This is a genomic window from Bifidobacterium longum subsp. infantis ATCC 15697 = JCM 1222 = DSM 20088, assembly GCF_000269965.1.
Classification (GTDB): Bacteria; Actinomycetota; Actinomycetes; order Actinomycetales; family Bifidobacteriaceae; genus Bifidobacterium; species Bifidobacterium infantis.
In genome coordinates, this window is the sequence record NC_017219.1 from 1,880,509 (window position 1) to 2,111,194 (window position 230,686).

General features: G+C 60.3%; 214 protein-coding genes, 8 tRNA genes, 12 pseudogenes and 2 riboswitches (2 of these 236 running past the window's edge). Of the genes and pseudogenes, 109 read left to right on the forward strand and 125 right to left on the reverse strand.

Annotation, left to right across the window (positions count from 1 at the left end):
- From BLIJ_RS08910 to BLIJ_RS08935, 6 genes are all read right to left on the reverse strand, one after another.
- On the reverse strand, positions 1-1,223 hold the 5' portion of the coding sequence (locus BLIJ_RS08910) for an NAD+ synthase (RefSeq protein ID WP_012578017.1). 475 nt of this gene lie to the left of the window's left edge; only the first 1,223 of its 1,698 coding nucleotides appear in the window; its start codon is at positions 1,221-1,223; the stop codon falls past the left edge of the window.
- Between the two features lie 308 nt (positions 1,224-1,531).
- Positions 1,532-2,683, reverse strand: coding sequence for a M20 metallopeptidase family protein (locus tag BLIJ_RS08915; RefSeq protein WP_012578018.1), 1,152 nt, complete (start codon positions 2,681-2,683; stop codon positions 1,532-1,534).
- Between the two features lie 88 nt (positions 2,684-2,771).
- Positions 2,772-3,458 (reverse strand): methionine ABC transporter permease, encoded by a 687-nt coding sequence (locus BLIJ_RS08920; protein WP_012578019.1) that lies wholly within the window; start codon positions 3,456-3,458, stop codon positions 2,772-2,774.
- Positions 3,455-4,669: a methionine ABC transporter ATP-binding protein gene (locus tag BLIJ_RS08925; RefSeq protein ID WP_012578020.1), complete on the reverse strand. Its 1,215-nt coding sequence runs from the start codon at positions 4,667-4,669 to the stop codon at positions 3,455-3,457. Before BLIJ_RS08925 ends, BLIJ_RS08920 begins: the two co-directional genes overlap by 4 nt.
- A gap of 132 nt (positions 4,670-4,801) precedes the next feature.
- Entirely contained in the window at positions 4,802-5,782 is a 981-nt protein-coding gene (locus BLIJ_RS08930) for a MetQ/NlpA family ABC transporter substrate-binding protein (RefSeq protein ID WP_014485012.1), read from the reverse strand.
- A gap of 233 nt (positions 5,783-6,015) precedes the next feature.
- Positions 6,016-8,493: a phosphoketolase gene (locus BLIJ_RS08935; RefSeq protein ID WP_012578022.1), complete on the reverse strand. Its 2,478-nt coding sequence runs from the start codon at positions 8,491-8,493 to the stop codon at positions 6,016-6,018.
- 445 nt (positions 8,494-8,938) lie between these two features.
- On the opposite strand from BLIJ_RS08935, the gene guaA reads away from it, so the two are divergent.
- From guaA to BLIJ_RS08995, 12 genes and pseudogenes are all read left to right on the forward strand, one after another.
- Entirely contained in the window at positions 8,939-10,501 is a 1,563-nt protein-coding gene (guaA, locus tag BLIJ_RS08940; RefSeq protein WP_012578023.1) for a glutamine-hydrolyzing GMP synthase, read from the forward strand.
- Between the two features lie 160 nt (positions 10,502-10,661).
- Positions 10,662-10,901 (forward strand): annotated as a pseudogene (locus BLIJ_RS08945) (DUF1846 family C-terminal domain-containing protein); the annotation flags it as partial.
- 175 nt (positions 10,902-11,076) lie between these two features.
- Positions 11,077-12,948 carry an acyltransferase family protein gene (locus BLIJ_RS08950; RefSeq protein WP_012578024.1) on the forward strand — a complete coding sequence of 624 codons (1,872 nt, stop codon included), beginning with the start codon at positions 11,077-11,079 and terminating at the stop codon, positions 12,946-12,948.
- A gap of 85 nt (positions 12,949-13,033) precedes the next feature.
- Entirely contained in the window at positions 13,034-14,056 is a 1,023-nt protein-coding gene (locus tag BLIJ_RS08955; RefSeq protein ID WP_014485013.1) for a ribose-phosphate diphosphokinase, read from the forward strand.
- Positions 14,057-14,172: 116 nt separating this feature from the next.
- A tRNA-Gln gene (locus tag BLIJ_RS08960) sits at positions 14,173-14,243 on the forward strand.
- A gap of 94 nt (positions 14,244-14,337) precedes the next feature.
- Complete coding sequence (glmU, locus tag BLIJ_RS08965) at positions 14,338-15,720, forward strand: bifunctional UDP-N-acetylglucosamine diphosphorylase/glucosamine-1-phosphate N-acetyltransferase GlmU (protein ID WP_012578026.1); 1,383 nt, start codon at positions 14,338-14,340, stop codon at positions 15,718-15,720.
- Positions 15,721-15,723: 3 nt separating this feature from the next.
- Positions 15,724-16,137, forward strand: coding sequence for a ribosome silencing factor (rsfS, locus tag BLIJ_RS08970; RefSeq protein WP_012578027.1), 414 nt, complete (start codon positions 15,724-15,726; stop codon positions 16,135-16,137).
- Between the two features lie 131 nt (positions 16,138-16,268).
- On the forward strand, positions 16,269-16,967 hold the full coding sequence (locus BLIJ_RS08975; RefSeq protein ID WP_012578028.1) for a histidine phosphatase family protein: 699 nt from the start codon (positions 16,269-16,271) through the stop codon (positions 16,965-16,967).
- Between the two features lie 217 nt (positions 16,968-17,184).
- Positions 17,185-17,257 (forward strand) — tRNA-Ala (locus BLIJ_RS08980).
- Positions 17,258-17,346: 89 nt separating this feature from the next.
- Positions 17,347-17,419, forward strand: a tRNA-Ala gene (locus BLIJ_RS08985).
- A 128-nt stretch (positions 17,420-17,547) separates the two neighbouring features.
- Positions 17,548-19,218 carry a phosphate acetyltransferase gene (gene pta, locus BLIJ_RS08990; RefSeq protein WP_041982016.1) on the forward strand — a complete coding sequence of 557 codons (1,671 nt, stop codon included), beginning with the start codon at positions 17,548-17,550 and terminating at the stop codon, positions 19,216-19,218.
- A gap of 211 nt (positions 19,219-19,429) precedes the next feature.
- Complete coding sequence (locus tag BLIJ_RS08995; protein ID WP_012578030.1) at positions 19,430-20,659, forward strand: acetate/propionate family kinase; 1,230 nt, start codon at positions 19,430-19,432, stop codon at positions 20,657-20,659.
- A 171-nt stretch (positions 20,660-20,830) separates the two neighbouring features.
- Here the strand turns inward: BLIJ_RS08995 and aroA are convergent, their stop codons facing one another.
- Together aroA and BLIJ_RS09005 are read right to left on the reverse strand one after the other, a co-directional pair.
- Complete coding sequence (gene aroA, locus BLIJ_RS09000; protein ID WP_014485015.1) at positions 20,831-22,168, reverse strand: 3-phosphoshikimate 1-carboxyvinyltransferase; 1,338 nt, start codon at positions 22,166-22,168, stop codon at positions 20,831-20,833.
- A gap of 182 nt (positions 22,169-22,350) precedes the next feature.
- Positions 22,351-23,523: a hypothetical protein gene (locus tag BLIJ_RS09005; protein WP_012578032.1), complete on the reverse strand. Its 1,173-nt coding sequence runs from the start codon at positions 23,521-23,523 to the stop codon at positions 22,351-22,353.
- A gap of 498 nt (positions 23,524-24,021) precedes the next feature.
- On the opposite strand from BLIJ_RS09005, the gene BLIJ_RS09010 reads away from it, so the two are divergent.
- Positions 24,022-24,906: a hypothetical protein gene (locus tag BLIJ_RS09010; protein WP_012578034.1), complete on the forward strand. Its 885-nt coding sequence runs from the start codon at positions 24,022-24,024 to the stop codon at positions 24,904-24,906.
- Between the two features lie 83 nt (positions 24,907-24,989).
- Here the strand turns inward: BLIJ_RS09010 and BLIJ_RS09015 are convergent, their stop codons facing one another.
- A complete protein-coding gene (locus tag BLIJ_RS09015; protein WP_012578035.1) occupies positions 24,990-25,256 on the reverse strand; it encodes an HNH endonuclease signature motif containing protein in 267 nt (88 codons plus the stop codon).
- 739 nt (positions 25,257-25,995) lie between these two features.
- Here BLIJ_RS09015 and BLIJ_RS09020 point away from each other — a divergent pair.
- A complete protein-coding gene (locus BLIJ_RS09020) occupies positions 25,996-26,247 on the forward strand; it encodes a hypothetical protein (RefSeq protein ID WP_126386333.1) in 252 nt (83 codons plus the stop codon).
- 91 nt (positions 26,248-26,338) lie between these two features.
- Here BLIJ_RS09020 and BLIJ_RS09025 read toward each other — a convergent pair whose 3' ends face one another.
- The 13 genes from BLIJ_RS09025 to BLIJ_RS09085 all read right to left on the reverse strand — a co-directional run bounded on the left by BLIJ_RS09025 (position 26,339) and on the right by BLIJ_RS09085 (position 42,484).
- The gene (locus tag BLIJ_RS09025) at positions 26,339-26,905 is read right to left on the reverse strand and encodes a site-specific integrase (RefSeq protein WP_012578038.1); all 567 of its coding nucleotides are present in this window, start codon (positions 26,903-26,905) and stop codon (positions 26,339-26,341) included.
- A 530-nt stretch (positions 26,906-27,435) separates the two neighbouring features.
- Positions 27,436-27,509 (reverse strand) — tRNA-Pro (locus tag BLIJ_RS09030).
- A 179-nt stretch (positions 27,510-27,688) separates the two neighbouring features.
- Positions 27,689-29,809 (reverse strand): glycogen debranching protein GlgX, encoded by a 2,121-nt coding sequence (gene glgX / locus BLIJ_RS09035; protein ID WP_014485017.1) that lies wholly within the window; start codon positions 29,807-29,809, stop codon positions 27,689-27,691.
- Positions 29,810-29,882: 73 nt separating this feature from the next.
- Complete coding sequence (locus BLIJ_RS09040; protein WP_012578040.1) at positions 29,883-30,557, reverse strand: NUDIX hydrolase; 675 nt, start codon at positions 30,555-30,557, stop codon at positions 29,883-29,885.
- 45 nt (positions 30,558-30,602) lie between these two features.
- Positions 30,603-31,523 carry a Nif3-like dinuclear metal center hexameric protein gene (locus BLIJ_RS09045; protein WP_014485018.1) on the reverse strand — a complete coding sequence of 307 codons (921 nt, stop codon included), beginning with the start codon at positions 31,521-31,523 and terminating at the stop codon, positions 30,603-30,605.
- Between the two features lie 169 nt (positions 31,524-31,692).
- Positions 31,693-34,560, reverse strand: coding sequence for a DNA polymerase I (polA, locus tag BLIJ_RS09050; RefSeq protein WP_012578042.1), 2,868 nt, complete (start codon positions 34,558-34,560; stop codon positions 31,693-31,695).
- A gap of 45 nt (positions 34,561-34,605) precedes the next feature.
- Positions 34,606-35,391, reverse strand: a complete 786-nt coding sequence (locus BLIJ_RS09055; RefSeq protein WP_012578043.1) for an ANTAR domain-containing response regulator — start codon at positions 35,389-35,391, stop codon at positions 34,606-34,608.
- A 67-nt stretch (positions 35,392-35,458) separates the two neighbouring features.
- Positions 35,459-35,532, reverse strand: a tRNA-Leu gene (locus tag BLIJ_RS09060).
- Positions 35,533-35,834: 302 nt separating this feature from the next.
- Entirely contained in the window at positions 35,835-37,277 is a 1,443-nt protein-coding gene (gene pyk, locus BLIJ_RS09065; protein ID WP_012578044.1) for a pyruvate kinase, read from the reverse strand.
- A 167-nt stretch (positions 37,278-37,444) separates the two neighbouring features.
- Complete coding sequence (locus BLIJ_RS09070; RefSeq protein ID WP_012578045.1) at positions 37,445-38,431, reverse strand: TerC family protein; 987 nt, start codon at positions 38,429-38,431, stop codon at positions 37,445-37,447.
- A 32-nt stretch (positions 38,432-38,463) separates the two neighbouring features.
- The gene (gene uvrB / locus BLIJ_RS09075) at positions 38,464-40,575 is read right to left on the reverse strand and encodes an excinuclease ABC subunit UvrB (protein WP_012578046.1); all 2,112 of its coding nucleotides are present in this window, start codon (positions 40,573-40,575) and stop codon (positions 38,464-38,466) included.
- Positions 40,576-40,593: 18 nt separating this feature from the next.
- Positions 40,594-41,841, reverse strand: a complete 1,248-nt coding sequence (locus BLIJ_RS09080; RefSeq protein WP_231837826.1) for a sensor histidine kinase — start codon at positions 41,839-41,841, stop codon at positions 40,594-40,596.
- Positions 41,819-42,484: a response regulator transcription factor gene (locus BLIJ_RS09085; protein ID WP_012578048.1), complete on the reverse strand. Its 666-nt coding sequence runs from the start codon at positions 42,482-42,484 to the stop codon at positions 41,819-41,821. The genes BLIJ_RS09080 and BLIJ_RS09085 overlap by 23 nt, the downstream gene beginning before the upstream one ends.
- Positions 42,485-42,633: 149 nt before the next feature.
- Here BLIJ_RS09085 and BLIJ_RS13760 point away from each other — a divergent pair, with 149 nt between their 5' ends.
- The 3 genes from BLIJ_RS13760 to BLIJ_RS09095 are packed head-to-tail and all read left to right on the forward strand — an operon-like array spanning position 42,634 to position 45,784.
- Positions 42,634-43,029, forward strand: coding sequence for a lactococcin 972 family bacteriocin (locus BLIJ_RS13760; protein WP_014485020.1), 396 nt, complete (start codon positions 42,634-42,636; stop codon positions 43,027-43,029).
- On the forward strand, positions 43,010-45,094 hold the full coding sequence (locus tag BLIJ_RS09090; protein WP_231837827.1) for a bacteriocin-associated integral membrane family protein: 2,085 nt from the start codon (positions 43,010-43,012) through the stop codon (positions 45,092-45,094). The genes BLIJ_RS13760 and BLIJ_RS09090 overlap by 20 nt, the downstream gene beginning before the upstream one ends.
- Before the next feature lie 54 nt (positions 45,095-45,148).
- A complete protein-coding gene (locus tag BLIJ_RS09095) occupies positions 45,149-45,784 on the forward strand; it encodes an ATP-binding cassette domain-containing protein (protein ID WP_012578051.1) in 636 nt (211 codons plus the stop codon).
- Here the strand turns inward: BLIJ_RS09095 and coaE are convergent.
- From coaE to BLIJ_RS09110, 3 genes are all read right to left on the reverse strand, one after another.
- Positions 45,779-46,396 carry a dephospho-CoA kinase gene (gene coaE / locus BLIJ_RS09100; RefSeq protein WP_012578052.1) on the reverse strand — a complete coding sequence of 206 codons (618 nt, stop codon included), beginning with the start codon at positions 46,394-46,396 and terminating at the stop codon, positions 45,779-45,781. The genes BLIJ_RS09095 and coaE overlap by 6 nt on opposite strands.
- A gap of 114 nt (positions 46,397-46,510) precedes the next feature.
- Positions 46,511-47,986 (reverse strand): 30S ribosomal protein S1, encoded by a 1,476-nt coding sequence (rpsA, locus tag BLIJ_RS09105; RefSeq protein ID WP_013140515.1) that lies wholly within the window; start codon positions 47,984-47,986, stop codon positions 46,511-46,513.
- A 120-nt stretch (positions 47,987-48,106) separates the two neighbouring features.
- A complete protein-coding gene (locus BLIJ_RS09110) occupies positions 48,107-48,982 on the reverse strand; it encodes a bifunctional methylenetetrahydrofolate dehydrogenase/methenyltetrahydrofolate cyclohydrolase (RefSeq protein WP_012578054.1) in 876 nt (291 codons plus the stop codon).
- Positions 48,983-49,085: 103 nt separating this feature from the next.
- Between BLIJ_RS09110 and BLIJ_RS09115 the strand changes: the two genes are divergently transcribed.
- The 3 genes from BLIJ_RS09115 (at position 49,086) to BLIJ_RS09125 (ending at position 52,229) form a co-directional block, all read left to right on the forward strand.
- Positions 49,086-50,267 carry a metal ABC transporter solute-binding protein, Zn/Mn family gene (locus BLIJ_RS09115; protein WP_012578055.1) on the forward strand — a complete coding sequence of 394 codons (1,182 nt, stop codon included), beginning with the start codon at positions 49,086-49,088 and terminating at the stop codon, positions 50,265-50,267.
- Between the two features lie 171 nt (positions 50,268-50,438).
- The gene (locus tag BLIJ_RS09120; protein ID WP_012578056.1) at positions 50,439-51,329 is read left to right on the forward strand and encodes an ABC transporter ATP-binding protein; all 891 of its coding nucleotides are present in this window, start codon (positions 50,439-50,441) and stop codon (positions 51,327-51,329) included.
- A 66-nt stretch (positions 51,330-51,395) separates the two neighbouring features.
- On the forward strand, positions 51,396-52,229 hold the full coding sequence (locus BLIJ_RS09125; protein WP_012578057.1) for a metal ABC transporter permease: 834 nt from the start codon (positions 51,396-51,398) through the stop codon (positions 52,227-52,229).
- Positions 52,230-52,279: 50 nt separating this feature from the next.
- On the opposite strand, the gene BLIJ_RS09130 is transcribed toward BLIJ_RS09125, so the two are convergent.
- Both BLIJ_RS09130 and BLIJ_RS09135 read right to left on the reverse strand, forming a co-directional pair.
- Entirely contained in the window at positions 52,280-52,804 is a 525-nt protein-coding gene (locus tag BLIJ_RS09130) for a 2-C-methyl-D-erythritol 2,4-cyclodiphosphate synthase (protein WP_012578058.1), read from the reverse strand.
- Between the two features lie 108 nt (positions 52,805-52,912).
- Positions 52,913-53,506 carry a CarD family transcriptional regulator gene (locus BLIJ_RS09135; RefSeq protein ID WP_007053566.1) on the reverse strand — a complete coding sequence of 198 codons (594 nt, stop codon included), beginning with the start codon at positions 53,504-53,506 and terminating at the stop codon, positions 52,913-52,915.
- 177 nt (positions 53,507-53,683) lie between these two features.
- Here BLIJ_RS09135 and glgB point away from each other — a divergent pair, with 177 nt between their 5' ends.
- The 4 genes from glgB to BLIJ_RS09155 all read left to right on the forward strand — a co-directional run bounded on the left by glgB (position 53,684) and on the right by BLIJ_RS09155 (position 58,221).
- The gene (gene glgB / locus BLIJ_RS09140; protein WP_012578059.1) at positions 53,684-55,936 is read left to right on the forward strand and encodes a 1,4-alpha-glucan branching protein GlgB; all 2,253 of its coding nucleotides are present in this window, start codon (positions 53,684-53,686) and stop codon (positions 55,934-55,936) included.
- A gap of 35 nt (positions 55,937-55,971) precedes the next feature.
- On the forward strand, positions 55,972-56,694 hold the full coding sequence (locus BLIJ_RS09145) for a response regulator transcription factor (RefSeq protein ID WP_012578060.1): 723 nt from the start codon (positions 55,972-55,974) through the stop codon (positions 56,692-56,694).
- A complete protein-coding gene (locus tag BLIJ_RS09150; RefSeq protein WP_012578061.1) occupies positions 56,694-57,767 on the forward strand; it encodes a sensor histidine kinase in 1,074 nt (357 codons plus the stop codon). Before BLIJ_RS09145 ends, BLIJ_RS09150 begins: the two co-directional genes overlap by 1 nt.
- A gap of 67 nt (positions 57,768-57,834) precedes the next feature.
- Positions 57,835-58,221: a LexA family protein gene (locus tag BLIJ_RS09155; protein ID WP_012578062.1), complete on the forward strand. Its 387-nt coding sequence runs from the start codon at positions 57,835-57,837 to the stop codon at positions 58,219-58,221.
- On the opposite strand, the gene BLIJ_RS09160 is transcribed toward BLIJ_RS09155, so the two are convergent.
- A complete protein-coding gene (locus tag BLIJ_RS09160) occupies positions 58,137-58,859 on the reverse strand; it encodes a ComF family protein (RefSeq protein ID WP_014485021.1) in 723 nt (240 codons plus the stop codon). The two genes, BLIJ_RS09155 and BLIJ_RS09160, sit on opposite strands and share 85 nt — an antisense overlap.
- A 12-nt stretch (positions 58,860-58,871) precedes the next feature.
- On the reverse strand, positions 58,872-59,675 hold the full coding sequence (locus BLIJ_RS09165; RefSeq protein WP_012578064.1) for an HAD-IIB family hydrolase: 804 nt from the start codon (positions 59,673-59,675) through the stop codon (positions 58,872-58,874).
- Positions 59,676-59,829: 154 nt separating this feature from the next.
- Here BLIJ_RS09165 and BLIJ_RS09170 point away from each other — a divergent pair, with 154 nt between their 5' ends.
- The gene (locus BLIJ_RS09170) at positions 59,830-60,192 is read left to right on the forward strand and encodes a metallopeptidase family protein (RefSeq protein ID WP_014485022.1); all 363 of its coding nucleotides are present in this window, start codon (positions 59,830-59,832) and stop codon (positions 60,190-60,192) included.
- Between the two features lie 102 nt (positions 60,193-60,294).
- Here BLIJ_RS09170 and BLIJ_RS09175 read toward each other — a convergent pair whose 3' ends face one another.
- Genes BLIJ_RS09175 through BLIJ_RS09185 form a run of 3 tightly spaced genes read right to left on the reverse strand, consistent with a single transcriptional unit; the run spans position 60,295 to position 65,271 of the window.
- Positions 60,295-61,836: a DUF5719 family protein gene (locus BLIJ_RS09175; protein ID WP_012578066.1), complete on the reverse strand. Its 1,542-nt coding sequence runs from the start codon at positions 61,834-61,836 to the stop codon at positions 60,295-60,297.
- Positions 61,833-64,928 carry a glycosyltransferase family 2 protein gene (locus tag BLIJ_RS09180; RefSeq protein WP_012578067.1) on the reverse strand — a complete coding sequence of 1,032 codons (3,096 nt, stop codon included), beginning with the start codon at positions 64,926-64,928 and terminating at the stop codon, positions 61,833-61,835. Before BLIJ_RS09180 ends, BLIJ_RS09175 begins: the two co-directional genes overlap by 4 nt.
- Before the next feature lie 43 nt (positions 64,929-64,971).
- Positions 64,972-65,271, reverse strand: coding sequence for a WhiB family transcriptional regulator (locus BLIJ_RS09185; RefSeq protein ID WP_012578068.1), 300 nt, complete (start codon positions 65,269-65,271; stop codon positions 64,972-64,974).
- A 250-nt stretch (positions 65,272-65,521) separates the two neighbouring features.
- On the opposite strand from BLIJ_RS09185, the gene BLIJ_RS15060 reads away from it, so the two are divergent.
- The 3 genes from BLIJ_RS15060 (at position 65,522) to BLIJ_RS09205 (ending at position 69,343) form a co-directional block, all read left to right on the forward strand.
- Positions 65,522-66,955, forward strand: coding sequence for an LCP family protein (locus BLIJ_RS15060; RefSeq protein WP_012578069.1), 1,434 nt, complete (start codon positions 65,522-65,524; stop codon positions 66,953-66,955).
- Positions 66,956-67,124: 169 nt separating this feature from the next.
- Complete coding sequence (locus BLIJ_RS09200) at positions 67,125-68,951, forward strand: FtsK/SpoIIIE domain-containing protein (RefSeq protein ID WP_012578070.1); 1,827 nt, start codon at positions 67,125-67,127, stop codon at positions 68,949-68,951.
- Positions 68,952-69,064: 113 nt separating this feature from the next.
- Complete coding sequence (locus BLIJ_RS09205; RefSeq protein ID WP_003835265.1) at positions 69,065-69,343, forward strand: WhiB family transcriptional regulator; 279 nt, start codon at positions 69,065-69,067, stop codon at positions 69,341-69,343.
- Between the two features lie 72 nt (positions 69,344-69,415).
- Here the strand turns inward: BLIJ_RS09205 and BLIJ_RS09210 are convergent.
- A pseudogene (locus tag BLIJ_RS09210) lies at positions 69,416-70,903 on the reverse strand (sensor histidine kinase).
- Positions 70,904-71,065: 162 nt separating this feature from the next.
- On the opposite strand from BLIJ_RS09210, the gene trhA reads away from it, so the two are divergent.
- Entirely contained in the window at positions 71,066-72,010 is a 945-nt protein-coding gene (gene trhA / locus BLIJ_RS09215) for a PAQR family membrane homeostasis protein TrhA (RefSeq protein WP_012578072.1), read from the forward strand.
- Between the two features lie 88 nt (positions 72,011-72,098).
- Here trhA and BLIJ_RS09220 read toward each other — a convergent pair whose 3' ends face one another.
- From BLIJ_RS09220 to BLIJ_RS09260, 9 genes are all read right to left on the reverse strand, one after another.
- Complete coding sequence (locus BLIJ_RS09220) at positions 72,099-72,578, reverse strand: GreA/GreB family elongation factor (RefSeq protein WP_007055115.1); 480 nt, start codon at positions 72,576-72,578, stop codon at positions 72,099-72,101.
- A 98-nt stretch (positions 72,579-72,676) separates the two neighbouring features.
- A complete protein-coding gene (locus BLIJ_RS09225) occupies positions 72,677-73,084 on the reverse strand; it encodes an FKBP-type peptidyl-prolyl cis-trans isomerase (RefSeq protein ID WP_012578073.1) in 408 nt (135 codons plus the stop codon).
- 141 nt (positions 73,085-73,225) lie between these two features.
- Entirely contained in the window at positions 73,226-74,686 is a 1,461-nt protein-coding gene (locus BLIJ_RS09230; RefSeq protein WP_012578074.1) for an L-serine ammonia-lyase, read from the reverse strand.
- A gap of 146 nt (positions 74,687-74,832) precedes the next feature.
- Positions 74,833-75,402 carry a hypothetical protein gene (locus BLIJ_RS09235; RefSeq protein WP_012578075.1) on the reverse strand — a complete coding sequence of 190 codons (570 nt, stop codon included), beginning with the start codon at positions 75,400-75,402 and terminating at the stop codon, positions 74,833-74,835.
- Positions 75,403-75,655: 253 nt separating this feature from the next.
- Positions 75,656-76,846, reverse strand: a complete 1,191-nt coding sequence (locus tag BLIJ_RS09240; protein WP_012578076.1) for a tyrosine-type recombinase/integrase — start codon at positions 76,844-76,846, stop codon at positions 75,656-75,658.
- Between the two features lie 117 nt (positions 76,847-76,963).
- On the reverse strand, positions 76,964-78,202 hold the full coding sequence (locus BLIJ_RS09245; RefSeq protein ID WP_012578077.1) for a Fic family protein: 1,239 nt from the start codon (positions 78,200-78,202) through the stop codon (positions 76,964-76,966).
- 195 nt (positions 78,203-78,397) lie between these two features.
- The gene (locus BLIJ_RS09250) at positions 78,398-79,582 is read right to left on the reverse strand and encodes a type I restriction enzyme HsdR N-terminal domain-containing protein (RefSeq protein WP_231837828.1); all 1,185 of its coding nucleotides are present in this window, start codon (positions 79,580-79,582) and stop codon (positions 78,398-78,400) included.
- Positions 79,492-79,878, reverse strand: a complete 387-nt coding sequence (locus BLIJ_RS09255) for an ImmA/IrrE family metallo-endopeptidase (RefSeq protein WP_042988522.1) — start codon at positions 79,876-79,878, stop codon at positions 79,492-79,494. The genes BLIJ_RS09250 and BLIJ_RS09255 overlap by 91 nt, the downstream gene beginning before the upstream one ends.
- Positions 79,875-80,201: a helix-turn-helix domain-containing protein gene (locus BLIJ_RS09260; protein ID WP_014485024.1), complete on the reverse strand. Its 327-nt coding sequence runs from the start codon at positions 80,199-80,201 to the stop codon at positions 79,875-79,877. Before BLIJ_RS09260 ends, BLIJ_RS09255 begins: the two co-directional genes overlap by 4 nt.
- A 97-nt stretch (positions 80,202-80,298) precedes the next feature.
- Between BLIJ_RS09260 and BLIJ_RS09265 the strand changes: the two genes are divergently transcribed.
- Positions 80,299-80,553, forward strand: a complete 255-nt coding sequence (locus BLIJ_RS09265; protein ID WP_012578081.1) for a hypothetical protein — start codon at positions 80,299-80,301, stop codon at positions 80,551-80,553.
- Positions 80,553-81,059: a hypothetical protein gene (locus BLIJ_RS09270; RefSeq protein ID WP_012578082.1), complete on the forward strand. Its 507-nt coding sequence runs from the start codon at positions 80,553-80,555 to the stop codon at positions 81,057-81,059. The genes BLIJ_RS09265 and BLIJ_RS09270 overlap by 1 nt, the downstream gene beginning before the upstream one ends.
- Positions 81,060-81,070: 11 nt before the next feature.
- Here the strand turns inward: BLIJ_RS09270 and BLIJ_RS09275 are convergent, their stop codons facing one another.
- Entirely contained in the window at positions 81,071-81,835 is a 765-nt protein-coding gene (locus tag BLIJ_RS09275; protein ID WP_126386338.1) for a hypothetical protein, read from the reverse strand.
- A gap of 101 nt (positions 81,836-81,936) precedes the next feature.
- On the opposite strand from BLIJ_RS09275, the gene BLIJ_RS09280 reads away from it, so the two are divergent.
- From BLIJ_RS09280 to BLIJ_RS14440, 26 genes are all read left to right on the forward strand, one after another.
- Positions 81,937-82,179, forward strand: coding sequence for a hypothetical protein (locus BLIJ_RS09280; protein ID WP_012578084.1), 243 nt, complete (start codon positions 81,937-81,939; stop codon positions 82,177-82,179).
- Between the two features lie 322 nt (positions 82,180-82,501).
- A complete protein-coding gene (locus tag BLIJ_RS09285) occupies positions 82,502-82,717 on the forward strand; it encodes a hypothetical protein (protein ID WP_014485027.1) in 216 nt (71 codons plus the stop codon).
- Positions 82,718-82,730: 13 nt separating this feature from the next.
- Positions 82,731-82,871, forward strand: coding sequence for a hypothetical protein (locus BLIJ_RS14630; RefSeq protein WP_155392801.1), 141 nt, complete (start codon positions 82,731-82,733; stop codon positions 82,869-82,871).
- On the forward strand, positions 82,868-83,098 hold the full coding sequence (locus BLIJ_RS09290) for a hypothetical protein (protein ID WP_012578086.1): 231 nt from the start codon (positions 82,868-82,870) through the stop codon (positions 83,096-83,098). The genes BLIJ_RS14630 and BLIJ_RS09290 overlap by 4 nt, the downstream gene beginning before the upstream one ends.
- A complete protein-coding gene (locus BLIJ_RS09295) occupies positions 83,098-83,682 on the forward strand; it encodes a single-stranded DNA-binding protein (protein WP_012578087.1) in 585 nt (194 codons plus the stop codon). The genes BLIJ_RS09290 and BLIJ_RS09295 overlap by 1 nt, the downstream gene beginning before the upstream one ends.
- 12 nt (positions 83,683-83,694) lie before the next feature.
- Positions 83,695-85,107 (forward strand): ParB/RepB/Spo0J family partition protein, encoded by a 1,413-nt coding sequence (locus BLIJ_RS09300; RefSeq protein ID WP_012578088.1) that lies wholly within the window; start codon positions 83,695-83,697, stop codon positions 85,105-85,107.
- Positions 85,104-85,292: a hypothetical protein gene (locus BLIJ_RS09305; RefSeq protein ID WP_014485030.1), complete on the forward strand. Its 189-nt coding sequence runs from the start codon at positions 85,104-85,106 to the stop codon at positions 85,290-85,292. The genes BLIJ_RS09300 and BLIJ_RS09305 overlap by 4 nt, the downstream gene beginning before the upstream one ends.
- Positions 85,289-85,696: a helix-turn-helix domain-containing protein gene (locus BLIJ_RS09310; protein WP_012578089.1), complete on the forward strand. Its 408-nt coding sequence runs from the start codon at positions 85,289-85,291 to the stop codon at positions 85,694-85,696. Before BLIJ_RS09305 ends, BLIJ_RS09310 begins: the two co-directional genes overlap by 4 nt.
- A 19-nt stretch (positions 85,697-85,715) precedes the next feature.
- The gene (locus BLIJ_RS09315; protein WP_012578090.1) at positions 85,716-86,240 is read left to right on the forward strand and encodes a hypothetical protein; all 525 of its coding nucleotides are present in this window, start codon (positions 85,716-85,718) and stop codon (positions 86,238-86,240) included.
- Entirely contained in the window at positions 86,237-86,806 is a 570-nt protein-coding gene (locus BLIJ_RS09320; protein WP_012578091.1) for an oligoribonuclease, read from the forward strand. Before BLIJ_RS09315 ends, BLIJ_RS09320 begins: the two co-directional genes overlap by 4 nt.
- Complete coding sequence (locus BLIJ_RS09325; RefSeq protein ID WP_042988526.1) at positions 86,803-87,177, forward strand: hypothetical protein; 375 nt, start codon at positions 86,803-86,805, stop codon at positions 87,175-87,177. The genes BLIJ_RS09320 and BLIJ_RS09325 overlap by 4 nt, the downstream gene beginning before the upstream one ends.
- Before the next feature lie 60 nt (positions 87,178-87,237).
- On the forward strand, positions 87,238-87,648 hold the full coding sequence (locus BLIJ_RS09330; protein WP_012578093.1) for a hypothetical protein: 411 nt from the start codon (positions 87,238-87,240) through the stop codon (positions 87,646-87,648).
- Positions 87,645-87,947 (forward strand): hypothetical protein, encoded by a 303-nt coding sequence (locus tag BLIJ_RS09335; protein ID WP_012578094.1) that lies wholly within the window; start codon positions 87,645-87,647, stop codon positions 87,945-87,947. Before BLIJ_RS09330 ends, BLIJ_RS09335 begins: the two co-directional genes overlap by 4 nt.
- Positions 87,944-88,249 carry a hypothetical protein gene (locus BLIJ_RS09340; protein ID WP_012578095.1) on the forward strand — a complete coding sequence of 102 codons (306 nt, stop codon included), beginning with the start codon at positions 87,944-87,946 and terminating at the stop codon, positions 88,247-88,249. The genes BLIJ_RS09335 and BLIJ_RS09340 overlap by 4 nt, the downstream gene beginning before the upstream one ends.
- Positions 88,250-88,310: 61 nt before the next feature.
- Complete coding sequence (locus BLIJ_RS09345) at positions 88,311-88,520, forward strand: hypothetical protein (protein WP_012578096.1); 210 nt, start codon at positions 88,311-88,313, stop codon at positions 88,518-88,520.
- Positions 88,513-89,151, forward strand: a complete 639-nt coding sequence (locus tag BLIJ_RS09350) for a hypothetical protein (protein ID WP_014485033.1) — start codon at positions 88,513-88,515, stop codon at positions 89,149-89,151. The genes BLIJ_RS09345 and BLIJ_RS09350 overlap by 8 nt, the downstream gene beginning before the upstream one ends.
- Positions 89,148-89,309, forward strand: a complete 162-nt coding sequence (locus tag BLIJ_RS15065; RefSeq protein WP_014485034.1) for a hypothetical protein — start codon at positions 89,148-89,150, stop codon at positions 89,307-89,309. The genes BLIJ_RS09350 and BLIJ_RS15065 overlap by 4 nt, the downstream gene beginning before the upstream one ends.
- Positions 89,260-89,556, forward strand: coding sequence for a nucleoside triphosphate pyrophosphohydrolase family protein (locus tag BLIJ_RS09355; protein WP_012578098.1), 297 nt, complete (start codon positions 89,260-89,262; stop codon positions 89,554-89,556). Before BLIJ_RS15065 ends, BLIJ_RS09355 begins: the two co-directional genes overlap by 50 nt.
- Positions 89,553-89,855 (forward strand): hypothetical protein, encoded by a 303-nt coding sequence (locus BLIJ_RS09360; protein ID WP_012578099.1) that lies wholly within the window; start codon positions 89,553-89,555, stop codon positions 89,853-89,855. Before BLIJ_RS09355 ends, BLIJ_RS09360 begins: the two co-directional genes overlap by 4 nt.
- A complete protein-coding gene (locus BLIJ_RS09365) occupies positions 89,852-90,214 on the forward strand; it encodes a hypothetical protein (RefSeq protein ID WP_012578100.1) in 363 nt (120 codons plus the stop codon). Before BLIJ_RS09360 ends, BLIJ_RS09365 begins: the two co-directional genes overlap by 4 nt.
- Positions 90,215-90,270: 56 nt before the next feature.
- Positions 90,271-90,435, forward strand: coding sequence for a hypothetical protein (locus tag BLIJ_RS09370; RefSeq protein WP_169743187.1), 165 nt, complete (start codon positions 90,271-90,273; stop codon positions 90,433-90,435).
- Complete coding sequence (locus tag BLIJ_RS09375; RefSeq protein ID WP_012578102.1) at positions 90,432-90,641, forward strand: hypothetical protein; 210 nt, start codon at positions 90,432-90,434, stop codon at positions 90,639-90,641. Before BLIJ_RS09370 ends, BLIJ_RS09375 begins: the two co-directional genes overlap by 4 nt.
- Complete coding sequence (locus BLIJ_RS09380) at positions 90,638-90,826, forward strand: hypothetical protein (RefSeq protein ID WP_014485036.1); 189 nt, start codon at positions 90,638-90,640, stop codon at positions 90,824-90,826. The genes BLIJ_RS09375 and BLIJ_RS09380 overlap by 4 nt, the downstream gene beginning before the upstream one ends.
- Positions 90,827-90,976: 150 nt before the next feature.
- The gene (locus tag BLIJ_RS15070; RefSeq protein WP_012578103.1) at positions 90,977-91,750 is read left to right on the forward strand and encodes a hypothetical protein; all 774 of its coding nucleotides are present in this window, start codon (positions 90,977-90,979) and stop codon (positions 91,748-91,750) included.
- An 89-nt stretch (positions 91,751-91,839) separates the two neighbouring features.
- A tRNA-Trp gene (locus BLIJ_RS09390) sits at positions 91,840-91,915 on the forward strand.
- A 1-nt stretch (position 91,916) separates the two neighbouring features.
- A tRNA-Pro gene (locus BLIJ_RS14440) sits at positions 91,917-92,017 on the forward strand.
- 137 nt (positions 92,018-92,154) lie between these two features.
- On the opposite strand, the gene BLIJ_RS09395 is transcribed toward BLIJ_RS14440, so the two are convergent.
- Complete coding sequence (locus BLIJ_RS09395) at positions 92,155-92,370, reverse strand: hypothetical protein (protein ID WP_014485037.1); 216 nt, start codon at positions 92,368-92,370, stop codon at positions 92,155-92,157.
- 83 nt (positions 92,371-92,453) lie between these two features.
- Here BLIJ_RS09395 and BLIJ_RS09400 point away from each other — a divergent pair, with 83 nt between their 5' ends.
- From BLIJ_RS09400 to BLIJ_RS09525, 28 genes are all read left to right on the forward strand, one after another.
- Positions 92,454-92,651, forward strand: a complete 198-nt coding sequence (locus BLIJ_RS09400; RefSeq protein ID WP_012578104.1) for a hypothetical protein — start codon at positions 92,454-92,456, stop codon at positions 92,649-92,651.
- The gene (locus BLIJ_RS14445) at positions 92,648-92,998 is read left to right on the forward strand and encodes a hypothetical protein (protein ID WP_012578105.1); all 351 of its coding nucleotides are present in this window, start codon (positions 92,648-92,650) and stop codon (positions 92,996-92,998) included. The genes BLIJ_RS09400 and BLIJ_RS14445 overlap by 4 nt, the downstream gene beginning before the upstream one ends.
- A 123-nt stretch (positions 92,999-93,121) precedes the next feature.
- A complete protein-coding gene (locus tag BLIJ_RS09405) occupies positions 93,122-93,532 on the forward strand; it encodes a hypothetical protein (RefSeq protein ID WP_012578106.1) in 411 nt (136 codons plus the stop codon).
- Complete coding sequence (locus tag BLIJ_RS09410; protein WP_231837829.1) at positions 93,507-94,946, forward strand: phage terminase family protein; 1,440 nt, start codon at positions 93,507-93,509, stop codon at positions 94,944-94,946. Before BLIJ_RS09405 ends, BLIJ_RS09410 begins: the two co-directional genes overlap by 26 nt.
- Positions 94,946-96,439, forward strand: a complete 1,494-nt coding sequence (locus BLIJ_RS09415) for a phage portal protein (RefSeq protein WP_012578108.1) — start codon at positions 94,946-94,948, stop codon at positions 96,437-96,439. Before BLIJ_RS09410 ends, BLIJ_RS09415 begins: the two co-directional genes overlap by 1 nt.
- Entirely contained in the window at positions 96,342-97,883 is a 1,542-nt protein-coding gene (locus tag BLIJ_RS09420) for a VG15 protein (RefSeq protein WP_126386340.1), read from the forward strand. Before BLIJ_RS09415 ends, BLIJ_RS09420 begins: the two co-directional genes overlap by 98 nt.
- Positions 97,864-98,055, forward strand: a complete 192-nt coding sequence (locus BLIJ_RS09425) for a hypothetical protein (protein ID WP_014485041.1) — start codon at positions 97,864-97,866, stop codon at positions 98,053-98,055. Before BLIJ_RS09420 ends, BLIJ_RS09425 begins: the two co-directional genes overlap by 20 nt.
- Positions 98,056-98,141: 86 nt before the next feature.
- Complete coding sequence (locus BLIJ_RS09430; protein WP_012578110.1) at positions 98,142-98,606, forward strand: capsid assembly scaffolding protein Gp46 family protein; 465 nt, start codon at positions 98,142-98,144, stop codon at positions 98,604-98,606.
- A 33-nt stretch (positions 98,607-98,639) separates the two neighbouring features.
- Entirely contained in the window at positions 98,640-99,581 is a 942-nt protein-coding gene (locus BLIJ_RS09435) for a phage major capsid protein (protein ID WP_012578111.1), read from the forward strand.
- The gene (locus BLIJ_RS09440; protein WP_012578112.1) at positions 99,581-100,144 is read left to right on the forward strand and encodes a head fiber protein; all 564 of its coding nucleotides are present in this window, start codon (positions 99,581-99,583) and stop codon (positions 100,142-100,144) included. Before BLIJ_RS09435 ends, BLIJ_RS09440 begins: the two co-directional genes overlap by 1 nt.
- Before the next feature lie 13 nt (positions 100,145-100,157).
- Positions 100,158-100,565 carry a Gp19/Gp15/Gp42 family protein gene (locus BLIJ_RS09445; protein WP_012578113.1) on the forward strand — a complete coding sequence of 136 codons (408 nt, stop codon included), beginning with the start codon at positions 100,158-100,160 and terminating at the stop codon, positions 100,563-100,565.
- On the forward strand, positions 100,562-100,906 hold the full coding sequence (locus BLIJ_RS09450) for a hypothetical protein (protein WP_012578114.1): 345 nt from the start codon (positions 100,562-100,564) through the stop codon (positions 100,904-100,906). Before BLIJ_RS09445 ends, BLIJ_RS09450 begins: the two co-directional genes overlap by 4 nt.
- A 3-nt stretch (positions 100,907-100,909) precedes the next feature.
- Positions 100,910-101,185: a hypothetical protein gene (locus BLIJ_RS09455; RefSeq protein ID WP_012578115.1), complete on the forward strand. Its 276-nt coding sequence runs from the start codon at positions 100,910-100,912 to the stop codon at positions 101,183-101,185.
- On the forward strand, positions 101,185-101,562 hold the full coding sequence (locus BLIJ_RS09460) for a hypothetical protein (RefSeq protein WP_012578116.1): 378 nt from the start codon (positions 101,185-101,187) through the stop codon (positions 101,560-101,562). Before BLIJ_RS09455 ends, BLIJ_RS09460 begins: the two co-directional genes overlap by 1 nt.
- A 15-nt stretch (positions 101,563-101,577) precedes the next feature.
- Entirely contained in the window at positions 101,578-102,177 is a 600-nt protein-coding gene (locus tag BLIJ_RS09465; protein WP_012578117.1) for a phage tail tube protein, read from the forward strand.
- Between the two features lie 159 nt (positions 102,178-102,336).
- Positions 102,337-102,702: a hypothetical protein gene (locus BLIJ_RS09470; RefSeq protein ID WP_012578118.1), complete on the forward strand. Its 366-nt coding sequence runs from the start codon at positions 102,337-102,339 to the stop codon at positions 102,700-102,702.
- Positions 102,702-103,148, forward strand: coding sequence for a hypothetical protein (locus BLIJ_RS09475; RefSeq protein WP_014485043.1), 447 nt, complete (start codon positions 102,702-102,704; stop codon positions 103,146-103,148). The genes BLIJ_RS09470 and BLIJ_RS09475 overlap by 1 nt, the downstream gene beginning before the upstream one ends.
- Before the next feature lie 24 nt (positions 103,149-103,172).
- Positions 103,173-105,383, forward strand: coding sequence for a tape measure protein (locus BLIJ_RS09480; protein ID WP_012578119.1), 2,211 nt, complete (start codon positions 103,173-103,175; stop codon positions 105,381-105,383).
- Positions 105,384-105,397: 14 nt separating this feature from the next.
- Positions 105,398-106,375 (forward strand): hypothetical protein, encoded by a 978-nt coding sequence (locus tag BLIJ_RS09485; RefSeq protein ID WP_012578120.1) that lies wholly within the window; start codon positions 105,398-105,400, stop codon positions 106,373-106,375.
- 59 nt (positions 106,376-106,434) lie between these two features.
- A complete protein-coding gene (locus BLIJ_RS09490) occupies positions 106,435-110,526 on the forward strand; it encodes a hypothetical protein (protein ID WP_014485044.1) in 4,092 nt (1,363 codons plus the stop codon).
- 9 nt (positions 110,527-110,535) lie between these two features.
- Positions 110,536-111,108: a hypothetical protein gene (locus BLIJ_RS09495; RefSeq protein ID WP_012577881.1), complete on the forward strand. Its 573-nt coding sequence runs from the start codon at positions 110,536-110,538 to the stop codon at positions 111,106-111,108.
- A 3-nt stretch (positions 111,109-111,111) separates the two neighbouring features.
- Positions 111,112-111,282 carry a hypothetical protein gene (locus BLIJ_RS14805; protein WP_012577882.1) on the forward strand — a complete coding sequence of 57 codons (171 nt, stop codon included), beginning with the start codon at positions 111,112-111,114 and terminating at the stop codon, positions 111,280-111,282.
- A gap of 74 nt (positions 111,283-111,356) precedes the next feature.
- The gene (locus BLIJ_RS09500; protein ID WP_014485045.1) at positions 111,357-111,884 is read left to right on the forward strand and encodes a hypothetical protein; all 528 of its coding nucleotides are present in this window, start codon (positions 111,357-111,359) and stop codon (positions 111,882-111,884) included.
- Positions 111,881-112,390, forward strand: a complete 510-nt coding sequence (locus BLIJ_RS09505) for a hypothetical protein (protein WP_012577885.1) — start codon at positions 111,881-111,883, stop codon at positions 112,388-112,390. Before BLIJ_RS09500 ends, BLIJ_RS09505 begins: the two co-directional genes overlap by 4 nt.
- A gap of 25 nt (positions 112,391-112,415) precedes the next feature.
- Positions 112,416-112,871 (forward strand): hypothetical protein, encoded by a 456-nt coding sequence (locus BLIJ_RS09510; protein WP_012577886.1) that lies wholly within the window; start codon positions 112,416-112,418, stop codon positions 112,869-112,871.
- A 26-nt stretch (positions 112,872-112,897) separates the two neighbouring features.
- Positions 112,898-113,293, forward strand: a complete 396-nt coding sequence (locus BLIJ_RS09515; protein WP_012577887.1) for a hypothetical protein — start codon at positions 112,898-112,900, stop codon at positions 113,291-113,293.
- Between the two features lie 60 nt (positions 113,294-113,353).
- Positions 113,354-114,586, forward strand: a complete 1,233-nt coding sequence (locus BLIJ_RS09520) for a GH25 family lysozyme (RefSeq protein ID WP_012578122.1) — start codon at positions 113,354-113,356, stop codon at positions 114,584-114,586.
- Between the two features lie 125 nt (positions 114,587-114,711).
- Complete coding sequence (locus BLIJ_RS09525) at positions 114,712-114,930, forward strand: phage holin (RefSeq protein ID WP_012578123.1); 219 nt, start codon at positions 114,712-114,714, stop codon at positions 114,928-114,930.
- Positions 114,931-115,145: 215 nt separating this feature from the next.
- On the opposite strand, the gene BLIJ_RS09530 is transcribed toward BLIJ_RS09525, so the two are convergent.
- The 9 genes from BLIJ_RS09530 to BLIJ_RS09570 form a co-directional block, all read right to left on the reverse strand.
- Positions 115,146-115,224: transfer RNA gene (locus BLIJ_RS09530), tRNA-Leu, on the reverse strand.
- 223 nt (positions 115,225-115,447) lie between these two features.
- Positions 115,448-116,449: a Ppx/GppA phosphatase family protein gene (locus BLIJ_RS09535; RefSeq protein WP_012578124.1), complete on the reverse strand. Its 1,002-nt coding sequence runs from the start codon at positions 116,447-116,449 to the stop codon at positions 115,448-115,450.
- Between the two features lie 62 nt (positions 116,450-116,511).
- Positions 116,512-117,078: a DUF501 domain-containing protein gene (locus BLIJ_RS09540; RefSeq protein WP_012578125.1), complete on the reverse strand. Its 567-nt coding sequence runs from the start codon at positions 117,076-117,078 to the stop codon at positions 116,512-116,514.
- Positions 117,075-117,674 (reverse strand): FtsB family cell division protein, encoded by a 600-nt coding sequence (locus BLIJ_RS09545; protein ID WP_014485046.1) that lies wholly within the window; start codon positions 117,672-117,674, stop codon positions 117,075-117,077. The genes BLIJ_RS09540 and BLIJ_RS09545 overlap by 4 nt, the downstream gene beginning before the upstream one ends.
- Positions 117,675-117,764: 90 nt before the next feature.
- The gene (gene eno, locus BLIJ_RS09550) at positions 117,765-119,063 is read right to left on the reverse strand and encodes a phosphopyruvate hydratase (protein WP_012578127.1); all 1,299 of its coding nucleotides are present in this window, start codon (positions 119,061-119,063) and stop codon (positions 117,765-117,767) included.
- Positions 119,064-119,213: 150 nt separating this feature from the next.
- Entirely contained in the window at positions 119,214-120,152 is a 939-nt protein-coding gene (locus tag BLIJ_RS09555) for an aldo/keto reductase (RefSeq protein ID WP_012578128.1), read from the reverse strand.
- Between the two features lie 150 nt (positions 120,153-120,302).
- Positions 120,303-123,887 (reverse strand): transcription-repair coupling factor, encoded by a 3,585-nt coding sequence (gene mfd, locus BLIJ_RS09560; protein WP_012578129.1) that lies wholly within the window; start codon positions 123,885-123,887, stop codon positions 120,303-120,305.
- A complete protein-coding gene (gene pth, locus BLIJ_RS09565) occupies positions 123,877-124,476 on the reverse strand; it encodes an aminoacyl-tRNA hydrolase (protein ID WP_007053586.1) in 600 nt (199 codons plus the stop codon). The genes mfd and pth overlap by 11 nt, the downstream gene beginning before the upstream one ends.
- A 135-nt stretch (positions 124,477-124,611) precedes the next feature.
- A complete protein-coding gene (locus BLIJ_RS09570) occupies positions 124,612-125,046 on the reverse strand; it encodes a type II toxin-antitoxin system VapC family toxin (RefSeq protein ID WP_014485047.1) in 435 nt (144 codons plus the stop codon).
- A 265-nt stretch (positions 125,047-125,311) separates the two neighbouring features.
- On the opposite strand from BLIJ_RS09570, the gene BLIJ_RS15310 reads away from it, so the two are divergent.
- Positions 125,312-125,485 (forward strand): zinc-ribbon domain-containing protein, encoded by a 174-nt coding sequence (locus BLIJ_RS15310; RefSeq protein ID WP_174772733.1) that lies wholly within the window; start codon positions 125,312-125,314, stop codon positions 125,483-125,485.
- Positions 125,486-125,912: 427 nt separating this feature from the next.
- Here the strand turns inward: BLIJ_RS15310 and BLIJ_RS09575 are convergent, their stop codons facing one another.
- On the reverse strand, positions 125,913-126,410 hold the full coding sequence (locus BLIJ_RS09575) for a GNAT family N-acetyltransferase (protein WP_012578131.1): 498 nt from the start codon (positions 126,408-126,410) through the stop codon (positions 125,913-125,915).
- Between the two features lie 123 nt (positions 126,411-126,533).
- The gene (locus BLIJ_RS09580) at positions 126,534-129,776 is read right to left on the reverse strand and encodes a UPF0182 family membrane protein (protein WP_012578132.1); all 3,243 of its coding nucleotides are present in this window, start codon (positions 129,774-129,776) and stop codon (positions 126,534-126,536) included.
- A gap of 172 nt (positions 129,777-129,948) precedes the next feature.
- Between BLIJ_RS09580 and BLIJ_RS09585 the strand changes: the two genes are divergently transcribed.
- The gene (locus BLIJ_RS09585; protein ID WP_012578133.1) at positions 129,949-131,154 is read left to right on the forward strand and encodes a glycoside hydrolase family 3 N-terminal domain-containing protein; all 1,206 of its coding nucleotides are present in this window, start codon (positions 129,949-129,951) and stop codon (positions 131,152-131,154) included.
- Positions 131,155-131,250: 96 nt separating this feature from the next.
- Here the strand turns inward: BLIJ_RS09585 and nadD are convergent, their stop codons facing one another.
- The 4 genes from nadD to glyA all read right to left on the reverse strand — a co-directional run bounded on the left by nadD (position 131,251) and on the right by glyA (position 135,404).
- Positions 131,251-132,036: a nicotinate-nucleotide adenylyltransferase gene (nadD, locus tag BLIJ_RS09590; RefSeq protein ID WP_014485048.1), complete on the reverse strand. Its 786-nt coding sequence runs from the start codon at positions 132,034-132,036 to the stop codon at positions 131,251-131,253.
- A complete protein-coding gene (locus tag BLIJ_RS09595) occupies positions 132,033-132,614 on the reverse strand; it encodes a hypothetical protein (protein WP_012578135.1) in 582 nt (193 codons plus the stop codon). Before BLIJ_RS09595 ends, nadD begins: the two co-directional genes overlap by 4 nt.
- Complete coding sequence (locus tag BLIJ_RS09600) at positions 132,611-133,906, reverse strand: glutamate-5-semialdehyde dehydrogenase (RefSeq protein ID WP_041982066.1); 1,296 nt, start codon at positions 133,904-133,906, stop codon at positions 132,611-132,613. Before BLIJ_RS09600 ends, BLIJ_RS09595 begins: the two co-directional genes overlap by 4 nt.
- Positions 133,907-134,096: 190 nt before the next feature.
- Entirely contained in the window at positions 134,097-135,404 is a 1,308-nt protein-coding gene (gene glyA / locus BLIJ_RS09605) for a serine hydroxymethyltransferase (protein WP_012578137.1), read from the reverse strand.
- 223 nt (positions 135,405-135,627) lie between these two features.
- Between glyA and thrC the strand changes: the two genes are divergently transcribed.
- Entirely contained in the window at positions 135,628-137,118 is a 1,491-nt protein-coding gene (gene thrC, locus BLIJ_RS09610; RefSeq protein ID WP_012578138.1) for a threonine synthase, read from the forward strand.
- A 60-nt stretch (positions 137,119-137,178) separates the two neighbouring features.
- Here thrC and BLIJ_RS09615 read toward each other — a convergent pair whose 3' ends face one another.
- Positions 137,179-138,324, reverse strand: a complete 1,146-nt coding sequence (locus tag BLIJ_RS09615; protein WP_012578139.1) for a DUF1648 domain-containing protein — start codon at positions 138,322-138,324, stop codon at positions 137,179-137,181.
- A 2-nt stretch (positions 138,325-138,326) separates the two neighbouring features.
- A complete protein-coding gene (locus BLIJ_RS09620) occupies positions 138,327-138,776 on the reverse strand; it encodes a GntR family transcriptional regulator (RefSeq protein WP_012578140.1) in 450 nt (149 codons plus the stop codon).
- Positions 138,777-139,101: 325 nt separating this feature from the next.
- Between BLIJ_RS09620 and BLIJ_RS13775 the strand changes: the two are divergent.
- Positions 139,102-139,421, forward strand: a pseudogene (locus BLIJ_RS13775) (cation transporting ATPase C-terminal domain-containing protein); the annotation flags it as partial.
- A gap of 11 nt (positions 139,422-139,432) precedes the next feature.
- Here the strand turns inward: BLIJ_RS13775 and BLIJ_RS09635 are convergent.
- The 4 genes from BLIJ_RS09635 to BLIJ_RS09650 are packed head-to-tail and all read right to left on the reverse strand — an operon-like array spanning position 139,433 to position 142,185.
- Entirely contained in the window at positions 139,433-140,146 is a 714-nt protein-coding gene (locus BLIJ_RS09635; RefSeq protein ID WP_012578141.1) for an ABC-2 transporter permease, read from the reverse strand.
- Between the two features lie 2 nt (positions 140,147-140,148).
- Positions 140,149-140,862, reverse strand: coding sequence for an ABC-2 transporter permease (locus BLIJ_RS09640; RefSeq protein WP_012578142.1), 714 nt, complete (start codon positions 140,860-140,862; stop codon positions 140,149-140,151).
- A 6-nt stretch (positions 140,863-140,868) separates the two neighbouring features.
- Positions 140,869-141,789: an ABC transporter ATP-binding protein gene (locus BLIJ_RS09645; RefSeq protein ID WP_012578143.1), complete on the reverse strand. Its 921-nt coding sequence runs from the start codon at positions 141,787-141,789 to the stop codon at positions 140,869-140,871.
- Positions 141,790-141,810: 21 nt separating this feature from the next.
- Positions 141,811-142,185: a GntR family transcriptional regulator gene (locus BLIJ_RS09650; protein WP_012578144.1), complete on the reverse strand. Its 375-nt coding sequence runs from the start codon at positions 142,183-142,185 to the stop codon at positions 141,811-141,813.
- 573 nt (positions 142,186-142,758) lie between these two features.
- Between BLIJ_RS09650 and BLIJ_RS13780 the strand changes: the two genes are divergently transcribed.
- Positions 142,759-143,427, forward strand: a complete 669-nt coding sequence (locus BLIJ_RS13780) for a response regulator transcription factor (protein WP_158309821.1) — start codon at positions 142,759-142,761, stop codon at positions 143,425-143,427.
- Positions 143,417-144,685, forward strand: coding sequence for a sensor histidine kinase (locus tag BLIJ_RS09660; RefSeq protein WP_014485054.1), 1,269 nt, complete (start codon positions 143,417-143,419; stop codon positions 144,683-144,685). Before BLIJ_RS13780 ends, BLIJ_RS09660 begins: the two co-directional genes overlap by 11 nt.
- 843 nt (positions 144,686-145,528) lie before the next feature.
- On the opposite strand, the gene BLIJ_RS09665 is transcribed toward BLIJ_RS09660, so the two are convergent.
- The 5 genes from BLIJ_RS09665 to BLIJ_RS09685 form a co-directional block, all read right to left on the reverse strand.
- Positions 145,529-146,773 (reverse strand): MFS transporter, encoded by a 1,245-nt coding sequence (locus tag BLIJ_RS09665; RefSeq protein WP_012578147.1) that lies wholly within the window; start codon positions 146,771-146,773, stop codon positions 145,529-145,531.
- Between the two features lie 60 nt (positions 146,774-146,833).
- Positions 146,834-147,589 carry a 7-cyano-7-deazaguanine synthase gene (locus BLIJ_RS13785; protein ID WP_012578148.1) on the reverse strand — a complete coding sequence of 252 codons (756 nt, stop codon included), beginning with the start codon at positions 147,587-147,589 and terminating at the stop codon, positions 146,834-146,836.
- Positions 147,590-148,016: 427 nt separating this feature from the next.
- Positions 148,017-148,664, reverse strand: a complete 648-nt coding sequence (locus tag BLIJ_RS09675) for an HAD family hydrolase (protein WP_012578149.1) — start codon at positions 148,662-148,664, stop codon at positions 148,017-148,019.
- Positions 148,661-150,454, reverse strand: coding sequence for a DNA repair protein RecN (gene recN / locus BLIJ_RS09680; RefSeq protein ID WP_012578150.1), 1,794 nt, complete (start codon positions 150,452-150,454; stop codon positions 148,661-148,663). Before recN ends, BLIJ_RS09675 begins: the two co-directional genes overlap by 4 nt.
- Complete coding sequence (locus BLIJ_RS09685; RefSeq protein WP_012578151.1) at positions 150,454-151,470, reverse strand: NAD kinase; 1,017 nt, start codon at positions 151,468-151,470, stop codon at positions 150,454-150,456. The genes recN and BLIJ_RS09685 overlap by 1 nt, the downstream gene beginning before the upstream one ends.
- A gap of 280 nt (positions 151,471-151,750) precedes the next feature.
- Here BLIJ_RS09685 and BLIJ_RS09690 point away from each other — a divergent pair, with 280 nt between their 5' ends.
- On the forward strand, positions 151,751-152,428 hold the full coding sequence (locus tag BLIJ_RS09690) for a hypothetical protein (RefSeq protein WP_012578152.1): 678 nt from the start codon (positions 151,751-151,753) through the stop codon (positions 152,426-152,428).
- Here the strand turns inward: BLIJ_RS09690 and BLIJ_RS09695 are convergent.
- The 27 genes from BLIJ_RS09695 to BLIJ_RS09820 all read right to left on the reverse strand — a co-directional run bounded on the left by BLIJ_RS09695 (position 152,410) and on the right by BLIJ_RS09820 (position 180,998).
- Positions 152,410-153,183 (reverse strand): TlyA family RNA methyltransferase, encoded by a 774-nt coding sequence (locus BLIJ_RS09695; RefSeq protein ID WP_014485056.1) that lies wholly within the window; start codon positions 153,181-153,183, stop codon positions 152,410-152,412. The genes BLIJ_RS09690 and BLIJ_RS09695 overlap by 19 nt on opposite strands.
- A 105-nt stretch (positions 153,184-153,288) precedes the next feature.
- Positions 153,289-153,435, reverse strand: coding sequence for a hypothetical protein (locus BLIJ_RS14810; protein ID WP_164715644.1), 147 nt, complete (start codon positions 153,433-153,435; stop codon positions 153,289-153,291).
- 4 nt (positions 153,436-153,439) lie between these two features.
- The gene (locus BLIJ_RS09700) at positions 153,440-154,480 is read right to left on the reverse strand and encodes an HAD-IIA family hydrolase (protein ID WP_012578154.1); all 1,041 of its coding nucleotides are present in this window, start codon (positions 154,478-154,480) and stop codon (positions 153,440-153,442) included.
- 8 nt (positions 154,481-154,488) lie between these two features.
- Positions 154,489-156,102 carry a tetratricopeptide repeat protein gene (locus BLIJ_RS09705; RefSeq protein WP_012578155.1) on the reverse strand — a complete coding sequence of 538 codons (1,614 nt, stop codon included), beginning with the start codon at positions 156,100-156,102 and terminating at the stop codon, positions 154,489-154,491.
- 27 nt (positions 156,103-156,129) lie between these two features.
- Entirely contained in the window at positions 156,130-157,452 is a 1,323-nt protein-coding gene (gene tyrS, locus BLIJ_RS09710; protein WP_007051155.1) for a tyrosine--tRNA ligase, read from the reverse strand.
- A 125-nt stretch (positions 157,453-157,577) separates the two neighbouring features.
- Complete coding sequence (locus BLIJ_RS09715) at positions 157,578-158,345, reverse strand: putative ABC transporter permease (RefSeq protein ID WP_014485057.1); 768 nt, start codon at positions 158,343-158,345, stop codon at positions 157,578-157,580.
- Positions 158,342-158,875, reverse strand: a complete 534-nt coding sequence (locus BLIJ_RS09720) for an HD domain-containing protein (protein WP_012578157.1) — start codon at positions 158,873-158,875, stop codon at positions 158,342-158,344. The genes BLIJ_RS09715 and BLIJ_RS09720 overlap by 4 nt, the downstream gene beginning before the upstream one ends.
- A 157-nt stretch (positions 158,876-159,032) precedes the next feature.
- Positions 159,033-159,389, reverse strand: coding sequence for a rhodanese-like domain-containing protein (locus tag BLIJ_RS09725; protein ID WP_012578158.1), 357 nt, complete (start codon positions 159,387-159,389; stop codon positions 159,033-159,035).
- A 56-nt stretch (positions 159,390-159,445) separates the two neighbouring features.
- Positions 159,446-160,255, reverse strand: coding sequence for a thiazole biosynthesis adenylyltransferase ThiF (gene thiF, locus BLIJ_RS09730; protein ID WP_012578159.1), 810 nt, complete (start codon positions 160,253-160,255; stop codon positions 159,446-159,448).
- A gap of 76 nt (positions 160,256-160,331) precedes the next feature.
- Complete coding sequence (locus BLIJ_RS09735; RefSeq protein WP_012578160.1) at positions 160,332-161,201, reverse strand: thiazole synthase; 870 nt, start codon at positions 161,199-161,201, stop codon at positions 160,332-160,334.
- A gap of 11 nt (positions 161,202-161,212) precedes the next feature.
- Entirely contained in the window at positions 161,213-161,407 is a 195-nt protein-coding gene (gene thiS, locus BLIJ_RS09740; RefSeq protein ID WP_007051161.1) for a sulfur carrier protein ThiS, read from the reverse strand.
- 174 nt (positions 161,408-161,581) lie between these two features.
- A riboswitch (TPP riboswitch) is annotated at positions 161,582-161,685 on the reverse strand.
- 70 nt (positions 161,686-161,755) lie between these two features.
- Complete coding sequence (argH, locus tag BLIJ_RS09745) at positions 161,756-163,228, reverse strand: argininosuccinate lyase (protein WP_012578161.1); 1,473 nt, start codon at positions 163,226-163,228, stop codon at positions 161,756-161,758.
- Between the two features lie 175 nt (positions 163,229-163,403).
- Positions 163,404-164,642, reverse strand: a complete 1,239-nt coding sequence (locus tag BLIJ_RS09750; protein WP_012578162.1) for an argininosuccinate synthase — start codon at positions 164,640-164,642, stop codon at positions 163,404-163,406.
- A gap of 82 nt (positions 164,643-164,724) precedes the next feature.
- The gene (argR, locus tag BLIJ_RS09755) at positions 164,725-165,237 is read right to left on the reverse strand and encodes an arginine repressor (protein WP_012578163.1); all 513 of its coding nucleotides are present in this window, start codon (positions 165,235-165,237) and stop codon (positions 164,725-164,727) included.
- Positions 165,234-166,199: an ornithine carbamoyltransferase gene (gene argF / locus BLIJ_RS09760; protein ID WP_012578164.1), complete on the reverse strand. Its 966-nt coding sequence runs from the start codon at positions 166,197-166,199 to the stop codon at positions 165,234-165,236. Before argF ends, argR begins: the two co-directional genes overlap by 4 nt.
- Positions 166,200-166,242: 43 nt before the next feature.
- Positions 166,243-167,538 (reverse strand): acetylornithine transaminase, encoded by a 1,296-nt coding sequence (locus BLIJ_RS09765; RefSeq protein ID WP_012578165.1) that lies wholly within the window; start codon positions 167,536-167,538, stop codon positions 166,243-166,245.
- Positions 167,528-168,484: an acetylglutamate kinase gene (gene argB / locus BLIJ_RS09770; protein ID WP_041982069.1), complete on the reverse strand. Its 957-nt coding sequence runs from the start codon at positions 168,482-168,484 to the stop codon at positions 167,528-167,530. The genes BLIJ_RS09765 and argB overlap by 11 nt, the downstream gene beginning before the upstream one ends.
- A gap of 136 nt (positions 168,485-168,620) precedes the next feature.
- A complete protein-coding gene (argJ, locus tag BLIJ_RS09775) occupies positions 168,621-169,796 on the reverse strand; it encodes a bifunctional glutamate N-acetyltransferase/amino-acid acetyltransferase ArgJ (RefSeq protein WP_007051168.1) in 1,176 nt (391 codons plus the stop codon).
- Positions 169,793-170,887, reverse strand: a complete 1,095-nt coding sequence (gene argC, locus BLIJ_RS09780; protein WP_041982070.1) for an N-acetyl-gamma-glutamyl-phosphate reductase — start codon at positions 170,885-170,887, stop codon at positions 169,793-169,795. Before argC ends, argJ begins: the two co-directional genes overlap by 4 nt.
- Before the next feature lie 98 nt (positions 170,888-170,985).
- On the reverse strand, positions 170,986-171,672 hold the full coding sequence (locus BLIJ_RS09785) for a hypothetical protein (protein ID WP_012578168.1): 687 nt from the start codon (positions 171,670-171,672) through the stop codon (positions 170,986-170,988).
- A gap of 30 nt (positions 171,673-171,702) precedes the next feature.
- Positions 171,703-174,312: a phenylalanine--tRNA ligase subunit beta gene (gene pheT / locus BLIJ_RS09790; RefSeq protein ID WP_012578169.1), complete on the reverse strand. Its 2,610-nt coding sequence runs from the start codon at positions 174,310-174,312 to the stop codon at positions 171,703-171,705.
- A gap of 7 nt (positions 174,313-174,319) precedes the next feature.
- Positions 174,320-175,387, reverse strand: coding sequence for a phenylalanine--tRNA ligase subunit alpha (gene pheS / locus BLIJ_RS09795; RefSeq protein ID WP_012578170.1), 1,068 nt, complete (start codon positions 175,385-175,387; stop codon positions 174,320-174,322).
- A 53-nt stretch (positions 175,388-175,440) separates the two neighbouring features.
- On the reverse strand, positions 175,441-176,319 hold the full coding sequence (locus BLIJ_RS09800; RefSeq protein WP_012578171.1) for a TrmH family RNA methyltransferase: 879 nt from the start codon (positions 176,317-176,319) through the stop codon (positions 175,441-175,443).
- A 112-nt stretch (positions 176,320-176,431) separates the two neighbouring features.
- Positions 176,432-177,259, reverse strand: a complete 828-nt coding sequence (locus tag BLIJ_RS09805) for an energy-coupling factor transporter transmembrane component T family protein (protein ID WP_012578172.1) — start codon at positions 177,257-177,259, stop codon at positions 176,432-176,434.
- Positions 177,256-178,731, reverse strand: a complete 1,476-nt coding sequence (locus tag BLIJ_RS09810) for an ABC transporter ATP-binding protein (RefSeq protein ID WP_012578173.1) — start codon at positions 178,729-178,731, stop codon at positions 177,256-177,258. The genes BLIJ_RS09805 and BLIJ_RS09810 overlap by 4 nt, the downstream gene beginning before the upstream one ends.
- Positions 178,731-179,330: an ECF transporter S component gene (locus BLIJ_RS09815; protein ID WP_014485061.1), complete on the reverse strand. Its 600-nt coding sequence runs from the start codon at positions 179,328-179,330 to the stop codon at positions 178,731-178,733. The genes BLIJ_RS09810 and BLIJ_RS09815 overlap by 1 nt, the downstream gene beginning before the upstream one ends.
- 300 nt (positions 179,331-179,630) lie before the next feature.
- Entirely contained in the window at positions 179,631-180,998 is a 1,368-nt protein-coding gene (locus tag BLIJ_RS09820) for a dipeptidase (RefSeq protein ID WP_012578175.1), read from the reverse strand.
- Between the two features lie 91 nt (positions 180,999-181,089).
- Between BLIJ_RS09820 and BLIJ_RS09825 the strand changes: the two genes are divergently transcribed.
- The 4 genes from BLIJ_RS09825 (at position 181,090) to glnA (ending at position 185,974) form a co-directional block, all read left to right on the forward strand.
- Positions 181,090-181,713 (forward strand): DUF3043 domain-containing protein, encoded by a 624-nt coding sequence (locus BLIJ_RS09825; protein WP_012578176.1) that lies wholly within the window; start codon positions 181,090-181,092, stop codon positions 181,711-181,713.
- A 148-nt stretch (positions 181,714-181,861) separates the two neighbouring features.
- On the forward strand, positions 181,862-183,352 hold the full coding sequence (locus BLIJ_RS09830; RefSeq protein WP_012578177.1) for a dihydrolipoyl dehydrogenase family protein: 1,491 nt from the start codon (positions 181,862-181,864) through the stop codon (positions 183,350-183,352).
- A gap of 83 nt (positions 183,353-183,435) precedes the next feature.
- Entirely contained in the window at positions 183,436-184,218 is a 783-nt protein-coding gene (locus BLIJ_RS09835; protein ID WP_012578178.1) for a DUF4191 domain-containing protein, read from the forward strand.
- A 319-nt stretch (positions 184,219-184,537) separates the two neighbouring features.
- Positions 184,538-185,974 (forward strand): type I glutamate--ammonia ligase, encoded by a 1,437-nt coding sequence (gene glnA, locus BLIJ_RS09840; protein ID WP_012578179.1) that lies wholly within the window; start codon positions 184,538-184,540, stop codon positions 185,972-185,974.
- A 77-nt stretch (positions 185,975-186,051) separates the two neighbouring features.
- On the opposite strand, the gene BLIJ_RS09845 is transcribed toward glnA, so the two are convergent.
- The 8 genes and pseudogenes from BLIJ_RS09845 to BLIJ_RS09890 form a co-directional block, all read right to left on the reverse strand.
- Positions 186,052-186,327, reverse strand: a complete 276-nt coding sequence (locus BLIJ_RS09845) for a glycoside hydrolase family 2 TIM barrel-domain containing protein (protein ID WP_014485062.1) — start codon at positions 186,325-186,327, stop codon at positions 186,052-186,054.
- A gap of 107 nt (positions 186,328-186,434) precedes the next feature.
- Positions 186,435-187,541, reverse strand: coding sequence for an AEC family transporter (locus BLIJ_RS09850; protein WP_012578180.1), 1,107 nt, complete (start codon positions 187,539-187,541; stop codon positions 186,435-186,437).
- Positions 187,542-187,791: 250 nt separating this feature from the next.
- Positions 187,792-188,258, reverse strand: a pseudogene (locus tag BLIJ_RS15075) (maltose acetyltransferase domain-containing protein); the annotation flags it as partial.
- Between the two features lie 39 nt (positions 188,259-188,297).
- Positions 188,298-188,843: a PadR family transcriptional regulator gene (locus BLIJ_RS09865; protein WP_012578183.1), complete on the reverse strand. Its 546-nt coding sequence runs from the start codon at positions 188,841-188,843 to the stop codon at positions 188,298-188,300.
- A 247-nt stretch (positions 188,844-189,090) separates the two neighbouring features.
- Positions 189,091-189,798, reverse strand: a complete 708-nt coding sequence (locus BLIJ_RS09870) for an endonuclease III domain-containing protein (protein ID WP_012578184.1) — start codon at positions 189,796-189,798, stop codon at positions 189,091-189,093.
- A gap of 245 nt (positions 189,799-190,043) precedes the next feature.
- The gene (locus tag BLIJ_RS09875; RefSeq protein WP_012578185.1) at positions 190,044-191,402 is read right to left on the reverse strand and encodes an MATE family efflux transporter; all 1,359 of its coding nucleotides are present in this window, start codon (positions 191,400-191,402) and stop codon (positions 190,044-190,046) included.
- Between the two features lie 57 nt (positions 191,403-191,459).
- Positions 191,460-194,048, reverse strand: a complete 2,589-nt coding sequence (locus BLIJ_RS09880; protein WP_012578186.1) for an excinuclease ABC subunit UvrA — start codon at positions 194,046-194,048, stop codon at positions 191,460-191,462.
- Positions 194,049-194,397: 349 nt separating this feature from the next.
- Positions 194,398-196,155 carry a DUF4012 domain-containing protein gene (locus BLIJ_RS09890; protein WP_012578187.1) on the reverse strand — a complete coding sequence of 586 codons (1,758 nt, stop codon included), beginning with the start codon at positions 196,153-196,155 and terminating at the stop codon, positions 194,398-194,400.
- Positions 196,156-196,654: 499 nt separating this feature from the next.
- On the opposite strand from BLIJ_RS09890, the gene BLIJ_RS09895 reads away from it, so the two are divergent.
- Positions 196,655-197,137, forward strand: coding sequence for a LysR substrate-binding domain-containing protein (locus BLIJ_RS09895; protein WP_256756166.1), 483 nt, complete (start codon positions 196,655-196,657; stop codon positions 197,135-197,137).
- A gap of 217 nt (positions 197,138-197,354) precedes the next feature.
- Here BLIJ_RS09895 and BLIJ_RS15385 read toward each other — a convergent pair.
- Positions 197,355-197,468, reverse strand: a pseudogene (locus tag BLIJ_RS15385) (DapH/DapD/GlmU-related protein); the annotation flags it as partial.
- A 181-nt stretch (positions 197,469-197,649) separates the two neighbouring features.
- Between BLIJ_RS15385 and BLIJ_RS15205 the strand changes: the two are divergent.
- Complete coding sequence (locus tag BLIJ_RS15205) at positions 197,650-197,772, forward strand: hypothetical protein (protein WP_256756167.1); 123 nt, start codon at positions 197,650-197,652, stop codon at positions 197,770-197,772.
- A 127-nt stretch (positions 197,773-197,899) separates the two neighbouring features.
- Here BLIJ_RS15205 and BLIJ_RS09905 read toward each other — a convergent pair whose 3' ends face one another.
- Complete coding sequence (locus BLIJ_RS09905; protein ID WP_012578189.1) at positions 197,900-199,171, reverse strand: glycoside hydrolase family 1 protein; 1,272 nt, start codon at positions 199,169-199,171, stop codon at positions 197,900-197,902.
- 277 nt (positions 199,172-199,448) lie between these two features.
- On the opposite strand from BLIJ_RS09905, the gene BLIJ_RS09910 reads away from it, so the two are divergent.
- Together BLIJ_RS09910 and BLIJ_RS09915 are read left to right on the forward strand one after the other, a co-directional pair.
- The gene (locus BLIJ_RS09910) at positions 199,449-200,534 is read left to right on the forward strand and encodes an SGNH/GDSL hydrolase family protein (protein ID WP_012578190.1); all 1,086 of its coding nucleotides are present in this window, start codon (positions 199,449-199,451) and stop codon (positions 200,532-200,534) included.
- 56 nt (positions 200,535-200,590) lie between these two features.
- Complete coding sequence (locus BLIJ_RS09915) at positions 200,591-202,495, forward strand: sialate O-acetylesterase family protein (RefSeq protein WP_012578191.1); 1,905 nt, start codon at positions 200,591-200,593, stop codon at positions 202,493-202,495.
- A gap of 16 nt (positions 202,496-202,511) precedes the next feature.
- On the opposite strand, the gene BLIJ_RS09920 is transcribed toward BLIJ_RS09915, so the two are convergent.
- Positions 202,512-203,231 carry a sensor histidine kinase gene (locus BLIJ_RS09920; protein ID WP_012578192.1) on the reverse strand — a complete coding sequence of 240 codons (720 nt, stop codon included), beginning with the start codon at positions 203,229-203,231 and terminating at the stop codon, positions 202,512-202,514.
- 70 nt (positions 203,232-203,301) lie between these two features.
- On the opposite strand from BLIJ_RS09920, the gene BLIJ_RS09925 reads away from it, so the two are divergent.
- Positions 203,302-204,657, forward strand: a complete 1,356-nt coding sequence (locus tag BLIJ_RS09925; RefSeq protein WP_012576493.1) for an IS3-like element ISBlo11 family transposase — start codon at positions 203,302-203,304, stop codon at positions 204,655-204,657.
- 159 nt (positions 204,658-204,816) lie between these two features.
- Here BLIJ_RS09925 and BLIJ_RS09930 read toward each other — a convergent pair whose 3' ends face one another.
- From BLIJ_RS09930 to BLIJ_RS14855, 5 genes and pseudogenes are all read right to left on the reverse strand, one after another.
- The gene (locus BLIJ_RS09930; RefSeq protein WP_012578193.1) at positions 204,817-206,178 is read right to left on the reverse strand and encodes an ATP-binding protein; all 1,362 of its coding nucleotides are present in this window, start codon (positions 206,176-206,178) and stop codon (positions 204,817-204,819) included.
- Between the two features lie 418 nt (positions 206,179-206,596).
- Entirely contained in the window at positions 206,597-208,906 is a 2,310-nt protein-coding gene (locus tag BLIJ_RS09935) for an ABC transporter permease (RefSeq protein ID WP_012578194.1), read from the reverse strand.
- Between the two features lie 9 nt (positions 208,907-208,915).
- Positions 208,916-209,617 carry an ABC transporter ATP-binding protein gene (locus BLIJ_RS09940; protein WP_012578195.1) on the reverse strand — a complete coding sequence of 234 codons (702 nt, stop codon included), beginning with the start codon at positions 209,615-209,617 and terminating at the stop codon, positions 208,916-208,918.
- Positions 209,590-210,213 carry a TetR/AcrR family transcriptional regulator gene (locus tag BLIJ_RS09945; protein WP_012578196.1) on the reverse strand — a complete coding sequence of 208 codons (624 nt, stop codon included), beginning with the start codon at positions 210,211-210,213 and terminating at the stop codon, positions 209,590-209,592. Before BLIJ_RS09945 ends, BLIJ_RS09940 begins: the two co-directional genes overlap by 28 nt.
- A 465-nt stretch (positions 210,214-210,678) precedes the next feature.
- Positions 210,679-210,918: pseudogene (locus tag BLIJ_RS14855) on the reverse strand (relaxase); the annotation flags it as partial.
- On the opposite strand from BLIJ_RS14855, the pseudogene BLIJ_RS09950 reads away from it, so the two are divergent.
- Positions 210,919-211,899 (forward strand): annotated as a pseudogene (locus BLIJ_RS09950) (IS110 family RNA-guided transposase); the annotation flags it as partial.
- Between the two features lie 207 nt (positions 211,900-212,106).
- Here the strand turns inward: BLIJ_RS09950 and BLIJ_RS09955 are convergent.
- Together BLIJ_RS09955 and BLIJ_RS15080 are read right to left on the reverse strand one after the other, a co-directional pair.
- Entirely contained in the window at positions 212,107-213,150 is a 1,044-nt protein-coding gene (locus BLIJ_RS09955) for a zinc-dependent alcohol dehydrogenase family protein (protein WP_012578198.1), read from the reverse strand.
- 40 nt (positions 213,151-213,190) lie between these two features.
- Positions 213,191-213,511, reverse strand: a pseudogene (locus BLIJ_RS15080) (MerR family DNA-binding transcriptional regulator).
- Positions 213,512-213,586: 75 nt separating this feature from the next.
- A riboswitch (Fluoride riboswitch) is annotated at positions 213,587-213,656 on the forward strand.
- 62 nt (positions 213,657-213,718) lie between these two features.
- On the opposite strand from BLIJ_RS15080, the gene BLIJ_RS09965 reads away from it, so the two are divergent.
- From BLIJ_RS09965 to BLIJ_RS09975, 3 genes are all read left to right on the forward strand, one after another.
- A complete protein-coding gene (locus tag BLIJ_RS09965; RefSeq protein ID WP_012578199.1) occupies positions 213,719-214,255 on the forward strand; it encodes a fluoride efflux transporter FluC in 537 nt (178 codons plus the stop codon).
- Complete coding sequence (locus tag BLIJ_RS09970) at positions 214,255-214,620, forward strand: fluoride efflux transporter FluC (RefSeq protein ID WP_010081079.1); 366 nt, start codon at positions 214,255-214,257, stop codon at positions 214,618-214,620. The genes BLIJ_RS09965 and BLIJ_RS09970 overlap by 1 nt, the downstream gene beginning before the upstream one ends.
- An 80-nt stretch (positions 214,621-214,700) precedes the next feature.
- Positions 214,701-215,189 (forward strand): GtrA family protein, encoded by a 489-nt coding sequence (locus tag BLIJ_RS09975; protein ID WP_012578200.1) that lies wholly within the window; start codon positions 214,701-214,703, stop codon positions 215,187-215,189.
- Between the two features lie 84 nt (positions 215,190-215,273).
- On the opposite strand, the gene BLIJ_RS09980 is transcribed toward BLIJ_RS09975, so the two are convergent.
- The 7 genes and pseudogenes from BLIJ_RS09980 to BLIJ_RS13800 all read right to left on the reverse strand — a co-directional run bounded on the left by BLIJ_RS09980 (position 215,274) and on the right by BLIJ_RS13800 (position 222,837).
- Positions 215,274-216,338 carry a YeiH family protein gene (locus tag BLIJ_RS09980; protein WP_003828658.1) on the reverse strand — a complete coding sequence of 355 codons (1,065 nt, stop codon included), beginning with the start codon at positions 216,336-216,338 and terminating at the stop codon, positions 215,274-215,276.
- 114 nt (positions 216,339-216,452) lie between these two features.
- Positions 216,453-217,094, reverse strand: a pseudogene (locus tag BLIJ_RS09985) (LysR substrate-binding domain-containing protein); the annotation flags it as partial.
- 197 nt (positions 217,095-217,291) lie between these two features.
- Positions 217,292-218,491, reverse strand: a complete 1,200-nt coding sequence (tuf, locus tag BLIJ_RS09990; protein WP_012578201.1) for an elongation factor Tu — start codon at positions 218,489-218,491, stop codon at positions 217,292-217,294.
- 172 nt (positions 218,492-218,663) lie between these two features.
- The gene (gene fusA / locus BLIJ_RS09995) at positions 218,664-220,787 is read right to left on the reverse strand and encodes an elongation factor G (protein ID WP_012578202.1); all 2,124 of its coding nucleotides are present in this window, start codon (positions 220,785-220,787) and stop codon (positions 218,664-218,666) included.
- 32 nt (positions 220,788-220,819) lie between these two features.
- Complete coding sequence (rpsG, locus tag BLIJ_RS10000) at positions 220,820-221,290, reverse strand: 30S ribosomal protein S7 (protein WP_012578203.1); 471 nt, start codon at positions 221,288-221,290, stop codon at positions 220,820-220,822.
- A 5-nt stretch (positions 221,291-221,295) separates the two neighbouring features.
- Entirely contained in the window at positions 221,296-221,667 is a 372-nt protein-coding gene (gene rpsL / locus BLIJ_RS10005) for a 30S ribosomal protein S12 (RefSeq protein WP_003815498.1), read from the reverse strand.
- A 538-nt stretch (positions 221,668-222,205) separates the two neighbouring features.
- A pseudogene (locus BLIJ_RS13800) lies at positions 222,206-222,837 on the reverse strand (helix-turn-helix domain-containing protein).
- A 190-nt stretch (positions 222,838-223,027) separates the two neighbouring features.
- On the opposite strand from BLIJ_RS13800, the gene BLIJ_RS10020 reads away from it, so the two are divergent.
- On the forward strand, positions 223,028-223,906 hold the full coding sequence (locus BLIJ_RS10020; protein ID WP_014485077.1) for an Abi family protein: 879 nt from the start codon (positions 223,028-223,030) through the stop codon (positions 223,904-223,906).
- Between the two features lie 230 nt (positions 223,907-224,136).
- Here the strand turns inward: BLIJ_RS10020 and BLIJ_RS10025 are convergent, their stop codons facing one another.
- From BLIJ_RS10025 to istA, 3 genes and pseudogenes are all read right to left on the reverse strand, one after another.
- A complete protein-coding gene (locus BLIJ_RS10025; RefSeq protein WP_012578206.1) occupies positions 224,137-225,402 on the reverse strand; it encodes an IS110 family RNA-guided transposase in 1,266 nt (421 codons plus the stop codon).
- A 387-nt stretch (positions 225,403-225,789) separates the two neighbouring features.
- Positions 225,790-226,495: pseudogene (locus BLIJ_RS10030) on the reverse strand (ATP-binding protein).
- A gap of 260 nt (positions 226,496-226,755) precedes the next feature.
- A pseudogene (gene istA / locus BLIJ_RS10035) lies at positions 226,756-227,575 on the reverse strand (IS21 family transposase); the annotation flags it as partial.
- 506 nt (positions 227,576-228,081) lie between these two features.
- Between istA and BLIJ_RS10040 the strand changes: the two are divergent.
- The 3 genes in view from BLIJ_RS10040 to BLIJ_RS14475 are tightly spaced (at most 56 nt apart) and all read left to right on the forward strand, a layout consistent with a single transcriptional unit that may run on beyond the window.
- On the forward strand, positions 228,082-229,437 hold the full coding sequence (locus BLIJ_RS10040) for an IS3-like element ISBlo11 family transposase (RefSeq protein ID WP_012576493.1): 1,356 nt from the start codon (positions 228,082-228,084) through the stop codon (positions 229,435-229,437).
- A gap of 56 nt (positions 229,438-229,493) precedes the next feature.
- A complete protein-coding gene (locus tag BLIJ_RS10045; RefSeq protein ID WP_041982074.1) occupies positions 229,494-230,165 on the forward strand; it encodes an ATP-binding cassette domain-containing protein in 672 nt (223 codons plus the stop codon).
- A protein-coding gene (locus BLIJ_RS14475; RefSeq protein ID WP_126386350.1) for an ABC transporter permease crosses the window boundary here: on the forward strand, positions 230,158-230,686 show its 5' portion. 236 nt of this gene lie beyond the right edge of the window; only the first 529 of its 765 coding nucleotides appear in the window; the start codon lies at positions 230,158-230,160; its stop codon lies beyond the right edge, outside the window. The genes BLIJ_RS10045 and BLIJ_RS14475 overlap by 8 nt, the downstream gene beginning before the upstream one ends.

The following is a 230,686-nucleotide window of genomic DNA, read 5'->3' on the forward strand; positions in this document are numbered from 1 at the left end:
ATGGTCGAGTAGCCGCAGGCGAGCTCTGACTTGTTGCCGGTGGCCACGGCGAGCAGACCGCGCGAATTGGAACTGGCCATCACGATCACACCGCGGATGCGGGCCTGCAGGTTCTCGGCGGAGACACCATGGAGATCAAGTTGCTGTTGGTAGGCGTTGAACAATGGCTCAATGGGCTGAACCTCGTAATGGGCGCCAATGTTGGAGGCCAGGTCAGCGGCGTCGTCTTTGGAACCATCGGAGGAGTACATGGAGGGCATGGAGATACCCCAGACGTTCTCGCCGCCGCATGCGTCGGCCGCCATGGCGGCTACCAGTGCGGAGTCGATACCTCCTGAGAGGCCCAGCGTCACGCCGGTGAAGTGGTTCTTGGCCATGTAGTCCTTGAGGCCGAGCACGCAGGCGGTGTATACCTCTTCGTCCGGGTCGAGTTCCGGAACGATCTCGGCCTTGGCCTGATGTTCGGCGGCGGAATCGAAGTCCCAGAACGTCAGGTTTTCCATGAACATCGGGCTGCGTTCGATAAGCGTGCCGTCGGCGTCGACCACGAAACTGCCACCGTCGAAGACGAGGTCGTCTTGACCGCCGACCTGATTCAGGTAGATGACCGGGGCGTTAACCTCGGCGGCACGACGCTGGGCGAGCTCAAAACGGGTGTTGGTCTTGCCTTCCTCATACGGCGATCCGTTGATGGTGAGCAGCAGGTCGATGTTCTTGGTGGCCAGGTCGGCCACCGGGCCGCCGTCCTGCCAGATGTCCTCGCAGATGGCCACGCCAATGGTGGCGCCGTCCACGTCGAGGGTCACGGAGCGGTCGCCGGCGGAGAAGATGCGGAATTCATCGAACACGCCGTAGTTGGGCAGGAAGTGCTTGTCGTAGCCGGCCCAGACCACGCCCTGATGCAAGACCACCAGTCGGTTGCGCGGCTTGGAGGTCTTGCGGTCGGTGCCCACGGTGCCGACCACCACGAACAGATCGCCGAGGCCGTCGTCGTTGAGCTGGGTGGCGAGTTCGTTGGCCTTGTCCCATGCGGCTTGGCGGAAGGTGCGGCGCAGGGCCAGATCCTCGATGGGGTATCCGGTGAGGGTCATTTCCGAGAAGACTACCACCTGGGCGTTTCCTGCGGCGGCTTTACGGGAGTAGTCGAGCACCTTGGCGGCGTTGACGTCAAGCGCGCCGACGCAGGTGTCGATCTGGGCGAGTGCGAAGCGAAGCTGTGTCATAGCTTCTTAGTGTAGCCGCGTATGGCGTCGGATTGCCTGTTCTTCCGGCTTGGCGTCATTCATTAGGTCGTTTTTGCGTTCATTAGGTCACTGCAATGCGATATCAGTCGTTGCAATGGCGTGATTCCAACAACCAGTATCACCGTTCACCGACCTAATGGACGATGAATCGACCTAATGAACGAATGTCACTCCCCTCAGTCAGCTTCGCTGATAGCTCGTCCTGCACTTATGGACGGGCGAGGCCCGCGCATATCTGGTTCGGCTGTCGCCTCACCTTCGGCTACAGAGGGGAGCCAGAAAAGGATTTACCTCAGCTCGTTGAGCACGCGCAGAGCGGCGTTGACGTAGAAGTTGACGAAGGTGGGAATGGATTCGTCGAGACCCACGAAATGCGGGCTATGCCAGTCGGCGCAACCTTCTTGGCCGTTTGACCCGACGAACGCGAACACCGGCAACGTCACCTTGGCGAATTCGCAGAAGTCCTCCCCCGCCATCGACTGACGTATCGGTTCGAGCTGCGCGTAGTCGTTGACATCCGCCGCCACGGCCTTGGCAAGACCTGGATCGGAGACCAGCGGGTCTTGAAAGTCATCCCAGACCACGTCGGCGCTGATGCCGTATGCCTCGGCGGTGTGTTCCACCACTTCCTTGAATCGGCGGCCGACCAGATTGCCATCCGACTTGTGGAAATAGCGCACAGTCCCTTGGAATCCGGCTTCGGCGGGCACCACGTTCCACACATGGCCGCCGTGCACTTCGGTAACGGACAGCACCAGCGGGTGGAAGGGCGTGACGTTGCGGCTCACGATGGTCTGCAGGCTCAGAATAATACTGGAGAGCGCTTCGATGGGCCCGGTGCCCTTGTACGGGTAGCCGGCGTGGGTGCCTTGGGCGTGGAGGGTCACGCGGAATTTCACGCAGCCGGCCATCATCGGCTCAACGCCGATGGCCAGCTGGCCCGGCGCATAGTTGGGGTTGTTGTGCGTGCCGATAATGGCTTCGACGTCATCCACGAGTCCGGCGTCGATCATGGCGCGAGCGCCTTGGCCGGTCTCCTCACTCGGCTGGAACAGAATCTTGATTGAGCCGGCGAACTTGTCACGGTGTTCGGCGAGCCAGAACGCGGCGCCGAGCAGGCCGGTCATGTGCAGGTCATGGCCGCAGCCGTGCATCACGCCTTCATTGACGGAGCTGAACTCCAGTCCGGAGTCTTCCACGATGGGCAGGCCGTCGATGTCGGCGCGCAGCCCGATACGCGGCCCGGGACCGTCCTCGCCCTGAATGAGCCCCACAACACCAGTCTCCAGCGGGTTGTGCAGGATCTCGATGCCGTGCGCCTTGAGCTGGTCGGTCAGATAGATGCTGGTGTCGAATTCACGGAAACTACGCTCCGGATGGGCGTGCAGGTAGTGGCGGATGGTGATGAGTTCGTGGTCAATGTCGATGTGTTCGCTCATGGTTCTCGATTCTAGTAGCGCGAAGAATATATTGCGGCCCTCGCTTCATATTGGCGAGGGCCGCGATCTATGGGGTCAGTATGCCTTGTTATTGCTGGCGTTTGAGCAGTCGTTTGGCGATGGCGTTGGCGATGCCCTGCACCACCTGGACCAGTACGATCATGATGATCACGGCCGTCCAGGTGACGGTCTGGTCGAACTTCTGGTAGCCGTAGGCGATGGCGAAGTTACCGAGACCGCCACCGCCGATGTAGCCGGCCATGGCAGACATGTCGAGCACGCCGATGAACAGGAAGGCGTAGGCCAGGATCAGCGGTGCCAGGGCTTCGGGGATGAGCACAGTGCGGATGATGGTGAGCTTGCCGGCGCCCATCGAACGCGCGGCCTCGATTACTCCCGGGTCGACCGGCACGAGATTCTGTTCGACCAGACGAGAAGTGGCGAAAGTGCACATGACCGCCATCGGGAAGATGGCGGCCACGGTGCCGATGGAGGTGCCGACCACGACGATGGTGAGGGGCTGCATGGCTGCCAGGAAAATGATGAACGGAATCGGGCGCACGATGTTGACGATGATGTCAAGGATGCGGTAGACGACCGCGTTCTCGAACAGGTTACCGGGGCGGGTGCCGTAGAGCACCACTCCGAGGATCAGACCGAGGAATCCGCCGATCACGAGGGTGATGAGCACCATGGTCAGGGTCTGGCCGATGGATTCGAACAGGAGCGGGCGCAACACGTTCCAGTCGCTGCGGGGGTTGGCGAGGATGATCATGCGTTGTCTCCTTCATGTGCGGCGGCGGATACACCGGGCGCGGTGGATGCAGAGGCAGTATCGGCCGCCAGCGGGTCATGGGATCGGTCTTCGGCGTAGGTGGCATGTCCAGCGACCGCGTCGGCGTACGCCACAGGCTTTGCGGCGGTGCCGAAGTCGATGACGTCGCTATTGACGGCGAGCTCGCGCAGGAATTCGTCCACATGCCAGCCGGGCCCGTTGAATTCGTAGGTGATGGCCCCGATGGCGGCACCTTTGACCGTGTCGATACCGCCGTAGAGCAGGCTGGATTCAACGCCGTATTTGGCGATGAGTTCGGAGATATTCTGTCCGGATGCCTTGAGTTCATGGCCTTGGGTGCCGGAAACGTCCTTTTGTCGGATAAGCACGGTGACAATGCGGCCCGACCATTCGTGATGCAATCGCTCGACCCGATCTTCCTCGGGCAGGCCGGACAATGCGGTGGCGATGAATCGCTTGGTCACCGGCTGCTGGGGTGCAGCGAACACGTCGTATACGTCGCCGGATTCGACCACGCGTCCGGCGCTCATTACGGCCACACGGCCGGCAATCTGCTGGACCACGTTCATCTGATGGGTGATAAGCACAATGGTGATGCCGAATTCCTCGTTCACACGCTTGAGCAAGGCCAGCACTTCGGTGGTGGTTTCCGGGTCGAGCGCGCTGGTGGCTTCGTCGGCGAGCAGAATCTCCGGATTAGTGGCCAGTGCGCGGGCGATGCCGACGCGCTGCTTCTGGCCGCCGGACAGCTGCGAAGGGTATTTGTTTGCGTGCTCACTGAGGCCCACGAATTCAAGGAGTTCGTTGACACGACGATCCTGATAGTCCTTGCGCCAGTGATCGAGTTGCAGTGGGTAGGCGATGTTCTGGGCCACGGTTTTGGTGGAGAACAGGTTGAACTGCTGGAAAATCATGCCGATTTTCTGACGGATGGGTCGCAGCTTGGTCTCACTCAAAGAGGTGATATCGGTACCGAGCACGGTCACAGTGCCGGAGGTGGGTCGTTCGAGCGCGTTGATAAGCCGGACCAGTGTGGATTTGCCGGCACCGGAATAGCCGATGATGCCGAAGATGTCGCCGCGATCGATGGTCAGGCTGACGTCATCCACGGCTCGTGCGATGTTCGCGCCGCGTCCGCGTGTTCTGAATTCCTTCACGACATGGTCGAAGGTGATGATGGGGTCGCTCATAGTGCTCCCTGATGCTGGTTGTTGGTGTCCGGTCACGGAAGCGGAGCGAATCCCGATGTTGGCTCGGGTACTCGCTCCGCTTGGTGGTAATGGCTATGGATAGGTTAGTCGTACGCTCGTATCAGCCACGGCTCACTGCTGGGCCTTGGCATCCTTCTCGATGTCGGACAGGAAGCCTTGCAGCTCGCTGGCGCTGAACTTGTCGGCGAAGACCGCGGTACCGCCGGAGTTCTCCTGCAGGGCGTCGAGCACGTCCTTCTGCTGGAAGATGGAGACGAGCTTCTTGTAGGTCTCATTGTTCACGTCCGCCTTGCGGGCCACCCACACGTTGATGTAGGGGCGGGCTTCTTCGGATTCGGCGTTGTCCTGGTAGATGGCGTCCTTCGGGTTGAGTCCGGCGTCGGCCACGTAGTCGTTGTTGATCACGCCGGCCGCGATGGTCGGGTCTTTCAGAGTGGTGGCCACCTGTTCCGCCTTCAACGGGGTGACCTTGACCTTGCTCTTGGCTTCATCGATGTCGGCCGGGGTGGAGAAGGCGGTCCAGTCGCCCTTGAGCGTCACGAGACCGGCGGCCTTGAGTACGCCGATGGCGCGGGCCTGGTTGGTTTCGTCGTTCGGGATGGTGACGGTGTCGCCCTGCTTCAGGTCCTTGATGTCCTTGACCTTGGTGGAGTACACGCCGAGCGGGTAGATGGCGGTGCCGCCGATGGGCTGCAGGTCCTTCTTGTTGCTCACGTTGTAGTTGGCCAGGTAAAGCAGGTGCTGGAATTCGTTGAGGTCCAGCTCGCCGGAGTCGAGGGCCGGGTTTTCGGAGGTGTAGTCCTGGAAGTCGACGATGTCGACGTAGATGCCGGCCTTCTCGGCGTTCTGCTTGAACTTGACCCATTCGGGGTTGGTGGCACCGACCACGCCGATCTTGACCGGGTTACCCTTGCTGCCCTTGGCGGACGACTCGTTGGCACCGGCAAACGCGCGGTAGCCGAAGAACGCGGCCACGGCGATAATCGCCACGACCACGATGGTGATGATTACGTTGCGGGCGGTGTGGTTCACACGCACCGGCTCGTTATTGTTAGGAGCGGCCGGGGTTGCCGGCTGGGTTGCTGCTGTCATTGGATTTCCTCTCTCCAAAATTGATGTCGGGTAACACCATAACGCGCTTGAACCGCGAAAGTGTCGAAAAATGGCCGATTGCCGTATAAGTGTCTTTTATGGCGCGCATGCAATGGCCGGGATTCGTGCGTTTGGCGGCCGGGCGGCACAGCCGGTGCCGATATGCGAACAGGGCCCGGGACGGATCCCGGGCCCTGTTTCGTCAGCGGTCTAACGACACCGTGGAGGTGTTATCACTCGTTGTCGCCAGCGGTAGCGGCGGTAGCGGTGACGGCACCCTTCTTGCCGGTGTTCACGCCGGAGTACACCCAGTCGGTGTAGTCCGGGTGGTCGTAGCCCTTGTCGACGGCGAACTGGAAGGCCTCATCACGGAACTTCTCGAGCTCGTCGATCTTGTCGGCGTACTTGTCGGCGTCGATCATGCGCAGAGCCTCAGCGGTCAGCTCGTAGCGGTCGATGCGGTTGACACGAACCATGTCGTACGGGGTGGTGGTGGAGCCCTCCTCCTCGTAGCCGTGGACGTTGAAGTTGTCGTGGTTCGGACGATCGTAGATCAGACCGCGCACGTCGTGGGCGTAGGAGTGGTACGCGAACAGCACCGGCTTGTCGGCGGTGAAGATGTCGGCGAACTCCTCGTTGGACAGGGCCTCGTCGTTCTCCTTGGCGGACTGCAGGGAGAGCAGGTCGACAACGTTCACGACCTTGAACTTGATGCCCAGTTCCTTCAGCTTGTCGGAAGCGGCCATGATCTCCTGGGTGGGGACGTCGCCGGCGGCGGCAAGCACGATCTCGGCTTCATCGTTGGTCTTGGCGGTGGAGGCCCAGTCCCAAGCGGCGGCACCCTTCTCGAGCTCGGCGCGAGCCTCGTCCAGGGTCAGCCAGGTGGCGGCGGGCTGCTTGCCGGCGATGATGGCGTTGATCTTGTTGGTGGACTTGTAGCACTTCTCGGCGATGGCCAGCAGCATGTTCGCGTCGGTGGCGAAGTAGATGCCGATGACGTGGTCGTTGTGGAAGCACTTGTTCAGCAGGACGGAGGTGACACCCGGATCCTGGTGGGAGAAGCCGTTGTGGTCCTGACGCCAGACGTGGGAGGAGACCAGCAGGTTCATGGAGGCGATCGGCTTGCGCCACGGAATCTCGCGGACGGTAGCCTCAAGCCACTTGGCGTGCTGGTTCAGCATGGAGTCGATCACGTGGACGAAGGACTCGTAGGAGCTCCAGATGCCGTGACGGCCGGTCAGCAGGTAGGCCTCGAGGAAGCCTTCCATCTGGTGCTCGGACAGCTGCTCGACGACCTGGCCGGAGACGCGCATGTGCTCGTCGACCTCGTCGGAGATGTAGCCGGCATCCCACTGCTTGTTGGTGACTTCGTAGGAAGCCTGCAGACGGTTGGAAGCGGTCTCATCCGGTCCGAAGATGCGGAAGTCACGCGGGTTGTTCTTGATGATGTCGCGGGTGTAGGCGCCCAGGGAGCGGGTGGCCTCGAGCTGGCCCCAGCCGTGGCCGAACTCGGCCACTTCCTTGACCTCGTAGTCCTCGAGGTTCGGCAGCTTCAGGTCGTCGCGGATCACACCGCCGTTGGCGTTCGGGTTGGCACCGATACGCAGCTCGCCCTTCGGCATGAAGGCGAGGACGTCGTCCTTGACGGCGCCGTTGGCGTCGAACAGCTCTTCCGGCTTGTAGGACTCGAGCCAGTTCTTGAGGACCTCGAAGTGGGCCTCGGTGTCGCGGGCGGAGGCCAGCGGCACCTGGTGGGAACGCCAGGAGCCTTCGGTCTTCTTGCCGTCGATGTACTTCGGGCAGGTCCAGCCCTTCGGGGTGCGGAAGATCAGCATCGGGTAGAACGGACGGTGCACGTTGTCGGTCTGAGCGGTGGCCTTGATGTCGCAGATCTCGTCCCAGATGGTCTCCCACAGCTCGGCGAAGCGGCGGTGGATGGACATGTGGTCCTCATCATCGAAGCCAGCGACGAACTCGTAGGGCTCGTAACCCATGCCGTGGAAGAACTCGTGGAGCTCTTCGTCGGAGATGCGGGACAGGATGGTCGGGTTGGCGATCTTGTAGCCGTTGAGGTGCAGGATCGGCAGCACGATACCGTCGGTGCGCGGGTTCACGAGCTTGTTGGACTGCCAACCGGTAGCCAGCGGGCCGGTCTCAGCCTCGCCGTCGCCGACGATGGCCGGGACGAACAGGCTCGGGTTGTCCATGATGGCGCCGTAAGCGTGGGACAGAGCGTAACCCAGCTCACCACCCTCGTGGATGGAGCCCGGGGTCTCCGGAGCGAAGTGGGACGGAATACCGCCCGGGTAAGAGAACTGACGGAAGAACTTCTGCAGACCAGCTTCGTCCTTGGTGATCTTCGGGAAGGTCTCGGTGTAGGTGCCGTCCAGGTAGGACTGGGAGGTACCGGCCGGGCCACCGTGGCCCGGGCCCATGATGATCACGGTGTTCTGGCCGTGGTCAGCAATGAAACGGTTGATGTGGCCGATGAGGAAGTTCAGGCCAGGGGTAGTGCCCCAGTGGCCCACCAGACGATGCTTCACATCTTCGCGGGTGAAGGGCTCCTTCATCAGCGGGTTGGAACGCAGATAAATCTGGCCGATGGAAAGGTAGTTGGCAACGCGCCAGTACTTGTCAACGCCTTCGAGGGCTTCCTCGGAAACCGGAGCGCTGAGCTTCTTCCAAGGGGTGCCAATAACAGGACTCGTCATGTGTACTCCTGTACTCCTGCACGTAATCGTGCGATTGATTATTTCTGTTCGGTCACGGTCCCTGACCCTTGCGGTGCCAAGGTTTTCCGTTCCCAGTCAATCGTCATGGTACGAGGACAACGCGACTTTTGAACGATTTCTTGCGGGTGTGTTCGAAATTGTTGCGGAAATTTCAGTATTTGTGCGGTTCAACTGACCGTTTGTCAACATTAGTTTTTTCAACATACTTTTTCAAAACGGCGGAAGCATGCGGAAATCCATTATCTGGCTAGAACAGCGCACGTTCGATTTCCCATGTTTGAAATCGGCGTGTTGTCCGACTACAGGCATGTAGTTTGTTCGATTTACGCACATGGTTTCTGCGTGTCGGCCTTGTCGCCTTGACCAGTGATAATCAGTGGTGTTCAGCCCACGTAAAATTCCAATGAACGTTAGGGGAATATCAATGGCAAACGGTCCTGTGCTTGTCGTCGACTTCGGCGCCCAGTACGCCCAGCTCATCGCCCGCCGCGTGCGCGAAGCAGGCGTGTACTCCGAGCTGGTCCCTCATTCCATGCCGGTTGACGAGATCCTGGCCAAGGATCCGAAGGCGATTATTCTGTCCGGCGGCCCGGCCTCTGTGTTCGAGCCCGGCGCGCCGACCATAGATACTAAGGTATTCGAATCCGGTGTTCCTGTGCTTGGTATCTGTTACGGCTTCCAGGTCATGGCCTATGAGCTCGGCGGCAAGGTGGATAAGGCCGCTCTCGGCGAATACGGCAAGACCTCAGCCACCATCGATGACGCCGACGGCATCCTCGCCGACTCCCCCGCCGAGCAGACCACGTGGATGAGCCACGGTGTGGCGGTCGAACAGGCCCCGGCCGGCTTCGAAGTGCTGGCCCACACCGAAGGCGCGCCCGTGGCCGCCATGGCGGACGAATCCCGCAAGCTCTATGGTGTGCAGTGGCACCCGGAAGTCAAGCACTCCCCGCTTGGCCAGAAGCTTATCGAAAACTTCCTGCACCGTTGCGCCGCGCTGCCCAACGACTGGGATGCCTCCTCGATTATCGAGGATCAAGTCAAGAAGATCCGCGAGAAGGTCGGCGACGCCGAGGTGATCTGCGGCCTGTCCGGCGGCGTGGACTCCGCCGTGGCCGCCGCTCTGGTGCACAAGGCCATCGGCGACCAGCTCACCTGCGTGTTCGTGGACCACGGCCTGCTGCGTAAGGGCGAGGTCGAGCAGGTCAAGCACGACTTCGTTGCCGCCACCGGCATCAAGCTCATCACCGTGGACGCGGCCGACGACTTCCTTGAGGCCCTGAAGGGAGTCTCCGAGCCGGAGCGCAAGCGCAAGATCATCGGTGAGAAGTTCATCCGCACGTTCGAGAAGGCCCAGCGCCAAGTGCTTGAAGAGGCCGGCGCGCGCGGCAAGGAAGTCAAGTTCCTCGTGCAGGGCACCCTCTACCCCGACGTCGTCGAATCCGGCGGCGGCGACGGCGCGGCCAACATCAAGTCCCACCACAACGTCGGCGGCCTGCCCAAGGACATCAAGTTCCAGCTCATCGAACCGCTGCGCACTCTGTTCAAGGATGAGGTGCGCGCCATCGGCACCGAGCTCGGTCTGCCCGACGAAATCGTCTGGCGTCAGCCTTTCCCGGGCCCGGGTCTGGGCATCCGCATCATCGGCGAGATCACCAAGGAGCGCCTCGACCTGCTGCGCGAGGCCGACGCCATCGCCCGCGAGGAGCTCTCCAAGGCCGGTCTCGACCGCGACATCTGGCAGTGCCCGGTCGTGCTGCTCGCCGACGTTCACTCGGTGGGCGTCCAGGGTGACGAGCGCACCTACGGCTCCCCCATCGTGCTGCGCCCGGTGAGCTCGGAAGACGCCATGACCGCCGACTGGTCTCGCGTGCCCTACGACGTGCTCGCCACGATCTCCACGCGCATCACCAACGAGTGCCGCCAGATCAACCGCGTCGTCCTCGATTGCACGAGCAAGCCGCCGGCCACAATTGAATGGGAGTAATTGCTCTCTGTGACGAATGGGATTCTCCATCGGGGAATCCCTTTTTTGTTGCCGACGATGCCCGGTATAATTTTTCCGCTTACGACGTCGTCCGGAAAGGGATGCCGACCTCTTTGCGCCAGGGATTCGACAACGAAAAATACATCGAACTGCAAGCCGCCAACATCTCAACAGCGTGAACCGACGCTTGCACTCGGATGAAACGCTGATTGCATTGTCAATCACCAGCGCCACCAGTCCTGTGGCCGCTCGCGTCATCGACGGGCTCAAACAGTTGCAGGGCTGCGACGCCTTTTTCTCCGTTATCATCTCATCCACGGACGAGGCGCTGTATCGCAAACTCGGCATCAACGTGTGCTGCGAACCGAAGTACGAACGGGTGAGTCTGTATCACCGGTAAACGCCACCGATAAGCGCGGTATGCCGCGAATCGTCAAGCCGGTAATCATGCAGCATGCGGCCTGACGATTCGCTGCTGTCGCATTGTCTCTCCCCTCTACCATGCTGGGCTTGTTTTCCGTTTGTTGGAGAGAACGGGGGATGCCATCAGCACTACGGTGAGAGAAGGATTATCCGTGAAGCGGTTCGTGGGTCTAGACGGTATTAAAGGACTGGCGCTGCTGGCCATCGTGCTCTATCACTGCATGCAGCAGCGTCTGCCGGGCGGATTCTACGGCGTGGACGTGTTCTTCACCGTCTCGGGATTCCTGACCGCCACAAGCCTCATACGGTCCCTGAACACGACCGGAACGCTCAACCTCGTGCGATTCATCCCCAAGCGGGCGGTGCGCCTCTACCCCGCGTTGCTCCTGCTGATCCCGGTCATCGTCAGCGCCGGCTGGCTGTTCGATCACGATATGCTGGTGTCCATCCGCGATCAGGTCATCACCGTGCTGCTGGGCTGCTACAACTGGTACGCCATCGGCACGGGACAAAGTTACTTCGACCAGATGAATCCGCAGGTGTTCCGTCATCTGTGGTTCATCGGCGTGCTTATGCAGTTCTACGTGATCGTGCCGTTCATCGTATGGCTGATGTGGCGGATTCGGCGCACGCGGTATGCCTCACTGGTCCCTTTGTCGCTGGCGGCGGCCAGCGGCCTTGCCATGGGACTGATGTATACGCCCAAGGGCGATCCCACCCGCGTCTACTTCGGCACCGATACGCACGGCATGGGTCTGATGCTGGGCGTCGCCCTCGCCTGGTGGGTCACCGTGGCCCCGCTGGGCAACGCCGACCAGGAGCCCGAACCGACGCCCCGCATCATCAGTTCGGGTGATTTCCCCGTCGCACGTGAGACGCCGACGCCTCACGTTCCGGCATGGAGGCGCCTATGGGACGCGGCGGCACCCTCGATGGCGTTCATCAGCCTGATCGCCTTGGTGAGCATGACGGTCGTGGGCAGGCAGGACGCCTTCGCCTTCCGCGGGGGCATCATGCTGTCCAGCCTGCTGTCCGTGCTGCTGATCGCCGGCACCATCGCCGATGACTCCTGGATGCAAAGCCTTATGGTGTTCAAGCCGCTGGCCGCACTCGGCCGGTATTCATACGGCATCTATCTGTGGCATTGGCCGTTGTGGATCCTCTCCACCGCCCTCGCCCCGAAGCTCTTCCGGTCCGCCGCCCCCTGGCCCCTCGCCATGGCCGCGCTGCTCACCGTCGCCATGGTGACGCTCTCCTGGCAGATGGTGGAGAAGCCGGCGGCGCTCTCGCCGCTGTCCATCGTGCTGCCCCCTCGCACATGCGGCCGCCGCCGGGCCGTGCAGGTCATCGTCTTCGACCTCATTGCGGCGCTCTCGCTGGTCGGCTGCGTGCAGGGCATCGTCCATGCGCCGGCGAAGACCGCCATGCAGATTCAGTTGGAGCAACAGGCCGCGCAACTGGAGCGCCTGCAGAAGACCGAACATGTGCTGCTGCGCCGCAACGTGCCGGCACCGCCCAAGCCCACGCATACGATGCCCACCGGAGACCGGATCACCGCCATAGGCGATTCGGTGATGCTCGCCTCCTCACAAGGGTTGTCGGCAGTGTTTCCCGGCATACAGATCGACGCGAGTGTGTCACGATCCATCATGGCCGCGCCCGAGCTCATCGACGATGATCTCGCCGCCGGGAGCCTACGGCAATGGGTGCTGGTGGGACTGGCCACCAACTCGCAGATCAGCGCCGATCAGCTTGACCGCATTCTCGCCATGATCGGGCGGGACCGTGTGCTGGTGCTGGTCAACGCGCATGCTGATCGCGCATGGGTCCCGCCCACCAACCAGACGCTGGCCGACTATGCGGCCGCACATCCGAGCAACGTGGTGCTGGTGGACTGGGATGCCACGGCCAACGCGAACACGCAGGTCTTCGGCCCCGACGGCATCCATCCGAGCCTGGACAGCGATATCTACGCGAAAGCCGTCGAACAGACGATCCGTCAATGGGTCGCAAGCGGCAGGTGAACGGCAGGCAACGCTGAGTTGTCCAACCGGTCGTGAAGAACGGCTATGCTGAAGACTGCATCAACGAGACCACACGTTGGGAGACATGGTGAGCGCAATCCTTGAAGGGAAGCCCGATAAGAATCTTATTCTCGTTACGGGAAGGATTCATCCGAAGTTGGCTGAGGATGTCGCCGAGCAGCTCGGCATCGACGTCCTTGAAACCACCGCATACGATTTCGCCAACGGCGAGATGTACGTGCGCTACACCGAATCGGTGCGTGGCGCCGATGTGTTCGTGCTGCAAAGCCATTACAAGCCCATCAACAAGGCGATCATGGAGCAGCTCATCATGATCGACGCGCTGAAGCGCGCCTCGGCCCGTTCCATTACTGCGGTCTGCCCGTTGCTCGGCTACTCCCGTCAGGACAAGAAGCACCGCGGCCGCGAGCCCATCTCCTGCCGTCTGGTGTTCGACCTGCTGAAGACCGCCGGTGCCGACCGCATCATGTCGGTCGATCTGCATGCCGCGCAGTCCCAAGGCTTCTTCGACGGCCCGGTCGATCATCTGGTGGCCATGCCGGTGCTGGTCGACTACATCCGTGATCGTTTCCAGGACCATCTCGACAACGTCGCCGTCGTCTCCCCCGACGCCGGCCGCATTCGCGTAGCCGAGCAGTGGGCGCAGCGTCTCGGCGGCGGTCCTCTCGCTTTCGTGCACAAGACGCGCGACATCACCCGCCCGAACCAGGCGGTCGCCAACCGTGTGGTCGGCGACGTCGCCGGCAAGGACTGCGTGCTTGTCGATGACCTGATCGACACCGCGGGTACCATCGCGGGCGCATGCCACGTGCTGCAGGACGCGGGAGCCAAGTCGGTGACCGTGGTCGCCACGCATGGCGTGCTCTCCGGCCCGGCCATCGAGCGACTCAAGAACTGCGGTGCGCGCGAGGTCGTGCTGACCGACACCGTGCCGATTCCCGAGGAAAAGCGCTGGGATGGCTTGACCGTCCTGTCGATCGCCCCGCTGCTGGCCAGCGCCATCCGCGCCGTATTCGAGGACGGCTCGGTCGCCGAACTGTTCGACACCTACCCCGAGCACCACGGTCAAGGCTTCCTGTTCGCCTGATTACGTGCGTGTTTGTTCGCGGAAAGCACACAATGCGAGACGCGACATGGCGTAGTCTTTCGGTAAATACCGACAGTATGATATAAATGAACACTTGTGGGCCGAAAGCCCACGACTCCCCCATGGTGTAATGGCAGCACACGGGTCTTTGGAACCCTTTGTCTTGGTTCGAGTCCAGGTGGGGGAACGGCTGACGGCCGCTCGACATCCGGGCGGCCGTCTATTGTTTTGAGGTGTTTCCGCCCTCAATAGACATTCCAATCGAAGGGAATACGTCAGTTATGGCATTATCCGCAGCCATCGTCCTCGCCGCCGGCGAGGGTACCCGCATGCGTTCCAACAAGCCGAAGGTGCTGCATACTTTTGCAGGCAAGACCTTCCTGAACAGGGTCATGGATTCGGTGGCCGCCCTGAATCCCGACACGCTGGCCGTGGTCGTGCACTTCCAGGCCGAGCGCGTCGCCGAAGCCGCCCGCTCCTATGACGAGCAGGTCACCATCGTGAACCAGGACGACATCCCCGGCACCGGCCGCGCCGTCCAGTGCGCGATGGCCCAGCTCACCGAATCCGGCAAGATCGACGGCCCGGTGCTCATCGCCGCCTCCGACATGCCGCTGCTCGACAGCGAGACGCTGCACCGCCTGGTCGAATTCCACACCGCCTCCGGCAATGGCGCCACCGTGCTCACCACCATCCTCGACGACCCGACCGGTTATGGCCGCATCATCCGCGACCGCGAAGGCAACGTGCTGCGCATCGTCGAGCAGAAGGACGCCAACCGCAGCGAACTCGCCGTGCAGGAGGTGAACACCTCGGTCTACGTGTTCGAGGCCTCCGTGCTCGCCGAGGCGATCGCCGGACTGAAGTCGAACAACGCGCAGGGCGAGTTCTACCTGACCGACGCACTGGAAACCGCCAAGTCGGCCGGCAAGGTCGGCGCGTTCGCCGCCCCGGACCCGCTCACCGTCGAGGGCGTGAACGACCGCGTGCAGCTGGCCGCCCTGTCCAAGACCTACAACCGCCGCGTCTGCGAACGCTGGATGCGCAATGGCGTGACCATTCTCGATCCGGAGACCACCTGGATCGAGGACGACGTGCGGATCGGCCGTGACGCCACCATCCTGCCCGGCTCCTTCCTGCAAGGCCATACGGTGATCGGCGAGGACGCCGTCGTCGGCCCGTACACCACCCTTATCGACGCGACCGTGGACGAGGGTGCGGTGGTCGAACGTTCCCGTGTGCAGGAATCGCATATCGGGGCGCGCACGAACATCGGACCGTGGACCTACCTGCGTGTGGGCAACGAGTTCGGCGAGGACGCCAAGGCCGGCGCATTCGTCGAGATGAAGAAGACGCACATCGGCAACGGCACCAAAGTGCCGCACCTGAGCTATGTGGGCGACGCCCGGCTCGGCGACCACACCAACATCGGCGGCGGCACCATCACCGCCAACTACGATGGCGTGCACAAGAACCGCACCGTGATCGGCGACGGCTGCCATGTGGGCGCCGGCAACCTGTTCGTGGCCCCGGTCGAGGTCGGCGACAACGTGACCACCGGCGCCGGCTCCGTGGTGCGCCACGCCGTGCCGGACGACACGATGGTCTACTCCGAGAACACGCAGCACAACGTCGAGGGCTGGAAGCCCGCCTGGGAGCGCTGAACCATGCCCGCACTTCAGGATTCCATCAACGCCGTCCGCGTGGCCGCCGAGGCCGCAGACCGTCTCAAGGCCACCGATATCGTGGCCTTCGACGTGGCCGACCTGCTCGGCATCACCGACATCATGATGATCGCCGGTGCCTCCAACGAGCGCCAGGTGCTGGCCGTGGCCGAGGAAATCGAAAAGGACCTTTACCTCAAGTGCTCCGGACGCCAGCCGCGCTCGCGCGAGGGCCTGACCGAAGGCCAGTGGGTGCTGCTCGACTACGGCGATTTCGTGATTCATGTCATGCACGAGGAATCACGCGAATTCTACGGGCTCGAACGACTCTGGCGCGACTGCCCGGCCATCGATCTTGAACTCGCACACCCGGAAACGGCGGAGCATGCGGACGTTGCTGCCGTCACCACCGCGTAACGTGCGAATCACATAACGCTGATATACGCTGATATTCGCGTGTCGGGCTGCCTGTTGCCGAACGTCATTGACGGGGCCAGGCAGCCCTCCCCTTTTCCTGTTTCCTCACTGGAACCGAAAGGATCGTCACTATGACCAATCATGTTCGTTCCATTTTTCTTATTCGTCATGGACGCACTTCCTATAACGCCGCCCACAAGCTCCAAGGCCAGGTCGATATTCCGCTGGACGCCGTGGGTGAATGGCAGGTCAAGCAGACCGCCACGGCCTTGAAAAGCCTGTACGTCGATCGTCGGCCGGAAATCGACAATCGATTCATTGTCTGCTCCGATTTGAAGCGTGCGCACGCCACCGCGCAGGCTTTCGCCGACGTATTGGGTGGAATCGAGCCCGTCGATGATCCTCGCATTCGTGAACGCAGCTTCGGGGATTGGGATGGCCTTGCCGTGGCTGAACTGGCCGAACGCTACCCTGAGGACTTCCGTTCCTGGATGGAGTCTCGGGGCGGTGAACTGAAGTATGGTGCCGAACCCAAGGAAGCCGTAGGCAAACGCGGTATGGAGGCTCTTGAGGACTGGTCCACGCGTGCCGGAGACGACACGGACCTGTTCGTGTTCTCGCACGGCGCATGGATCGCGCAGACATTGCAGACCCTGTTGGGCATTTCCGCGATCGATCCGACCTTCTCCACGGTGGTCTCATTGCGCAATGCGCACTGGGTGTGCTTGGTGCCGATGGACAATCCTGATGGCACTGTGCGCTGGCGTCTGCTGGACTACAATCACGGTCCGGCCATCGCCGACACCGACGAGTGGGAGCGCGAACGCTGATCGCGTCACGGCTCCCCTGCTGATCCAACAGGTCCGGTGTATTCGGAACCGTTCAAGCAATAACTGAATGACTCAATGTCTGAATAATGGCGGAAACAAGCCAAAAAGTGTCGCCAAATCACACTTCTGTCATTTGGCGACACGCCGAGTGTTGCCGGAATCGGCATCCCGGCGTAATGTATACGAGGTCCGAACGACGGGCCAACAATTAAAGAACGGGGCTATAGCGCAGCTGGTAGCGCATCTCCATGGCATGGAGAGGGTCGGGGGTTCGAATCCCCCTAGCTCCACGATGAAGCCGTCAGGTTGCATGATGTGATGGTTTCTCCGCTGGTTCGTGGTGGGTATCTCGACTCCCATGAATCGGATAGCTTCACTCGGGGCTATAGCGCAGCTGGTAGCGCATCTCCATGGCATGGAGAGGGTCGGGGGTTCGAATCCCCCTAGCTCCACAATCAAGGCCGGTGCTTCACGCACCGGCCTTTTGCGTCTCCCCCACCACGACACTGCGTGAACGGTAACGGTGATCGCCACTACAATGAATGATGGTCCCTATCATGCTGATATCAAAGGAGACATCGTGACCGTCACCCGTGTATACATCGCCAGCCCCGAAGGCGCCAATGGACGCAACGTCGTCGCCTATGGCGTGCTCAATGCGTTGACCTCCAAATACAAGACCATGGTGTTCCGGCCGGCCGTGTCGAACCATGACGAATTCACCCCCATCCTGCTCGCCGCCTCCAATGCGGGGCTCGGCGTGTCCCTGTCCACCGGCCTCGACGTGCATAAGGTGCGCGCCGACAAGGACACCGCCCGCGGAGACATCGTCGGCGAGTTCAACTACGCCATGGAGGTCTCCCGCGCGAACGCCGCCCTGATCGTCGGCACCGACAAATCCCACGTCAACGACCCGACCACCTACGAGTTCAACGCGGACGTCGCCGCCGATCTGAAGGCCGGGGTGTTCCTGGCCGTGTGCACCATGGACCGATGGCCGCACGAGCTCGACGAAACCGTGCAACTGTCCATCGAGGGCATGCGCGCCGCGGGCAATACGGTGCTCGGCATCTTCGTGACCGGCTGCGAGCCGCGCCACGCCTTCTCCGTCAAAGAGACCCTCGCCAAATACGGCCTGCCGGTCTGGACCCTGCCGCAGGTGCCCTTCACCGACGAATCCACCAAGGATCTGGCCCTTGAGACCTTCCGCAAGCACGCTCCCATCGACGAGGTGCTCGCCGCGCTCGATGTGGACGTCACCGCGCCGGTCACGCCATACGCCTTCCAATTCGACCTGCTCGGCAAGGCCAAGAGCAACAAGAAGACCATCGTGCTGCCCGAAGGCGAGGAGGACCGCATCATCAAGGCGGCCGATTACCTGCTCGAACGTGAGACCGTGAACCTCATCATCGTGGGCGACAAGGACGCCATCCTGGCCCGCGGCAGGGAACTGGGGCTGAACAGTCTGGGGCGCGCCCGATTCCAGGCCATGGACGACGAGAACGTGCTCAAGCCGATGGTGGCCAAACTGTGCGAGTTGCGCGCCAAGAAGGGCATGACCGAGGAGCAGGCCCGCAAGCAACTGACCGACGCCGGCTACTTCGGCACCATGCTGGTGGTGCTCGGCTATGCCGACGGACTGGTTTCGGGTTCCGTGCATTCCACCGCCAACACCGTGCGCCCCGCCCTGCAGGTCATCAAGACCAAGCCGGGCCAGAAACTGGTCTCGGGCGCGTTCCTCATGTGCTTCAAGGACCATGTGGCCGTGTTCGCCGACTGCGCCATCAATCTCAACCCGGACGCCGAGCAGCTTTCCGAGATCGCGCTGCAGTCCGCCGAGACCGCCCGCGCCTTCGGCATCGACCCGAAGGTCGGCATGCTCTCCTACTCCACCCTCGGCTCGGGCAAGGGCCCGGACGTGGATCTGGTGGAGGAGGCCACCAAGCTGCTCAAGGAGAAGGCGCCCGATCTGCCGGTGGTCGGTCCCATCCAGTTCGACGCCGCCTGGTCGCCCACCGTGGCCGCCACCAAGGCCAAGGGCAACGACGTAGCCGGACATGTCAACGTGTTCGTCTTCCCAGACCTGTGCGCCGGCAACATCGGCTACAAGGCCGTGCAACGCTCCTCCGGCGCCCTGGCCATCGGCCCGGTGCTGCAGGGGCTCAACAAGCCGGTGAACGACCTGTCGCGCGGCGCACTGGTGCAGGACATCATCAACACCATCGCCCTCACCGCCATCGAAGCGCAGTGAGCCCGGCTTAGCTCCCGCCAGAGGGAGCTGTCACGCACAGCGTGACTGAGGGTGGTCAGGCGCGAAGCAGAACCACCCTCAGTCGGCTTCGCCGCCAGCTCCCGCCAGCGGGAGCCACTGTAATGCTTATTTTGTAGCAAGCAACGAGTAATCTAGTCAACGGTAACCCGTGTCTCACGGGAACATTCAATCACAATGGAGGATGCCCACAATGGCGAAAACCGTCCTTGTCATCAATTCCGGCTCCAGCTCGATCAAGTACCAGCTGGTTGATCTTGAATCCGGCGAAGGCCTCGCTTCCGGTCTTGTCGAGAAGATCGGCGAACCGGTCGACGGCCACTACAAGCACGAGTACAACGGCGAAAAGCATGAGCTTGAAGAGCCGATTCACGACCACGAGCAGGGTCTCAAGCGCGTGCTCGGCTTCTTCGAGGAGTACGGCCCGAAGCTGTCCGAGGCCGGCATCGTCGCCGTCGGCCACCGCGTGGTGCAGGGTGGCTCCATCTTCCCGAACCCGGCCCTCGTGACCGACAAGACCATTAACCAGGTCAAGGATCTGGCCGTGCTCGCCCCGCTGCACAACGGCCCGGAGGCCAAGGGCGCCGAGGTCATGCGTTCCCTGCTGCCGGATGTTCCGCAGATCTTCGTGTTCGACTCCTCCTTCTTCTTCCAGCTGCCGAAGGCCGCCAGCACCTACGCGCTGAACAAGGAGATCGCCGACCAGTACCACATCCGCCGCTACGGCGCCCACGGCACCTCCCACGAATACATCTCCTCCGTGGTGCCGGGCGTCATCGGCAAGCCGGCCGAAGGCCTCAAGCAGATCGTCCTGCACATCGGCAACGGCGCCTCCGCCTCCGCCGAGATCTCCGGCAAGCCGGTCGAGACCTCCATGGGCCTGACCCCGCTTGAGGGCCTGATGATGGGCGGCCGCACCGGCGACATCGACCCGGCCGTGGTCTTCCACCTGATCCGCAACGCCCACATGAACGTGGACGAGCTCGACGCCCTGTTCAACAAGCGTTCCGGCATGATGGGCATGACCGGCTACGGCGACCTGCGCGAGGTCCACCGTCTGGTGTCCGAGGGCAACGAGGACGCCAAGCTGGCCCTCGATGTCTACGTGCACCGTATCGTCAGCTACATCGGCAACTACACCTACCAGATGGGCGGCTGCGATGTGATCACCTTCACCGCCGGTGTGGGCGAGAACGACGATGTGGTCCGCAAGATGGTGTGCGACAAGCTCGCTCCGTTCGGCGTCAAGCTGGACGAGGCGAAGAACGCCGTGCGCTCCAAGGAGCCGCGCATCATCTCCACCCCGGACTCCTCCGTGGTCATCGCCGTGATTCCGACGAACGAGGAGCTGGCCATCGCCCGCAAGTCCGCCGCGATCGCCGAAGCCGGCACCGACACCTACGGCAACACCTTCGCCAAGTAAGTAACCGCCGTTAGGCATCTCACTAATCTCTAGTTGCAACACTATGGGGGGCTGACTCCGATTGGAATCAGCCCCCCATTCGTATATGGTCATGAGACCACTACCCCTGCGTCATACTCCCCTCAGTCCGCGTAGCGGACTGAGGGGAGTTCCACCAGAACACAGGACCCCTTACTGCCTCAGCATGCCGCTCCACATACCGACGAAATCAGGCAAGGTCTTGCGCGTGGTGGCCACGTTGATGACCTCGATATCGGGAATACGCAGCCCCAGCATCGCGGCGAACGTGGCCATACGGTGATCAGCATAGGTTTCCATCACGGCACCGTGCAACGTCTCCGCCGGCACCGGTTCGATACGCAATCCATCAGGCAATTCCTCAGCCGCTCCCCCAACACGACGAATCTCGTTGACCAATGCCTCCAGACGATTCGTTTCGTGGCCGCGCAAGTGACCAATACCAACCATGTCTGTCGACTTATCAGCAAACATCAGAATCGCCGCCAACGAGGGCGCAATCTCTCCGGCCGCCGTCAAATCGAACGTACCCAGCCCACGCACGATGCCGTCACCGGTCACCTCGCAATAGCGCACGCCATCGATTGTCGGGAACGATACTTTGGCACCTATCTGTTCCAGATAGCCCGGCAACAAACCACCCGGCTGGGTGGTGGTCTCAGGCCAATGAGGCACCCGGACCGTGCCGCCGGCGATCAATGCCGCGCCGAGGAATGGCGCCGCGTTCGACAGGTCGGGCTCAACGGTCACCTTGCTCGGCAGTTGCATTGCGCACGGTTCAACCGTCCATGTGCGGGCGGATTCATCGGCCTCAACCGCTCCGCCAGCACCGGTCACATCAGCCACAGTCATGCGAATGTGCGGCAGACTCGGGGTCTTCTCCCCCGTGTGCGTGAGGTGCAGACCGCCAGGCAGTTTGGAACTAATCAGCAGCAGGCCGGAGATGAACTGGGAAGAACCGGACGAATCGATGCTGACATGCGCCTGGGCAGCCGGCAAGGTTGCAGGCGGCGTAATAGTGAACGGCAGACGGCCAATCTCGCCGTGATAATCAACCGTTGCACCCAGCTGTTCCAAACCGTCAAGCACCGGCTTCATCGGGCGTGCATAAGCCTGTTCGTCGCCATCAAAATTCACTGGGCCATCTGCAAACAGGGCAAGGCCGGGCACGAAACGCATCACCGTGCCGGCCAGTCCGCAGAACACATTGACGTTGCCATGGAATCGGCCGGATACGGGAGGAGTAACCGTTACGGTGGTGTCGGTTGCGGAATCCACGTCGCAGCGGACACCGAGGGCTTCGAGGGCGTTCATCATAAGGTCCGTGTCGCGCGAACGCAGCAGGCCAATCAGAGTAACGGGCTTGCTGCCGAGGGCGGCGAGAATCAGGTAGCGGTTGGATAGGGACTTGCTGCCCGGCACCGTTACCGTAGCGTTCAACGGCTGTGTGGCGAGCGGGGCAGGCCAGAGATTCGTAAGTTGTTCAGGCATAAGGCCAAATCTATCAGTATTTGGAGGCTCCAGAGCGTCCGCTGTCATTCATTTGGTCGATTTGTCGTTCATTAGGTAGGTCAGCCTCCGCACCCACCTTTGAAATGGCGCGATTCCAACATGGCGTAGGACACCGAACCTACCAAATGAACGATAAATCGACCTAATGAACGAGATATCTATCAACGGTCGGCGGCGATGCGGGATTCGATCTGCTGGTCGGGCTCGTCATGCGGCTGTTCGAAACCGCCTTCGATGGCCTGCGCGTGCAGCAGCTGGGCGGCCACACGATCGGCTTCGATGGCGGCGATCTGGCGCGAAAACACGATGAACCAGCCGAGGAAGGCCATGCCGGCCAACGCCTCCACATTGGTCAGGGTGTTGTGGCCCAACATCATATTGGCCCAGAACGCGGCGCACACGAGCGCGGTCAGGTCGGAAGCCACCATCACGGCTTTGGAGAGGCGCGGCGCCAGCCACGGCAGGAGTCCGAACAGCAGCAGCATGACGGCCGGCAGTCCCTTGGCGCACACATTGTGCAGGATATGGTGCGGCGTGTATCGGAAGACGCCGATGCCGATAAACGCTAGGCCGGACACCGTCAGCAGGAGGGACAGCACGGCGATGCGTGCCGCGAAATGCGGGATCTCATAGCCGCGGTTCGGGTCGCTTTTGGTGCGGTCATGCCATAGACGCTGCAACCGTTCGGTGGCCACCAGTTCGGAGATGGCGAAGTAGCTGACGATGATGATGCACGAGCCGGCAAGAATCAGCGTGGAGTTGAACATGCGTGCCGCGAACGTGGAGCGGTCGCCAAGCTGGGAGAAATTGTTGAGATACCAGTACGGATCATCGGTGGTCATGCCGGCGGTGGCCACGCCGGAGACGACGAAGAACGGCAACAGGCCGGCGATGGTCTTGGCGTTCATCATCTCCGCCTGCACGAAGGTCATGTATCCCACCACGCCGGCGAACGCCGCGCAGACGCTGGAGATGTATCCGGAGAAGATGGCATTGCCCATCATGTCGTTGGCCACGCCGACGAGTGCGAACGACGACAGGAAAATGGTCGCGGCATACACCACGGACAGGGACGCGATCTCGAAGACGCGGCGGATCGGCGCGAACCAACCGTGCCTGAGGTTCAGGGAGCGGGACTTGCGCCCATAGCCGATGATGAAGGAGAAGACGCCGCATAACGCCACGATGCCCGCGCACACCATGAATCGGCGTTGCGTCAGCTGCCAGATGGGCGGAGCGTATTCCATGTACAGGTTCATTGAGATGGCGCCGATGACGGCGCAAACCAAGAAGGAGACCAGACCCGAAGTCTCCGCACGTTGATGACGTCCCATGCGCGGCCCCCTGCTCACTCGTTCGCATGCATTCCTCGCACCACCATACATACAAGGCGCTACCGCCGTGTCGGCGTAGCCGGGTGCGATGATCGTCAGTCCGAGGCGGATTCGTTACGGACGTCACCTCGGGCGGACCCTTCGGCGTGTCGCCCGGCAATCCAGCCATTGTTGTTCTGCATAAGACAGAAGAAGGCAAAAGCGGGTAACCCCACCAACGAACAGTCAATCCATGGACAATACGTTGACAGGGCACCCGCCTACCGTCGGTGAAAGGCGTTAGATGGTCCGACGCCGTCTGGTGATGATTAGAATCGCCACAGCAACCGCCAAGAAGACCACTACGGCCCCGCCGATCATCATGACGTCCACACCAAACAGCGAAAGGCCTAATGTTAAAAGTCGAAGATAGGAGTTCATTCCAGCAAGTCCATCCTCTACGTAGGCTTCCGACCATACAATTGGAAACAATGGTTTGTCACTTTGAAGGAGAAAGTCATGGCCAAAATCGATGCCGATGCGATGTCCCACAGAACATTGGAGACCGTTGCTGCGCTGGCGAAATTGCCTGTAGTTCGCGTTAATCGTGAAGCATTCCTCAGAAAACAGTTCAAGGATTCCGAATACTTGAACCAGATTCTGCAGGATGGTCCGCAAAGCGTGTACACACCTGAGTCACTGAGGAAAAAGACAGATAAGATTATCGCCGCCAGCGCGACTGCGACTTCGCTGACCTCGTTTGCTGCAGGATTACCCAGCAATCCCACAGTCATGGCTGCTGCTGGGGGTGCAGATGTCGTCCAGTACTTCGGCTTTGCACTCAATATGGCTCAGCAACTTGCTTATCTGTTCGGCGATGATGAATTATTCTCCGACAATATGGATAACCTCTCGGAGCAAACTCAAAATAGAATCATTGCATACCTTGCTGCAATGCTCGGAGTCAGTGGATCCGCAACTCTCGTGCTTCTCGTATCAAAGAAGGCAGGAGGAACCATCGGCAAGAAAGTCGCAGCCAAGGCCCTAACAAAAACGGTCTGGTACCCGTTGCTGAAGAAAGTGACAGCGGCTGTAGGCGTCAGAATCACCAAACAAACTGTAGGGAAAGTAGTTACCAAGGCCGTTCCCGTCATCGGTGGAGTCGTCTCCGGTGGCATCACTTATGTCACCTTCAAACCAATGGGCAAAAGGTTCGCGGACATGCTTGTCAAACGTGCCAAGGGCGAGTTGACCGATGATGATGGGCTGGAACTGAATCCAGAGTTCAAGGAAAGGCTCAGGAACGAGCGATCCGAGATTGAAACCATTGACGATGAAGATGTCATTGTAGAGATTCAGGAAGAGGGCTCCTCCACCTCTGCCACCCAGATCAACGAATCCTGATTTGGGAAAACGGCGGGGAGGGATTTGGCCAATACTTCGGGGTAGCCGAACGCCAGACCAGTAGGATACCGTTCCCAGACCTGTTACCAATCCGAACTCTTGAACGGGACGGCGGTCGGTTTGAGGGCCGGAGAGCCTTTGACCTTCTGCCTTGCCCATGCAAGGCTTTTGTCGCTTTTGAGTTGGTTGCAGCAGCGATGCACCTTCTCAAGGTTGCGCAGATCAGTCGCGCTTCCGCCGTGACTCACTGGAATGATTTCGTCAACTTCGACGCTCATTGGATCGAGCCATGCGATCGCGTCGTCTATCGGCCTGTCGCAGATGGCACAGGGCACTTGTTGCGCGAGCACCCGCTGTCTGGCGAGATTGCGGGCCTAGCGGTTGATGCGCCGTGGATCCCTGTAGTTCCTACCGTGGGGCATGTTGGTCGGCCTACGAGTGAAGGGTGCCGTGATGCCTGTATCGCAAGCGGAATCTTCAATTATGCGTGAGGCTTGGCGGCCTTCACGGCACTCGTGGGTATGAATATGCCCCACCAGAGAAAGGAGCAAAGCCGGCGGGGCGGGGAAAGTCTTGGAAGATTGCCTTGGTGTTCCCTGCATTGAACGACAACACTATCATTTTCGCCGCGTTGCATTTCCCATGCAAGCCCCCACAGGGCCTTGCGTCTACCAGATATTCGATATGGCGGAATCCGTTACCGAAGGTAACGGTATCCTCGGTCTTCCTGTTACAGCCGGAAATCATTGTTGGCGTTGGCTTCCTAGCCCCTTATGTATTCCTCTGTAACAGGTGCAACGGGTGTAACAGGTGAAGTATCGGAGTCGTGTGGTGAATGAGGGTGCATGGGGTCGGTTGCATCAGTTACATGTATCACAGATTCTGTGAGGGCTGATTCACGTTCTCATAACATATTTGACAATGATCCGCTGAAGTTGTAAACTAACAGTGGTTTGCATACTTTGGGATGCCAGTGTGGGGGTTCAACTCCTCATCATCGGGATGCCATACGGTGCGTTTCTCCTGTTGTTGAGAGTGATGGATAAATATCTCGGCAAGAATTCCGATGAGGAAGGAAAGGGGGAGCCTATGAGCAATAAGACTCATGAACATCGTAATGGAGTATGGTTGATGATTGTTACGGTAGTAGCAAGTATGCTAGAGGGAACCAAAGAAGTTCTATTGAACTCTCTAGCTGGTCTCTTAGGAGGCTTCATCAGCAACGGTATTGCGCACTGGCGTACCAAGGCACACAAGCTTTTTCTTTGGATTAATTTGTGCAGGGAATTGACCGTGGACAGGCTTCGCCAGCTCCTTCCTAATGCTTGGAGGGTTTGTTAAGCTCTTACGCCACTGCGGCGGTTTCACTCGTCTTGCCTGTATCGATGGCTTTGAGCCGCATCTGGTCCACGGCGTTGGCGACTTCGTTGAGTCATTCGGGCCAGAGTCCGGCGTATACGTCGAGTGTGATGCTCGCCGTGGCATGGCCAAGCTGTTTCTGGAGGGTCTTGACATCCGCGCAGCAGGCGATGGACACGTAGGTGTGACGTAGGCTGTGGATGTTCACAGCCTCGCCCTCCATCCCCGCATTGCGCACGCCGGGATACCAGATGCGTGTCCTCCAGCTCTGGTCGTGGATGCATCCGCCGCGTTTGGCCCGGAACAGGAACTCGTTCTTGCTTTGTCCGGCGTTCTGCTCCTCCAGTTGGGGAATGAGAGACTGCGGCAGGGCGATGGTCCTCGCCTCACCGTTTTTTTGCGTGCCGAGTTGCATCCTGCCTTCCCCGTCATCGGACCATGTGCGGCGGATGCGGGCTTTGCGGTTCCTGAAGTCGAGATCCTGAATCTGCAGGGCGAGCACTACGTTGATGCGCACGCCGGTGTAAGCGAGGAATCGCACCAGCAGTTCGACTTCCAGCACGGTGAGGAACACCATGTCCTCGTCCTTGGACACAATCTGCGGTATTGTGACCAGCTTGGCCGGGTTCTCCGGATCCACTTGTTGGTGATGGCGTATTCGAACACCGCCGCCATGACGACCTTGACGATGCTATGCAGGGACTCAGCGACCGCGGCTTCTTCTTGCCGGACAGCTGGGCCTTATACCCGCCCTTGGAGAGTTTGTTCACCCATGATTGGAGTTCGTTGGGTGTGATTTCGAGCAGCGTCTTATAGGTGTCGTCGAATCCGCCGGTGGCGGCGATGGCGATGATACCAAACAAGACGGATGCGGAAAGGTACACGGGCCCGACGCATCCGCCGGGAATATACTTCTTGAACACCCGAACGAACGCGGGCACGATCAACGCCACGAACCCGGACCCGAGCGTGGTCACGGTGCCGATATCCGCATAATCCTCCTTGGACGATGTAGGCGGCCTACGGCATCGACGCCTACGAAAGCGGGTTCGGCATCAGAAAAAGACTGGGCCGGACGCCGGCGCTAACCCATCAACACGCGCGGATAAGACCCACGTTTCTTTACTTAACCCAGAAGCCCCACTCCCCGAGCGGAAGTAGGGCTGTCGGTCGGGCTGACAGGATTTGAACCTGCGACATCCTGCTCCCAAAGCAGGCGCGCTACCAAACTGCGCTACAGCCCGATGTGCCACATACGGCACAAGTTCATACTATAAGCGATGCCCGGTACATGTCATGGCGAGCAAGCGGCCGACCAACCAAAGCCAGCCAATCTGGAACGGCACAGACCAACCCGGAACAGTCCGAACCAACCCGAACCGGCCCAGTCCGATCCCGCCAGCCCGCATCGCTCCCGCCGGCGTCACGCCCCCATGGGCTTCTTGGGCTTTTTGTCGCTCATGAGCATGAGGAAGCTGCGGGACTGGGCGGTGATCATGAAGCCCGCCTCATAGCTCAGTTCCGGCCCATCCGGGTTGTGCGTATCCACGACCAGCTGCCATTTGCGGCCGTATCGCTCATCCGGCAGGGTGAACATAATCGGTTCGTAATGCGCGTTGAAGATCAGGATGAAGTCGTTGTCGACCATCCGGTTGCCGTACCAGTCTACCTCCGGAATATCCGAACCGTTCAGATAGATCATCATGGAGAACGCATGCGTGTTCTGCCAGTCGTCCATATCCATGATCGAACCGGTGTGGTCGAACCATTCGACCTGCGGAATCATGTTCGAATCGTCGCCGGGCTCACGGCCTGTGAAGAAGCGACGGCGGTGCAACACCGGATGATCCAAACGTAGATGAATGAGTTTGGAAACGAAGGCGAGCAGTTCCTTGCGTCCCTTGTCAAGATGCCAGTTGGTCCAGGAGATCTCGTTGTCCTGACAGTAGGCGTTGTTGTTGCCCTGCTGGGTGCGGGCCACTTCGTCGCCGCCGCAAATCATCGGGATACCCTGGCTGAACAGCAACGTGGCGAACATGTTGCGCATCTGACGCTGACGCAAGTCGTTGACGTCCGGAATATTGGTCGGGCCTTCAACGCCGCAATTCCACGAGCGATTGTTGCTCTCGCCGTCGCGATTGCCCTCGCCATTGGCTTCGTTGTGCTTTTCGTTGTAGCTGACCAGGTCGTTCATCGTGAAACCGTCATGCGCGGTGATGAAGTTCACGGACGCCACCGGTCGACGGCCGTTGACCTGATACAGATCGGAGCTGCCCATGAGGCGTGATGCGAATTCGGGCAACGTGGAGGGCTGCGAGCGCCAGAAGTCGCGCACCGTGTCGCGGTAGCGGCCATTCCATTCGGACCAGCTGGACGGGAAGCCACCCACCTGATAGCCGCCGGAGCCCAGATCCCACGGTTCGGCAATCAGCTTCACGCGCGAGATGATCGGGTCCTGCTCCACGATGTCGAAGAACGCAGACAGCTTGTCGACCTCCTGGAACTGGCGTGCCAGCGTGGCGGCCAGATCGAAGCGGAAGCCGTCGACGTGCATTTCGGTAACCCAGTAGCGCAGCGAATCGGTAATCAACTGCAGCGCGTGCGGCGAGCGCATGAGCAGTGAGTTGCCGGTACCGGTGGTGTCGAAGTAGTGCTGCTGGTCGCCTTCCACCAGTCGGTAGTAGGAGGCGTTGTCGATGCCCTTGAAGCTCAGGGTGGGGCCCATATGGTTACCTTCGGCGGTGTGGTTGTACACCACGTCGAGGATGACTTCCATGCCGGCGTGATGGTAGGCCTTGACCATGGACTTGAATTCGTTGACCTGCTCGCCGCGTTCCCCGGAGGAGGAGTAGGCGTTGTGCGGCGCGAAGAAGCCGATGGTGTTGTAGCCCCAGTAGTTCGACAGGCCCTTCTCCTGCAGGAAGGAGTCGTTGACGAACTGGTGGATCGGCATGAGTTCGATGGCGGTGATGCCGAGCTTCTTCAGGTATTCGATGACGCTCGGGTAGGCCAGGCCGGCGTAGGTGCCGCGGATGTCCGGCGGCACGTCCATGTTGAGGTTGGTCATGCCGCGCACGTGCGCCTCGTAGATCACCGAATCGTGGTACGAGATGTAGGGGTGCTGGTCGTTGCCCCAGTCGAAATACGGATTGATGACGGCCGACTTCATGGTGTGGGCGGCCGAGTCAAGGTCGTTCATCGCCGAGGTGTCGTCCGGGCTTTTGAACCAGTAGGAGAACAGGCTTTCGTCGCCGTCGATGTTGCCTTCGATGGCCTTGGCATACGGGTCGAGCAGCAGTTTGTTGGGGTTGCATCTGAGGCCGTGCATCGGGTCATAGGGACCGTAGACGCGGTAGCCGTAGCGTTGGCCGGGCTGGAGGCCGGGGATGTAGTTATGCCATACGTATGAGTTCTGTTCGGTCATTTCGATGCGCGTTTCCGCATCGTGCTCGTCGAACAGGCATAGCTCGACTTTCTGCGCAACCTGTGAGTACAGCGCGAAGTTCACACCGGCGCCGTCATAGCTGGCGCCCAGCGGATACATTGATCCAGGTCTGATCTGCATAGTTTTCAGTATCCCACTTTCTTGTGTCACTGATGTGCCGGGGAGTTGAACGTCAGGAGAACAGCGACGGCTTGTCTTTGTCGGAGTTCCTGGCGATGAGTCTGCGTAACGCCTCATGCTGGATGGCGATCATCGAATTGGATGAGGTGATGCGCGTGGCGGCAAGGTCGCTCCACGGAATCCACGCGGATTCCACGTGCTCGTCCGCGTCGAAATGGCGCTGCTCCCGCCTGAACGGGCCCAAATGCAACACCATGATGTGGGCCAGTTCGTCGGTCATGCCTTCGGACGAGTAGAAATCGCCCACGAAGTCAACACCCATGGTGTCACGGTCCGGCACCACGCCGGTTTCCTCGGCCAGTTCCCTCAGGGCCGCGTCCATGATGTCCTCGCCCTCGTCCATGAGACCGGCGGGAAGCCCGTAGGCGAACATGTCCGATCCGGCACGGTATTCGCGTTCGATGAGGTAACGGTCGGTGGACATGTCGTGCACGAGCATGACCACACAGGGGGCGTGACGCAGCACCTGGCGGCCGATCTCGTGTTCCTTGCCCTGCTTGTCGGTCAGAGCGATGCGCATGTCGTCCACGTGGAAGATGCGCCCGGTATAAACGGTTTCGCTACTGATCACTTTGGCGGGCACGTCCATGTCGATGCCGTCCGAGGAGGCGTTCAGCTTATGGTCGAGCCGATGCTCCAGTTGTTCCTGCTTGCTTCCCCCAAACATGTCATCTCCTCGGAAAAATCGTTTTCGCCACGTCACTATAGCGTCTTAATCTCGATGCGCGGTAATGGACAGCGTCCATGGATCGGTCGTGTCGTGGAACCACTCGACTTCAGGCCTTGCTCCGGTCGCTTGTTCGATGGCGGCTGGCACGTCATCGATCGCGTAATTGAACCACATGGATTCGATGGCAGCATGAGGGGTGTTGATGAAGCAGGGACGCACATGGCTCTCCCCCGCCATTCCATGGCCGAGCATGATGCCTTGGGCCCTCATACGGGCTTCATACCGAGCTTGTTCGATGGCGTCGGTCACCGGGTGGTGACGCAAATCGCTGGTTACGTACACGTCCGCACCGGTGGCACGCACCTCGTTGAACAGGGAGTCACCGGAGCCAGGCAGAATGGCCACATACTGAACAAAAGTGTCCGAATCGCCGCATACCTGGATGCCGAGCGCGGTGGTCATGCCATGATCGGACACTTCGTCGAATACACGCTGAGCGAAATCCTTCAGGGCAACAGGCTTCGGCAAACGACCCACACGCCCCAAGCCGACCGGATGAGAGGCGTTGGCATCGTCAATCGGCACGAGTGGTTTCTGGTCGATGAGTCCGAAGTAGTCGGCCGCCGCCTGCCCCACGCCGCGATACGCAGCGTCAGCATTGGTGTGCCCTACCCACAGCCCGCAGCCTTGCTGGTAGAGCCTGCGGACGATGTCGCCCCGGAAACCGAGTCCGCTCGTCTCGTGTACGGAACGGAAGAACAACGGGTGATGGGTGATGAGCAGGTCCGCGCCAGTAGCGATGGCCTTGTCAATGATGGCGGAGGTCGGGTCGGCGGCGAACACGATGCGGTGCACGTCGTGGCTCAGATCGCCGACGATGAGACCCGGCTCATCCCATTCCTCGGCGTAGCGCAATGGGTACAGGGTCTCGAGAACGTCGATGACTTGCTTGAGATTCGGCATATGTCCCATTGTAGTGGGCTATTGCGGCAAGGGACTCATTCTGCAATTGCGGACAAGCCATGCTCGTGCTCTTCGTTGCTCGACTATCGGCTCGCCTTCGCCTACAAACAATCCACTGGACTGTTTGCTCAACGGCTCAGCCTCCTCACCCGAGGGGAGCTAGAAATTGTCAGTGTGCAGCGAGCTGCCAGTCGGAACCGATGCCGCACGATACGTCCAGCGGCACGGCAAGGTCGACGGCGTGTTCCATGGCGTTGCGTACCAGTTCGGTGACCTGGTCGCCTTCTCCCGGCGCAATTTCCACTACCAGTTCATCGTGAATCTGCAGAATGATACGGCTCTTGACGTGGGCCTCGGCCAAGGTCTGCTCGGCGCGAATCATCGCGATCTTCATGATGTCGGCGGCAGATCCCTGAATCGGTGCGTTGAGTGCCGCACGTTCGGCGGCCTCACGCGCAACACGATTGGTCGAGTGCAGGGCCGGGAAGTAGCGACGCCGTCCGAAAATGGTTTCCGTATACCCCTTCTCTCGGGCATTGGCCACCAGCGATTCCAGGTAATCGTGCACCTTGCCGAAGGTATCGAAATACCGGTTTTTCAACGCTTCCGCTTCACGTGGCGCGATCTTGAGCTGCTGGGCGAGACCATACGTGCTCAGACCATAGGCCAATCCGTAGCTCATGGCTTTTACGTGGCTGCGCTGGTCGCCGGTGATCTGGTCGACCGGCAGCTTGTAGACCATCGAGGCCACGTATTTGTGGAAGTCGGCTCCGGAGCGGAACGCTTCGATCAGCGCCTCATCACCGGACAGATCAGCCATGATGCGCAGCTCGACCTGTGAGTAATCGCAGCTCATCAGGGCCTCGTACCCCTCCCCCGGCACGAACACGCCGCGAATCTCACGGCCGGCGGCGTTCCGATTGGGGATGTTCTGCAGGTTCGGGTCCACGGAGCTCAATCGGCCGGTGGCCGCGACGGTTTGCTCGAAAGTGGTGTGGATGCGCTCATCTGATGTATTGGTGGCATCGATCAGCGTTTGAACGATCTGCTTGAGCTTGTTGATCTCTCGGTGGCGCAGCAACGCCCCGAGGAAACCGTTGGCCCGCTCATTGTCCACTGATTTGACATACAGATCCTGCAATGCGGCCGCATTCGTGGTGTATGAGCCGGACTTGGTGCGTTTGGTGGGCTTCAAACCCATATCTTCGAACAGCACCTTCTGCAGCTGCTTGGGACTTTGCAGGTTGATTTCGGTGCCGGCATACTCCCAAGCCATTTCCTGCGCCTGACGAGCCTCGGCGGCAAACTGGTCACGCATGGAAACGAGTCGAACGCTATCGACTTTGGCTCCTGTGTGCTCCATGCCGTGCAGCACGCGGGAAACAGGAAGTTCAATCGCGCGCATCAGCCAGCATTGTTCACGCTCGTCGATAATCGGCCCGAGCGTGACGGCGAGGCTGCGGATAATGGCCAAATCGCGCAGACGATGTTCGTTCGGATCTTCTTCGACCTGATCGTCATCGAAGTCCAACGTGCCTTGCGAAGGCTGTTCGGTTTCGGTGAAGTGGATGTCGAGGAAGTGCTCGGCCGCCTGCTTGAGGCTATCGGCGTGGAAATCCGGTTGGGTCAGATACCCGGCAAGCTTGGTGTCAAACATCGGCAGGTCCATGTCAAGATCTACCGCGCCCAGAAGATGCAGCAATTCTTTATATCCATGCACGATGGTGCGGGAGTGTTCGCTTTTCAGGAACCGCGCAAACTGTGCTCGCAGGGTATCGGTGATTGGAAGGGGCACAATGGCCGCTGATGTTGCCGTGGCAACGGCAACGGCTTGTGCCGTGGCGCGCCCCGGCCTTTCGTCGCCCCATGCGGCCACGGTCCAAGCGTGGCCGACCGCGTCGCCGCAGACGGTATGCCGCTGCGATCCATCGCCATAGTCGGAAACCGTGAAATCGGCGATTTCACCGGGAACTTTGACCTCGGCGCGATGGGCCTTGACCCATTCGTCGAACTGCTCCGGAGCAGTGATGCTCGTGGGTTCCGGCAGGTTCAGATCGAGGTTGCTATCCTGCTTGTCCTGTTCATTATTCGTAGACTCGCCGGCTCCGGATGTGTTGGAAACCTTGGCCCCGGTATTGAAGGTTTTCAGTACACGACTCCTGGTACGCGGTCCGAATTCAAGCTCCTTGAACAGGGCGTCGATTTGTGCCACGTCCACGGTGCCGAATGTCAGATCCTCGATATCGACGCCTAGATCGACGTCTCGTACCAGTGCGTTGACTTTGCGATTGAGCTTGACCTGGTCGATATTGGCCCTCAGCGATTCGCCTTTTTTGCCGCCGATTTCATCGGCGTGCTCGCAAATGCCGTCGAGGGAACCAAATTGGTTGATCCACTTGGCCGCAAAGCCGTCGCCTACGCCGGGCACACCAGGAATATTGTCGGCGGTTTCGCCTCGGAGTGCCGCCAGATCCGGATATTGTGCGGGAGTGACTTTGTATTTGTCGACGATGGACTGCGGCGTCATATGCTTCAGGTCTTTGAAGTGATGGCCCGGGTACAACACGGTGACGTTGTCATCCACCAGCTGGAAGGCGTCTCGGTCTCCGGACAATACCAGTGTGTGGTAGCCGGCCTTATCTCCCATGGTGGCGAGGGTGGCAATCACATCGTCGCCTTCGAATCCCGACTTCTCGATGTAGGTGACGCCGAGGGCCGTGAGCATGCGTTGAATCAATGGCAGCTGGGTGAGCAGCTCTTCGGGAGCCGCCTCACGGGTGCCTTTGTATTGCGGAAGCATCTCATTGCGGAATGTGCCGCCCTTCACATCGAAGGCGACGCCCAGATGGTCGGGCTTCTCCGCATCGATCACCTGCGCGAGCATGGTGGCAAAACCCCAGACGGCGTTGGTGGCTTGGCCGCTGGAGGTGCTGAAGTTGTCGACCGGCAGGGCGAAAAATGCACGGAAGGCCAGCGAGTGGCCGTCCACCACCAGCAACGTTTCATTGGTGGGTACGGTCACGCTGGCCTCTCCCATAGTGTGTTTGTGTTACTTTACGACTCAGCACGGCGACGCCGATAATCAGCGTTCGCCCGAATCAGAAGGCTTCGGATCGCCGTACTTGGCGATGATGGCCTGAGCCAGGCGCTTCTTGGGGATGCGCTGGTCCATGGAGGTCTTCTGAATCCAACGGAAGGCACCCTGCTCAGAGAAGTCCGCCTTGTCCATCAGCAGACCCTTGGCGCGGTCGACGAGCTTGCGCTCCTCAAGCGTGTCTTCAGCCTTCTTGAGCTTCTCTTCGGTTTCCTTGAGCTGGTCGGTGGTTTCCTTGAGCTTGCGTTCGCTGCGCTCCACGTTGTCCAGCAAATCGTTGATCTCGGCGAAACGGCCCATGGCCACCTCGAGGGTCGGCAGCAGCTTGGATTCCTCGTACGGCTTGGTGACGTATGCCATGGCGCCGGCGCCGGTGGCCTTCTTCACCAGATCGGTCTGGGAGAATGCGGTGAGCATGACGACGGGGGCGATGTTCTCATCGCAGATAATGCCGGCAGCGGCGATGCCGTCCATACGCGGCATCTTGACATCCATGCACACCACATCGGGGCGGTACTTGCGGGTCAGTTCCACGGCTTCCTCGCCGTTGGCGGCCTGACCAACGACCTCATAACCGTTGTCTTCCAGCATGGCGACCAGATCCATGCGGTTCACGGCTTCGTCTTCGGCCACGACAACGGTACGCGGACCGTCCTCGGGCTTGACCTTGCGCTCAGCAGGTTCGCTTTCATCGGCCACGGCCTTGAGCTCTTCGTCGGTCAGCACCTCATCGACGTTGATACTCGGTTCTTCGGACTTCTTCCTTGCAGCCATGCCAACCTCTTTCTTGAATTACCCAACAGTGGGGTTCGTAATAATTTCAGCGAACTCCTAACTAAAGTGCCCTCGGTGGGACTCGAACCCACACTGCGCAGATTTTGAGGCTGCTTCCTCTACCAATTGGGATACGAGGGCGTGCCAAAGCACTCTGAAGAGAGTAGCATACCGATTCGACTCCCGCCACACAAGACACGCGCACCGCCACGGCATCCCCGCCGGACGGGCGTTCTGCGGCGTTCGGACGGGCCGCGCTCCCGTGTGTCGCCCACGCTTGCGCCCATGGCCCACGTCCCGAAGGCGGCGTGTGCGATCGACCGTTGCGAGGATCGCGCATCCCGCACCCGGCGATGCCGCCGTCCGATACGCGAAGGCCCCCACCCCGCAGCGGGATGAGGGCCTTTACGTACCGCACATCAGCGGTCAGCGGCTACACGACATCAGTCGCAGGCGCCAACGGTGTGCACGTAGATGGAGTCGGTGCGGCCCGGCTGGTGATCGCCCTGGGCGGAGCTCAGGATGACGATCTTGTCGCCGTCGACGACCTTGCCGGCGTCCTTGAGGATCTTGTCCGTGTAGATCATCAGATCCTTGCGGGACTTGTCGTGGTAGTCCTCCTTGAGCAGGAAGGCTTCGGTGCCCCAGGACAGAGCCAGCCAGTGGTAGGTGTGCTCGTTGCTGGTCAGACCATAGATCGGGGCGGCCGGACGCTCACGGGAGACGCGGTGGACGGTGGCGCCGGTCTGGGTGTAGGCGACGATGGCCTTGGCGTTGAGCTTGTCGGCCAGGTCCACGGCGGCGGAGGAAACGGCGCCGGTGGAGGACATGTCGAGGTTCTTGAGCTCGGGGATGCGGTCGAAGCCGTGGTCGGTGGCGTAGCCGGAGATACGCGACATGGTGGCCACGGTCACATCCGGGTACTTGCCGACGGCGGTCTCGTTGGAGGTCATGGTGGCGTCGGAGCCGTCGAGGACGGCGTTGGCGCAGTCGGAAGCCTCTGCACGGGTCGGAACCGGGGAGTTCACCATGGAGCCGAGGACTTCGGTGGCCACGATGACCGGCTTGGCGTACTGGCGGGCCAGCTCGATGATGCGCTTGGTGGCCAGCGGGACCTCTTCCAGCGGGCACTCAACGGCCATGTCGCCACGGGCGGCCATGACACCGTCGAAGGTCTTGACGATCTCTTCGAGGTTCTCCAGAGCCTGCGGCTTCTCGATCTTGGCGACGATCGGGATGCGGCGGCCTTCCTCGTCCATGATCTCGTGGGCGCGGTCGATGTCGGTGGCGAAACGCACGAAGGACATGGCGATGATGTCGGCACCGGTGCGGATGGCCCAACGCAGATCGGCCTCATCCTTCTCGGTCAGGGCCGGCAGGGAGACGGCGACGCCCGGCAGGTTGATGCCCTTGTGGGAGGACACGGGGCCGGCCACGACGACCTTGGTGTACACGTTGTTGCCCTCGACCTTGGTGACCTCAAGACGGACCTTGCCGTCATCGATCAGGATCGGGTCGCCCGGATGGCAATCGCCCGGCAGGCCCTTGAAGGTGGTGGAGGTGATATGCTCGTCGCCCTCGACGTCATCAGTGGTGATGACGAATTCCTGGCCGAGCTGCAGCTGAACCTTGTCTTCGCCGTCGGCGTTCTTCTTGAACCAACCGCAACGGATCTTCGGGCCCTGCAAATCAACAAGCGCGGCAACGTTGCGACCAGTGGCTTCGCTGGCCTTGCGCACGTTGTTGTAGACCTTGAGGTGATCCTCGGGAGTGCCGTGGGAGCGGTTCAGACGAGCAACGTCCATACCGGCTTCAACGAGCTTCAGGAGGTTGTCGTAATCCTCGGTGGAAGGACCGATGGTGTCTACGATCTTGGCTTTACGCATGAATGCCTGCCTATTCTTGTTCAATTTGGTTCGAGGCGCGATCGCCTCACTTGCCGAAACTCAGTCTACTAGCGCGAGCCGACTCATGACAAGTTTTCTTCACGGTGTGTTGTGAGCGCTCACATTGTTGTGTTGACTGGGTTTAAGGGTTGTATTCTCTAACGATTTCAGGCCTTCTCGGCGCTTTCCATGCTCTTCATCTTGATCACGGAAGCCACGGATGCGCCGCCAATTGCGACCACAATCACAGCCAGCGACAGCCATGTGGGCACTTCCGGCACCCAATGGATGCCTTCGCCGCCGTTGATGAACGGCAAGGTATTGCCGTGCAGGGCCTCCATGATGAGCTTGACGCCGATGAAGCCCAGCACCACGGACAGGCCGGCAGGCAGGTAGACGAGCTTGTCGAGCAGGGCGCCCAGCAGGAAGTACAGCTGCTGCAGGCCGAGCAGGGCGAACACGTTGGAGGTGAACACCAGGAACGGATCCTTGGTCAGGCCGAAGATCGCGGGAATCGAGTCGAAAGCGAACATGACGTCGGTGGTGCCGATGGTCAGGAACACGATGAGCATCGGGGTCCAGTAACGCACGCCGTTCTTGGTGGTGCGCAGCTTCTCGCCGTCGTAGTCGTCGGTGATCTTGATGATCTTGCGCAGATTACGGATGATGCCGTTCTCGTGATATTCCTCGTCTTCATCGCCGCCGAGCACCAGTTTGACGGCGGTGTAGATCAGGAAGGCGCCGAACAGGAAGAACACCCATGTGAAGCGGGTGATCAGGGCCGCGCCGATCAGAATGAAAATGCCACGGAAGATCAAAGCGATGGTGATACCGACGGACAGCACATACTTCTGAACCTGCTTGGGCACCGCGAAGTTCGACATGATGATGACGAACACGAATAGGTTGTCGATGGACAACGAGTATTCGGTGAGCCAGCCGGAATAGAACTCGATGGCGGGCTTGGAGCCGGCGAAGAACCAGATGCATCCGCCGAACATCAGCGCCATGACCACGAAGAAGGCGATATGCTGCACGCATTCCTTGGTGGAGGGCACATGCGGTCGGCGCCCGATGACGAACAGGTCGACGATGAAGAACAGCGCGAGCACCACGAAGGTGATGATTTCAAATGCGAGTGGGGTTTCTGCCATGATTCCCTACACTAACCCATGTATGTGACGGGTCATTGCCCCGCCTCGGTCATCTGCCGGAGCTCCTTCTTGAGATCACGGATCTCGTCGCGCAGACGGGCCGCAAGCTCGAACTGGAGCTGCTCGGCGGCGGTGTGCATCTGTTCGCTCAGCTGGCGAATCAGGTCGGCGAGGTCCTGCGCGGGCAGGCCGGCCTTCAGGATCTCCTCGTGGCGCTTGTCCGCCTCGTTGGGATCGAGTACCGGCACGCCCAGGTGTGTGTTGCCGGCCTTGCCCGCGTTGCGGTAGCCACCTTCAAGCAAGGTCTGGGTGTCCACATCCTCCTTGGCGAGCATGTCGTTGACGTCGCTGATCTTCTTGATCAGGGGCTTGGGATCGATGCCATGCTCCTGGTTGTAGGCGATCTGCTTGGCGCGGCGGCGGTCGGTCTCGTCGATCGCCTGTCTCATGGCTTCGGTGGTCTCGTCGGCGTACATGATCACCACGCCGGACACGTTTCGCGCGGCACGGCCGATGGTCTGGATGAGCGAACGGTAGGACCGCAGGAAGCCCTCCTTGTCGGCGTCGAGGATCGCCACCAGTGATACTTCCGGCAAATCGAGGCCCTCACGCAGCAGGTTGATACCGACAATCACATCGATCTTGCCTTCGCGCAACATGCGCAGCAGTTCGACGCGCCGCAACGTATCCACATCGGAATGCAGGTATTCGACCTTGATCCCGCGTTCCAGCAGATAGTCGGTCAAATCCTCGGCCATCTTCTTGGTCAGGGTGGTGACCAGCGCGCGCTCGTTCCTGGCCACACGGGCCTTGATCTCGGCGAGCAGATCGTCGATCTGCCCCTTGACCGGGCGCACGTCGATCTTCGGGTCCAGCAGGCCGGTCGGACGGATGATCTGTTCGACCACCCCGTCGGACAAGCCCAACTCGTAGTCGCCGGGCGTGGCGGACAGATACACGGTCTGGCCGACGCGCTGCAGGAACTCCGGCCATTTGAGCGGTCGGTTATCCATCGCGGAGGGCAGGCGGAACCCGTGTTCGACCAACGTGCGCTTGCGGGAGGCGTCCCCCTCGTACATCGCGCCGATCTGCGGCACGGTAACATGCGACTCATCGATGACCAGCAGGAAATCATCCGGAAAGAAGTCGAGCAGCGTATGCGGCGGCGTGCCGGCCGCGCGGCCGTCGAGATGACGCGAATAGTTTTCGACCCCCGAGCACACGCCCACCTGGGTGAGCATCTCCAGGTCATAGGTGGTGCGCATGTCGAGACGCTGCGCCTCAAGTTCCTTGCCCTGTTTGCGCAGTTCGGACAACCGTCCGTCAAGCTCCTCGCGGATGGTTTTGAGCGCGCGTTCCATACGCTCCGGCCCGGCCACATAGTGGGAGGCCGGGAAGATATGGACCTGCGGTTCATGGGCGATCACATCGCCGGTCAGCGGATGCAGGGTGGAGATGCGGTCGATCTCGTCGCCGAAGAATTCGATGCGGATGGCCAGTTCCTCGTATACGGGGATGATTTCGACCGTATCGCCCCGCACGCGGAACGTGCCGCGGGTGAAGGCGATGTCGTTGCGCTTGTACTGCATGGCCACGAACCGGCGCAGCAGGTCGTCGCGATTGATCTGCTGGCCTTCCTTGAGAAACAGCATACGCCCGGCGTATTCCTCAGGAGTGCCCAGGCCGTAGATGCAGGAGACGGTGGCCACGACCACGCAGTCGCGTCTGGTCAGCAGGTTGGCCGTGGCCTGATGGCGCAAACGTTCCACATCGTCGTTGATGTTGGAGTCTTTCTCGATATAGGTGTCGGTCTGCGGTATGTAGGCCTCCGGCTGATAGTAGTCGTAGTAGGAAACGAAATAGCTCACCGCGTTGTCGGGCATGAGCTCGCGGAATTCGGCGCACAGCTGCGCGGCGAGCGTCTTGTTCGGCTCGATGATGAGCGTGGGACGTTGCAGCCGTTCGATCAGCCATGCGGTGGTGGCGGTTTTGCCGGTGCCGGTGGCGCCCATGAGCACCACGTCGTTCTCTCCGTTCTCGATGCGCGTGGCCAGTTCCTCGATGGCCTTCGGCTGGTCTCCGGATGGTTGGTACGGCGATTTGACCACAAACGGCTTGTCCACACGTTCGATGTTGAATCCCATGCGCTGTTTCCTTCCGATTCACGCTGTATCCCGATGATATATCGGAATATACGCTAGGCAACTCCAATACCCGTCTTCCTCTTGGACGCGCAGCCAACCACCGCTCCGCGTAATTGATTGACGCAGATGAGACATTCCAAATCCCATGCCCAATGTTCTCGGAGATTCCGTCAATGCTCCATCCGCCATCTTGGCGGGAACGTCAGCCACCGATACGTACAGTCCGTCTTGCCGCACTTGTATGGCGAGCACATACCCTTGTTCGCGATCCGCGTGCTTGGCGATATTGGCAAACGTCTCTTCCAGCAACGACCGCGTCAACTGGATAGTCTTCTCGTCAAACCGACTCAGGAGATCGAAGGGATCGGACACAACCACCTCGCCTCGGAAACCAAGCGCTGCGAGTTCCCGCCGGTGCCGTTCGATCTCGGCCTCGAATCGACCTGCACCGATCGGAACGATGGCTTCTCCGGAGCGACGCGCATGGCATCGCGGGATTCGCGCAGTGCCGACATTGTGCTTTGCGAGAACCGCTATGACATCATGCGTCTGATCGAGCGCCCGTTGAGCCACTTCGCGCAACAGTGGCAAGTCCATCGACTCTCCTTGCGAAGGGTGTTCCGACATGATCCTGTCGATGCTCATGATGAGATATGAGAGATCATTGGTCGTCGCATCATGCAGCCTTGCCGCCAGATCCAACGATTCGGCCCTGCCACGCGCTTCCGACTCCCTCTCCCCCTCACGATGATGCCAATTCAGCAGCAGACCGATTCCAACGCACGCCAACGCCGGCATGACGGTCCAAGGCACAACGGACACCAACGCCCCGGCATCCCAATCCATCGGCAACCCATACTGCCATATCAGCTGCGCCACGCGAGATACGGTCACAGCCACCGCCAACACCACGCCGCACCATATGCGTTGATAGGAGAGAACGATTAATGGCTCGGCTATCACCACGCTCACCGACATGGACAGATCCACCGGCAAGGGGAACACCACGCACCATGAGATCGCCAACGCGATATTGCCGCCGAACGGGAATGCCACGCAGAGCAACGACAGGATGACGAACAACAGACCCACCCACAGGGTCCACGCATCCCAAACCGGATTGATACACGATTCGATGACCGTATCAGCGGCTATGCACAAGGCGCAGGCTAGCGCCGCGATCTTTTCGCCATGCCAAGACTTCCCGAAATCGCGGAAGCGGCGTCTAAGAAAACGGCTGCCGTCACAGGACATGGTATCGCTCACAGTAATCAAGGAGTTCGCCGCGCCTCGTAACACCGACCTTGCGCATGGCTCGTTTCACATAGCTGTACACAGTTTCGACACCGATTCCCAAGCGGCGCGCAATTTCAACGGTCGGTACACGATGTGCATAGAGACGCAACACCGCCAGCTCTCGATCGGAGAAGAGCCTGGCACCATCCGCTTCCGGCTGTGCGGCATCCACCGTATGCAATGTCTCTTCAAGGCTATGCAAACCCCAACCATGAGGGTATGTTCCCCCGTCAAACACCGATTTGACCGCCTCGCGTATGGTCGCTGCGAAATCTCTTTTCGAAATCAACGCTTGGGCTCCGCAACACGCGATATCCTCACCATAGGTTGCCAGGTCATACGAAGTGACTACGATGACGCCAACCTGCACGTTCCGCTGTCGGATACGTTCCGTCAGCCGCACTCCGTTCAGCCCGTCCATCATGAGATCGCAAATAAGGATGTCCGGCTTCCGCGGATCGAACAGACAACGTTCCAAGGCAAGACTGGGATTATCCGTAACCCATAGCATGTGTGCCTCGGGAATCGTCCTGCCAATAAGCAAAGCCATCATCTCCGCAGAGCAACGATCGTTGTCCACCAAGGCAAGCCGAATCGGGCGCCCGTTCTTCATAAGTACCCCCTCCCCAAATCGCCTCCGTCAAACGCAATCGTAGCACTGTGACGATTCCCGTCACACAGACTTCGTTCGCTCCTCATTGGCGTCTTACCGTGTTATATGCGGCAAAGCAGCCGCGCAATGAAGAACAACAAGGAGCACTCATGATCGCAAAGAAAATCACCGGAGGCCTACTGGCGGCAACGCTTGCTCTCGGCGCAAGCGGAACACTTATCATTCCCGCAAACGCCAATGAAGTCGGTACTTCAGTAAAAGTCTCCTGCAGCGTTCCCACAGATAGGGATGCTGGCATCAGCACCGTTGATGTTTCATATCCCCATGGAGGAACATGGCAATATGGAACCACCTTGTGGGGCGGATGTGGAGATGTCTACTCCAATTTCCTCCACAATTCCCGTCGGCATCATTCCTCGGTTTTGAACGCCGATAATGTATACGCATACAGCGGCGTCAAGGAAGCGGGAATCTGGGCCTCCGCAAGGACTTACGCGGTATGCGGCAAAGTGGATCAAGCTTTCTATGGATTTGATGCTGAATAATTTCGCAGCATCCACACCATTTATTGAATGTGCGGCGAGCGAACTTCCTATCGTCCGCCGCACAAACACATTGTTACCGGGAATAAGGTGTATCATGCACTGGACTTATAAAATCGCCAGTATATTGGCCGTGGCTCTCATCACTCTCGCAGCAGGATTCTATGCGCAAAATAACGAAGAAACCTATCCCTCCGGCCCTAGCTACGATATTGGAATTTCCGACGCGCACGGGCAGCCTCTATCGACATTGACCGGTCTCGCAGCGACCCATCATGTCGTACTCGCGAGAGTCTCCTATGAGCCGGACGGTCACGGTACCAACAGACGCGTAATTTCTATTTTCGGCGCATTAGACGGCAACGGCATGCATGCGAATTCGCCATACCCGGATTATGGGTTCGGGCCGCGCACACGTGTGCAACGCGGAGACAGATTCACCGACCCATTGGGAAGATGGCTTCTCTATGGATCACCACGGGATACCGCTTCAGTAGCCAAATCCATACGGCGCCAAGGATTCGAACTTAACAGAGCAACCCCCATCGGCATCACACAAATCACCAAACAATTCTTCTCCAATTCCATCGCCCAAGTCATATTCGCCGGACTTGCTGTAGTATTTGTGTCCGGCGCGCTTTCCGTGTCGACAGCTTCACGCGTTTGCGCGATACAAGCCTTGCATGGCATGAGAACAACCGGCATTATTATGAGGCAATTCCTGCGGCATGCGTTCTTTTTCATCATCTGCGTCTGCATCGGATGGATGACTTGGATTTCCATTGGTGCGATCTTCTGGCCTTTCGCTTCTCCCTTAGGATTCGCCGGTCAGGTATTCCTCTCCATCATCATCGCCACAACGTGCATGGCATTGGTTGCCTTGTCATTGTCGATTGCTCTAGTAAGGGTTCTGGTGCCGAACGCACTCAAATTAATCCAAGGAAAGCGCCCTTTACGTTTTCTCATGGCTTCCGGCTGCATCATGGCAATCATCGTTCTCGCTCTCAGCTCTGCCAGTTTGAACGTTACGAACTTCAAATGGCGGCAATCCCAAACACTGAAAACAACATTGGAGCATCAATTGTCATCCAACGACGGATTCCAATTGCAACTGTGGTATAGCAGCGATCAAAACCGAGCTCGTTCCATGCCCTCATGGAACGACTTCGTCGAACAAACTTCCCAATCAGAACATACGCGATTCGCCTCATTCCGGCTAGGATGCACGTGGGTGGATAGCTCGCAAGACCCACAGCCCTGCATCCTCATGGATTCCCGTACGGCAAGGCTTCATCATCTTATACGAAACAACACGACACTTGCACGAATCAGTGTGATTATGCCCGAGAATGAACAATGGAACAGCGAATCCATTACGAACAATGTGCTTCGCGCATACTCATTCGAGCAAAGTTTGGCGGCAGAAGAGGGAAAGAGTCTGCCCGCCATCAATCGCACGAGCATCTCCATTGAATCCAGACCAAGAGATGCTGTCTTATCGGCATTTGACACCCCTTCCAACACCGATGGCCTTTCCTCTGTTCCTGTTGTTGTCATTGACCCGTCACTGCTCTCTGGCGATACCACTACATCGATGGTGTCCACCGGCGGCATGACCTTCGATTACAGCTCCCGCCATCAGCTGCTCGAAATCCTACGGGAAAAGGGCGTGGACTCTTTGGTGGCTTCGGTCGTCAATCGGCACGACGAGATACAAACTCGTTTGGCACGAACAACTCAGGAAATGAACTATTTTTCCATCACAGCTTGCATATCCATAATATGTCTGCTGGGCGGCGCAATCATGGTGGCTTTGACACTATGCACACTCCGACGTCAAATTATGTTCGTGGAATATATGCATGGAGCGCCGTCATATCTCCGTTTTCAATCGATACTGTTCCTAGCAGCGGCGTTATGCAGTGCATCTCTTCCGATCCAGTTGCTCATAGGAGGTTACAACGCCGTTTCCATGACCTCGGTTTCCTTACTATTCATCGTCGTTTCGCTGGCAACCACAGCGCTTTACGATTCGCGGCTGCGCGCCGACAGTATCAAACATCCCTGATCGCCATCCACAAACCTGTATCAGCAATCACTTACCACGTAAGGAACATCAAGCATGAGCGCCTTATTGATCACGCATAATCTGACATATCGAATCGACGACCGCACCTTATGGGAAGGACTGAACCTGACATTCAGTCCCGGTGACATGGTTGCCCTGACCGGAGAAAGCGGATGTGGCAAAACCACTTTGTTGAATGTCCTAGGTCTTTTGGAAGAGCCAAGTTCAGGAACAATTACCTATGATGGGCAAACAATTGCCTCCAGAAAGGGCCGACGGCTCATGCACCGCAACGTCATGGGATTCATGTTCCAGAATTACGCCCTGGTGGAGCAATGGACGGTGAACAGAAATCTGATTCTGGCTCTGCGCAGCGTCGGAATACCATCGGCAGATAGAAGTCGGCTCATCAGACGCGCATTGCGGGCCGTGAATCTGACGGGCTACGGCAATAGACCTATCTACACACTCAGTGGAGGCGAACAACAACGAGTCGCAATCGCGAGGCTTCTCATCCGTCAATCGCTGCGCGTCATACTGGCGGACGAGCCAACAGCGGCCCTCGATGCCGACAACCGCGCCATGGTCATGCGTCACCTGCGTGATTTCGCCGACAGCGGAGCGATCGTGATCTACACGACGCACAACGAGGAGACCGCGGCTCTCGCCGACCGCATCATCGCATTATGATTCCGCCAGCCACTGTTCGTACAGCGCATCGACGGCTTCGAGCATTCGACCCATCGGCTGCGTGGAATCGATCACCGCGTCGGCTATGACACGGCGTTGTTCCGGGCTGGACTGGTGGCGAATGCGCGCAAGCGCATCATCTCGCGTCATGCCGCGGGTCGACACCATTCTGTCGACCCGCACTTGTTCGGGCGCTTCGACGGTGACGATATGGTCGAATCGCATGGGCATGGCGTCCAGGACTTCCGCCAACAGCGGAACATCATGCACGACCACGGCATCCGGATTGTCCGCGACCGCCTGCCGCTCCCGAGACAGCGCAAGATCATAGATCAACGGATGCTCGATATCGTCCAGTTTCCTCCGCATCCGTTCCGAGTCGGGCCCGGCGAACACGTGCTCGGCGATCCATCGCCGGTTGAGCCGCCCCTGATCGGTCAGCGCGTCGGGGCCGAAACATTCCGCTATACGACGAAGACCGACGCCGCCCGGTTCCACCACTCGGCGCGCGAGCTCGTCATAGTCGATAAGCGCCGCGCCGAGCTCCCGCAGTCTTGTGGACACCGTGCTTTTGCCCGCCGCAATACCACCGGTCAATCCTATTCGAATCATGCTCCCCCATCATGGCCATGTTTCGAGGTTCATGCACACAACGGCAAAACCCGGCCCGCCGAAGCGAGACCGGGTTTTGACTATACGTCAGGCGTCAGTCGCCCGATGGCGAACTCACTTGCCGAGCAGCTGGTCGCGCAGGGCGGCGAGCTGATCGGAGTCGGCGAGGGTACCGGTAGCCGGAGCAGCGGAAGAGTAGTTGGAGGTCTCCTCGACCGGCTTCTCTTCCTTCGGGCCCTGGCCGTCGGCGGCTGCGGATTCGGCAGCGTTCTCCAGCTCCTTGGCCACGAACTCCTTGTGCTCCTCCCACAGCTCGTGGGCGGCGGCGTACTGGGACTCCCACTCCTCGCGCTGCTTCTCGTAACCAGCGATCCACTCGTTGGTGTTCGGGTCGAAGCCTTCGGGGTACTTGTAGTTGCCCTGCTCGTCGTACTCGGCCGGCATGCCGTAGATGGCCGGATCGAAGTCCTCGGAAGCCGGGTCGACGGAGTCGTTGGCCTGCTTGAGGGACAGGGAGATGCGGCGACGATCGAGGTCGACGTCGATCACCTTGACGAACACGGCCTCGCCCGGCTTGACCACGGTCTCCGGGTTCTCGACGTGACGGTTGGCGAGCTCGGAGATGTGCACCAGGCCCTCGATGCCGTCCTCGACGGAGATGAAGACACCGAACTGGACGATCTTGGTGACCTTGCCCTTGACGATCTGGCCGGGAACGTGGGTGCGAGCGAAGCGCTGCCACGGATCCTCCTGAGTCGCCTTCAGGGACAGGGAGATACGCTCACGGTCGAGATCGACGTCGAGCACCTCGACGGTGACCTTGTCGCCGACCTTGACGACCTCAGACGGGTGGTCGATGTGCTTCCAAGACAGCTCGGAAACGTGGATCAGGCCGTCAACACCGCCCAGATCGACGAAAGCGCCGAAGTTGACGATGGAGGACACCACGCCCTCACGAATCTGGCCCTTCTTGAGCTGGGACAGGAAGGTCTCGCGGACCTCGGACTGGGTCTCCTCGAGGTACTGGCGGCGGGACAGGACCACATTGTTGCGGTTCTTGTCGAGCTCAAGGATCTTGGCCTTGATCTTCTGGCCGATGTACGGGGAGAGGTCGCGGACGCGACGCATCTCGACGAGGGAGGCAGGCAGGAAGCCACGCAGACCGATGTCGACGATGAGGCCGCCCTTGACGGCTTCGATGACGGTGCCCTCAACGACGCCGTCAGCTTCCTTGATCTTCTCGATGTCGCCCCAGGCGCGCTCGTACTGGGCACGCTTCTTGGACAGAATCAGACGGCCTTCCTTGTCTTCCTTGGTGACGACAAGGGCCTCGATGGTGTCGCCGACCTCGACGACTTCGTCAGGATCAACGTCCTTCTTGATGGAAAGCTCGCGGGAGGGGATGACACCCTCGGTCTTGTAGCCGATGTCCAGGAGGACTTCGTCGTGATCGATCTTGACGACAGTGCCCTCAACCAGATCACCATCATCGAAGTTCTTGATGGTGGAATCGACTGCCTTGATGAAGTCCTCTTCGGTGCCGATGTCGTTGATGGCAACCTTGGTGACTTCAGTGTTGTTCTCTGCCATGTAAATATATGGTTTCTAATAGTGGATGGATAATTTCTCGATATTCAGTTATACGCACACCCTTACAGGCATACGGATATTCACAATACAAGCAACTCTGCCCAAATTTCCTAGGAAACTCTAGGCGTGTCGTTCGGCCATTTCCACGACGTTGGCCAGGAGCATGGCTCGGGTCATAGGGCCCACGCCTCCGGGGTTGGGGGTGTAGGCGGATGCCTTGTCATAGCAGGCCTTGTCCACGTCGCCCTTGATGCGGTAGCGACCGGCTTCTTCGTCGTAGACGCGGCTGATGCCCACGTCGACCAGCACGGCGCCGTCCTTGATCTTGTCGGGCGTCACGAATCCGGCCGAACCCATTGCGGCGACGATCACGTCGGCGCGGCGCATGTGGTCGGCCACATCCCGGGTACCGGTGTGGCACAGGGTGACGGTGGCGTTGACGGCGTTGCGCGTGAGCATCAGGCCAATCGTGCGGCCAATGGTGATGCCGCGGCCAAGCACGCACACTTCCTTGCCGTTCAGATCAATGTCATAGGCGTCGAGCAGCTCGAGCACACCGCGCGGAGTGCAAGGCAGCGGTGTCGAAATGTCGCCGCGCACATGCAGCACCAGTTCGCCGAGGTTGTACGGGTGCATGCCGTCGGCATCCTTGGCCGGGTCGATCATGTCGATGATCGCGTTCTCGTTGATGCCCTTGGGCAACGGCAACTGGACGATGAACCCGGTGCAGGCCGGATCTTCGTTGAGTTCGCGTACGGTAGCGGCGATGTCGTCGAAGCTGGCGTCCGCCGGCAGTTCCTTCTTGACTGAGGTAATGCCCACTTCCTGACAATCGGCGTGCTTGCCGGCCACGTACTTCATCGACCCGGGGTCTTCGCCCACCAGCAGCGTGCCCAGCCCTGGTTGGATGCCCTGCGCCTTGAGCCTGTTCACTCGCTCGGCAAGGTTGGTCTTGATTTCGGCCGCAATCTGCTTACCGTCGATTTTTGTGGACATCAACGCCCTCCCCTGTAGTTTCGGTGCATTCTATCGAAACGATAGGCTATCGTTGGAACAAGTCAGGATTATATATCGTTCGCTCTCACGAAGAAGGCGTGCCATGGGGACTCAAATCACACGACTTACGCGACTCGCCGCAGCCGGCCTGAGCGCCGTCCTGTTGTTCGCGACCGCCGCATGCGCAGCCACCTCCCCCGCTGAAACCGAGCCGGACAACAAGACCAGTGTTCCCGCACCGACCGGGCCGATCAATGTGGTCGCCTCCCTCAATCAATGGGGCTCGCTGGCCGCCGAGCTGGGCGGCGATGATGTGGAAGTCACGTCCATCGTGAACTCCACCAATGTGGATGCCCACGATTTCGAGCCAAAGACCTCGGACGTCGCCAAGCTGTCCAAGGCACAAATCATCGTGGCCAACGGTGCGGGCTACGATTCCTGGGCCACCAAATCGATGGCCAAGACCACGAATATCGTATCCGCCGCTTCCGTCATGGGTGCCATGGAAGGCGATAACCCGCATCTGTGGTTCTCCAAAGACGCTCGATCCAGCATGGCCACGGCCATCACCGATGCATATGTAAAGGCACTCCCCAGCAAGAAGAAGGCCTTCCAGAAGCGGCTCAAGGCATGGCAGGCGGGTGAGAAATCGCTGGAAACATGGGCGTCCGAGTTCACCAGATCCCACTCCGGCCTCACCTATGCAGCCACCGAACCCGTGGTCTATTATCTGATGGCCGATCTCGGGTTCAAGAATCAGACGCCCAAGGGGTATATGCAATCGACCGCTTCCGGCGGCGAACCGGCCCCCGCGGACCTGCAGTCTTTCCAGAAACTCATCGAAGACAAGGGCGTGGATGTGCTGGTTAACAACACGCAGGAAGCCAGTGACGCGACCAATATGATCACTGGCGCTGCCGGTCGTGCCGATGTGCCGGTAGTCGACGTCTCCGAACAGATGCCCAAGGATACCGACACGCTGAACGCCTGGATCAACCAGCTCATCAACACCATCATCGACGCGGTGGATCCGAGCTATGGCTGCGAAGACGCCACGGACGGCAACGCGAATTCCGATGATTCCAGCGCCGACGGCGCCGCCACGGATGATGCCAATGCGCACGATTCCAAGGCCAGCACCGGTTCCAGCACGGAGCCCAAGTACATCCGTCAGTGCAAGGCGGCCACATCCAGCGACTCGTCTCAGGATTCGGCAAAGGCCGATGCCTCCAATGGCGATTCCGGCGATGCCTCCGGCAACGACCAGACCGACTCCGGCAAATAGTTAGAAGCAAAGGACACCGGCATCGGATCCATGCAATGCCGATAGACGCCTTGCACGAGAAGGGTTGTGCGACCATTGTCGAGATGGCCGCACAACCCTTTTCTTTGGTTGTCACCATCCGTACACGATATTGAGAACGATTGTCAGCATCGTTTGCCACAATCGGGCGTTATGAGTGAAACTTCCGATTGCATCGTGTTCAGCGATGCCGCCATCAAGCGTGGTGACCATATCATCTGGCAGCATGGCACCTTTGCCATTCCCACCGGTTCGGTCACGGCCATCGTCGGCACCAACGGCACCGGCAAAACCACGATGATGAGGGCCGAACTGGGACTTTTGCCGCTTTGCCATGGCAGCCTGACCGTACTGGGCAAGCCCGCAGGCGAGATGAACAAACGCATCGGATATGTGCCGCAGAGCTATGTGGCGAATGTCGATTCCAATCTCACCGCCGAACAATCCGTGTTGCTGGGTCTGACCGGCACCCGATTCGGCATCCACCCCATCACCAAGGCCCAGAAAGCCAAAGCGCTCAAGGCGATGGAGTTCACCGGCATCGCCGACAAGGCGCAGTACCGTCTGTCCGAACTGTCCGGCGGTTTGCGCCAGCGTGTGGCCATCGCCCAGGCGTTGGTGTGCGATCCACAACTGCTGATGCTTGACGAGCCGTTGGCCAACCTCGATCTGGCCAGTCAACGCGCCACCGTACACGTGCTGGCCAAGCTGAACCGTGAACTGAACATGACCATCCAGGTGGTTGCGCACGATCTCAATATGCTCTTGCCGATTCTGACCGGTGCCGTCTACTTGCTCGACGGGCACCCGCACTACGCCGATATGCACAAAGTGCTCGACTCCGACCTACTCACCCACCTCTACGGCACACAGGTGCAGGTGGTCACCACTCCGCAGGGTGACATGTTCGTGACCCCGACGCCGGATGAGCCCCAGGACCAGCCGCAGGATATGCACACGGCAGCCGAAGTGGCGCAATTGCACCATCACGAGCACGGCAACGCCACCAATGGCAGTGCCGCCAACAGCGCCGAGAATCGATAACATCAAGCTAGCCGATCCACAGCCCGTCAACGGGCTGCAGCTCAGGCATGGAGAAAATACAGGGACATGAGCACCATCAACTTTTCGTATGATCCCGAATGGCTGGACACACTGTCCGCTCCATTCATGACCAACGCCTTCATCGCCGGCCTGTGCATTGCCCTGGCCGCCGGTGTCATGGGATACTTCACCATCGCCCGTCGTTCCACCTTCGCGGCCCATGCGCTGGCCCATATCGGTCTGCCGGGCGCGACCGGCGCGGTGTTGCTCGGCCTGCCCGTGTCACTGGGCATGGGCGTGTTCGCACTGGGCGGCGCACTGGTGATCGGTGCTTTGGGCAAGCGCGTTTCCGAGCGTGAAATCGCAACCGGCACCGTGCTGGCCTTCGCCACCGGCTTGGGTCTGTTCTTCGCGCGATTGTCGAGTTCCGCCTCCCAGCAGATGCAGTCGATCCTCTTCGGCTCGATCCTGACCATCACCACCGGCCAGATCATCGGCTTCGCCGTGTTCGACGTATTGCTGCTGGCATTGTTGGCCATCATCTACCGCCCGCTGCTGTTCAGCTCGTTGGATGAGCAGGTGGCACAGGCCAAGGGTGTGCCGATCGGGCTGATGAACGTGGCGTTTATGGCGATTATGGCCGGTGTAATCACCATTGCCGTGCCGGCAGTGGGCACCTTGCTGATTTTCGCGCTGGTGATCACGCCTGCGGCCACCGCCAATATTCTGGCCGGCTCCCCATTCAAGGCGATGGTGATCGCCAGCGTGCTGTGCCTGGTGTCGATTTGGGCCGGACTCGTGCTGTCGGCGATGTTCCCCGCCCCCCCGAGCTTCATTATCGTGACGCTTTCCACCCTGTTCTGGGCTATCGCCAAGGCCGTGGAGACAGTGCGGAAGTAATCTCATTCATTTTTCTTGCCCCCGCTGGCAAATTCATAGCGGGGGCTTTGTTATATCTTTTCCACCAAGGCATTGGCGATGGCGGCGATGCCTTCGCCGCGGCCAGTGAATCCCATATGGTCGGTGGTGGTGGCGGTAACCGATACCGGGCAACCAACCGCCGCAGACAGGGCGGCTTCGGCTTCAGCACGGCGTGTGCCGATTTTCGGACGGTTGCCGATGATCGCCACTGAGGCCGATGCCGGCGTATACCCGTTGGATGCCAGATGCGCCACAACTTCTTGCAGCATATCGATGCCATGCCTTCCGGCACCATGCGCGTCCGCACCGACACCGAACAGTGAACCAATGTCTCCCAATCGGGCGGCGGCAAGCAACGCGTCAATCAGGGCGTGCGCGGCCACATCGCCATCGGAATCGCCTTCGATACCCTCGTATCTGGCGGCATCGGCCTCGCTGCATGAATCAGGCACCGGCCAGTAGAGCCCGGCAATCCACAGTTCACGGCCTGAACCGGCAGGCGCAAAACGGTGAGCGTCAAAACCTTGCCCTATCAGCACTCCTGCAGCCCCCATGCAGTTCCCTTCGATGGCATTGCCCAGATGAACGGCAGCAAACGATTATGAATCACGAAGCCCCGGCGCATCGCATAAGGACACGACCGAGGCCTCAAAACAATCAAATCACTTCTTCTTGGACTTCTTCTCGGCTTCGACACGAGCCAAAGTATCGGCCGCGGCCTCTTCGGGCTCGGCGGTGTGATGCTTGTCGTCACCGGGCTGAGCGGGCTCGTAGCCCAGGTTCACGTCGAGCAGACGCTGGGCTTCCGCCTCGTCGATCTTCTCGGACAAGGCGATCTCAGAAGTCAGAATGGCGCGGGCCTTGGTGAGCATACGCTTCTCGCCCGCGGACAGGCCGTGCTCGTCGACATCGCGCTGGGCGAGATCGCGAACCACTTCGGCGATCTTGTTGACATCGCCGGTGGCGATCTTTTCGACGTTCAGCTTGTAACGGCGAGACCAGTTCATCTCTTTCTCGATGATCGGGGTCCGCAGGATGCCGAACACCTTGGCCACTTCGGATGCGGAGACGATGTCACGCACGCCGACCTTCTTGGCATTGTCCACGGGAACGTTGATGACCAAACCATCGGAAGAGAGTACGGACAACTGCAGATATTCGCGCGTCACTCCCTTGACCGTCCGCTCGGTAATGGCCTCCACCTTCGCTGCACCATGACGCGGATAGACGACCATATCGCCGACTTTGTAAGACATGTACCCTCCGAGAACTGACGGCTTACACACAAAAACTCGAATAATTATGCCATGCGGTCTGGACCGCCCCTATGAGAGCGCTCACAACCACGAAGACACACCGAAAAGGGCAAGAATTCGCCATTTTCGACGCGCCAATGTAGCGTTTTCGACTCCAACGCACGTAAACTTTGGGTCATGGCTAAAGAAACGAAGATCAAGGAAGATACCGTCACCGTGCCTGTCGCCCAAGGCGACCTCGATGCGGTGAGCAATGCTGAATTCTACAACCCTCACGGAGTTCTCGGCGGGCATCTCGGCATCGGCAAGCATGCCGACACCGCCACAATCCGTGTGCTGCGTCCGCTTGCCAAGTCCGTGACCATCCTCACCCAGGATGGTGAATACCCGATGACCCACGAATACAACGGCGTGTTCGTGACTACCGTGCCGGCTTCCGGCACCAAGAAGCAGCCCACGATTCCCGACTACCGCGTCAGGACCGAGTGGGAAAGCGGCGCAGTGCTCATTGAGGACGACCCATACCGTTATATGCCCACAGTCGGCGACATGGACACCTATCTGTTCGGCGAGGGCCGTCACGAGAAGCTCTGGGAGGCGCTTGGCGCGCATGTGCTGCGCTATGACGATCCGATGGGCGGCGTAGACGGCACGCCTGGCGAACAGGTGGTAGGCACCGCGTTCTCCGTGTGGGCCCCGAACGCTCACGCCGTGCGCGTGGTCGGTAACTTCAACGCCTGGGATGGCCGTCGTCATGCCATGCGCGAGCTCGGCTCCTCCGGCGTGTGGGAAATCTTCATCCCCGGAATCGGCGCGGGCGAGACCTACAAGTTCCAGATCCTGAACGCCAATTACACGTGGGAGATGAAGGCTGACCCGATGGAGCGTCAGCACGAGGTTCCGCCGAACACCGCCTCCATCGTCACCGAATCCACCTACGAGTGGAACGATGACGCCTGGATGCAGCACCGCCGCACCACCAACCCGCATGATGGCCCGGTCTCCATCTATGAGGTGCACGCCGGCAGCTGGAAGCAGGGACTGACCTACCGTGACCTGGCCAAGCAGCTCGTGGACTACGTCAGGCAGGAAGGCTTCACCCACGTGGAGTTCATGCCACTGGCCCAGCACCCGTTCTCCGGCTCCTGGGGCTATCAGGTCACCGGCTACTATGCGGTGGACTCCCGTCTCGGTTCCCCCGACGACTTCCGTTACCTTGTCGACCAGTTCCATCAGGCCGGCATCGGCGTGATCATGGACTGGGTGCCCGCCCACTTCCCGAAGGACGCCTTCGCGCTCGGCCGCTTCGACGGCACCCCGCTGTACGAGGACCCGGACCCGCTGCGCGGCGAACACCCCGAGTGGGGCACCTATGTGTTCAACTTCGGACGCCGCGAAGTACGCAACTTCCTGGTGGCCAACGCCCTGTTCTGGCTCGAGGACCTGCACGTCGACGCACTGCGCGTGGATGCCGTCAGCTCCATGCTCTACCTCGACTACAGCCGCGAACCCGGCCAGTGGCGTCCGAACATCTACGGCGGACGCGAAAACCTGGAGGCCATCGACTTCCTCAAGGAAGCCACCGCCACCGCGTACAAGAACAACCCCGGCGTCATGATGATCGCCGAAGAGTCCACCGCATGGCCGGGCATCACCGCCCCCACCTCCGCCGGAGGCATCGGCTTCGGCATGAAGTGGAACATGGGCTGGATGCACGACACCCTCGAGTATCTGCACGAGGAGCCCATCAACCGCAAGTGGCACCACAACGAAATCACCTTCTCCATGGTGTACGCCTACTCCGAACACTACGTATTGCCCATCAGCCACGATGAAGTCGTGTACGGCAAGGGCTCCCTGTACGGCAAGATGCCGGGCGATGGCTGGCAGAAGCTAGCCGGCGTGCGTTCGATGTTCGCCTATCAGTGGGCTCACCCGGGCAAGAAGCTCTCCTTCATGGGCAACGAGCTGGCCCAGTGGGGCGAGTGGGATCACGACGCCTCCATCGATTGGGATTGCCTGAACTGGCAGGAGCACCGTCAGGTCCAGACCATGGTCGCCGACCTTAACGCCTTCTACAAGGCGCATCCGGCACTTTGGAGCCAGGACTTCGATCCGGCCGGCTTCCAGTGGCTGACCAGCGACGATGCAGACCACAACACGCTGAGCTTCCTGCGCATCGGCACCAAGGGCGAGACCTTGGCCGTGGTGGTCAACTTCTCCGGTGAAGCCTGGTCCGATTACCAGGTGGCGCTGCCCACCGGCGGCAAGTGGACCGAAGTGTTCACCACCGATGACGCCAAGTACGGCGGCTCCGACATCCACAACGGCACCTTTGAAGCGGTCGAGGGCGAATATCATTCGCGTCCGTTCTCGGCGAAGATCACCGTTCCGGCTCTGGGAGTTGTATTCTTGAAGCCGGAAGACTGAACTGGTCAACAGGCTGAAAGGTAACCGGTTTATTTATGCTCAATACCACAGCGCGTCAGAATACGACACCGCGCACGGTGCTGGTGGTCGAGGACGAGCCCACGCTCGCCACGGCCATTGCCCAGCGCATCACCGCTGAAGGATGGACCGCTCGCGTGGCCGGGGACGGCGCTTCCGCCGTCCAGGCCGCGTCCCAGCTACGCCCCGATCTGGTAATCATGGACATCATGCTGCCGGTCATGGATGGTCTTGAGGCCACCAAACGCATCGTCGCCGAACGTCCGGTGCCGGTGCTGATTCTCACCGCGCGTGATGACGAGGCCGACAAGGTCATCGGTCTGGGAGCGGGCGCCGATGATTACATGACCAAACCGTTCTCCATGCGCGAGCTCATCGCCCGCTGCAAGGCGCTGCTGCGCCGCGTGGAGCGTGCGAAGGTCATCGCCAAGAATTCGGAGAACGAGAAGCTGCTCGACTTCGGTTCGATAGTCATCGACCCGGCACAGCGCATCGTCACCGTGAACGGCGAGCAGGTGCATCTGACCCCCACCGAGTTCGATCTGCTGGCCACACTGGCCCGCCGCCCGAAGTCGGTGCTCACCCGCGAAAAGCTGCTCGAAGAGGTCTGGGACTGGGTCGACGCATCCGGCACCCGCACCGTCGACAGCCATGTCAAGGCGCTGCGCCATAAGCTCGGCGCCGATACCATCCGCACCGTGCATGGCGTGGGCTACGCTTTCGAGCCGCCGACCGCGTGATGGCATCCAAAAAACAACAGCAATCCCGGCTTGATGCGATGAAACATCGCATCAAGCCGGTTGATTTGTTCTCCTCTCTGAAGCTGGAACTCAGCGCACTGATCGTTATCGCCACGGCCGTCGCGTTTGCCATGTGCTGGTTCCTACTGAAATTCGGCTGGTCCGGTTGGATCGCCATGCCGCTGACCTTGGTACTGGCATTGGGCATCACCTATTTCTTCTCCCGCGGCACCACCGCTCCCCTACGCCAGATGCGCGATGTGGCCGAAGCCATGGCGGATGGCGATTACACGGTCCGCGTGGATATCGATCAGAATCGTCACGACGAGGTCGGCCAGCTTGCCCGTTCGTTCAACGAGATGGCCGGCGAACTCGAGCATGCCGATAAAATGCGCCGCGACATGATCGCCAACGTGAGCCATGAACTGCGCACGCCGGTCTCCGCCCTGCAGGCGATGGTCGAGAACATGGCCGACGGCGTCACCGAACCCACCCCCGCCAACCTGGAGGGAATCCTCACTCAGACGCACCGGCTTTCCGACCTCATCGCCTTTCTGCTGGATCTGAGCCGCATCGAGGCGGGTGCGGCGAGTTTGAATATCGAGAAGTTCAATTTCGCCGACTTTCTTGACGAAACCATCGAGCCGTTGGAAATCGCCGATGGCGGTCACGCCCACGACATCCATGTCACCGTGCCGGCCGACATCTCGATGGAAGGCGATCAGGACCGCCTGCGCCAGCTATTCACCAACATCATCGCCAACGCGCTGAAACATTCGGCCGACGGCACCACCGTGCTGGTCGATGCCCACGAGGACGAAAACCAAGGCACCATCGTGACCAATGTGGTGAATTTCGGCTCACAGATTGCGCTTTCCGACCGTTCAGACATCTTCCGGCGCTTTGTCAAAGGCAAGACAGGTCCCGGCACCGAGTCGGGCGGCACCGGTCTTGGCCTGTCCATCGCGCGCTGGGCGGCACAATTGCACGGTGGCACCGTCAAAGTGGTCGATGACACGCGAGGGGCCGATTTCGAAATCATCCTGCCTAAATATCACATCGCCGAACGCTGATATTGTCCGACGTCCTACCGTATACTGTATTCGAACAAATGTTCGAATACAGGGTGGGAGGCACAGCATGACACAGCAATCCGAGTCACGAACCATGCCGCACGAGGCCACGCTGTTTGTTATGCAGATGGCCGGCGATTCCATGATCAATGCGGGTATTCATAACGGCGATCTGCTGATTGTCGACCGTTCGTTAACACCAGTCCCCGGAGATGTGGTTGCGGCTGTCATGGATGACGAAATCGCCATCAAGCGGCTGGTTTCACGGGCCAGCACCACCATATTGCACGCCGAGAATCCGCGATACCCCGATTACATGCCAAGCAACGGCGCTTCGCCTGCTATCTGGGGCATCGTAACCGATGTCATTCACCCACTGATATCGTCATCGGACCGTCGCACCACGGCATCCGCCAATACCAGCACGCCCACCACTTTAGTACCGGCCTGCTGAAATGTCTGAACGCATTGCCGCACGGTGGCACCTGTGGTGACGATGTCATCAATGAGAAGCACCACGTCGCCATGGCCGATGAGATCACGCTTCACCGTGACATGACCGGTGATACGGCGGGCACGCTGTGCCGAAGAGACCTGCTGCACGGAGCGTGCCTTGGTGGAGGAGCTCAGGGCATTGCATGGTCGCGCATCGACGCCGTACCCACGCAATGCCCCTGCCACCGATTTGGCCAACGGTGCCGTGTGAGCCCGTCCTCTTCGGCGCATTGACGCCCGCGATGACGGCACCGGAACCACCAATACGCGATGACCCAAGCATGATGATGGTATTGGCGTCTTGTTCAGCAGCGACACCATGATGCGGCCGAACGGGCCGTCAAGCTCGGTATCGTCGTGGTCCTTCCAGTCGAGAATGGCACGACGCGCCGCTCCCTGATAGATTGACGCGGACCATATACGGGCTCCGCCACCACTGTCTGCATCCCGTTCCCGGCATTGCGCGAACAGGGCCCAGCATGCCGCACACAATACCTCATCCGGCGCGTCACACCCAGCGCAGCCGCGTGGAAACAGCAGATTGCAGGCCTGCGCCCACATCACATGCCACCACTTGTATACGCTCGGCCCGTCCATAACGCGTCACCATCAAGCTGAAGTATCGAATCGCGCAAGCAGTGCATCCAGCAGTTGTACCGTATCTTGCGGATTCTCCACACGAACACCGATCGCACCGGCCTCAACCGCGGGATAGTCATTACCCGTAGGCGTCATGCGATCACCCACGAACACCATTTCATCGGCCCGTATGCCAAGTGTCTGCGTCAGCTTGCGCACGGCATAGGCCTTATCGATGCCGCATTCGCTGACATCCACACTGGTGTATCCGCCGGCCCTGACCCGCATATGCGGCAGATCGGCCTTGACCGCTTCGACCAGCGCCTGTTTCTTCGTGTTATCGCGATCCCATGCCTGCTTGGCCGCTACGGATGCGAACTGTCCAAGAGCGGAGAAGGTAATCTGGCTGCCCCTGTTCTCGATTCGAGGCCCCCATACCTGCTGTTCCCACAATCCCAGTTCCCGGGCATGTCGCTCAAGACTTTCCGAGACAGCAGCCACGGTGGCTTCGGACAGATCATGCGCATACACCAAGGCCCATTGCGTGCCATCCCACCGGTAATACCGGGAGCCGGAGGTAGGCATGACATGCAGATTGCCGCGCCTGGCATTCGGGGTGAGCACATCCAGCACCTGCGAGGTGACCACCGCCATGCCGCCCCCTGAGATCAGGGCCACCACCGTATGGTCGAGCAACGCACAGAACCGTTCGATCATCGCGGGCTTCATCGGCTGTTTTGAGCTGGCCAGCGTGTTGTCCAAATCGAAACCGAACACCTTGGCGTTGGAGCAGACATTATCGAAATCAAGTTCGGACCACGAACGTACCACCATCTGTCGCGCCTCCCTCGTTGACGAATGTTCACAACCAATGAACCAATCCTAACGCATGTTGCCTCCGCCATGCCCTATGGTGGGAACCATGCTTCAGCCACCTTGGAACGCACGAATCTACCGTAACCGCCACGGTCGCGGCACACGAACCCCGATGTTCGGCACCCGTCTGCCCCGTTACCGCACCCGAACCGGCATGTTCGACGATATGGTGGCGGCCCAGGTTCGCAGGCTCGGCCAAGCGTGGCCGGAACTGATACGTCCGATCCAGTTCGCGGTGGAGGATGTGCCGCCTTCGGATCCGACGCCTTGGCAGACCGAGCCGAATATGACGTCCCAGTGCTTCCCCGCCAGCCACGGCATTCCCGCACGAGTCGTGCTCTACCGTATGCCGTTGCAGACCGAGGCACCTTCCAAGCTCGAATTGCAATTGGCCGTCAGGGATGAGCTGGTGGCCCGCATAGCGGAATTGTATGGGCGCAGGCCGGAGGAAATCGACCCTGACTGGGGCCTGTGACAACACTGCGGGCCGTGTCACTTGTAATAAGATAGTGGCACGGCCCGCAGCTATATCGCCGCCGAAACATCATCAGACTGACGCTTCGGCGAGCATACCCTTCTACTTGACGATGGAGGAATCATTCCGAGCCCAGACATGAACCGTGGCGGGCATCAGCGTTGAAGCGTCGACGACAGACAATCCGGCGATGTCCTTGTCTTGCAACGAATCGTGACTGAACCGCGCTCCCCAGCCCACTTTCTTGGATGAGTCCTCCAACATCAGCACGACCGCGGTGCCATGATCGCCGGAAAGTTTGCCGGTCTCAATCGTTTGCGCTGCGTTCGCATCCAGTGTGATTTCCTTGGAGGTTACCGAAGCACCGGCATCATCGTAGGCGTGCAAGGTGACCGTCCTGCGCGCATTGGACGTATTGGCCAGCGTGATGGAGGCCTTTACTCCGTCGGGAAGGGCCAACCCCGAGAATTCGGATGGCTCGCCGGCATTGACCAATGCGAAATCGGCTTGGCCGGAGTCACCGGAGCGTGTGGCCTTGACGGAGAACGACACGGCATCCTCTGCGGTGGACATCACGCCCAACGCCCCATCAGGAGCCTCTCCCAAGTCGATCGCCGTCACTTTATCGGCAGTGACGGTGACATCTTTGGCGGGAACCAAGCCTTTGTCGGTAATCCATGACAGCCCGGTGCTGGTGTCTGCCTTGGCGAACAGATAAGCGGTGACCGCATCGCCGGCAGTGATGGACGGCGCCACCGATGCATTGGATGCGGTCGGCAGCGGCAGCGCGAAATCAGAACCCTTCGGTGTCAGACCATCCATGGTCACCGTACGTACCACGGACGCGATAGGAGTCTCCTTGCTGGAAACGGTCACGAACAGACCATGCTGCCCATCGACCGCGGCGGACAGTTCCATCGATGACTCCCCCTCGGCTGGCACAGACAGCGTGGATTGGGTGGACAATGCCATCTTCCCGGCTGTCTCGGAACCCCAGACGGCAATGTCGACGGTGGTCGGCTTGGTGGAGGGATTCGAGACGATGAGCTGCTGTGTGGTACCGGTCGTGCCGCCGGAGAGCAGGAACGACTGGCTGAGCGAGGTCGATACGCAGGATGCCGCCGATACGCCTCTCACATCGCCGTCATCGGCCCATGATGCGATGGTGCCGACGGCGCCGGTGCCGGTTGCGGCCTGCAGCATACGGGTATTGATCAGGCGAGCTCCCTGATTGATCTTCTGAGCACCGGTTTTCACCGAGGAATCGTCGGTCGGATCGGCGTCTTTCAAAGTTACGTCATCTGAACTGGACTTTTGCCCGATCGCCGAGACAGTGGCGCTGTAGACGGAGCCGAACGCCGCATAGCGCGCCTGTGTGCTCAGATTGCCGACAGTGGCCTGGAAGGCGCTGTCGCCGTACGTGCCGGTATCGGCCAATCCGACAGGTGCCGGGCAGTAGGTTTCGGACTGGGTCGGACTAACGGTCTGGTCGATGGCATTATCGGAAGCGGCCACCTTATCCACCCAGATATTGGGGATAGGGGCCATGACGAGAACGACGAACAGCGCAACCAACACCAGCATGGTGATCACACCGAGCACGATGCCGATCGCACGTTTGAAACCAGAAGTTGTGTTGCTCATGCCTGCTCCTCCAATCCGTAGGACGGTCGTCTGCGAGGCATGGCGACCAAGCAGTACAACGCCGTGATCACACCTAGGCATATCAGCCAGGCGTGCCTCCAGACACTATGCTGTGCACGTTGCTGCCATGAGGTATCCACCTTCTGTGAGGCGCTGCTGCGCAGCGTCAGACGATAGTAGCTGCCGCTATCCGTGGATACCAGGGACTGGGTGCCGTTCGATGCGGCGATATTCGCGCTCAACTGTTCATACGGCATGTCGTTCGAGGAATCGCCGGTCTCGGGAACCACGTAGATGCCGCCGAATCCAAGCGCGCTGATGGCCGCGATAGCCTCTTCGTCGGGATTGGACAGCAGCGAGGCACAGGCCTGGGCCAGCTGTTCGTCAACCGCATCATGCTTGCCGGACAGCAGGCGCGCCCGCTGGACCGGAGAGCTGTCGATCAGATCGCCGCGCGAGGTGCGCATCACCGCATAGTTGACGATGTTGCGGGTCTCCGCGCTCACGGCAAGCACACGATGATCGGCACTGGCCTCCAGATAATCGGTGGTGACCATGGGCAGGCCGTTTTCGGACACGCCCAGTCCCGCATCCTTATGACGTTCGATGCCATACATGCATTGGATGCCAATGCAGCACACCAGTATCAGAGCAAGCACCACACGGCCAGACACGATGAGCACATGCAGACGGTCCCTTTTCGGTGCGGGATCACTGCCAGACGCATGCAACGGTTGGAATCGCTTCACCGCCCCACCGGCGACGAGACACACGCAGGCAAGGAAGCCCAATATCATCATCGCGATGCCCGGCTGCGCGGAACCGGCCACGACACCATCGGCATCCACGGTTATGGCCACACGGCTGGAGACCAGGGCGAGCGCGCCTCCGCAGACGATTACCACCCACATCAGTCGCGAGGTCCGCAACGCGAACGGCAGCACCAGCGAAGCAAGAGCGAGCAGCGTGATGACGCCAAACAGCACAGTGACCGCCAAATCGGCATAATCGGTCGACCCCATTCGCCATCCCAGCGCACGCTGTACGGCCTCAAGCAGACTCAGCGACGCCGGCGACCCGTTGGCGGATGACGTTGGCACCGTGATGTCGCCGAACAGTTGACGCCACATGCCCAAACCGGCGTAACGCACCGCATTGACGAGCGTAGGAGCCACCGCAAAGGCGGCAGGAACCGGAATAAGCAACAGCATGGCGCGCTTGCGACGCACGAATAGCAGGAACATCAGGAACACTACGATCAGCGCGAACAGCAGCTGCGGTTCGGCGGCCACCACAGGGATGAAGCACAGTGCGGCGATGGCCGCGGCCTGAACGGATGTGCGCGGTTTGAGCGGGTCTTCGGTATGGTACATGCCCACGGCACGGAACACGAATGCGAACGCGGCCGGCAGGAACACCATTACGGTGAGCATCGGCATATTGGCCTGCGCATACCAGCCGAACATAATGCCGGTGGATGCCCACAGCAGTCCTCCCAGCACACGAACCACGTCCGAGCGGGTGAATACGCCCGCCAGCGCCCAGAACGACAATGCGCTCAGCGGCGCGGCCACAAACAGTATCATCGCCAAAGCGGCGGGCACATGGCCGAGCGTGACCAGCGAGGCCAGCATCAGCACCAGCAGCCACGGCATGGGCGGCGCAGGAATGCCGGTGCCGCTGCCAAACACCCACGGCGTGGTGGCGGACTGCACCAGTTGCGTGAAGCTGGCACCGGTGGGAAGCAACACATCGGAATACAACGATCCGCCGGAGAATATCGAACGGAACACCGGCCAATACATCACCGCGATGGCCGCAAAGCACACCAGCGCCATCACCACGGCCGCACTCCAGCGATATATGGTGCGTATCCGTAGATGGGCACGTTCCAGCGGACTGAGCAGCACTCTGTCCTGCTGGGATTGGAATGCGTCCCGACGATCGTGGAACTGCTTGATCTGCCGACTGTCGGCGAACAAGACCTGCAGGGACGACGCGGTGACCTTCGACTGTCTGGCCACCAGCCTGCGTGATTTCATGTTTCCCGCGATATCGGCCAAAGCCAGCCATGGCAGGCACAATTGCACCCATGCTTCATACGGCTTCTTGCCGAACATCATGGCTATGGCCATGCCAAAACTGCGGAGCAGCCTCCACAGCCAGACGATAAACCAGGACGACATGGCCAGATCCGTGTACAGATACCGCTGTTGGGAACGATGCACCGTCATTGCATGATTGACCGTGTGATCGTCTTTAAGCGGCTCCCCGCCTCGCGTACGAATGCCTTCATACCGTGCACGACGATGTGATATCTCCGCTTGCGGGACAACCACCACGCGTCCGCCGCTCAGGCAGACGCGGCGGCAGAAATCAACCGATTCGCTGTAGGTGGTCAGCCAGGCATTGATGCCCCGCAGTCGCGTGAATTGCGACATGGACACCAGCGCGCCCGCCAGCGACACCGCAAACACATCCTGCCGCCCGTCATACTGCTCCTGATCGGGTTCTCCATCGACCACCAGGGAGTGCACGGCGTGGAGACCCGCATACATACCGACATCATGCAGATGGGAGCCTTCCCAATCGCACTGCTTGCATCCAAGCACACTGGCACCCGGCGTATTGCGCCATGCCTCAAGCAATCGTTCAAGGCATGAGGCATCCGAGGGGCGGGAATCATCATGGAGCAGCCACAATGCGCGGGGAACATCATCCAGATCGGCACGGTCCAATGCCCGGCTGGCCGCATCACCGAAGGAGCGTGCACCCTTGGCCGAGACGATGTGAATGGTCACATGCTTGGACTGCGGCACCTCCATCACCGGCCCCGACGGCGAGGGGATGACCTCGAACGAGGTGGTTATCCTCGAACTGGTGCGTCCGGCCGCGTCGGCGATGATGACAACTCCCGGGAGAACATTCTGTGTCAATACCGAACGCAATGTAGACCGGAGGAAACGCATATCCTCCTCAACGGTGATCACAGCCGTAATGCCGGTATCCACATCCTGCCTATGCGTATACGGTCGAGAAGACATGGCGTCAGCCAACGCCTCATGAATATCGCTATTACCTGTCGGACTCATAAATTCCCAGTGTACGCACCAGACTTGAAGGGGGTGTGTGGAACTACGCCTGCTCTCGGTGCTCTCGCTTATATCGGCGACGTTCGCGCTCGCTCATGCCACCCCAAATACCGAACCGCTCATCATGATCGATGGCCCATTTCAGGCATTGCTCACGCACTTCGCATTTTGCGCACACACGTTTGGCATCACGGGTCGAGCCTCCCTTTTCCGGGAAGAACGCCTCCGGATCGGTTTGCGCGCACAACGCCTTGTGCTGCCAAGATACATCGCCATCAGGTCGGAATAGTCCCCACAATTCATGCCATGGCTCTTCGGCTGAATCGTCGACCACACCCCACATGCGATTCTCCTTGCCTATTGAGCTTTTCATACGGACTAAATTACACACATGCAATTTCGGTTTTGTCAAATTCTTTCTCGTGTCATTACATCATTTTTATGGAACTGTGTGCTATGGCGTGAACGCGATGCCCTGACGCCGTTGCACATGATATTGTGCCGTTCCTGCGCAGGAACACCATAGCGCAGGAACACCCGGCGGATGCTGTGTCAAAGTGTCATTCAGACAATCGACAGTTTCAGGAGGGGTTATGACGCAGGAATCAGGTGGGGCAGATCCGCATATCAACCCGCCAAGCTTCATTCCTGCGGGAAATCGACGCCCCCGGCCTTCCGGGCAGGTGCCACGCTCCTTCGCCCCTGCCCGCGCCTCGCGTCAGTCAGGGCAGGCTCCATCGGACCGTCTGTCTGTCATGGGAAATAACGTAGAAGAGCTCCAACCGAACGCCAATGCCAAGGCAAGCACCAATGCCGCGGACAACGGCAGGCGGACTCCGCCCAGTTTTTCTCCGAAAACCGGACGTGCCACTCGCAGCGCGGCTCCGGATGCCGCCGCGCCGCGCAGTATTCCGCCGTCGCGAGCGCGGATGTCTTCCGGCTCATCCCGCAACGCCGTGCGCAATCCGTCGGATATGCCGGTTTCCCGGCCCTCATCGCCAGCAGCAAACGTGTCCACGAAGTTCAGCCATATTGGCCGGCCGGCGGCGGCAACGGCGAAAACGGTAACGGCACACCGGCCGCGCGCCTTGCGCATCATCTTATGCGCGATTGCGGTGCTGGTGGCGGCGTTGATTCTTTCCGTTTTCGGCGCCTGGCAATGGGTGGACAGCAAACTGAATCGGAGCGACTGGCTGACCGACACCCCCAACACGCCGGCCTCGACCTGGCTGATTCTTGGCTCCGATGAGCGTGACGGTTCCACCGATTACGGCGGCGTGGACGATATCTCTGGCTTCAGGACCGATACGATTCTGGTGCTGATCAAGCCCAAAAGCGGGCCGAGTTCGTTGATTTCCATTCCCCGCGATTCGCTCATGAACGTCGATAACCAGTACATGAAAATCAATGCGGTGGCGCAGATTGCGGGCAAGAAGGCTTTGATAAGCAACGTCGAGCAAATCACCGGCCAGAAAATCGATCATGTGGCGCAGATCAAGTTCGGCGGTCTGCAGAACGTGGTGAACGCCTTGGGCGGTATCGAACTGTGCTATGACGAGGATGTTCAGGATTCCTATTCCGGACTGAACTGGAAGGCGGGATGCCATACGGCGGATGGTTCCACCGCATTGTCCTTCTCTCGTATGCGATACGCCGACGCGCGAGGAGACTTCGGGCGCAACGAACGTCAGCGGCAGGTCATCTCGGCCATCGTCAAGAAGGCTTCCAGCAGTGGGACCCTGACCAATCCGTCCAAAGTCGTGGCAGTGTCCAATGCCGCGATGAGCGCACTCACCGTGGACGAGAAGACCAACCCTTACACGTTGCTCACCATGGCGTTGGCGTTCAAAAGCGCCACCGGCTCGAATGGCATCTCCGGCAGCGTGTACTGGTCCGACCCAGATTATTACGTTGATGGCGTTGGCTCCTCGGTGCTGCTCGATGACGCCAGGAACACCGAACTGTTCCGCCAGATTGCCGACGGCACGCATAAGGCCGGCGCCGTGGGCAATCTGGCGGAAGGCTGACCGACGCTTTCCCGGAGCCCATCGGCTTCATCGTCGGCGCATGATCGCCGCCGTTGCCCACGCAGCCAATCATGCACTGGCAAGATGTCATGTGGATAACTCGGCAAGCTGGAACCACATACCTTGATTCGACTTGCGCTTTCGGCACGCGCTCCCCCACGCTGGAAGCATGACATCACAGCAGAACGATTCGAAGCGACATTCCGCCCATACGGCATCCGCCGTATCCCGGGCGAAGCACCGTTTGGGCGCGCCGCCATTGCGCGCCCGCCTGGCCATGCTTGCCGCGGCGTGCCCGATGATCGCGCAGGCACTGATGATGGTCATACTGCTGTTGCACGGGCAATGGCTGTTCGCCGCCATGATCATGCCAGGCATATTTGCCTGTCTCGTGTCCCTGCTGCTGACGCTCCCCTCGTCTCCGGGTCCGGAGAAGGCTCCCGCCCCGCAACAGGCAACGATCGATGTCGGTATCGCGGACGACGCCGATGACCGCGCCGCAGACCTCCGTCATGCGCCGTCGCAGTCGATAGAATCGCTGCTGCACTTCACACACCTGCCATGGCGCACCATTGTGGGCCACTGGCTTGAGCCCCTTGACCTTGCGGTGCCGATTGGCATGACCGGAAGCGAGCCGCTGATGCTCGACCTGAACCGTCAGGGACCACATGCCTTGGTGGCCGGCACCACCGGTTCCGGCAAATCCGTGTTGCTGCAAAGCTGGTGTCTGGCGCTCGCCTCGATGAACGGGCCCGAACATCTGAATTTCGTGTTTTTGGACTTCAAAGGCGGTTCCGCGTTCCGTAAACTCGAACGGCTGCCTCATACCGTGGGCAGCGTATGCGATCTGGATCTGGCGCATGCCGTACGCGCGTTGCGTGCGTTGGAAGCCGAACTGACACGCCGTGAGCAGCTGTCCGCCGCTATCCGTGCTTCCGATATCCGCGATATGGTCAATCCGCCACCGCGCCTGATCGTGGTCATTGACGAATTCCATGCTCTGAAGGACCAGCTCCCGGATTATGTGAATCGTCTGGTGCGTATTGCCTCGCTCGGCAGGTCGCTGGGCATGTACCTGATCGCCTGTACGCAGAATCCCATGGGCCAGGTCAGCGCCGATATGAAGGCGAATATGTCCGTCAGCATTTGCTTACGGGTTCGGGACCGTCTGCAATCATGCGAGCTGCTTGGCGATGGTCGTGCCGCCGACCTCAGTCCGGCAATGCCCGGTGCGGCGTTCTGCAACGATTCCGAACAGGTGACGGCATTCCGCTGTGCAACGGCACGCGATATCGATGCGGTGTGCCGCCAGATCGCGTTCGCATCGCGGTTCGTCGCAAGCCCGCCGCAACCGCCCCTGTTTACCGCGCCACTCCCCCGGCACGTAAAAGACCGGACTGTGGCCGATCACGCACCGCAACGCATTCGATTTGGACTTGCCGATGATGGCATCAATCTGCGAGAGGCGACAGTATCCCTCATCGGCGGCAATATCGGCGTCATCGGCCCGCAGGGGCGTGGCAAAACCACGTTGCTGGAAACATTGGCTCGACACGCCAGCATGGCCGATGGGTTGGCGGTACGTGTCAGTTCCCCGCATCGCCGGGTATGGAGCTCGCAATGGCTTCATAGCGGCCGTCGCATGCCGTATGCCAGCTCGGATGCACCACCGCCTCCGCATATCGTGTGGTTTGTCGACGATGCCGATGAATTGTTCGATCCATTCCGCACCGACGAACAGGCGCTGTCTTTCACGCATGCGTTGGCTGATGAGTCCGTCAGCGTGGTATTCGCCGTCAGCACGATTCGACCGATACGCATACCGGAGCATTGCAATACCAGAATCGTGTTCCCGTGCGGGGAGAGAACATCCGATCTTATGGCTGGAATCCCCGCTCGCCTATTGGATACGATGAATCTTATCGATGCCGACAACGCGGGCCGGGCCGTGCTCATCGAGGGCACATCGGCATGTCTGGTGCAGTGCGCTTCGTGAGAACTTCGGTTTTTTCTCGGCGAAACCTCTTGAAAATCACCACGGTTCGTGGTTACCTTGGTACTGGACTTAAGGAACAACACCAGTCACGGGGCTTTTAAGGGAGGCAAGCAATGAGCAGCGCTTTTGATTGGCGAGCCAAGGCCGCATGTCGCGACAAGGATCCGGAACTCTTCTTCCCGGTGGGCAACACCGGTGCAGCTTATCAGCAGATTGAGGAGGCCAAGGCCGTGTGCCGCACCTGCAAGGTGATTGACGCATGCCTGAAGTGCGCACTGGACACCAATCAGGATTACGGCGTGTGGGGCGGCTTGAGCGAAGACGAGCGTCGTGCGCTGAAGCGCCGCGCCATGCGCGCCCGCCGTTCTCAGGCCATGCAGATGCAAATCTGATGTTTTGATTATTTCTTCGTTATACTAGGAAACCCTCCCACTCGGGAGGGTTTCCTCATTTCGGGCTTCTCGTCACTCGTCCTGAGCAGCCCTGAGCTTCATATCGAGCACCACACGGGTGCCGCCTTCGCGGCGCGGCTCTCAATGCACGGAACCACCGAAATCATTGGTCACGAAGGTGTTGATGATCTGCGTGCCCAAACCGGAACCGGAAGAACGAGCCAATCCACCCTGCTCTTCGGAGCCGAGACCGGAACCGTCGTCCTCGACCACCACATTGAGGTTCGGGCCGGAGCGGCCCACGGAAATCGTGATATGGCCATCCTTGCGGCCTTCGAACCCATGCTCCACCGAATTGGTGATGAGCTCGGTCAGCACGAGGGACAGCGGCGTGGCATCCTGAGCGGGCATCATGCCGAACTTGCCCATGTAGTTGATATCGATATGCTGGTCTTTCATCGTGGCCAAGTCCACGGCCATGCGCAGCAGGTTGGCGATTACCTTGTCGAAGTCGACGACTTCGTCGGCGGTCTGGCTCAATCCCTCATGCACCATGGCGATGGTCTGCACGCGGCGTTGCGCCTCCTGCAATTCCTTCTTGACCTCATCCGACTTGGTCTTACGAGCCTGAAGCCTCAGTAGCGCAGAGACGGCCTGCAGGTTGTTCTTGACACGATGGTGAATCTCGGAAATCGTGGCGTCCTTGGTCTGCAGCTCCTGCTCTCGGCGGCGTAGCTCGGTGACGTCACGGCATAGCAGAATCGCTCCGATACGGCCGTTGTTGTCATACAAGGGCAGCGAGCGCATCGAAACGGCGGAACGGTTGGCGTCAAGTTCGGAGTCCACCGCGGCCTTGCCGGTCAGCACCAACGGCAGGGTTTCCGGAACGGGGTCGTTCTCCTTCAGCAGCTGTGTGCCAAGTTCGCTGAGGTAATGGCCAGGCATGGTGGTCAGCAGACCGAGACGCCTAAAGCAGCTGATGGCGTTCGGGGCTGCGTATCGAACCACGCCGTCCATGGTCAGGATGATGAAGCCGTCCGCCACGCGAGCGATATGGCGTTGGCTCATCACCGAATCCTTGTAGGGGAATTGGCCTCGCGGAATCATCTCGTACAGCTGCTTGCCGGCATTGATGCTTTCCGACTCATATCGGCCGTTGGATTCTCGTGTGGCCATATTGGTCTCACGCACGACCAAGCCCAAGGTCTTGCCATTGTGCCGAACCGGCGCGTACACGTTGCAGACGGTCGACTTGCCCACGGTTCTCAATACCGTGGAGCGGAACACCACGCTGGAGAGCATGGCGGCGTCCAATTCGCCGACCATGTCGTCCGGCATGACGTTTCCCACCACGTCTTCCGCCCGCAGCGTCATCACGGTGGATGGACGGCATTGCTCGGCCACCACGTATTTACCATCGCCATTCTGTACCAGCAGCAGTAGATCGGCGAAGCTCAAATCGGCGATCACCTGCCAATCGGCGACAAGATGATGCAGCCACTCGCGGTCCTCGTCGTCGAAGTCGGGGCGCGTTGCAAGGATATGTGAAAAATCAGCCATATCCCTATCATACGCAGATGCGACGTCGCATCGCCCGACGGCGAGGAAGAAGCGCGGTGTCCACATCGGCGTCCGCATCGTTGACCAGCATAGATGTTACGCTGACGTAGGTTACGGCAGCGTAAGCAACGTATCGCCAACTCGTGAAACGGGGGAACCATCATGGCATCAGCGGATGACGACGCAACGGCAACGATGCGCCATGACACTCGCGACGATTCGACGGCCACGCCGGACGCCGCCATCGAATCCAAGCGCCAGGCGGCCGAGCAGGCGCTCGAACAGGCGACGCGGGCCAAGGCGGATACGATACGGGCCAAAGCCCGGTTCAAGGCCGCGTCCATACGGGCCGCAGCCGAGGAGCGCGCCCGACGCACGCTCGCCAAAGCGGAGAACCGTGCGCTGAAAATCGAGGGCATTGCCCCTGCGGAAGTGGAACGCAGGATTCGTCTCGACGTGCACGGACGGCCAAAGCCGTTGATGCGCGGCTGGATTCACGCGATTGCCGCTCCCCTGTCATTGGCGGCAGGCATCGTGCTTATATGCCTGGCACATGGCGCGAGTCTGAAGTGGGCGTGTGCCGTGTTCATGACAGCGTCTCTGATTCTGTTCACCAATTCGGCCTGCTACCATCTGGGCGATTGGAGCCCGCGCGTCACCGATGTGCTGCGGCGTATCGATCATGTCAACATCTTCCTGCTCATTGCCGGCACGTATACCCCGGTCTCGTTTGCACTGGAACCGTTCTGGCGCAATGTGATCATCATATCGATGTGGGCGTGCACGGCCATCGCCATCGTGATTCACGTGATCTGGATCAACGCGCCACGCTGGTTGTATACGGTGGTGTACATCATCTTCGGCATCTACGGCCTGGCCTATATGGTGCTGTTCTGGAAGTCGCCGTATGCGGGGCCAGCCGTGGTGGCGCTGCTGTGCGCCGGCGGCGTCTGCTACATCCTCGGCGCCATCGTCTACGCCTTGCGCAAGCCCGACCCTTGGCCTCGCGTCTTCGGCTTCCATGAGATTTTCCACTGCGGAACGGTGGCCGGATATGCCTGCCATATGGTGGCCATCTACATGGTGATCATCTCACTGTGGCATTGACGTCTCCAGGCCCGGCGACGGTGCCGGGCCAACGAACGGGGAGGGGTTCCGGAATCGTCCGGAACCCCTCCCTCGCGTTGAGACGACGTCAGGCCAGCGGCTTGGCGGCCTTGACCGTCACGGACAGCTCGCGGCCGTTCGGTGCGGTGTAGGAGACGACGTCGCCCACCTTGGCACCCTCGATAGCCTTGCCAATCGGGGAATCCGGGGTCATGATGTCGTAGTCGGTGCCGGCCACGATGTCACGGCTGCCGAGCACGTAGGTCATCTCGTTGCCGTTGAGCTCGATGGTCACCACAGAGCCCTCGCCCACGGTGCCTTCCGGAGCATTCTCGATGATCTTGGAATCGCGCAGCTTGACGGTGAGCTCGGTGATGCGGCCCTCGTTCTTGCTCTGCGCCTCACGGGCGGCCTGGTAGCCGCCGTTCTCGGACAAGTCGCCCTCGGCACGCGCCACGGCGATCTTGTGCGCGATTTCCTCACGCAGCTCACCTTCACGATGGGCGAGCTCTTCCTTCATCTTGTTGTATGCTTCCTGCGTCAGCAGGTAGACCTTGTCCTCAGCCATATCGTCCTCCTGAACCGTTGTCGATGCTGAAACAATCTTCGTTATTTATGACAAAACGCCGGCTATGACCCCGGCGTTCGTCATGTGCTGACCTGTGGTCAGCGGGTGGAAATGATGTCGATGACGAACACCAGCGTGTCCTCGCCGCCGATGCCGGCCTGCGGGATGCCGCGGGAACCGTAGCCGTATTCCGGCGGAATGGAAACCACCAGACGCGAACCCACGTTATGGCCCGGCACGGTCTGGTCCCAGCCCTTGATGACCTGTCCCACGCCGATGCCGAAGCTGGCGGGCTGATGACGGTCGAAGCTGGAGTCGAATGGGGTGTCCTTACCCCACACCACGCCGTGATAGTTCACGGTGACGGTGTCGCCGCGACGCACGATAGGGCCGTCGCCCTCGGTCAGCTCCACAACCTTGAGGCCCTTCGGGGCTTCGGGCGTCGGGAACTCGATAACGGGCGTGGTGCCGTATTCGGCGTTCACCTGAGGCATCTGATCTGCCATTAGTCCTCCTTCAAAGACACAATGCGCCCTACCTTAGCACCATCGGCGAATCGGCGGTAGTCCTTCATCCCTGTGCGATACGACACGCCGGCCGTATACGTCAATTCCGATCATCATGCTGGTGAATACCAGACATGTCAATCAGCATTCGACGACATTGACGGCAAGCCCGCCCTTGGAGGTCTCCTTGTATTTGGCCATCATGTCTTCACCGGTCTGCTTCATGGTTTCGATGGCCTGATCGAGGGTCACGATGTGTGAGCCGTCGCCGAGCATGGCCATACGCACGGCGTTGATGGCGGTGTTGGCGGCCATGGCGTTGCGTTCGATGCATGGAATCTGCACCAGTCCGCCCACCGGATCGCAAGTCAGGCCCAAGTTGTGTTCGATGCCGATCTCAGCAGCATTCTCCACCTGTTCCGGCGTGCCGCCCATGACTGCGGCAAGTCCGGCCGCCGCCATCGAACAGGCCGAGCCGACTTCGCCCTGGCAACCGACTTCCGCACCGGAAATTGAGGCGTTGCGTTTGAACAGGTATCCGATGGCACCGGCGGTCAGCAGAAACGTGACCACGCCCTGTTCATTGGCGTTGTCCACGAAATGCCAATAATAGTGAAGCACGGCGGGAATGATGCCGGCGGAACCGTTGGTCGGAGCGGTTACGATGCGCCCGCCTCCGGCATTCTCCTCAGAAACGGCCAAGGCGAACAGGTCCACCCATGCGGCGTCCGAGGATTCGAGCACGGCGTCCTTGCGCCGGCTGTCGCGGCGCAGCACATCGGAATTCAAGGCGAGACGCCGATACATTTTCGGCGCGCGGCGGGGTACGTCAAGGCCACCGGGCAATGTGGGTTCCGCCGAGGTGCATCCGTGGTCCACACAGGCGCGCATAACACGCCAGATGGCATCAATATCGGATCGGACCTGGGCGCCCGAGCGTGAAGCGGTTTCGTTGGCCCATACAAGTTCGGCGATGCTGAGATGATGTTCCCGGCACAACGACACCAGTTCGGTGCATGACGAGAACGGGTAGGGTGCCTCGACGCCGAAATCAGTGGATGATGATTCGTCCGCGTCGGCAAAGGAGGTGCCTTCCGGAGGGCGTTCATGAATGCCGATCATCGGGTCTTCGGGAGCGCCTTTGCGCACGAATCCGCCGCCGATGGAATACCAGACCTGTTCGTCGACCAAGCTTGCGGCGGCGTCGAAAGCCTGGAATCGCATGCCATTGGGGTGCGCGGCCATGCGCTTCCATTGTTCGAACACCACGTCGCGGTCGTAGTCGAAATGGATGCGTCTGAGGCCGGCAAGGTTCAGAGTATCGTCCAACGCGCAGGTCTCGCGGATGTGCATCATGTGGTCGGTATCCACGGTGGCCGGCAGATTGCCTTCGAGCCCGGCCATTGCGGCGCGATCGGTGCCGTGGCCGAGACCGGTCAGCGCCAGAGAACCGTAAAGCGTGATTTTGACACGTGCGGTGCGATCGACCAAATGGTCGGCCTGCAACGAGGAGGCGAAGGCATGTGCCGCGACCATCGGGCCTACAGTGTGCGAGGATGAAGGTCCGACGCCGATGGTGAACATGTCAAGCACACTGAACATTTGGCTCCTTCTCCCCTGCTGGTTCGGCATGCCGGTGTTGCCAGGCGTCACGCCATCACGATATCGTATTCCAGCCTAGCGCCCGGAATCGCTTTCGCCTTGTGCGGTGATGGCCGCGCGCGTCGTGCCGGTGATCGATAAGTCAGTCAGTGAGACAGTGCGGAGAACATCATAACCAGTACGATGATGCCGATGATGGCCAATACGATCTGCACCACCATCAGCCCGATGGTCAGTCCCTTCTTGGTGGCGATTTTGGGCGCGTACGCCTGTGCCAACAGGAAGGCGATGAAGCCGAACACCGCGTAGTTGACGGTCAGGGCCATCACATCGCTGTTCGACAACACCACGCCGTTCAGCGGCTGGTTCAACGTGTTCATCATCGTGCTCATCACGAACATGCCCCACACGCCGTAGCCGATTAATCCGACGACGCCGTACAGCCATGGCTTGAGTTTGTCGTTGGCACGCAGGGTCAAGGCTTCGGCACACCACAACAGGGCGAAGCCGACGATGTAGGTGAATGCCACGGCAATCAGTATCACGATAGTCGCCCATGGCAGGAGCGCGGCCACATTGCCGATCATGGACAGATAGAATCCCGAGCAGGCGATGGCACCAACGGTGAGCGCAGTGCCCGCAATGACGGCTTGGGCAAGCATGGTGGGCAGGGCGCCTTGTTCGACTCGTTCGACATCGGTCCAGCGTGAAGCCATGTGGATTCCTCGTTTCATCAGGTACAACGTCACAACGCCACATAGCCTAACGGCCTTTTGTTTCGGCCTTATAAGCTCCCCACATAGTAAGCTGCGAGCCTCCTCTGACGAGGGGGCCGTCGGCGAAGCCGACTGGGGGGAGAGACCGCGGCACAGCCACAAAAAACGCATCGGCCACAGGCCGATTTCAAGGTGCCTCCGGTGGGACTCGAACCCTACGGAGAAAAGCCGCTTAGACCTACTCCCGTCTCGATTATGCGGCTCTCGAAACCTCATTTGCCCACATTTTGCCCACATTCTCGCGCGCCAGCATCTCACCCATGCGCTCCGACAGCTCGTCCAGATCATCATCGAAAAGGTCGGCGTACACGTCCAACGTCATGGCCGCGCTCTTGTGCCCCAACTGCCGTTGCACGGCCTTCACGTTCGCGCCCGCTCTGACCATGAGACTCGCGGCCGTATGCCTCAGGTCATGGATTGTGAGGTGGCCGGGTATGCCGGCACGCCGCAGGCCGACCGACAGCCAACCGTCATCGCGGCTCGCATTACCCCACTCGCGTATCATCATGCCCTCGCGTCCCGGCTGTTCAAATAACAGGTCGCCGGGTTTCCGGTCTGCGCACAGTCTGCGCATGATCGGGTCCAGCACGACCGGGTACATGATGGCGCGGGCCTTGTAGGTCTTGGTGTCATCGGGGATGATGACGCCGCCCACCATCGGCGCGCTCACTCCTATATATATACGATGCTTTTCAAGATCGACGTCCATCACCCTCAGGGGTATGAGTTCACCCCATCGCATGCCGCATAGTCCAAGCACGAGGACGAGGTCTCGTCTCCATGGGGTGACGCTGCCTGCCAGCCGGTCAAGCTGTTCGGCGGTGAGATACACGTGCTTCTTCCTGCGCTTGCGTGGCAGTTCGATGCCCCTCGCTGGATTGTCCGGAATACGCCGGTCTTTCTTCGCGTCGTCCAATATTCCGGCGAGCACGCCGTGGGCGCGGAGGACGACGCTAGCGCTTCGGGGTTTGGCGAGCACTATCTCGTTGCCCCGCTCGTCCTTGACGGTCTTGCCCTGGCTGATTCCGGTGACCCATTGTTGCGTCGTCTCGCGGGTGACTGCGGATACCGGGGTGTTGCCCCATTCCGGTTTCACCCACTTCTCCCATGCGCCTTCGAGGGTACGGTAATGGCTGGGCTTGGTGCTGAGCTTCTTCTTGGCCAGCCAGGCGGGCCCCAGCTCCCCCACCGTCGCCTTGCCGGCCTGCGGGTCGATGTACGTTCCCTCGGCCTTGGCTGTGGTGACCCTTTTCGCCGCCCAATTCTCCGCATCGATTTTTCTCTTGAATCCACGCTTGTCAGTCTGCGTGCCGTCCGGCTTGCGATACCTCACACGGTATCTGGTTTCACCCTTACTGGTCTTGTATCTGGTGACGTTCGCCATGGGTATGCTTCGCCCCGTGTAGGATAAAAGACGAAGCGTCCTCCTTTCTGATAAGCAAGCTGGTCGATGTTTCACCCGCCCTGTTGATGGTCAAGATCAACAGGGCGATTCTTTTTTCTATTGCAGGAATTGCCTGTGGGCCGTTTCTGACAATGAATACCGTATCGGCCGTTTGCCGTGTTCCTGCAGGAGGCCGAGGCCGAGGAGCGCGTTGATGGAGCTCATGAGCCTGGTGTTCCCGGCTTCGAGAAACGAGCACAGTTCCTTGCGAGATGCCGGTTGCGGGTTGTTGTCGAACAGTTCAATCTGAAGCAGGTAGAGCAGGATGTCCTTCTGGTCGCCGGACAGGCGTTTCTGTTCGGCGTAGTCGTTGAGCTTGTCGTAGGCGGCCTTCAGGGAGCCCCATTTGTTCCCCAGATCGGAGATGATGTTTTTCTGCGCGGTGATGATGAACTTCACCATCCGGTAGCAGAACAGGGACACGTCGGAGCAGTTCAACGGGAACTGGGCGTCGTCGAACGCCTTGTAGTACTGACCTTTGGCGTCGGCTATGACGGGGCTGAGCGATATCGCGGTGGGCACGCTCAGATGCTTGCTCAGCTGCAATGCCAGCAGGAATCGCCCCGTCCTTCCGTTGCCGTCGTAGAACGGGTGGACGTATTCGAAGGCGTAGTGGCACATCACGGCCCGGAGCACCGGCGGTATGTTCGAGTCGGTGAGCAGGGTTATCCATTTGGTGAGTTGCACCTGGATCTCCGATTCGGGGTATGCGCCGTCGTGGAGTTTGCGCCCGTTGCCGTCGTCCCACACGGAGACCGTTCCCTTTCGGAACAGTATGCCGTCCGGTTTGTCCTTGTCGGCTATCTCGCCGTCGGTGACCTGGTCGTAGATGTTCCTGATGTCCTTGAGCTCGTGGGGCAGTTCGAGCTGTTCGCCGTCCTCTCCGGACAGTCCGAGGAACAGTTTCGCGAATTCGGTCAGCCGTTTGTGGGGGCCCTCGCCCGCGGCCGATTCCAGTGCGTCGGCTATCTCCTTGCGTGTGGTGTGCACGCCTTCGATGGTGTTGGTGCTTTGCACCTCGGCTCCGATGAGGTCGAACAGGTAGGCCCGTTTGGCGATGTTCGGCAGGTCGTTCCACAATGATTCGACGCTTCCTTCGAGTTCCCTCACGGTGTCGAGGGCCGTGCCGAGTTCCCTGAAGCATACGGCGAACATCTCGTGTCCGTCGAACGTGATTCCGGAACGGAACGTGGACCATCCGTTGACCCGTGACTCGTATTCGCGTTGGGCGGCGTCCGTGGGTTTCTCCGTGGACCGGGACATGTTGATGGTCTGCCGGATGCTTTTGTAGTCCATCTCTCCTATCACCTCGTTTCGCGTTGTATCGATGTTTGGAATACGAATATTACTCTTCTATGTATCGAAAACGCCGGAAATCGATATATAGACAATCGGAATCTGTTCTCAATGAGCCCAAAACGGAAGAAAACAGATTATAGAGTCAGCCCTGCTGGCGTTGCAGCGCCGGCAGGGCATTTTTTATCTATCTCTTCAGCTTTCGATCCGCCTGACCTCGCTTCGAATTTCCTCAGCAAAGGCATAGATACCATTAAGATCATCGATTGGCCGGCGCTCGCATTTCTTTTCTGCGTCGAAGAGTCCAATGTATTTCTGCTTGGTGTTGAAGAACAAGCGCGCGACCGGCTTGCGATTGTTGTCATCAAGGAAAATCGCGCAATACTTCTTTGCGTCACGCATGGTGATTCGGGCTGGATCAACCTCGCTGCAGGCAATGGCCTTTATAATTCGGTATGCCGCAATCTCCTCTTCGGTGGTCACGATGCCATCGTCTTCGGTGTCGTCGTTCTGTTCATCGGCGGCATCGTCCGTTTCGTCTTCGGCGGCTGGTCCGACTTTGATGTCGTCTGCGCCCAATGCGGTCTTCAGCCGGTCGTTGACCTGATCGGAGAGGAACCTTTTCAACGCCTTTTCGACGAGCGGCCTGAACTTATCCATGACAGTCTGACGGAATGCGCCGTCATAGACGTGGGCCGCAAGCAGCTTCACGAAGTCGTCGGACGGCTCCTTGAATTCATCGGAAACCGCCCGTTTCAATGCGCCGACGTATTTCAGTTCTTCCGCGCTGCTGGCGATTGATTCGATGTCGAATGCCGGTTTCGTGAGCTTCTTTAGTTCCGGCAATATGGTTTCATCGATATCCAACAGGTCAAGCACGAGGAACGGCTTGGAATCCATGCGGTTCGGCTCATCGATGTCCATATAGAAATTCCATACCTGGCCATTGGTGAGTACGCCGATTCGTGCGCGTGTAGTGGCAAAATACCGATATAGCTGGCTCGCGTTTTCGAGAGAGAGCTGTGCCCCTACTTTTTTGCATTCAATGAGGATCTGCACCTGCTCATCCAGCACCAAGGCATAATCGACTTTTTCGCCTTTCTTCACGCCGACGTCGGCGGTGAATTCGGGGACCACTTCCGTGGGGTTGAACACGTCGTAGCCGAGCACTTGGCCGATGAACGGCATGATGAACGCAGTTTTGGTTGCTTCTTCCGTCTCGATTGAGTCTTTGAGGTCTGCGACTTTCGCCGCAACGCTCTTGACCGATTCCTCGAATTCCATATGTTTCACCTTTCTAGTAGAGCACTGTCGTGCAGCCAGTTTTTGTATGCCCGGATTACCCAGGGCATGACGTTTAATTCTCTTGCTATCGCGCATTCGTCGTTGCCGTATAGGATTTCGGCAGTAACGTAGTCGGCTTGGCTTATGAGCATTCGAGCAGCCTCCACGTCTGCGCGTTGTTCTGTATATCGGTCCGAGTGTCCTCCTTTATCTTGGTGTTTCGCGTGGCTTACTTCGTGGGCAAGTACGCATCGGTATTGCGTCGGCGTGAGATTGTCCGCTATGTAGATGGTTTCAGTGCGCGCGTCATATAGACCTTGATAACCGGATTGCATCGCAGTCACTACGATTCGGGCGTACCGCCTGGCTTCCTGTTCTATGTTTATCGTCATGGCATCTCCTCGTAGGCTTCCTGTTCGGCTTCGGTGTCGCCACGTTTCGCCGCCATCTCCAAGATGTTGTTAATGGACTCCTGCACTTGCGCCTGTTCTGCGGCTTCGGCCAATACGAGCATGGGGTCGCGCCCGAGTGCCCTGGCGAGCTTGTCTATGTCGCCGGTGGTGAGTTCTGTGTCTCCGCGCATTTTGCGGAAATAGCTGGATCTTTTTAGCCCTGATTTTTTCAAAAGCTCATTAACTGTCATATGCGCGTCAAGGCGCGCGTTTTCAAGCGCCTGAATTACCTGGTCGGTGAATGCTGCCATTTTCTCGGTCATGTAATAAAAGTACCGTTTTTTGGGACTTTTTGCACTTTGTGACCATATTAGGGCGTGTCGCAGTCCCATATATGGCACTATTTGGACTGTGCCAAATATGAGACTCGATGAAACCTCCACCCGAATCATTCGGGCAGTGAAGGCCGAAGCCGCCCGCTGCGGCAAAGACGGAAGCAGCCTAGCTGAGGCATTGGGCCGCAATCCGAAGTATGTCTACGACCGCTTCTCTTTCAAAAAGGACTTCTCCACCCGAGACCTCGGCGAGATTGCCGATTATCTCGGCATCACGACTCAGGACATCATTCGCTCCGCGGCGTTTGACGCGCAGATTCATGCGAAGGAGGTGGCGTGATGGTGTGGTGGAAGCACAATCGTCAGGCATGCCAGTCCGGACAGGCCGAGGGGCCGATGCCGACACCGTTGCCCTGTCCGTTATGCAACGGCCATGCCGAGGCGGTGATGGATTCGTGGACGTCAGGCGGATACGGATACGACTTCGAACGCTGGGGCTGCCGTTGCGGGGAATGCGGATACGGGTACTACGGCGGCAACCAGCTCTCGCCGTCCGACGAACGGCAGGCCATCGAACGGTGGGACCAGCAGGTCGAGGAAGCGTTGAAGATCATCGCGGAACCGTTGGAGGAATGCCCGTCATGCCATTGCGTCCCGAAGGTCGGGAAAAGCGACGGCGAGGCATTCCTCCAATGCCCGAAATGCCTCAAAATCGCACGCGGCGGCAACCCCATAGAGACCAAGGACAAGTGGAACCGCTTGTGCCTTCAGCGGAAGGCGATGAGGCTCAAAGCCAAACGACAGGCCGCGCAGTTGGAACGAATCATCGGAAAGGACGCGGAGTGATGGATGCGAATTCAATCATTTGGGTCTGCGCGATCATCTGCGTGGTCTGCGCCTTCATCAACGCCAGCATTCGGTGAATAGTCATCGGCCGGCAGCATATCGTCCAATTTCTTGAGGAAGGAGGGAACGTCCATCATGGCATCGTGTCTTATCCAATGCGCGAACTGCAGCAACCGTCGGAATGGTCTCGGCATATGCGAGAACAGGGAAGACCAGCGCAGCAAAGGCCGCGTGGTGGTATGGATATGCCTTGATCCCTTCAACGGGTCACGCATTACTGGATACTCCTTGTACACCACGCGTCCCAATCGCGTGGGCTGCGGGGTCCACAGCACCTTCACTCCGAAATCACATGACGAAACAATGCTCATCATGTCCAGGACGACGAAGAAACGCTCTCCCGGCATCACCCTGTTGATCTTCTGCTGCACCACCAGCTGCTTGAACTGCTGTCCGGGAAAATCGTATTCGTTTACGACGATGCCCTTCATGTTGATTCCCTCAGCCGTCACGGAGAACGCTGGACCATCACCACTGTTCGTCACAATCACCACCATCGTAGTGTTCGATTTCAGAATCCTGCTCCCCGCTGCCTGTACCTGCGCGACCGGTATCGGGTCGATCATGACGTCCGCTGTTGACGTGACGCTTACGGTCCACTCCGCTTCAACTCTGTTTCTCATCGACCACCAGAGGTTGAAGATCGTCAGACAGATCGTTATCGCGGTGAACACCAATCCGATCAGCACTGACGGGGTCTTGCTCACCTCCATCATGAACGTTCCCCAATTAATCATTCTTCCCTCCGTTGGCCGTGTTTTGAATGTCGCAGTTCCAAGCCTACCGGCGGAGGGACCTTATACGGAAAGAGAAAAACATGAACGCCAAAGAGTATGGCCACCACGCGGGTGGCTACCGGAAGGCCGATGGTGGCCCGTCACGCAGATTCATGCGCGGGCTAGTGGTTTGCGCCGTCGTGCTCGCCTTCTGCGTCGGCTGGATTCTAAGCCATGCGGGTTGCGCGCATCCCATCGGCAACGGTTTGGCCGCGCTCATGGGCTTCGGGTTCGTTCCACTCAGACTGATCGCACTGGTGTTGAGCGAGGCGGGCATCGAATAAGTCTTGCCGGACGGCGTAGAAAACCAGCCGGCCAAGCGGAAGGAAAACCGAATAACCCTCGTTGATAACTGAAAAAAACAACTGACAGATACGGTGTCGGTTTTCTTGGACCGGCGGGGCGTCGGCTTTGGTCTATTCTCCGGCGTCCCGCTTCGGGCGGTGCAGGTTGCCCCCAGTCAAGATCGCGTAGGTCATGTATGCGCGGCAAAGACCGGGACCACGGTTCGATTCCGTGGCCGTCCACGACCGCAAGGTTACGCAAAAAAGGAAAGCCCCAGCGGCTACTGGGGCGGAAAGAAACTCCAATGGAAAGGATACCCCAATGAGTGCGCCATTACCAAACCTGATGACGGTGGAACAGCTCGCCGAACACTACGGGAAGGCGAAGAAGACCATCCAGAACAAGCTCACGCGAGGCTGGGGGCCGACGCCGGTCACCGACCCCGACACCATGCAGGTGCTGGGCTTCGAGGTCGAGGAGGTGGCCCGTTTTGACCGCATCAACAAGCAGACGCGCAAGCAGCGCCTCTACGCCTGACGTGCCGAACGACATGCGACTTGCGGTCGCGGACCGGCTGCTCACCAACCTTGACATCCTGACCGCATATCCCACCCGGCAGTCGCTGGCGAGCCTCATCGGATTATCCATCCACGAGGCCGGGCTCACGCTCACACCAGAGACGCCGTTATGAGCACGGCAACGTTGACCGCGCCCATAACGGACGAGGGGATGCGCATGACGCCCGGCGAACTCATAGAAGAATTCTACAAACGTCTGGCCGATTTGAACACGGACATGCGTAACCCCCGCATCTATCTGGTACCGAAGCCGGGTGTCATCACGGTCGACCGGCCGTCGCGCAGGGTCTCGGCGGTCGTGGAATACGCAGACAAGAAACATTTCAGAAGGAGTAGGTGATGGCCGGAGAGACGACGCTCACCATTGTGGGCAACCTGACGGCGGACCCGGAAATCCGCACGATCGGCACCGGGGCGACGGTCGCGAATTTCACGGTCGCTTCCACGCCGCACGTATGGAACCGTCAGACGAACCAGTACGAGGACGGTCAAACCCTGTTCATGTGCTGCAGCGCATGGCGCGACCTCGCCGCCCACATCGCCCAATCGTTGAAGAAGGGCGTGCGCGTGATCGTGACGGGCCGTCTGTTACAGCGCTCCTACCAGGCGCAGGACGGGGTGAACCGCACGATCGTGGAACTGCAGGTGGACGAGATAGGCCCGAGCCTGCGTTACGCGGTCGCGGCAGTGGCCAAGCAGTCCAAGCCCAACGGCTTCCAAAACAACCAACAGGGTCAGCAGTCGTATTCGGGTGGCTCCACGTACGGCAATCCGCAACAGTCGGGCTGGCAGCAGGCCGCGCCGCAACCAGCCGCCAACGACCCGTTCGGCCAACCGCAACAACCGCAATCGCAGGAGCAGGATCCGTGGGCCTCCAGCCAGCCCGCTCCTCCGGCCGATGGGCCGGACGACCCGGAATTCTAAAGGAGGATCCTCATGTCGATATCCATAGTGGACATTCCCGTCTCCCAACTGGAGCCGAACCCGCATAATCCGCGCAGGGACGTGGGCGACGTAAGGGAGCTGGCGGACAGCATCAGGGCGCAGGGCATCAAACAGGAGCTGCTGGTCACCCCGTCCGGCGACCGGGACGGCAGGCCCATGTACCGCGTGGTCATCGGGCATCGCAGGCTCGCGGCCGCGAAGATTGCCGGCCTGGACATGGTGCCGTGCCGCGTGGAGGAGCTGTCGGCGCGCGAGGAACGCGAGCTGATGCTCGTGGAGAACACGCAGCGCGTGGACCTGACCCCGTTGGAGGAGGCCGACGGCTATCAGGGGCTCCTGGACTTGGGTGTGAAGGTCAAGGAGATGGCCGAACGCACCGGGCGCAGCATGAGACTGGTGCGCGGCCGGCTGAGAATAGCGTCCATCCCCCGATCGGTGCGCGAGGCGTCGCCCGCGTTCGCGCAACTGTCGCTCTCCGAGTTGGAGGACATCGCGGAATTCGACGGCGACGAGAAGGCGCAGGCCAGGCTCGCCGCCAAGGCCGGTTCCGATGATTTCGAATGGCAGCGCAATCAGCTGCGCCGCGAACGCGACCGGCGCGAATGGGTGGAGGCCGCGCGCCTGTGGGCCGAAAGCAACGATCTGCCCATGCTGCCCGACAACCTCAAACCGGAGGACATGTGGGCGAACCCGACAGGCTACGAGAGGCAGCGGCGTTTCGCCCAGGATTATCCCGGCCCGTTCTCCAAGCAGTGGAGGGACTGGCAGGCCGAGGGCGCGCATCCCGGAGTGGTCATCCGCTTCTTCGACGACTCGGGAAGCGTCGTGGCCTACACGCCGGCGAAGAAGACAGCCGAGGAGAGGGAAGACGGGAAGGCCGAGGCGAAACGCCGGATGGAACGGGAGCGCCGCCACGGGGTGCGGGAGCTCGCCCAGGCGTCGGCCGAACTGCGCTGCGAATGGATCCGAACAACCGTTCCCGTGTTGAAGGCGGACGTGCTGCGCGACATGACGGAACGCCTGACCCTGTTGGAGCTGATGGGTGCCGGCGATTCGATGAGAGGCACGAGCCTGGACCCGAACGGGTGGATGCGCATGGTCAAGGCGTACTCCCTGTTCGCCAGACCGTTGCCGGTAGTGGACGAGGACCCGGAGCATGGCGTGTACACGCTCAACATCGCCGAAAACGCGGCGGAACTGCGCCGCCGCCAGTCGGTTCCCTCCCGTCGGGGCGTGGAGCTTCTGCTCCTGCTGCTGGCCCGCCGCGAGGGCGCGATAGACACGGACACGTGGGACCGTGAGGCCTACCAGTGCGACCTCAAGGGTTTGAACGCCTACTACGAGGTGCTGGAATCGGCCGGCTACGCGGTGTCGGACGCGGAGAGGAAGGGGCTGGAGCAGTGAACACGAAAGTGGTTATCAGGGTGCGCAACGGCGATGACGCGCCGGTGAGCGTGGAGCGTCTCGTGGTGGATTCACGCGCCGAGGTGGGTGCGGGGGTTACGCCGATGCTGCTCTCGGACATGCTGGCCCTGTTGGACGATTCGTGCCATGTGACCGATGTGGAGATCAGGAGGGCGGAGCCGTGAGCATCGAACTGGTGGCGAAGGCCAAGAAGACCCGATTGCACGGGGACAGCACGGCGAAACTGCTGCTTATCGTGCTCGCGGATTACGCGAACGACGAGGGCATGGCGTGGCCGAGCGTGAAGACCATGGCGGAGGAGACGGAGAAGAGCGAGCGCAGCATCCAACTGCTGTTGAGGAAGCTCGAACAGATGCGTCTGATCCGCAAGGGGGACCAGAAACTCGTGGCCAAATACGCGAAGGGACGCCGACCGGTCGTCTACAAGCTGTTTCCGAAGGCCAAAAAGGGCGAAACCCCAGTGGAAGCAACGGTTGAGAGGGGTGAAACCCATTGCACCCCTGAAACAGGTTGCACCGGTGAAACCCACTTCACCCGAGGGGTGCAACCCGCTTCACCCCACGGGTGAAACCCACTTCGTTTCAGGGGTGAAACCCACTTCACCCAAACCGTCACAGGAACCGTCAATAGAACCGTCAAGAGAGAGTACGCGCGCCAGCAAAACCGAAAAACCCGACACCACACGACTCCAGGCGCTCGCCAACCTCACCCCCGACCAGTCGCACCGGCAGCTCGCCGACGAAATCGGACTCGACCTGGATGCCGAACTCGCCAAGTTCCGCGACCATGCGATAGCCGGAGGCCACCTGCCGGCAGACCCGGCGGCGGCGTTCCGCAACTGGCTGAGACGCGGCCGCGAACTCAGACTCGGCAACACCAATCGAGCCGAACCGGCGCTCGCAGGCGGCTTCGCCCATCCCACGCCGCCACCCCGGAAACCCCACCGGCACAGCTACGGGTGCACGCACGTGCTCAACCTGCTGAACCGTGACGCGCCGGACAACGACCCGCTGGCATTGCAAGCGGCGGAACTGCTCAACCAAGGAAAAACCGAAACCGAGGCGCTCGCCGCCTTGGGACTCATGAAGGACGATTTGGAGGAAATCGCATGACCAGGAAAACCGAAGCCCTCTTGTGGGTGGACATCGAGACCACCGGCACGGATCCGCGCCACGACCTGATGCTGGAAATCGGCTTGAGGTGCACGAGCATGGACGCGAAAACCGAGTACGCGCGTTACGAGTCGGTGATAAAACCCGGCGTTCTGCCCACGGACAGGAGTTTCGCCTACGCGCATCGGATGCATGAGGAGAACGGGCTCATCGACGAGGTCATCGACGCGAGCCCCGAACTGTGCTCCACGGCGCGTGTGGCGCTCGCCGTCATCGATTTCACCCAGTCGATGGCGGAAACGCATGTGCTGCATCCGGCGGGCACGAACATGATGGGCTTCGACCTGCCGTTCTTGGAGCATTACCTGTTCACCGAGGACCAGTGGGGGCGTTTCCACCGACTGCTCTCCTACCGCGCGTTGGACATGACCGCCATCCGGTTGACCCAAACCGCGTTGGGAGCAGACCCGTACGAGCATTACACGCAGACGAAATCGCATCGTGTGACGGACTGCCTGGACATGGACATCAGCGAATACATCGAATGGCTGGACCTCGTCAAATGAGCCGCACCAACCCCACACGGGAAACACACAGGCTGACCGCCAGACGAGACCACTACCGGTGCCTGCGATGCGGCAACGAATTGGACCACATCTGGAGCGGCCACAGCCTCCACCACCGGCACATGAGAAGCCACCCGTTCCCCGGACTGCATTCGCCAGCCAACCTCATCCATTTGTGCGGCTCCGGCACCACAGGCTGCCACGGATGGGTACACAACCATCCCAAAACGGCGATGGCATACGGGTGGATCGTCAGCGGATACAACGACCACCCCGAAACCGTCCCCGTATGGGACGCGCACCAAGGCTGGCTGCTCCTCGACAACCAGGGCGGATACACGCTCTGCGACCGGGACGGCAACCCCAGATAACACACGCAAGCAAACCGACACGGAAACAAGCCGGCGCTCGCCGGCTAAGGGAAGGGAAGCATGACGTTCGAACAGACGAACGAGAAGCAACGCCAACGCATGAAGGCGGACGCCAGGTCGCACATGGAAGCGGCCCGGATGATACTGGCCAGCCCGCTCTACGCGAGGCTCAGGGGCGGCGAGGACCTGTACACGGCCGTCTGGGCGTTGTGGGAATCACTCGCCGGCACGGGATTGTCGAACATGAAGGCGGGCGCGGTATGCCACGCATGCAAGACCCGTGACCTCGACCAATTGGATTGGGCGCTCACATCGATAGCCGAAACCGGGTCGATACGATCATCCTCCACACCCACCAAACACCCATTGCACTGCACCAACTGCGGCAAGGAATGCAGGCCGCACGCCGGCACCGCGATCCTCTGCAAACAATGCAAGGAAAACCTCCGAAGAAGAAAAACAAAACCATGAACAACCTGGACAAGTACATAGCCCGATGCCGGCTCAACCTCGAACCCCACCACCTCCAACCCGCAGACGAAACCGACGACAAACATTGCATCATCTGCGACATCAGCGGCGCTCGCCGGCATATCCGCATGGACGGTCTATGCATCAACTGCCACCTCAAATGGAGACGCAAACACGATCCCGCATACCGCAAACGGGTCAACGACTACCAGCATCGATGGCAACAGGAGCATCCCAACGAATTCCGCGAAATGAAACGCCGCTACGAGCAGAGGAAACGAGCAAAGGAACACCAATGAGCGTCAAAACCTACACAGACTCCACCACACGAATCATCACCAAAACCATCGAAGAACACGTCTGGGAAATCCACTGCGACGCCATCGGATGCAACAACAGCCTCGAATTCCGGGAAAACCAGGACACCGGAGACATCACAGCAGACGGCGACTACACCGGCCCCGACATGGACACCGAATGGCTCGACGTCCACGACACAGACACCGCCATCCAAACCGCACTCCAACACGGCTGGCAAGAAGGCAACAAAGGCCTCCAACGAGGCCACCTCTACTGCCCCACACACAACGAAAACCAATAAAACACCAACAACCAAAAAAGAAACAACGCCGGCGCTCGCCGGCATAGGGAAAGGAGAGCCGATGACCGCACTGCTTGTTGGACGATTGCGCGAACTCGCGACGCAGACCCATCTGCTCGAGAAGAAAGTGGATGCTCTCGGCTGGATGGCCGCCAACGGCCCGCAGACATTGAAATCAATGCCCCGCGCCCAGGCGCATCTCATGCTCGCCGAATGCGATCTGCTGGACGCAATCGAAAACAACGAAAAGGAGGAGAATGACAATGAGTGAGAAACCCTTCTGGGAGGGCAAGACCTGCGAGGAGATGGCCGGACTGCACGTCAAGGCCGTGTTCAAAAACGGTGTCACGATTACTGGCCAGCTCAGCCGTTTCGGCGGTATACCCATATCCACCGAAGGCATGAACAGTCCCATCCCGATCTCGTCCAACACGTTAAATTTCCGACCTCACAGGGAAATCTCCTCCGTCGAACTGTTGGATTCCCTAGAGTATGAGCGTATCGACAATATCGAAGACGTGCGCGAAGGCGATATTTTCGTTGCCAAAGACTTGAACCGATACTCCGTCTGCTCCGTCCTCCGCAAGGAACATGGCGAGGACAATATCATTCAAGTGCATGTCGTAGGTGTCGGCCAGTTCGCTATTCTACGTAGCGCTTTCTCGTATGCTCTCCGCCCGAAGCCTCAACTTCCCAACCATGGCGGACTTTGGTTAGACAAAAACGGGAAAACATGGATTGTATCCGATGACAGCACTATGCTTTACGACCCCAAATCCATAACGTGGCTCGGCTTCATCAGTCCGACCAGATCGATACTCGGGGGGATATCCTATGGAACTCATGGCGACGCTGCAATTAAACTCGCCCCATTCCGCCCGGCAAAGGCGGTGGAAGCATGAGCAATCGTATCGTGAAATTGCCCTCGGTTGAATCTTTCGGCCGTCTCACGCCCGACAAGTGGCTTTTGTTGAAGACGCTTGAGGAGGCGGCGGAGATGGTGCAGGCCGGTGCCATCGGCACCGACAGACCCGAGCGGCATTGGCCAGGAGTTCGATGACCATGCGAATTGCCTCGCCTGCTTCGGGGTGAACGTGGGCGGCGAGCTTGGCGATGACCGGGACAGGGCGAAGGTCGGATGGATAGGTTACGTGCGCGACCAGCGCCGCCAGGCCATGCTCGGTGAACTGGCTGACGTGTTGCAGACGGTCGGCAACCTGATCGCCGCGTTCGGTATCACCGACGAAGAAGTGGCACAGGCGATGGACGACTGTCTGGAACGCAATCGGGAAAGAGGTCGGCTGTGAGCATCATCAGTAGTGAGGCGGAACGCCTCTATCCCACTCTCACGATCGATTCCACGCATGACGCACTGGCACAGGTCTACACCAGTGACGATTTGCAGGAGGCGTACATGGCCGGAGCCTCACGCCAGCACACGGACGAGGAAATCAGGGCGGCTTGTCTGGCAATCATGCCCTATGTGATATCCCAGCCGTCACAACAGGTGTTCGATTTCCTCACGAAGGCACCCGGCGCATATCCCGGCCAGGAAATCGTGCGGAAGGTCATTGAGGCAATGCAAAGAAAGGCAACGGAAGAATGAATCTTTTAGATGAAACCAAGAGTGCGATCTCACGAAGCAAGCATTCGGCCGATGACGTTCGATTCGTAGGCTCCCGCGACGAGAAGCTGGGAATTCCGTGGAGTCAGGCCGAAAAGGTGCTCGACATCGATTACGACGACGGATACGGCAGTCAGGAGATAGCCGCCGATCTGGTCGTGGCGTTCACTGATGGCGGGTTCTTGCGCCGCGAGGAATACGACGGCAGCGAATGGTGGGAGTACGAGCCTCCGTTCAGAGTCCCGACATCGCAGAAGCCGTTCAAACTCGTGAAGCTGACCAGCTATTCCACACGGTTGCTTGTGGACATCAATTACCCGATGGAGGCAACGGAGGAATGAGCGACATGAGGAGCTTCATCAAGGTTGAGCACAGTCGTTTCACTCAAGGAGGAACCGTGACATATAAGGCGAAGATATTCACCCGCGAGCAGTTCGGCAACGTGATTGCCGCCGCCATCTACGACTACGAACACTCGCCCGCGAAATGCCTCTACACGACCAATGACACGGCAGACAAACTCTACGACCGGTACGGCACGGAAACCGAGGCGGAGGAATGAACGGAGTACAGCTTACCAACCATCTGACCGCGCAATTCAGGGCATCAGACATAAGCCGGTACGAGGCCAGAATCACCGAGGACGGCGGCTTCAGAGACTACCTGTACGCCATGAGCCTCAAACGTCTCAAACGCAAGTGCGAGAGGTACGCGAAACGTGAACGCAAGGCCATCGAATATGTCACCACACTCAAGGAGGAATCATGAGCGCGACGAACAACCAGCGTGAGATGATACTCAAATGGCATAAAGGCAAGGACGCGACACCCGAGTACACGGCGAAACTCCTCGGTTTGCCGTTGAGCGAGGTGCTGTACGTGATCGAGCATCCCGAACCGCCGAAATCACGCGCGGACGCGTGGACACCGGAATTCATCGAACCACTGGTCTGAAAAATACCGATAAACACACGCGAATACATGACTGAATTCAGCGTAAAAACACTGAATCCAACGAAAGACAAAACGAAACCCTCCACCAACAGGCGGAGGGCACGCTCACCAAAGCACCATCATAGCCGGAACGTGGAGGGTTTCAACATAATGTTCATCACCACCGAACCATGCCAATACTGCGGCAGCCGACAGGTCGAGGCACCATGGACGCTCTGCCGGGACTGCCGCCGCGTCTACGCGAAAACGCTCCACCGGCTCCGCCGCGACATGATGCTCCTGCAACAGGTGTCCCGTCACGCCTACAAGCTCGGAGAACCCGGAGCGGGCGGCAAACCGCAAGGAGGCGCGGCGCCCGCGCCCATCAACCTCCACGCGCAGGACATGCTCGACCAGATCGAGGACGGCTTGCAGGACATGTGGAACGAAACCGGCGTGGAAAGCCGTCCGAGATGGCAGACCCTGCTCAGGGACTCGCCACGACGACTGCCCGACCTATGCCGCGCCAGCCGTTCGGGACATTGGCTGACATGGCTCATCCACACCTGCGAGCGCATCGAACCGCTCGTGGACCGCAGGCCACGCACGCGCCGGATAATCGGCGTCTGCCCCGAATGCGGACGCGAGGTCATGGCCGCGAAAGGCGAATCACTGCTGCTATGCAAATGCGGCAACCCAATCAACGTGGTCGAGCTGCGCGAGCAGAGCCGAGACAAGGCCGAGGCAATCCACCTGACCAAGACCCCTGCGGGCATGAGCCAGTGGCTCAAGGACAACTACGGATACGAGGTCAGCCGCAAAGTAATCATCATGTGGATACGCCGGGGCAAACTCCCCAGCAGCAAGCCAATAGAAGGCGGATACTACGAATTCAGCATCAGGGAGATAGTCAGCATGGCAATGGCATATTCCAGCCGGCAGTAGGCTGTTGCCACCCCGTGGTATACTCCGTATCAGGATAAGTGCGAAAGCCTCTGGGACATACATCTCAGGGGCTTTACTCATACCCACCTATGCGCGTAGCTCAGCAGGTAGAGCAGCGGTCTCCAAAACCGCAGGTCGTTGGATCGAAGCCAACCGCGTATGCCACGGCTTGCGTACGGTAGAGGCCTAACCGGTCGCGCTGGGATAGCGTGACCGGGAGTAAACACCGACACTCTCTCGCGAATTCGAATCTCGCCCAAGCCACCAAACACGTCCCACACATCGGAGAACATCATGCATAAAAACGAAAAAGACGTGGATACGCGAATCGAAAAGCTCGAAACACGCATCCACGTCTTGGAAATGCAGGTCATACAACTGAAAAAAGAACTGACCTGCGACCGTCACTGAATGTCGATATCATCATCCAACCCGACACGGGATGTCAACGAATCCCCGGCTTCACCCGGAGTCGAACCGACCCATATCGTCGAATCCTGCTGTGACAGCGTGAACTCGAAATGCTCAAGCACCCCAACGACATGACTTCTGCCCGGCCCGTCGTAGGAAACCTCGCGTCCGAGATCCGCATAAACCAGATCACGAATCTTCTTCTTCATATTCACCTCCTTAGGTAGTGGATGTATATGAAATCCTAGTTACCGTCCCTTATTGCAAATTCCATAGCCTCGAGGTGATCGCAATGCCCAGCCAGCCGACAATCAACCTCCAAATCACAGACGCCCAGGGGCATGTGCTCGGCGAAATCGAGTACCTCACCGTACCGACGCGCACCACCCCCGACGGGCACATCATCGTGGACGACCTCACACCCGTCATCACGGCCTCCGCCCAAGCCTTTACCGACACATGGCAACGCCTCTGCGAGGGCACACCATGAGCCGCAACGGATACAATCCACGACAACGCAACGGGCACAGGCGCAGGCAGAACAGGGCGCGGGTCAAAGCCGCCAACACATGCTGCTACATTTGCGGCAGACCAATCGACTACACACTGAAGTCACCTGACCCGTGGAGCTACGTGCTCGACGAAACAATCCCAATCGCACGAGGCGGCACGCTCACCTACAACAACAGCGGAGCCGCACACCGATGGTGCAACCAAATCAAAGGCACGCACACATTGGAATGGGCGCGCAGGGAAGTCGCCAATATTCTCAACGGCAAAGGTAAAGGCATGCAAGCGCGACCAACTTCAATCCCATTCACCCGGCTCGACGTGTGACCCCAGGGCGGTACACCCCACCCCACCGGCAGTGGCTCCCCCCGGCGCATAGAGCCGATATCTCCCCACGGTTTCGGTAACGGTAACGCGTTACGGCATCGGCAACGATTTTTAGGAGGCGTCATGGCGAGGATTTGCACGGTGTGCGGCTCCCCGCTGCCCAAGGACGCGCGAGAGGGTGCCGAATACTGTTCCTCGAAATGCAAGCAGAAGGCGTACCGGCAGAGGAAGGCCGGCAACAGGCCTATTGAACCAAAACCGAAGGTGAAAGCGAAGCCCGCGCCGCTGCCGACGAACCGTGAGCTCGAGCGGATGATGGACGAGCCGATGGAGGACGTGCTGCGCCACACGCGCGACGTGCTGAAGAAGGCGTTGGACGATCCCGACACCCGCACATCCGACCTGCCGGCATTGAGCCGCCAGTACATCACGGTATGCCGTGAGCTCGAGGCACTGTCCGGCGGCACCGATCTGTTCGGCGACGAGTCCGTGGAATCAAGCGAGGTGGATGATGTCGGAGCGTCGATTGTCTGAGCTCGCCCGAGTGCTCTCCCAACCATCGGGCATCGTCTCCAGCGATTTCCCGAAGCTGCGGCGTGCGGCCACGCGCATGGGCATCTCCTACGACCTGTGGCAGCAGGGACTGCTGTATCTGATGCTCGGCAAACGGGAGGACGGTTTGTATGCGTGCGGCGAGGGCGGCACTGTCATATCGATATGCCGTCAGGTGGGCAAGACGTTCACCATCGGCTCCGCCGTGTTCCTCCTGTGCGCCATGCAACCCAACCTCAAGGTGCTGTGGACCGCGCACCGCACCAGAACCTCGGACGAGACGTTCCAATCGATGTGCGGCTTCGCGAAGAACAAGCTCATGGCCGGGCATGTGGAGCATATCCGGCGTGCGAACGGCCAGCAGGAGATAGCGTTCCGCAATGGTTCGCGCGTCATGTTCGGCGCTCGCGAGCAGGGCTTCGGCCGCGGCTTCGACGCGGTGGACGTGGAGATCTTCGACGAGGCGCAGATCCTCACCGTCAAGGCTTTGAACGACATGATCCCGGCCACGAACGTGAGCCCGAATCCGCTGATCGTGTTCATGGGCACACCACCGCAGCCCGGCGACCCGTCGGAAACATTCGCCGACAAAAGGCGTGACGGGCTCAAACACACGGACGGCATGCTCTACGTGGAATTCAGCGCCGACCCCGACTGCGACCCCGACGACCGCGAACAGTGGGCGAAGGCCAACCCGAGTTTCCCGAAGCGCACGTCCGAGACCGCCATCCTGCGCATGCGCAAGCTGCTCGGCGACGATGACAACTTCCGCCGCGAGGGCTTGGGCATCTGGGACGGGGAGAACAGCATTTCGGCCATAGACCCGCAGCAGTGGGAGGCCGGCAATATCGATCAGCCGGACTTGGATGGCCGGCTCGCGTTCGGTTTGGATATGCCGCCCGACCGCAGCGCCCTGGCCATCGGCATGGCCGTACGCCACGATGACGGTACGGCGCTCATCAATCTGCAGGAATACCGTGACGCGAAACAGTCGGGCACCGCGTGGGCGGTGGACTGGCTTGCGGAACGCTGGCCGAAGACCAGCGCGGTGGTCATCGACGCGCAGTCGCCGGCCATGAGCCTTTTGCCCGACCTGCAGAAACGACACATCAAAGTGATCGTCACCCAGTCACGTGATCTGGGGGCGGCGACCGGAAGGGTGCTCGACATGATCCACGCCGGAACCCTGCAGCATTTGGACGCGGAGCACCAGCCGCAACTGTCCATGGCCGCGCATGGCGTCACGTTGCGTGACATCGGCCCCAACGGGCTGAAGGCGTGGAACAAGAAAGGCTCCGACATCGACATTTCGCCGTTGCAGGCATGCACGGTCGCATTGCACGGGGCATTCGTCAGCAAACGCAAACCGGGCAGGAAGCAGAGGGTGATGGTCTGATGGTCAGCAGTGAAATCGTGACCGCCGCAGGCGGCAAACCGTTCCTCGCCAGCGAATCCCTTCCCTCCATTCGAGCTATAAAAGGCATCGATGAGGCTGATTGGGACATCATCGAGCGTCTGCTGCGGGTGTGGTTGCAGAAGCAGAACGGCAATATTCTCCGCTCGCTTTACTATTCGGCGCACGAACGGGTCAAGGATTTCGGCATCAGCATTCCCGACAAGATCAGGTCGAACGTGTCCGTGATGATTGGCTGGCCGGCCAAGGCCGTGCGCATGCTCGCCGACCTGAGCGCGTTCGAGGGCTTCAGCGTCGACGGAGGCTCTGATGAGGGCTTGGCTGCCGACGTGTCCGGCGTGTTCGAGTCGAACGCCCTGGACACCGTCGTCTCGCAGGCGGTGGTGAGCGCCTACACGCATTCATGCGCGTTCCTCACCATCAGCCGCACCATTGGCGGGGTGACCATCATTCCCCGTTCGGCGGATTGGTCGGCGGCCATATGGGATTCGGTCAACAACCGGATCGGATACGCGCTGACCATCACCGACGCCGACGAGCATGGCGTCATCACCGGTTTCAACGTGTGGCTGCCGAACCGCGTCTACGTGTGCTCGAACAGTATGGGCAAGTGGTCCGCGGAACGCCAGGATACGAATTACGGCAGGCCCACGGTGGTCTCCCTGTGCTACGACCCGCAATTGAACCGACCGTTCGGCCGTTCGCGCATCACGCGCCCGTTGATGTCCCTGACCGATATCGGCGTGCGCACCATGCTTCGAATGGAGGCGAACGCCGAATTCTATGCGGCCCCGAAACTCTGGTTCCTCGGAGCCGACCGCGACGCCTTCAGCGAAAACACGTGGAAGAGCCTGATAAGCGCCATCAACGCGATCAGCAAGGACGAGGACGGCGACGTGCCCACCCTGCAGCAGGTGCAACAGGCCTCGATGCAACCGCATTCGGACATGCTCAAGACCATCGCCATGCTGGTGGCCTCCGAGACGAACGTGCCCGTCAACGATCTGGGCATCACGATGGACAATCCCGCATCCGCCGAGGCCATGGCCGCCGCGGAACGCAAGCTCAGCCGCGAGGCTGACCGTCAGAACCGGCTGTTCTCCCGCGCCCTGAAGGACGCGGTGGGCATGGCGCTGGACTTGGATTCCACCGAGCTCGCGCGCATCACCCCGGTATGGGCACCGACCCGCGAGGTGTCGGACGCGGCCCGCGCCGACTCGTTCTCGAAGATAGCCGGCGTGCAGCCGGCGTTCGCCGAATCCGAGGTCGGCTGGCGGTACGCCGGATTCCCCCAAAGCGATGTGACACAGATCATGAATGCCGTCAATGCGAACAAGGCCGGCAGCGTGCTCGACCGATTGGTGAACGGAGGCGTCGATGACAGACAGCAGCAGCCGAACGCCCAGCCGCAACCAAGTGGACAAACTCAGCCAAGCGAACCAGTCGGTGGTGGCCCAGGCTCAGAGCGAGCTTGACAAGGTGTTCGAGACCGTCATCAACATGTATGACGATCCCGCCGACCAGCGCGACGCCCTGCTGGAGCTCGTGCCCGCCATAGCCCGCAAATACGGCAACATCGACAGCGTGGCCGCCGCCGAATGGTATGAGAAGGTGCGCCACAAGTGGATCATAGACGACGACTACACGGTAGACAGCCGCTACGACCCGGATGATGTGCCGATGAGGAAGACGGTGCGTCGTCTCGCCGGCCACCTTTGGGACGACGAAAAAAACGGCCGCGGCCCCGATTACGACGCCGCGAAACGCGGGCTGCACGCCAGCATGGACAGCTGGGTAAAGGCCGGTGGTCGCGAGACCATCATGCGCGCCTCCAAACACGACCCGTCGAAGCCCCGGTACGCACGAGTACCGTCCGGTGCGAAGACGTGCGCGTTCTGCGCCATGCTCGCCTCCCGTGGCTTTGTTTACGCTAGCGAGGACAAGGCCGGGGCGCTCGGCCAATATCATAAGGATTGCGACTGCGAGATCATTCCGAGCTGGGACAGGAAGAACCCCAAAATCGAGGGCTACGACCCGGACGGGCTGTACAGGGAGTATCTCGAGGCCCGTGATTCCATGGAATCCGAACAGCCCACGCTCAAGGAAATCATCACGGCCATGAAATCCCAGCCCGGCCGGTACAACGACTCGTTTGCGCCGTACAAAATCAGTGTCGCCAAGGAGTCGGATTTTGCCGCGACCATAGGTTCGCGGCATGTTTCGGCGTTGAACAAGCTGCTTAACGATTCCAAGCATCACGACACGGCCGAGCTCTTCTCCAGAGGCACGAACGAGTACAGGATACTCGACACGAAACTGCCCAATGACACCGAAGCCCATTTCAGCCCCTCGGATGGCGGCATATATCTGAATCTCGCCGCCGTAGGAAAACACCAGCCGGGCCACCCGCCATACAACACCCTTGTCCATGAATGCTCCCACATGCTGGATTGGATACTTGGCGACGATAAGGCCCAGATGTATTTCTCCGCGCTGTCACGCGAAGGGCAGTCCTTCGCCCTCATGCTCAGCACCGATGCGCGCCAAGCCTTCAACGAGCGTCTGGCGAAAGTCCAGGGAGGCAGCCTCAAGGCCAGACGAGAGGCCGCACTTGGGCAACTCTATATGGACGTCGCCGCGGACCTCGGAAAGAAAGGGGACCACTCCATCCACGACATGTTCCAGGCCGGCCTTGGAAGCCAAGGAGACGACTACGCCTATCTGCTTTCCCGTTTCGGGCACAGAAAAGGGTATTTCCAATCCAGCGGGAACCAGGAGGCCGAAGCGTTCGCCGAGATGATGGCGGCGCAGATAACCGATGAGCATTCATGGGAGATAATGGAGAAGTATTTCCCCAACGCCACGAAAATGTTCAACGGGATGGTCAAGGAGGCGCTGAATGGCAAAGCCCTGGAGTGACGAAGTCGATGCGCTGCTCGACGAGTACGCCCGCAGATTCCACGATATCTATTTCCACTTCGGCGAAACATATCCGGACGATGACGAAAAGCTGAAATCCGACATCCAGCATTGGCTCGATATCGGCAAACCGCGCCCATGGACGGATTTCCCCGGAGACGTTCTCATTTAAGCGAGAGCGACATTTTTTTGTGACCACCCGCACGGGTGGTTTTTTTATGCCCGAAAAGGGCCCGTCAACCCATAAGGAGAACAATCATGGCCGAAAACCAACAGTCCGGACAGGAGCCGAACGGCGAATCGCAGGACATCGACTACAAGGCCAAATACGAGGAGGCCATCGCCCATTCACGCGAATGGGAGAAGCGTGCCAAGGCCAACAAGACCGCCGCCGACGAGCTGGAACAGCTCAAGCAGTCGCAGATGAGCGACGCGGAGAAGGCCGCCGCCAAGACCGCGAAGCTCCAGAAGGAGCTCGAAGAGCTCAAGGCGGAGAAGCAGTCGAACGCATGGCGTTCGCAGGTCGCCTCCGAAACCGGACTGCCCGCGAACCTCATCACCGGCTCCACGTTGGAGGAGATGCAGGCCAACGCGAAGTCCATCAGCGAATACGTGGCCGCTCAGACCGGCAGGAAGCTCCCCGAGGTCAAGAACCCCGGCAAGCAGCCGGACGTGGCGCCGAACGACCTGCTGCAGTTCGCCTCCAACGTGTTCTCCAACTAGCAACCAACCATTTCACAGTAAGGAGCCAATATCATGGCTATTTTCGGTACCGGCGGCATCGCCGCCATGCCCAACCAGATCGCGGACGGCATCGTCGACCAGGTGCAGTCCGGCAGCGCCGTAGGCGTGCTTTCCCAGCAGAAGGCGATGCGCTTCGGCGAGACCAGCATCGTCACGTTCGAGAACCGTCCGAAGGCGGAGTTCGTGGACGAGGGCGTGCAGAAGTCCAGCACCACCGGCTCGTTCGGAGTGGTCAAGACCGCACCCCACAAGACGCAGGTCACCATGCGCTTCAACCAGGAGGTGCAGTGGGCCGACTCCGACTACCAGCTCGGCGTCATCAACAAGCTCGCCTCCGAGGGTGCCAAGGCGCTTTCCCGCGCGCTCGACCTCGGCCTGTTCTACTGCCTCAACCCGCTGACCGGCAAGCCTATCAAGTCTTGGACGAACTACCTGAACAAGACGACCAAGCGCGTGACCCGCACCGCCAGTCCGGACACCGACATCGAGACCGCCATCGGCCTGATCCTCAACGACAAGGAAGGCTGGGACGTCAACGGCATCGCCATGAGCCGCTCCTACGCCTTCGACCTCGCCACCCTGAAGGACACGCAGAAGCGCCCGCTCTACCCGGAGCTGGGCTACGGCGTGAACATGAACTCGTTCAAGGGCATTCCCGCATCGGTGACCACCACCGTCAATGCCCCGGAGTTCGTCGCGCCCTCGGCCGGAGATGACTACACGGTGCCGAAGGTCGGCGCGATCGTCGGCGACTGGAAGAACGGCATCTATTGGGGCGTGCAGCGCAATCTGCCGTTGGAGACCATCACCTACGGCGATCCGGACGGCCAGGGCGACCTGCGCCGCAACAACCAGATCGCGCTCCGACTGGAGATCGTCTACGCCTGGTACGTGTTCACCGACCGCTTCGCTGTGGTCGAGGGCAACGCACCCACCAGCAAGGCGGCCAAGTGATGAGCCAGGCAGTCGAATTCCACCACCTGACCTCAGGGGTGGCGAACACCGCCCGCCAGGCGGTCATCGAAACCCAGTTCGTCGACGATAAGGGCAAACCCATCGACCTCAATGGCGGTTCTTCCACCCCATCTGCTGGCAGCGTCACGCCGGCCAGCCTCGGCGGCTATTCCTCCGGCACCGGTCACGGCAAGGTCGTGCAGGTCAAGGCCGATGGCAGCGGCTTCGACTTCGTCGCCCCGGTCACGGCCCCGACCGCCGACACGCTTACCGGTGCCACGGATACGGGCAAGAGTCTGCTCAAGGCGACTGACGCTGCGACGGCGCGCAAGGCCATCGGTGCCGGCACCAGCTCGTTCAGCGGCTCGTACGACGATTTGACGAACAAGCCGGCGAACCCTGCCGCCTACACGCTGCCCGCCGCGACCGCTGCGGCGTTGGGCGGAGTCAAGCAGGGTGCGGCCGTACCGGACCTCGCCACCGACGCGAATACGACGACCGCGAACGCCAAGATCAACGCGCTGCTCGCCCAACTGCGTGCGGCCGGTGTGATCGCGGCCTGAGGGAGGCGCGCTCATGGCCGATGACGCTGATCCGGGCATGAACGTGCCCGCTCCCCCGTTCGCCAGCGCCGATGATCTCGCCTCCCGTTGGCATGAGCTCACCGACGCCGAACGGGCCAAGGCGGAGACGATGCTGGCCGACGCGAGCGACAAGATCATCACCGACTGCCCCAATTGGGCTCAGGCCTCGGAGACCACGCTGCGGCGTATCTGCTGCGCGATGGTCAAAAGGGCCATGCTCAACGAGGACGTCGCCGGGGTCACCCAATCCACGCAGACCGCGAACGGTTTCACCGAGGCCAACAGCTACAGCAACCCTGACGGGGATCTGTATCTGACGAAATCGGAGAAACGCTCGCTGGGTTGCGGCGTGCAACGCATGTGGAGCATCGACCTGTCCGACGGGAGCGTGAACCCATGAGACTGCATGGCGAAACCATCACCGTCACATGGCGCGTGCCGACCGGCGAGGTGGATGGGGGCAACAAGCCCGTCTGCAGGACGGAAACGGAGACCATCGACGACGTGCTGGTCAAGCCCGGAGCCGACGAGAACGCCGCCAACTCCACACGGCCGGCCGGTATCACCGCCGCGTTGACGATCGCAATACCGAGGGTCTGGACGTACCGGAGCCTCAGGAATGCGCTGGTCACCATACGCGGCCACGACTATCGGGTGATAGGCGACCCATTGCCGGTCGACGGCGGGATTACCCCCACCCGGTGGAATTTGAGCGTCGAACTGACGGATACGGAGGGATGACGCATGTCAAGCAACGTGAAACTGAATCTGCCGGCGTTCACCGCGTTCCGCCAGTCGCCGCACGTGATCGGTGCCGTCAATGCGGAGGCCGAACGGGTCGCGGCGAGGGCGAACGCGCTCGGCCACAACTCGCATGGTGGCAAACCCCAGTACGGGGTGCTGCCGGCGATCCCGTCGAACGTGGGCACCATCGCCCTCGTGCAGGCCGAGAACCATCAGGCGTTTGTCGACAACTCGGCCCACAACACGTTGGCCAAGGCTTTGGGAGGTGGCGGCTGATGGCGGTCAACGCGGAAAAACTCGTCATGGACTGGATCAACGCCGACCCGACGATCAAGGCCGAATATCCGGCCAGTTTCGACGTGCCCGCCGAATCATCGGCCACGCACCCGATGCCGTTCGTCACCGTCGAACAGGTGGGAGGCTCGGACGAACGGTTCCGTTCGCTGCCGCTTATTGCGGTGCAGGTGTGGGGCGAGTCGCGCTGGCTGGTCTCCGAAGCTGCGGCGAAACGCATCCTCCCCCGGTTGAAACGTATCACGGAACTGCCCGAGGTCGCCGCCATCGACATCACCGGCCGCACGCATTTCCCCATGCCGGACGGGCGGCCCCGTTATCAGATACTCATACGACTCACCGTCAAATCGGACGACTAACGAAAGGTCTAAATCATGGCTGATTCCACAACCAACGATTCCACCATGGTGTCGTTGGGCAAGTTCAAGGTCGGCGGCTACGCCTACTGGGCACCCGCCGGTACCACGCCGCCGACCAATGCCAGCACCGCATTGTCGAGCGCCTTCAAACTGCTCGGCTACCTGTCGGAGGATGGTCTGACCATCACGACCGACACGGACACCACCGAGGTAAAGGACGCGAACGGGCAGACCGTCATGAAGGTCATCACCAGCTACGCGGAATCCTACCAGTTCTCCATGTTGGAGGTATTGCGCGTCGAGGCCGCGAAACTGCGCTACAACGAGGACGCGGTCACTGGCAGCGACAAGAGCATGACCATCAAGCACCAGATGCCCTCCGACAATGGCTTCGTGCTCGTGTTCGAGATCGCGATGACCGGCAATGTGAAGGACCGCCTCGTGATCGGCAACGGCACGCGCGCCGAGTTCGGCGACCGACAGGTGCATGCGGGCGACGCTCAGGTGTACGACGTCACCGTGTCCGCAAACGACATGGGCAACGGGGTCACCGCCATCGAATACATCGGCGTCGCGGCCGGCGCGTCCGAGACCAGGTCAACGCCGAGGCCCTGACCGGCAAGGTCGTGGACCAGGTCAACGCCGAGGAGACCGCCGAACCCGCCGAGGAGACGCCGGCCGCCGAGTAACGGTTCTTCCCGCGTCGCGCTTCACTCGACTTCACGCGACGCGGGTCCCCATGATTTTTGAAGTCGGTTCATTTTTGGAGAAGTCATGTCACGAAAAAGCAACCGCAACCGCAACCGCAACCGCAATACAAACCATCCGGCTGTGCCACAGGATCACAGGCCCGCGCAGGACAAGCCGCGTACCATCACCGTCAAGGGCGTGGACCTGACCATCGACCCCCGGTCGTTGGACGACTGGGAGCTCATGGAATCCCTCTACGACCTGCAGTCCGACCCGCAGAACAACGCATTGAGCGTCGTGCCGTTCATGCGCCGTTTCTTCGGCGACGACTACCAGCGAGTCAAGGACGCGTTGCGCGAACCGGATACTGGCGTGATCACCGGCGATGCCATAGCCGGCTTCGTTCAGGAGCTGCTGGAGCGGCTCAACGAGACGCTCCCAAACTCCTGATGCTCGTATACCTGCTGCACGAATGCCCCGACCAGTTGGCGGCGGACATGCGGCGGGTATACGGGCTCGGCATATACGAGCTGGATCCGTTGGAAACGGCCGTGTTGGCCGTGCGCCTGCCGGCCGGCTCACTGATCTGGCAGAAACTCGACGTTCCCATGGCGTGGACGCTCGACCAGTATCTGGCGGCCGTGCGAATAGACCAGATGAACATGTGGATGTGGGGCAACAGCGACCCGAAGAAACGCGGGCCACGTCCCGAACCCCTGCCACGCCCCGGCAACGGGGCGACGGTGTCCGCGTCGAACCCATCCCAGACGGCCGACGCAGACACCGCGAAGGCGCGAACCATCAAGCCCATGGGCCTGACCCTCGACCAGCTCGAGGCGTTCATGAGAATTGACTTCACCGACAGGCCCGACGAGCTCGTCGTGCACCGCGAATAACCGAACAGAGAAAGGCATAGGACCATGGCCTACCAGCTCGCCCAGGCATACGTGCAGATCGTGCCCAGCATGAAGGGCGTGGGCAAGGCTATCGAAAGCGCGTTTGCCGGTCCATCCAAATCGGTCGGCCAGAAAGCCGGAGACACCGCCGGCGGCGGCTTCTCCAGGGGATTCTCCGCGAAGCTCGGCATGATCAGCGGCATCGCCCAAAGCGTGGCCGGCACCGTCATCCAAGGCTTCGCCGGCCTGTCCAGCCAGATCGTCGAAGCCTCCGACTCCACCCAGAAATTCGCCAGCACCCTAGGCTTCGCCGGAGTCTCCGACGCCGAGATCAGGAAACTAACCAAATCGACGCAGGACTACGCCGACAAGACCGTGTTCGGACTCTCCGACATCCGCAACACCACCGCCCAGCTCGCGGCCAACGGCGTACCCAACTACGACAAGTTGGCCGAGGCGGCGGGCAACCTCACCGCCGTGGCAGGCGGCGGGGCCGACGCATTCAAGAGCGTGGCCATGGTGCTCACGCAAACCGCAGGGGCCGGCAAGCTTACCACGGAAAACTGGAACCAGCTCTCCGACGCCATCCCCGGCGCTTCCGGCAAACTCCAGCAGGCCATGCTCCAAAACGGCGCATACACCGGCAACTTCCGCGACGCGATGGCCAATGGAGAGATCACAGCCGACGAATTCAATCAGGCGCTCATGCAGCTCGGCATGAGCGACACCGCCATACAGGCCGCCACCAGCGCCAGCACCATGGAAGGCGCGATGGGCAACCTCGAAGCAAGCGCCGTCAAACTCGGCAGCACCATGCTCGACAGCGTCAAACCAGCGCTCACCGGATTCATCGGCTGGGCGTCCGACGGCATCAGCGCCGCAACGCCGGTCATCCAAGCCGGAATCCAAGGCGTCATCGGATGGATGCAGGACCTATGGAAGGCGCTCAACGACAACGGCGCAGTCACCGCGTTCAAGTCCGCTTGGAACGCGATCAGGAACGCCATCATGGGCGTCGTCAACATGGTCATCGACTGGAGCAAACTCGCCCCTCCCGACACCCTCGCCAACGCCATCAAACTCGTCGCCGACGCCCTGAACTGGTTCGTGCAGCATGGCAACACGCTCATACCCATCATCATCGGCATCGGCACCGCGTTCGCGGCGGTCAAAGGCTATCAGGCCCTCAACAACGGGCTCACCGCGCTGACCAACACCATGAACACCGTCACGACCGCCGCTCAGGGCGTCAGCAAAGGCGTCATGCTCATGATGGACATGGGAGGCCCCATCGCCGCCATCCAGCAGCTCACGAGCAAAATGAAACTCGCCCAGGCCGCGCAGGAAGCATGGAGCGCCGTCACCAAGACCGCCACCGCCGTGCAGGGCGCGTTCAACGCCGTCATGGCCGCCACCGGCGGCCCCATCGTGTGGATAATCGGCCTCGTCGCCGCCATAGTCGCCGCATTGACATTGTTCTTCACCCAGACCGAGGTCAGCCGGCAATTATGGGCCGATTTCACCGGCTTCCTGCAGACAGCTTGGCAGAACATCACCGATTTCTTCCAGACCACGTGTCAGAACATCACGCAATGGTTCTCCAACGCGGCCGCGAACATTCAGAACGGATGGAACGCGCTGACCGCGTTCATCGGTTCGGTTCCCGGCAGGATACAGGCGTTCTTCGCAGGCATCGGCCAATGGTTCGCAAACAAGTTCAACGAGGTCCGCAACGGCATAGCCAACGGCTTCAATTCGGCGGTCTCGTTCATCGCCTCCATACCGGGCCGCATCCTCAGCGCGCTCGGCAATCTCGGAGGCCTGCTGTGGAACGCGGGCGCAAGCATCATGCAGGGCTTCCTCGACGGTCTGAAAAGCATCTGGCACAACATCACGAGCTTTGTGGGCAATATCGCCGGCTGGATCGCCGATCACAAGGGCCCGCTCCCCTACGACCGCAAGCTGCTGATTCCCGCCGGCGAGGCGATCATGGGCGGTTTCCGCAAGAGTCTGAACGCCGGCTGGCAGCAGGTGCAGGCGGACATCATGGGCATGAACGTGGGACTTTCCAACGGGTTCAAGACCCCGGCCTACGTGTATGGCGGTTCCGGCATGGACTACACGCCCAACACCGGTTCCGCGTCGAACGTGCATATCACGAACTACTATCCGCAGGCCGACCCGTGGCCCCTGTCCACGAACGACAGTCTCGACAAAATGACCGTAGGCATCTGAATGAGGAGGCGTATATGGCCGGTGTCGGCTACGCGTTGAACGGCGTCGCCCTGGATTCGCGGTACTGCCGGGTCACGCTCGGCAGCACCCTGTTCGCCGGCGTCTCCGTATCCCGCAGCAAGGTGTCCGCGCCGTTCCGGCATGGCACGATCCCCTCGGGGGTGACGCCGACGTTCGGAGAACGGTCGGCGACCCTCAAGGTGGCCGCGTTCGGGGCGGGCGCGATCGGCCATGACACGGGGCATGGCATGGATTCGAGCCGTCTGGCCCGCCTGTGCACGACGCCGTATCCGGTCCTGTCGCGCACCGTCAACGGTCAACTCCAGCAGGCGGTCGTGGAGCTCGCCAGCCTCGAGGCGGACGACGGGGGCACCGTGTTGGACAGGCTCACTCCGTTCACGGCGGTGTTCGCCATGCCTCAGGTGTGGTGGCGAGACCCGGTCGCGTATGACCGTCCGGTCGCGGCGAATGGCACGGCGTTCCTGTGGCCCGCCGCATGCCGGTGGGCGCAGCCTTATTGGACGCGGTGGGAGGTCGAGCCGAACAACAGCACGTCGCTGCTGGCGGATTTCGTGACCATGTGGATTGGTGAGCCGAACAATTCGCCGTCGCTGCTGATCCCGTTGTCGTCGGGCATACCGGATGGCATGTTCGGTGACGCGCCCGTCACCGATCCGATAATACGGCTGCCCAAGGGCGTGAGCAGCGCCTCGGTCACCGACCCCACGTCGAACACGGGCGTCATCTGGCAGGGTGCGGCCAACGCGAACGCCTACACGTATGTGGACGTGGGCAACTGCCTCGCATGGCAGTCCACGGCGGATCATCAGTGGACGCAATCTGGCACGGACGTGACCGGCGGCTTGGATTATCCGGCGGGCGGCCTGCTGCAATGCTGGCCGAACCCGGTGGACAACGGCTACCGGCTCACGTCGAAGATCACCGGCAGCGGCGAGCCATTGCTCGTGCACGTGCGCCGCGCATGGTGGTAGACCCCGTATTCCCCTTCTATGCAATTTCCGCGCCGGTTTTCAACGTCTGGAGTCCCCTTATGGTCAAGACACTGCACGCCCGCCTCGTCGCCTACCTGCCCAACGGCGGCAGGCTCGGCAACCTGCCCGCACCGCTCTCATGGGACACGAGCATCGTCAACAACGACCTCGGAGCACTCAAGGTCGTCTACAGCCGTCGTACCGTCGGCGGCGGAATCCTGAAACGCGGCCTCGAACAGGGGCTCGAGATCGGGCTCGAGGTCAGTGACGGCGGAACATGGAGCGAACCCTACAACTGCCGCTACCTGCTCATAGGCCGCTCCCGCAACGCCGAAGACGTGTCGGACACGGTGACGCTCACCTGCCAGAGCATGGGCTGGCTGGCCAACAAGATTCTGAACAACGACACCGCGCATCTGATAGCGGACGGCGACAACAAGGGCAAGCGCGCGTTCCTGTCGAAGAACCCCGGCACCATCATCAGAACGATTCTCGATGAGAACAAGGCCCGCAAGGGTGCCGGCCTCGTTTTGGCCCCCGGTTTCGACACCGGCAAGGACGCGGCTGGCGCGAACTGGAAGAGCGTGTACACGCTCTACTACTCGTTGGGCACGAGCCTGAACAGCATGCTTTCGAGCATGGTGGGCGGCGGTGCCATCGACTGGCGCACCGAGGGCCGCACCCTCAGAATCTGGAACGCCGACAGCACCAGTCTCAGCCGTGACCTGTCGGGCCGCGTGCACATCAGCATGGCGCACGACATACTCGAGGCACCCGAAGAGGAAAGCATCGAAGACCTCTCCAGCGATATCCTCGTGGAGGGTGACAACGGGCTAATCTTCCGCGAGTCGAATCCGGCGGCACCCACGCCGTGGGGTGGCTGGGAATCCTATGTCTCTCAGGGTGGAGTCTCGGACGAGGCCACCGCCAAGGCGTTCATGCAGACCACATTGGCCAGCGCGGCCCGTGTGCGCGGCCAGTACACCCGCTCGCTGCTCGTCACCAACGCCGAATCATTGCCGTTGGTGGACTACCGGCCCGGCGACTGGATCACCGCGCCCACAGTCCAGCACGGCGAGAAGGTGCGAATCCAACAGGTCACCGTTTCGCTTGACTCCAACGGGCTCAAGGCCAGCATCACGCTCAACGACAAGGTATACGACTCGCAGGTGCGAGCCGCGAAGAAGATCGCCGGCATCACCGGCGGCGCGCAACTGGCCGGCAGCGAGGGCGGGCGTCCCGCCCCCGAGAAGGACCATCGTGTGCCGAATGCTCCGACTGGTCTGGTGGTGCAGACCGACGCCTATATCTCCTCCCGTGGTACGGCTTTGGGTCTGGCTACCCTGCAGTGGGCCGCGGTCTCTCAGGCGACGGATGACACCGCCATCGACATTTCGGGCTACCGCGTGGAGTATCGCAAGAACCTTGCCGGTGCGCCGTGGGTTTCCGGTGGCGTGACTGACGCGCAGCGGCTCACGTTGGGCATCGGCGGGCTCGAATGCGGGCAACGCTATGAGTTCCGGGTCAGGGCCGTGCCAACGTATTCAGACAAATTGGGCGACTGGTCGAACGTGGTCGTGGCTTTGGTGGCGTCGGACGTGACGCCGCCGAGCATCCCGTCCAAGCCGATACTCACCTCGAAATTGGGTGTGGTGGACGTGCAGTGGGACGGCAGGAACAATGCCGGCGGCGGCATGGAGCTGGACTTCGACCACGTGGAGGTCGGCATCAGCGACTCCAACGGGAACTGGAAATACCGGGATAGCGTGGCGCGTGACGGGCATTGCGTCGTCACCGGATTGGAGTATCGCGCCTACTGGTTCGCTTTGCGTTCGGTCGATCATTCGGGCAACAAGTCGGATTGGGGTGTGGGCGCGTCGATCACGGTCGCCAGCGCGGTGTCCCAGACCGACCTGGACAGGCTCGACAAGGATCTGCGGGACAACAAGACCGCCATCGACAACGCGAACAGGGAATTGTCCCAAGCCAAGCAGGATATCGCCGGCAATACGACGGCGATAGGCAACGCGAACAGGGAATTGGCTACGGCGAAGTCCGACCTGACGCAGGCGAAGCAGGACATCGCCAACAACACGACGGCCATCGGCAACGCGAACAAGCAGATCACGTCGAACAAGACGGCCATCGATAACGCGAACAGGGAACTGGACGCGGCTCAGGGCGACATCGCGCAGGCGAAGAAGGACATCACGCAGGCCAAGTCGGACGCGGCCAACGCGAAAAACGAAGCGGGCAAGGCCAGCGCGGCCATCGAGTCGGCGAAGTCCGACATCGCGAACGCCGCGTCGAAGGCCCAGTCCGCGTTGGACAAGGCCAATTCCGTGGGCAAGAGCCTCGACGGCCTGCACAACGTGTACGAGGGGCCCGACGACCCGACCACGCTTTCCGGCGTGACCGTGCGTCAGGGTGATTTCTGGTACAAAACCCAAAAATACTGGACGCGCTGGTCCGGCGCTGCGAACGACAGCACGTCCCTGCTGGCCGACTTCTATACGGGTTGGGAGGGCGAGCCGAACAACAGCGCGAGCTGGCTCGTGCCGTTGTCCAGCCGTTTCATCGGCGTGTACGTCTTCGACGGTTCGCGGTGGAACGAGCGCAACATCGTGGCCGCGAACATTCTCGCTTCCGGCAGCGTGGTCGCCTCCAACATGGCGGCGAACAGCATCACGACGGAGAAGCTGGTGGCCGGCGCGATCACCACGGACAAGCTGGCGGCGAACGCGATAGTCGCCGGCAAGATAGCCTCCGGTGCCATCACCACGGACAAGCTGGCCGCTTTGGCGGTTACCGCCGACAAACTCGCCGCCAACTCGGTGGTGGCGGGCAAGCTCGCGGCCAACAGCGTGGACGCGGGCAACATCGTCGCCGGCGCGGTGACCGTGGACAAGCTGGCCGCCAACTCGGTGGACGCGAGCAAGATCGTGGCCGGAGCCATTTCGACGGACAAGCTGGCCGCGTTGGCGGTGACCGCCGACAAGCTCGCCGCGAACAGCGTAGTGGCGGGCAAGATCGCCGCGAACGCGGTCAACGCGGGCAACATCGTCTCGGGGGCCATCACCACCGAGAAACTGGCCGCATTGTCCGTGACCGTGGACAAGCTCGCCGCCAACAGCGTGAACGCGTCGAAGATAGTCAGCCAGTCGATCACGGGCGACGAGATCGCGTCGAACACGATAGTCGCGCGCAACATCGCCGCCCAGTCCATCACCTCGGACAAGGTGGCGGCGGGCCAGTTCGTCGGCTACGTGTTCACCGGCAGTATCTTCCAATCCAGCACTGCGGATAACACGGGTTGGAAGCTCAAGGGCAACGCGCTGGACATGTGGGACTCGAAGCGGAACCATACCGTGCATCTGGACGGCGAGGGCGCGAACAACCTGCTGACCGGCACGTTCCAGACGAGCCTCACCGGCTGTCGAGTCGTAATATCACCGACGTTCCGACAGTCGACGATCAACAGCGATGAAAAGACCGAAGGCTCAGGCATCGAATTCAGGCACGGGCGCGACGGTCACGACGCCTACATCGCGTCGGAATCCCGGACCAACTATAAGGGCGAGGTCTCCGCCATCGTAATCAACGGAGGCCGGTTGAACGACACCGATCCGGGGTCGTTCATGCGTGTGGGCGAATACAAGGCTACGGACAACGCCACCAAAACCGGCGAAGTCTTCCTAGCCGCTTACCGTGATTATTCCAAAGGCAGCAAGAGCGGTAAAGCGCAACTGTTATTGCAGGCCGACCCGACGTCCAAATACCATACATCAGCCGAACTCTCAGCGAGGGACCCGAACGGCAGTGTCGGCGTGGAGGCGGACATCAACTCCGGGTATCTGTACCTCGGCGGGTTCCTCGGCCTGTTTGGCGCGGGGCGCGGAACGTTCAGGACGGCCTATTTTCGTAACGGGATAATGAGCGGCGAAGGGTGGCTGACGCAGACGTACACGTATGCCTCCCCGGCCAAATACGGCTTATACCATGCGCATGTCTCCGCCGACGCAATGGGGTCGGTCATGGTCGGTTCGAACAATGATTCGGCGAGCGGCTGCGGCCTGTGGGCGCGTGGCGTCGGCAACGGCGTCAACATCCCATACGGCACTCAGCTACTCGCCATCCTGGCCGAACAGTAGGAGGTGCCAATGGAAACGGAAATCAACGGCGACGTGTTGACCGTGACCGGTGACGACGGGACGGGTCATCTCATCCCGTTGGACGCGATCGCCTCGTGGGGCGAGCTCCTCGGCTGCGACACGGACATGGAAGCGGTCGCGGCGATCATACGGGTCCGGACGAACAGGTCAGACCCGGGCGTCATCGACCCGGCCACCGGACGCAACGCTTGGACCAGCGCCTACGAGCAGTTGGAGCATGACGCGCTCGTCGACCTGAATCAGGTGCGCGCCGCATCACTGCACCGCGCGTTCACGCCCACCGGGGCGCTGGCCGCCGACGGGCGTGCGGAGACCCGCCGGCTGTTGGGCTTGGATGCCACGACCATAGTGGACTCGTACGAGGCGGACGCGGCTCTCGCCGCCGCGCGGGCGTTGGACGAACCGAACGCCGGCGAGCCGGTGGAGCCGTCGATACGGTTGCCCGCCGGCGTGGACGCCACGAGCCTCGCCACCCTGCTCGCCGAACACGCGACGGAAATCGACCGGGCGCGAACCAGATTTCTGAACGACGTCACACCAACCATCACCGATAGGAGATAACCAATGACAGACACAACCGAAAGCCTCGTGCAGGCGGACATCAACGACGTGCTCGACAACATGAGCGCCCGTAACGCCACCCTGACCCGCGAACTCGCCATCAGCCAAGCACAGGCAACCGCACTGCAACGCAGGGTCAAGGAGCTCGAGGCCAAGCAGGCCGAAAACAAGTAATCAGCCAAACCATTTTCCCGAAAGCCACCCCACGGGGTGGCTTTTCTCATACCCGAAAACAGAAAGGGGCCGGAATGACGTATCTGCGCAACCTCACGTATCCGAGAATGATGCTCGGCAACCCCAACAACAGCACGGTCTCCATGATCGCCGGCAACCAGAAGGGCGTCACCATAACCGCCCAGGAAGGCCGACAGGACTGCTTCACCCAAATGTGGTTCAACACGCCACGGGACACGAGCCTCGTGTTCCAGACGGACATCTGGAACGTGGTCGGAGACCAGTCCACCGTGCGCAACGGCTACGTCCTCATCGCCGAGATAGACCCCTGGAATTCACTGTGCTCCGCCGCGTCTGCAGGCAGAACATCCCTCAAGTTCACGCCGACCAGAGACTTCATTATCCGGCTCGCCTGCCCCGATTCGGGCAGCGCCAACTTCACACAGCCCCTGCTCATGACGGAAGCCGACTGGAACCAGATGCGCGCACTCGGCGAAGGCTACTTCGACGGCGACCTCATGCCATTAACCAATGGGGGGGGGTGTAACAATCCTCATCCCGTTCATGCCGCCCACCCTGATCATTGGGGGTTGGCCGCATGACGCTGATAACCAACCATTACCCCAACCCGTTGTTCAACTCGCGTGGGGCATTGCCCTCCCCGAGTGGCGGTTCCGGCACCATAACCTGCATCGACGCGCAGCGGCAACTGCGACTGCAGTCGACCGACGCTGGAGGCGTGCAGGCGGCACAGGCGTTGACCGGACTGCCGGCATCGACGCGCATGGTGTTCCAGTTCTCCTACTGGACGTCCGACAAGTCGCTGCGCAACGGATGCCTGTGCATCATCGGCCGCAACGCCTCCGGCTGGACGGAGCTGGCCCGTGGCGGCAACCCGCAGTCCAATGGCGTCCACGACACGGTGACGATCGAGTTCACCACCCCGCAGGATGCCAATGGAACCCAGATCGTGTTCGACAGTCCCCTGAAAACGGGCGCGGTGACGGTGTTCGACCGGCCCACGCTCATGACCAAAACCGACTGGGACTGGTGGCAGAGGAACAATCACGGCAGGCTGCTCTCCGGCGATCTCATGCCACTCAGCTGACCGCTCCCCGATTGGCGGTGGCGGCATGACCTACATCACCAACCTGTACACCGACCCCTCATGCCGCAGGAACTTAAGCACGTGGTCCAACGGCAGTGGCGTGAATGTCGAGCACATCGACGGGCACTTCCGCTACACGAATACTGGCAACAATAGCTGGTCGATAATCGACTGGTATAGCTGGCGTGAATTGATGAGACTGGGCCGTGTCGTGGTCATCGCCTACACGGCCACCAGCGGGCTGAGCGTGGCAGTGGAGAGCGGCATGACACTCGTCTCCGGCACGACCCCATCGGGTGCCGCATGGACGGCGGCGAAGATCAACAGGGACGGCAACCGCAGCATCTACTGCCGTGGCAGTGGCAGTTTGACGTTGGAGGCCATGGCCGTGTACGAGGGCGACGATTGGCCGACCGTCCAACAACTCCTCCCCCGGTTCCCGTGGTTCGACGGAGGCTCGATGCCCCTCCGGAACAATTAGCGAAAGGAAAGAAGGTCATGACCTAGATGACCGAGACGATACCCGTATGGGCAACGATCCTGGTCTCCGTGATCACCACGTGCGGCGGCACGGTCGCCGGATGGATACTGCGCCGCATCGACCAGGCGGGCAAACCGGACCCGGCCCTGTCGCAGAGACTCGATCAGGTGGACGCGAGCCTGACCCAGCTCGACCAGCGTCTCGACCCACTGCAGGATGGGGTGAAAACCATGCTCCTGTGCAAATTGGAGCAGATGCAGCGTGAGATGGTCGACGCTGGCGGTATCGCCGACAACGACCTCAAAACCCGCGCCGAAGGCGTCTACGCCACCTACCACGCGCTTGGTGGCAACGGGCACGGCACCCAAGTCAATCAGGACATACAGGACGCGCCGATAGCCCCGAGAAAACCACAGGCTTAGCCCCCGCCGACCCCGACGGGGGCTATTTCATGCCCACCCCACACATAGGAAGGAAAACGAATGGGCAGATTCAAAAACAGAAGCAAGCCGCTGCAGGCCCTCATCGCGGCACTGTTCGCCGTGCTGCTCGCGTGCACGCCGGCGATCGCGATGGCCGACATGGTCGGCATCGACGTGTCCGGCTGGCAGGGCTCGAACGTGACCTGCACCGCCAGCTACGACTTCGCCGTAGTCAAGGTGTCCCAGGGCGTAGGCTTCGAGAACTCCAGTTGGCGCACGCAGGCCAAGTGCGTGACAGACCGGGGCAAGAGCCTCGGCCTGTACCACTACGCCGGCGGCAACAACGCCGAGGCCGAGGCCGACTACTTCGTCGGCCGGGCGCGCGACTACATCGGCAGGGCCGTGCTCGTGCTCGACTGGGAGTCCTATCAGAACGCCCAGTGGGGCAATTCCGACTGGGTTCGCCGGTTCGTCCAGCGCGTGCACACGCTCACCGGCGTATGGCCGATGGTGTACGTGCAGGCCAGCGCGCTGGGCCAGATACCCGGCGACGTGCGCGCCAACTGCGGCCTGTGGGTCGCCCAGTACGCCAGCAACGCGCCCACCGGCTACCAGAGCCGACCGTGGAACTACGCGGTCTACGGCGAGGCCATGCGCCAGTACACCTCCAACGGCTGGATCAGCGGCTACAACGGGCCGCTCGACCTCAACTACTTCAGAGGCGACGCAAGCCAGTGGCAGGCCTACGCCAACCCCGCCGACGCAGCCAAGCCCGCAACCCCGCCGCAGACCGAGAAGCCGCCGACCCAGACCATCGACCTACAGGCACTCGCGACCGCCACCATCCGTGGCGACTACGGCAACGGCCAGCAGCGGCGCGACGCGCTCGGCGCGAACTACGACAAGGTCATGGCGATCGTCAACCAGCGCCTCGCCGGCACCGCGACCGTAGCGCCGCAGCAGGCCGCGCAGGCCAACACGACCCGCGTGGCCGTCCGCTCCGGCGACACCATGAGCGGCATCGCCTCGCGCACCGGCCTGTGGCCGCTGTCCAAGTGGAGCGTGCCCAGCGGCAACCTCAACCTGATCTACCCCGGTCAGGTCGTCACCTACAACGGCGGCGGCAGCGTCGCCACCGGCAGCAACGCCCCACCGTCCCGTACCGTGACCGTCCGCGCAGGCGACACCCTCAGCGGCATCGCGGCACGGCTCGGCATCGGCTACACGCAGCTCACCGGCTATCGCAGCGGCAACCCCAACGTGATCTACCCCGGCGAAGTGCTGCGCTACTGATAACCCGACCTACCTAGGAACCCTGCACCCGACACCGGGCGAGGTTCCTAGGTTCCAAATCACAGAATCGAGGACAATATGACCGACGAAAACACCGAACTGAAGACCGCCGGCAGCAGCCGACCGTGCCCGATTGGCTGCTGCCGAACCGAGCCTATGACGTGCTCAAATGGCTCGCGCTGATCGTGCTGCCGGCCATCGGCGTGCTCGTGCAGACCCTCGGCCCCGTATGGGGCTGGACATGGGCCGATCAGGCCGCGACGACCATCAACGCCGTCGCCCTGGCCATCGGCGTCGTCATCGGCGCAAGCACCCTCAAGGCCAAGGCATCCAAAACCGAATAACCATAAAAACACCGCCCCTCCATCCGGCATAACGCTGGACGGAGGGGCGGTTTTCACGTTTTGGGAGTAGCTTTCCGAGGCTCATTTTTTGCCCACATTTTGCCCACATTATTCCGGGAAACCGAGGGAATACGAGGGAATCACCGGGAATAGAAAAAGCCGCTCAGCCCTACTCTCGCAAGGCAAAACGGCTATTTTCCACAGTCTAGCGAAGGTGCCTCCGGTGGGACTCGAACCCACAAGCCGAAGCGATCGATTTTAAGTCGACTGCGTATACCATTTCGCCACGGAGGCCAACTTTTCTATTATAAGCTATCTCCTGCCCTGAGCGTTGCTTGCGGGTTGCTGCACTTCGTGCAGCCGTCGCGGCATAGCCGCTCCCTTCGCCTACAAACCGCCCAGTGTGCTGTTTGTAGCAGCCGGTAGCGATAGCGTCGCCGGCGTCGCATATAAAGCAAACAGCCCAGTGGGCTGTTTGCTGAACGACTCAGCCCACTGGGGGTACTTACCACTTACGCTATTGAGCCAGCAACCGGCGACCATAATCGAGCACAATGCCGTCCAGCAGCCCGTGCTCGCTGGCGACGAACGAATCGATGGCTTCACCATGATCGGCCTTGGCGGCTTCGCTGACACGCGCCAGCACACGGCTCCACACCACAGCGCCGCCGCCGACCACATCGATACGGCCGGGGTGGATGGTCTTGTATTCGCGGCGCTCGGCGCGCGTCATCCTAAGGAACTTGTCGTCCACGGCATAGGCGTCTTCAAAGCTCAACCGATGCCCGTCGACCACGGTGTGATCGTATTCCTTCAATCCCATGGCCAAGGCGGTCATCGTGGTCACCGTGCCGGACACGCCGATGATGGTACGGGCCTTGCCTGCGTCCACGGTGCGGAAGGCCTCATCGATATGTTCATCGACGTCCGCAACGGCCTCATCGATCTGTGTCTGGGTCGGCGGATCGTTGGTCAGATGACGTTCGGTCATGCGCACGGAACCGATGTTCATGGAAAACGCGCCCTGAACCTGGGTAGTGGGCGCACTGACGCCGTCGCCACCGATGACCAGCTCGGTGGACCCGCCGCCGAGGTCAACCACCAGATAGGGGGCGGGCAGATCGTCGCGATTGACCACGGAAGTGGCGCCGAGGAAGCTCAGGTCGGCTTCTTCAGTGCCGGGAATGACTTCGGGGCGCACGCCGAGGATACGTTCGATCTCATCCTCGAACTCCTCACGGTTTTCCGCGTCACGAGTGGCGGAGGTGGCAACGAAACGCAGACCGTCGATGGGATGCTCGGCAATCACACCGGCGAATTCCCGAGCGGCCACATAGGCGCGTTCCAACGCTTCGTCGGCAAAACGATGGGTCTTGTCCACATCCTGACCAAGGCGGATCACACGCAGGATGCGCGGCACCACCTCATGCATGCCATCGGCATCGACACGTGCGATCTTCAGTCGAATGGAGTTCGTGCCGCAATCAATGCCGGCGACGGTTACGGATTCCTTGCTCATTGCCTTCTCCTCGTATCCCTTAGTGCGTATGAATGGGCTGTTCGCGGTGGCTCATCTGTTGATCAATCGTCCAGTGTGCAACGGCAGACGGTCGGATCGAACTCGTCTTTGACACGTTCCAGCACCAAATCGCCAATGGGGTTGGCACCCGGTCCCATAACCAGGGATTGGGCCAGCAGAGCGTGCAGGCACTTGACGCGCACTGGCATGCCGCCGGCCGAAATGCCTTCAATATGCTTCTCACTGTCGCCAAGACGTCCTGCCAGTTCGTGGCGGAATGCCAGATACAGATTATGGGCCTGCTCATATGCGGCCTTGAGCTCCTCATCAGCGGCCAGCATATCGTTGTATTGCTGCATCACGCCGGCGGCCTCGACATGGGAGGCAGCCTTGACGGCTTCCGGACCGGTCAGATAGCACGTGGTGGGGAAAGGGATTCCGCCGGGCAACACCGGGCGGGTGATTACGGCAAGTGGCCTACCGCAGACGCATCGCGCTCCCACGGCGACCATGCCGCGCGGGTATCGGCCGAGCTGACGCTGCACCAGGTCGATGTCATGGTCGTTGGCGGGCTCGGCAAGCATGGTGTCGACAAGGGCCTTGGCCTTGGCGGCGATATCGATGGTCACTGTTGGGTTCCCTCCCCTGTGTTCTGTTGGGTGTTCTGATCGGATGGGGTGTTCTGGTCTGACTTATCGGACTGCTTGGATGAGTCGTTGGATGACGAGTCAGAGGAACCGGAAGTATCGGATTTGCCGGACTCGCTATCGTTCACAGGCTCATCGGCCTTTTTGAGCGAGTAAGACAGTTCGCTGTACCATGGCAGGACTTTTTTGTTGCTGCTACTGGAATCTTCCGTTTTCTGGGATTCGCTATCGGATCCGGTCACGGCTTCGGGATGCAGCACACGCACGGCCTGTTCTCCCGGGAACACGAAGCCGAGTCGTTCGCGGGCCTGTGCGGTGATGTACGCTTTGTCATCCCAACGCTTGATGTCGTTCTCCAACTCCTGCTTTTGGGCGATCAGCGAGGCCTCCTCGCGCTTGAGACCGTTGAGTTCGGCCAGATTCAGGGCATAGGTGTGGAAGGTGGAGACCAGCTGGATGGTGCCGAGTGCGATGATGAACAGGGAGACGAAGAACGCTATGGGCCCCGCTGACCTTTTTCTCCTGACTTGTGCTTTGCCGGTTTTGCCAGGTTTGCCGGTACGGGACGACTTGCTCATGTCACATGAAAATACCCGCCGCATTCGACTTGACGAACACGACGGGTATCGAGCTTCAGTGGAAACTCACGCCTTTACGGGCGTTTCAGCTCACTTGGCCAGGTACTTCTTGCAGGCCTTGAAAGCGGTGTAGCCGGCGTACTGAGCGGTGGAGCCGAGCTCCTCCTCGATCTCGAGCAGGCGGTTGTACTTGGCAACGCGCTCGCCACGGGCCGGGGCACCGGTCTTGATCTGGCGGGTGTTCTTAGCAACAGCCAGGTCGGAGATGGTGGTGTCCGGGGTCTCGCCGGAGCGGTGGGAAACCATGGAAGTGTAGCCGTTGGCGGTGGCCAGCTCGATGGCGTCGAGGGTCTCGGTGACGGAACCGATCTGGTTCAGCTTGACCAGCAGGGAGTTGGCGGCGCCGAGGTCGATGGCCTTCTGCAGACGGGCCGGGTTGGTGACCAGCAGGTCGTCGCCGACGAACTGCAGACGATCGCCGAGGCGGGCGGTGATGGCAGCCCAGTCTTCCCAGCCTTCCTCGTTGAACGGGTCCTCGATGGAGACGATCGGGTACTCGTTGATGAGGTTCTCGTAGTAGTCGAGCATGTAGGCGGAGTCGCGCTCCTCACCGTCGAAGCGGTACTTGCCGGTCTCCTTGTTGTAGAACTCGGAGGAGGCGACATCCAGGCAGATGCCGATCTGCTTGCCGGGCTCGTAGCCGGCGGCGGAGATGGCGTCCATGATGTACTTGAGGGAGTCCTCGTTGGACTTCATCTTCGGAGCGAAGCCGCCCTCGTCGCCGAGGCCGGTGTTCAGGCCTTCCTTCTTCAGGACGTTCTTCAGGGTGTGGTAGACCTCAACGCCAGCGCGCAGAGCCTCGGAGTAGGTGTCGAAGCCGTACGGGGAGATCATGTACTCCTGAATGTCGGTGGCGAAGTCAGCGTGAGCGCCACCGTTCATGATGTTCATGTTCGGGACCGGCAGGATGTGTCCGTTGGTGCCGCCGATGTAGCGGTACAGCGGCAGGCCGGCGGACTCGGCGGAAGCGTACAGAGCAGCCAGGGAGACGCCCAGGATGGCGTTGGCGCCCAGCTTGCCCTTGTTCGGGGTGCCGTCGAGCTCGATCATCAGGTCGTCCAGAGCGCGCTGGTCAGCAGCGTCCATGCCGATGACCTTCGGAGCGATGACCTCGTTCACGGCCTTGACCGCGTTAAGAACACCCTTGCCGCCGTAGACGGACTTGTCGCCATCGCGACGCTCCCAAGCCTCAGCTTCACCGGTGGAGGCGCCGGACGGAACCAGACCCTTGCCCTGAGCGCCGTCTTCGGTCTCCAGGTAGACCTCAACGGTCGGGTTGCCACGGGAATCCAGAATCTGACGCGCGTACACGCTTTCAATTACTGCCACAACTACTCCTTAAAACGGTTGTGTATCTTGAATGACATTCTTAAGAGTAGTGCGATTTGTGGACGTTGTGAACAACACGCCCAAAATTTAGTGTTAGCGCTCACAATGCCAGTGTGCCGCCTGATTGCAAGGCAGTACGGACGAAATCGCTCAGTCGATGTCCTTGCCATTGAGGTAGTCGATTTCACTGTCGGACAATTTCAGTTCGCCGGCTTTGAACGAGTCCTGAATCTCCTGCGGGTTTCTGGCCGAGGGAATCGTGAACAGATATTGGTATTGCGCAAGTTCCCACGCGAGCGTGACGCGCTGGTAGGAGCAGTCGTGGGACTTCGCGACTTCGCGGAACCGGTCGAACAGATGCCCGTTGAACGGGTCAAGGAATCCCCCGAGCGGCGACCAGCAGACGAAAGCCAAACCGAGTTTTTCGCAGGTTTCCAACGTGTGTTCGGGGTCGCGGTGGACCGGGGAGAACTGGTTCTGGACGGCCACGAGACGATCGCCCAAAATGTTGTGGGCGGTTTCGATGTCTGTGTTGTCGATTCTGGAGATACCGACCGCTTTGGCCACACCTTCGTCCACGAGCTGCTTGAGTGCGCCCATCTGGTCTTCGTACGGCACCTGCGGATCGTTGCAGTGCGAGTAGAGCAGATCGAGCGTATCGACACCGAGGCGGCGGGCTGATTCCTTGGCATTGGCGATCATGGTTTCAGGTCGGGCGTCGGCCTGCCAGCCGTAGTTGCCGTTGCCGTCAAGCGTACGCAGCCAGCCGGTTTTGGTGGCCACGAGCACCTGATCTTTGGGGCCATGCCACGAGTGCAGAGCATCACGGACCAGATATTCGCCATAGCCCATATCCTCCGGTTCGCCGGTGCCGGGCGCGCTGGGCAGATAATAGGACCAAGCCGTGTCCAAATAACGGACTCCGGCATCGAGCGCGGCATGGATGGTCTCGATTGCCTGATCACGGTTAGAGGGGCGCCCCTCGATGGCGAGCGCCATCGTGCCCATGCCGAGGCGGGGAATCTCATAGCCGGCAAGTGTTGCCGTGGTCGCGCTCTGGTTCGTACGGTTCGTAGTCGTTTCGCTCATAGCAGTCACTTAATCCCGCTCGCTGGACAGCCGGAACGATTCCGTCTGTAGCGAATCATCGTCACAAACGACGGCCCGAAAATATGAATATGGCTCACCGGAGGTTGCCCGGTGAGCCATAGCTGGCTCGACTGTCGCCTCGCACCCCGCCTACAAACGGCTCTGCCGTTTGCTTAACGACGGGGTCCATGCCAAATCATCAAGCAACTGGTTGGTCCAGAGGACTACCTGGTCGGAGCTCATGGGGCCTTGGCCCAGGGAGCCGGTGAACGGGGTGGGGACGATGAGCTGGTGTGTGACCGGACGGTATTGGGTGCCCTTGTAAATACGACCCATACGCATCTGGATGGATTCGGGCGGGTCGATACGGCCGATGCGCACGCGGTTGGATTGCGCGAGAATCTCCGAAATGCCGATCTTGCGGGCCTTGAACTTCAGACGGGCCACATCGAACAAGGTCTCGAATTCGACCGGCGGCTTGCCGTAACGGTCGGTGAGCTCCTCTTCCAAATCCTTCAAATCGGCCTCGTTGCGGGCGGAGGCGAGCTTGCGGTACGCTTCCAGACGCAGCTTGTCCGAATCGATGTACCCGATCGGAATCGACGCCTCTATGGGCAGGTCGATGGATACGGCCACCGGCTCGACGTTCTCTTCGGGCTCCTTGTACTTCTCCACGGCTTCGGACACCATGCGTACGTACAGGTCGAAGCCCACGCCCTCGATATGGCCGGACTGCTCGTCGCCCAGAAGGTTTCCGGTGCCACGCAGCTCCAGATCCTTCATGGCCACGTCGAAACCGGAGCCGAGCGCCGTGTTCTGCGCGATCGTGGCGAGCCTGTCGTGGGATTGCTCGGTCATTGGCTTGGACGGGTCGTACAGGAAGTAGGCGTACGCGCGTTCACGTCCACGGCCGACGCGGCCGCGCAGCTGATGAAGCTGGCTCAGGCCGAAACGGTCGGCATGGTCGACGATCAGCGTGTTCGCGTTGGATATGTCAAGACCCGTCTCGATGATCGTGGTGCACACGAGCACGTCGATGTCACGATGCCAGAAGTCGCGGATGATCTGGTCAAGCTGCTTCTCACCCATCTTGCCGTGGGCGATGCCGACGTGCGCTTCGGGCACCAGCGTATGGATCTTGTCGGCGATGGACGCGATGTCCTGCACGCGATTGTGCACGTAGAACACCTGGCCGCCGCGCAACAGTTCGCGGCGCACCGCCGCGGTGACCTGCGCGTCCTCGTAGGCTCCCACATAGGTCAGCACCGGCAACCGGTCTTCGGGCGGGGTGGCCAGCGTGGACATTTCGCGGATGCCGGTCACGGCCATCTCCAGCGTGCGCGGGATAGGCGTCGCGGACAGGGACAGCACGTCCACATTGGTGCGCAGTGCCTTCAGCGTTTCCTTGTGTTCCACGCCGAAACGCTGCTCCTCGTCGATGATGACGAGCCCCAGATCCTTGAACGTGATCTTGGGGTTCAGCAGTTTGTGTGTGCCGATGACCACGTCCACCGTGCCGGACCGCAGGCCCTCGACGGTCCCGTTGATCTCCTTGGTGGTCTGGAACCGGCTCATGGCCGCCACATTGACCGGGAACCCTTCGAACCGTTCGCTGAAGGTCTCGTAATGCTGCTGGACCAACAGCGTGGTGGGCACGAGCACGGCCACCTGCTTGCCGTCCTGCACGGCCTTGAAGGCCGCGCGCAATGCGATTTCGGTTTTGCCGAAGCCCACGTCGCCGCAGATGAGGCGATCCATCGGCACGGGCTTTTCCATGTCGGATTTGACCTCGTCGATGGTGGTGAGCTGGTCGGCGGTTTCCTGATAGGGGAAGGCGTCTTCCAGCTCTTTCTGCCATGGGGTGTCCGGGCTGAACGCGAAGCCCTTGGCGCGCTGGCGGGCGGAGTACAGCTTGATCAGGTCGTCGGCGATCTCGTGGACGTGCTTGCGGGCCTTGGCTTTGGTGGCCGCCCAGTCGGAGCCGCCGAGCTTGTTGAGCTTGGGGGCTTCGGCACCGATGTATTTGCTGACCTGGTCGAGCTGGTCGGTGGGGATGAACAGTTTGTCCGCCGGGGCGCCGCGCTTGGAAGGCGCATATTCGATGACCAGGTATTCGCGAGTGGTTTTGTTGGCGCCGGTGCCGATGGTGCGCTGGCGCATTTCGATGAACCGGCCAATGCCGTGCTGCTCGTGCACCACGTAATCGCCTTTTTTGAGTTCCACCAAGTCGATGGCCTTGCGCCGGCGTTTCGGCGTTTTGGCCACGGCCACGGCTGAAGTGCGGCCGGTCAGGTCGCGTTCGGTGAGCAGGGCGATTTTGGCGGCTTTGTCCACGAAGCCGTCGATGGCCTGAGAGCGGATGACGTTGAAATTGGCGATGCCGGTAGTGTTGATCGCGCGCTTGAGTCTGGCCAAGGTGCCGGCCGCAGCGGCGGTGATGGTGACGTGGAAGCCGGCATCGAGCAGGCCTTCGATGCCTTGGGAGGCCTTGGCCTCATCCCCTCGGAATTCGGCCGGGTTCTGGGCGTCGAGCTGCACGTGGCCGGTCAGCGTGGTGTCCACGCCGAAACTGGTGAGGCGAATCACCGGATGTTCGGAGTATTCGAGGGAGCTGATGGTTTCCGCATAGTCGAGGAAGCTGGCTTCGTCGAAGCTGATGGGCGCGCCGGAGCCGTGGCCGGAGGCGGCCACATGCCAGCTGGCGGCCAGGAACTCGTTCGCGGTTTTTGCCAAGTCTTCGGCGGAACGGCGCAGTTTCTCCGGGTCGCTCAGGAGGATCACGGCATGCTTGGGCAGCATGGAGCCCACCGGTTCCAGATGGTCCACGAGTGCGGGCATCAGGGATTCCATGCCTTCGACCGGAATGGCGTTGGCGATGGATTCGAGCATGTCCTCAGCATTGGGAATCGAACCGACCAAGGCTTTGGCGCGGGCGCGCACGGCGTCGGTCAGCTGCAGTTCACGGCATGCGGTGGCCCAGATGGTCTTGAGGCCGTCGCCGTAGGTACGCTGGTCGGAGGCGTGGAATTCCTTGATGGTGTCAATTTCGTCGCCGAAGAATTCGATACGCACCGGGTGCGGTGCGGTGGGCGGGAATACGTCAAGAATGCCTCCGCGCACCGCGAACTCGCCACGGTCCATGACCAGGTCCACGCGCGTGTAGGCGTTTTCGATCAGACGTTTGGCGGCTTCGTCGAGTGGCAGGTCCTCCCCCACGGTGAACACGAGCGGCTCGACGTCGCCCAGTCCTTGGACGACCGGCTGGATGAGCGAGCGGATCGGCATGACGAGAATGCGAATCGGGCCGAACATCGGATCGGTATCGCTCGGATGCTTGAGTCTGCGGAACACGGCCATGCGGCTGGCCACGGTGTCCGCGCGCGGGCTCAGACGCTCGTGCGGCAGGGTTTCCCAGGCTTCGAGCTGGGCGATGTCGTTCGGGTCGCCATCATACCAGGAGCGCAGCGAGCCCACGGTCTCTTCGGCTTCGCGGCCGGAGGCCACGACCAGCACGACCGGCTTGCCGGGTTTGCCGGCCACACCCTGGCCTATGGCGGCGGCCAAAGCCGGGCGCAAACCTTCGGGGATGCCGGCCAGGACGGAGTTGTCGACGTCGTCCGAAACCTCGATGTCGCCAGTGGCGAGCCTAAGGAAGGTCTTGTCCTGTTCCAGCCCGGACAGGATGCCTACCAGTGAGCCGTTGATCAGGTCCGGGTGCGTCGCCTCACCGGCCATTGAACTTCTCCTGGGTCTTGGCAAGACCGTGGAAGATGATGTCCTCGGCGGCGTCAGCGCCGTCAGCCAGGAATTCGGGCAGCTGCTTGCGCTGGTCCGGGCCGAAGCCGCCCAGTACCCAGTTCACCGTGTTGTCATGCGCGTTCGCACCGCGCTTGGAGTGGCCGACGCCCATGCGCACGCGCGCGTATTTCGGCGTGCCAAGGGAACGGTCAATCGACTTGATGCCGTTGTGGCCGCCTGCGGAGCCGCCTGCCTTGACCTTGATACGACCGAATTCCAAGTCCATGTCATCGTGAATCACCACAATATGGTCGGGCTCGATCTGGTAATAGGCGCTAATGGAAGCCACCGCATTGCCGGAATCATTCATATAAGTCAGCGGCTTGGCCAGAAAGAACTTGACGGTGCGGCCGTCCAGGTTCATCACGCTTTTACCGAGCATGGCCAAGCCCTTGTGATCGGCGAAGTTCACCGTCCAACGTTCGGCGAGCACGTCGGCGGTCATGAAGCCCATGTTGTGCCGCGTGTCCTCATATTTTTTGCCGGGGTTGCCCAGTCCCGCAATCAGCCAGAAATCCGACGCCATAATCCGCTCCTCGTCCGTCTTCCTATATTCCCGTATGCACGTTCCGTACGTTCCGTACGTCATGCGCGCGTTCGCCTCGCGCACTGGCCCATGCCCGGCCGGATTCAACCGTCAAGATTGTACTCAACGCCGCCGTCAAGCCTTGGAATCGGCAAGCAGCAGGGCGCGGCATTGCTCGGCATCCATCGATCGGACCGATGAATGGTGAAACGCTTCGACGTCACGAGTCACGATGACGTCGGCGTCATTGTCCTCGGCAACGGCACGGATGATCCCGTCCTCGAAGTCGGGCTCATCGGACCGGTACGACATACACGCATGGCGTTCCATAAGTGGACGGATGTCGAACAATTCCATCAGTCCACCGATATCGTCTCGCGCCGCCCGCTCCTCACCATAATGCTTGCGCAACACGCAATACACGTCATTCAATGACGATACCGGCGCCATGATCTCAATGTTTGGCTGTGCAACGGCTTCCATGAGCAAATCAACACATTGTTTATGGAAAGGCGCTCGTTTGTCATTGCACAAATCGAGCAGAATATTCGTGTCAAACAGCAGTTTCATCCCGTTCCCCAAATCGTTCCATACGTGCCTGCGCGAGAATCTCCTCATCCGAAAGATCGCCTTCCGCCTCCGGCAAATTCCGGTCGGCGAAACGTTGAATCAGCTCCTGCTTTTTCCCACGCTCCCGCTCCTGAATCAGGGAGAGCGTCAGACGCTCGAATTCCGGCAGTTTCCCCGTATCCGCAAGGTAGTCGGTCAGATCACGAATCAGGTCCGCCGAGGATATTGCCGAGCGTGGCTGCGGACAGGTTATAGAGGATTCCCGATGGTGTCTTCACCTGCGCAACCAACTAGCGATGGATTCAACGCGACATCAGCCGTATCTCCCCTGCCTGCGCCGTCACCTGAACATATTGCAAAGCGCTATTGCACCAATTGCGGCACGCCTTGCCGAGTCTCCGCACGATTCTGCCCAAACTGCGGCAAACAGTTGGACTGATATGTCCGCCAATGCCGTATATCGGGCATCGGCGACGAGCCTTGATTGTGCAACGCCCCACGCTTCCCTGCAACCGGATGACATATTGCGGGACGGCAGCGGATTTTGGGCGTTTCTGGCGTGGCATCCCGCAAGCGTTATCGCACGTTATCTGCACCGAATCATAAGAATGGCAGAATTCCAATGATTTCGCAGGCAGAGTTGCGGGACGCTAGCTATGTGCATCGTTTGACGTATGTGGCATCCCGCAATCACGTGGGACGCCACGTCAAAACGGACGAAAATCGCGTGCTGTCCCGCAGTTTGCCGTTATCTGGGATAAGCGCGTCCGATATATGGCGTTCGAGGAAAAGAGCTGATCCGATACAACTTTTTAGTGTTATAGGACACCGGAATCCATGGAGAGCAAGGGTAAACCGCCTCGGGGCTACAGGTCCAAATACCAGTAGGACATGTCTCGCATGGTGCCGGTGGAGTCGGTGGCAGCGGCGGGCATGAGTCCGAATTGGGTGAAGCCGAAGCGGTGCATGAGGGCAATGGAGCCGGCGTTATCGGCGAAAATGATGCCGCAGGCCTTGCGCATGTGGCGGGCCCGCGCCTCGGTGAGCAGCCTGTCAAGCATGAACGTGCCTACTCCCCTGCCTTGCCATGCCGGATCGATGTAATAGGCCAAATCGGTGACACCGTCATATCCCGCGCGGTCATAGAACACGGAGAGCGCACCGAAGCCGATGATTGAACCGTCTTCCGATTCCACAACAAAAACGCCGTAGGGCGGCGTATGGGATTCGACCCAGGCGCGGCGTTGGTCGAGGGTGCGCGGGGTGAGGTCGGCGGTCGCACCGCCGGCCATCACTGAGGCGTTGTAGATGTCGGTGATGGCTTGGATGTCGGATTCGACGGCCGGACGGAAGGTGTATGGCATGAGGTTCCTTTGAATACGCAAATAGCCCGTCCTTATGATAAGGACGGGCTATGTCAGTTGAGGTAACCGACTCCCTTCAGTCGCCTTCTGCGATAGCTCCCCTCACCCTGAGGGGAGCCGGAACTACTTGTCGAGCTCGATGGCCTTGTTGAGGGCGTCTTCAAGCTCCTTCTGCGCCTTGCCGTAGGCGGTCCAGTCGCCGTTCTTCATGGCGGACTGGCTGTCCTTCATGGCTTGGGCGGCATCGTTCAGCGCCTGCTGGAGTTCGGGGCTGCGGTCGGAAGACGAGCCGGAATCCGACTTGCCGTCCGTGGTGCCGGACTGGCCACCATTGATATCGGAACCAGATTGGTCACCGGATGTGCCGCCGGAAGCCTGGTCACCAGACGATCCGTCACCGGACACGTTCTCAGCATCGCCTGCGGCCGCACCGGAATCACCACCGAACACCTGATCCAAGGCCTCATCCAACGTATCCGCGAATCCAACCTGATCACCGAACGCGACCAGCGTCTTCTTGAGCAGCGGGAATGAAGTCGCACCCGAAGACTTGACGTACACAGGCTGCACGTACACCAGTCCGCCACCGAGCGGCAGAGTAAGCAGGTTGCCGCGCATCACTTGCGTGTCGCCGGATTGCAGCAGGTTCAGTTCCTTGGACACGTCGGCGTTGGCGTTGAAGTTGTTCTGCGCCTGGCCGGGGCCCGGTACGTTCGAATCCTTGGGCAGCTCCTGCAATCGGATGGTGCCGTAGTTTGAACCTATCTTGCCCTTCTCATTGCCGGCATCCGAGTCGACCGACAGGAAGCCGGTGAGGATCTCACGGGTGGACTGGCCAGCCGGAATGTAGGTGGAGGTCAGCGAGAACACCGGTTCCTTGGTGCCACCGGTCTGCAAGGTCAGGTAGTACGGCGGCTGCAGGATGTCCTGGTCCTGCTGGGACTGGGATTCGGTCGGGTCGACCGGCGTCTGCCAGAAGTCCTCGCCGGAGTAGTACTGGCTGGCGGAGGTCACGTGGTACTTGGAGAGCAGCTCGCGCTGCACCTTGAACAGGCTTTCCGGGTAGCGCATGTGGCTCATCAGGTCGCCGGAGATATCGGAGAGCTGGTGGTACTGGCCGGGGAAGATCTTCTCCCATGCCTTGATTACCGGGTCGGATTGATCCCATACGTACAGATCCACGGAACCGTCGTAGGCGTCCACGGTGGCCTTGACCGAGTTGCGGATGTAGTTGGCCTTCTGCGAGCCCAAGGATGAGACCGTTGCGGAAGAGACGGTGGTGGAATCCTTGGTGGCGGAGCCGAGGTCGGTCATCTGCGAGTATGGGTAGGCATCAGAGGTGGTGTAACCGTCGACGATCCACTTGACGCGGCCATCGACCACGGCCGGATACACACGGCCGTCAAGCGTCAGGTACGGCGCCACCTTGGCCACGCGCTCCTTGGGGGAACGATCGTAAAGAATCTGCGATTCGCTGGTAACACGGTCGGAGAAGAGAATCTGATCGGAGCCGAAGCGGATTGCGTAGAGAATACGGGAGAACAGATTGCCAACCGAGGGGCCGCCGTCGCCCTTGAACGTGGTCAGGGCGCCTTCCGAACCGGTCGGGTAGTCGAACTCCCAAGCCTGCGTGCCCTCCGGTGCGCCGACGATCGAGTATTCGGTGGCGTTCGGCGAGAAGTAGATGCGAGGCTCATACTTTTCGGATTCAGTGAGCTTGCCCTGAGCAGGGATGCCGGATTCGAAGAATTCAGGCTGGCCGTCGGCGGTCACCTTGTTACCGTAAGCGGCCACCACACCGTAACCGTGGGTGTACACGGTGTGATCGTTGACCCAATTGCGGTTGTCGTTGCCGGCCAGGTCAAGCTCGCGGGCGGCAATCACGGTGTCTTGGGAAACGCCGTCGATCTCGTACTTGTCGACTGCCAAAGTGTCGGCGAAGGTGTAGTACTGCTTGGACTGCTGCAGCTGCTTGAATGTGGGGCTGACGACCTGCGGGTCGAGCAGACGAATCTGCGCGGTGGTGTCGGCCTCCTTGGCCAGAGCGCCCTGCTCGCCCTTGTCGGTTACCTTGTATTGCTCGGTCTTGAGCTTGTCAAGACCGTAGGCGGCGCGGGTGGCGTCGATATTGCGCTGAATGTAGGTGGATTCCATCTCCTGTGCGTTCGGGTTGACGCGGAAGCGCTGCAACAGCACCGGCCATGCCACGGTGAGCACGAGACCCACCACGACCACGACGGCAATGGAGGTCACCGGCACACGCCAGGCCTTGAGCGCGGCGGAGGCGCGCACGCCGATGGACGCCTGGCCTTCGAGCGTGTGGGAGCGCATGAGCCAGATGCCAAGCACCACGCCGAGAATGGCGGTCAGCGCGGCCATGATGAAGGTGACGGGGATGTGGGCGTGCACGGTGGTGTAGGAGGCACCGGTGATATGCGAACCCTGCCCGGTGAGCTGGTCGAATACGCCGATCACCTGGCGCACTGCCCAAGCGAACATGTTGAGCATCAGCCAGATGCCGAGCTGGCGGCGGCAACGCTTGGTGATGGAGAACAGGCCTCGGCCGTTGACCGGCATAGTGATGCGGATACCGCCCATCAGTACATGCGTGACCACCGAGAACACGAGGCCCACGCCCAGCAGCACGGCCACGGCGGCGAGCACGAGCTTCAGGCCCGGTAGCACAAACACGTAGAAGCCGTTGTCCAGACCGAACTGCGGATCGGTGGTGCCGAACGACTGCGCGTTGAACATGAGCAGAATCTCGCTCCAGTTCGCGTTGAACTGGGAACCGAAGATGACGCCGACGATCAGCGAAATCACCACGGCCACGCGGCGAGCGGTTTTCGAGCTGACGGATTTGCCCACCTCGACCACATCGCCGTTAATACGAATGGTGGATCCGTCTGCCGAATCAGGGCGTGCCCGGATAGCCAGCCATGCAGAGACGAAGCCGGTCAGGGCCATGAGCAGCGCGTAGGCCACCCACAGGCCGATCTTCACCCCGAGCTGGGTCCAGACCACGGACTGGAAGCCGAGCTGGCCGTACCACATCAGGTCGGTGATGAATCGGGACAGGCCGAAGAACAGACCGACGATGATGGCCAAAGCCAGCACCACGCCGATTAGAATCTTGCTGCCACGGCTGGCTCCTGAGCCACCGGACGCTGGCTTACGGGTGATACGCGGATTGGACGGGCCACGTGGAGGGCGGGATGACCCGGAGGGGCCGGCGTTGGTGTTGCGGGCCGGACCGTCCCCATCGGCCTCGACATCGAGGATGATCGGATCGTCATTGTTCGCACTATTGCGTCGTGAATCGCCGCCATTGCCGAACAGTACTGAGAAAGGATCGTTAAAAGACATAACTCAAGCCTATCGGAAGGGCGGGAGGTAGGTTATGCCCTGAGCACAGAATGAGGCAGCGTTCCGTTCTACGATCTGTTCTACGCTTGCCGGTATGAACAGACAACGGCCACATCATATGCGTCCCTCAGTACACGCCATACGCCAACTTCGGCACAGGAGCACTCCAATCGTGGCGACAATATGTGCTTTGGCAGTGGTGTTGGCCGGCGTGGCAGCCTACGAATGGCATGTCGGATGGTTCGCCAAATCCACATCAGACGGCAACACCGCCGCTCCCCAGACCTCCCGGACAAGTGTGTTACCACGCACCGACGCTCCTTCCCCGAAGAAGAACGACGCCCCGGCCGCACAAGCCCAACGTGCGGTATCCGCCATGACACTTGAGGAACGTGTGGGACAGTTAGTGATGGTGCCGTTGTTCGCCGGTTCCGATCCCTCCTCGTTGGCTTCAACAATCGCCGACGAGCACATTGGCTCGGCCATTCTCATTGGCAATTGGAATACCGGCGTCGATACGGTCAAGACCGCGACCGCGCAACTCCAAGGATATGCGCCGGCCGGCAATCGTCTCATCATCGCCACCGATCAGGAGGGTGGTCAGGTACAGCATCTGACTGGTACCGGTTTCGACACAATGCCCAGTGCCGTTGAGCAGGGCACAATGTCCGCTGACGCATTGCGTCAATCGGCAGGCACGTGGGGTTCGCAATTAGCTGCTGCTGGCATAAATGTCGATTTGGCACCGGTGCTCGGCACGGTGGTGGGCGATCGTGCCTCGAATGCTCCGATTGGCGCGCTGGATCGTGATTTCGGATTGGATGCGGCCGGTAACGCCGAGCATGGCATCGCCGTTATTGAGGGTTTGCGAGGCGCTCAGGTCGGTGCGGCGGTCAAACATTATCCTGGGTTGGGCGCGGTAAGCGGCAATACCGACTTCACCACCGAAGGCATTCTGGATACGACCACCACGTTGGACGGGGCCGAGGCAGGTGCCTTTGACCAGGCGATCACCAAGGCCGATCCTGCAATGGTGATGATGTCGTTGGCCACGTATCAATCCATCGATCCGAATAATCCGGCGGTGTTTTCTTCTACGATTATCGACGGCCATATTCGCAACGCCCTGAAATATACGGGCGTGGTGATTTCGGATTCGATATCTGCCGAAGCGTTAAGCAGCTACGATGTAAGCCAATTGGGAGTAAAGCTCGTCGAGGCGGGCGGCGACATGTCCTGCATCGGTCAGACGGATTACGTAAAGCCAGTTGTGGACGGCCTCAACGAACGGGCGAAGTCCGATCCGGCTTTCGCTTCGAAAGTGACGGCGGCGGCGACTCGCGTAATGACATTGAAAATCAAGATGGGACTGGCCTGACCGTTCATCCCTGTACTGGCGAGGATTCATGCGCGCTGATTCGCGCTAATCCTCACCAGCCCTCGTACGAATGCACACTAGTCCTCGTACGAATCGTCAGTCCTCGTATGAATACAGACCATGCTTGCCGATGTATTGCACCACGCCGTCAGGCACCAGATACCAGACCGGCTCGTCGTGTTCAGCGCGGCGGCGTACATCGGTCGAAGAGATGGCCAAGGCCGGGATCTCAAGCGTATCGACCTTGCCTTCGGGCAAGGTCACGCCGTCCGGGCTGAAGTAGCCGGGGCGCGTGACGGCCACGAAGTGGGCGAGGTCCCACATGAGGTCGGCGTCCTTCCACTGCATGATTTCGGCCACGGCGTCGGCGCCGGTGATGAAGAACAGCTCGGCGTCGGGGTGCTGGGCTCGGATATCGCGCAGAGTGTCGATGGTATAGGTGACGCCCGGACGGTCGATGTCGACACGCGAGACGGTGAATTTGGGGTTGGATGCGGTGGCGATCACAGTCATCAGATACCGATCCTCGGCGTTGGTGACGTGCTTGTCCAGCTTGAACACAGGTCGGCCAGTGGGCACGAAAATCACCTCATCGAGGTCATACACCCAGGCGACTTCAGAGGCGGCGACCAAGTGGCCGTTGTGGATCGGGTCGAACGTGCCGCCCATGATGCCGACGCGCAGGCGCGTATGCCAATTGCCGCGTGCGGAAAGCCGGCCTTTGCCATGGCTGCTGGCCCCGGCCGGTACGGACAGGTCGGACATACGCCGTTCGGTTTCGCCTTGGGTGACGGCAATGATTTCGGCGGGTTCGGCGGATTCCACTGATTTTCCGGACTGAACTGACGCAGCCGTTTTGTGGCTGCCGGCAATATCACTCATGCTTGGCCGCCCTCGCTGGCGGCATCATCAGCGGATTCGGTTTCCTCTTCGATTTCGCCGGCGGTGGGATTGTCTTCCTTAGGATCGATCTTGCCCATGTCTTCATCCCATTCGTCCTGAACCACGCGGCGAATCTCGGCGAAGGTGGGCAGCGGGAAGTCCGGCTGGTAGAGGCGGCGGACCTCGGCCACACGCTCGGTGATGCGGATAAGCGTGTCGGTCATGCCGTCAAGGTCACCGTCGTGCTCCATCTGGCTGTATCTGCCGATGTAGCCTTCCATGAGTTCCATGTGTTCGCGCACGATCTTGAGCTGGGCATCGTTGAGGTCCACGACTTCGGGCGAATCGGTCTCGGGCCAACCGATGAGCACGGCGTCCGCGTATTCGAGCGACGCACGCTGGGCGGCGGAGGCGATGCCATCCTCGATCTGCACAAGGAACACGTAGCGGACAATGCTCAGACGTTCGGCCGCGATCTTCAGGCCGAGCTTGGGATCGTTGAGGTCGATGTCGGGCCGCAGTTCGCTTGCCTTGTTTGCCGTGTCAGCCGTGATGTTCATGTTGCCGTCCTCGTTCATGCGCGCACCTGTCCTGTTCCGTAACCGATCCACTTGGTGGTGGTCATCTCCCGCAATCCCATGGGACCGCGTGCGTGCATCTTCTGCGTAGAGATGCCAAGCTCAGCACCAAAGCCAAACACGCCGCCGTCGGTGAAGCGGGTGGAGGCGTTGACCACGACCACGGCCGAGTCGATGCGCTTGGTGAATTCCTCGATGGCCGCATAATCCTCGGCGATGATGGATTCGGTGTGGCCTGTGGAATGCGTGTTGATGTGGTCGATGGCCGTGTCCAGGTCCGGCACCACCTTGATGCCCATTTTGAGGGCCAGGTATTCAGTGTCCCAATCCTCTTCAGTGGCGTGGTTGAGGTCAAGGCCCTCGATTGCCGCGCCGGAGATGATGTCGTACGACGTGGTGTCGGTCTGCAGTACAACGTTCGCCTCGGCCAACGCGGCGGCGATCTGCGGCAGGAATTCGGCGGCGACATCCTTATGAACCAATAGCTTTTCGGCGGCGTTGCACACGCCCACGCGCTGGGTTTTGGCGTTGATGATGATCGGGATGGCCTTGGCGAGATCACCGGACTTGTCGATGTAGATATGCACGTTGCCGGCGCCGGTTTCGATGACCGGCACTTTGGAGTTGCGCACGACGGCTTGGATTAGACCCGCTCCTCCTCGCGGCACGAGCACGTCGATATGGCCTCGCGCCTCCATCATGGCGGTAGCACCGGCGCGTCCGTACTGGTCGACGGACTGCACCAGTGTGGATTCGAAACCGTGGGCTTCAAGCACCGGGGCGATGACGCCCAGCGTGGCGGCATTGGTGCGTTCGGCGGCGTGGCCGCCTCGCAGCAGCGCGGCATTGCCGGACTTGAGGCACAGGCTGGACACGTCCACAGTGACGTTCGGCCGGGCCTCATAGATCATGCCGATGACGCCCATCGGTACGCGCGTTTGGGTAAGGCGCAGACCGTTGGGCAGGTTGTATCCGCGCACGATTTCACCGACCGGATCGGGCAGGGTGGCCACATGGCGCACGCCTTGGGCGGCGGCGGCCACGCGCGGCACGTCGAACAGCAGGCGGTCGAGCTTGCCCGCGTCCATGCCGTTTTCCTTGGATTCGAGCATGTCCAGCGCGTTGGCGGCTTCGATGTCCGCGGCGTGCTCGTCCAGCGCGTCCGCAATGGCGAGCAGCAGTTCGTTCTTGGCTTCGGTATTTGCCTGTGCAAGACGCTCCTGTGCGCGTGCGGCCTGATCGGCCTGGCGGCACACCGCGTCGAACACCTCAGGACTCAATTCATCGCTCATAACAGTCAAGCGTAACTCACAACGCGGCTGATTGCTTACTCCGACCCGCTTGTTATGGGATGTCTGACGTTTTGAATCGCAAACAGAACCGGCTCCCCTCCATCTCAGGCGGGAAGCCGGTGATGTGATGCGCTCCGGTCAGCGAATCATCACTAACCGGTACACCACGCTGGATTAGCGAATCAGCAAATCAGTGAATCTGGTCCAGGTCGGGGTAGAGCGGGAAGTCTTCGGCGAGCTTGTCGACGCGGGCCTTCAGCGCGGTCACGTCGGCGGACGGGCCGGCGGCGAGCGCGGTGCCGATGATGTCGGCCACCTCCTCGTATTCCTTCGGTCCGAAACCGCGCGTGGCCAGGGCGGACGTGCCGATTCTCAGGCCCGAGGCCACCGAGGCCGGGCGCGGGTCGAAGGGCACGGTGTTGCGGTTGATGGTGATGCCGCAGGCGGCAAGCAAATCCTCGCCCTGCTGCCCGTCCATCTCGCTGTTGCGCAGGTCGACCATCACCAGGTGCACGTCAGTGCCGCCGGTCAGCACGCTGATGCCGTTGGCCTTGACATCGTCGGCCAGGAGACGTTCAGCGAGAATCTTGGCGCCGTCGAGCGTGCGCTGCATACGGTCTTTGAATTCGGGGGTGCCGGCCACCTTGAAGCTCACGGCCTTGCCCGCGATCACGTGCATGAGCGGACCGCCCTGCTGGCCGGGGAACACGGAGGAGTTGAGTTTCTTGGCGTATTCCTGCTTGGCGAGAATGAAACCGGAACGCGGACCGCCGAAGGTCTTGTGCGAGGTGGAAGAGACCACGTCGGCGTATGGCACGGGGCTCGGGTGCAGGCCTGCGGCCACGAGTCCGGCGAAGTGGGCCATGTCGACCCAGAATTTGGCGCCGACCTCGTCGGCGATCTCCTTCATGGCCTTGAAGTCCTCGATGCGCGGGTAGGCGGACCAGCCGCCGATGATCATGGCCGGGTGGGTTTCGAGCGCGCGCTGGCGGATGATTTCCGGATCGATGCGGAAGGTCACGGGGTTCACGCCGTACGCCTCGGCGTGGTAGAAACGGCCAGAGAAGTTGATTTTCATGCCGTGGGTCAGGTGGCCGCCGTGGTCGAGGGCCAGACCGAGCACGGTGTCGCCGGGCTTGACGAGCGCCTGGTAGACGGCGGCGTTGGCCTGGGCGCCGGAGTGCGGCTGGACGTTGACGTATTCGGCGCCGAACAGGGCCTTGGCGCGTTCGCGGGCGATGGTTTCGATCTGGTCCACGTATTCACAGCCGCCATAGTAGCGGTGGCCGGGGTAGCCTTCGGCGTATTTGTTGGTCAGCACGGAGCCCTGGCATTGCAGTACCGCTCGCGGCACGAAGTTCTCAGAGGCGATCATCTCAAGGCCATTGCGCTGGCGGCCCAGTTCGGAGTCCAGCAGTTCGGCGATCTCAGGATCGGTTTCGCAGATCGGCGCGTTGAAAGCATCGGTCGCTTTCTGCGCAAGGGGTGAAGCGGTCATGGGTGCTCCTTTGGTATGTGCGACAATTGATTCGCCGCTGTCGCCTTACTGTATGGCCCGTTTGTAACCGGCCTGTTTCATGATATGGCCGGTCCCCGTTCGATGGCAATGGTGATTTTCGCCGGTGCGACCGGTCGGCTACGCGAGACGGACGGCCCTTCTGCCCACGGCCCACGCTAGACTGGTGTGGATTCATCATCCCTTTCAGGCAGAAGGATTCATCGTGACAACCACCTTCCATTCCACCCGCAGCACCACCGATTCGCTGACCGCCAAGCAGGCGATTCGTAAGGGCATCGCCGATGACGGCGGCCTGTTCGTTTCGGACGCGTTGGGCAAGACCAAGGTGGACGTGGCCTCCCTGCCGGGCAAGTCGTACCAGCAAATCGCCGCCGAGGTGCTGGGCGCGCTGCTGCCGGACTTCACGGCCGAGGAGCTGGGCCAGTGCATCGCCGACGCCTACGGCAAACAGTGGTCCGATGAGCGCATCACCCCACTCAAGCCCCTGGGTGACGATTACGTGCTCGAACTGTTCAACGGTCCGACTTCCGCGTTCAAGGACGTGGCGCTGCAGATCCTGCCGCGCTTCATGGCGCACACCACGCCGGCCGATGGCAACGCGGACGAGAAAATCATGATCCTCACCGCCACCTCCGGCGACACCGGCAAGGCCGCGCTGGCCGGCTTCGCGGACGCCCCGGGCACCGCGATCACCGTCTTCTACCCGGAAGGCAAGGTCTCCCAGGTCCAGGAGCTGCAGATGACCACGCAGGCCGGCGCCAACGTGCATGTGGCCGCCGTGGAAGGCAACTTCGACGACGCCCAGTCCGCGGTCAAACGCATCTTCGGCGACCGCGCCCTGGCCGAGCGTCTCGCCGGCAATTCGCACGTGGTACTTTCCTCCGCCAACTCCATCAACGTGGGCCGTCTGGTGCCGCAGGTCGTCTACTACTTCTCCGCTTACGCCCAGCTGCTCGCCGACCAGGTGATCAATGTCGGCGATGAGGTCGAGTTTGTGGTCCCGACCGGCAATTTCGGCGATATCCTCGCCGGCTACTATGCCAAGCTGCTCGGTCTGCCGGTCAAGCACCTCGTGGTGGCTTCCGACAAGAACAACGTGCTGTTCGACTTCCTGACCACCGGTACCTACAACCGCCAGCGCCCGTTCTTCCAGACCATCTCCCCCTCGATGGACATCCTCATCTCCTCCAACCTGGAGCGCATGCTGTACTACTTGTCCGAGGGCGACACCCGTCTGATCTCCATGCTGATGAACGACCTCAACAAGTGGGGCACGTACGAGATCCCGGAAGAACTGCTGGCCAAGATTCGTCAGATCTTCGGCACCGGTTGGGCCGATGAGGATCAGGTACGCGAGTCCATCAAGCACTGCTGGGACGAGAACCACTACGTGATCGACCCGCACACCGCCTGCGGCTACTACCTGCTTGAGCAGATGCCGCGAGACCCGCTGACCCCGCGCGTGCTGCTCTCCACCGCCAGCCCCTACAAGTTCCCGCGCGTGGTGAACGAGGCATTGGGCTTCGACGCCACCGGCACCGACTTCGAGTGCATGGATGTGCTGGCCCACGAGACCGGCACCACCGCCCCGGCCGCCCTGCGTGGTCTCGAGACCGCCGACGTGCGTTTCAAGGACGTCGTGGCCATCGACGGCATGGAGGACTACGTGGAGAAGGCCGCCCAGGCGCTGTAAACATACCAGCACATTGGCTCCCCTCAGAGAGGGGAGCCATTTTTTACATCAGAATTGCGTTTACATCAGTATCGCGGCGACTGGCAGTCCTATGGCGATTGCCAACAGCACGATAGTGCCGATGATCACGCTGGGGCGTGCGAGGTTGACGGTCCAGCCGACGCCGAAACGTTTAGGAACCATGATGGCCGGATCGTCACGGTTGATGTAGATGATGCCGCCAATCCAGTGCAGGTCATCGTCATACGGCATAACATCATCGTCCGAATCGTCACCGCCGTCACTGTGCCGAACACCGGCATAGACGCGCGCCCCGTTCTGCCCGTAATACACGCCGATCATCAGCGCGCCGACCAGAGCCGCCACAGCGATGAACATGCCGATGATGCCGATTAGATTGACATCCAGCACGCCAATGGCGACAAGCTGAACGCCTAGGCCCAATCCACCGGCTGTCAGCAGTCCGATGACCAGCACGTAGATGCTCCAGACCCGCGAGAACACACCATAGGCATACCCGGTGGTGGCGGGGTGGTCGGGATCAATCGGGTGCTTGGCGTAGATGATCGCGACATGGCTGGCCACCATCACCGCTGCCAGCACCACCTGCGCGAGCACGGCGTACCAAATCACCATCGGACTCTTCTCGGCCCAGCCGTTCACATTGCCGGCGATATCCGCATGAATCGGCACCCGCTCCGGCATCCGGTCATAGCCCAGCAGCCCGACCGCAATGGTGACAGCGAGACAAACGACTTGCAGCAATTCCCACTTCAGGCTCAGCGGGTCGGGATTGTCCCGCTCACCTATCAATGCCGCACGGCGAGCACTGGACGCCTCCCATCCCTGATTGGTTTTGATGGACAGTACTTTGCGGCGAAACATCTGCTGCAGCACGAAACCACATATCGCAATCGCCACCGCTGCGATGGACACAGTCCAGAACGCCGCGTCGACTCCGCAGAGTTGCCAAACGGCCAGCGAGACCAGTATGGCGCATACGCCAAGCGCCACCGTAATTCCCGAAAACGCGACTTTAAATCCGCGAATGCGCGTATTGACATGGGCGGCGGCCGGCACTGTGACACCGAACACCTCATGCCGGTCGGTAACCCATGGAACCCCTGCCAGGCCGGCGGTCACTATCACCGGCAACAGTAAAAACGCACACAACGCGATGTTCATCGACACGACTGTATTATTCATCGTTATCTCCCCTGATTTCCTTTTGTTGCACCGTCAGTAACGCTCTGCGAGGAGCGCACGCCGTATGCCCGTTCGCATTGCCGTTTGGTGGCATCGAGGAATGCGGCCGAATCACCGCCGCGCGCCCTGTAGGCCAAGGCAAGGCGATAGAGTTCCTCGCCCATCCGCTCATCCTGTGCTTCGGCAGTTCGGTTCGGTGCTTCTCCCCCGCCGTCATGCTCGGCGACGGTTGCACCGGCACCACGACGCATAACGATGTATCCCTCGTCACGCAACAGCGCATAGGCCTTGTTCACCGTGTGCAGGTTGATGCCAAGGTCCACGGCCAGCGAGCGCACGGACGGTAACGAGTCACCTGGCGACAGCTCATCGCCCGCGATGGCTGCGATGAGCTGCCTGTGCAGCTGCTCGTAAATCGGCACGTCACTGCGCTGATCGATTTCCACAATCACGGTCAATTCCACCCCTCTCAAGAACTGTTCTATTTGTTCTACATCAAATATAACAGTTTTGCCGTATGAGTCAAGATATGCGAATCTCGGTTGAACATCCGGCAATGGGCCAACGGCGTGTTGCTTGAATTTTCTAGGAAGGCGGGAATCGCCATGCTGCCGGCGAATGGGAAAATCCATGTGGCTTGTCAGATTCTGTTCCTGCAACTGAATAGTCCCATGAGGGAGTAGACAGCATTGCGGCGAAGGGCTCGGCCCAAACCGCAATAAAGCGTGCCGAGCGCCAAAGCCGCCAACACCGGTATGACGCCGCTGCAGGAGAAGCTCGCGAAGCTGGACGAACTTCATGGGCGGCACCGCCGAACAGCAGTCGACCATTCTGTTCACGCTGTTCGTGGTATTCCAGCTGTTCAGCAGTCGACCATTCTGTTCACGCTGTTCGTAGTATTCCAGCTGTTCAACGCCTTCAACAGCCGCGAGCTGGGCAACGCCAGCCTGTTCGCCAATCTGCTACGCAATAAGGTGATGATCGGCGTGTTCGCGCTGATGTTCGCACTTCAGGTGCTGGTGGTGCAGTTCGGCGGAGCGATGTTCCGCACCGTGCCGCTGCCGATCGACATGTGGCTGAAGATCATCGCGGTCGGACAGATGCGCGGTTAGAGTTCTTTGGCTCGGTAGATGCGGATGGCTATAAGCATGGAGCCAAAATATGCGAGCAGACACAACACGGCGAGAACAAGCGCCGTATGCCACCAGATCGTCAGGAAATCGGCAATATTCAGCAATAGCCATTGCCAGTCAACAGGCAATCGGGCCAGCAGCGCAATGACTGCATACAAGCCGACAATGACCGCGCCAGAGGCCATCATCATCTTGCGGGAGGTGAACCGGTATGCACAGGCCAGCAGCACCGACCCAAGAATGATAGCCAAAGCGAAGATGGAAGCACCTGCTGCCAAGGTACCAATCCACCCCATATCTGCTATATCGCCAAAGACAATGAAGACGCCGCCGCATATCACCACGTCCAAAGCCCAGAGCAGGCCAACCACCAACAGAAAAAGGTACCGACCTACAACTTGTGCAGTGCGTGAAACAGGAATCAGCCCTCGCATGGCACTGTGCCCTGCAGATTCCTCGGATGACGCAGGCCCCAATGCACTCATACATGCCATCGTCGATGCCAAACCTCCGAGTCCGCCCATCAGACCACTGGCAACGTGTTCATCGACGTGGGTCGATATCATCACCAGCGATATCACGATAGACAGCACCGGGAAAACCAGCAGAAATACCATATTCGCCACGCTGAACAGACCCGTCCCGACACAATCGAATCGACATTGCTTTACTACGGATTTCCAGCTCATCGTCACCATTCCCTTGAAGCAAATATGCGAGAGGCAATTACATACGAGATTCCATATGCCACAACCGTCGTTGTCAATACCGCAATAACCAGCCACAATCGTTGCGCGATGATGGCATTCGCGGCATGGGCCAATCCTTTGGTCACCGAAGCAGGCAAAATAGATAGCAGTATGGATACAGCCAATACAACGACATAAATCACCATCATCGTGACTTGAAGACCGCCTAGTTTGGTCCACAGATAACCCGTGGGCACGATAAGCGCGACCATCAGCGCGGTGCAGAAACCTCCCAACGGAGCCGCCCACAGATTGCCCGCGAATGACCAATCCGGATTGACCAGCACTTGCAACCCGTCAATCAGCACGATCATCGCTATCGACAATGCGGAAATCACCAATCCAACCACATATCGCGCGGCCACCTGACTCTTCCTCGAAGCCGGAATAATGCCACGAAGTCGATATCCGTTCTGTAAGTCAGCAACCGCCATGGTTAGCACCCACATGGCGCAGGTGAATACCGTCATGATGACACCCATGCGATAGCCGAAGCCATCACCATAAGCTTCACCTTGAAAGATGACGGAGAACAACGGTGCCAACAACAACGAGAACACAGTCCGTTCGCCGACGCACAGGTAGGCCATATCGACGCGCAATGCAGTGGCCAATGCATGTTGCCGAGACCGCGACACCCTCAGTATTGCCTCCATGGCCGCTCACCTCCCGCTCAAGTCACGATTGGAATCATGGGCATTGGTCAGTCGAATGATGTCATCAATGGAAGCCGATTCAACGACAAGCCCCGAAACCACCGACGCAACAGCATCAAGCCTGTCTGACCGGACCAGCGCATCGAATCCGGTGGCATACGTATGTGAGCCCAGCACCACGTCCGCAGGCAGTTGTGCCAGTTCGTCTGGACCGCTCTTAATCAGGCGGAACGATTCCTCAAACTCGTCTTTCGGACCGGTGTAGTAGAGGCGGCCATCGGTGATGTAGGTAATGAAGTCAGCAGCACGTTCGAGGTCGGCAGTGATATGGGTGCTGAACAGTACCGAATGTTCGCCATCCTCAATGTAGGCATGCAGGATATCCATGAGTTCGTCGCGGGCAAGCACATCGAGTCCGCTGGTCGGCTCGTCGAGAATCAGCAGCTTGGCATCATGACTCAATGCGATGGCCAGCATCAGCTTCATCTGCATGCCGCGGGAAAGATCCTTGATATGTTTCTTGCCGTTCTGTGCGTCACCAAGGCCAAAAGTATCCAGATACTTGTGATAGCATCCACCGTCCCATGATGGATACAGTGGCGCGACAATACGTTCAATGTTCTTGACTTGCCACTGTTCATGCATGTAGCTGAAGTCGAACACCACGCCGAGTTGTTCTTTGACGGGCTCCTCGTTGGCGATGTTGTCGAAGCCGAGCACGTGAATCGAACCGGCGTCGCGGTGGATCATGTTGAGGATGAGTTTGATGAGGGTGGATTTGCCGGCGCCGTTCGGGCCGATCAGTCCCATGATGTAGCCCTTGGGCAGGTCGAAGGTCACGTCGTCCAGCGTGAAGCCGGAATCACAGTGTTTGGTGACGTCGGTGACCTGCAACGCCATCGCGTCGGATTCGGATATGGCGGTCATGTCCATGGTCCTTTCTTGAGGTTATTCCTTGCGGTATTCCTCTTCGAGCATGCGGTCCAATGCGTTCAGCGGAATGCCGGCGGCTTTGGCGCCCCGGCTTGCCTCGGCCAGGCTTTCGCGAATCTGGGTTTCGAGCTGACGTTGCATCAGTTCGTTGCCCTTGTCCATCACGAAAGTGCCTTTGCCTTGAATGTTCTGCACCACGCCCTCATCGGCCAGTTCGTTGTACGCCCTGGTGACGGTGAGTACGGAGATGCGCAGCTCCTTGGCGAGTTTCCTCAAGGAAGGCAGGGCCTCGCCCGCCTTCAACTCGCCACTGAGCACCGCCGAATGGATTTGGGTTTTGATTTGCTCGTAGATGGGTTCACCGGACACGGATGAGATGATCAGTTTCACCTATGCCCCTTTCGATTGTGGTTGACTAGCACCCCAGCTGTTTAGCTGTTATACAACACAGTATAACTGTTCTGCTTAACTGTCAAGGTGTGTTACATAACAGTCGAACAGTGAGCAACAAGCAATGAGCAGGCAAATCCTTTGACAACGGCCGCTTTCCATTGAACAGACACGCCACGAACGCTATTTGTGCGTTGTCCAATTCCGATGAGATCAGACGGGCGGCCTCACATTCCTTCAACATGAACCGTTAGAACAGACGATGGAATTCGGCTGGTTCGTCCCCCGCTCCATTTCGTGGAGCGTTGATCACGGACAGCCGAATGTCCACTTGGTTTTTTCTCTCGGGGTTCTCAGCGACTTTCCATCAGGTGAAAAATCGAGAGGAGCAAAGCATCGAAGAGCAACCGCAGGAGAAAAACGTCATGCGTAAAGAACAAATCAAAATATGACCAGCGGCTATCTGTGCCTATCCAACGAATAGGTCGTTGCAACCTATTCATAAAAAGAGACATACCATAACTATATATTATCGACAAGATGAATAATGAGCCGAGAGAAGAGGACTCTTCCGTGGAATGCTACCATAGCACGGCGGTTGCATCAGCCGCCACCCATATTGCACTGCTGGATAATGACGCAATTGTGTTAAAAGGATTACAACAGATTATCGAATACAATCACTTAGGAAGCATTACGTGGACCACTCGGAGCGGGAGAGAGGCTGTACAAAGATGCTCAAGTGCCGTAGATACACCGCATTTGCTGCTGTTCGATATGTCTCTTGACGGAATGTCTGGTATAGACGTATGCCGTCAGATTCGCAAAAGAAGCGCATCCGTGCTGCTACTTGGCATCACGGCTTTCCCCCTAGAACGGTACATTTCTCGGCTGATTCAGGCTGGGGCACAAGGACTAGTTGCAAAAGACGAAGAAAGACAAATCGCTGAAGTTACGCGTTGGGTATTAAATAAGGGGGGCTGCGGAAATGGGTTCGAAACGGCCCGTAATGCGCATATGCGACTGAAACACGAGACAAATGACATCCGCATGCTGTTATCCGACAGAGAAGAAGAAATCATGATTCTTCTCAGCAAAGGACTATCCATATCAGAAGCCGCGAATCGCATGCAAATTGGACAGGCTAGTGCAGCAACATATCTTAATAGAGCTCGTCGTAAGCTCAAAGCGGAAACAGTGCGCCAAGCAGTAGCTATCTGGACAGGTGATTATGAACAGTAACATCAAAAAACATCCATTCAGATTAATTATAGTGTTACTCTCCTTATTTTTTTCGATAATTGATTGGACAGAGAGACCCACCACATCTGCGTATGAAATATTATTTGGCTTCATCCACATCGGATTGCTGTTAATCGCCCTATGGTTCCCACGCATTAGTTTCGTAGGATTAATTTTTATGGAATCAGTTGCGTGTAGCTTACCTGTCCTAAATGGGCCAAGCCGTTTCTGGGGCATCTATTGCACTATCGGACTCACTGCATATGAAACGGGTATCTCTATCACGACAGTTTTAGGTATATTTGTATTCTTAGGAATTCAATGCTATCAGATAGCGCGATGGAATAATGGCGAGATAGACATAATCAGCATAACAGTGTTTCTGATGTATGCAGCAGCCACCGTGATTGTCGGATATGGTTTTCATTGGTGGAAGACGACAAATGAACAACACCTTCAAAATTATCAAAGCAAAGAGTACGAACTGCAACATTCTTTTTCTCTGCAAAATAGCGACAACGCTATCATGCTTCATGACTCCGTTGCCCAGTGTTTGACGAGTATACGATTGATTGCGCAACGGCAATCAAATGATCCCCAGAATGATGCCTGGGAGAAGATAGATAAAATTGCACGAAAAGGATTAGAAGCAACCAGAGATATTATCGATACAATGATTCAAGATAATAATGAAAATGGAATACCCATAGAGTCGTCCGAATGGTGGTTAGCGGTAAAACGGTTAACCGACGAATGCGACTATATACTCCACCAACATGGGTTTACTGGCACTACTGAAATCATTAATGGTGGGTTTACGGTACAGCAACAGGTGACCGTAAAGAATATCGATATTCTGCATGAAGTACTGAGAGAACTATGCTCCAACATTATTAAACACGCGCCAAAGTATAGCGAATTCCAGTCCAGCATAGCCCTGCAGAAATCACAAACAGAAATAGTCATGTCCAATAGCATGTCCACAATACCGGACGAAGAAAGGTCGGGCCGCGGGCTAGAGTCACGCAGGCGCAAGCTTAACCTAATCGGTGGTGAAATTGATCACGAAGTGGATGGCGACACATGGATTGTTTATGCGCGTATACCTTTAACTATGGTTTCACCGGACAAAGCAGCCACGGAATCCATGGAGGACAACGAACACGAGAAATATTCACCGAGGAAAAGGGGAAAGACGCGCTCTGTTGAATGCCAAAGGGAACAGATGGCACGGAAGGAGCACAAAGCGCAAAAGTAGTGATTACAGATATAACGAAGCTCATTAATACTCCTAGAACAATAACAACTGGTTTAATTGAAACCTATTATATAGGTACAATGACCGAGTCGTATGGAATCGTGTAATCGTCAGAATTACATCATAATTACCTGAGAGGATGTCATATGTATTGAAGGTATTTAGCGACTTACCTCTATATGCGCACGTTCTACAATCATATAAAAGTCATGTATTCTGCGAAGACATTAATGGAGAGAACCCTAGCCCAACTCCGCGCTTCATAACCGATTTTTAGCATAGCAGCAGAGGGTATCCAAGACACTAATATTTATCATATTCTACCATCACCAGAAAAAAAAAGGGCTTCCTGTTTTCCGAATGTTCGACTAAACAAGCAGATTCACAGCACCGAATGGATACCCAACCACAACAAACATATCAACACATCCAGCCGGATAACACCTTGAATCGTTCACTGTCAGGGAGTACTAAATACCCCATAAACTCCATCTCCGTTCATCGAAAAACGATGTTTGTCACGGGAAACCCCTATGCGAAGCAATACGAAACGGCATGTTCTAGCCGCCTCCAAGAACGTTTATTGGTCAAAAGACGACGACACACCTATGTGAGCGATGACATTAATGCCCGAACATGGCAACTGTTGAGACGTAACGCGCAAAGCGCATCTGGTAAGGTCAGTTATCAGCTAGTTCACGATATCTTTGTTTCCCCAAACGACGTAGTATACTGCTTCACCGTCCTTGGCGTTTCGCGTAAACGGACCTTTTCAGGATGTTCGACCTTGCACCGTGTGGGCCGCAATCGGCTATATCGTTGTGAACATCGAGCTAATGGCGATTAAACATCGCTACTATTAATAATCCCTGAGGAATTCGAACGGTGATCTATAAGGTAACAAAATGGGAAAACAATGATGACCAGGACAATCATTATTGAGGAGGATACAGTAAGTACGACGGCAGCATGAATAGTGCCAGTGAAGCCGTATAAACCGTAGGCGAGAGGAATTAGACCGAAGCTAATTGCATAATCAATTGAGGAAACTCGTCCCATGTGCCGCTTATCGACGCATGTCTGCATAGTAGATCCCCAGAACACGCCAGACAATTCCAGTCCAAGCCCAGCAACAAATGACGCCACATACCACAGTACTTGGATGTCCAAAGTACCTACAACAAAAATCGGCATAATAGCTAAAGCGCCAAATAACACTGATTTAGAAAACATGTGCCTAGGCCTTTCCAACTTTAACGCGATGAGACTGCCGCAAATGTATCCAGATGAGGTGATAGATGCCATCAGGGACCATGCGCCCCGGCCACTCTCTTGCACGACCCACAAGGGCATTGTGACGTCTGTTGCCCCGGATTGTACGGCAAGGAACAACGCCCAGAACGGCACTCCCACTGCTAACCAAATATAAGTATGGAACAAACTGGGAATAGAACGTAATGCAGAAATCATGGAAGCATCATCATCGTTGTTATTAGCCTCGTCATCGCAGCTGGGCATGAGTTTCAACGATAGAACAAGCGGCATGGAGACAGCCAGACACACAGCACCATCCAGAAATAGAAAAGAAGGTGATATCAGTTGAGCAAGCCATGCACCAAGAAGTGGACCGACCACCGAGCCGGCATTGCGAAACGTACGTATCAAGCCGTTGGCACGTACAATATCTTCAGGGGGAGCAATCGAAGGCAATAAGGCGAACAAGGCTGGCGAGCCGACCGCACCAATGATACCTGCGGCCAAACTGATTGCTTGCACGGGCCATCCAAGACCACTCAACTGCACGACCCATGTTCCGACTCCATAGGAAATAGCTAGACCACCCAGCATTCCTGAGGCAAGAGTTTTCCGCGGCAATCGATCCGCTAAAACACCACCCAGAAAAGCCATGACCAAGGTGGGCAGCGTCTTAAACATGAGTACCAAGGCTAGGCCCAAGCTGTCAGATGAAGCTGCTCCAGTGAATACAACACCGCATGTGAAGAACGCCGAGGACATTGCTTGCATGCCCTGGACCAATGCCAGTTTGGCTACCTGCCAGCGTACGACACTCCCGACATTCTTCACCATGCTCGAACAGCCTCCTTTTGTTTTATCATGTATTTAAAACGTAACTATATTGCCTTTTATTCAGGCCACTACCGAAATATGCTTTGGGGATTCTAAAATATTCACTTCTTCGCGAGATTCGGCGAAAATATCGTGCTCATATAAGACGGGATCTTTAATTCCAAGAATCTCAAAAGAAGTTCGTCGATCACGACACGGGTCACATACTCCACAATGAACTGTCCCGCCCAAGGCACAGCTCCACGTATCGCCGAACGGCACGCCAAGACCCATACCTTTTTGAATGACGGCACACTTATTGATACTAAGATAAGGAGTATGGAACGTTACCCCGTATTCATCTCCTTCACATTCTACGGTAACCGTATGAAGAGCTTCAAAATATGATGCATGATTATCGTGGAACACAGCATCGTTACTATGAACTGCGTAATAAACATCAACGATATCATGCTTAAGCGCCCATGAAGCCATTAGCATAAGCGCAATTGCCGATCCAAAAGGCTGAACATGCTCTTCCTTATTAGGGGCAACGACAAATGGCCCAAATGCTTTGCGGAGGAACTGAGGCTGAGGCAATTCATAGAAACGCTTAAATTGCTCGGAAAAATCATATTGATAATGATGGAGTCGTTCAGAGTGGAGATTTGTAACGATTCTTTGCGCATGTTGACTCTCATTACATCCCTCAGTTTCACCAAAATTGAAAGTAACGGCATATATTTCTTTCCCCTGATTTAATAGGTCATACAAGAGAGTAGTAGAGTCCGGGCCTCCTGATAGAAGCAACGCGACACGATTATGATTCTGAATCATTGTTTAATCCTTTGACTTTGTGAAATTCAGCGAATCTGTTGAACTTCTGTATAGAAGTTATTCTGTTAATCGACGTTTGAGAAGTAGTCATGTAAACGTCACAATGACAAATGCGCGACGATTCCTGGGTCTGATGAAAGATCTTGGTGCTTGGCTTTCAGAGTCTCTCCTCATTTTTTCAATTGTTGTATGTCGTTTCCGTGCAACAATACAGCACCGAAACACAGCCAGCGCCTACAATGGCCTCGGAAAGGGGGACTTATGCCGAACAACGCCGTTACGCTACACCACACCGAACCGACCGATTATCCGGAACAAGGGCGAGGAACTGGAGCGGCAGCGGTTTGAGGCGCAACGGCGGTCGGATAGGATCGCGCGGCGGTAGGGGCTTCATATATGGCTCCCCTCAGGGAGGGGAGCCAGTTTTTTACAACACCCGTGGGGCGTTGTGGAAATCGAAGAGGACGCCGTCGGCGAGCCGGCAGATTTCGGGCCAGTCGGCCGCGGAGGAATCGTCGTGCATGGCCCAGACCGTCATACCGACCGATTTGGCCGATTTCATGGCGACCAGCAGGTCCTCGAACACCGTGCAATCGGTAGGTTTGACGCCCAGACGTTTAGCGGCAAGCAGATAGACGTCGGGCTGGTCCTTGCCGACGTCGTTCACATCGTCAACAGAGACGATGTCATCGAATAGCCCGAACACGCCCACATGCCGCAGCGCCGGTTCACGCAGGTGCGGGGGCAGCGAGGTGGCGACGCCAAGCTTGACGCCGGCGGCCTTCAGGTCGTGCAGATAGCCGAGCGCGCCCGGCTTGGCCTCCACCGTGGTGGAGTAGGCGACACTGGCCATGTCATCCCACTCCTGCATAAGCTCCTCGGGGGTATCTTTCAGGCCGAATCGCGCGATGGTGTATTCGGCGATCTGGCGAAACTGCATGGCGGAGACCGTGGTCGTGTAGTCGGGCGGAACCGCGATGCCACGCTTGTTGAGGAAGTCGATGTCGACTTGGTCCCAGACTCCCATGGAGTCTAGGAGGGTGCCATCGAGGTCGAATATGGCGGCTTTGGTCATAGGACACTTTCCTTCAACAGTTCTCGGGCGTGGTCTAGTGAGGCTTCGGATTCGCTGCCGGAGAGCATGCGGGCGATTTCGTGGACGCGGGTTTCGCCGTTGACTTCGGCGATGGTGGTGACCACGCCCAAATCGTCGTCATCGGCATCCGGCGGCTCCTTGGTGACCACGAACTGCGCGTCCGCCCACGAGGCGACCTGCGCCAAGTGGGTGACGACGATGACCTGCGCGCTGCGGGCCAGCCGTGCCAGACGTTTGCCCAGTTCGACCGCGGCCTTGCCACCCACGCCGGCGTCAACCTCATCGAAGATGAAGGTCTGGTCGGCACCGCCGCGCGTGTCGGCGGCCACCAGCTCCAAGGCCAACATCAGTCGGCTCAGTTCACCGCCCGAAGCGCTTTTGCCCATCGGCAACTGCGGCGACCCCTCGAACGGCGTAAACAGGAACGCGATATCGTCGCGACCATACGGGCCGAGCGGATCATCGGCCTTGTCTCGCGGCGTGACGCGCACTTCCAAGGAGGCACCCAGCATGGCGAGCGAGCCGAGTTCTTCAGTGACGCGCGCGCCCAAGTCGGCAGCGGCAGCCACGCGCGCGGCGCTCAGCACGTCGGCGGCGGCGAGGGCCGCATCGTACAGCGTCTGCCGTTCGGATTCGAGTTCGGCGACCTTTTCCGGCGAGGCGTCCAGATCCTCCAAATCGAACGCCGCCTTGTCCCGCCAAGCGAGCACGTCGGCCAAGGTGGGGCCCCACCGACGGGTGAGGTCGCCAAGCTCGTGGATACGGCCGTTGATCTGGTCCAGATCCTCCACGCTGCCTTCGTCGCCCAGCTCCTGGCTCAGGGCGAACACCACGTCGCCCAAATCGGCATTGATGGATTCAAGCCGATCGGCCTGCTCGGCGAACGTGCCGCCGACGCGAATCGCGCGCAACGAGGTCACCGCATGATTGATGAGTTCCACGGCCGAAGCACCGTCGGTGGCGTCCACATCCACCTGTGAGGCGTCCAGCGCACCCAGCGCCGAACCCACGCCTTGGGCGATGTCGGCCGCGTTTTCGATGCGTTCGCGGCGCGCCTTCAGCTCCTCGTCCTCCCCCGGCTGCGGGTCGGTGCGGTTGATGTGGTCGATGGATTCGCGCAGATAGTCGGCCTGTTGGCGGGCGGAGGATTCCTGCGAGCGCAGGCGTTCCAACCGCTCATCCATAGCAGTCAACGCATCCCACGCTTTGCGGTAGGCGGCCAGTTCGGCTTCGTCCCCAGCCACCCGGTCCAGAAATTCGCGCTGCCGTGCGGAAGCCGCGATTTTCAGCTGATCGGTCTGGCCATGAATGGTGACCAGTTCGCCGGCGATGGCCCCCAGCACCGAACGCGGTACGGACTTGCCGCCGAGCACGGCCCGCGAACGGCCGGAGGCGCGTACGGTGCGGGACAGGAACAGTTCGCCGTCTTCGGGATCGACGCCTGCGTCGTGGGCCTTGGCCACGGCCGCGGCAGCACCGGTGAGCCCACTGTCAGAATCGTCAGCGTCACCGGTATCGTCAGTGTCACCAGAATGTTCAGAGGTCACGGCATCATCCGCGAGCGCGAAAATCGCCTGGGCCCAAGCCTCGTCCGCCCCGGCCGAGACGCGCGAGGATTCGGCGGCCCCACCGGAGACCAGTCGGATCGCGGAGAGCAGCATGGATTTGCCGGCGCCGGTCTCACCGGTGATGGCGGTCATGCCTGCGGCCGGCGCAATGGTGGCTTCTCGAATCGGCCCCAGATTGCGGATATCGAGTTCTTCGAGCATCAGGCTCCTGCCTTGCCGTCGCGTTCGCCCGGCTTGTCGGGCTCGGTACCAGCGACACCAGCGTCACCGGCAACGCCAGCCGCATACGCGGCCGCCGGGAACGTGTGCCCGTGATGCAGCGGCTGGCTCGAGGCCTCGTTGCGCGCGTGCTCGCGCCAACCGACCACGGGCAGATCGAACTTGGAGACCAGACGGTTGGTGAACGGCATACCGGAGAGTCGAGCGAGGCGCAAGGTATCGCGCGATTCGCGCACCATGACGCGCGTACCCTGCGGCAGGGCGCGCTGACGGCGTCCATCGCAGCAAATCCAGCCTTCGGACATGGAATCGTCCAGAATATCGATGGTAAAGGTCGAACCGGAGCCGATGATCAGCGGCCTGGCGAACAGGGCGTGCGCGGCCAACGGAATCAACTGCAGGGCCTTGACGTTCGGCCACATGACCGGACCGCCCGCGGAGAAGGCGTAGGCGGTGGAACCGGTGGGCGTGGAGACGATGACGCCGTCCGCGCCGAACGAGTTCATCTCCACATCGTCCACGCGGATGGACAGTTCGACCATCTTGCCCCGGTCGGCGCGTTCCAGCGTGATGTCGTTCAGCGCCCAATCCTCAATGGGCTTGGTGGCGCCAGGCAGCCAGACGTCCACATGGGCGATCATGCGTTCGTCGATCGAATAGTCGTGGGTGGCGACCCGGCGGATCGCCTCGTCGATCTGGAAGCTTTCGAATTCGGCCAGGAAGCCGACATGCCCCATGTTCACGCCAAGAATCGGCACCTGGGTGCAGTGGACGAGTTCGGCGGCGCGCAGTATCGTGCCGTCGCCGCCCAGGACCACGACGATTTCGGTGTCGTCCGACACGCACGGCGGCTGCACGCCGAAATCGGGGGCCTCGGTGTTGTCGATGATGGTGACTTCGAAACCGGCCACTCGCAGCTGGCTCACCGCCTCGGCCACTACGGTTCCGGTCTGCCTGAGCCTGGTATGCGTCACCACCACCGCGTTGCGCTTGGCCATGGCATCCTCCTGTCGATTCGGTCGCACTGCTCATTATTCTAGCCGCAGACACCGTCATCAGTCGTACAGGTGTTCGAAAAGTGCTGCTTCGTGGCGCGTCGCCGGCAACGTTCCACAGAGCCGATTATCGTAAGGCTTCGGCATACAATGGCATACAGCCGTGCAATCACCCCCCATCTGCTCACATCGTGACCGATATAACCCCCTCAACATGGATGCGCTCATTATTGTGGCAATAAGCCATAAAGCTGTACGTCCATATTGAGGGAGTTTTATCATCATGGGCAAGCATACGCAGAATTGCACGTTGATAGGCAAAGGAGTCTACGGCACCATAGGAGTAGACCAACGTTCCCGTCTTGCCGATGGCGCGCATTTTCACACCATGATTGTGACCAGCACCCTCGAGGCCTCAGTTATAGAAGGGGACAACCTGGTCATCAAGAGTGGCATTGTGCGGTGTGATGGTGATATTCGCGTATCCGGCATCAGTGGCAGCGGCGACATCGAAGTCGGCGGCGACATTATCTGCGATGAAGTAACCTTTACCGGCAAACTACGATGCAACGGCGATATCGTCTGTTCCGGAAATCTGTCCGTCAATGGCTCCCTGCAAGACCCCCGTCATATTAGCGGTCAGACAGTTCACTTGAACGGTGTGCTGAAAGGTCATGACATCAACAGCAGGGCGCTGGAAGTTCATCCACTGCGCAGTACGATGTTTTCTCGTTTTGATATGGATGGGTATGAGGATGGCAGCACGGTTCGCCATATCACAGCCGTCACGGTTGAAGCCAACCATCTGCAATGCCAGACTTTGACGGCGGACTCCGCCATGCTACGCAACGGCAGTGCGGTGGAAAGCGCCACGTGCGCCACCGCAATAGGCATCGACCGTACCTCCAGCGTGCTGCTGGTGAACGGAGACTGCCAACGCATTCATCTCAAGACAGCGTAAAGCAGGTATTCCTCATTACCGTGGGTGCCGATGATGGGACTATCGGCAGTGGCCACCACGTCAAGTCCGTGCTGTTCAGCACAGGCGACCACGTCGTGTAATGCCCGCTCCCGCAATGCCGGATCTTCAACGATGCCGTGTTTGCCGAGTCCTGCCCGGCCGACCTCGAACTGCGGTTTGACCAGTAACACAATCTGCGCACCGGGAGCCGCGATGCGCGCGATTACCGGAATCACATAGGTCAGGGAAATAAAGGAGACATCGGAGACGATCATCGCCGGCCGGTAAGGCAGGTCGTCGGCCTCAACTTCGCGAATGTTGACGCCGCTCATTTCGATGACGTGCTCGTCATTGGCGATGCGCGGGTCGAGCTGGCCGTGGCCGACGTCGAGCGCCACGACCTTGGCCGCTCCCCCACGCAACAGTACGTCGGTGAAGCCACCGGTGGAGGCACCGATGTCCAGACATTCCAAGCCTTCCGGCCCGGTAAGGCCATTGCCGGCAAAGGTTTCGAACGCGCCCAAGAGTTTGTAAGCGCCTCGGGAGACGTAGTCGTCGCCCTTATCCACGGCGAGTTCGCTGTGCCCGGCTTTGACCATGAACGATGGCTTGGTGATGGTCTCGCCGTCCACGCGCACATGCCCGGCTTTGATGAGTCGCTGCGCTTTGGCCCGCGATTCGACCAGTCCCGAAGCCACGAGCATCATGTCGAGTCGGTCAAGTGGGGTTGCGGAATCGATATGTTGCTTGGTCATATACCTTCCTTCCGACCCACCATCTACCAACGGGGTGGCTCGGCATGGAGCCACCATCCAGCACTTCACGTCATCTTCCGCTGGCGGGAGAATGAATCACCTCTGCTAGCTGCGGCTGTTATCAAGCTCGTGTTGTAACGATTCCAGCACGTTGCGATAGGTCTCAAGCTTGCGGTCATTGTCTTGTTCATCGATATCCGCAAGTTCGGGGTATCGCTCGGTGACCGTCGCGTGTTCGCTATCCGTAGGCATAGGACTATGCCTCGACGGCGAACACAGGTACCGTGGCCTCGCTGAGCTGTGCGCCTTGGTCGGCGGCTTCCCATGCGGCGCATACGGCGGCGCGCAGGCCGTCCATACTGGTGGGGTCGCTGACGTGTACCTGGCCGTTTTCAAACCAAGCGCTAGCCTTGCGGCATTCCCAAGTACCGCTCTCGTCGCGGACCGGCTCCGGTTGGGCTTCGCCGAGTTCACGCAAATCAAGGGCGATGAATGTGGGCCTCAGGTGTGCCGGAGCCAGCATCAGTTCGGTCGGGTTGGTGACACCGGTCAGCACCGCCAGCGAATCGTAGTCACCGCGGTTACCGGCCTCGATATCGGTGTCGAGGCGGTCGCCAATGGCGATGGACGCCTCCTTGGGCACCAGATCGTGGCCTTCGGCGGCGTTCAGTTCGCGGGCCTCATCGTACATGTACGCTTCCGGCTTGCCAGCGGAGGCGACCGGTTCGACGCCAGTGGCCGTGATCACGGCGCGAATCATCGATCCGCAACCGGGGGCGATGCCCAGTTCACGAGGAATCGTCAGGTCGCGGTTGGTCACGAAATACGTGGCTCCGGCCTCGACCGCGAACGCGGCGTCGGCCATCATCTGCCAGGTCATATCCGGATACCAGCCCTGAATGACGGCCTGTGGGCGGTCCTGAGGACCGTCCACGATGGTCAGGCCGTTGCGGGTGACCTCATCGCGCAAATGCTCGGCGCCCAATACCTGTACGCGCGCGCCGGCGGGCAACGCCTTGGCCACCACACGGGCGGCCACCACCGAAGAGGTGATGACCTGCCACGGCTCCACGTCCAAGCCGAAGCCCTTGAGCTGGTCGGCCACCACGTGCTGGAAGCGCGAGGAGTTGTTCGTGGTGTATTCGATGGTCATGCCGGCGGCTTCGGCCGCACGAATGGAATCGGCCGCGTATTCGACCGGATTCTTGCCGCGATACACCACGCCGTCGAGGTCCAGCAGCGCAAGCTGATAGGCCTCGGCGAGCGGGCGATCGGTGCCTTTGAGGAAACGGGTCATTACGCCGCTCACTCCTCGGTTTCGGTTCCGGGTTCGGTGGAGTCGGAACCGGCGGCTTCGGCGGAATCGTCAGCCTCGGCGTCATCGGCGGAATCGGTCTCGGTCTCGTCGGCCTCATCAGACTCGGCATCGCCGTCTTCAGCCTCGTCGTTCTCATCGCCGTATTCCTGCTCCGGATCCGGGGCGTACTGCGCCTCGTCCGGATCGATGCCAAGCTTTTCGAGCACGTCGGAGTCGTCGGTGATGTCTTCGAGATCGTGGTCGATCACCACGTCGTCGCTGTTTTCGTCAATCTCCTCGTCGGCATACTGATCCTCAAGACGGTCCAGCAGGTCGTTGAGCTGCTCGGCTTCCTTGCTGCGGCCGGCCTCTTCAAGGAAGTACTGCTCGGCCTGCACGGCACGCATGCGGTACTCACCCGGCAGACCCTGAGAGCGGCCGACGGTGTGGACCACTTCAATGGCCTTGTCCCACATCTCCAAATCGCCAAGGGCACCGGCGTACACCAGGAACATCTCGACCTTGGGAGCGCCATGCAGCTGCTTGCCCTCATCGGACAGCGCCAGTTCCACGGCCTTCTTCGGCTCTCCGACGCCACGCTCGCAGTCAGCGATGAACGGCAGGTAGTCGAGGAAGCCGTTCATACGGTAGGCGGTGCGGAACTCACGCAGGGCCAGCTTGTAGTCGCCCTGACGGTAGGCCACGAACGCGAGCGTCTCGCGGGCAAAGTCGATGCGGGAGGCCTGACGGGCCACCCACTTGGCGTGCTCCAAGGCAAGTTCGGGGTCGCTCTCCTCCAGTGCGAAAGCGGCGAGGATGTGCAGACCAATGTTCTCCGCGTGCTCCTTGGACAGGCCGCGCAGACGTTCGCGCTCATCCTTGGACAGCATCGACCATTCCATGCCCTTGGGCATCTTGGGCTCGTCGGGACGACGGTCGGTGTACGGGTTCTGCGAGGGGAAGCTCATCGTGCCGTCGGAGTTACGGCGCGGACGCCTCATGTATTCAGAGCGCTTCTCCTCACGGTACTGGCGCTTCTCTTCCTGCGAAAACTCGCGGAATTCGCCGTCACGACGGTTGTTGTCGCGGCGATCGTCACGGCGGAAGTCACGACGATCATCGCGGCGGTCGTCCCTGCGGAAGTTGCGGCGGTCGCCATCACGGCGATCGTCGTCGCGGCGGAAGTTGCGACGCTCACCATCGCGGTGGAAGTCACGGCGGTCATCGCGGCGGAAATCACGACGATCGTTATCACGGTGCTGGTAGCGCGGATTCTCGCCGTTCTCGCCTTCGTGGGAACGGTAGCCGCCTTCGCGGCGCGGCTTGAAGCCTTCGCCGTCACGGCGCGGACCATTGCCGCGGTAACCGCCCTTGTGGAAGCCGCCGGACTTGCCGTACGACTTGCGGTAGCCGCCTTCGCCATCGCCGTCGCGGCGCGGCGCGTAGCCCTCGCCATCCTCACGGCGACGTGGCTTGAAGCCCTCACCGTCATGACGCGGCTTGAAACCGCCCTTGCCGCGCGGCTTGAAACCCTTGCCACCGCGGTTGCCCGGTCGACGATCGCCATACCCCTTATGGCCGCCGCCGTAGGACTTGCCGGAACGCTCGTTACCTTCTGCCATTGCTTGTTTTCCTTAATTCGTTGTTGATTAACGGTTTTCCACGGCGCCGAGCGCCTTCTTGCCACGACGGATGAGCGCGAAGCGACCTGCCAGGAAGTCGGCTTCGGCCAGCACCTGCTCCTCATCCTCGATACGGTTGTTGTTGAGATACACGCCACCGGACTTGATGGCGCGGCGTGCCTCGGAAGCGGACTTGAACAGTCCGGCAGCCTGGGCGGCGTCGATTACGCGATCGCCCGGCTTGGAGACGGGGAAGACGTGCTCGCCGTTCTCGTCGACCACCTTGAAGCCGTCGAGCACGGATTCCAGCGTTTCCTCGTCGATGTCTTCGAGGTTGCCACCGCGGCCGAACAGCGCACCGGAAGCATCGATGGCAGCCTGGGTAGCGGCCTCGCCATGCACGAAGCTGGTGACCTCCCAGGCGAGGGTCTTCTGGGCCTCGCGCTTGCCGGGGTTGGTCTTGGATTCCTCGACCAGTCGTTCGATTTCGGCCTTGGGCAGGAAGGTGAACGCCTTCAGCAGGCTTTCCATCTCCACGTCCGGGCGGTTGATCCAGAACTGGTAGAACTTGTACGGGCTGAGCATCGTGGCGTCGAGCCAGACGGCGTTGCCCTCGGACTTACCGAACTTCTTGCCGGAAGCATCAGTGATGATCGGGCTGGTGAACACGTTGACGTCCACACCGCGCACCTTGTGGATCAGGTCCAGGCCGGAGGTGAGGTTGCCCCACTGGTCGGAGCCGCCGAGTTCCAGCGTGCAGTGGTATTCGTCAAACAGGTGGAGGAAGTCGTTGCCCTGCAGCACCTGGTAGCTGAACTCGGTGAAGGAGATGCCTTCCTCAGAGTTCAGGCGACGGGCGACCGTGTCCTTGGCGAGCATGGTGCCCAGACGGAAGTTCTTGCCGACGTCACGCAGGAAGTCGATGACGGTCATCGAGGCGGTCCAATCGTAATTGGACACGAAACGTACGGCGTTCGCGCCTTCGGTGTCCAGAATGCCGCCGATCTGGTTCTTCAGACGATCGGCCCAGCCGGCCACCACGTCCTTCGGGTTGAGCGTGCGTTCGCCGGACTGGCGCGGGTCGCCGATGAGTCCGGTGGCGCCGCCGACCAGGGCGATTGGATGATGGCCCGCAAGCTGCAGGTGACGCATGTTGATGAGCTGCACGAGGTTGCCGATATGCAACGATGCAGCAGTGGGGTCGAAGCCGCAATAATAGGTGATGGGCTCGCCGTTCAGTGCTTCTGCGAGTCGATCCCGGTCCGTGGACTGGGAAATCAACCCGCGCCATTCCAGTTCCTCAAGCAGGGTGTTGAAACCCGCTTCCTTGAAGTCGGTGACGTGAGCCATAGCTTGTCGCTTCTCCCTATCGAATTGTGAATGAGACTGCCCAATTGGGCACAGTCAAGTTTCGCAGAACATGGCGACAGTGCCGAACACCAGCCGAGCCGCGCGATTCAGTAAAACACCTTATTCTAGCGGCGCGGGCCCATAAGTTCGCGCAAAGAGTCGATGATGTCCTGACGATCCGGCACCTGGAACTTCGGGAAGGACTTGAGCATACGCTTCTGCTGTGCGTTGATGACGCCATTGACGGCCCAGCGCAGACGCTCAACCGTATCCTGCGAAAACTCACGCATCCTGTCGGATACCGCACTGGAGCCCCGCTGCCACGTGCCACCGGCGCGTGCCGCCACATCCTGCACCACCTGAGCGACGGAATCGAGCACCTGCTCGAATCCGAGCATGCCCGTAACCGTGACCGCCAAGTCGATGATGGTGATCAGAGCCAGTACCGTGACCAGCGTATGCAGCATCGGCAGCGGAATCATATCCGTGACCCGCTCGACATATGGCTGCGAACCAAGTACCACGCCCACGCCGCCGAGACCGAAAATCAACGCGCCCAGCAGGCAGACGCGGCCTTGGAGGTTGAAGCGGAAATTCGAGTAATCCCACCAGCGGGCGTGGAACAGCTGCTCCATGACCCACGAGGTTGTGTATTCGAGTATCGTGGCGCCCACCATCGAAATCAGGAAGATGATGATCGGGTTATGTACGTTGCCGAGAATGGCGACGCCGAGTATCGCGCCGGTGCCGTAGATCGGGCACAGCGGGCCGTTGAGGAACCCTCGGTTGACCAAGCGGTGCTGTTGGCAGGAGACGAGAATGGATTCGTACATCCAGCCGACGAAACTGTAGAACAGAAACCAGAGGAAATAATGTTCGAGTGTGATGATCATCGACGGGCTTCGATCTCGGCGTAGGGCTTCGCGGCGGGCAACGCGCGCTTGTTGAACCGGTCGAGCGAGAAGGTCTCGGCGGTGGCGGAGCATTTGTCCGCCAAGGTGACCAGATAGCCTTCGATATAGCGCGGCGGCACCAGGGTCATCGGGAACATGTGGTTCTCGATGCTGTTGCGTTCGATATCGTTGAGCTTGAAGTCCTTCAGGGCATTGACCAGGGCGGCGTGGCCATGGGTGAAGCCATGCCACTGGTGTTCGCCGTTATCCCAGTCGTGCCAGTCGTACAGGAAGTAATCGTGCAGGAGGGCCGCGCGAATCAGGGATTTGAGGTCGACGCGGTACCACAGGTGCGCGCGGTCGGCCATCCACACAGCCAGGCAGGCGACACGCACGGAATGTTCGAACGTGGTGACGTTGCCGTGCTGGTAGTAGCAGCGTTCGATCTGCATGTGGCGATGCTCGATGACCTCACGGCCGTGCTTGGCGACCAGGCGTTGAATCTGCGTTCGGGTGAGCAGATGTCCCACGGTTTCGACCCTCCGTTCGGGTTGGTTCAGTGCAATCCCTTGTTGTGAATTACGATTACCCGACGATATTCAAGAATCCATCGAGTAATACCGTGACCGATTGTAGGGCACACGTATGTCCGTGCACACTCATCCAAAAGAACGACAACGGGAACCGTTAATCGTGGTGGGTTTCAAGATAGTCGAGATAACCCTGAAAACCGCCATCGAGGCTTGCTACATCGTAACCGCGATCGGCAAGGATTTCAGCTACTTCCTCGCTCCACCATCCTTGAGCACAATAGACTACGACAGTTCGATCTGTGGGCACGGTTTTGAGCACATGGGCCAGAGGGTCGAGTGGTGCATTGATGGCACCTTCGACCGGGTGGGCGGCGAAGTCGGCTGGTTCCCTCAAGTCGAGCAGCGTGACCGTATTCGGGTCGAGCTTGGCAAATTCCGCCGGCGTGATGCGGCGGTACGATGCTTCACTGCTCTCATCGTCATCGACCGCATTACGCAAAGCAATAGGCATGTTCTTCCCCTCTCGTTCCGATCTTGGCTCCCCTCAAGGAGGGGTGCCACATAGCTCTAAATCGCGCAAGCCGGCTGAATATAGTTGGCCGGATCAATAGCAGTAATGGTCGGCTGCTCACCGCACACCGGGCAGTCGGGCACATGGTTCGGCAACGGCACACGGCGGATGTTCATGGTCAGGGCATCCACGGTGAGCATGCGCCCCACCAACGGCTCCCCCACGCCGGCAATCAACTTCACGGCTTCGGTGGCTTCCAGACTGCCGATCACACCGACCACCGCGCCCAGCACGCCGGCTTCCTTGCAGGTCGGAATCTCACCGGCGGTGGGCATGTCGCGGAAGATGCAGCGGTAGCAGGGGCCTTCGCCTGGGATGACGGTCATCACCTGGCCGGAGAACCCGACCACGCCCGCATGGATATACGGCTTGCCGGCCAGCACACATGCGTCATTGATGAGGAATTTTGCGGCGAAGTTGTCGGTGGCATCGATCACCAGATCGTACGGTTCGATGAGGCCGGCGATGTTGCTGGCATCGACGAGCTCGTAGTAGGTGTCGACCGTCACATCTGGGTTGAGCGCGCGGATGGCCGTGGCCGCGGATTCCACTTTGGGCGCTCCGACACGTGCGGTGGTATGGATGATCTGACGTTGCAGATTGCTCATATCCACCACATCGCCGTCCACCAGTCCGATATGGCCAACGCCGGCCGCCGCCAGATACAGGGCGGCCGGAGAGCCAAGCCCGCCCGCTCCAATGATGAGCACGCTGGAGGCCAACAACCGCTTCTGCCCTTTGACGCCCAGCCCCTTCAAAATCAGATGGCGCGCGTACCGCTCCACCTGTTCATCAGTCAATGCCATGTTTTCTCCATGTTTCCAGCTCCCCTCAGTCCGCTACGCGGCCAGCTCCCCTCAGAGAGGGGAGCTAATAAAAGTGTCAGTGCAAATATCCCGTAGTCGGACTGGACGGCACGGCCTGTCCCTCGGTCACCTTGCCCAGACCGGACAGATACGCCGCACGACCAGCATCGATGGCGTGCTTGAACGCCTCAGCCATCAGCGGGATATTGCCAGCAGAGGCAACGGCCGTGTACGCCATCACCGCATCCGCACCCATCTCCATGGCGTCGCATGCCTGACTCGGGCGTCCGATGCCGGCATCGATGATGACCGGCACATGCGCATTGGCGATGATGATCTCGATGAAGTCACGCATGCGCAGGCCCATGTTGGAGCCGATCAGCGAACCGAGCGGCATAACGGCGGCGGCACCGGCCTCCTCCAGCTGGCGTGCGGCAATCGGGTCCGGGAACATGTAGGGCATGACCACGAAGCCTTCCTTGGCCAGCATTTCGGTGGCTCGGATGGTTTCGGCGTTGTCCGGCAGGAGGTACTTGGTCTCGTGTTCGATTTCGACCTTGACGAAGTCGGTGTGGCACACTTCGCGTGCCAGTCGGGCGATACGCACGGCTTCCTCGGCGTTGCGCGCACCGGAGGTGTTGGGCAGCAACGTGATGCCTTCGGGAATGTAGTCGAGCACGCTGTTCTCGGTGGTCTGCGCGCGGCGCAGTGCCATGGTGACGATTTGCGTGCCTGCATGTTCGACCGTGGCCTTGATGAGGTTCAGGTCGTAGCGGCCGGAGCCCAGAATGAATCGCGACTGGAACTCGTGACCGCCCAGGGTCAGCGGCTTGTCTTCCACTGGCAGAATCGGCGCGGCGGTGCCGACCGGATTGGTGACGGCGGGCTGCGGCGGCAGCGGAGTCGCCTCAACAGATGCTTCAGTAACCGGATTAATATTGCTCATAGCTTTTCCTTTCATCCACCCTGTACAAACTGCACAATTTCCATGACGCACTGGTCGTCGAGCATGGCGTCGGCACGCTTATCGCGCGGGATAATCTCACCATTGAGTTCGATGGCCACACGCTCGGCGCGGAATCCGTGCGCTTCGAGATAATCGGCGACGCTGACCGGCGTCTCGAGCGTGACCTGCTCTCCGTTGACCTGCATAATATCCTTTCAGATAGTAAAAAAGGGTGCACGAAACGAACCGTACCTTAAGTGGTGCGCCCATTCATGAACCCAATCATGCGACCGTTCGACCGCTGTGATGTATTGGCTCCATCACGACCGTCTCACGGCTGAATTATGCAAACGGAATGAAAGCTGTATCGGAGAACCCGGCAAATCTGCAACAACGATTCCTTACGGCGGCATGACCCGCGTCAAGTTCCCCGGTCGAAGTCTGGCGACTTCCTCTCAGCCTCACGGCTCCCGTTCGTTACGATTTCTCAGTGTATGCCGTTGCAGTGACAACAGCAAAATAGAGCTCCCTCTGACGAGGGAGCTCTATTGGGACTAGAACGTGCCGGGGGCTTTGTAGGCGGAGCCATCCGACGTGGATGCGGGGAAGAGCTTGAGTTCTTCGACCTCGGCCTTGGCGTCGGCGATCTGCTCGCGCACGCGACCGTAAGCGGTGCCGCCCTTGCCGTTGCGGGAGTCGACCGAACCGTGGCTGGAGAGCACTTCGCGTACTCCCGGAGCCTTGTCGGCCGGCAGGAACGCGGCGAAGGTCTCGATGAAGTCATTGTCGGTCAGATCCCACAGTTCCTGGCCGCGGCCTTCGGCGAGCTTGACGCAGGCACCAGAGAGCTCGTGCGCGTGGCGGAACGGCACACCGTTCTTGACGAGCCATTCGGCGATGTCGGTGGCCAGCGCGAAGCCGGTCGGAGCTTCCTCTTCCAGGCGGTCGCCGTCGAAGTGCATGGTCTTGACCATGCCGGTGAAGGCGGGCAGCAGCACTTCGAGCGTATCGACCTGGTCGAACACGGCCTCCTTGTCTTCCTGCAGATCGCGAGCGTAGGCGGTGGGCAGGCCCTTCAGGGTGGACAGCAGACCGGTCAGATCGCCGATGAGTCGGCCGGACTTGCCGCGGGCGAGCTCGGCGATATCCGGGTTCTTCTTCTGCGGCATGATGGAGGAGCCGGTGGAATAGCCGTCGTCGAGCTTGACGAAGGCGAACTCCTGGGTGTTCCAGATGATGATCTCCTCGGACAGGCGGGAGATGTCCACGCCGGTCATGGCGGCCACGAACGCGAATTCGGCGACGAGATCACGTGCGGCGGTGCCATCGATGGAGTTGTCGGTCACGCGGGAGAAGCCGAGCTCACGCGCCACGGCCTCCGGGTCCAGGCCGAGCGTGTTGCCGGCCAGCGCGCCGGAGCCGTACGGGGAGGCGTTGATGCGCTTGTCCCAGTCGATCAGTCGCTGCACGTCGCGGATCAGCGGCCAAGCGTGGGCCATGAGCTGGTGCGCGAGCAGCACGGGCTGGGCGTGCTGCATGTGGGTGCGGCCCGGCATCACGGTGCGGCCGGCCTTTTCGCTCTGCTCGATCAGGGCGTTGACGAGGTCAAGCAGGAGTCCGGCAATCGCACGGGAGTGGCGGCGCAGCCACATACGAATCAGGCAGGCGATCTGGTCGTTGCGGGAGCGTCCGGCACGCAGTTTGCCGCCGAGTTCGTCGCCGGCAATGTCAATCAGACCGCGTTCGAGGGCGGTGGCCTCGTCCTCATCGTCTTCGATGGGGGCGAAGGAGCCGTCATCCACATGACGCTGGAGCGTGTCGAGCGCATCCTCCATGCGCTGCAGCTCGTCGGCGGTCAAAAGTCCCGCACGGCCGAGAGCACGGGCGTGGGCGCGGGAACCGGCGATATCGTCGTCGGCCAAGCGCCAGTCGAACTGCGTGGACTTGGACAGTCGGGCCAATTCCGGCGACGGACCGGACGTAAAGCGACCACCCCACAGGGCCAGATGTTCGTTGTTCTCAGTCATGAAGGCTCCTTGAAAAGTGAAAATAGCTGTGTTTAAGCGTAGCAATGTGTTCAAACATACAGTTGCCCCCGCTGGCGAGGGCTGTCACATGGAGTGTGACTGAGGACAGTCCTTTCAAAGACTACTCCCAGTCAGCTATGCCGACAGCCTCGCAGCGGGGGCGACTGAGTAAGAATTACTCGACGGTGTTCTTCGGGACCTCGATGCCGTTGCCGAACTTGACGTCGCGCGCTGCGGCCACGCGGGACGGCAGGCCGTAGATGTCGATGAAGCCGTTGGAGGACTTCTGGTCGAAGGTATCGCCGGAATCGTAGGTGGCGAGCTTGTAGTCGTACAGCGAGGAGTCGGAACGACGGCCGGTCACGACGGCGCGACCGCCGTGCAGGACCATGCGAATCTCACCGGACACGTACTTCTGGGTGTCTTCGATGAAGGCGTTGAGCGACTGGGTTGCCGGGGAGAACCACTGCGCATCGTAAACCAGCTCGCCCCAGCGCTTGTCGATGTCGCGCTTGATGCGGTGCTGTTCGCGTTCGAGGCAGCAGTTCTCAAGCTCCTGATGAGCGGTAATCAGGGCCACGGCACCCGGAGCCTCGTACAGCTCGCGGGACTTGATGCCGACCAGGCGGTCCTCGATGAGGTCGATGCGGCCGATGCCCTGGGCTCCGGCGCGGCGGTTCATCTCCTCGATGGCCTGCAGCGGGGTGACGTCACGTCCGTCGATCTTGACCGGCACACCTTCCTTGAACTCGATGACGACTTCATCTTCGACCGGCGGGAAGGCCGGGTCGTCGGTGTAGGAGTAGCAGTCCTTGGTCGGGCCGTTCCACGGATCCTCAAGGAAGCCGGTCTCAATGGCGCGGCCCCATACGTTCTGGTCGATGGAGTACGGGGACTTCTCGGTCTGGGTGATCGGCAACTTGTGCTCCTTGGCGAACGCGATCTCGACGTCGCGGGTCAGGGACAGGTCACGAATCGGGCTGATGGCCTTCAGCGTCGGGTCGATGGAGGCAATGGAGACCTCGAAACGAACCTGGTCGTTGCCCTTGCCGGTGCAACCGTGGGAGATGGTGTCGGCGCCGAACTGGTGGGCGGCGCGCACGAGGTGCTTGGAGATCAGCGGACGGGAGATGGCGGAGACCAGCGGGTAGACGCCTTCGTACATGGCGTTGGCCTTGAGGGCCTTCATGCAATATTCGTTGGCGAACTCGTCACGGGCATCGACCACGTAGGATTCGACGGCTCCGCAGGCGAGGGCGCGCTGCTTGATGGTCTCGAGGCTTTCGCCGCCCTGGCCGACGTCGAGGGACACGGCCACGACGTCCTTGCCGGTACGCTCCTTCAGGTACGAGATGGCGACGGAGGTGTCAAGACCGCCGGAGTAGGCCAGAACAATGCGCTTGTTATCTGCCATTGGTTCCCTTTCGTTCAAGGTCTAAAAAACAAACTGATGCAAGTATATACAGAGGACTGTATATTTATGCACGGCGTGTTGGTTATTTGGAGGCGAGGCTTAGTAGCCAGTCGGAGCGGGAGACAGCGGTGTCGTCATTGGTGCAAATCACCATGACGGTGTCGTCTCCAGCGATGGTGCCCAGCACGCCTTCGATCGGCTGCCTGTCAATCACCGAGGCCACGTATTGTGCGGCACCGGAAGGCGTGTGCACCACAACCAGATTTCCGGCGGCGGCCACCGAGGTGACCAGTCCGTTCAGCACGCGGGACATCTGTGCCTCACCGCGCTCCCCTACATCCTCACCTTCTGAAGCAACGGCGCTGCGACCCACCGTGTAGGCCACCGTGCCGTCCTTCAGCCGGGTCTTCACCGCATGCATCTCGTCAAGATCGCGGCTCAGGGTCGCCTGAGTCACCGCAATGCCCTCGTCGATAAGGATTTTGGACAGCTGTGATTGCGAGGTGATGATATGCGTGGCGAGCGCCTGTTCTATGGCACTCAGCCGCGCCGCCCTGGTGGCAGGGCGCTGCAGGGACGGACCGGTTTCACTCATGCGAGCAGGCTTTCGTCTCCACGGGCCTTGCCGGTCAACCAAGTCAGCAACGCTTTCTGTGCGTGCAGACGGTTCTCGGCCTCGTCCCATACCACGGACTGCGGGCCATCGATCACTTCAGCGGTGACTTCCTTGCCGCGGTAGGCGGGCAGGCAGTGCTGGAAGAGCGCATCCGGCTTGGCCAATGCCATAAGTTCGGTGTTGACCTGGTAATCCCAGAACGGCTTGGAACGGATGGCGTATTCGGCCTCCTCGCCCATGGAGACCCAGGTGTCGGTGAACACGCAGTCGGCGTCCTTCACCGCTTCCTTGGCATCGGTGGTGACCAGGATGGAGCCGCCGGTCTCGGCCGCGACGCGCTTGGCGTCGGCCACGATGTCCGGGCGGGGCAGGTAGCCGTGGGGGCCGGCCACGCGCACGTCCATGCCGGCCACGGCACCGCCGAGCAGGTAGGAGTTGGCCATGTTGTTGGCCGCGTCACCGAGGTAGGCGATGGTCTGGTTCTTCAGGTTGTCGACGCCGCCTCGGTGCTCGGCGATGGTCTGGAAGTCGGCGAGAATCTGGCAGGGATGGAAGTCATCGGTCAGGGCGTTGACCACCGGATGGGTGGAGTACTTGGCCATTTCTTCGACGCGGTCCTGGCCGAAGGTGCGCCACACCACGCCGTAAGCCATGCGGTCGAGCACACGAGCGGTATCGGCCACGGGCTCGCCACGGCCCAGCTGGGAGCCGGACTTGTCGATGACCAGCGGGTAGCCGCCAAGCTCGGCAACGCCGATGGAGAAGCTGGAACGGGTGCGGGTGGATGGCTTGTCGAACAGTACGGCGACGGCCTGCGGACCGGCGAACGGCTGCTTGTAGAAGCGGTCATGGTGGAACTTGATGGCAAGTTCGAGCACCTGCTTCTGCTCCTCATGGTTGAGGTCGTCATCTCGCAACATGTGGCGAAGTTCTGGGGTCATGATGATCTCCTTGGATCGGTGGGTCGGCAGTGACGGCGAGAAATCAGTCGTCGGGCAGGTCCGTAGGCACATCCTTGAGGATGGCAAGTGCCTGATCCACGTCTTGAGCGGTTACAATCAGCGGCGGTGCGAAACGCAGCGCATTGGGAGCCACCGCGTTGACGATGAGCCCGTGTTCGAGGCAGTAGTTCATCACCGCGTGGGAGCAGGGATGCTTGAGCTCGACGGCGTCCAGCAAACCACGGCCGCGTACGGAAACGAACAGCGGATTACCGGTGGCCATAATGCCATCGCGCAGCTGTTTGCCGCGAGCTTCGGCGTTGGTCACCAGATTCTCGTCTTCAATCACGTCAAGAGTGGCGAGTCCCGCAGCCGCACCCAGCGGATTGCCGGCAAAGGTGGAGCCGTGGGAACCAGGAGTGAACAGAGCCGCAAGTTTCTCACCAAAAGCGATCATGCCGCCCATCGGGAATCCGCCTGCCACACCCTTGGCGAAAGTCACCATATCCGGCGTCACGCCGCCGGACAGATCGTCACGCTGGAATGCGAACCACTTGCCGGTACGTCCGATACCGGTCTGTACTTCATCGATGATGAGCAGCGCGTGGTTGATATCGCACAGTTCACGCACGAACTTGACGTAATCGGCGCCCAACGGCTGCACGCCGGCTTCGCCTTGGATAAGTTCCAGAATCACAGCAGCCACCGGACCCTTGCCATAGCGACCGAGACCGGTCTGTGCAAAAGCGTCGTGCAGGGCGACCTTGTCGCCGGCGCGCACGAATTCGATGTTCGGCACCAGCGGATCATACGGCTTGCGGATACCGGGTTTCCATGTGGCGGACAGCGCACCCATCGTACGGCCATGGAAGCCGTGAGTCATTGCGAGAATGCGTGCGGGCTTGCCGCCGATGGAAGGCAGGGCATCAGGCAAGGTGCGGCCATACAGCTTGGCGAGCTTGAGGGCAGCTTCATTGCCTTCAGCACCGGAGTTGCCGAAGTAGACTTTGGAGCCTTCAGGTGCACCAGCCAGCTTGACCAGTTTGGACGCCAATTCAATTTGCGGCTCGGACGCGAAATAGTTGCTGATATGAGCCACCTTGGCAGCCTGATCGGCAACCGCCTTGACCCACTTGGGGTGGGCGTATCCGAGGGAATTGACGGCGATGCCTGCCAGGAAATCGAGGTATTCGTTACCGTCAACATCCCAGATGTGGGCACCTTGGCCGTGATCCATGACGCGCAACGGCGTACCGAACACATTCATGTGGACCTGAGAGTACTCTCCCAGCCACTTGCTGTCTTCCGTACCTAGTTTTTCCTCATGCTCAGTAGCCATAAGAGCTCCTCATTTCCAGTCCTTCATCGGGCATAACCATGGTACCGATGCCTGCGGAGGTGAATATCTCATTCAAAATCGAATGCGGCTTGCGCCCGTCGATGATATGGGCTTGGGGCACGCCACCGTCGATGGCCCTGACACAGGCCTCCATCTTGGGTCGCATACCGGATTCCAGGTCCGGCAGCATATCGCGCAGGTTTTCCACACCGATCCGGCCAATCAGAGAATTCTTGTCCGGCCAATCGGCGTACAGACCATCCACATCGGTCAAGATAACAAGCTTGCGTGCGCCCACAGCGGCAGCCAAAGCGGCGGCGGCGGAATCGGCGTTCACGTTGAGCACTTCAGTGGCATCTTCTTCGTTCGGAGCCACGGAAGAGACGACCGGGATACGACCGGCGGCCACCAGATCCTCGACTGCCGAGGCATCGACGGAAACCACATCGCCGACCAAGCCGATATCGGTGGGCTTGCCATCGATGATGGGCCTGCGCTGCATGGCCGAGAACAGGCCGCCGTCTTCACCGGACAGGCCTACGGCCAGCGGGCCGTGCGCGTTGATCAGGCCGACCAGTTCGCGTGACACCTTGCCGGTCAGGACCATGCGCACCACGTCCATGGCCTCGGGGGTGGTGACCCTCAGGCCGCCTTTGAATTCGGATTTGATGCCGAGGGCCTTGAGCATGTGGGAGATCTGCGGGCCGCCGCCGTGCACGACGATCGGATGCAGGCCCACCTGACGCAGGAAGACCATGTCTTCGGCGAAGCACTGCTTCAGATGGTCATCGACCATGGCGTTGCCGCCGTATTTGACGACGATACGCTGGCCGGCGAACTCCTCCAGCCAAGGCAGCGCTTCAATAAGCACTTCTGCCTTCTGATCGGCGCGCAAATCGGTGTGCACGTCGAAATGGAACCCAGGTCCCTTCAATTCTGTAGCCAATTTTTCTCTTTTCTGCGACGCCGGCGACGCTATCGCTGCCGGCTGCTACAAACAGCCCACTGGGCTGTTTGCGTTATATGCGACGCCGGCGACGCTATCGCTGCCGGCTGCTACAAACAGCCCACTGGGCTGTTTGTCAGCTTTCGTAGTCGGCGTTGATGTGGACGTATTCGTGGGTGAGGTCGTCGGTCCAGACGGTGGCCTGCGCACTCGAGCCGGTGTTCAGGTCGATGTCGATGTGGACTTCGCGCGGGGTCATGTCGACCTCGCTACGGTCGCGGCCGGCGCCGCCGTTCTCGCAGATGCGCACGCCGTTGACGTCCACGGTCACCTTGTTCGAATCGTAAGGCGCGACTTCAGGCGGCACAGTGCCCAGGGAGCTGACGATGCGGCCCCAGTTCGGATCGTTGCCGGAGATGGCGCACTTGAGCAGGTTCGAGGCGGCGACGGCACGACCACAGGCAAGTGCCGCGTCTTCGCTGGTGGCACCGGTGACGGTGATACGGATGTCGTGGGAGGCCCCTTCGCCGTCGCCGATAATCTGGCGGGACAGGGATGCGCAGGCCTCACGCACCAGCTTGTTGAATTCGTCCTTGTCCGGTTCGACGCCGGAGGCACCGGAGGCGAGCAGCAGGACCGTGTCGTTGGTGGACATGCAGCCGTCCACGTCGATGCGGTTGAACGAATGTTCGGCGGCCACGGCGAGTGCGGCCTGCATCTGGCCGGCGGAGACGACCGCATCGGTGGTGATGACGCACAGCATGGTGGCCAGCTGCGGGGCAATCATGCCCGAGCCCTTGACCATGCCGCCGATCTTCCAGCCGTTGGAGCCGGTCAGTTCGACCGTCTTCGGCTTGGTGTCGGTGGTCATGATGGCGTGGGAGGCGTCGGCGCCGGCTTCGGCGGTGGCGGCAAGAGCCTCATGGGCACTCTTGGCACCAGCCAGCACGTTGTCCAACGGCAATAGTTCACCGATGAGACCGGTGGAGCAGACAGCCACATCATTCGGTTCGGCGCCGATGAGACCGGCGACCGTTTCCGCGGTGGTGACGGACTGGGCGTAACCGGCCTCGCCGGTGCAGGCGTTGGCACCGCCGGAGTTCAGAATCACGGCCTTGACGTGACCGTCGGCGACGACCTTACGGCTCCATTGCACCGGGGCGGCACAGAAACGGTTCGAGGTGAACACGCCTGCAGCCGCGTCGAGTGGGCCGTTGTTGACCACGAGGGCCAAGTCCTTCTTGCCTTCGACGGATGAGATACCAGCCGCCACGCCGGCGGCGGAGAAACCTTGTGCAAATGTAACGCTCACGGTGCTACTCCGATCTTGGTCAGGCCCGCGTCTTCCGGCAGGCCGAGTGCGATGTTCAGTGATTGGACCGCTTGTCCGGCGGTGCCACGGTTGAGGTTGTCGATGGCGGCAAAAGCGTAGATGCGGCCGGCCTTGCGGTCGGTGACGACCTGCAGGTGGGCTGCGTTGGATCCGATGATGTTGCCGGTGGCGGGCAGTGTGCCCTCGGGCAGCAGCACCATGAAGTCCTGGCCTTCATAGGCCTTGGCCCATACGGCGCGAATCTCCTCATCGCTCAGTGCCTTGGCCTTGTCCGTCATGCGGGCGGACACGGTGGCGAGGATGCCCCGGGACATGGGGGCGAGAATCGGCGTGAAACCGAGCGTGAATTCGCTGGCTTCGGCCGCGCGCTTGCCGGCCGCGTGGGCGAAGTTCTGCAGGATTTCGGGAATGTGGCGGTGCTTGCCGCCCACCGAATACGGCAGGGCGGATTGCAGGGCCTCGGCGGCAAGCAGGTTGGTGCGCTTGAGATTCTTGCCGGCACCCGAGTATCCGACGACCAGATCGGCCACGATATCCTGCGATTCAACCAGTCCTTCGGCGATGCCGGGCTGGAGGGCCAGCGTGGTGGCGGTGACGTTGCAGCCAGGGCCTGCGATGCGCTTGGTGCCAGGAAGCGCCGCACGCTGGCGGGTGTAGGAGCCGTCCGCGGCTTTGCCGGTGATGAGCTCGGGCATGCCGTAGTTCCAATGCTCATAGAAATCGCCGCCGTAGAACTCATCCCAAGCGGCCTGTTCTTCGAGGCGATGGTCGGCGCCCAAATCCACAACCACGGCATTCGGATCGAGCTGCGAGGCGAGCTTGCCCGAAGCACCGTGCGGCAGTGCGAGGATGATAACGTCATGCCCGTTCAGCACTTCGGGCGTGGTATCTTCAACGGACAGATTGGCCAGTTGGGGAATATGCGGCATGTGCTTGGCCATCGACTCCCCCACTGAGGAATGGCCTGCCACGCAGGTGATGTCGAAGTCGGGGTGCGCGGCCAGAATGCGCAGCGCTTCACCGCCGGCATAGCCCGTGGCACCGGCCACGGCCACTGTATATTTCGCCATACTCATCTCTTTTCACTGATGTGTCTTCGGATGAGTATACGCGATTATGCAGACTATTGCATATTTATGCAGTGGGTGTGTTGGTATGTGAACGCCACTTATGCGGAGATGGAGTCGGAGGAGGAGCCGGTGCCGCCGGTGAGTTGCTGGAGGGCTTCCTGGTAGAGGCTCATGGCGTCATAGCCATTGAAGGCCATCCAGATGACGGCGATGGTGTATAGCACGTTGATCACCACGGCGGCCACGGCCAAACCGAAGCCCTTCATATGGAAGGTGCGCGTGCGCCACATTGCCACCGCGCCCATCAGTGCCGAGAGCACCGGCACAGGGAAGAACAGGGCGAGGATAAAGGAGATGATCGCATACGAATCCCAGTGCCCGTAGAGCGGGTTCTGGTTTGGATCGTTCAGATCGATGCCGTGGTAATAATGCGGCTGGTGAGGCTGACCGTTCGGCTGTTGACCATACGGCTGGCCCTGCATGCCCGGGTACCCGCCCGGATATGCGCCCGGACCGGACTGTTGGCCGCCTTGAGCATACGGCCAGCCGCCCGCCTGCTGATTGCCAGGCCACGGCGTCTGCTGACCGTACGGCTGGCCGGCCTGCTGGGATTGCGCCGCGCCACCGTTGATGCCAGCGGCTGCGGCGGAATCCTTCTTGGTATCAGGCTCGGGAGCGCCATAAATATACGGGTTGTAATTCGGCCCGTATTGGCCAGACATAGCACCATATTCAGGCTGCTGGTACTGCCCGTATTTCGGCTTGTCCTGCTCCGGTTGGCTCATGACGCTCCTCGATTCGGATGATTGGTTGGGTCAGGCGCGCAGCTGGGCGCCGATTTCGGCGGCCTCAGCCACGATGGCCTTGCGGATGGCGTCGCTGTCTTCGGCGGACAGCGTCTTGCTCGGCGAACGGAACACCACCGCATAGGCCAGGGACTTCTTGCCCTCGCCCACCTGTTCGCCGGTGAACACGTCGAACAGTTCGATGGATTCGAGGTTCGCGCCGGCGGCCTTGCGAATCACGTTCTCAAGCTGGCCTGCGGTCACGGTCTCGTCCACGGTGAAGGCCAAATCCTGCTTGACCGGCGGGAACGTGGAGATCGGCTTGGCCTGGACGGGCTTGCCGGTCAGCGTGGCGAACAGCGCGGTGAGGTTCAGCTCGAAGGCCGCGGAATGGGCCGGGAAGCCGAGCGCCTCGTTGACGCGCGGGTGCAGTTCACCAACCCAGCCGGTGAAGACGTCGCCCACCATGACGCGGGCGACGCGGCCGGGGTGCCATTGGACGGGCACATCGTCGGCGGCGGGCTGGTCGAGTTCGATTGCGGCACCGATACGGCCGGCGATGCGGCGCACGGCCTCGACGGCGTCGGACCAGTCGACCGGGCGCTTGCCGCCCATCCAGCCGTCGTCCTCGGCCAGACCGGTCAGGATGCCGGCCACATGGTCGGGCTGTTCGGGCAGACCGGCGTCAAGCGCAGCGAGCTGTTCGTCGGTGGGGCGCACGCCACCGGGCAGTGCCGGGATGGCGGGCGCATCCGGATCCCACAGGTAGACGTGGCCGAGTTCGTACAGGGACACGTTTTCGATGCCGCGGCGGATGTTGCGCTGCACGGTGGTGGCCAGGGTCGGCAGAATCTCGCGACGCAGGTACGGACGGTCGCCGTAGAGCGGGTTGGCGATCTCGACGCTGACCTTCTTGGTGGCTTCCGGGTCGAAGCCGAAGGCCTTGTAATCGTCGTCGCCCACGAACGGGTAGCTCAGCGATTCGACCATGCCGAACTCGGCGAGCTCGTCCGCCACGCGACGGCGACGCTGCTGGTCCGGGGTCAGGCCCACCAGACCCTCGACCGGTGCCGGCGGCACGGTAATCGGAATCTGGTCGTAGCCGACCAGTCGGGCAATCTCCTCGACCAGGTCGCACGGCTCGTTCAAGTCCGGGCGCCAGCTCGGCGCGGTTACGGCGAACTCGCCGTTGCCGCCGCCGGCCACCGTGCAGCCAATGTCGGTCAGGATGTCGGAGATGCGGTTGATGTCCACGTCGAGGCCGGCCACGCGGGCCACTTCGGAGGCCTTGAAGTGGATGACCTTGGCGCGCGGCGTGTTGTTCACGTCGTTCGGGTGTTCGCTGGGCTCGCCGTTGCCGTACTTGGCCATGAGCTCGGCGGCCATCTGGGTGGCGGCGGGCTGCAGCGCGGTGTCGACGCCACGTTCGAAGCGGCGGGAGGCCTCGGATGGAATCTTGTGGCGACGGGCCGAACGGGCGATGGTCACCTGATCGAAGTGCGCGGCCTCCAGAAGAATGTTCTTGGTGTCGGCGGTCACTTCGCCATACAGGCCGCCCATCACACCGGCAAGACCGAGGATGCGCGAGCCGCGTTCGCCGTTCGGCGAATCGGTGATAAGCAGATCTTCGACGCTCAGGTCATGTTCCTTGCCGTCCAGGGTGGTGAGTTTCTCACCCTCGTTGGCGCGGCGCACGACAATCGGGCCTTCGAGCTTGTCGAGGTCGTAGGCATGCATCGGCTGGCCGAGGTCAAGCATCACGTAGTTGGTCACGTCCACGGCCAAGGAGATGGAGCGCATACCGGCGCGGATCAGGCGACGACGCATCCAGTTGGGCGTGTGGGCGTTGGGGTTGAAGTCCTTGACGATGCGCGCGTAGTAGCGGTCGCAACCGGGCACGCCGTGAATCGGATTGTTATCGTCGATTTCAACATCGATGTCCACCGGGGTGCCGGGCTGGTAGTCAGCAGGTTCCGGGGCCTTCTCGTTGAGTGCCACGGCCGGATCGGTGTAGACGGCACCGGTGGAGTGGTGGTATTCGCGGGCCACGCCACGGTAGGACAGCGTGTAGCCACGGTCCGGGGTGATGTTGATCTCAAGCAGAGGCTGGTCGAGGTGCAGCAGGTGCATGGCGTCCTGACCAGGCTTCAGAGCCTCGTATTCGGCCTCGGAGAAGCCGTACTGACGCAGCAGGATGATGCCGTCGTGGCTGTCTCCCAGACCCAGCTCACGTTCGGAGGCGCACATGCCGTTGGAGATGTGGCCGTAGGTCTTGCGCGGTTCGATCTTGAAGTCGCCGGGCAGCACGGCACCGGGCAGGGTGACGACGACCTTTTCGCCGGCCTTCATGTTGGGCGCGCCGCAGATGATGCCGCGCGGCACCTTGTTGCCGTCTTCGTCGGTCTCGTTCCATTCGTCGCCGCAGTCCACGTGGCACCAGTTGATGGTCTTGCCGTTCTTCTGCGGTTCGGGGGTGGCGTCGACCACGTAGCCGACCACAATCGGGCCGGTCACCTGGGAGGAGTGAATCTCCTCTTCCTCAAGACCCACCTTGACAAGGTCCTTGGCGAGCTGTTCGTAGGTCAGGCCTTCAGGAACCTCGACATGGTCCTTGAGCCAATCGATATCAATCATAGGCATGGCTGAATCACTCCCCCATCACAAACTGTTCGGCGAAACGCACGTCGCCTTCGACCAGGTCGTGCATGTCGTTGATGTCGCTGCGCAGCAGGAGCGTGCGCTCCATGCCGACGCCGAAGGCGAAACCGGTGTAGACGTCCGGGTCGATGCCGGCGGACTTCAGCACGTTCGGGTTCACCATGCCGCAGCCGCCCCACTCGAGCCAGCCGGGGCCGCCCTTCTTGTCGGGGAACCACAGGTCGAGTTCGGCGCTCGGCTCAGTGAACGGGAAGTAGCTCGGGCGCAGGCGCGTCTTGGCTTCAGGGCCGAACATGGCGACGGCGAGCTTGTCCAACACGCCCTTCAGGTCGGCCATAGTAAGGTGCTTGTCGACGGCGAGGGCTTCGCACTGGTGGAACACCGGAGTATGGGTGGCGTCCAGCTCATCGGTGCGGAACACACGGCCCGGGGACGCGATGTACAGCGGCACGCCACGGGTCAGGAGGGCACGGACCTGATCGGAGGAGGTCTGCGTACGCACCACCATGTTGGAGCCGACGAAACCGGCGGCGTCCTTGGCCTGATTGCCCTTGACGTAGAAGGTGTCCTGCATCTGGCGGGCCGGATGGTCCGGGCCGAAATTCAGGGAGTCGAAGTTGTACCATTCGGCTTCGATTTCCAGGCCGGAGGAGATCTGCCAACCCATGGAGATGAAGAAGTCCTCGACGTCCTCCATCAGCTTAGGCAGCGGGTGACGGGCGCCCAGAGGCTTACGGTTCACCGGCAGCGTCATATCCACGGTTTCGGCGGCAAGCGCGGCCTTCTCGGCGGCTTCCTTGAGCTCGACCTCCTTGGGACCATAGGCACGGCCGAAGTCGGCGCGCAGCTTGCCCATGAGCTTGCCGGCTTCCTTCTTCTGGTCGGCGGGCAGGGAGCCAATGGCCTTGCTGGCCTTGGTCATCGCCGAATCGGCACCTGCGTACGTCGTCTTGATGGCCTTGAGCTCCTCCAGGTTGGAGGCGTTCTGGATTTTCTCGATGCCCTCGGCAACCTCAGCGGTCACCTGGTCGGCGTCGAACACCATTTGTTCTGCCACGAGAACCCTTTCGTCTGATGTTTTCTCAGCGTTTCACAGCGTTTTTACCGGTTTCACATTCTTTCAACATGACCCGACATAGACAGCGACATCAGCATCACCGCGGCCGAGGTGCCGAGGTTCAGCGATTCGGCCTTGCCATAAAGCGGGATGGAGACGATGCGGCCGCAGCGCGTGAGGATGTCCGGTTCCAAGCCACGCGCCTCATTGCCGAACAACACGGCTTTCGGAGCCTCGACCGCCGCCTTGTCCGCCAGTACTGCGGGCAGGCTTTCCGGCTTGCGTTCTTCGGTGCCGTATACGTCGGCGGCCCAGACGTCCAAATTATGGTCGCCTGTCCAGGTGAAGAATTCGTCGGTGCTCATGGCGAGTACCGGCAGATGGAACAGGGAGCCTGCGGTGGAGCGGATGACCTTGGGGTTCAGCACGTCCACGCAGTCGTCCACGAAGAGTACGGCGTCACAGCCGGCCGCATCGGCCGCACGGATCACGGTGCCGGCGTTGCCCGGGTCGCGCACCTGCCAGAAGACGGCAATCTGCGGGGCCCGACCGTTCTTGCCAAGTTCGACGTCATCGGCACCGGCGTGCATGGACTCGGCATTGCCGACGGCCGCGATGCCTTGGGCGTCCGGACTGATGCGGTGCATCACGTCGCCGGTGCAGTAGTGCACATAAATCGTGGCATCCTGCGAGGTTTCGACGATCTTCTCCAACGCGGAGGAGATGATACGCGGATGTTCCAGCGCCTGCGAAACCTCTACATACAGGTCCCGCACCACGTCCGGCCGCCAAGTGACGGCCTCGCGCACGGATTGCGGGCCTTCGATAAGAAAACGGCCCGAACGTTCGCGGCCTTTGGTGCGGGTCAGATCGGCGATGTGGCGCACGCGGTCGGATTTCGGATTATCAAGAATCTGGGCGTTGATGGGCATAGCCACTACCCTACTGCCGGGGCATTACGTCAGTCGTGGCTCGCTCCCCGCTGGCGGAGGCATCGTAAGCCTTTCAAGCACCCTGAAAGGCACTGTGCCAGTCTGCCGCCTTTCAGGCACCCTGAAAGGCGAAGTGCCAATTCCCGGTGCCGACGGCTACGCCTATGGAGGCCAGCGGGACGGCCAGACAGATGACGTAGAAGATCCAGTCGACAGGCTTCAGACGCGAGATGCGGGCTTGGGAGCGTGGGGCGCCGGAGCCGAAGCCGCGCGCTTCCATGGCGGTGGCAAGTTTGGTGGCGCGCCGGATGGAGAGCACCAGCAGTCCGAACGCTTGGGAGAGGGCACGGGCGATGGCGTTACCGTCGCCAAGGCCGCGCGAACGCTGGGACAAGCCGAGTGCGCGCCAATCTTCCTGCAGCAGCGTAAACATGCGCAATCCAGCCAACCCGCCGTATACGAATCGCGGTGAGAAGTGCAGAATCTCGACCAAACCGTCCGCCAAATCAGTGGGATCGAGGCCCAGGGCCAGAATCACGCCGGGTACGGCAATGGCCGCCACCCTGATAGCCGTGGCGATGGCCAGATTAACGGATCCCTCGCTGATCACAATCCAGCCGCCCTGCCACAGGATCTCGCCCGAGGTGCGGCCGTAGAGAAACACGGAGATAAAACTGCCGGCGACGGCGATCCATACCGGCCAGGTCTTACGGCATACGGTCCACGGAGCCACGCCACCAATCCACAGCAGCACGAATTCGATGCCGAGCGCCGTAGACGCGGATACCACATCCAGACTGATGAACATCGGAATACACAGCAACAGCGCACCGATGATGCGGCTGACCGCGTTGATGCGCGCGATAAACCATGAGGGCGATGAGGCTTTGACCGGCTCCACGCGCGTTTCCTGCGGACTGACGATTACCACGTCACTCATGCCTTCGCCTCCTCGAACATCACACGTCGTGCGCCCAGCGCATCCACCAGCGCCTCATCGTGCGTCACCATGATCACGCACGAGCCTTGATCGCGGATGGCGGCAATCAGCTTGACCATCTCATTCCACGTACTGAAATCCTGTCCGAATGTCGGCTCATCCATCACCAACACTTTGGGTGCGGCGGCCAGCATGGAAGCCACGGACAGTCGCCGCTTCTCCCCGCCAGACAAGGTATACGGGTTGGCTTTGGCGAAGCGCGTGAGATTCATCTGCTCAAGCATGCGGTCGGCGGTCTGATAAGCCTCGTCTTGGCTCTGCCCCATCGACTTGGGGCCGATGGCGACTTCGTCACGCACGAAATTGGCAGCGAACTGGTGCTCGGGCTCCTGGAACACCATGCCGATACGGCCCAGCAGTTCCTTGCTTTTCCAGTCGATTGGCTCACGCCCGGCATGCGCGGGCTTGAGGTTGTCGGCGATGAGCACCTTGCCGGCGATAGGCTCGAGTAGCCCGGCCAAGGTCAAGGCCAAGGTCGATTTGCCCGCGCCGTTCGGACCCATCAGAGCCGTTACTTCGCCGGGATAAAAATCCAGATTGACACCAACGCCAAGAGCGGTTCCACGGCCAAAGCTTAAGTTCTCAGTGCTGAGCACCGGCGCATCGTGCGCAGGCTCCTGCTTCGGTGAGTAATCGGGAATCGCACGGCCCGGCACCCACGCGCCACCGGCGGCCAATACGTCGCCCATCTCGGCGAACACCTCGTCCGGCTTGCCGTCGGCAATGACCGCACCCGTGGGCGAACTTGCATCGGGTCGGCCGAGCACAATCACGCGATCGACCAGATCGAGCCATACATCGATATGATGTTCGACCACAACCATGGTCTGTCCGGTGTCCTCGATGGCCTTTTTGACCGCGTCATGCACTTCGACCACGCCTTCGGGGTCGAGGTTGGCGGTCGGTTCGTCCAACAACAGCAGACCGGGCTTCATAGCCAGCACGCCGGCCAACGCGAGACGTTGGCGCTGACCGCCGGACAGATGGCGGGTGGACCGATCCAGTTCGAGTCCGCCGAGTCCCACCATATCCAATGATTCGCGCACTCGCTGCCGAATCTCCTCGCGCGGCACGTTGAGGTTTTCGCAGCCGAAGGCCGCGTCATCGCCTAGTCGTTCAAGAATGATCTGCGAGTCCGGGTCCTGAAGCACCAGTCCCACGCGGCCTCGCGCCTCGCGCGCATCGACGCCATCGATGGTGAGCGAGCCCTCCTGCTCGCCTTCCTCATCGCCGCCAAGTACGCCTGCGAGACCGGCCATCATCGTGCTTTTGCCCGCGCCCGAAGCGCCAAGCAACAGCACACGTTCACCTGGCCGGATGGTGAAATCGACGGCACGCAACGCGAAATCCTTGCGCGTCGCGTGCCGCCAGCCCCAGCCGCTGGCCCTGACCGCGGCCGGATCGACCTGCATCAGACCCGCGCCTTGCCGCGTCCGGACTCGAAGCGCTCCAGAGCACCGGTGGCGGCGAGCGCGCGGGACAGATACCAGACCACCACGCCGGCGATCACGACGCCGGAGATGATGGAGCCGACCAAGTACCAGGTGACGCGCAGGCCGTTCCAGCCCGGGTTGGTGGCCCAGTAGTAGGCCCAGCAGCCCACGCCGGCGAGCGCACCGGACAGGATGGTGGTGCCGATGTTCCACTTCTTCCAGGCGAAGACGGCGAAGGCAATTTCGGCACCCAGACCCTGGATGATGCCGACGATCAGCGAGCCGCCGACGCCCCACTGGTTGCCCAGCGTAAGTTCAAGGAAGGCGGCGAGGGTTTCGGCGAACAGTGCGGCACCGGGCTTGCGCACGATGATTGCGGCGAGCGGGCCGGCGAACAGCCAGAATCCGTTGAGCAGACCCTCGAAACCGGGGGTCACGCCTTCGAACAGGGCCAGCGGGGCGGAGCAGACAATGTCCCAGCCCCAGAAAATGACGCCGGATGCGACGGCGATGATTGCGGCGACGACGATATCGACGACGCGCCACTTGTAATTGGCTTTGGCCACAGCTTCAGTCATGAATGCGCCTTTCTTCTGCTCGTACGCAGGCCGGACATACATGGATATATGTACGCACATGATGCACATGTTCGTGGCCACGCGCAGGTTGGTTCAGGCACGGGTGGGTAAGAGCGACATTTCCGTGCGCCGGCATTATCCGGTCACGTTCCATCGGTCGAGACTATGTGTCTCCTCTCAGCCGCCTAACGGCAGCTCCCGTGTCAACTCCCCGACTATAAAGCAAGCCGCCGTCAAAGGCAATAGCCACATCTGTGACCTACCGGACGGCGGCTCGCTACCATTACCGATACGGTTCGGCTACTTGCCGAGCTTGTCCAGCAGCAAAGCCTCGGTGATCACGTTGTTCTTGAGGCCGGGCAGGGAGATGGACTCATTGGGGCTGTGGGCGTTGGCCTTCGGGTCTTCGGGACCGGTGACCAGCACCTGAGCGTTGGGGAAAATGCGCTGCAGTTCGGGGATGAACGGAATGGAGCCGCCTTCGCCCTTGTTGATGGGCTCAACGCCGAAAGCCTCGGTCATGGCTTCCAGCGCGTCCTTGGTGGCCACGGCAGTCGGGTCCATGGCCCAGCCCATGCCGTTTTCGCCGCGTTCGACAGTGACCTTGGCACCGAACGGCGCGTGGGATTCGAAGAATGCAGCCAGTGCTTCCTGCGCTTCTTCAGGGCGCTGGGTGGGCGCGGTGCGCAGCGACAAACGGAAGCGGGTCTCCGGGGCGATCACGTTGAAGGATCCCTCGACCGGGTGGGCGTCGAAGCCGATCACGGTCACGGACGGCTTGGTCCACAGGCGTGAGGCCAGCGAACCGGTGCCGGCGAACTCGTAACCGGCCACCACGCCGGAATCCTCGCGCACAGTGGTTTCGTCAAGGTCGTGCTGCAAACCGCCGATCGGCTCTTCCGCGGCCACGCCGGGTACGGCCAGATCGCCGTTCTCGTCATACATGGAAGCGATGAGCATGGCGGCCAACGTATTGGAGTCGAGAATCGGGCCGCCGTACTGGCCGGAGTGCACCGGATGCTCAAGGCCCTGCACGGTCACGTCCACACAGGTGTTACCGCGCAGCGAGGTGGTCAAAGAAGGAATGTCCGCCGACCAGTTGCCGGAATCAGCCACGATAATCACGTCAGCGGCGAATTCGTCGCGGTGAGCCTCGATGAAGGGAATGAAGCTTGGCGAACCCATCTCCTCTTCGCCTTCGATGAACACTTTGATATTGACGTTGAGGTCGTCGCCCAAGGCCTTCAGCGCACCGGAGTGGATAGCGATGCCGCCGCCGTCATCGGCGGAGCCACGGCCGTAAAGGCGGCCGTCGATTTCGGTGGCCACGAACGGGTCGGTGTCCCATTCGGCCGGGTCCGGAACAGGCTGCACATCGTGATGGGCGTAGAGCAGCACGGTGGGGGCGTCCGGAGAAACGATATGCGAGCCGATGACCTCCCATGCGCCCGGAGTGCCATCGGCATTGGAAGCCTGGACCACCTTGGCATCCACACCCACGAGGCGCAGTTCGTCTGCCACGAATTCAGCGGAGCGCTTCATATGTTCGGCGGTGATGCCCTTGGCGGAGATCGACTGCAGCGCGACCTTTTCGGCCAGCACCTTGACGATGCGGTTCCAATCGGTTTCGACGCGCGAACGAATCTCGTCAGCGGTGAACGTTGCCATGATGATCCTCCTTTATATATGTGCGTGAGCGGCGTCATTGCAATGACTGCGCCAGTGTACAAGTGTCTGAACGTCACCGTAACCTCAAAGCATGACATGGAATCCGTTTAAGAAAAAAGAAGAGGCCCAAGTTCCTGTTGAGCAGGCCCCGAAGAAGGCCGCCGATCCTTCTGAGAAAAAAGGCCGTCCTACCCCGAAGATGAAGCAGGCTCAGGCCGCCGGTATCCGTCCGCTGGTTCCGGTGGACCGCAAGGCCAGCGCCAAGGCCGCCAAAGCCCGTCTGCGCGAGAGGGAGAACGCCGAGTACGAGGCGATGCAGAAGGGCGACATCAACCACATGCCCAAGTCGGAACGCCTGCCGTGGCGCATCTACATCCGCGACTACGTGGACGCCCGGTTCAACCTCGGCGAATGGTTCATTCCGGTGAGCTTCGGAATCCTGATCGCCTCCATGTTCGCCGCCTCGTTGATGCGCAACCAGTGGGCGTCGGTCACCATGATGGCGCTGATGTACGGCTATCTGATCGCCGTGATCATCGACGTGTGGCTGATGTGGCGCAGGCTCAAGCCCAAGCTGATCGCCAAGTACGGCGAATCGTCCGTGGCCAAGGGCTCCCGCTCCTTCTCCTACGCCTGGAGCCGTTCCATCCAGATGCGTCGTTGGAGACTTCCCAAGCCGCGTTACCCGAAGCGCGGTCACTGGCCGGCGGACTGATTTTTCATATATACTCCGGCTCCCCTCATTGAGGGGCTGAGCCGTAAAGAAAACAGTCCAGTGGACTGTTCTTAGGCGAAGTGGCGGCGATAGCCGCATATGGCTCCCTAGCATGGGAGCCATACTTATATGCATCAAGGAGGCAACCATGAGCGAACAGTTTGATCTGGTCATCATCGGGGCCGGCCCCGGCGGCTATTCCACAGCTCTGCGCGCGGCCGAACTCGGCATGAAAGTGGCACTCGTCGAGCGTGACGCCACCGTGGGCGGCACATGTCTCAACCGTGGCTGCATCCCCTCCAAGGCGCTCATCACCGCCACCCACACCATCGACACCGTGCACCGTGCAGCCGAACTCGGCGTCAACGCCTCGGTGAATGGCATCGACTTCGGCACGCTGCGCGACTATCGCCTGCGCGTGGTCAAGACGATGGTGGGAGGACTGGCCGGACTGCTCGCCCATCGCGGCATCACCGTGTTCCGGGCCAATGCCGCGTTCCATGCGGATGAGATTGCTCCAGCAACTTCCAACCACATCGTCCGCCTCGTCCCCTCCCCCGGCCAAAGCGACATCCTCACCTATCACAAGGCCGATGTCCCCGAACCCAGCGGCCCAACGATGGACCTCACGGCCATGAACATCGTCATCGCCACCGGTGCCAAGCCACGCCCATTGCCCGGCAACCCGTTCGCCGGCGCCCTCATCGACTCCACACAGGCGCTGGAAGTCAACGAATTTCCCTCTTCGGCGGTGATTATCGGCGCCGGGGCCATCGCCCTTGAATTCGCCTCGATATGGAACGCCACCGGTTCGAAGGTGACCCTGCTGATTCGCAAGGACCGCGTGCTCTCAGCCTGGGACCGGAGAGCCGGCACCACGCTGACCCGTGAGCTCAAACGTCATGGCGTGAACATCATCACCCGCGCCAGCGTCACCCACGTGGACACCGGCGCAAACCTTGGCGCCACCGTGCACTACACGCGCGAAGGCCAGGATGGCGAACAGAGCGTCTGGGGCGAAATCGCCCTTGTCGCCATCGGGCGTGACCCGATCACCGACCCAGCATGGGGCGTGACGATCGACGACCACGGACATGTCGCCACGGATGCGTACGGTCGCACCGACAAACCGGGCGTATGGGCGGTAGGCGACGTGACGGCCGGTCACGCGCTGGCGCATCGTGCTTTTGAGCAAGGCATCGTCATCGCGGAGACCATCGCCGGACTCAATCCCAAGCCGGTGGACGAAGCCACCGTGCCGCAGATCGTGTTCTCCTTCCCCGAAGCGGCGTCGGTCGGGCTCACCGTCGAACAGGCGCAGGCGAGGGAGGATCTCATTGAAATCAAGGAGACCAACTATCCGATGCTGGCGAACGCGCGCATGCTGATGAGCGGCACGGCCGGCTCATTGACCATCGTCTCCGGCTGCGACGCGGCCAACCCGGACACCCCGCGCGTGCTCGGCGTGCACATGGTCTCCCCGATGGCCTCCGACATCATCGCCGAAGCCGAACAGCTGGTCGGCAACCATGTGCCGCTCGCCGACGCAGCCCGCCTCGTTCACCCGCATCCCACATTCAGTGAAACGCTCGGAGAGGCGCTGCTCAAGGCCGACGGACGACCATTGCACACACGCTGAGACCAACCAGCACAAGCAAGTTCGGACCAGCGCACCTGATAAGATATTGCCCAGTGTGTTTCGTCCCAACAAAGGAAGAAGTGATGGCGGAGAAGGACGCGAAGCCGAAGAAGCAGAGCACAATCAAGCAGATCATCCAGATCTACAAGTACACGGCTAAGGAAGACAAGGCCCTGCCGTGGCTTGAGGCCGGTGCTTTCCTGCTGCCTGTAGTCGTGACGATCATCATCGGTCTGATTGTCAAGTGGACCTGGCTGATCTGGATCTTCACCATGATCACCGCCATCATGCTCGGCATTCTGCTGGCCACCATGATGCTCACCCGCCGCGCGGATGCAGTCGGCTACAAGCAGATTGATGGCAAGCCTGGTGCCGCCATCGGCGTGCTGAGCAACATGCAGAAAGCCGGCTTTGACTTCCCGCAGGAACCGGCGTGGATCGACCCGAAGACCAAGGATGCCATCTGGCGCGGCACTTCGATGAACGGCATCTACCTGATCGGCGAAGGCGAATACGGTCGCGTCATGAAGGCGATGGATCGTCAGGAACGCGATATCAAGGGCGTCACCGCCGGCTCCTCCATTCCGGTGTACCGCATCGCCGTGGGCCACGGCCCCAAGCAGGTGCCGCTGGCCAAGCTGCGTAGCACGGTGATCAAGTCCAAGAGCTATGAGCCCACGCACCACAAGAACGCACTGATCGCCAAGATTCATCCGCGCCGTCGCTTCCTGCTGACCAAGGCCGAGATGGAAACGCTGAACGATCGTCTTCGCACGCTGCAGGCCAAGAAGGGCTATGCCATCCCCAAGGGCATGGATCCGAACCGCCCGCAGAAGATCTCCCGCCGCGCGATGCGCGGTCGCTGATCGGCAGCACACAACCAAATCGCACAGAAGCCCCGGAATCCGTTCAATCGGTTCCGGGGCTTCGTCATATGTCTCATAATCGCGTCCACTTACATCCACCTACGTCACCTGTCAATACCCACTGTCCACGTTGCGGACATCTCTACCTACTTCCCCGATAGTCTCCGTTTCCATTCTGTAATGATGTTTCGTTGAAATAACGCGCCTGCGCGATTGTCGGCCACAGTCACGAAACATTCTCGTAACCCAAGTTTCGAGCCGGCGAAACGCGCTATTTTACGATATATACCGTTATATCTCATACGAAAGGAGCGGTCCCGTGACCGAACTCAAGTCCAAGGAAGACGTCGAGGCCCTTATCAACAAGGAAGGCATCGAGTATGTCTCCGTCCGTTTCACCGATCTTATCGGCGTTCAGCAGCACTTCACCGTGCCGGCTAGCGAATTCCTGAAGGACGCTTTCACCGACGGCATGCCGTTCGATGGTTCCTCCGTTCAGGGCTTCCAGGCCATCAACGAGTCCGACATGAAGCTGGTCCCGGACGTTGAGACCTCTTTCGTTGACCCGTTCCGCAAGCACAAGACCCTTGACGTGGCCTTCTCCATCGTCGACCCGCTGACCGACGAGCCGTACTCCCGCGACCCGCGTCAGGTCGCCGGCAAGGCCGAGGCCTACCTGAAGTCCACCGGCATCGCCGACACCGCATCCTTCGCCCCTGAGGCCGAGTTCTTCATCTTCGACAAGGTGCGTTTCGAGAACTCCATGCAGCGCTCCTTCTACGAGGTCGACTCCATCGAAGCTCCGTGGAACTCCGGCGTTGACTCCGAAGAGGACGGCACCCCGAACATCGGTTTCAAGAATCGCGTCAAGAAGGGCTACTTCCCGGTTCCGCCGATTGACCACACCCAGGATCTGCGCGACGATATGGTCGCCAACCTGCAGAAGGTCGGTCTGATCCTCGAGCGTTCCCACCACGAGGTCGCCGGCGCTGGCCAGCAGGAGATCAACTACCGCTTCAACACCCTGCAGCACGCAGGCGATGACCTGATGAAGTACAAGTACGTCGTCCACGAGACCGCCGCTCTGGCTGGCAAGGCTGCGACCTTCATGCCGAAGCCGATCGCCGACGACAACGGCACTGGTATGCACTGCCACCAGTCCCTGTGGAAGGACGGCAAGCCGCTGTTCTACGACGAGAAGGGCTACGCTGGTCTGTCCGATCTGGCTCGCTGGTACATCGGCGGTCTGATCAAGCACTCCTCCTCCGTGCTGGCCTTCACCAACCCGTCCCTGAACTCCTACCACCGTCTGGTCCCGGGCTTCGAGGCTCCGGTCAACCTGGTGTACTCCGCTCGTAACCGTTCTGCCGCCATCCGTATTCCGCTGGCCGGCACCTCCCCGGCTGCCAAGCGCATCGAGTTCCGCGCTCCGGATCCGTCCTGCAACCCGTTCCTGGCCTTCTCCGCTCAGCTGATGGCTGGCCTGGACGGCATCCTGAACCACATCGAGCCTCCGGAGCCGGTCGACAAGGACCTCTACGAGCTGCCGCCGGAAGAGCACGCTGGCATCAAGCAGGTGCCAAGCTCCCTGGCCGAGGCTATGGACGCCCTGGAAGAGGACCACGACTTCCTCACCGCCGGCGACGTGTTCACCGACGACCTGATCGAGACCTGGATTGGCCTCAAGCGCGACGAGATCGACCAGGCTCGCCTGGCCCCGACCCCGCTCGAGTACGAGCTCTACTTCCACATCTGAGTTTGAGAGCTTAGCAACGTTGGGATTTCGCCATTGCTCTTCTCTTGTGGGAGTCTAATGGGAGTCATTCAGCGTAACTAGAAAGAACCTCGTGAAATTCGTTTCACGAGGTTCTTTAGGCTGGACATAAAGCCCACGGCCGCACATTCATCGATGACCAGGAAGCCCTCGCGGTCAGCCATCCTGAGGTTCTCTTCGCTATACGGGTAGTGCGAGGTACGGAAGGAGTTCGCGTTGACCCATTTCATGAGTTCGTAGTCGCGCTTGATGACGGCCGGATTCTCGCCGCGACCGTTGATAATGCTGTCTTCGTGGCGACCGAAACCCTTGAGATTATCTTTCGGCCAGAACAACAGAAAATGGTTCCTGATTCATGGTAAAAAGAATAGCCAGCATTTATTTATGAATGAGATTCCAAGCGCCGGAGGCCCCCGGCATTCTTTTCGTCGAAGGGGACAATTCAGAACACGACCGCCGACACAATCGTCAGGGAGGCCAGCGAGAACAGCGTGCTTACGAGCACGAAGCCGACCGCATACTCGGGCATGTTGTTCTTGCGACCGGTGAACATGGCGATGGTGGTCATGGTCGGCAGTCCGGCGATGACCGTGATCATCAGCACCATGTCATGGGTGATCGACAGTTGCGGCGATGCGCCGGTCAGCGCGGTCAGTAGCGCGTAGAAGGCGAGCGGGAATGCGATCATCTTGGCGACTAGGCCAGCATAGAGTTCGTAGCGTTTGAGGACGCCCCACCACTTGGTCAGTGCGAACAGGCCGCCCAAGTAGATTAGCGACATCGGTGTGGCCATATTGCCGATGGTGTGCAGCGGCTTCAGGATGATGTCCGGCACCTTGACGCCAAGCAGAATCAGAATCAGGGCGAGCATCACGCCAATGAAGGCGGGATTGACGAATCGTTTAAGCAGGCCGAGGACGCGGGTACCTAGCGAGGGGCGGACGACGGCCGGAGAACCACCGTTTGCGGCATTGCTCGCCGAACCAGCATTGCTCGCCGAACCAGCCTCCCCCACCGAACCGGCGCCGTTCACCGAACCGTTCGCGACCGCACCTCGCGCGCCAATCGCGTTGCCGTCAGTCGCTTCGACGACCGGCTCGCACAGCCATACGCCGTACGTCCAGAGCAGCGTCTGGTCGATGATCGACATCAGCGCCACGTAAATCGCGCCGTTCTGCGGCCAAAGTGCCATAATCAACGGAATGCCGATGAATCCGGCGTTGCCGAAAATAAGCGATGCCTGGAATACATGGCTACGCGAACCTTTGAGCCGCAACAGTTTGGCGACCAGCCAGAACACCAGGATGAGCAGCGCGTACATCACGGCGGTCAGCAGCATCACGCCCCAGTTGGCGGCGAGCTGCGCGCGGTCCGCGCCGTCGACGGCGTTCGAGAACACGAGCACAGGGATGAGCACGTTGAGCAGCAGCGAACACATGCCGTCCAGCGCCGTCTGACCATAGAACCGGAGCCTTACACATCCGTATCCGACCATCAGCATGATCAGGAATCCGACCAACTGGCCAATCATGACACCGAACTGCCCCATGCACACTCCTCTCGTTTGCTCTCCCACGATTTCCTGTCACTGGTTCATATAGGCAGCCATCTGGACAGGCTCGGCGGCACACGCATCAGTATGTTCGATACCACCACATGCCAATCCACTTCTCGTTCAACCGTTCCCCGTGCTAATGAGCCGCCTGCCACCCCGTGTTGCCGGTGCTGCGCGAGCACCGCTACGTGTATTGCATTCCGGTGGCCCTCGGGCGCAACGTGTGGGTCGGCGCGAACGTGTCGATCCACACGTTTTCGCCGATGTGGATCGGACACGAATACTGGGCGCCCCGGTAGCGCAGGTCCGGACGCACAGGATGGCCGGTGGCTACAAGCGTGACGTTGGGGCCGAGCATGGTGTGGGAGCCGATGAAGATATCGCCATCGTCGACCAGCGTCAGGTTGAAGTTGGCGTAGCAGCGCTCGCCCCAGTACGTATTGCTGCCCCAGTTCGCGTACACCGGGCCTTCGAGGTACAGGCCCTCCCCCGCAGCGCCGAAGAACGCCTTCATGAGTTCGGTACGGCGCTTCGGGTGGGTCAGCGGCGTGGCGTTGAGTTCGAGCTGGAGGTGCGCTGGGCGGCCTGCAGGTCGAAGAAGCCATCCACATCGTCCGGCAGATAGACTTCGCCGGAGAACATGAGCGCCATTTTCTCACGCGTGGCGTCATCGATCATCGGCTTGGCGATCGGCTTGCCTTCGGTCATCATCGTCTCCTGTTAGTTGCTGCGGCGACTGTGCCAGTCGAACTATTGTGCCACAGACTCGTCTTCGATACCCAGCATTGAGCGCAACCAGTCGAGCTCGGCGGCGATTTCGGCGTCATGCACGGCGATGATGCCGCGGCGGTAGGGGTCGTCGATCTGCTCGATGGAGAGCGGGTTGCCGGCGTCGCAGTAGAAGAAGTGCACGTCATGGCCGTTCAGCAGGTCGTAGCGGCGGCGCAGCACCGCGTCACGGTCTGATTTATCCGGAACAACACCAAGGAAGGTGAGCACGACGGTCCAGCGGGTGATATCGGTGAGGTTGAATCCGCCGGTGTTGCGCAGTTCCTCGATGAGTTTGTTGCGGCCCGCCTCAAGCAGGGTGAATACGCGGCGCTGACGGCCATCGCGGATCTCAGACTGTTCGGAAATCAGGCCGGCTTCGACGAGTCGGTTGGTCGCCGGATATACCGTGCCGTCGCTGAATTTGCGCGCGTAGCCCTGCAGCTGTTCCATCTTCTTGCGCAGTTCGTAGCCGCACATGGATCGTTCGCTTAAGAACCCCAGAATCATCATCTCAATCAAGCTCATGATCACCAGTCTACCTCGTTTCGACACGCCACGTTTCGATATGTGTCGTTTCGATGTATAGTGTATCTCAACAGCGAGAAATACCTCGAAACGAGATATGCGGCATATCGCAGCGAATCATTCTCAATAAGAAAAGTGTGAGGCAAACGCACAATACCAATCAATCGCACATTCGACGGAATGGCATCAGACCGCCGTTCCCAGGATTTGGATGTGCGATTGGCGCTGTGCGAGCCTCACACTTTTCTTATTGAGCACCATTTTGTGTGAGGCTTACACCCAAGAACGACTCACTCTTTGCCGCGTCATCGCGGTATGCCTTGCCGAACTCGTCGATAAGCCCATGGAACTCCTGCAAATCCCCAACGCTGAGGCTCGTGCTCAGCACCACGGGCGAATAGGCCTTGTGGAATGCCGGATAGCCGGCCGGCACGTCGAATCCGAGGAAGGCGAACAGCCGCCGCGCGTAGGTATCGGCCACGAATGTGCGGCGCGAGAACACGTACAGCATCAGATCGTCGGCCGTCTCGCCGCCAATACCAAATAATCCAAGCAACTCGGCCCGTAATTCGGCATCGGAAATAGCCGCGGCACCCTCGGGCGCGGCCCCGCAACGCTCCACATACCACCGACTCAGCGACTGTACGGTCTTGGATTTGTTGACATAAAAGCCTGACGGTCGAATCAGTTCCTGCAAACGCTCCGGATCCATGGCCGCCAACGCATGGGGTTCGAGCACATCCTCCGCTTTCAACGCCGCAAGCGAACGATCCACATTGCTCCACGCCGTATTCTGCGTCAGCACCGCGCCCACCATAATCTCGAACGTGGTCTCCGCCGGCCACCATCCGGTCGGGCCGAGTGCGTCAGCCATGGTGCGGTACAGCGATTCGATGCGCTCCGGTACAGGCCACTTGTGTGCCTGGTTGGCTTTCATACGTTTCATATTCTGCATTCAGGCTCCGTATTAGCCATCCGCCATTCATTTATTAGGTCGATTATGCGTTCATTAGGTCACTTGTGATGAACACTGCCTTCAAGAATGGTTTCATTCCAATGCTCATTATCTCATGCTAAGCAGGGCACCGACCTAATGAACGCATAATCGACCTAATGAACGCAACGGTAAGGAAAAACTACAGAGATTCAGCGAGATATGCTCGGTCCACCTGGTCTGGAAGTCGAAAATCTTGATGACATCTACCGCAATTCGTGCAGGATTCGCCGCATGAACGGGATGGTGACCACGAATGTCAGCACGTCGGACACCGATTGGGCCATTTCCACGCCGAGCACGCCGAACATCATCGGCAGAATCAGCACGATTGGCGCCAGGAACAGGCCTTGCCTGCACAAGGCCAGGAACGAGGCGATGCCGGTGCGGCCCATGGTCTGGGTCATCATATTGCCCATCATGTTGAAGCCGTTGAGAATCACCGTGCAGCATTGAATATGCAGCGCTGCCACGCCCACCGCCACCACGGCCGGGTCGGAACGGAAGATCTCGACCAGTTGCGGCGCGAAAATCCACAGCAGCGCTGCCAACGCCACGAGCACGCAGGTGGTGAGCCGCACGCAGAACCAATATCCCTCTTTGACTCGCGCGAACAGGCCGGCACCGTAGTTGTAGCCGCACACCGGCTGAAAGCCTTGGCCGAGACCCACGATCACCGAATTGGCGCCCAACATGATGCGCATCACGATGGCCATGCCGGCGATGGCCGCGTCGCCGAACGGGTTGGCGGCGATGTTCACGCAAGTCACGGAAATCGAGCCGGCGCCTTGGCGGATCAGCGAAGGCAGGCCGCCGCCAGCCACTTCGCGCATGAGCAGCACATCCGGCTTGCAATTGCGCAGGGACAGTTTCATCACGCCGAATTTGCGGCTCATCGTGGTCAGAATCGTAAAGCTCACCGTCTGGCAGATGGCGGTGGCGAGGCCGGCACCGAAAATCCCCAGACCGGCCACGAAAATGAACAATGGCGCAAGCAGGAAATTCAGCAATGCGCCGGAAACCAGCCCGATCATGCCGAACGTCGATTGCCCTTGGTATCGCAGCAGTCCGTTGAGTGCGAACGAACCGCACACGCAGGGTGCGGCGACCAGCAACGGCGTCAGATATTGCACGGCGTATGGGGCAATCGTCGAGGTCGAGCCCAGCATGACGACAAGTGGCCGCAGGGTCAGCAACCCGATTGCGGCAATCACCAAACCGGAGATCACCGCGCCCGCAAAGCCCACGGCCAGTAGTCGGGAGGCGCGATCATTGTTTTGCTTGCCGAGTTCGCGACTCATCGAGTTGCCCGCGCCGTTGCCGAAGAAGAAGCCGAGCGCCTGCATCACGGTCATGACGGAGAACGCGATGCCGATAGCACCGGACTGCGCGGTGCCGAGCTGACCAATAAAGAACGTGTCCGTGAGACTGTAGGCGGTGGTCACCAAGTTGGAGATGACGGCCGGCAAGCACAGTTTGAGAATCAGCGGCTTGACCGGCTGCCCGGTCATCTGCCGATATTTCGCGTCCGCGCTTGCGCGTCTAACGCCATGAATCTGCACCATGGACGGCTATCCTACTCGCGCAGGGTCCTATGCGAAGGCGCGTGACCGCCATACGAGTCAGCACAGATACCGCCCGGTGATGCTGTTCGGATTGGCCGCGATTTGTTCCGGCGTTCCGGTGGCGACGATGCGTCCGCCGCTTTCGCCGCCGCCCGGACCCATGTCGATGATCCAGTCCGCATTGGCGATCACGTCAAGGTCATGTTCGATGACCACGACTGTTGCGCCGCTCGCCACGAGCCGGTCGAACACGCCCAGCAGCACGCGCACGTCGAACGGGTGCAGACCGATGGTCGGCTCATCGAACACGAATACCGCGTCCGATTGGGCCTTGCCCATTTCGCTGGCGAGTTTCAGCCGCTGGGCTTCGCCGCCCGAAAGCGCCGGAGTCGGTTCGCCGAGCGTCAAGTAGCCGAGGCCCAAGTCGTGCAGGGTGGTCAGACGTGCGTGAACCTTCTTGAGGTCGCTGGTCACGGCCAGCGCCTGGTCCACGCTCATTGCCATGAGTTGAGGCAGGCTCAGGGAAATGTTGCCGCCACCCTGACCCGTCGCCTCACTCAATTTTTCCTTGGCAGCTTTGCGCTTATCCGGGACCTTCATCTTCGCCGCTTTGCCCTTAGCCGCTTTAACCGCACGCCGAATCGCGTCGGCTTCGGACGCATAGCGGGAGCCTCCACAATCCGGGCATTCGATGGTCACGTCCGGCAGGAACTGCACATCGAGCGAGATCGAACCGGTGCCGTCGCACGTGGGGCAACGCAGTCTGCCGGTGTTGTACGAGAAATCGCCAGCCTTCCAGCCGCCCGCTTTGGCGTCGTCCGCGCGGGCGAAGGCGCGGCGCAATTCGTCGTGAATATCGGCATAGGTGGCCACAGTGGAACGCACATTTGCGCCAATCGGCGTGGCGTCGATGAGATTCGCGCGATTGATGCCCTCGGCTTTAAGCTCGAGCACGTGTTCCGGCAACCGCTCCCCCGCTGCCTGCGCTTTGAGCGCGGGAATCAGCGATTCAAGCACCACCGTGGTCTTGCCTGAGCCGGAGACGCCGGTCACCGCCACGAGCCGGCCGCGCGGGATATCAACGTCCAGCGGCTTGACTGTATGCAGCTGGCTGGTTGTCATGCGTATGTGGCCAAGGCTGAACACCTGTGATTCAGCCACACGCTCACGTATACGCGCGCTCACCTGATCAGATAGGAACGGCGCAATGCGACTACTGGGATTCGCCGCCACCTCGCCGACCGTGCCTTGCACGATCACATGCCCACCTTCGGCACCGGCGACCAGCCCCATTTCAATGAGATGGTCACACGCCTTGAGCACACGCACGTCATGGTCCACGACCACCACGGAATTGCCGTCCGCCACCAAGTCATACATCACGCCGAGCAGCCCGTCCACGTTCGAGGGATGCAGACCGATGGATGGCTCGTCGAGCACATACAGCACGCCGGTGGTGCGGTTGCGCACGGCCCGGGCGAGCTGCACACGTTGGCGTTCTCCGGTCGACAGTGTGGCGCCGGCGCGATCAAGCGCCAGATAGCCGAGCCCCAGATCCAGCAGTCGTCGGGCCACGTCTAGGAACGATTCGCAGATGTTGGTGGCCATCGGCCGCATGTCGGGGCGCAGGGATTCCGGCACTCCGCGCACCCAATCCGCCGCCGCGTCCAAGGTCATCGCGCCGGCTTCGGCCAAGTTCAGCCCGCGCACGTGCGGAGCCCGGGCGACGGCGCTCAGTCGGGTGCCACTGCAGTCGGCGCACGGCCCCTCCTTGAGGAACCGGGCCACACGCTTCAGGCCCTTCTCGTCCTTGGCTTTGGCGAGCGCATTCTCCACCGTGTACACGGCGTTGAAGTAGGTGAAGTCGAGTTCGGCGAAATCGTCGCCTTTCTTCGGCTTGTAGAGGATGTGCTTTTTGACGGCTGGCCCGTTGAATACGATGTCGCGTTCTTCGGGCGTGAGCTCGCTGAACGGCACGTTGGTGCGCACGCCCATCGCACCGCACACCTGTTTCATGAGGTCCCACATGAGCGAGCCCCATGGCAGCACAGCGCCGTCGTCGATGCGTTTCGACTCGTCCGGGACCAGGGCCGCGCGGTTTACTTCGCGCACGATGCCGTTGCCGGAGCAGGTCGGGCAGGCGCCGGCCGAGTTGAAGGCGAGCGATTCAGCACCGGGCGCATGGAATTCCTTGCCACAGCTGACGCAAGTAATGGGCAGTCCGGCCGCCACGTTCAGCGTGGGCTCGTTGCGCGCCCCGCAATGCGAGCACACGTGCGAGGCGACGCGGGAGAACAGGAGTCGCAGGCTGTTGAGCAATTCGGTCATCGTGCCGAACGTCGAGCGGATGCCGGGCACCGTGGGCCGCTGGTGCAGAGCCAGCGCGGCCGGCACGTGCAGCACTTCGTCCACCTGGGCGCGGCTGGCCTGGGTCAGTCGACGGCGCGTGTACGTGGACAGCGCTTCCAAGTAGCGCCGCGAACCTTCCGCATACAGCACGCCGAGCGCCAGAGAGCTTTTGCCCGAACCGGAGACGCCGGCCACGCCCACCAGTTCACACAGCGGAATGTCAATGTCGATGTTCTTGAGGTTATGCACGCGCGCACCGCGCACCTCAATCGCCTGCGGCCGTTGATTGTTGGTCATGCTCGGCACTGCTCCGCCGCCGCGCTATCTGACCTCTGTTCAAGTGTCACGCCGTCACCTCTTTCTCGACTTCGCCCTTGGCTGCCGCCGCCTGAGCTTCATGGTCTCCAGTATCATCACGGCCAACGACGGCGGCCGAACGCCGGACGAGAATCTTTCGTCTTGGGCACCGTCCGCCACCTGCAATTCGAACTAGCTGAACCAGCGTGACGATATTGTCGGCTATCGATCTGCCGTGATCGTAATGGACATCGTCGTCCGGAAGCACGTCACCGGTTCCGAGAGGAGTCGGCGGCGCGCTTTCATAAGGGCACACAATCCCAAGATCACACCCACAGATCAATACCGATCAATACTCGTACGTGATCGCGGGGTCGCCGATGGTCGGCGTCTGATCCAGTTTGAGGTTGGCCGAGCCGGCCGCGGTGGTCACGTCGTATTCGATGGTCACCGTGTCCTGAGGCGCCAGGGAGATGTCGTCCATGTAGGTCATATGGTCCTTGGCCTGCACCTGTGCGAAGGAACTGCCGTTCGACGCCGACACGTTGCTGACCTCGCCTCCGGCCGGCGTGTAGATGACCACGCGGTTCACCGCCACGCCTCCCTTGGCGTTCGCCGTGATGTATTCTGGCAGGGATCCGGCCTCGCCCGGCTGCAGGGTGTTGGTGAACGAATACGTAACGTGGTAGGTGTTGTCGCCGGTCCTCTTCACCGTCGACTTGCGCTGGATGTACCAGTCCATCTTCGAGGCCTGCATCTCGTTGAAGTAGACGCCGGTCACCGGGTTCTTCGCGTCGTTGGTGATCTCGCCGGTGACGCCGGCGCTGCGCAGCACCGCCTGATCCTCCTCGTGGAACGACCAGAAGTACAGGTGCCGCTGCTCGGCCATCCGGAGCATCGTCTTGGCGACGGTCATGAGCTTCTGCGTGTTCATGTCGCTGAACAGGTGGGCGACCGCCTGGGCGGCGGTCTCGCTGAAGTACCGGTCCTGAGCGGAGGGCGTCAGTTCCTTGTAGGCGCCGTTGAGCAGGAATTCGGCGGTGTTCGACCCGTTGAGCACGCGCCCGTCGGACAGGGTCACGTCGCCGGTGGCGCCGATCATCGCCTGCAGCGCGACGGGGTCGAGCGACATCACGCCGTCGGACGATCCGCCGAACGGAGCCGCCTGCCAGAACTTCTGGGCCATGGACGCGACGCGCGGGAAGTCCGGCGTAGACGAAAGATTATGGATGACTTGACCGAAGTACAGTCCGCTGTACAGCGTGCCGTCACCGTCCTGGTTGACGTCATCCAACGCGGCGTTGGAGGGGAACTCGGCATCCGCGTGGAACTCCCCCACCGCGATCTTGCCGTTGTCCGCGCTGAAGGAACCGGCCGAACCGATCAGGCCGCCGGTTCCGCGGATCTCGGAATTCGTCTGGGCCAGCAGCACGTAGTTGCGGGCGCCGTTCGCACCGAGGAAGTTCGGCAGCATGTTGAGCATGCCGCTCAGGTTTTCGGTCACCTGCGCCAGGGCGGCCATCTGCGTCTTGCCGTTCTGCAGCGCGTTGTTCACCACGCCGAGTTTGGCGTCGGGAAGATCCTGGATCGTCCTGGCCTGCGATTGCACGGACTGGTCGACCGTGGCAAGCTGCTGCGCCGCGGCGATGATCGGCTCCATGTTGAGCTGCCCATCGCCACTGGAGAGGCTGGCACCGGTCAGTGTGGTGACGACCTTGCCCAGCTGGGGCAGCGTGGTCTGCGCGAAGTCCTCGATGGTACCGATGGCGGTGCGCGCCGTCTTCACGTCACCACCGACCACGGGCATCTTCTCCGCCAGCGTCCACAGACCGCCGCTGACATCCTGCTTGGCGGCGGCCGCCTCCTTCTGGATGTAGCTCACGTCGGACAGCGCCTTGACCATGTCGTCGGTGGAACCGTCCTTGATGACCTTGGCCGCGTTGACGACATTGTTGAGGTGCGCTTTGGCGCTCATCGCCGACTTGTACAGTTTGAATCCGCTGAAGCCGGCCGCCGCGGCGCACACGACCAGCAACAGCAGCACGACGAGCAGCGCGTTGCGAACGCGATGGGTTGTCCTGGTGACCGTGCGTGCGTGTGATGGCATGGGCTACTTCCTTACGTTATGACATGTATCGATACTGGCTGGCTGACCGTTTACGCTTTCGCTGGACGGGTAGCCCGGCGGACGGCACGTAGCAGTGCACGACGTGCACATCGCGTATGATGCCGGGGGTTGTCAGCGCGGCTGACTGGGGTGGCCGCGGACCGGTACCTGGACTTGCAGCTGCCCTCCGGCGATGCATGTCACCTGCAGCGGGGAACGTCCGCTGCAGTTACGGCTATTACCGGCCAGCCGACAGCAATCGCTGGTTTAGTTGTTGGTCTTTTCCGGCTGGTCACCCGTTCCCATGAGCTGGCATGCACCTTTCAGCGAGTATCTCTCCTACCGCATGCCAGTCTACCCATGTCCGCGGGATAACCCAAAAAGCCTTGCAAGAATACCGAATTTCTTTACCTTTGGCCCTGATCGTTCGACGGCTCGCAAGACGGCGTAACCTCATCCAACCGGCCGATCCCTGGAGGCGGAACCAGACGTCGATCTGATATCCACGGCCTTCGACACCGGCTATTGGAACGACACCTGCAACACCCTCGCCCTCGATTCCGAGCCACTATGCGTGGCCGTGCCACGCAATCACGCACTGGCGAGACATGCACTACTCACATTGAAAGACCTCGAAGGCACACGCATCCGCATCCTCAAACGCCATCGCGGCGCCAACGACACGGCCCGGGACCTGCTGGAACAATATCCGGCCATCGATCTGATCGACATCGACCATTACGACCTCGACACGTTCAACGACTGCGCCGAATCCGGCGACCTGCTCATCTCCAAACCGATGTGGGCCGGCATTCACCCGCAGCTCGTCAACGTGGCCGTGGACTGGCCCGAACCGGTCGTCATGCACTACGGACTGCTCTACCCGCTCGACGCCACCCCGGTGATTCGCGCGTTCATCTCCCGCATCGCCGCATTATCCTGCCTCGTCAATGGCCCGCCACGTCAAGCCGACATGATGTGAGACTGTAGCCCAAGCTCATACGAGCCGGCCCGCACGGAGGCGAAATGTTCAGACCGGCTCATTGCCTGTGCACCCATACGTCGATTACGTTATTCCCACTGTTGCAGCTGATCCAGCGTAACGATGTTGTCGGCTATCGATTGGCCGTGATCGTAATGGACATCGTCGTCCGGCGTTATCTCCCGAACGATCTTCGCCGGGCTTCCCATGGCGATGACGTTCGCCGGAACGTCCTTCGTGACGATGGAGCCCGCGCCGATGATCGCATTGTCCCCGATATGCGCCCCGGCAGAACAGTGACGTTGGACGCGATCCACACGTTGCGGCCCAAATGGACGTGATGCCCGCCCCACATCGCGTGATACGGTGCCTGGATATACGCACCATCGTCGACTTCCGCAAACAGGCTGCGCAATATTATTTGCTTTGCCGTCTCCGCTTCCGGGGAATAGCCGAGCCGGTTGTACTCCTCTATCTGCTGGAGATACTCCCGGTAATGCGGGTCCCGCTCGGTGAATTCCATCACCTTATACAGCTTCCCCGAATTCATGGCCTCCTTGTACGCCGTCATCGCCATAGTGCCTGCCTCGCTGCTTATCGCTCTTTCCACACAGCTCACTCAGGCCAAGAAGTAACCCTCTCCATAGCAACCAGTGAGGCCACCATTCAACGCGAACGGTGGCCCCATTTATTATAGGCGTCTTATAGAGACTGAAAAAAAGGAAGTATGCCGATAAGACAAGTCGAAACCGGAACGCCCGGTCAGTAGCCGGACTGCTTGGCAGCTGGTGCGATGGACCACACGAAGTAGCCGCGCAAATCCACGCCGTCCTCGATAGCCTTGAGTGCGGCCTCGAAGTGCCGCTTCAGGTAGTCGATGCGCTTGGGGTCGTGCACGGCCTTGGTGCCATCCGCCTCGGTGACGACCCGGTCGCCGCCCTCGACCGCGATGCCGTTTTCGGTGACCATCAGCGGAATCTCTGGATAATCGTTATGCACGCGCATCAGCAGGTCATATAGGCCCTTCGGATCGATGTTCCAGCCCATGTCGGTGTGCTCGCCGGGCGTCGGCAGCCAGTCGACGTCGCTGGCACCAGGCGCGGTGCTCGGGCCCGTGGACTGCGGGAACTGCGGGCGTCCGCTCATCGTGACCAAGCCGGAGGAATAGTAGTTGATGCCGAGCACGTCCAGCGGCTGATGGATCTGTTCGAGGTCGCCGTCCTTGACGAACTCCCAATCGCAGATGCCCTTGGTGATGGCGAACAGCTCGTTCGGGTAGTAGCCGCGCAGCATCGGGTCGAGCCACACGCGGTTGCCGATCAGGTCGAGACGGTGCACGGCGTCGGCGTCGCCACGGTTGAACTGCAGGTTCAGCGTGACCGACAGCTGCGACCTGTCGCCGACCTCGCTACGCACCGCCTGGGCCATCAGACCATGAGCCAGATTCAGATGATGCACGGCCGGGAAGGCACCGGGACCAAGGCCCAGACCGGGTGCGTGCTCGGTGGCGCCGTAGCTCAGGTAGGAGGAGCACCACGGCTCGTTCAACGTGGTGTAGGTTTCGACGCGGTCGCCCAGACGGTGAGCCACGATGCGCGCATAGTCGGCCAGTTTGTAGGCGGTGTCGCGGTTGAGCCAACCGTTCCCATCGCCGAGGTACTGCGGCAGATCCCAGTGGTAGAGCGTGACCGTGGGCTTGATGCCCTTGTCGAGCAACGCGTCGACCACGCGCTCGTAGTAGTCAAGGCCCTCCTCGTTGACCGGGCCGTCCTCGGTCGGCATCACACGCGGCATGGCCACAGACAGACGGTAGGAGTCCACGCCCAGATCGGCGAGCAAATCGATGTCCTTCTGCCACAAATGGTAGGAATCACAGGCCACATCACCGGTATCGCCGTTCACGGTTTTGCCGGGCGTGTGGGAGAACGTGTCCCAAATCGATGGCGCGCGGCCGCCCTCGGTGGCGCCGCCTTCGATCTGATACGAGGCCGTGGCCGTACCAAACTGGAATCCTTCGGGAAATGTCATGGTCATATTGCTCCTTTGTCTGGCCATCATCGGTGTGGAGGATTACCCTCCACAGCGAGGGAATATGGGTTATACGTCGGGCTCTCACCGTGTCCGCGATACGCGGGTCTTGCATATCTCGGATCGTTGGGCAATAGTGTACCATGAAATCTGAAGCGGTTAAGTCGCTGTGTTGTGTACGGTTCTGGAACCATGTCGAGGAGAACGGACTCGTTCTCTTCCCACGCCAACGCCTGCCAGACGGCACCTTTCCGCTAAGACCCGCACCAAGCAAGGAAGTAGCATGCAGCAGATCACTCCCAACAACCCCGTGATTAGGACCATGGGCCGCATCGATATCGACGTCCCGGACCGCCCGGTATGGGTGTTCCCCTACACGCAGGCCACGTTCCGCTGCACCGGCACTTCGGTGGGTGTCCGACTGATCAATCGCCATAACTATGGCGACAGCACGCTCGGCGCGGTGATCGATGGCGTGCCTTATCGGGCGCGCATCACCGAGAATGACGCAGAAACCACCGTGATGCTCGCCGAGCATCTGCCGGACATCGAACATGAGGTGGTGGTCTATAAGCGTCAGGATGGCGAGCACTATCTGGAGATTACCGGCTTTCTCATTGACGATCAGGCCCGGGTGTTGCCGCCGGCCATACCTGCTCCCATCCGGCGCATCGAGGTATACGGCGACTCCGTATCGTGCGGCGAACGCAACGAAGCCGCGCTGTACACCGGCAAGGCCGATCCGGATACGGATCTGAGCCCCTACAGCAATTCGTGGTATTCCTATGCGGCCATCACCGCGCGCAATCTCGGAGCGTCAGCGAACATCGTGGCCCAAGGCGGCGCTTCGCTGCTGGACGGCATCGGCTGGTTCTGCGGACCGGATTACGTGGGTATGGAAAGCATCTGGGACCGCATCGAATACAACCCGTTCCTCGGCGAGACCAAGCCATGGGATTTCTCACGCTACACCCCGCAGGTCGTTGTTGTGGCGCTCGGACAGAACGACGCGCATCCAGTCGATTTCATGGCAGCGGACTATCAGGGCGAGCAGTCGGTCCAATGGCGGGCGCGATACGTCGATTTCCTGCGAACGTTACGAGGCAAGTATCTCCAAGCCACCATCATCTGCGCCACCACCGTACTGCAGCATGACGCCAGTTGGGATCAGGCAATTGATGACGCCGTGCGTGTTGTCTCAACCGGTGACCGCAACAACGGCATCGCCCCGGATCCGAAGGTGCACCACTTCCTGTATTCGCGCAACGGTTCAGCCACGCCCGGCCACCCGCGCATCACCGAACATCAGGAGATGGCGGACGAGCTCACCACCTTCATCGAATCCCTCGGCCCTGCGATTTGGGACTGACCACCGTAGGCAACCCATCGGGACCCGCCGCTTACCATCAAAAGAGAGGAACTCACATGAGCGCATCACCACAGACGGCCACCGGCCCAGCACCCGGCGCCAACGCCAGCGGCGTGGACGAAAGCGCAGCCGAAGCCGCACGGAACAAGCCAATCGGCACCGCCGAGTTTCGGCCTTCCGCCATCTTCTCCCATGACATGGTGCTACAACGCGGCAAGCCAATCGTATTGTTCGGCACCGGCACGCCTGGACGGCCCGTCGTGACCGTGCTGAGCACGGCAGATGGCAGCGCACTGATTCGCCGTCAATCATCGCACTCCATCACGGACAGTGTCAGCACCATCGGATCGATCACCCCGGACGGCACCTGGATGGTTACGCTACCGCCACTGGAAGCCGGTGGACCGTACACGCTGACCATCTCCGACCGCACCAGCGTAACGCTTAAGTACTTTAACGTCATGGTCGGCGAAGTATGGATTGCCAGCGGGCAAAGCAACATCGAATTCGAACTGCACAACGACCGTGATGCGGATTCGGCCATCGCCGCATCCGATGATCCGCTGCTGCGCTTCTTCAATGTGCCCAAGTTCGGCGTGGTGGACAGCGAACTTATCGCGGCCGAGAACCAGTCGGCCTGGCGACCCTGCTCCCCCGATTCCTGCAGCACGATGTCCGCAATCGCCTATTATTTCGCACGCAAACTACGGCGGGACCTGGGACCCGACGTACCGGTCGGTATCGTCGATTGCTATATCGGCGGTACGTCGATCACCTCGTGGATGAGCGAGCACATGCTCACCGCCACCGAGGCCGGGCGCGGCTATCTTGACCGCTACCATCAGCAAATCGACGGCAAAACCGATCAGCAGTTCCACGACGAAACCGACTCCTGGCAACGCACCTTTAATGCGTGGAATGAGCAGATCGCCGCCGCACAGGCTGCAGAACCGGACATCACGTGGGATGTGCTCGACGCCCGGTACGGCGAGTGCCCGTGGCCGCCGCCCGTCACCCCGTTCTCCCAATATCACGTCACCGGCGCATTCAACGCGATGGTGCGCCGGTTGGCCCCGTTCTCCACGCGCGGCGTGCTGTGGTATCAAGGCGAAGAGGACGAGCAGCGGTACGCCTCGTATCGCGAACTGCTGGGTTGCATGATCGGTGAATGGCGGGCGTTGTGGAGCCGGCGCGCAGGCGGCGATTTCAGTGATAGCTACAATGTGGGACGGATCGTCGCCGATGATGCCGCGCGCGGCCACGGTGCCGAACCAATCGCCGACACGCCTACCGCAACGGTCGGAAACGAGGCGGAACTGCCGTTCATCATCGTGCAATTGCCACGTTGGATCGATCAGAAGGAATACAACAGTGACATTGATCGCATGTTCTGGCCTCATATTCGCGAAGCACAAGCCGATGCAGCACGTATCATTCCCGACGTGTATCTGGCGGTCACGTTCGACACCGGCGAGTTCAACAACATCCATCCGACCGACAAACGTCCGGTTGGCGAGCGCATCGCGTTGCAAGCCGAAGCCCATGTCTACGGGCTTCCCGTCCGCGCCGATGGTCCCGTATTCGTTTCGTTGGCATCCGCTGGCGAAACGGCCGATGAGCTGCAGGTGCGCTTTGGCAACGCCGACGGCCTGCATTTCGGACCGTGGTCTGGGAGCGACGACGCCGGGCACCTATCGGCAGTTCACTCGTCTGGATCCGGGGAAACAGAACCCTTGTGGACCGTGAATCGATGCGACGCGGCGGCTTCCGGCTTCGAAATCGCTGGATCGGACGGCATCTATCACCGTGCGGACGCACGGATCGAGGCCGATACCGTGGTGCTTCATGCCAACGCGGTATCGCATCCGATCTGCGCACGTTACGGCTGGTTCAGTTGGGGCCCGGCACCGCTGTTCAACGCCTTCGGCCTGCCTGCGGCCCCATTCCGGATTCGCAAGTAACTTCGCTGATGGCGCCTTACTGCGCTGCTGGCAAGCGCACGATGATGGTGGCGCCTTGGCCTTTGGTGCTGGTCACGTCGATGAATCCTCGGCTCAGGTCCACGGCGCGCTTGACCATCGCCATGCCGAGGCCGTTGCCTTGTGCGGCGTGCGAGGTATCGCCCTGATAGAACTTGTCGAACATGTGGGCGGCTTCGTCCGGGGTCATGTCGCAGCCGTCATCGCTGATCTCCACCGACACCATATTGCCGTGCGAGCGCTGTGTGAAGCTCACATGGCCGCCTGATTCGGTGTATTTGAGCGCGTTGCCGAGGATATTGCTCCAGATGAGCGTGGTGATGCCAAGGTCGGCGTGCACCATCGCACGGTCTTCCAGGTCGCAGCCCAAATCGATGTTCTTTTCGGTGAACAGGTCGTCGAGCGTGAGGATCTCGTCGGTCAGCTGACGGGTCAGGTCGTAGTCGACGGCCTGGGAGACGATGGTCTGGCTTTCGAGTTTGTTGAGTTTGAGGATGTTGGTCACGAGCGCGTTGAGTCGTTCGGACGCGGAGATGATGGTCCGTACGCATTCCTCGCGCTGGGCCTTGTCCATATCCATGTCACGCATCATGGTCGCGTAATTCTTGATGGCGGCCAGAGGATTGCGGATTTCGTGGCTCACATTGGAGACGAAGTCGTTTTTCATGGTTTCGATGCCGCCCAGTTCCTCGACCATGGTATTGAAATCGGCGAACATCTGATCAGTCGAATTCCGAAGGGGATGCGGACGGAAAGTTGGACGCTTGGGCGTCCGGATTGGAGTCCGCATGTTTTCGATGGAGGATCGGCGCAGGGCCGTTGACCTGTATTTCACGGAGGGCATGACCATCAGGAAGGTCATTGCCGAGCTTGGTTACCCGTCCGAGGGCGCGCTGGTGAAATGGGTTCGCGAGGACCCGCGTTACACGGGCGCGTGCAGGCGTTCGTATACGCTGGAATGCAAGACGAATGCGGCCAGACGCGCGCTCGAGGGCGAGCCCCTCGCCCGCGTGGCGCGCGACGCGGGTTGCACGCCGACGAGCGTGTACCAGTGGATGCGCCGCTACCGGAGCGAGGGGATACTGGGACTGATGGACAGGAGAAACGCGCCGATGCCGGCCGAACCGATGCCCGCGGCCGGCGATGACGTGGAGGAGCTGCGCCGGCAGGTGGAGGTCCTGCGGCTGGAGAACGCGGTGATGCGGGAGACGATCGATGTTTTAAAAGCCGACGACCCGCGCCTCGACCCGTCCATGCTGACGAACAGGGAGAGGACGCGGGTCGTCGACGCGATCAGGGGTGAATTCGGCCTGGCGGCCTGTCTGAAGGCCGTGGGGCTGAAACGCAGCACCTACTATTACGAGCGCGGCGCGATCGCCGCGGGCGACAGGTACGCCGTGCTGCGGGCCCGCGTCGCCGGCCTGTTCGAGCAGGGTGGGCGCGCATGGGGATACCGGACCATCCACCGCATGCTGCGCCTTGACGAGTCCGACCCGATCGTCGTCTCGGAGAAGGTCGTCAGGCGGATCATGCGCGAGGGGGCCATGCGGCCCGTGTACCTGAAGCGGCCGAAGCGGTGGAGCTCCTACGCCGGCGAGATCGGCGAGGCCCCGGCGAACCTCGTGGAGCGGGACTTCCACGCCGACGCGCCGAACATGCTGTGGGTCACGGACGTCACCCAGTTCACCATGGACGGGTACAAGTGCTGGCTTTCCCCGGTGGTCGACTGCTTCGACGGGATGGTGGTCTCCTGGACCTTGTCGCGCTCCCCGAACGCCGACATGGCGAACCGGATGCTCCTTGACGCGGTCGCCACGCTCAGGGACGGGGAACATCCAATCATCCATTCCGACCGCGGCTGCCACTACCGGTGGGACGAATGGATCCGCATCTGCGAGGAGCACGGGCTGATCCGGTCGATGAGCGCCAAGGGATGCAGCCCGGACAACGCGGCCGCCGAGGGGTTCTTCGGCAGGCTCAAGAACGAGTTATTCTACGGGCGGGACTGGAGGGGCGTGGGCTACGAGGAGTTCCGCGAACGCCTGGCCGCCTACCTGACCCACTACAATGAAACCAGGATCAAGAAGTCACTGGACTGGATGAGCCCCGTGCAATACCGCAGAAGTCTTGGACTGGCCGCCTGACCGTCCAAAAAAACATCCGCACCCCCGAACGCCCGAATTTTTGCGCACTTTAGTCCGGCCTTGAAATAGAAGCATGGCTCGTGTCCCGCCAACACCAAGCCGACGGAACTCATCAACATGGGTTTCAACCGCGCACTCGGCACAATCCATCTTCTCGCGTCACAGACAGTGGGCCATATACAGCGGCAGCTTGATGCGTTCTCCATCCACTTCGAGTTGGCGGGGATGCAGAACGTATTCCTTGCCCAATCGTTGGGCATACCTTTTGCGGAATTTGTCGAGCGAAGATACGCCGTATCGTTTCGTGGATTTCACTTCAATCGGGCTGATGCGAGGCTTCATCGCGGCATTATCGTATTCCCGAACGATGAGGAAGTCTATTTCCATGGTTTTCGTGGCATCCGTTCTATCCGAGCGCGAGAAGAAATACAGTTTGCGCCCATTCGCCCGGAATTGCTGAGCCACCGCATTCTCCACCAGCATCCCTTCGTTGAGCGAGAGTTTATCGAACAGAATATCCCGGTACACATCATCCGGCGTTGTCTCTCGATCGGCAAACGCCTGCGACACCAGCAAACCGGTATCCGCCATATAGCATTTGAATGAATCGTTATCTTCGTACAATCCCAGTCCCACCAAAGGGTCAGTCGAATTACGGCACAGGTTCACCAAGCGGGCGTCTTCCAACCAGAAGAACGCCGAATCGTATTCACGAGATCGAGCACCCTTGTCGACCGATGCCAGAGTGAATCGTTTCTCATGCTTGGACAGCTGCCCTGGAATCTGAGCGAAAATGCCCCGCACACGGCCGGCATCGCCATTGGCGAACTTGCCGATATCATCACTGTACAGCTGCAGGATGCCACGCTTGATCAAATCCACCTCGCCAAAATCGCGCTGCTCGACATAATCGGCAACCACCTGCGGCATACCGCCCACCAGCAGATATTCGCGCCACAGCCTCATCCCCCGTTTATGCAGAGCATCGGGCAATGGGACCAGACGCTCGAACGATTTACGAATCGTTTCAGCAAGCAGCTCCTCCCCCATAGCCCAGCAGAACTCCTCAAAATCGAGCGGCCCCATATCCATTTTCCGTTCCTCGGAGGGAATGACGATATTCGCCACATTCCTCTTGATGGAGATCAGCGAACCAGTTTCCACATAGTCATATCGGCCATCCGCAACCAGATATTTGACGAGCTCCCTCGCCGCCGGATACCGCTGTACCTCGTCGAAAATAATCAACGATTCACGCTCATACAGTCTTGTGCGGTAATACGCAGACAACAGCATGAAAAATGTGTCAAAGTCATCACGCTGGTTTTCGAAGATGTCGCGAACGTCGCGCGGCAAACGCGCGAAATCGATGAGAATATATGACTTGTACTGAGTGCGGCCGAATTCCTCGACAATGGTACTTTTGCCCACGCGGCGAGCGCCTTCGATGAGAAGCGACTCACGCCCACCCGCTTTTTGTTTCCATGCGATCAGCTTATCCAGCATCTTGCGCTTCAACATGAGCAATCACCTCATTACACGAAAACAACAGTATGGACATATGCTATTTTACACGAAAACAGAAGTATAGAGGTAGCCGATTCTACACGAAAACAACGGTATAAGGACGCAAGCCGAATCGGCTCACCCCCAATCCCCCCCCCCATCACACCGGAGGCCTGTTTGATTGTGCGATTTTGTGCGAATGGCTCACACGGTTCTTGGTGAGAACCGTTCGCTGCGTACCTGACCCTAGAACCGGATCAGCGCCTTGATGACTTTGCGAAAGAAGTTCGGCATTCCGTTCCGAATTGTTTGACGATTAGATCAGCCGATGTGTTATTCCACTGTGATACGGTGTCGATCACCGGCAATCTTCGGATTGGCACGGAGATTCCTGCAGAGCTGATTCCTATAGTCATAGATTCCTCTTTTCTTACTATTCGACGCTTTTCAGCGCGGACGAGAGATCGATGTTGGCGATTCGTTTCGCGATGACGAGTTCGATAATCAGCATGTTGCATAACACGAACAGGGCCGACAACGCGATGTATGGTGTGGGAAGATATGCGAAAAATTGCGCGTCCTTGGAATCGGCGACGGACACATATGCGTTCAGGAAGCCTATGCCCAGGGGGATGCCGAGGGTTGTGCCCAGAATCCAAGTGACGAAGCTGTCTTTGAGCATGATGGACCGGATTTCCTTGATGTGGAAGCCGAGCACTCGCATGGTTGCGTATTCCCGGTATCGTTCGGTGTAGTTCAGTGTGCCGATGCTGTACAGGATGAACCATTCCAGCAGTACCGCGAAAACCATCAGCAATGTCAGGATGCTTTGGAAGGTGTCCAGCACTTTGTTGGCCTGCGCCTTGTCCCATGCGAGGGAGTCCACCCGCTGCACCGCCGGATGGTTATCAACGGAACTGGGCACGCGGCCATTGACCATGATGCTGGTGGGGTGGAACGTTTCGCCGAGGTTCTTCCAATATGCTGAACTGAGGTATATGCCTTGCGGGCTGCTGACGCGCACGATGTCGATAACGGTCATGATGACCGGTTCTGACATGCTGGCCGAGTCGACGCTAATAGTGTCGCCACTGGTGACTCCGAGAGCTTTCGACAGTCCTTCAGAAATGTACGCACCATCGGTTTGCGTAGTGATTGGCATAGATTCGCGCTTGTCGTCACGTGCCGTGAGGAATATGCCGGGTGTGGCGATGGACATGACGGATGACTGTTCGTGATGCGCCGTTGTAACAGTGATGGGCAGTTGTTCGAGGCTTTGCGCGTTATCCGGCAAGCCGCTCATGATTGTGTCGTAATCTGTGTCGGTATATCCGTTGGCAAGCTGGATTTGCCGACCGTAGCGGAATACGTCGCCATATGTCATATCGTTGGTGGCGGTGAGCGAGAGACGCACACCGAAGCTTGCCATCACCAGAACGGTCGCGCCGATAATCGCCACGACGGAGATGCCTTCTTTGACCATGGAACGTGATTTATCCCGCATGATCCAGTGCCATTGCCAGTGTTGTTGGCTGTCGCGGCGCGGGTTGCGCGGTGTTGATCGCATGGTGCCGACGCCGCGCATGGTGTTCGTGTCTAGGATCATGGCGGGCGTCAGGCGGGTGATGCGGAATGCTGGAATGATGGAGGCGATGCTGCTGACGATGATGATGCCTAGCATCATGAGCCAGCTGGCGTTGTCGATGCGGACCTGCCAATGGGGAAGATTGAACAGGAACCGTTGTTTGTCCAGAAACAGCCGTCCCAGAAGCGCGGGTCCGAGGAACAGGCCGAGGAGGGCGCTGGGAAGCGTTGCGATAATCGCATATATCTGATATCCGAAGATCAGGGCGCTGCGAGATATGCCCAGCGCTCTCATCAGTCCCAATGAGCTGCGCTGGCTGTTGACCAGTCGGCTGATAGTGGTGATGGTGGTCAGCGTCACCAATACAATCATCAACGTGGAGAACATGTACGACATGCGATACATGCTCGCGGTTTTGGCTTGGAACTTCGAAATCTCGGTTCTGGCGTCGCGGCCTTGCACGCTGACGGCTGCGTTGCCTAGCGTGTCTCGAACGGAACGGGCGATGCAGCCGGTATCGCAGCCAGGTTCGGCTTTGACCGCTATGCTGTTGATGCGGTCCAAAGTCACGGGCAGCGATGCACGATTAGTGTATGCGTACCCGTAGTGGTCGTGATTCGCCACCATGTCGTTCATTGGGCTGGTGTAGCCGATGTACTCCGGACTGGCGATGAGGCCCCGTACAGTCAATGCGATCGGGGACTTGTTTACATTGATGGTGACTGTATCCCCGGTGCTGATGTGATTGGCGTCGGCGAAGTTCTTGTCAATCCAGATGGAGTTCTTTTTCTTAGTGTCGAATTGTTCGCCGTCATTGACGAGTGGGCGGGACACTTCGTTGGAGTCTTTGAGGTTGACGGTGAGCAGCTTGTTCGCTCCGCTACGTTTCATCGAGGCGGTGACGATCAGCGATCCGTCGGCATGCGACACGTGCTTGGCATTGTTGACTTCATCGGTGAGCGTCGCACCTGCGGATCGCACGCTCACCCACGCATCGGCCAAGTTGGTTTGCATAGACCATCGTTCGAATTCGTAGCTCATGCCGTGGGCCGCAGACAACAGTCCTGAGAAAACGAATAGGGTAAGGAACACGAGCACTGCTATGGCGCTTAGGGACATTGCGTTGGTTCTGCAATCCCTCAGTATTTTCTTGAGCATAGAAGACGCCTACCACTGGATTTGGGTAATGGATTCCGGATTGTTGTTTCGCTGCACGGATTCGGTTTTGCCGTCTTTGATGGTGACGACCACATCGGCGATTCGCACAATCGATGAATTATGCGTTACCACAATCACGGTTTTGCGGTATTGGCGAGACATCCGCATCAGAAGTTTTAGGACCGACTGTCCGGTTTTGGAATCCAACGCGCCTGTAGGTTCGTCGCACAGCAGCAGCTGCGGGTTCTTGCACAGGGCTCGCGCAATGGCCACACGTTGGAGCTGGCCGCCGGACAATTCTTGTGGGAAGGCATGGATTTTCTCGCCGAGACCAACGTCGGAGAGGACGGCTTGCGGATCGAAATTCTTTCCGCCGAAGCGTGCGACCATTTCCACATTTTCTAGAATGGTGAGGTTGGGGATGATGTTATAGAATTGGAACACAAAGCCGATGGAGTTGCGGCGATACTGTGTCAAGGCGCGTTCCCTCATGTCGGATATATCAGTGCCATCGACTGTGATGGAACCTGATGTGGGTGAGTCCATGCCGCCCAACATGTTGAGCAGCGTGGACTTTCCCGCGCCGCTCTGCCCAAGGACCACACAGAAATCACCCTCGTCGAGGGAGAAGCTGACATGATCCAAGGCCATAGTCTGCACGTCATTGCTGTTGTATTGTTTAGTCAGATTGATGACGTCAATGAACGACATGGTGTTTCTCCTTGCATAAGCTTTAGGATCCCGACTAGCAGTCGCTTGATGGACTGGAAGGTCGGCGTATCCGGTATGGTGTCGGGATTCGCAAATTTCTCACGCAGTATGCCGTTGAGCCCGTATACGATGAAGCATGACAGCTCATGCACATCCACCGCGGCCTCACGCGACGCGACGCCTTTCCTTTCCAGCAATTCGTTAATGATGTGTTCCGCCATAGGAATCTCTTCCGTCATCATGGTCATGCTGATGGTATCTAGAATCTGCTTGTTATCACCATGGTCCAGAAGATTGCGATACCTGTTGAAGTCGCATTCCACTGATTCGATGAGACGGTCAATCTTCCGTTCGGGATCGAGTGTTTCGTCGCGTACGATGCTCCATCGCTGGTCTAACTGCTGCTTGACGATGTGCTGCATGGCCGCTTCGTAGATATCCTGCTTTGACGCGAAATAGTAATAGAACAGGCCGGGGCCCGACGCGTCAGCCTCCTGAATGATGCTCCGGACGGACAGGCCTTCATACCCTTTCTCCAAAAGCATGCGTGAAGCTATGTCAATCATCTGCTCTTTGCGTTTGTCGTACTTAAGCATCCAAGCTCCCTGTCCCGCACATTAATTGAACGATGTTCAAAAACACTACTACGGCACCACAGTCACGTCAACGCATTGGCTTTATTTCACGCCCTTCTCTCCGCTGTCAGCGTAAATAGAGATGGAAATCGGCGACCGCTGCACAAGCCGAGAGGTGATCCAGCAACCACCGATTATCTTCCGCGCATTCATCGCAACAGTTCCCGACAGTGGGCGCACGAGCAAGAGACACGCTACGAGCCACCCCCTCTAGGCCGCTCCGCGTGCCAGCGTCCTGTAACGACGAACGGCTCGACGTCCAACATTCCCATTACGCGACTGCCGTCTCACCTTCGCCTACAAACAGTCCACTGGACTGACTGCTTCACGGCTCAATCGTCTGAGGAGACAGCTCGCCCATTATGGACAATGAATCAACGTCCTCTGGCTTTCGTTCATGTCCGTGGCCGTTATCCACAGGCCGTCCTACGTAAGCCCGTAGCGTTCGCGCAGCATGTCGAACGCGTGCAGGCCCTCGCGCATCGCTGCCCGGTATTCGTCGTCGTCCGCCGCGCTGTTGAGGTTGGCGGCGATGGCGAACGCTTCGGATACGAGGCGTTCCATGTCGTGCGTGGACAGATTCTCCGGGTGTCTTTCTCGTCCGTCATCGAGGAAGGGCGGGTGGTTCTCCATCGCGGCGCGCCATTCCTGGACGGCGAGGCTGCGGCGCGGGACATGGGGATCGCGGTCGCCTACCTGCCCGGCACGGCCATGCGCAGGACCGCACAGCTGTTGCCCGGGGACGCGAAGACCGACCGCAGGGACGCGCATGTGATCGCGTGGGCCGCGCTCAAACTGCCCGAGACGCTCAGGGACGCGGGAAGCGACGACGAGACCCTCGCCGCACTGAGAATGCTCGCCGGCCACGACGAGGACCTCGCCCACGAATCCACGCGCCACGTCAACCGCCTGCGGAGCCTGCTCCTGCAGACCCACCCCACGTTCGAACGCGTCCTGAAAGGGGAACGCGCCACCCGCGACGCGACGCTCGCGCTGCTCGAACGGTACGGCGGCCCCGCGGGCATGGAACGGGTCGGGATCGAGGACGTGAAGGACTGGGCCGGGTCCAACGGGCTTCGCGCCGGCCGCATCATCGACGACATGTTCAAGGCCATCGGCGAGCAGACCGTCACCGTGCCCGGCACCGGCATGGCCGAGACCATCATCCCCTCCATCGCCCGCGACATCAAGGCCATCAAGGACCGGCGGCGCGAGGTCGGGCGCCAGGTCGAGAAGCTCCTGGAGGACCACCCTCTTCTCACGGTCCCGGCGTCGATGCCCGGGATAGGCGTCAGGACCGCAAGTAACATCCTGCTCGGCATCGGCGGCGACATCGCCAACTTCAAAAGCGCGGCCCACCTGGCCGCCTACGCCGGCATCGCACCGGTCACCGGCCAGTCCGGCACCAGCATCAAGGGCGAGAGACCGGCAAGGGGCGGCAACAAACGACTCAAGAACGCGCTATGGCAGTCCTCGTTCGTCGTCAGCACCAAACACCCGCCCTCCATCGCCTATTACAAACGCAAACGCGAACAAGGCAAACACCACAACGCCGCCGTCATCTGCCTCGCCCGACGCCGATGCGACGTGATCTACAGCATGCTCAAGAACGGCGCCCTCTACCAGGGACCAGCCCTCGCCGCCTGAACCGGGCCACACGGGAAAAGACGCCGGACGCCACCGGCAGGGCGAAGCACGCCCACGACAACCAACCGGAAACCAAAACGCCAGCCCTACAGAGTTGACAAAAACATAGGAACACCCCCCATCACACCGTCGGCCTGTTTGATTGTGCGATTTTGTGCGAATGGCTCACACGGTTCTTGGTGAGAACCGTTCGCTGCGTACCTAACCCTAGAACCGGATCAGCGCCTTGATGACCTTGCGCTGGTCCATCGCCTCGTAGGCGTCTTGGATATGGTCGAGGTCGTATTCGTCGGTGAACACGCGGCCGGGGTTGATTTCGCCCTTGAGCACCGCGTCGAGCAGTCCGCAGTCAAGGTCGTAGTGGCGCACGGGGGCCGGGCCGCCCTTGATGCCGATGTTGCCGTAGAACGTGCCTTCGGCGCTGATCTCCACGTCATGCGGCAGGCCCACACGGCCGATCACGCCACCGCGGCGAATCAGGCCAATCGCCGTGTCGAAGGACTGCTTGGAGCCCACGCATTCGAGAACTGCGTCGGCACCGTAACCGCCGGTCATTCCTAGCACCTTGTCAATAGCTTCTTGGCCGCGCTCGGGCACGATATCAGTCGCACCAAATTCGCGGGCGAGCGCCGCGCGATCCTCGTGACGGCTCATGGCGATGATGCGTTTCGCACCGAGCATCTTAGCGGCAATCACACCGCACAGGCCGACTGCACCATCGCCCATGACCACGGCGGTGTCACCGGGCTTGACCTCGGCAGAAGCCGCCGCGTGATAACCGGTGGACATCACATCGGAAATGGTCAGCAGCGATGCGAGCTGCTCATCGGAATAATCTTCCGGTGAACCGGGCACCTTGACCACGGTGCCGTCCGCCTCGGGCACACGCAGGTATTCAGCCTGACAAGCGGAGAAGTAGCCGCCGTGCGGGCACACGGATTCGAAGCCGGCCTTGCATACCGGGCACTTGCCGCAGCTGTACGGGAATGGCACGACCACGAAATCACCTGGCTTAACGGATTCGACCGCCGCGCCAACCTCTTCGACCACACCGATGGACTCGTGACCCACCTGGCTGTGCGCGGCCTGTCCGCTCAGCCCACGGAAGAACCACAAATCAGAGCCACACACGCACGTGCGCACCACGCGGATCACGATGTCATCATCCTGTTCACGCGTCGCCTTCGGCACTTCTTCCACGGCCATCTTGCCAGGCTCCACGAAAATCGCGGCTTTCATCATTTCGGTCATGTCCATCACTCCTTTGTTGGGAATATCTGTCTATTGTCGTTTATTGTTTGACGTCGGTTTGCAGGCGCTTCACCTGTTCGATGATGTTCCGGTTTTCTTCGATGAGCTGCTGCGCCTCCTCGTCGCGCCCCTCAGCCTTAGCCCGCCAGTACAGTGTCTTGAACGATACGTACGCCTGCTGCATTCGAATGGATTCGGCTTTGGCAGCGAGACGCAGGGCCTAGGCGCGATGCCCCGAACTCGGGTCGCGAGTGATGGGAGCGATAATGCCGATCTGCTCGTAGTAGCGCAGCGTGGACTCCGGAAGCCCGGAAATCATCGACGCCTCGCGAATCGTATGCCATGCGGTCGTTGTGCTCATATCGACAACTCTAAAAACCTCAAGTACTTGAAGTAAAACGGCGACACGCCCATGGATGTCTTCTGCACGAGTAGGCTGGGATTCGGCGATGGGACCCGCCTGAACTTGTTTCGAACCGCACACTGCTGATAGTTCCTACACACGATTTGACATTGCATGAAATCGTTGTGTCTTCAGCAGGATTCAGCGGTTTCAGGAAAGGCTACTATGGGTTCGCAATCCCCATCCGCAGGTGCCCGGCCGATTACGCACACGACCACTCCCCCGGCGCGCAAGCTCCCCGATATTCATCTTGATATTGTGTTGGTCGTCTTCTGCGGCGGCACTATTGGCACCGCGATTCGCTATGCGTTCGCGCAGATTCCCGCGGCTGGCAGCTTCCACACCGGCACGTTTGTGGCCAACATGCTGGCTTGCTTCTGCTATGCAGGGCTGACCGCTTACTTGGCCGGCGCTTCCCGGTTCGGTGCACGTTCCAAAGAACTTGCCAGTCGCGGACTCGGCATGGGCGTATGCGGTGGTTTGTCTACGATGTCGACGTTGGCATTGGAAGGCTTCACCGCGATTCGCGACGGTCAGGTGGCGGCCGGCATTGCCTATCTACTGGTGACGTTCGCGCTGGGTCTGGTTTGTGCGTCTGCCGGCGTGTGGGCAGGAACGCATCTGGCCGGCTCCTCGAACGCATCCGCCGAAGCGTCCGCTGATACGAATGCCGCTACGACCAGCAAGGGAGGTAAGGCGTGATGACCGTATTCCTACCAATCTTGGTCTGCCTGTGCGGCGGCGTAGGCGCCTCCTGCCGCTATCTGCTTGACGCGACCATCAAAACGTATTGGCAACGCGCATTCCCGCTGTCCACATTCACCATCAATCTCATCGCCGGATTCCTGACCGGTCTGGTTGCGGCGCTGGCACTGGGCGGGACACTTGATGAACCGTGGCGGCTGGTGCTGGCCACCGGTTTCCTCGGCGGATTCTCCACGTTCTCGACCGCGATCAACGAAATGGTGACGCTCTTCCACAAACGCCGCTACCCCACGGCAACGGCCTATCTGGTGCTGTCGCTGGGTGTGCCGGTCGTTGCTGCGGCCTGCGGTTTTCTCGTCTGACCGCCACGACGATTCCCGACGCGGTCAGCGGTATCATTGCGAGGTCGAACGTCACAGGTACATCCGGGAGGTATATGGGCATGGCGAACAATGGAGCGGATGTGAAGCACAATCAGGGCGCGGACGTCACGAATGCCTCGGCCACAACGAACACTGCGGAAAATACCGTGGGCACGGCAACCCCGAAGCAAAATGGACTAGCCGTGTTGGGCAAGTATATGGGTGTTTCCGCCACGCAGACCATTGTGGAGTATGCGACGTTCGCCATCCTGCACTTGATCGGCGTGCCCTCGCAGATCTCCAACGGTATCGCCGTGGTGTGTTCGGCGACCTACAACTTCGTGATGAACCGCAACGTGACGTTCAAATCGTCAAGCAACTTCACCCGCTCCGTGGCGCTGTTCGTGCTGCTATGGGACTGGTTCGCTGTGGCGTTCGTAATCATGGTGGTAATCGCCTTCGCCATCATCGGCATGCAACGTGCGATGTCCTCAACGACTAGGCAGAACACTCATGGCAATCATCACGACAACATCCTCAGTCAACGCGGATACCATCGCGCCGACTGATTGCACCGACATATCACGACAACGAATAGGAGGCATATGACTCATTCATATGCCGCTTATTCGTATTTCAGAGCACTTATCAGATCAGAAGAACAGCACCGCGACGCCTGCCGCGAAGCACATGAGCAGGATCGAGGTCAGGAAGCTGGCGAGCATGGGCTTCTTGCCTTTGGAAGCGATGGCCTTGAAGTTCACATTGATGCCAAGCGCGGCCATGGCCATACCGAGTACTATGTACGCGAAGTCCACAAGCTGCGGGGTGATGAAGGCGATGAACGGCACGAAAGTGCCGATGATCGAAGCGCCGATAAAGCCGAGCATGAACCACGGGAAGGCCACGGTCTTCTTGCCGGTGTTCTCCACCTCAGAGTGCTTCTTCTCCCACCAGATAGCGATAATGATGGCGGCGAACACGAGCATGAGCACGCGGGAGAGCTTCATGATGGTGGCGATGTCCACCGCGCCGAAAGCGTCGCCGGCGGCGACCGCATGGGCGATTTCGTGCAGGGAAGCACCGGCGGTGATGCCCAGCTGGTCCTTGGTCATGCCGGTCAGCGGGCCGAGCGCGATCTCCAGCAACGCGAACACAGTACCCATAATGGCTACGATGGCCACGGCCATGGTCACGTCGTTGTCCTTCTCGTCCTGCTTGTCCTCAGACACCTTGATGGAACCGGCCAGACCCATGACGGCGGCCGCACCGCAGATGCCGGTGCCACCGGCGGTCAGGATGGCGAGCATCGGGTCGACACCGAGCTTGCGGGCGATGGCATAGCACACGATGATGGTCAGCGTGACGACCACAGCGGCGATCGGCAGACACTTGATGCCCTGCGTGAACAGCACGGCGAGGTTGAGCTTGAAACCGAGCAGGATGATGCCGAGGCGCAGCAACTTGTTGGAAATCAAGCCAGCGGCGTCCTTGACGCCTGCCTTGCGGCCATCATTGGAACCGACGTAGGCACTGCGGATCGGGAACTGGATGATCATACCGATGAGCAGCGCGATGATAAGCGCGCCGAACAGGCTGAATCCGGGGAACTGCTTGAGCCAGGAGGCGAACAGCGAAGCCAGCAGAGTCAGAACGCCAATGAACAACATGTCAACGGCGGCAATGCGCTTCCACCATTTTGTACAGAACTCTCTCATGGTGTCTATTGAATCTCAAGCGTTTACATCGGTCAAATCATTGCTACCAATACATATCATCGATTTTGCCGATACCACATTTTGGCTCCCCTCTGACGGGAGACAAGGCACTGACTATCCGCGCAACACAGCGATAATCGCTTCCACCAGCTCTCGCTGATCGTGCGTCAGGCCGGATCTCGGCACCAAGGCATAGAAACGGCGCACGAATTCGTCTCCGAGCTTTCGCGCCGGCACTCCAGAAGGCACTGCGGCTTCCGAAATCAGCGACTACCCAAAGCCGGAAGACAACGCCGCCGCAATCGCGGCATTGCTGGACACCTCCATTGTGCGAGGCGGCAAACCCTGCATAGTCTTGAAATACAAATCCGTGTAATACCGCACACCGGAACCGTGCTCGCGCACCATCCATACGCCGTCTGGTTCTCCCGCCAAGACCAGCCGGTCCTCGCACAGGGTGACACGATCCACCGAATCATTGACGATCGGCTTTTCCACCACGCCCAAATGCACGGCTTTCATGCTTGCCTGGCCAAGAATGGCGTCCGAGTTCATCACCTGCACGGCAAAATCGAACCCATCCATGTTCCGGGCCATGACCGGCAATGACTTGGGAAGCAATATTGCGGCGGTCGTATGCGAGAACGAGACCGCCAATGGCTCTCGATCCTCCTGCACGCGGGCAATCTGCTCGCGCGTATCACGCCATAATCCATCAATACCAATGGCAGTCTGATACAGCATCCGCCCGGCCTGCCATCAGTGTCATACCGGGCAACAACCCTCGCAGTGCAGCAGTCCGTTTATCTATTGGAAAGCAACACTAGCGCATCCAGGCCGGAAGTCGTGGTACATATCCATACCTGCTGCGGTTATAGGAAATCCCCTCTGAGTTTCCTCGAAGGGGATTTCCTATAACGCTAGTTCAAGCGAAGATTCTTGTCTGATGAAAATCAGGCGAGGATCTTGGTCACACGACCGGAGCCAACGGTGTGGCCGCCTTCACGCACAGCGAAGGTCAGGCCTTCCTCCATGGCGATGGGCTGAATCAGCTCAACGGTGAAGGTGGCGTGGTCGCCGGGCTGAACCATCTCGACGCCTTCCGGCAGCTCGATGACGCCGGTGACGTCGGTGGTGCGGAAGTAGAACTGCGGACGGTAGTTGGAGAAGAACGGCGAGTGACGGCCGCCTTCGTCCTTGGTCAGCACGTAGACTTCGCCCTCGAACTTGGTGTGCGGGGTGACGGAGCCCGGCTTGGCCACGACCTGACCGCGCTCGACATCCTCACGGCCGAGGCCACGCAGCAGCAGACCGGTGTTGTCGCCAGCCTCGCAGGCGTCCATGGTCTTGTGGAAGGTCTCGATGGAGGTGACGGTGGTGGTCTGGGTCGGACGGATGCCGACGATCTCGACCGGGGTGTTGACGGCCAGCTGGCCACGCTCGACACGACCGGTGACGACGGTACCACGGCCGGAGATGGTGAAGACGTCCTCGATCGGCATCAGGAACGGCTTGTCCAGGTCGTGAACCGGGGTTGGGATGTAGTCATCGACGGCGGCCATGAGGTCCTTGACGGACTGGACCCACTTCTCGTGGTCCGGAGCGTCGTCGTGCAGGGCGCCGTAGGCGGAGGTGTGGATGACCGGGCAGTCGCGATCGAAGCCGTTCTCGTCGAGGAGGTCACGGACCTCTTCTTCGACGAGCTCGATGAGCTCTTCATCGTCGACCATGTCGCACTTGTTGAGGGCGACGAGGATCTTCGGAACGCCGACCTGACGGGCGAGCAGCACGTGCTCGCGGGTCTGGGCCATCGGGCCGTCGGTGGCGGCCACAACGAGGATGGCGCCATCCATCTGGGCGGCACCGGTGATCATGTTCTTCACGAAGTCGGCGTGGCCCGGGCAGTCGACGTGAGCGTAGTGACGCTTCTCGGTCTGGTACTCGATGTGGGCGATGTTGATGGTGATACCGCGGGCGGCCTCTTCCGGAGCGGAATCGATCTGGTTGAAGTCGTACTCCGGGTTGACATCCGGGAACTCCTCGTGCAGCACCTTGGAGATGGCGGCAGTCAGGGTAGTCTTACCGTGGTCGACGTGGCCGATGGTACCGATGTTAACGTGCGGCTTAGTACGCTCGTACTTTTCCTTTGCCATTACTTTTGTCCTCCTGGACGTCTCGTGAGTTTCCTGCGCCCTTTCGCACAGGGACTCGCTTATTCTACTGGGTTTCTGGGTTATGTGCCACTTTGAAGAGCCAGAACCCAGTCAGCGGTATACGATACTACCGCTGACTGGAGACACCGGCCACTTCATGATGTGGCGCGTGTCACTCGCCGCGCTGGGCCTTGATGATCTCCTCGGAGACGCTCTTCGGCACCTCGTCGTAGGAGTCCATCTCCATGGTGAACATGGCGCGGCCCTGGGTCTTGGAACGCAAGTCGCCGATGTAGCCGAACATCTCGGACAGCGGGACCTTGGCGTCGATGACCTTGACGCCGACGCCGTCGGTCATGGACTGGATGTTGCCGCGGCGCTGGTTCAGATCGCCGATGACTTCGCCCATGTACTCTTCCGGCGTGCGGACCTCGACCTTCATGATCGGCTCGAGGATGACCGGCTTGGCCTTCGGGGCGGCTTCCTTGAAGCACATGGAGCCCGCGAGCTTGAAGGCCATTTCGGAGGAATCGACCGGGTGCATCTGGCCGTCGGTGACGGTGGCCTTGACGCCCACGACCGGGAAGCCGGCGAGGATACCGGATTCCATGGCCTCCTTGACACCGGCCTCGATGGGGCCGATGAATTCGCCGGAGATGTGGCCGCCGGTGACCTGGTTCTCGAACTCGAAGGTCTTGCCCTCGGTGGTGTCGAGCGGCTCGAAGTTCATCAGGACCTTTGCGAACTGGCCGGAACCACCGGTCTGCTTCTTGTGGGTGTAGCCCTGGTCCATGACGGCCTTGCGGATGGTCTCGCGGTAGGCGACCTGCGGCTTGCCCTGGTTGCACTCGACCTTGAATTCACGACGCATACGGTCGACGATGATGTCGAGCTGGAGCTCGCCCATGCCGGCGATCAGGGTCTGGCCGGACTCTTCGTCGGTCGTGACCTGGAAGGTCGGATCCTCTTCGGCCAGCTTGGACAGGGCGATGCCCATCTTCTCCTGATCGGCCTTGGTCTTCGGCTCGACGGCCACCTGGATCACCGGATCCGGGAAGGTCATGGAGTCGAGGGTGATCGGGTCGTTGATGGAGCACAGGGTGTCGCCGGTGGTGACGTTCTTCAGGCCCACGAAGGTGTAGATGTTACCGGCGTCGGCGCGGTCCATCGGGTTTTCCTTATCGGCGTGCATCTGGAAGATCTTGCCGATGCGTTCCTTCTTCTCGCGGGTGGAGTCGAGCACGGAGTCGCCCGGCACGACGGAGCCGGAGTAGACGCGCACGAACACGAGCTTGCCGTAGAACGGGTGAGTGGAGATCTTGAAGACCAGAGCCGAGAACGGATCGGTCTTGACCGGGTGACGGTCGATCTCGACGGACTCGTCGCCGGGCTTGTAGCCCTTGATGGCCGGCACGTCCTCGGGGGACGGCAGGTAGTCGACGACGCCGTCCAGCATCGGCTGAACGCCCTTGTCCTTGAAGGCGGAGCCGCAGAAGACCGGGAAGGCTTCCTTGGCGATGGTGAGCTTGCGCACGCCGGCGCGGATGTCTTCCTTGGACAGGTCGCCGTCCTCGAAGAACTTGTTCATGAGTTCGTCGTCGGCTTCGGCGGCGGCTTCCACGAGCTTCTCGTGGTACTCCTGGGCCTTGTCCTTGAGATCGTCCGGAATCTCGGTGGTGTCGTACTTGGCGCCGAGCTCCTCGGTGCCGTTCCACACGTAGGCCTGCATCTCGACCAGGTCGACGACGCCGGTGAAGTCGTTCTCGGCGCCGATCGGCAGCTGCATCACGATCGGAGCGGCGCCCAGCTTCTCCTTGATGGTGTCGACGGAGTAGTAGAAGTTCGCGCCCAGCTTGTCCATCTTGTTGATGAAGCAGATGCGCGGAACGCCGTACTTGTCAGCCTGACGCCACACGGTCTCGGACTGCGGCTCCACGCCCTCCTTGCCGTCGAACACGGCGACGGCGCCATCGAGCACGCGCAGGGAGCGCTCGACCTCGGCCGTGAAGTCCACGTGGCCGGGGGTGTCGATGATGTTGATCTGGAACTTGTCCTTGGTGTCGTGGGACTGACGGCTCCAGAAGCAGGTGGTGGCGGCGGACTGGATGGTGATGCCACGTTCCTGCTCCTGCGCCATGAAGTCCATGGTGGAGGCGCCGTCGTGGGTCTCGCCGATCTTGTAGTTCTTACCGGTGTAGAACAGAATACGCTCGGTAGTGGTGGTCTTGCCGGCATCGATGTGAGCCATGATGCCGATATTGCGGACGTCGTGGAGGTCCGAAATCTCTTCAGCCATCTTTTTCCTTAGTTTGTGCTCAGGGCGAGTGATTACCAACGGTAATGAGCGAAGGCCTTGTTGGCCTCCGCCATCTTATGAGTATCCTCGCGGCGCTTGACAGAAGCGCCGAGGCCGTTGGAGGCGTCCAGGATCTCGTTGGCGAGACGCTCGGCCATGGTCTTCTCACGACGGGCGCGGGAGAAGTCGGTCAGCCAGCGCAGCGACAGGGTGTTGGCGCGGTTCGGCTTGACTTCGACCGGCACCTGGTAGGTGGCGCCGCCGACGCGGCGGGAGCGGACCTCGAGGGACGGGCGGATGTTGTCCAGGGCGCGCTTGAGCACGGCCACCGGCTCCTGTTCGGTCTTCTCCTTGACCATGTCGAGCGCGGAATAGACGATGTCCTCGGCGATCGACTTCTTGCCGTCAAGCAGAATCTTGTTGATGAGCTGCGCCACCACGGTGGAACCGTAGATCGGATCGGGCAGCACGACGTGCTTCTTGGAAGGTCCCTTACGTGACATATTACTTACTTCGCCTTCTTTGCTCCATACAGGGAACGACCCTGCTTACGGTCCTTGACTCCCTGGGTATCGAGCGCGCCGCGCACGATGTGGTAACGCACACCCGGGAGATCCTTCACACGGCCGCCACGCACGAGCACGATGGAGTGCTCCTGCAGGTTGTGGCCCTCGCCCGGAATGTAGGCGGTGACTTCGATGCCCGAGGACAGGCGCACACGGGCGACCTTACGCAGAGCCGAGTTCGGCTTCCTCGGGGTGGTGGTGTAGACACGGGTGCACACGCCGCGACGCAGCGGGCTGCCCTTCAGGGCCAAAGTCTTGGACTTCTTCGGCTTTGCCTGACGTCCCTTACGGACGAGCTGTTCGATAGTAGGCAACTTGAATTCTCCGATTCAGTGGTTTCTCTTGCTTTGGTGCGGCCGCCGCACTGCGCCCACACTTTTCAGCACACTCGCTTGGTATCCGCCTGTTGGCGACACCCGACGAATCGGAAAAGATAGCCCAGTCCACCGGCCCGATGGCCTTCGCCCCTCCCGTCGGCGCATTACTGCGTGCGATCAGCGGTTTGAAGGATATCCCAACTCGCTCGCCTGTCACATAAGGCGCGCTGTTGGCACACACGAATATCTATATTACGATTCCGCCGGACAACGACGCGCCGAGGGATGGCGCGGGTCCTCGGACGACGAACGCCCCCGCGCGAGCCTTGCCGCGCGGGGGCGTCGCCCAGGAGGTTACATCATATCTCTTCTCGCCACATACCACCTGCATACCATTGACGTTCAGCACGCCCTTCGTGCTCTTCCATATACGATGGGAACCTCCGGCGGCCCGGCCTCCTTGCCGTACTACCTTGCCGCTTTCCTCACCATCGATTCTACCAAAACCACCCTGGCGAAACGCGAGCCCCGTTGTCTATTTAGAGGTGCAACACCGCTGTTGATCCTGCAATTCCCGCAGTTCCCCGGCCATGCCCATCCGAATCTCGCCGCGTTCGGGCGGATACCGGCGGATCATGCCGTTCCAGTTCTCGTCGCCTCCCCGCCGCCGGCTGGAGTATGGGTCGGCGAAGCACGTGTCCATGCCCGGCCCGTCGCGCAGGCGCGTGCGACGGGCGAACCCGGCGCCGTCGTCGCACGTGACGGCGACGCGCGCCGGCCGGCGGCGGACGCTCGGAGATGGGAACCCGTCCGGGAATCGGGAAACGCGACGTCCTCCCGCCGCCACGCCCGCGCCGCCACCCGCGACCACAGGCGTTCGCATGACGGGCGGTGGTGTCTGCGTGGTTTGGCGCGCCTGCGGTCGGCCTTGCGCCGCGCGGGGCCGGCGATGTAGCAGCGGCCCGTCTTCGGACGCTTCGGCCGGTACGGCCGTCAGGACTCGTTCTCGTTGGACGGGAACCACGTGTCGCGCCTGATCTCCCTGCTGATGCTGGACGGGCTGCGTCCCGGCAAACGGGCCATCTTCCTGACGCCCGTGCCGTTGCCAACCTCGATCCGGATGACCTGGAGTTCCTCTTCCGACAGGTGCGAATATACTTCTCCCATGGGTGCGACATCCCTTCGGACTGGTTATCCGGACGATCTCCAATCCAACGGGCGTTGCACTTTCATTTAGACAACGGGCCACTTGCTTCTGTGCACCGGTTGATATACTGTTTATGTCAACAGTAGCCTCCAAGCCTCCTAACAGTGCTCAAATCCGGGGGCTCTTGTTTTATCCATGGGAGGCGGAGAGGTGCGTAAGCAGGCCAAGTCGGTGTTCGAGATGATCGAACTGCTCAAGCAGCGCGGCCTGACCATCGATGTGCCCGACATGCCAGGCATCCTGTTGGACAATAACTACTATCGCCTGTCCGCGTATTTCCGCCCGTTCCAGAAGGATCCGGCGAACGGTGACAATGATTTCCGACCAGGTGCGAAGGTATCCGATTTCCTTACTCCCTTTATGCTGGACGACCAGTTCCGCCGCCTTATCCTTGAGGGCACCTCGCGTCTGGAACTGACACTCCGTGCGCGCCTCGCCTACAACCTGGCGCTGAACGGCGACGCCTACAACTATGACGAGCCGGATTCCTATCGTGACATCGCGTATCCGAACGGCATGTTGAAGCGAGACGCCCTGATCTCGAACATCAAGGGCTGGGTGTCCCGTTCCCACGAAGTATGCATCCGCCACTACCGCCACCAGCACGAGCAGCCACCGGTGTGGGCCGTGGTGGAGGTGCTACCGTTCGATACCTTGTCCAAGATGCTCCAGTTGCATCTGGACATGGATGCCGTGGCCAAGACAGTGCTCTCGCTGGGATTGTGCAAGAACCGCCGCCGTGCCTCGGAAATCGTGCACGCGATGGTTTACCTGCGCAACCTGTGCTCACATCACTCTCGCCTGTGGAACCGCGAGATGGTGATCACCCCGGCGGTGCTCAAGGACATGAGGGCGGCGTTCCCGGAATTTGCATACGAAGACAAATCAGTTGGCAACTCGCTGATTGTGCTCATGTATCTCGTTGACCGTATCAACGGCGACCGGGAATACTCGCACAGAATCCTTGATTTCCTGGCACAGGATGATTCATACCGGCATGGCATCCTCCATCCGCTGCACTGGGACTAGAGCCGAGACAACAGCAAAGATCGGGACTGGTCCGCTAACCATCTAGGGTGTGTTTACGCTATTTAGGTTTTGCGTGATAATTGTCGTATGTGTATGCCGGGGTATGACGTCACGCTTGACCGGTTCATGAGGGTCGCGCATCCGTTGCCGCGTCGGCGCGGCAACGTGGCGGTCGGCAACCACACGTTCGTCAACGCCCTGCCGTGGATGCGCCGTGTATTTCGATGCTCCTATACATTGTCAAGCGTTTGGGTGTGTTGTTTTGGGTTGGTTGTCGAGTGTATCCACTGGATGGCCCGTTGCTCGAGTTCGGGAAGGTCGCGTGCGCCGCGTTCGATCTCGCTGATGCGGCTCGAGGGCACGCAGAGCGCCTCGCCGATCTGTTGCTGGGTGATGTTCCGGCTGACGCGTAGTTCGCGCAGCTTGGCGCCGCGTTCGGCCGGGGTCCCGCGTCCGACCTCGCCGTTGCGTATGCTGATGAGCGCCCGGTATGCCTCGCGGGCGATGAACCGTTTGACGCAGCGGATGATCTCGAGCTTGCCTTTGCCCTCGCGGGTCTTTTTGGCCATGTAGTCGCGGGTCGGCTTGTGGTATCGCAGGCGGACGATGGCGATGCGGTGCAATGCCATATTGCCCTGCCGGTTGCCGCCTTTGTTGAGCCTGTGTCGGTTGGTCCTGCCGCTGGACGCGGGGATGGGGCAGACGCCGCAGAGTTTGGCGAACGCGGCCTCGCTTCGGATGCGTTCGGGGTTGTCCCCGGCGACGATGGCCAGGGTCGCGGCGATGACGGCGCCCGCGCAGTACATGTCGAGCAGCGGCCTGGCGTGTTCCTCGAGGATCAGGCGCATGCGTTCCTCCAGGAGACCGGCCTGCCGTTTGAGCGCCTTCCATGCCTTGGCGGCGGATTTCAGCGCGGCCAGCACGCTCCGCTCGACCAGGCCGCCGGCCGGTCTGCATTCGGCGAGCCTGTTCATGCGGGTCTCGCTCCTCAACCCCCGGTAACGTTCCCTGATGGGTTCCGGGGCGGCGGCGAGCAGCCCGTTCGTCGAATCGGGGATCGCGGTCATCGCCGACACCAGTTGGGATCGCTGCGCGTTGAGGTGGCGCAGTGCCTCGACCCAGCCGTCCGAGCTTTTCGGCAGGCTCGTGCCGTCGCCGGCCATGACGCTACGGGCAGCGGCGACCGCGTCGAGGGGATCGGACTTGCCGTCCCTGCGGCGCACGCTTCGCCTGGGGCGCGGCACCTCGCGCACCTCGTATCCGGCGGCAGTGAGACGACGGGCCAGGGCCGCTCCGAACGAGTTCGTGCCCTCCACGCCCACGGCCGCGACCCTGCCCGGCCCGGGCGGCATGCCGATCAGCCTGTCGTATCCGTCCGGGTCCGCCGTGAACGTCTCGGCGCCCAGCGGCCTGCCCCGCTCGTCGAGCAATGCGATGGTGTGCGTGTCCGTGTGGGTGTCGATCCCGGCCCGCACCACTTCGTTCGGCGGCGTCATCGTTGTCGTTCCTTTCCATGTGTTCGGATGCCTCCCGGGGGCTTGCGGCGCAGACAGGACGTTGACGGGGCACGCTACCATGGTTCTTGCGGGATCCGACGGGAGCGGCCACGCTCCCATGGGGTCATGCATCCATGGCCCACGGGTCGGCGGCCATGGGCGGGACAAATCAAAATAAGGACAGCCACCGGAACCGATGGCGTCAGTCAAATGTGGGGTCACCGCCCAAGCCGTCATCCACCATTATCACCGATCAGAAACCGGCATAACCATTATCAACGTCAAATCGAGGTGGACGCTTTCAGCACTTAATCTGAACACCTTCGGCGTTCAAGTTGAACGCCGTCGGCGGCTGTTTCCTTGTTTTTTGTTGTTTGTCTGGTTGGCTTACTTCATGAGGGAGTGTCTGTTCCGGTAGGATTCGCCGTGGAAGCGGAGGATCCCGCCGTGGTGCACGATGCGGTCCATGACCGCGGCGGCCATGTCCCCGTCGCCGAACACGTCGCCCCACCCGCCGGACCCGAAGTTCGAGGCGGAGACGACGCCGCGGGTCCCGTAGCCGTCCGCGCCGGCCTGGAACAGGAGCCCGGCCCCGTCGATGTCGATGGGCAGGCAGCCGAGCTCGTCGATGATGACCAGCCCGGCCCCGCCGATCGCCTTAGGCTCTTGGTCGAGACGGTTCTCGTCCCTGGCCTTCCTCAGCCGCATGACCAGGCTCGAGGCGGTGAAGAACATGACGGGAAACATGCGCTGACAGGCGCGCACGCCGATCGCGATGGCCAGGTGGGTCTTGCCGCGGCCCACGTCGCCGTGGAGCACGAGGTCCTCGGCCCGTTCGACGGACTCCAGGCTTTCCAGCTGCTCGCGGCCCCGGTCGGCGGGGAACGAGGCCATGCCCCCGGTCGTAGCCGTCCAGGGTCTTGTTCCGGGGGAAGCCGGCCCGTCCGGGCAGCCGCCGCCGTTTGGATCCGGCCCGGCTGGCGTTCCCGGCCTCGAACAGGTTGGCCAGGAAGCCGAGCTGGCCCGGGGTCGCGTTCTCGATGGCGTCGCGCGGCACGCTGTGGGTCAATGGCGGGTTGCGCGCCAAGGTCATGACCTGTCCGGGTGTGGCCTTGTCGACCACTCCGCCGCCGCGCTTGCGCGGCTGGCCGTCGTGTGCGCTCATGCCCGTCCCTCCATGTATTCGTCATGGTGTTTCGGATCCTGGCCGCCCGAGGAGCCCTTGCCCTCGAGGACACGTCGGGCGCATGTGGCGATTGCGGCCCGGTCGATGGTCCGTCCGGCGTCGATGACGGTCTCCACCGCTTTGACGATGGCCGCGAACCCGCATTCGGCGGCCACGACGCGGATGTCGTCGAGCCACACGTGGACCGACGCCCGGAAGCCCTCGGCCGACGGCATCGGCACCATCGGGTCGCGCCCCGCGAAAGCCGACCGCGTTCTCCACGCCGCCCTTCCCGTGGCCGGAATACGGGTCGCGGAACCGGGGCCCGAACCCGTAGCGCGCGCGGAACAGGGAGAACAGACGGGTCCGGGCGGCCGTGCCGTCGGCGTTGCGGTGGCCCACGCCGACGGCGTTGTCGAACACCACGACCCCGGGCGCCATGCCCGTCCTCTCGAACACCTCCGGCAGACCCCGGCACACGCATTCCGCGGTCTCGCCCGGCAATGCCGCCACCCGGCGCATGTTCGAACACGGGAACGACACCGCCAGGAAATGCACGACCCGTTCCACGCCAGCGACCACGGCCCGGGCCTGGCCGAAATCGACCTGCGCGCTTCCCGGCGCCCACTTCGATTCGGCGAAGCCGTCCGACCGCGCTCGATGCCCCCGCCTCCAACGCCTGACCCGGCGCTGCACCAACGAGTACGGGCCCGTGAACCCGCATTCCCCCACAAGCCGCTCGTACACGCGGGTCGCGGTATGGCGTTGCTTGACCGGCATGCGCAGGCCGGCGGCCGGCCATCCGTCCACGACGGCCGCGTACCCGTCATCAACCAGCGATCCACCCGCGCGAGCGCCGTCCGACGATTCGGGTGAATAATCCCCATGGTTGGCGTACCTGACCACGGTCGTGCGCGATACGCCAAGCCTTCGTGATATCTCCTTGTGGCTCAGGCCTTGGCGGTCGAGCTGCCTGATACGCCGTCGGACACACACCGGTGTCGTCATTTCCTTTCCTCCCGAGAACCATCGGTTTGGTTGACGGGCACTCGGGAATCCATCAAGGAACCAGACGATGCCGGTGTTCTTATTCCACCGGCACCGTCACCGCCGGCGATGTCCAAATTGAACGCTCACGGTGTACAGAAACAAGTGCCGACGCCGAACACCTTTATTCGATCACATACACTCCTCTTCCGACAGGTGCGAACATGCTTTCCCCATGGGTGCGACATCCCCTCGGACTGGTTTTCCAGACAATCTCCAATCCAACGGGTGTTGCACTTTCAATTAGACAACGGGACGTTCAACTGGAAGCGCTTGGTATGATAGGGGAATCGGCATAGTCGTGGCCGCCATTTTCGGATTCGTACTTTATTTGTCTGTACGGCGGAGCAATAAGGATGGAGAAAAGTGATGGATGAGCGACCATGGGTTATTAAAGTGGACTCGTTGTCTAAGTACGGGGATGCGGACGGAAAGTTGGACGCTTGGGCGTCCGGATTGGAGTCCGCATGTTTTCGATGGAGGATCGGCGCAGGGCCGTTGACCTGTATTTCACGGAGGGCATGACCATCAGGAAGGTCATTGCCGAGCTTGGTTACCCGTCCGAGGGCGCGCTGGTGAAATGGGTTCGCGAGGACCCGCGTTACACGGGCGCGTGCAGGCGTTCGTATACGCTGGAATGCAAGACGAATGCGGCCAGACGCGCGCTCGAGGGCGAGCCCCTCGCCCGCGTGGCGCGCGACGCGGGTTGCACGCCGACGAGCGTGTACCAGTGGATGCGCCGCTACCGGAGCGAGGGGATACTGGGACTGATGGACAGGAGAAACGCGCCGATGCCGGCCGAACCGATGCCCGCGGCCGGCGATGACGTGGAGGAGCTGCGCCGGCAGGTGGAGGTCCTGCGGCTGGAGAACGCGGTGATGCGGGAGACGATCGATGTTTTAAAAGCCGACGACCCGCGCCTCGACCCGTCCATGCTGACGAACAGGGAGAGGACGCGGGTCGTCGACGCGATCAGGGGTGAATTCGGCCTGGCGGCCTGTCTGAAGGCCGTGGGGCTGAAACGCAGCACCTACTATTACGAGCGCGGCGCGATCGCCGCGGGCGACAGGTACGCCGTGCTGCGGGCCCGCGTCGCCGGCCTGTTCGAGCAGGGTGGGCGCGCATGGGGATACCGGACCATCCACCGCATGCTGCGCCTTGACGAGTCCGACCCGATCGTCGTCTCGGAGAAGGTCGTCAGGCGGATCATGCGCGAGGGGGCCATGCGGCCCGTGTACCTGAAGCGGCCGAAGCGGTGGAGCTCCTACGCCGGCGAGATCGGCGAGGCCCCGGCGAACCTCGTGGAGCGGGACTTCCACGCCGACGCGCCGAACATGCTGTGGGTCACGGACGTCACCCAGTTCACCATGGACGGGTACAAGTGCTGGCTTTCCCCGGTGGTCGACTGCTTCGACGGGATGGTGGTCTCCTGGACCTTGTCGCGCTCCCCGAACGCCGACATGGCGAACCGGATGCTCCTTGACGCGGTCGCCACGCTCAGGGACGGGGAACATCCAATCATCCATTCCGACCGCGGCTGCCACTACCGGTGGGACGAATGGATCCGCATCTGCGAGGAGCACGGGCTGATCCGGTCGATGAGCGCCAAGGGATGCAGCCCGGACAACGCGGCCGCCGAGGGGTTCTTCGGCAGGCTCAAGAACGAGTTATTCTACGGGCGGGACTGGAGGGGCGTGGGCTACGAGGAGTTCCGCGAACGCCTGGCCGCCTACCTGACCCACTACAATGAAACCAGGATCAAGAAGTCACTGGACTGGATGAGCCCCGTGCAATACCGCAGAAGTCTTGGACTGGCCGCCTGACCGTCCAAAAAAACATCCGCACCCCCTACTATGGGAAAGTGTGCGCAATTCGCGATATGTCTTTCGAGGTCCCTCAAGGCTCAGTTACTGGATTTGTTGGTCCTAACGGCGCAGGCAAATCTACCACGATGCGTTGCATACTGGGGCTAACAAAACCCTCGAAAGGGTCGGCCAGTGTGTTTGGAACCGACTACTCCAAACTCCAGAATCCTGCGCGTCGAATTGGCTCAGTTTTGGATGCATCAAAGCAACATCCAGGTAGAACCGGGCGTAGTATATTGCTCGCAGCGGCAGATGTTCTCGGCATAGCGTCTTCCAAGATTGAGTTTGCTTTGGAGTCTTGTGGACTGACAAGCGCCGAGAGCAGGCGGCGGATCGGTACCTACTCTTTGGGAATGAGACAGCGTCTAGCGTTGGCTCTCGCCATATTGCCCGAGCCAGAGCTTCTTATTCTGGATGAGCCGATGAATGGTTTGGATCTAGAGGGAATTCATTGGATGCGGAGCTTCCTTAGAGACTTTACCCAAGCTGGGGGAACTGTTTTCCTAAGTTCACACTTGTTAGGTGAGATGGAGAAAATTGCTGACAGTGTTGTTTTAGTCGGTAAGGGGCAGATAATTGGGTCGGTGTCAATTAGTGATCTAAAGGGGGCTGGTAAAGGCTTAGAAGAGTTCTATTTGGAACAAACCGCGAGTGTCTCTCGGGGAAGTGTGGTTAACAATGGCTAATAATCTTAATGATTATGTCAAACCTGTTTCAGATTCAAAGATGTCAGGCATTATAAAATCTGAACTGAGGAAAGCTTTTGGTACTCGTGCGAGCATAGCTATAACCTTGGTCACCTTGCTGTTGACCGTTGGAATGAGCATTTGGTCGGCTGTATTGCTGGAAGCTGGGGAGTCTTGGTACATACCTTTCAAACAGGTGGCGAGTCCCCTAATCACTATAAGCCCACTCCTAATCATTCTTTTGGTTTGTGAGGAGTGGGATAAGGATAGTGCGCTAGTAACTTTTACGCAGGTTCCCAAGCGGTCTCGAATTGTGATTGCTAAAACTGTGGTAGCGGTCTTGATTTTCTCAGCTAGTTTTGCCGCTTCATTACTATTAACATTGATTGTTTCAGTTACTACATCGAGTATTCATCATTTTAGTCTAGATTGGAAAGCTTCACTATCGGGCTTTCTAACTCTTGCGCTACCGTTGTTGGTGAATATGGGTCTGGGGCTCGCTATGGCTTTATTCTCGCAAT

Excerpts from the sequence above, each read along its gene's own strand:
- BLIJ_RS14805 (WP_012577882.1), top strand. The coding sequence starts at position 111,112 with ATGACAGACACAACCGAAAGCCTCGTGCAGGCGGACATCAACGACGTG.
- BLIJ_RS09570 (WP_014485047.1), bottom strand. The coding sequence starts at position 125,046 with ATGAAACTGCTGTTTGACACGAATATTCTGCTCGATTTGTGCAATGAC.
- BLIJ_RS09225 (WP_012578073.1), bottom strand. The coding sequence starts at position 73,084 with ATGGCAGATCAGATGCCTCAGGTGAACGCCGAATACGGCACCACGCCC.
- BLIJ_RS09180 (WP_012578067.1), bottom strand. The coding sequence starts at position 64,928 with ATGAGTCCGACAGGTAATAGCGATATTCATGAGGCGTTGGCTGACGCC.
- BLIJ_RS09495 (WP_012577881.1), top strand. The coding sequence starts at position 110,536 with ATGGAAACGGAAATCAACGGCGACGTGTTGACCGTGACCGGTGACGAC.
- BLIJ_RS09440 (WP_012578112.1), top strand. The coding sequence starts at position 99,581 with ATGAGCCAGGCAGTCGAATTCCACCACCTGACCTCAGGGGTGGCGAAC.
- BLIJ_RS09095 (WP_012578051.1), top strand. The coding sequence starts at position 45,149 with ATGAGCGCCTTATTGATCACGCATAATCTGACATATCGAATCGACGAC.
- BLIJ_RS09415 (WP_012578108.1), top strand. The coding sequence starts at position 94,946 with ATGGTCAGCAGTGAAATCGTGACCGCCGCAGGCGGCAAACCGTTCCTC.
- BLIJ_RS09880 (WP_012578186.1), bottom strand. The coding sequence starts at position 194,048 with ATGACCAACAATCAACGGCCGCAGGCGATTGAGGTGCGCGGTGCGCGC.
- BLIJ_RS09500 (WP_014485045.1), top strand. The coding sequence starts at position 111,357 with ATGACGTATCTGCGCAACCTCACGTATCCGAGAATGATGCTCGGCAAC.
- BLIJ_RS14445 (WP_012578105.1), top strand. The coding sequence starts at position 92,648 with ATGAGCCGCAACGGATACAATCCACGACAACGCAACGGGCACAGGCGC.
- polA (WP_012578042.1), bottom strand. The coding sequence starts at position 34,560 with ATGGGAGAGGCCAGCGTGACCGTACCCACCAATGAAACGTTGCTGGTG.
- BLIJ_RS09705 (WP_012578155.1), bottom strand. The coding sequence starts at position 156,102 with ATGGCAGAAGGTAACGAGCGTTCCGGCAAGTCCTACGGCGGCGGCCAT.
- BLIJ_RS08925 (WP_012578020.1), bottom strand. The coding sequence starts at position 4,669 with ATGAGCGACCCCATCATCACCTTCGACCATGTCGTGAAGGAATTCAGA.
- argF (WP_012578164.1), bottom strand. The coding sequence starts at position 166,199 with ATGACCCCAGAACTTCGCCACATGTTGCGAGATGACGACCTCAACCAT.
- BLIJ_RS09165 (WP_012578064.1), bottom strand. The coding sequence starts at position 59,675 with ATGGTGGTACGTTCGTGGTCCGAACTTGATTTCGATAATGTCTGCTCC.
- BLIJ_RS09545 (WP_014485046.1), bottom strand. The coding sequence starts at position 117,674 with ATGAGCAAGTCGTCCCGTACCGGCAAACCTGGCAAAACCGGCAAAGCA.
- BLIJ_RS09785 (WP_012578168.1), bottom strand. The coding sequence starts at position 171,672 with ATGAGCCAACCGGAGCAGGACAAGCCGAAATACGGGCAGTACCAGCAG.
- BLIJ_RS09825 (WP_012578176.1), top strand. The coding sequence starts at position 181,090 with ATGACATGGAATCCGTTTAAGAAAAAAGAAGAGGCCCAAGTTCCTGTT.
- BLIJ_RS09365 (WP_012578100.1), top strand. The coding sequence starts at position 89,852 with ATGAATCTTTTAGATGAAACCAAGAGTGCGATCTCACGAAGCAAGCAT.
- BLIJ_RS09045 (WP_014485018.1), bottom strand. The coding sequence starts at position 31,523 with ATGCCGAATCTCAAGCAAGTCATCGACGTTCTCGAGACCCTGTACCCA.
- thiF (WP_012578159.1), bottom strand. The coding sequence starts at position 160,255 with ATGGCATTGACTGATGAACAGGTGGAGCGGTACGCGCGCCATCTGATT.
- BLIJ_RS09055 (WP_012578043.1), bottom strand. The coding sequence starts at position 35,391 with ATGGCTGCAAGGAAGAAGTCCGAAGAACCGAGTATCAACGTCGATGAG.
- BLIJ_RS09320 (WP_012578091.1), top strand. The coding sequence starts at position 86,237 with ATGACCAGGAAAACCGAAGCCCTCTTGTGGGTGGACATCGAGACCACC.
- BLIJ_RS09420 (WP_126386340.1), top strand. The coding sequence starts at position 96,342 with ATGACAGACAGCAGCAGCCGAACGCCCAGCCGCAACCAAGTGGACAAA.
- BLIJ_RS09750 (WP_012578162.1), bottom strand. The coding sequence starts at position 164,642 with ATGGCAGATAACAAGCGCATTGTTCTGGCCTACTCCGGCGGTCTTGAC.
- BLIJ_RS09635 (WP_012578141.1), bottom strand. The coding sequence starts at position 140,146 with ATGAGCTGGAAATCCGTAGTAAAGCAATGTCGATTCGATTGTGTCGGG.
- BLIJ_RS09690 (WP_012578152.1), top strand. The coding sequence starts at position 151,751 with ATGGGCAAGCATACGCAGAATTGCACGTTGATAGGCAAAGGAGTCTAC.
- argR (WP_012578163.1), bottom strand. The coding sequence starts at position 165,237 with ATGAGTGAAACCGGTCCGTCCCTGCAGCGCCCTGCCACCAGGGCGGCG.
- BLIJ_RS09920 (WP_012578192.1), bottom strand. The coding sequence starts at position 203,231 with ATGTTCGCCGATTTCAATACCATGGTCGAGGAACTGGGCGGCATCGAA.
- nadD (WP_014485048.1), bottom strand. The coding sequence starts at position 132,036 with ATGAGTGATATTGCCGGCAGCCACAAAACGGCTGCGTCAGTTCAGTCC.
- BLIJ_RS09275 (WP_126386338.1), bottom strand. The coding sequence starts at position 81,835 with ATGATGGAGGTGAGCAAGACCCCGTCAGTGCTGATCGGATTGGTGTTC.
- BLIJ_RS09245 (WP_012578077.1), bottom strand. The coding sequence starts at position 78,202 with ATGGACTACAAAAGCATCCGGCAGACCATCAACATGTCCCGGTCCACG.
- guaA (WP_012578023.1), top strand. The coding sequence starts at position 8,939 with ATGGCAAACGGTCCTGTGCTTGTCGTCGACTTCGGCGCCCAGTACGCC.
- BLIJ_RS09955 (WP_012578198.1), bottom strand. The coding sequence starts at position 213,150 with ATGACCGAAATGATGAAAGCCGCGATTTTCGTGGAGCCTGGCAAGATG.
- BLIJ_RS09975 (WP_012578200.1), top strand. The coding sequence starts at position 214,701 with ATGGCGAACAATGGAGCGGATGTGAAGCACAATCAGGGCGCGGACGTC.
- glmU (WP_012578026.1), top strand. The coding sequence starts at position 14,338 with ATGGCATTATCCGCAGCCATCGTCCTCGCCGCCGGCGAGGGTACCCGC.
- BLIJ_RS09715 (WP_014485057.1), bottom strand. The coding sequence starts at position 158,345 with ATGATCATCACACTCGAACATTATTTCCTCTGGTTTCTGTTCTACAGT.
- BLIJ_RS09185 (WP_012578068.1), bottom strand. The coding sequence starts at position 65,271 with ATGTGGGGTGTGGTCGACGATTCAGCCGAAGAGCCATGGCATGAATTG.
- BLIJ_RS09090 (WP_231837827.1), top strand. The coding sequence starts at position 43,010 with ATGGATTTGATGCTGAATAATTTCGCAGCATCCACACCATTTATTGAA.
- BLIJ_RS09240 (WP_012578076.1), bottom strand. The coding sequence starts at position 76,846 with ATGGCGAACGTCACCAGATACAAGACCAGTAAGGGTGAAACCAGATAC.
- BLIJ_RS15310 (WP_174772733.1), top strand. The coding sequence starts at position 125,312 with ATGGTGTCTTCACCTGCGCAACCAACTAGCGATGGATTCAACGCGACA.
- BLIJ_RS09435 (WP_012578111.1), top strand. The coding sequence starts at position 98,640 with ATGGCTATTTTCGGTACCGGCGGCATCGCCGCCATGCCCAACCAGATC.
- BLIJ_RS09400 (WP_012578104.1), top strand. The coding sequence starts at position 92,454 with ATGCCCAGCCAGCCGACAATCAACCTCCAAATCACAGACGCCCAGGGG.
- BLIJ_RS09510 (WP_012577886.1), top strand. The coding sequence starts at position 112,416 with ATGACCTACATCACCAACCTGTACACCGACCCCTCATGCCGCAGGAAC.
- BLIJ_RS09815 (WP_014485061.1), bottom strand. The coding sequence starts at position 179,330 with ATGACTGAAGCTGTGGCCAAAGCCAATTACAAGTGGCGCGTCGTCGAT.
- glgX (WP_014485017.1), bottom strand. The coding sequence starts at position 29,809 with ATGTATCCGCTGGGCGCCAGCTATGACGGCGCCGGTGTGAACTTCGCG.
- mfd (WP_012578129.1), bottom strand. The coding sequence starts at position 123,887 with ATGGCCGGTGAGGCGACGCACCCGGACCTGATCAACGGCTCACTGGTA.
- BLIJ_RS13760 (WP_014485020.1), top strand. The coding sequence starts at position 42,634 with ATGATCGCAAAGAAAATCACCGGAGGCCTACTGGCGGCAACGCTTGCT.
- BLIJ_RS09290 (WP_012578086.1), top strand. The coding sequence starts at position 82,868 with ATGAGCACGGCAACGTTGACCGCGCCCATAACGGACGAGGGGATGCGC.
- BLIJ_RS09120 (WP_012578056.1), top strand. The coding sequence starts at position 50,439 with ATGAGTGAAACTTCCGATTGCATCGTGTTCAGCGATGCCGCCATCAAG.
- BLIJ_RS09175 (WP_012578066.1), bottom strand. The coding sequence starts at position 61,836 with ATGAGCAACACAACTTCTGGTTTCAAACGTGCGATCGGCATCGTGCTC.
- glyA (WP_012578137.1), bottom strand. The coding sequence starts at position 135,404 with ATGACCGCTTCACCCCTTGCGCAGAAAGCGACCGATGCTTTCAACGCG.
- BLIJ_RS09980 (WP_003828658.1), bottom strand. The coding sequence starts at position 216,338 with ATGAGAGAGTTCTGTACAAAATGGTGGAAGCGCATTGCCGCCGTTGAC.
- BLIJ_RS09020 (WP_126386333.1), top strand. The coding sequence starts at position 25,996 with ATGAGCAATAAGACTCATGAACATCGTAATGGAGTATGGTTGATGATT.
- BLIJ_RS09685 (WP_012578151.1), bottom strand. The coding sequence starts at position 151,470 with ATGGCCAAGCGCAACGCGGTGGTGGTGACGCATACCAGGCTCAGGCAG.
- BLIJ_RS09395 (WP_014485037.1), bottom strand. The coding sequence starts at position 92,370 with ATGAAGAAGAAGATTCGTGATCTGGTTTATGCGGATCTCGGACGCGAG.
- fusA (WP_012578202.1), bottom strand. The coding sequence starts at position 220,787 with ATGGCTGAAGAGATTTCGGACCTCCACGACGTCCGCAATATCGGCATC.
- BLIJ_RS09830 (WP_012578177.1), top strand. The coding sequence starts at position 181,862 with ATGAGCGAACAGTTTGATCTGGTCATCATCGGGGCCGGCCCCGGCGGC.
- BLIJ_RS09875 (WP_012578185.1), bottom strand. The coding sequence starts at position 191,402 with ATGGTGCAGATTCATGGCGTTAGACGCGCAAGCGCGGACGCGAAATAT.
- rsfS (WP_012578027.1), top strand. The coding sequence starts at position 15,724 with ATGCCCGCACTTCAGGATTCCATCAACGCCGTCCGCGTGGCCGCCGAG.
- BLIJ_RS09130 (WP_012578058.1), bottom strand. The coding sequence starts at position 52,804 with ATGGGGGCTGCAGGAGTGCTGATAGGGCAAGGTTTTGACGCTCACCGT.
- BLIJ_RS09965 (WP_012578199.1), top strand. The coding sequence starts at position 213,719 with ATGGGTTCGCAATCCCCATCCGCAGGTGCCCGGCCGATTACGCACACG.
- BLIJ_RS09235 (WP_012578075.1), bottom strand. The coding sequence starts at position 75,402 with ATGGCTTCACGCTGGACCGATGTCGAACGAGTCGAACAAGGCGCCCTG.
- BLIJ_RS08935 (WP_012578022.1), bottom strand. The coding sequence starts at position 8,493 with ATGACGAGTCCTGTTATTGGCACCCCTTGGAAGAAGCTCAGCGCTCCG.
- BLIJ_RS09330 (WP_012578093.1), top strand. The coding sequence starts at position 87,238 with ATGACGTTCGAACAGACGAACGAGAAGCAACGCCAACGCATGAAGGCG.
- BLIJ_RS09265 (WP_012578081.1), top strand. The coding sequence starts at position 80,299 with ATGAGACTCGATGAAACCTCCACCCGAATCATTCGGGCAGTGAAGGCC.
- recN (WP_012578150.1), bottom strand. The coding sequence starts at position 150,454 with ATGCTCGAAGAACTCGATATCCGCAATCTGGGGCCGATTCGAGAAGCC.
- BLIJ_RS09820 (WP_012578175.1), bottom strand. The coding sequence starts at position 180,998 with ATGGCAACGTTCACCGCTGACGAGATTCGTTCGCGCGTCGAAACCGAT.
- BLIJ_RS09405 (WP_012578106.1), top strand. The coding sequence starts at position 93,122 with ATGGCGAGGATTTGCACGGTGTGCGGCTCCCCGCTGCCCAAGGACGCG.
- BLIJ_RS09135 (WP_007053566.1), bottom strand. The coding sequence starts at position 53,506 with ATGTCTTACAAAGTCGGCGATATGGTCGTCTATCCGCGTCATGGTGCA.
- BLIJ_RS09375 (WP_012578102.1), top strand. The coding sequence starts at position 90,432 with ATGAACGGAGTACAGCTTACCAACCATCTGACCGCGCAATTCAGGGCA.
- BLIJ_RS09450 (WP_012578114.1), top strand. The coding sequence starts at position 100,562 with ATGAGACTGCATGGCGAAACCATCACCGTCACATGGCGCGTGCCGACC.
- BLIJ_RS14630 (WP_155392801.1), top strand. The coding sequence starts at position 82,731 with ATGCGACTTGCGGTCGCGGACCGGCTGCTCACCAACCTTGACATCCTG.
- BLIJ_RS10040 (WP_012576493.1), top strand. The coding sequence starts at position 228,082 with ATGTTTTCGATGGAGGATCGGCGCAGGGCCGTTGACCTGTATTTCACG.
- BLIJ_RS08995 (WP_012578030.1), top strand. The coding sequence starts at position 19,430 with ATGGCGAAAACCGTCCTTGTCATCAATTCCGGCTCCAGCTCGATCAAG.
- BLIJ_RS09220 (WP_007055115.1), bottom strand. The coding sequence starts at position 72,578 with ATGGCTGAGGACAAGGTCTACCTGCTGACGCAGGAAGCATACAACAAG.
- BLIJ_RS09930 (WP_012578193.1), bottom strand. The coding sequence starts at position 206,178 with ATGTTGAAGCGCAAGATGCTGGATAAGCTGATCGCATGGAAACAAAAA.
- BLIJ_RS09325 (WP_042988526.1), top strand. The coding sequence starts at position 86,803 with ATGAGCCGCACCAACCCCACACGGGAAACACACAGGCTGACCGCCAGA.
- BLIJ_RS09425 (WP_014485041.1), top strand. The coding sequence starts at position 97,864 with ATGGCAAAGCCCTGGAGTGACGAAGTCGATGCGCTGCTCGACGAGTAC.
- BLIJ_RS15065 (WP_014485034.1), top strand. The coding sequence starts at position 89,148 with ATGAGCAATCGTATCGTGAAATTGCCCTCGGTTGAATCTTTCGGCCGT.
- BLIJ_RS09735 (WP_012578160.1), bottom strand. The coding sequence starts at position 161,201 with ATGAGCAATATTAATCCGGTTACTGAAGCATCTGTTGAGGCGACTCCG.
- BLIJ_RS09110 (WP_012578054.1), bottom strand. The coding sequence starts at position 48,982 with ATGTCCACAAAAATCGACGGTAAGCAGATTGCGGCCGAAATCAAGACC.
- BLIJ_RS09850 (WP_012578180.1), bottom strand. The coding sequence starts at position 187,541 with ATGGGGCAGTTCGGTGTCATGATTGGCCAGTTGGTCGGATTCCTGATC.
- BLIJ_RS09160 (WP_014485021.1), bottom strand. The coding sequence starts at position 58,859 with ATGGACGGGCCGAGCGTATACAAGTGGTGGCATGTGATGTGGGCGCAG.
- BLIJ_RS09430 (WP_012578110.1), top strand. The coding sequence starts at position 98,142 with ATGGCCGAAAACCAACAGTCCGGACAGGAGCCGAACGGCGAATCGCAG.
- BLIJ_RS09350 (WP_014485033.1), top strand. The coding sequence starts at position 88,513 with ATGAGTGAGAAACCCTTCTGGGAGGGCAAGACCTGCGAGGAGATGGCC.
- BLIJ_RS09660 (WP_014485054.1), top strand. The coding sequence starts at position 143,417 with ATGAACAGTAACATCAAAAAACATCCATTCAGATTAATTATAGTGTTA.
- BLIJ_RS09905 (WP_012578189.1), bottom strand. The coding sequence starts at position 199,171 with ATGACCATGACATTTCCCGAAGGATTCCAGTTTGGTACGGCCACGGCC.
- BLIJ_RS09335 (WP_012578094.1), top strand. The coding sequence starts at position 87,645 with ATGAACAACCTGGACAAGTACATAGCCCGATGCCGGCTCAACCTCGAA.
- BLIJ_RS09520 (WP_012578122.1), top strand. The coding sequence starts at position 113,354 with ATGGGCAGATTCAAAAACAGAAGCAAGCCGCTGCAGGCCCTCATCGCG.
- BLIJ_RS09915 (WP_012578191.1), top strand. The coding sequence starts at position 200,591 with ATGAGCGCATCACCACAGACGGCCACCGGCCCAGCACCCGGCGCCAAC.
- BLIJ_RS09695 (WP_014485056.1), bottom strand. The coding sequence starts at position 153,183 with ATGACCAAGCAACATATCGATTCCGCAACCCCACTTGACCGACTCGAC.
- BLIJ_RS09645 (WP_012578143.1), bottom strand. The coding sequence starts at position 141,789 with ATGACCGCCATATCCGAATCCGACGCGATGGCGTTGCAGGTCACCGAC.
- BLIJ_RS09615 (WP_012578139.1), bottom strand. The coding sequence starts at position 138,324 with ATGAATAATACAGTCGTGTCGATGAACATCGCGTTGTGTGCGTTTTTA.
- aroA (WP_014485015.1), bottom strand. The coding sequence starts at position 22,168 with ATGCCTGAACAACTTACGAATCTCTGGCCTGCCCCGCTCGCCACACAG.
- BLIJ_RS09270 (WP_012578082.1), top strand. The coding sequence starts at position 80,553 with ATGGTGTGGTGGAAGCACAATCGTCAGGCATGCCAGTCCGGACAGGCC.
- BLIJ_RS09345 (WP_012578096.1), top strand. The coding sequence starts at position 88,311 with ATGACCGCACTGCTTGTTGGACGATTGCGCGAACTCGCGACGCAGACC.
- BLIJ_RS09155 (WP_012578062.1), top strand. The coding sequence starts at position 57,835 with ATGACACAGCAATCCGAGTCACGAACCATGCCGCACGAGGCCACGCTG.
- BLIJ_RS09835 (WP_012578178.1), top strand. The coding sequence starts at position 183,436 with ATGGCGGAGAAGGACGCGAAGCCGAAGAAGCAGAGCACAATCAAGCAG.
- BLIJ_RS09465 (WP_012578117.1), top strand. The coding sequence starts at position 101,578 with ATGGCTGATTCCACAACCAACGATTCCACCATGGTGTCGTTGGGCAAG.
- BLIJ_RS15070 (WP_012578103.1), top strand. The coding sequence starts at position 90,977 with ATGTTCATCACCACCGAACCATGCCAATACTGCGGCAGCCGACAGGTC.
- BLIJ_RS09260 (WP_014485024.1), bottom strand. The coding sequence starts at position 80,201 with ATGACCGAGAAAATGGCAGCATTCACCGACCAGGTAATTCAGGCGCTT.
- BLIJ_RS09145 (WP_012578060.1), top strand. The coding sequence starts at position 55,972 with ATGCTCAATACCACAGCGCGTCAGAATACGACACCGCGCACGGTGCTG.
- BLIJ_RS09455 (WP_012578115.1), top strand. The coding sequence starts at position 100,910 with ATGTCAAGCAACGTGAAACTGAATCTGCCGGCGTTCACCGCGTTCCGC.
- BLIJ_RS13785 (WP_012578148.1), bottom strand. The coding sequence starts at position 147,589 with ATGATTCAGAATCATAATCGTGTCGCGTTGCTTCTATCAGGAGGCCCG.
- BLIJ_RS09935 (WP_012578194.1), bottom strand. The coding sequence starts at position 208,906 with ATGCTCAAGAAAATACTGAGGGATTGCAGAACCAACGCAATGTCCCTA.
- BLIJ_RS08930 (WP_014485012.1), bottom strand. The coding sequence starts at position 5,782 with ATGACAGCAGCAACCCAGCCGGCAACCCCGGCCGCTCCTAACAATAAC.
- BLIJ_RS09340 (WP_012578095.1), top strand. The coding sequence starts at position 87,944 with ATGAGCGTCAAAACCTACACAGACTCCACCACACGAATCATCACCAAA.
- BLIJ_RS09205 (WP_003835265.1), top strand. The coding sequence starts at position 69,065 with ATGAGCAGCGCTTTTGATTGGCGAGCCAAGGCCGCATGTCGCGACAAG.
- BLIJ_RS09925 (WP_012576493.1), top strand. The coding sequence starts at position 203,302 with ATGTTTTCGATGGAGGATCGGCGCAGGGCCGTTGACCTGTATTTCACG.
- coaE (WP_012578052.1), bottom strand. The coding sequence starts at position 46,396 with ATGATTCGAATAGGATTGACCGGTGGTATTGCGGCGGGCAAAAGCACG.
- pth (WP_007053586.1), bottom strand. The coding sequence starts at position 124,476 with ATGGCGTCGGATTTCTGGCTGATTGCGGGACTGGGCAACCCCGGCAAA.
- BLIJ_RS09255 (WP_042988522.1), bottom strand. The coding sequence starts at position 79,878 with ATGACGATAAACATAGAACAGGAAGCCAGGCGGTACGCCCGAATCGTA.
- BLIJ_RS09040 (WP_012578040.1), bottom strand. The coding sequence starts at position 30,557 with ATGTTTGGGGGAAGCAAGCAGGAACAACTGGAGCATCGGCTCGACCAT.
- BLIJ_RS09285 (WP_014485027.1), top strand. The coding sequence starts at position 82,502 with ATGAGTGCGCCATTACCAAACCTGATGACGGTGGAACAGCTCGCCGAA.
- BLIJ_RS09150 (WP_012578061.1), top strand. The coding sequence starts at position 56,694 with ATGGCATCCAAAAAACAACAGCAATCCCGGCTTGATGCGATGAAACAT.
- BLIJ_RS09005 (WP_012578032.1), bottom strand. The coding sequence starts at position 23,523 with ATGGGACGTCATCAACGTGCGGAGACTTCGGGTCTGGTCTCCTTCTTG.
- BLIJ_RS09480 (WP_012578119.1), top strand. The coding sequence starts at position 103,173 with ATGGCCTACCAGCTCGCCCAGGCATACGTGCAGATCGTGCCCAGCATG.
- BLIJ_RS09970 (WP_010081079.1), top strand. The coding sequence starts at position 214,255 with ATGACCGTATTCCTACCAATCTTGGTCTGCCTGTGCGGCGGCGTAGGC.
- BLIJ_RS09460 (WP_012578116.1), top strand. The coding sequence starts at position 101,185 with ATGGCGGTCAACGCGGAAAAACTCGTCATGGACTGGATCAACGCCGAC.
- BLIJ_RS09300 (WP_012578088.1), top strand. The coding sequence starts at position 83,695 with ATGTCGATATCCATAGTGGACATTCCCGTCTCCCAACTGGAGCCGAAC.
- BLIJ_RS09485 (WP_012578120.1), top strand. The coding sequence starts at position 105,398 with ATGGCCGGTGTCGGCTACGCGTTGAACGGCGTCGCCCTGGATTCGCGG.
- BLIJ_RS09595 (WP_012578135.1), bottom strand. The coding sequence starts at position 132,614 with ATGAACGAGGACGGCAACATGAACATCACGGCTGACACGGCAAACAAG.
- BLIJ_RS09490 (WP_014485044.1), top strand. The coding sequence starts at position 106,435 with ATGGTCAAGACACTGCACGCCCGCCTCGTCGCCTACCTGCCCAACGGC.
- BLIJ_RS09555 (WP_012578128.1), bottom strand. The coding sequence starts at position 120,152 with ATGAGCGAAACGACTACGAACCGTACGAACCAGAGCGCGACCACGGCA.
- BLIJ_RS09230 (WP_012578074.1), bottom strand. The coding sequence starts at position 74,686 with ATGTTCAGTGTGCTTGACATGTTCACCATCGGCGTCGGACCTTCATCC.
- argC (WP_041982070.1), bottom strand. The coding sequence starts at position 170,887 with ATGGCGAAATATACAGTGGCCGTGGCCGGTGCCACGGGCTATGCCGGC.
- BLIJ_RS09890 (WP_012578187.1), bottom strand. The coding sequence starts at position 196,155 with ATGCCATCACACGCACGCACGGTCACCAGGACAACCCATCGCGTTCGC.
- BLIJ_RS09575 (WP_012578131.1), bottom strand. The coding sequence starts at position 126,410 with ATGCCATACACCTTCCGTCCGGCCGTCGAATCCGACATCCAAGCCATC.
- BLIJ_RS09070 (WP_012578045.1), bottom strand. The coding sequence starts at position 38,431 with ATGGCAGAAACCCCACTCGCATTTGAAATCATCACCTTCGTGGTGCTC.
- BLIJ_RS09870 (WP_012578184.1), bottom strand. The coding sequence starts at position 189,798 with ATGCAGAATATGAAACGTATGAAAGCCAACCAGGCACACAAGTGGCCT.
- argH (WP_012578161.1), bottom strand. The coding sequence starts at position 163,228 with ATGACTGAGAACAACGAACATCTGGCCCTGTGGGGTGGTCGCTTTACG.
- BLIJ_RS09410 (WP_231837829.1), top strand. The coding sequence starts at position 93,507 with ATGATGTCGGAGCGTCGATTGTCTGAGCTCGCCCGAGTGCTCTCCCAA.
- tuf (WP_012578201.1), bottom strand. The coding sequence starts at position 218,491 with ATGGCAAAGGAAAAGTACGAGCGTACTAAGCCGCACGTTAACATCGGT.
- BLIJ_RS09475 (WP_014485043.1), top strand. The coding sequence starts at position 102,702 with ATGCTCGTATACCTGCTGCACGAATGCCCCGACCAGTTGGCGGCGGAC.
- BLIJ_RS09170 (WP_014485022.1), top strand. The coding sequence starts at position 59,830 with ATGTTCGGCACCCGTCTGCCCCGTTACCGCACCCGAACCGGCATGTTC.
- BLIJ_RS09945 (WP_012578196.1), bottom strand. The coding sequence starts at position 210,213 with ATGCTTAAGTACGACAAACGCAAAGAGCAGATGATTGACATAGCTTCA.
- BLIJ_RS09675 (WP_012578149.1), bottom strand. The coding sequence starts at position 148,664 with ATGACCAAAGCCGCCATATTCGACCTCGATGGCACCCTCCTAGACTCC.
- tyrS (WP_007051155.1), bottom strand. The coding sequence starts at position 157,452 with ATGGCTCACGTCACCGACTTCAAGGAAGCGGGTTTCAACACCCTGCTT.
- BLIJ_RS09910 (WP_012578190.1), top strand. The coding sequence starts at position 199,449 with ATGCAGCAGATCACTCCCAACAACCCCGTGATTAGGACCATGGGCCGC.
- BLIJ_RS09280 (WP_012578084.1), top strand. The coding sequence starts at position 81,937 with ATGAACGCCAAAGAGTATGGCCACCACGCGGGTGGCTACCGGAAGGCC.
- rpsG (WP_012578203.1), bottom strand. The coding sequence starts at position 221,290 with ATGTCACGTAAGGGACCTTCCAAGAAGCACGTCGTGCTGCCCGATCCG.
- BLIJ_RS14810 (WP_164715644.1), bottom strand. The coding sequence starts at position 153,435 with ATGCCTACGGATAGCGAACACGCGACGGTCACCGAGCGATACCCCGAA.
- BLIJ_RS09250 (WP_231837828.1), bottom strand. The coding sequence starts at position 79,582 with ATGCGCGATAGCAAGAGAATTAAACGTCATGCCCTGGGTAATCCGGGC.
- BLIJ_RS08920 (WP_012578019.1), bottom strand. The coding sequence starts at position 3,458 with ATGATCATCCTCGCCAACCCCCGCAGCGACTGGAACGTGTTGCGCCCG.
- BLIJ_RS08915 (WP_012578018.1), bottom strand. The coding sequence starts at position 2,683 with ATGAGCGAACACATCGACATTGACCACGAACTCATCACCATCCGCCAC.
- BLIJ_RS08975 (WP_012578028.1), top strand. The coding sequence starts at position 16,269 with ATGACCAATCATGTTCGTTCCATTTTTCTTATTCGTCATGGACGCACT.
- BLIJ_RS09125 (WP_012578057.1), top strand. The coding sequence starts at position 51,396 with ATGAGCACCATCAACTTTTCGTATGATCCCGAATGGCTGGACACACTG.
- BLIJ_RS09765 (WP_012578165.1), bottom strand. The coding sequence starts at position 167,538 with ATGGCTACTGAGCATGAGGAAAAACTAGGTACGGAAGACAGCAAGTGG.
- BLIJ_RS15060 (WP_012578069.1), top strand. The coding sequence starts at position 65,522 with ATGACGCAGGAATCAGGTGGGGCAGATCCGCATATCAACCCGCCAAGC.
- BLIJ_RS09600 (WP_041982066.1), bottom strand. The coding sequence starts at position 133,906 with ATGAGCGATGAATTGAGTCCTGAGGTGTTCGACGCGGTGTGCCGCCAG.
- BLIJ_RS09115 (WP_012578055.1), top strand. The coding sequence starts at position 49,086 with ATGGGGACTCAAATCACACGACTTACGCGACTCGCCGCAGCCGGCCTG.
- BLIJ_RS09085 (WP_012578048.1), bottom strand. The coding sequence starts at position 42,484 with ATGAAGAACGGGCGCCCGATTCGGCTTGCCTTGGTGGACAACGATCGT.
- BLIJ_RS09200 (WP_012578070.1), top strand. The coding sequence starts at position 67,125 with ATGACATCACAGCAGAACGATTCGAAGCGACATTCCGCCCATACGGCA.
- glgB (WP_012578059.1), top strand. The coding sequence starts at position 53,684 with ATGGCTAAAGAAACGAAGATCAAGGAAGATACCGTCACCGTGCCTGTC.
- pheT (WP_012578169.1), bottom strand. The coding sequence starts at position 174,312 with ATGCCTATGATTGATATCGATTGGCTCAAGGACCATGTCGAGGTTCCT.
- BLIJ_RS09380 (WP_014485036.1), top strand. The coding sequence starts at position 90,638 with ATGAGCGCGACGAACAACCAGCGTGAGATGATACTCAAATGGCATAAA.
- trhA (WP_012578072.1), top strand. The coding sequence starts at position 71,066 with ATGGCATCAGCGGATGACGACGCAACGGCAACGATGCGCCATGACACT.
- BLIJ_RS09805 (WP_012578172.1), bottom strand. The coding sequence starts at position 177,259 with ATGAGTGACGTGGTAATCGTCAGTCCGCAGGAAACGCGCGTGGAGCCG.
- BLIJ_RS09515 (WP_012577887.1), top strand. The coding sequence starts at position 112,898 with ATGACCGAGACGATACCCGTATGGGCAACGATCCTGGTCTCCGTGATC.
- BLIJ_RS09940 (WP_012578195.1), bottom strand. The coding sequence starts at position 209,617 with ATGTCGTTCATTGACGTCATCAATCTGACTAAACAATACAACAGCAAT.
- BLIJ_RS09470 (WP_012578118.1), top strand. The coding sequence starts at position 102,337 with ATGTCACGAAAAAGCAACCGCAACCGCAACCGCAACCGCAATACAAAC.
- BLIJ_RS09295 (WP_012578087.1), top strand. The coding sequence starts at position 83,098 with ATGGCCGGAGAGACGACGCTCACCATTGTGGGCAACCTGACGGCGGAC.
- BLIJ_RS08955 (WP_014485013.1), top strand. The coding sequence starts at position 13,034 with ATGGTGAGCGCAATCCTTGAAGGGAAGCCCGATAAGAATCTTATTCTC.
- thiS (WP_007051161.1), bottom strand. The coding sequence starts at position 161,407 with ATGCAGGTCAACGGAGAGCAGGTCACGCTCGAGACGCCGGTCAGCGTC.
- BLIJ_RS10025 (WP_012578206.1), bottom strand. The coding sequence starts at position 225,402 with ATGACGCCGCCGAACGAAGTGGTGCGGGCCGGGATCGACACCCACACG.
- BLIJ_RS10045 (WP_041982074.1), top strand. The coding sequence starts at position 229,494 with ATGTCTTTCGAGGTCCCTCAAGGCTCAGTTACTGGATTTGTTGGTCCT.
- BLIJ_RS09505 (WP_012577885.1), top strand. The coding sequence starts at position 111,881 with ATGACGCTGATAACCAACCATTACCCCAACCCGTTGTTCAACTCGCGT.
- rpsA (WP_013140515.1), bottom strand. The coding sequence starts at position 47,986 with ATGGCAGAGAACAACACTGAAGTCACCAAGGTTGCCATCAACGACATC.
- BLIJ_RS09445 (WP_012578113.1), top strand. The coding sequence starts at position 100,158 with ATGGCCGATGACGCTGATCCGGGCATGAACGTGCCCGCTCCCCCGTTC.
- BLIJ_RS09800 (WP_012578171.1), bottom strand. The coding sequence starts at position 176,319 with ATGCCCATCAACGCCCAGATTCTTGATAATCCGAAATCCGACCGCGTG.
- BLIJ_RS09700 (WP_012578154.1), bottom strand. The coding sequence starts at position 154,480 with ATGACCCGTTTCCTCAAAGGCACCGATCGCCCGCTCGCCGAGGCCTAT.
- uvrB (WP_012578046.1), bottom strand. The coding sequence starts at position 40,575 with ATGGGATTCAACATCGAACGTGTGGACAAGCCGTTTGTGGTCAAATCG.
- BLIJ_RS09725 (WP_012578158.1), bottom strand. The coding sequence starts at position 159,389 with ATGCCTATTGCTTTGCGTAATGCGGTCGATGACGATGAGAGCAGTGAA.
- BLIJ_RS09865 (WP_012578183.1), bottom strand. The coding sequence starts at position 188,843 with ATGAGCTTGATTGAGATGATGATTCTGGGGTTCTTAAGCGAACGATCC.
- BLIJ_RS09810 (WP_012578173.1), bottom strand. The coding sequence starts at position 178,731 with ATGCAGGTCGATCCGGCCGCGGTCAGGGCCAGCGGCTGGGGCTGGCGG.
- BLIJ_RS09640 (WP_012578142.1), bottom strand. The coding sequence starts at position 140,862 with ATGGAGGCAATACTGAGGGTGTCGCGGTCTCGGCAACATGCATTGGCC.
- BLIJ_RS09010 (WP_012578034.1), top strand. The coding sequence starts at position 24,022 with ATGGCCAAAATCGATGCCGATGCGATGTCCCACAGAACATTGGAGACC.
- BLIJ_RS09665 (WP_012578147.1), bottom strand. The coding sequence starts at position 146,773 with ATGGTGAAGAATGTCGGGAGTGTCGTACGCTGGCAGGTAGCCAAACTG.
- BLIJ_RS09535 (WP_012578124.1), bottom strand. The coding sequence starts at position 116,449 with ATGAGCAAGGAATCCGTAACCGTCGCCGGCATTGATTGCGGCACGAAC.
- BLIJ_RS09580 (WP_012578132.1), bottom strand. The coding sequence starts at position 129,776 with ATGTCTTTTAACGATCCTTTCTCAGTACTGTTCGGCAATGGCGGCGAT.
- pyk (WP_012578044.1), bottom strand. The coding sequence starts at position 37,277 with ATGCGTAAAGCCAAGATCGTAGACACCATCGGTCCTTCCACCGAGGAT.